This window comes from Camelimonas abortus, assembly GCF_042432745.1.
Taxonomy (GTDB): Bacteria; Pseudomonadota; Alphaproteobacteria; order Rhizobiales; family Beijerinckiaceae; genus Camelimonas; species Camelimonas abortus.
The window spans coordinates 597,549-822,563 of record NZ_JBHLWR010000006.1 but is presented as its reverse complement, the minus strand read 5'-3'; the positions used below and the strand labels follow the sequence as shown (position 1 = coordinate 822,563).

General features: G+C 72.1%; 195 protein-coding genes, 3 tRNA genes and 3 pseudogenes (1 of these 201 cut by a window edge). 71 read left to right on the top strand and 130 right to left on the bottom strand.

Features of this window, described 5'->3' with window-relative positions:
- A protein-coding gene (locus ACFFJB_RS06055; RefSeq protein WP_376830361.1) for an acyl-CoA carboxylase subunit beta crosses the window boundary here: on the bottom strand, positions 1–1,470 show its 5' portion. Its footprint begins 144 nt before the window's first position; 1,470 of the gene's 1,614 nt are visible here — the first part of the coding sequence; it begins with the start codon at positions 1,468–1,470; its stop codon lies beyond the left edge, outside the window.
- Between the two features lie 681 nt (positions 1,471–2,151).
- Here ACFFJB_RS06055 and ACFFJB_RS06050 point away from each other — a divergent pair.
- Entirely contained in the window at positions 2,152–2,784 is a 633-nt protein-coding gene (locus ACFFJB_RS06050) for a TetR/AcrR family transcriptional regulator (RefSeq protein ID WP_376830360.1), read from the top strand.
- A gap of 190 nt (positions 2,785–2,974) precedes the next feature.
- Here ACFFJB_RS06050 and ACFFJB_RS06045 read toward each other — a convergent pair whose 3' ends face one another.
- From ACFFJB_RS06045 to ACFFJB_RS06030, 4 genes are all read right to left on the bottom strand, one after another.
- Positions 2,975–3,757 carry an ABC transporter ATP-binding protein gene (locus ACFFJB_RS06045; RefSeq protein WP_376830359.1) on the bottom strand — a complete coding sequence of 261 codons (783 nt, stop codon included), beginning with the start codon at positions 3,755–3,757 and terminating at the stop codon, positions 2,975–2,977.
- Positions 3,754–5,535 (bottom strand): branched-chain amino acid ABC transporter ATP-binding protein/permease, encoded by a 1,782-nt coding sequence (locus ACFFJB_RS06040; RefSeq protein ID WP_376830358.1) that lies wholly within the window; start codon positions 5,533–5,535, stop codon positions 3,754–3,756. The genes ACFFJB_RS06045 and ACFFJB_RS06040 overlap by 4 nt, the downstream gene beginning before the upstream one ends.
- A gap of 23 nt (positions 5,536–5,558) precedes the next feature.
- The gene (locus ACFFJB_RS06035) at positions 5,559–6,599 is read right to left on the bottom strand and encodes a branched-chain amino acid ABC transporter permease (RefSeq protein ID WP_376830357.1); all 1,041 of its coding nucleotides are present in this window, start codon (positions 6,597–6,599) and stop codon (positions 5,559–5,561) included.
- A gap of 330 nt (positions 6,600–6,929) precedes the next feature.
- On the bottom strand, positions 6,930–8,123 hold the full coding sequence (locus tag ACFFJB_RS06030) for an ABC transporter substrate-binding protein (RefSeq protein WP_376830356.1): 1,194 nt from the start codon (positions 8,121–8,123) through the stop codon (positions 6,930–6,932).
- 552 nt (positions 8,124–8,675) lie between these two features.
- Here ACFFJB_RS06030 and ACFFJB_RS06025 point away from each other — a divergent pair.
- Positions 8,676–8,751 (top strand) — tRNA-Phe (locus ACFFJB_RS06025).
- Positions 8,752–10,025: 1,274 nt separating this feature from the next.
- On the opposite strand, the pseudogene ACFFJB_RS06020 reads toward ACFFJB_RS06025, so the two are convergent.
- From ACFFJB_RS06020 to ACFFJB_RS06010, 3 genes and pseudogenes are all read right to left on the bottom strand, one after another.
- Positions 10,026–11,199 (bottom strand): annotated as a pseudogene (locus ACFFJB_RS06020) (IS3 family transposase).
- A 49-nt stretch (positions 11,200–11,248) separates the two neighbouring features.
- The gene (locus tag ACFFJB_RS06015; RefSeq protein ID WP_376830355.1) at positions 11,249–11,635 is read right to left on the bottom strand and encodes a 4-hydroxyphenylacetate 3-hydroxylase N-terminal domain-containing protein; all 387 of its coding nucleotides are present in this window, start codon (positions 11,633–11,635) and stop codon (positions 11,249–11,251) included.
- A gap of 37 nt (positions 11,636–11,672) precedes the next feature.
- On the bottom strand, positions 11,673–12,266 hold the full coding sequence (locus ACFFJB_RS06010) for a flavin reductase family protein (RefSeq protein ID WP_376830354.1): 594 nt from the start codon (positions 12,264–12,266) through the stop codon (positions 11,673–11,675).
- Between the two features lie 183 nt (positions 12,267–12,449).
- Between ACFFJB_RS06010 and ACFFJB_RS06005 the strand changes: the two genes are divergently transcribed.
- A complete protein-coding gene (locus ACFFJB_RS06005; protein ID WP_376830353.1) occupies positions 12,450–13,187 on the top strand; it encodes a MarR family winged helix-turn-helix transcriptional regulator in 738 nt (245 codons plus the stop codon).
- Positions 13,188–13,265: 78 nt separating this feature from the next.
- Here ACFFJB_RS06005 and ACFFJB_RS06000 read toward each other — a convergent pair whose 3' ends face one another.
- Positions 13,266–13,886 (bottom strand): cysteine hydrolase family protein, encoded by a 621-nt coding sequence (locus ACFFJB_RS06000; RefSeq protein WP_376830352.1) that lies wholly within the window; start codon positions 13,884–13,886, stop codon positions 13,266–13,268.
- 152 nt (positions 13,887–14,038) lie between these two features.
- Here ACFFJB_RS06000 and ACFFJB_RS05995 point away from each other — a divergent pair, with 152 nt between their 5' ends.
- Both ACFFJB_RS05995 and clcA read left to right on the top strand, forming a co-directional pair.
- Entirely contained in the window at positions 14,039–14,578 is a 540-nt protein-coding gene (locus ACFFJB_RS05995; RefSeq protein WP_376830351.1) for a hypothetical protein, read from the top strand.
- A gap of 91 nt (positions 14,579–14,669) precedes the next feature.
- Positions 14,670–16,040: a H(+)/Cl(-) exchange transporter ClcA gene (gene clcA, locus ACFFJB_RS05990; RefSeq protein ID WP_376830350.1), complete on the top strand. Its 1,371-nt coding sequence runs from the start codon at positions 14,670–14,672 to the stop codon at positions 16,038–16,040.
- A 14-nt stretch (positions 16,041–16,054) separates the two neighbouring features.
- Here clcA and trhO read toward each other — a convergent pair whose 3' ends face one another.
- Together trhO and ACFFJB_RS05980 are read right to left on the bottom strand one after the other, a co-directional pair.
- A complete protein-coding gene (gene trhO / locus ACFFJB_RS05985; protein ID WP_376830349.1) occupies positions 16,055–17,083 on the bottom strand; it encodes an oxygen-dependent tRNA uridine(34) hydroxylase TrhO in 1,029 nt (342 codons plus the stop codon).
- 123 nt (positions 17,084–17,206) lie between these two features.
- On the bottom strand, positions 17,207–17,566 hold the full coding sequence (locus ACFFJB_RS05980; protein ID WP_376830348.1) for an ArsC family reductase: 360 nt from the start codon (positions 17,564–17,566) through the stop codon (positions 17,207–17,209).
- Positions 17,567–17,712: 146 nt separating this feature from the next.
- On the opposite strand from ACFFJB_RS05980, the gene ACFFJB_RS05975 reads away from it, so the two are divergent.
- The 3 genes and pseudogenes from ACFFJB_RS05975 to ACFFJB_RS14990 all read left to right on the top strand — a co-directional run bounded on the left by ACFFJB_RS05975 (position 17,713) and on the right by ACFFJB_RS14990 (position 19,464).
- Entirely contained in the window at positions 17,713–18,852 is a 1,140-nt protein-coding gene (locus ACFFJB_RS05975; RefSeq protein WP_376830347.1) for an NAD(P)/FAD-dependent oxidoreductase, read from the top strand.
- Positions 18,853–19,134: 282 nt separating this feature from the next.
- Positions 19,135–19,293, top strand: a pseudogene (locus tag ACFFJB_RS14995) (YegP family protein); the annotation flags it as partial.
- A gap of 39 nt (positions 19,294–19,332) precedes the next feature.
- On the top strand, positions 19,333–19,464 hold the full coding sequence (locus tag ACFFJB_RS14990; RefSeq protein WP_446680586.1) for a YegP family protein: 132 nt from the start codon (positions 19,333–19,335) through the stop codon (positions 19,462–19,464).
- Between the two features lie 705 nt (positions 19,465–20,169).
- Here the strand turns inward: ACFFJB_RS14990 and ACFFJB_RS05965 are convergent.
- The 10 genes from ACFFJB_RS05965 to ACFFJB_RS05920 all read right to left on the bottom strand — a co-directional run bounded on the left by ACFFJB_RS05965 (position 20,170) and on the right by ACFFJB_RS05920 (position 28,367).
- A complete protein-coding gene (locus tag ACFFJB_RS05965; protein WP_376830345.1) occupies positions 20,170–21,396 on the bottom strand; it encodes an ABC transporter substrate-binding protein in 1,227 nt (408 codons plus the stop codon).
- A gap of 178 nt (positions 21,397–21,574) precedes the next feature.
- A complete protein-coding gene (locus tag ACFFJB_RS05960; protein ID WP_376830344.1) occupies positions 21,575–22,405 on the bottom strand; it encodes an ABC transporter ATP-binding protein in 831 nt (276 codons plus the stop codon).
- 10 nt (positions 22,406–22,415) lie between these two features.
- Positions 22,416–23,276, bottom strand: a complete 861-nt coding sequence (locus tag ACFFJB_RS05955; protein ID WP_376830343.1) for an ABC transporter permease subunit — start codon at positions 23,274–23,276, stop codon at positions 22,416–22,418.
- Entirely contained in the window at positions 23,273–24,463 is a 1,191-nt protein-coding gene (gene ssuD, locus ACFFJB_RS05950; RefSeq protein ID WP_376830342.1) for an FMNH2-dependent alkanesulfonate monooxygenase, read from the bottom strand. The genes ACFFJB_RS05955 and ssuD overlap by 4 nt, the downstream gene beginning before the upstream one ends.
- A 104-nt stretch (positions 24,464–24,567) precedes the next feature.
- Positions 24,568–25,542 carry an aliphatic sulfonate ABC transporter substrate-binding protein gene (locus ACFFJB_RS05945; protein ID WP_376830341.1) on the bottom strand — a complete coding sequence of 325 codons (975 nt, stop codon included), beginning with the start codon at positions 25,540–25,542 and terminating at the stop codon, positions 24,568–24,570.
- 103 nt (positions 25,543–25,645) lie between these two features.
- On the bottom strand, positions 25,646–26,224 hold the full coding sequence (gene msuE, locus ACFFJB_RS05940; protein ID WP_376830340.1) for an FMN reductase: 579 nt from the start codon (positions 26,222–26,224) through the stop codon (positions 25,646–25,648).
- Positions 26,221–26,502: a hypothetical protein gene (locus ACFFJB_RS05935; RefSeq protein WP_376830339.1), complete on the bottom strand. Its 282-nt coding sequence runs from the start codon at positions 26,500–26,502 to the stop codon at positions 26,221–26,223. The genes msuE and ACFFJB_RS05935 overlap by 4 nt, the downstream gene beginning before the upstream one ends.
- A gap of 455 nt (positions 26,503–26,957) precedes the next feature.
- On the bottom strand, positions 26,958–27,389 hold the full coding sequence (locus ACFFJB_RS05930) for a PaaI family thioesterase (protein WP_376830338.1): 432 nt from the start codon (positions 27,387–27,389) through the stop codon (positions 26,958–26,960).
- A gap of 123 nt (positions 27,390–27,512) precedes the next feature.
- On the bottom strand, positions 27,513–27,899 hold the full coding sequence (locus ACFFJB_RS05925; protein WP_376830337.1) for a VOC family protein: 387 nt from the start codon (positions 27,897–27,899) through the stop codon (positions 27,513–27,515).
- 90 nt (positions 27,900–27,989) lie between these two features.
- On the bottom strand, positions 27,990–28,367 hold the full coding sequence (locus ACFFJB_RS05920; RefSeq protein ID WP_376830336.1) for a hypothetical protein: 378 nt from the start codon (positions 28,365–28,367) through the stop codon (positions 27,990–27,992).
- A 337-nt stretch (positions 28,368–28,704) separates the two neighbouring features.
- Here ACFFJB_RS05920 and ACFFJB_RS05915 point away from each other — a divergent pair, with 337 nt between their 5' ends.
- A complete protein-coding gene (locus ACFFJB_RS05915) occupies positions 28,705–29,688 on the top strand; it encodes an LLM class flavin-dependent oxidoreductase (protein WP_376830335.1) in 984 nt (327 codons plus the stop codon).
- A gap of 90 nt (positions 29,689–29,778) precedes the next feature.
- On the opposite strand, the gene ACFFJB_RS05910 is transcribed toward ACFFJB_RS05915, so the two are convergent.
- The 3 genes from ACFFJB_RS05910 to ACFFJB_RS05900 form a co-directional block, all read right to left on the bottom strand.
- The gene (locus ACFFJB_RS05910; RefSeq protein WP_376830334.1) at positions 29,779–30,840 is read right to left on the bottom strand and encodes a phosphotransferase family protein; all 1,062 of its coding nucleotides are present in this window, start codon (positions 30,838–30,840) and stop codon (positions 29,779–29,781) included.
- A 196-nt stretch (positions 30,841–31,036) separates the two neighbouring features.
- Positions 31,037–31,804 carry an SDR family NAD(P)-dependent oxidoreductase gene (locus ACFFJB_RS05905; protein WP_376830333.1) on the bottom strand — a complete coding sequence of 256 codons (768 nt, stop codon included), beginning with the start codon at positions 31,802–31,804 and terminating at the stop codon, positions 31,037–31,039.
- A 97-nt stretch (positions 31,805–31,901) separates the two neighbouring features.
- Positions 31,902–32,711, bottom strand: a complete 810-nt coding sequence (locus ACFFJB_RS05900) for an SDR family NAD(P)-dependent oxidoreductase (RefSeq protein WP_376830332.1) — start codon at positions 32,709–32,711, stop codon at positions 31,902–31,904.
- 320 nt (positions 32,712–33,031) lie between these two features.
- On the opposite strand from ACFFJB_RS05900, the gene ACFFJB_RS05895 reads away from it, so the two are divergent.
- Positions 33,032–33,286, top strand: a complete 255-nt coding sequence (locus ACFFJB_RS05895) for a hypothetical protein (RefSeq protein WP_376830331.1) — start codon at positions 33,032–33,034, stop codon at positions 33,284–33,286.
- A 28-nt stretch (positions 33,287–33,314) separates the two neighbouring features.
- Here ACFFJB_RS05895 and yacG read toward each other — a convergent pair whose 3' ends face one another.
- The 6 genes and pseudogenes from yacG to ACFFJB_RS05865 form a co-directional block, all read right to left on the bottom strand.
- The gene (gene yacG / locus ACFFJB_RS05890) at positions 33,315–33,533 is read right to left on the bottom strand and encodes a DNA gyrase inhibitor YacG (protein WP_376830330.1); all 219 of its coding nucleotides are present in this window, start codon (positions 33,531–33,533) and stop codon (positions 33,315–33,317) included.
- Positions 33,534–33,580: 47 nt separating this feature from the next.
- Positions 33,581–34,213 (bottom strand): Maf-like protein, encoded by a 633-nt coding sequence (locus tag ACFFJB_RS05885; RefSeq protein WP_376830329.1) that lies wholly within the window; start codon positions 34,211–34,213, stop codon positions 33,581–33,583.
- Between the two features lie 91 nt (positions 34,214–34,304).
- Positions 34,305–35,195 (bottom strand): CDP-diacylglycerol--serine O-phosphatidyltransferase, encoded by an 891-nt coding sequence (gene pssA / locus ACFFJB_RS05880; protein WP_376830328.1) that lies wholly within the window; start codon positions 35,193–35,195, stop codon positions 34,305–34,307.
- 10 nt (positions 35,196–35,205) lie between these two features.
- A pseudogene (locus ACFFJB_RS05875) lies at positions 35,206–35,967 on the bottom strand (phosphatidylserine decarboxylase); the annotation flags it as partial.
- Positions 35,968–36,120: 153 nt separating this feature from the next.
- Complete coding sequence (locus ACFFJB_RS05870; RefSeq protein ID WP_376830327.1) at positions 36,121–38,040, bottom strand: ABCB family ABC transporter ATP-binding protein/permease; 1,920 nt, start codon at positions 38,038–38,040, stop codon at positions 36,121–36,123.
- Between the two features lie 330 nt (positions 38,041–38,370).
- The gene (locus tag ACFFJB_RS05865; RefSeq protein ID WP_376830326.1) at positions 38,371–39,855 is read right to left on the bottom strand and encodes a LysM peptidoglycan-binding domain-containing protein; all 1,485 of its coding nucleotides are present in this window, start codon (positions 39,853–39,855) and stop codon (positions 38,371–38,373) included.
- A gap of 127 nt (positions 39,856–39,982) precedes the next feature.
- Here ACFFJB_RS05865 and ACFFJB_RS05860 point away from each other — a divergent pair, with 127 nt between their 5' ends.
- The 3 genes from ACFFJB_RS05860 (at position 39,983) to ACFFJB_RS05850 (ending at position 43,544) form a co-directional block, all read left to right on the top strand.
- Positions 39,983–40,627 (top strand): LOG family protein, encoded by a 645-nt coding sequence (locus ACFFJB_RS05860; RefSeq protein WP_376830325.1) that lies wholly within the window; start codon positions 39,983–39,985, stop codon positions 40,625–40,627.
- A gap of 213 nt (positions 40,628–40,840) precedes the next feature.
- Positions 40,841–42,079: an ABC transporter substrate-binding protein gene (locus tag ACFFJB_RS05855; protein WP_376830324.1), complete on the top strand. Its 1,239-nt coding sequence runs from the start codon at positions 40,841–40,843 to the stop codon at positions 42,077–42,079.
- A gap of 190 nt (positions 42,080–42,269) precedes the next feature.
- Positions 42,270–43,544 carry an ABC transporter substrate-binding protein gene (locus ACFFJB_RS05850; RefSeq protein ID WP_376830323.1) on the top strand — a complete coding sequence of 425 codons (1,275 nt, stop codon included), beginning with the start codon at positions 42,270–42,272 and terminating at the stop codon, positions 43,542–43,544.
- A 307-nt stretch (positions 43,545–43,851) separates the two neighbouring features.
- Here the strand turns inward: ACFFJB_RS05850 and cimA are convergent, their stop codons facing one another.
- The 4 genes from cimA to ACFFJB_RS05830 all read right to left on the bottom strand — a co-directional run bounded on the left by cimA (position 43,852) and on the right by ACFFJB_RS05830 (position 48,597).
- Positions 43,852–45,447: a citramalate synthase gene (gene cimA, locus ACFFJB_RS05845; RefSeq protein ID WP_376830322.1), complete on the bottom strand. Its 1,596-nt coding sequence runs from the start codon at positions 45,445–45,447 to the stop codon at positions 43,852–43,854.
- Positions 45,444–45,962, bottom strand: a complete 519-nt coding sequence (locus tag ACFFJB_RS05840; protein ID WP_376830321.1) for a GNAT family N-acetyltransferase — start codon at positions 45,960–45,962, stop codon at positions 45,444–45,446. Before ACFFJB_RS05840 ends, cimA begins: the two co-directional genes overlap by 4 nt.
- 11 nt (positions 45,963–45,973) lie before the next feature.
- Complete coding sequence (gene cysS / locus ACFFJB_RS05835; RefSeq protein WP_376868853.1) at positions 45,974–47,689, bottom strand: cysteine--tRNA ligase; 1,716 nt, start codon at positions 47,687–47,689, stop codon at positions 45,974–45,976.
- Between the two features lie 314 nt (positions 47,690–48,003).
- On the bottom strand, positions 48,004–48,597 hold the full coding sequence (locus ACFFJB_RS05830) for a CreA family protein (protein WP_376830319.1): 594 nt from the start codon (positions 48,595–48,597) through the stop codon (positions 48,004–48,006).
- A 295-nt stretch (positions 48,598–48,892) separates the two neighbouring features.
- Here ACFFJB_RS05830 and ACFFJB_RS05825 point away from each other — a divergent pair, with 295 nt between their 5' ends.
- A complete protein-coding gene (locus ACFFJB_RS05825; RefSeq protein ID WP_376830318.1) occupies positions 48,893–50,113 on the top strand; it encodes a DUF2865 domain-containing protein in 1,221 nt (406 codons plus the stop codon).
- A 144-nt stretch (positions 50,114–50,257) separates the two neighbouring features.
- On the opposite strand, the gene gltX is transcribed toward ACFFJB_RS05825, so the two are convergent.
- Complete coding sequence (gene gltX / locus ACFFJB_RS05820; RefSeq protein ID WP_376830317.1) at positions 50,258–51,595, bottom strand: glutamate--tRNA ligase; 1,338 nt, start codon at positions 51,593–51,595, stop codon at positions 50,258–50,260.
- A gap of 167 nt (positions 51,596–51,762) precedes the next feature.
- Between gltX and ACFFJB_RS05815 the strand changes: the two genes are divergently transcribed.
- The gene (locus ACFFJB_RS05815; protein WP_376830316.1) at positions 51,763–52,377 is read left to right on the top strand and encodes a cysteine hydrolase family protein; all 615 of its coding nucleotides are present in this window, start codon (positions 51,763–51,765) and stop codon (positions 52,375–52,377) included.
- Between the two features lie 154 nt (positions 52,378–52,531).
- On the opposite strand, the gene ACFFJB_RS05810 is transcribed toward ACFFJB_RS05815, so the two are convergent.
- From ACFFJB_RS05810 to ACFFJB_RS05780, 7 genes are all read right to left on the bottom strand, one after another.
- Positions 52,532–53,917 carry a class II 3-deoxy-7-phosphoheptulonate synthase gene (locus ACFFJB_RS05810; protein WP_376830315.1) on the bottom strand — a complete coding sequence of 462 codons (1,386 nt, stop codon included), beginning with the start codon at positions 53,915–53,917 and terminating at the stop codon, positions 52,532–52,534.
- Between the two features lie 218 nt (positions 53,918–54,135).
- Positions 54,136–55,500, bottom strand: a complete 1,365-nt coding sequence (gene gor / locus ACFFJB_RS05805) for a glutathione-disulfide reductase (RefSeq protein ID WP_376830314.1) — start codon at positions 55,498–55,500, stop codon at positions 54,136–54,138.
- A gap of 4 nt (positions 55,501–55,504) precedes the next feature.
- Complete coding sequence (locus ACFFJB_RS05800; RefSeq protein ID WP_376832563.1) at positions 55,505–56,779, bottom strand: O-antigen ligase family protein; 1,275 nt, start codon at positions 56,777–56,779, stop codon at positions 55,505–55,507.
- Positions 56,780–56,881: 102 nt separating this feature from the next.
- Positions 56,882–57,382: a DUF2059 domain-containing protein gene (locus tag ACFFJB_RS05795; protein WP_376830313.1), complete on the bottom strand. Its 501-nt coding sequence runs from the start codon at positions 57,380–57,382 to the stop codon at positions 56,882–56,884.
- Positions 57,383–57,467: 85 nt separating this feature from the next.
- Positions 57,468–58,004, bottom strand: coding sequence for a GNAT family N-acetyltransferase (locus ACFFJB_RS05790; RefSeq protein WP_376830312.1), 537 nt, complete (start codon positions 58,002–58,004; stop codon positions 57,468–57,470).
- Positions 58,001–58,696: a ribose-5-phosphate isomerase RpiA gene (gene rpiA, locus ACFFJB_RS05785; RefSeq protein WP_376830311.1), complete on the bottom strand. Its 696-nt coding sequence runs from the start codon at positions 58,694–58,696 to the stop codon at positions 58,001–58,003. The genes ACFFJB_RS05790 and rpiA overlap by 4 nt, the downstream gene beginning before the upstream one ends.
- A gap of 45 nt (positions 58,697–58,741) precedes the next feature.
- On the bottom strand, positions 58,742–59,161 hold the full coding sequence (locus tag ACFFJB_RS05780; protein WP_376830310.1) for a hypothetical protein: 420 nt from the start codon (positions 59,159–59,161) through the stop codon (positions 58,742–58,744).
- 196 nt (positions 59,162–59,357) lie between these two features.
- Between ACFFJB_RS05780 and gph the strand changes: the two genes are divergently transcribed.
- The 6 genes from gph to ACFFJB_RS05750 all read left to right on the top strand — a co-directional run bounded on the left by gph (position 59,358) and on the right by ACFFJB_RS05750 (position 66,804).
- Positions 59,358–60,047 carry a phosphoglycolate phosphatase gene (gene gph, locus ACFFJB_RS05775; protein WP_376830309.1) on the top strand — a complete coding sequence of 230 codons (690 nt, stop codon included), beginning with the start codon at positions 59,358–59,360 and terminating at the stop codon, positions 60,045–60,047.
- Positions 60,048–60,122: 75 nt separating this feature from the next.
- Complete coding sequence (locus ACFFJB_RS05770) at positions 60,123–61,613, top strand: S1C family serine protease (RefSeq protein ID WP_376830308.1); 1,491 nt, start codon at positions 60,123–60,125, stop codon at positions 61,611–61,613.
- A gap of 124 nt (positions 61,614–61,737) precedes the next feature.
- Positions 61,738–62,547, top strand: coding sequence for an enoyl-CoA hydratase/isomerase family protein (locus ACFFJB_RS05765; protein WP_376830307.1), 810 nt, complete (start codon positions 61,738–61,740; stop codon positions 62,545–62,547).
- A gap of 116 nt (positions 62,548–62,663) precedes the next feature.
- Positions 62,664–63,863, top strand: coding sequence for an ABC transporter substrate-binding protein (locus ACFFJB_RS05760; protein WP_376830306.1), 1,200 nt, complete (start codon positions 62,664–62,666; stop codon positions 63,861–63,863).
- Between the two features lie 547 nt (positions 63,864–64,410).
- Complete coding sequence (locus tag ACFFJB_RS05755; protein ID WP_376830305.1) at positions 64,411–65,658, top strand: ABC transporter substrate-binding protein; 1,248 nt, start codon at positions 64,411–64,413, stop codon at positions 65,656–65,658.
- 693 nt (positions 65,659–66,351) lie between these two features.
- Complete coding sequence (locus tag ACFFJB_RS05750; protein WP_376830303.1) at positions 66,352–66,804, top strand: MarC family protein; 453 nt, start codon at positions 66,352–66,354, stop codon at positions 66,802–66,804.
- Here the strand turns inward: ACFFJB_RS05750 and ACFFJB_RS05745 are convergent.
- Positions 66,791–67,980, bottom strand: a protein-coding gene (locus tag ACFFJB_RS05745; RefSeq protein ID WP_376828900.1) for an IS3 family transposase whose coding sequence is annotated in 2 segments (ribosomal slippage) — positions 66,791–67,731 and positions 67,731–67,980 — 1,191 coding nt in all. Because the reading frame shifts where the segments join, the coding sequence is not laid out codon by codon here. The two genes, ACFFJB_RS05750 and ACFFJB_RS05745, sit on opposite strands and share 14 nt — an antisense overlap.
- 64 nt (positions 67,981–68,044) lie before the next feature.
- Between ACFFJB_RS05745 and ACFFJB_RS05740 the strand changes: the two genes are divergently transcribed.
- A complete protein-coding gene (locus ACFFJB_RS05740) occupies positions 68,045–68,284 on the top strand; it encodes a MarC family protein (RefSeq protein ID WP_376830301.1) in 240 nt (79 codons plus the stop codon).
- A gap of 146 nt (positions 68,285–68,430) precedes the next feature.
- Here ACFFJB_RS05740 and ACFFJB_RS05735 read toward each other — a convergent pair.
- A tRNA-Val gene (locus tag ACFFJB_RS05735) sits at positions 68,431–68,505 on the bottom strand.
- A gap of 367 nt (positions 68,506–68,872) precedes the next feature.
- Between ACFFJB_RS05735 and ACFFJB_RS05730 the strand changes: the two genes are divergently transcribed.
- Entirely contained in the window at positions 68,873–69,457 is a 585-nt protein-coding gene (locus ACFFJB_RS05730; protein WP_376830299.1) for a L,D-transpeptidase, read from the top strand.
- A gap of 112 nt (positions 69,458–69,569) precedes the next feature.
- Here ACFFJB_RS05730 and ACFFJB_RS05725 read toward each other — a convergent pair whose 3' ends face one another.
- The 4 genes from ACFFJB_RS05725 to ACFFJB_RS05710 form a co-directional block, all read right to left on the bottom strand.
- Positions 69,570–69,950 (bottom strand): gamma-butyrobetaine hydroxylase family protein, encoded by a 381-nt coding sequence (locus ACFFJB_RS05725; RefSeq protein ID WP_376830297.1) that lies wholly within the window; start codon positions 69,948–69,950, stop codon positions 69,570–69,572.
- Between the two features lie 164 nt (positions 69,951–70,114).
- The gene (locus ACFFJB_RS05720) at positions 70,115–71,206 is read right to left on the bottom strand and encodes a TRAP transporter substrate-binding protein (RefSeq protein ID WP_376830295.1); all 1,092 of its coding nucleotides are present in this window, start codon (positions 71,204–71,206) and stop codon (positions 70,115–70,117) included.
- A 621-nt stretch (positions 71,207–71,827) separates the two neighbouring features.
- The gene (locus tag ACFFJB_RS05715) at positions 71,828–72,064 is read right to left on the bottom strand and encodes a hypothetical protein (protein ID WP_376830293.1); all 237 of its coding nucleotides are present in this window, start codon (positions 72,062–72,064) and stop codon (positions 71,828–71,830) included.
- 764 nt (positions 72,065–72,828) lie between these two features.
- A complete protein-coding gene (locus tag ACFFJB_RS05710; RefSeq protein WP_376830291.1) occupies positions 72,829–73,941 on the bottom strand; it encodes an Mrp/NBP35 family ATP-binding protein in 1,113 nt (370 codons plus the stop codon).
- 318 nt (positions 73,942–74,259) lie between these two features.
- Between ACFFJB_RS05710 and ACFFJB_RS05705 the strand changes: the two genes are divergently transcribed.
- The gene (locus ACFFJB_RS05705; RefSeq protein ID WP_376830289.1) at positions 74,260–75,129 is read left to right on the top strand and encodes an NAD(P)-dependent oxidoreductase; all 870 of its coding nucleotides are present in this window, start codon (positions 74,260–74,262) and stop codon (positions 75,127–75,129) included.
- Between the two features lie 31 nt (positions 75,130–75,160).
- On the opposite strand, the gene ACFFJB_RS05700 is transcribed toward ACFFJB_RS05705, so the two are convergent.
- The 5 genes from ACFFJB_RS05700 to ACFFJB_RS05680 all read right to left on the bottom strand — a co-directional run bounded on the left by ACFFJB_RS05700 (position 75,161) and on the right by ACFFJB_RS05680 (position 79,214).
- Positions 75,161–76,009, bottom strand: coding sequence for an MBL fold metallo-hydrolase (locus ACFFJB_RS05700; RefSeq protein WP_376830287.1), 849 nt, complete (start codon positions 76,007–76,009; stop codon positions 75,161–75,163).
- Positions 75,930–76,544, bottom strand: a complete 615-nt coding sequence (locus tag ACFFJB_RS05695) for a glutathione S-transferase family protein (protein ID WP_376830285.1) — start codon at positions 76,542–76,544, stop codon at positions 75,930–75,932. Before ACFFJB_RS05695 ends, ACFFJB_RS05700 begins: the two co-directional genes overlap by 80 nt.
- Positions 76,545–77,143: 599 nt before the next feature.
- Positions 77,144–77,683, bottom strand: a complete 540-nt coding sequence (locus ACFFJB_RS05690) for a thermonuclease family protein (RefSeq protein ID WP_376830283.1) — start codon at positions 77,681–77,683, stop codon at positions 77,144–77,146.
- A 65-nt stretch (positions 77,684–77,748) separates the two neighbouring features.
- Positions 77,749–78,780, bottom strand: a complete 1,032-nt coding sequence (gene cobT, locus ACFFJB_RS05685) for a nicotinate-nucleotide--dimethylbenzimidazole phosphoribosyltransferase (RefSeq protein WP_376830281.1) — start codon at positions 78,778–78,780, stop codon at positions 77,749–77,751.
- Positions 78,781–79,019: 239 nt separating this feature from the next.
- Complete coding sequence (locus tag ACFFJB_RS05680; protein WP_376830280.1) at positions 79,020–79,214, bottom strand: hypothetical protein; 195 nt, start codon at positions 79,212–79,214, stop codon at positions 79,020–79,022.
- A gap of 39 nt (positions 79,215–79,253) precedes the next feature.
- Between ACFFJB_RS05680 and ACFFJB_RS05675 the strand changes: the two genes are divergently transcribed.
- A complete protein-coding gene (locus ACFFJB_RS05675) occupies positions 79,254–81,134 on the top strand; it encodes an autotransporter outer membrane beta-barrel domain-containing protein (RefSeq protein WP_376830278.1) in 1,881 nt (626 codons plus the stop codon).
- A 27-nt stretch (positions 81,135–81,161) separates the two neighbouring features.
- Here the strand turns inward: ACFFJB_RS05675 and dusA are convergent, their stop codons facing one another.
- Positions 81,162–82,166, bottom strand: a complete 1,005-nt coding sequence (dusA, locus tag ACFFJB_RS05670; RefSeq protein ID WP_376830276.1) for a tRNA dihydrouridine(20/20a) synthase DusA — start codon at positions 82,164–82,166, stop codon at positions 81,162–81,164.
- Positions 82,167–82,758: 592 nt separating this feature from the next.
- Between dusA and ACFFJB_RS05665 the strand changes: the two genes are divergently transcribed.
- Positions 82,759–83,577 carry a DUF8757 domain-containing protein gene (locus ACFFJB_RS05665; RefSeq protein WP_376830274.1) on the top strand — a complete coding sequence of 273 codons (819 nt, stop codon included), beginning with the start codon at positions 82,759–82,761 and terminating at the stop codon, positions 83,575–83,577.
- On the opposite strand, the gene ACFFJB_RS05660 is transcribed toward ACFFJB_RS05665, so the two are convergent.
- A complete protein-coding gene (locus ACFFJB_RS05660; protein ID WP_376830272.1) occupies positions 83,561–84,043 on the bottom strand; it encodes a DUF488 domain-containing protein in 483 nt (160 codons plus the stop codon). The two genes, ACFFJB_RS05665 and ACFFJB_RS05660, sit on opposite strands and share 17 nt — an antisense overlap.
- 455 nt (positions 84,044–84,498) lie before the next feature.
- Here ACFFJB_RS05660 and ACFFJB_RS05655 point away from each other — a divergent pair, with 455 nt between their 5' ends.
- The 7 genes from ACFFJB_RS05655 to ilvD all read left to right on the top strand — a co-directional run bounded on the left by ACFFJB_RS05655 (position 84,499) and on the right by ilvD (position 91,035).
- The gene (locus tag ACFFJB_RS05655) at positions 84,499–85,590 is read left to right on the top strand and encodes an Rv3169 family protein (RefSeq protein WP_376830270.1); all 1,092 of its coding nucleotides are present in this window, start codon (positions 84,499–84,501) and stop codon (positions 85,588–85,590) included.
- On the top strand, positions 85,587–86,666 hold the full coding sequence (locus ACFFJB_RS05650; RefSeq protein ID WP_376830268.1) for a phosphotransferase family protein: 1,080 nt from the start codon (positions 85,587–85,589) through the stop codon (positions 86,664–86,666). The genes ACFFJB_RS05655 and ACFFJB_RS05650 overlap by 4 nt, the downstream gene beginning before the upstream one ends.
- A gap of 245 nt (positions 86,667–86,911) precedes the next feature.
- Positions 86,912–87,208, top strand: a complete 297-nt coding sequence (locus ACFFJB_RS05645; RefSeq protein ID WP_376830266.1) for a tautomerase family protein — start codon at positions 86,912–86,914, stop codon at positions 87,206–87,208.
- Entirely contained in the window at positions 87,135–87,341 is a 207-nt protein-coding gene (locus ACFFJB_RS05640; RefSeq protein WP_376830265.1) for a tautomerase family protein, read from the top strand. Before ACFFJB_RS05645 ends, ACFFJB_RS05640 begins: the two co-directional genes overlap by 74 nt.
- Positions 87,342–87,491: 150 nt before the next feature.
- Complete coding sequence (locus ACFFJB_RS05635; RefSeq protein WP_376830263.1) at positions 87,492–88,217, top strand: tyrosine-protein phosphatase; 726 nt, start codon at positions 87,492–87,494, stop codon at positions 88,215–88,217.
- 98 nt (positions 88,218–88,315) lie between these two features.
- Positions 88,316–88,957: a TetR/AcrR family transcriptional regulator gene (locus ACFFJB_RS05630; protein ID WP_376830261.1), complete on the top strand. Its 642-nt coding sequence runs from the start codon at positions 88,316–88,318 to the stop codon at positions 88,955–88,957.
- Positions 88,958–89,199: 242 nt separating this feature from the next.
- Positions 89,200–91,035: a dihydroxy-acid dehydratase gene (gene ilvD / locus ACFFJB_RS05625; RefSeq protein WP_376830259.1), complete on the top strand. Its 1,836-nt coding sequence runs from the start codon at positions 89,200–89,202 to the stop codon at positions 91,033–91,035.
- A gap of 120 nt (positions 91,036–91,155) precedes the next feature.
- On the opposite strand, the gene ACFFJB_RS05620 is transcribed toward ilvD, so the two are convergent.
- Positions 91,156–91,482 (bottom strand): hypothetical protein, encoded by a 327-nt coding sequence (locus tag ACFFJB_RS05620; protein ID WP_376830257.1) that lies wholly within the window; start codon positions 91,480–91,482, stop codon positions 91,156–91,158.
- 355 nt (positions 91,483–91,837) lie between these two features.
- Here ACFFJB_RS05620 and ACFFJB_RS05615 point away from each other — a divergent pair, with 355 nt between their 5' ends.
- The 6 genes from ACFFJB_RS05615 to ACFFJB_RS05590 all read left to right on the top strand — a co-directional run bounded on the left by ACFFJB_RS05615 (position 91,838) and on the right by ACFFJB_RS05590 (position 100,599).
- Positions 91,838–92,527: a YceI family protein gene (locus tag ACFFJB_RS05615; protein ID WP_376830255.1), complete on the top strand. Its 690-nt coding sequence runs from the start codon at positions 91,838–91,840 to the stop codon at positions 92,525–92,527.
- A 132-nt stretch (positions 92,528–92,659) separates the two neighbouring features.
- Positions 92,660–93,994: a cytochrome b/b6 domain-containing protein gene (locus ACFFJB_RS05610; protein ID WP_376830253.1), complete on the top strand. Its 1,335-nt coding sequence runs from the start codon at positions 92,660–92,662 to the stop codon at positions 93,992–93,994.
- 278 nt (positions 93,995–94,272) lie between these two features.
- Positions 94,273–95,490, top strand: coding sequence for an ABC transporter substrate-binding protein (locus ACFFJB_RS05605; RefSeq protein ID WP_376830252.1), 1,218 nt, complete (start codon positions 94,273–94,275; stop codon positions 95,488–95,490).
- 324 nt (positions 95,491–95,814) lie between these two features.
- Entirely contained in the window at positions 95,815–97,866 is a 2,052-nt protein-coding gene (locus ACFFJB_RS05600) for an NAD(+) synthase (protein WP_376830250.1), read from the top strand.
- An 84-nt stretch (positions 97,867–97,950) separates the two neighbouring features.
- On the top strand, positions 97,951–99,234 hold the full coding sequence (gene chrA, locus ACFFJB_RS05595; protein WP_376830248.1) for a chromate efflux transporter: 1,284 nt from the start codon (positions 97,951–97,953) through the stop codon (positions 99,232–99,234).
- Between the two features lie 252 nt (positions 99,235–99,486).
- The gene (locus tag ACFFJB_RS05590; protein WP_376830246.1) at positions 99,487–100,599 is read left to right on the top strand and encodes an S-(hydroxymethyl)glutathione dehydrogenase/class III alcohol dehydrogenase; all 1,113 of its coding nucleotides are present in this window, start codon (positions 99,487–99,489) and stop codon (positions 100,597–100,599) included.
- 387 nt (positions 100,600–100,986) lie between these two features.
- On the opposite strand, the gene folB is transcribed toward ACFFJB_RS05590, so the two are convergent.
- Positions 100,987–101,349, bottom strand: a complete 363-nt coding sequence (gene folB, locus ACFFJB_RS05585; RefSeq protein ID WP_376830244.1) for a dihydroneopterin aldolase — start codon at positions 101,347–101,349, stop codon at positions 100,987–100,989.
- Between the two features lie 144 nt (positions 101,350–101,493).
- Here folB and ACFFJB_RS05580 point away from each other — a divergent pair, with 144 nt between their 5' ends.
- The 5 genes from ACFFJB_RS05580 (at position 101,494) to cysG (ending at position 108,086) form a co-directional block, all read left to right on the top strand.
- A complete protein-coding gene (locus tag ACFFJB_RS05580; protein ID WP_376830243.1) occupies positions 101,494–101,865 on the top strand; it encodes a 4a-hydroxytetrahydrobiopterin dehydratase in 372 nt (123 codons plus the stop codon).
- Positions 101,866–102,150: 285 nt separating this feature from the next.
- Complete coding sequence (locus ACFFJB_RS05575) at positions 102,151–103,218, top strand: glycosyltransferase (RefSeq protein ID WP_376832561.1); 1,068 nt, start codon at positions 102,151–102,153, stop codon at positions 103,216–103,218.
- Between the two features lie 300 nt (positions 103,219–103,518).
- On the top strand, positions 103,519–104,895 hold the full coding sequence (locus ACFFJB_RS05570) for a malonyl-CoA decarboxylase (RefSeq protein ID WP_376830241.1): 1,377 nt from the start codon (positions 103,519–103,521) through the stop codon (positions 104,893–104,895).
- Entirely contained in the window at positions 104,892–106,412 is a 1,521-nt protein-coding gene (locus ACFFJB_RS05565) for a malonate--CoA ligase (protein WP_376830239.1), read from the top strand. Before ACFFJB_RS05570 ends, ACFFJB_RS05565 begins: the two co-directional genes overlap by 4 nt.
- A gap of 225 nt (positions 106,413–106,637) precedes the next feature.
- Entirely contained in the window at positions 106,638–108,086 is a 1,449-nt protein-coding gene (gene cysG, locus ACFFJB_RS05560) for a siroheme synthase CysG (protein WP_376830238.1), read from the top strand.
- Between the two features lie 6 nt (positions 108,087–108,092).
- Here the strand turns inward: cysG and ACFFJB_RS05555 are convergent, their stop codons facing one another.
- Both ACFFJB_RS05555 and ACFFJB_RS05550 read right to left on the bottom strand, forming a co-directional pair.
- Positions 108,093–108,995 (bottom strand): PfkB family carbohydrate kinase, encoded by a 903-nt coding sequence (locus tag ACFFJB_RS05555; protein ID WP_376830236.1) that lies wholly within the window; start codon positions 108,993–108,995, stop codon positions 108,093–108,095.
- A 214-nt stretch (positions 108,996–109,209) separates the two neighbouring features.
- Positions 109,210–109,650, bottom strand: coding sequence for a VOC family protein (locus ACFFJB_RS05550; protein ID WP_376830234.1), 441 nt, complete (start codon positions 109,648–109,650; stop codon positions 109,210–109,212).
- 1,000 nt (positions 109,651–110,650) lie between these two features.
- Here ACFFJB_RS05550 and pepN point away from each other — a divergent pair.
- Both pepN and ACFFJB_RS05540 read left to right on the top strand, forming a co-directional pair.
- Positions 110,651–113,308 (top strand): aminopeptidase N, encoded by a 2,658-nt coding sequence (gene pepN / locus ACFFJB_RS05545; protein ID WP_376832559.1) that lies wholly within the window; start codon positions 110,651–110,653, stop codon positions 113,306–113,308.
- A 276-nt stretch (positions 113,309–113,584) separates the two neighbouring features.
- Positions 113,585–115,831, top strand: a complete 2,247-nt coding sequence (locus ACFFJB_RS05540) for an ATP-binding protein (protein WP_376830232.1) — start codon at positions 113,585–113,587, stop codon at positions 115,829–115,831.
- 90 nt (positions 115,832–115,921) lie between these two features.
- On the opposite strand, the gene ACFFJB_RS05535 is transcribed toward ACFFJB_RS05540, so the two are convergent.
- The 26 genes from ACFFJB_RS05535 to ACFFJB_RS05410 all read right to left on the bottom strand — a co-directional run bounded on the left by ACFFJB_RS05535 (position 115,922) and on the right by ACFFJB_RS05410 (position 142,641).
- The gene (locus tag ACFFJB_RS05535) at positions 115,922–118,912 is read right to left on the bottom strand and encodes a bifunctional [glutamine synthetase] adenylyltransferase/[glutamine synthetase]-adenylyl-L-tyrosine phosphorylase (RefSeq protein WP_376830230.1); all 2,991 of its coding nucleotides are present in this window, start codon (positions 118,910–118,912) and stop codon (positions 115,922–115,924) included.
- On the bottom strand, positions 118,909–120,342 hold the full coding sequence (locus tag ACFFJB_RS05530; RefSeq protein ID WP_376830228.1) for a HAMP domain-containing sensor histidine kinase: 1,434 nt from the start codon (positions 120,340–120,342) through the stop codon (positions 118,909–118,911). Before ACFFJB_RS05530 ends, ACFFJB_RS05535 begins: the two co-directional genes overlap by 4 nt.
- The gene (locus ACFFJB_RS05525; RefSeq protein ID WP_376832557.1) at positions 120,326–121,009 is read right to left on the bottom strand and encodes a response regulator transcription factor; all 684 of its coding nucleotides are present in this window, start codon (positions 121,007–121,009) and stop codon (positions 120,326–120,328) included. Before ACFFJB_RS05525 ends, ACFFJB_RS05530 begins: the two co-directional genes overlap by 17 nt.
- A 173-nt stretch (positions 121,010–121,182) precedes the next feature.
- On the bottom strand, positions 121,183–122,652 hold the full coding sequence (locus tag ACFFJB_RS05520; protein ID WP_376832555.1) for a Do family serine endopeptidase: 1,470 nt from the start codon (positions 122,650–122,652) through the stop codon (positions 121,183–121,185).
- A 207-nt stretch (positions 122,653–122,859) separates the two neighbouring features.
- On the bottom strand, positions 122,860–123,354 hold the full coding sequence (locus ACFFJB_RS05515) for a cytochrome c-type biogenesis protein (protein WP_376830227.1): 495 nt from the start codon (positions 123,352–123,354) through the stop codon (positions 122,860–122,862).
- Entirely contained in the window at positions 123,351–125,351 is a 2,001-nt protein-coding gene (locus tag ACFFJB_RS05510) for a heme lyase CcmF/NrfE family subunit (RefSeq protein ID WP_376830225.1), read from the bottom strand. Before ACFFJB_RS05510 ends, ACFFJB_RS05515 begins: the two co-directional genes overlap by 4 nt.
- On the bottom strand, positions 125,348–125,788 hold the full coding sequence (gene ccmE, locus ACFFJB_RS05505; protein WP_376830223.1) for a cytochrome c maturation protein CcmE: 441 nt from the start codon (positions 125,786–125,788) through the stop codon (positions 125,348–125,350). Before ccmE ends, ACFFJB_RS05510 begins: the two co-directional genes overlap by 4 nt.
- Before the next feature lie 9 nt (positions 125,789–125,797).
- Positions 125,798–126,955, bottom strand: coding sequence for a c-type cytochrome biogenesis protein CcmI (gene ccmI, locus ACFFJB_RS05500; RefSeq protein ID WP_376830221.1), 1,158 nt, complete (start codon positions 126,953–126,955; stop codon positions 125,798–125,800).
- A 109-nt stretch (positions 126,956–127,064) separates the two neighbouring features.
- The gene (locus ACFFJB_RS05495; RefSeq protein WP_376830219.1) at positions 127,065–128,498 is read right to left on the bottom strand and encodes an ATP-binding protein; all 1,434 of its coding nucleotides are present in this window, start codon (positions 128,496–128,498) and stop codon (positions 127,065–127,067) included.
- Positions 128,495–129,193: a winged helix-turn-helix domain-containing protein gene (locus tag ACFFJB_RS05490; protein ID WP_376830217.1), complete on the bottom strand. Its 699-nt coding sequence runs from the start codon at positions 129,191–129,193 to the stop codon at positions 128,495–128,497. The genes ACFFJB_RS05495 and ACFFJB_RS05490 overlap by 4 nt, the downstream gene beginning before the upstream one ends.
- A 27-nt stretch (positions 129,194–129,220) precedes the next feature.
- A complete protein-coding gene (locus ACFFJB_RS05485) occupies positions 129,221–129,613 on the bottom strand; it encodes a hypothetical protein (RefSeq protein WP_376830215.1) in 393 nt (130 codons plus the stop codon).
- Between the two features lie 130 nt (positions 129,614–129,743).
- Positions 129,744–130,625, bottom strand: a complete 882-nt coding sequence (locus tag ACFFJB_RS05480) for a glycoside hydrolase family 108 protein (protein WP_376830213.1) — start codon at positions 130,623–130,625, stop codon at positions 129,744–129,746.
- A 71-nt stretch (positions 130,626–130,696) separates the two neighbouring features.
- A complete protein-coding gene (locus tag ACFFJB_RS05475; RefSeq protein WP_376830211.1) occupies positions 130,697–131,860 on the bottom strand; it encodes an SGNH/GDSL hydrolase family protein in 1,164 nt (387 codons plus the stop codon).
- Between the two features lie 19 nt (positions 131,861–131,879).
- Positions 131,880–133,502, bottom strand: a complete 1,623-nt coding sequence (locus ACFFJB_RS05470) for a DUF2793 domain-containing protein (protein ID WP_376830209.1) — start codon at positions 133,500–133,502, stop codon at positions 131,880–131,882.
- Positions 133,503–133,529: 27 nt separating this feature from the next.
- Positions 133,530–137,462, bottom strand: a complete 3,933-nt coding sequence (locus tag ACFFJB_RS05465; RefSeq protein WP_376830207.1) for a baseplate multidomain protein megatron — start codon at positions 137,460–137,462, stop codon at positions 133,530–133,532.
- A gap of 59 nt (positions 137,463–137,521) precedes the next feature.
- Positions 137,522–137,962 (bottom strand): DUF6950 family protein, encoded by a 441-nt coding sequence (locus ACFFJB_RS05460; RefSeq protein ID WP_376830205.1) that lies wholly within the window; start codon positions 137,960–137,962, stop codon positions 137,522–137,524.
- On the bottom strand, positions 137,959–138,849 hold the full coding sequence (locus ACFFJB_RS05455; protein WP_376830203.1) for a phage/gene transfer agent baseplate hub protein: 891 nt from the start codon (positions 138,847–138,849) through the stop codon (positions 137,959–137,961). The genes ACFFJB_RS05460 and ACFFJB_RS05455 overlap by 4 nt, the downstream gene beginning before the upstream one ends.
- A gap of 41 nt (positions 138,850–138,890) precedes the next feature.
- Positions 138,891–139,523, bottom strand: a complete 633-nt coding sequence (locus tag ACFFJB_RS05450) for a phage distal tail protein, Rcc01695 family (protein ID WP_376830201.1) — start codon at positions 139,521–139,523, stop codon at positions 138,891–138,893.
- A gap of 86 nt (positions 139,524–139,609) precedes the next feature.
- Positions 139,610–139,783, bottom strand: a complete 174-nt coding sequence (locus ACFFJB_RS05445) for a hypothetical protein (protein WP_376830199.1) — start codon at positions 139,781–139,783, stop codon at positions 139,610–139,612.
- Complete coding sequence (locus tag ACFFJB_RS05440) at positions 139,774–140,208, bottom strand: hypothetical protein (protein WP_376830197.1); 435 nt, start codon at positions 140,206–140,208, stop codon at positions 139,774–139,776. Before ACFFJB_RS05440 ends, ACFFJB_RS05445 begins: the two co-directional genes overlap by 10 nt.
- Positions 140,198–140,383, bottom strand: a complete 186-nt coding sequence (locus ACFFJB_RS05435; protein ID WP_376830195.1) for a phage tail assembly chaperone — start codon at positions 140,381–140,383, stop codon at positions 140,198–140,200. The genes ACFFJB_RS05440 and ACFFJB_RS05435 overlap by 11 nt, the downstream gene beginning before the upstream one ends.
- The gene (locus ACFFJB_RS05430; RefSeq protein ID WP_376830193.1) at positions 140,329–140,790 is read right to left on the bottom strand and encodes a gene transfer agent family protein; all 462 of its coding nucleotides are present in this window, start codon (positions 140,788–140,790) and stop codon (positions 140,329–140,331) included. The genes ACFFJB_RS05435 and ACFFJB_RS05430 overlap by 55 nt, the downstream gene beginning before the upstream one ends.
- A gap of 27 nt (positions 140,791–140,817) precedes the next feature.
- Positions 140,818–141,234: a phage major tail protein, TP901-1 family gene (locus ACFFJB_RS05425; RefSeq protein WP_376830191.1), complete on the bottom strand. Its 417-nt coding sequence runs from the start codon at positions 141,232–141,234 to the stop codon at positions 140,818–140,820.
- 64 nt (positions 141,235–141,298) lie between these two features.
- Positions 141,299–141,745 (bottom strand): DUF3168 domain-containing protein, encoded by a 447-nt coding sequence (locus tag ACFFJB_RS05420; protein ID WP_376830189.1) that lies wholly within the window; start codon positions 141,743–141,745, stop codon positions 141,299–141,301.
- Positions 141,742–142,074 carry a phage head closure protein gene (locus tag ACFFJB_RS05415; RefSeq protein ID WP_376830187.1) on the bottom strand — a complete coding sequence of 111 codons (333 nt, stop codon included), beginning with the start codon at positions 142,072–142,074 and terminating at the stop codon, positions 141,742–141,744. Before ACFFJB_RS05415 ends, ACFFJB_RS05420 begins: the two co-directional genes overlap by 4 nt.
- 105 nt (positions 142,075–142,179) lie before the next feature.
- On the bottom strand, positions 142,180–142,641 hold the full coding sequence (locus tag ACFFJB_RS05410) for a head-tail connector protein (RefSeq protein ID WP_376830185.1): 462 nt from the start codon (positions 142,639–142,641) through the stop codon (positions 142,180–142,182).
- A 147-nt stretch (positions 142,642–142,788) separates the two neighbouring features.
- On the opposite strand from ACFFJB_RS05410, the gene ACFFJB_RS05405 reads away from it, so the two are divergent.
- A complete protein-coding gene (locus ACFFJB_RS05405) occupies positions 142,789–143,577 on the top strand; it encodes a S1 family peptidase (RefSeq protein WP_376830183.1) in 789 nt (262 codons plus the stop codon).
- A gap of 42 nt (positions 143,578–143,619) precedes the next feature.
- On the opposite strand, the gene ACFFJB_RS05400 is transcribed toward ACFFJB_RS05405, so the two are convergent.
- The 10 genes from ACFFJB_RS05400 to ACFFJB_RS05355 form a co-directional block, all read right to left on the bottom strand.
- The gene (locus ACFFJB_RS05400) at positions 143,620–144,891 is read right to left on the bottom strand and encodes a phage major capsid protein (RefSeq protein ID WP_376830181.1); all 1,272 of its coding nucleotides are present in this window, start codon (positions 144,889–144,891) and stop codon (positions 143,620–143,622) included.
- A gap of 15 nt (positions 144,892–144,906) precedes the next feature.
- Positions 144,907–145,425 carry an HK97 family phage prohead protease gene (locus ACFFJB_RS05395; protein ID WP_376830179.1) on the bottom strand — a complete coding sequence of 173 codons (519 nt, stop codon included), beginning with the start codon at positions 145,423–145,425 and terminating at the stop codon, positions 144,907–144,909.
- Between the two features lie 2 nt (positions 145,426–145,427).
- The gene (locus tag ACFFJB_RS05390; protein ID WP_376830177.1) at positions 145,428–145,607 is read right to left on the bottom strand and encodes a hypothetical protein; all 180 of its coding nucleotides are present in this window, start codon (positions 145,605–145,607) and stop codon (positions 145,428–145,430) included.
- On the bottom strand, positions 145,604–145,795 hold the full coding sequence (locus ACFFJB_RS05385) for a hypothetical protein (protein ID WP_376830175.1): 192 nt from the start codon (positions 145,793–145,795) through the stop codon (positions 145,604–145,606). Before ACFFJB_RS05385 ends, ACFFJB_RS05390 begins: the two co-directional genes overlap by 4 nt.
- Positions 145,796–146,045: 250 nt before the next feature.
- Complete coding sequence (locus tag ACFFJB_RS05380) at positions 146,046–146,873, bottom strand: SMI1/KNR4 family protein (protein ID WP_376832553.1); 828 nt, start codon at positions 146,871–146,873, stop codon at positions 146,046–146,048.
- A gap of 113 nt (positions 146,874–146,986) precedes the next feature.
- Entirely contained in the window at positions 146,987–148,180 is a 1,194-nt protein-coding gene (locus tag ACFFJB_RS05375; protein ID WP_376830173.1) for a phage portal protein, read from the bottom strand.
- A gap of 55 nt (positions 148,181–148,235) precedes the next feature.
- Complete coding sequence (locus tag ACFFJB_RS05370) at positions 148,236–149,531, bottom strand: DNA-packaging protein (protein WP_376830172.1); 1,296 nt, start codon at positions 149,529–149,531, stop codon at positions 148,236–148,238.
- A complete protein-coding gene (locus tag ACFFJB_RS05365; protein WP_376830170.1) occupies positions 149,485–150,075 on the bottom strand; it encodes a hypothetical protein in 591 nt (196 codons plus the stop codon). Before ACFFJB_RS05365 ends, ACFFJB_RS05370 begins: the two co-directional genes overlap by 47 nt.
- Before the next feature lie 249 nt (positions 150,076–150,324).
- Positions 150,325–151,152 (bottom strand): lytic murein transglycosylase, encoded by an 828-nt coding sequence (locus ACFFJB_RS05360; RefSeq protein ID WP_376830168.1) that lies wholly within the window; start codon positions 151,150–151,152, stop codon positions 150,325–150,327.
- Positions 151,153–151,290: 138 nt separating this feature from the next.
- Positions 151,291–151,962 carry a transglutaminase-like domain-containing protein gene (locus tag ACFFJB_RS05355; RefSeq protein WP_376830166.1) on the bottom strand — a complete coding sequence of 224 codons (672 nt, stop codon included), beginning with the start codon at positions 151,960–151,962 and terminating at the stop codon, positions 151,291–151,293.
- Positions 151,963–152,205: 243 nt separating this feature from the next.
- On the opposite strand from ACFFJB_RS05355, the gene ACFFJB_RS05350 reads away from it, so the two are divergent.
- The gene (locus ACFFJB_RS05350) at positions 152,206–153,018 is read left to right on the top strand and encodes a L,D-transpeptidase (RefSeq protein ID WP_376830164.1); all 813 of its coding nucleotides are present in this window, start codon (positions 152,206–152,208) and stop codon (positions 153,016–153,018) included.
- Positions 153,019–153,163: 145 nt separating this feature from the next.
- Here ACFFJB_RS05350 and ACFFJB_RS05345 read toward each other — a convergent pair whose 3' ends face one another.
- The gene (locus ACFFJB_RS05345; protein ID WP_376830162.1) at positions 153,164–153,697 is read right to left on the bottom strand and encodes a YcgN family cysteine cluster protein; all 534 of its coding nucleotides are present in this window, start codon (positions 153,695–153,697) and stop codon (positions 153,164–153,166) included.
- A gap of 225 nt (positions 153,698–153,922) precedes the next feature.
- On the opposite strand from ACFFJB_RS05345, the gene ACFFJB_RS05340 reads away from it, so the two are divergent.
- Genes ACFFJB_RS05340 through ACFFJB_RS05330 form a run of 3 tightly spaced genes read left to right on the top strand, consistent with a single transcriptional unit; the run spans position 153,923 to position 157,331 of the window.
- The gene (locus ACFFJB_RS05340) at positions 153,923–156,184 is read left to right on the top strand and encodes a transglycosylase domain-containing protein (RefSeq protein ID WP_376830160.1); all 2,262 of its coding nucleotides are present in this window, start codon (positions 153,923–153,925) and stop codon (positions 156,182–156,184) included.
- Positions 156,175–156,777 (top strand): DUF1214 domain-containing protein, encoded by a 603-nt coding sequence (locus tag ACFFJB_RS05335; RefSeq protein ID WP_376830159.1) that lies wholly within the window; start codon positions 156,175–156,177, stop codon positions 156,775–156,777. The genes ACFFJB_RS05340 and ACFFJB_RS05335 overlap by 10 nt, the downstream gene beginning before the upstream one ends.
- A complete protein-coding gene (locus ACFFJB_RS05330) occupies positions 156,774–157,331 on the top strand; it encodes a DUF1254 domain-containing protein (RefSeq protein WP_376830157.1) in 558 nt (185 codons plus the stop codon). The genes ACFFJB_RS05335 and ACFFJB_RS05330 overlap by 4 nt, the downstream gene beginning before the upstream one ends.
- 6 nt (positions 157,332–157,337) lie before the next feature.
- On the opposite strand, the gene ACFFJB_RS05325 is transcribed toward ACFFJB_RS05330, so the two are convergent.
- The 3 genes from ACFFJB_RS05325 to ACFFJB_RS05315 all read right to left on the bottom strand — a co-directional run bounded on the left by ACFFJB_RS05325 (position 157,338) and on the right by ACFFJB_RS05315 (position 159,485).
- Positions 157,338–157,688, bottom strand: a complete 351-nt coding sequence (locus tag ACFFJB_RS05325) for a DUF1491 family protein (RefSeq protein ID WP_376830156.1) — start codon at positions 157,686–157,688, stop codon at positions 157,338–157,340.
- Positions 157,689–157,858: 170 nt separating this feature from the next.
- Positions 157,859–158,560 carry a peptidoglycan-binding domain-containing protein gene (locus tag ACFFJB_RS05320; protein ID WP_376830154.1) on the bottom strand — a complete coding sequence of 234 codons (702 nt, stop codon included), beginning with the start codon at positions 158,558–158,560 and terminating at the stop codon, positions 157,859–157,861.
- Positions 158,561–158,678: 118 nt separating this feature from the next.
- Positions 158,679–159,485, bottom strand: coding sequence for a sensor histidine kinase (locus tag ACFFJB_RS05315; protein ID WP_376830152.1), 807 nt, complete (start codon positions 159,483–159,485; stop codon positions 158,679–158,681).
- Between the two features lie 269 nt (positions 159,486–159,754).
- On the opposite strand from ACFFJB_RS05315, the gene ACFFJB_RS05310 reads away from it, so the two are divergent.
- The gene (locus ACFFJB_RS05310) at positions 159,755–160,036 is read left to right on the top strand and encodes a hypothetical protein (RefSeq protein ID WP_376830150.1); all 282 of its coding nucleotides are present in this window, start codon (positions 159,755–159,757) and stop codon (positions 160,034–160,036) included.
- 143 nt (positions 160,037–160,179) lie between these two features.
- Positions 160,180–160,608 carry a SufE family protein gene (locus tag ACFFJB_RS05305; RefSeq protein WP_376830148.1) on the top strand — a complete coding sequence of 143 codons (429 nt, stop codon included), beginning with the start codon at positions 160,180–160,182 and terminating at the stop codon, positions 160,606–160,608.
- Positions 160,609–160,613: 5 nt separating this feature from the next.
- Here the strand turns inward: ACFFJB_RS05305 and ACFFJB_RS05300 are convergent, their stop codons facing one another.
- On the bottom strand, positions 160,614–161,543 hold the full coding sequence (locus ACFFJB_RS05300; RefSeq protein ID WP_376830146.1) for a DUF6456 domain-containing protein: 930 nt from the start codon (positions 161,541–161,543) through the stop codon (positions 160,614–160,616).
- A 400-nt stretch (positions 161,544–161,943) separates the two neighbouring features.
- On the opposite strand from ACFFJB_RS05300, the gene ACFFJB_RS05295 reads away from it, so the two are divergent.
- On the top strand, positions 161,944–164,079 hold the full coding sequence (locus tag ACFFJB_RS05295; RefSeq protein WP_376830144.1) for a S9 family peptidase: 2,136 nt from the start codon (positions 161,944–161,946) through the stop codon (positions 164,077–164,079).
- A 66-nt stretch (positions 164,080–164,145) separates the two neighbouring features.
- Here the strand turns inward: ACFFJB_RS05295 and ACFFJB_RS05290 are convergent, their stop codons facing one another.
- Entirely contained in the window at positions 164,146–165,411 is a 1,266-nt protein-coding gene (locus ACFFJB_RS05290) for a hypothetical protein (protein ID WP_376830142.1), read from the bottom strand.
- 385 nt (positions 165,412–165,796) lie between these two features.
- Between ACFFJB_RS05290 and ACFFJB_RS05285 the strand changes: the two genes are divergently transcribed.
- The 3 genes from ACFFJB_RS05285 (at position 165,797) to ACFFJB_RS05275 (ending at position 169,549) form a co-directional block, all read left to right on the top strand.
- Positions 165,797–166,393, top strand: coding sequence for a superoxide dismutase (locus tag ACFFJB_RS05285; RefSeq protein ID WP_376830140.1), 597 nt, complete (start codon positions 165,797–165,799; stop codon positions 166,391–166,393).
- Positions 166,394–166,633: 240 nt separating this feature from the next.
- Positions 166,634–168,205 carry a murein biosynthesis integral membrane protein MurJ gene (murJ, locus tag ACFFJB_RS05280; RefSeq protein WP_376830138.1) on the top strand — a complete coding sequence of 524 codons (1,572 nt, stop codon included), beginning with the start codon at positions 166,634–166,636 and terminating at the stop codon, positions 168,203–168,205.
- A 255-nt stretch (positions 168,206–168,460) separates the two neighbouring features.
- On the top strand, positions 168,461–169,549 hold the full coding sequence (locus ACFFJB_RS05275) for a mechanosensitive ion channel family protein (RefSeq protein ID WP_376830136.1): 1,089 nt from the start codon (positions 168,461–168,463) through the stop codon (positions 169,547–169,549).
- Between the two features lie 5 nt (positions 169,550–169,554).
- On the opposite strand, the gene ACFFJB_RS05270 is transcribed toward ACFFJB_RS05275, so the two are convergent.
- The 3 genes from ACFFJB_RS05270 to ACFFJB_RS05260 form a co-directional block, all read right to left on the bottom strand.
- Complete coding sequence (locus ACFFJB_RS05270; protein WP_376830134.1) at positions 169,555–170,082, bottom strand: nuclear transport factor 2 family protein; 528 nt, start codon at positions 170,080–170,082, stop codon at positions 169,555–169,557.
- A gap of 245 nt (positions 170,083–170,327) precedes the next feature.
- Positions 170,328–171,722, bottom strand: coding sequence for a M20/M25/M40 family metallo-hydrolase (locus ACFFJB_RS05265; RefSeq protein WP_376830132.1), 1,395 nt, complete (start codon positions 171,720–171,722; stop codon positions 170,328–170,330).
- Positions 171,723–171,868: 146 nt separating this feature from the next.
- A complete protein-coding gene (locus ACFFJB_RS05260; RefSeq protein WP_376832551.1) occupies positions 171,869–173,374 on the bottom strand; it encodes a helicase HerA-like domain-containing protein in 1,506 nt (501 codons plus the stop codon).
- A 416-nt stretch (positions 173,375–173,790) separates the two neighbouring features.
- Between ACFFJB_RS05260 and ACFFJB_RS05255 the strand changes: the two genes are divergently transcribed.
- The gene (locus tag ACFFJB_RS05255) at positions 173,791–175,737 is read left to right on the top strand and encodes a methylmalonyl-CoA mutase family protein (RefSeq protein ID WP_376830130.1); all 1,947 of its coding nucleotides are present in this window, start codon (positions 173,791–173,793) and stop codon (positions 175,735–175,737) included.
- Positions 175,738–175,889: 152 nt separating this feature from the next.
- Entirely contained in the window at positions 175,890–178,040 is a 2,151-nt protein-coding gene (gene scpA, locus ACFFJB_RS05250) for a methylmalonyl-CoA mutase (RefSeq protein ID WP_376830128.1), read from the top strand.
- A gap of 311 nt (positions 178,041–178,351) precedes the next feature.
- Here the strand turns inward: scpA and ACFFJB_RS05245 are convergent, their stop codons facing one another.
- Positions 178,352–179,197 (bottom strand): AAA family ATPase, encoded by an 846-nt coding sequence (locus tag ACFFJB_RS05245; protein ID WP_376830126.1) that lies wholly within the window; start codon positions 179,195–179,197, stop codon positions 178,352–178,354.
- 100 nt (positions 179,198–179,297) lie between these two features.
- Complete coding sequence (locus ACFFJB_RS05240) at positions 179,298–179,879, bottom strand: tyrosine phosphatase family protein (RefSeq protein ID WP_376830124.1); 582 nt, start codon at positions 179,877–179,879, stop codon at positions 179,298–179,300.
- 389 nt (positions 179,880–180,268) lie between these two features.
- Here ACFFJB_RS05240 and ACFFJB_RS05235 point away from each other — a divergent pair, with 389 nt between their 5' ends.
- Positions 180,269–180,784 carry a Spy/CpxP family protein refolding chaperone gene (locus tag ACFFJB_RS05235; RefSeq protein WP_376830122.1) on the top strand — a complete coding sequence of 172 codons (516 nt, stop codon included), beginning with the start codon at positions 180,269–180,271 and terminating at the stop codon, positions 180,782–180,784.
- A 757-nt stretch (positions 180,785–181,541) separates the two neighbouring features.
- On the top strand, positions 181,542–182,717 hold the full coding sequence (locus ACFFJB_RS05230) for a vWA domain-containing protein (protein WP_376830120.1): 1,176 nt from the start codon (positions 181,542–181,544) through the stop codon (positions 182,715–182,717).
- Between the two features lie 102 nt (positions 182,718–182,819).
- Here the strand turns inward: ACFFJB_RS05230 and ACFFJB_RS05225 are convergent, their stop codons facing one another.
- The gene (locus ACFFJB_RS05225; protein WP_376830118.1) at positions 182,820–183,290 is read right to left on the bottom strand and encodes a VOC family protein; all 471 of its coding nucleotides are present in this window, start codon (positions 183,288–183,290) and stop codon (positions 182,820–182,822) included.
- Positions 183,291–183,570: 280 nt separating this feature from the next.
- Between ACFFJB_RS05225 and ACFFJB_RS05220 the strand changes: the two genes are divergently transcribed.
- On the top strand, positions 183,571–184,074 hold the full coding sequence (locus tag ACFFJB_RS05220) for a MarR family winged helix-turn-helix transcriptional regulator (RefSeq protein ID WP_376830116.1): 504 nt from the start codon (positions 183,571–183,573) through the stop codon (positions 184,072–184,074).
- Between the two features lie 190 nt (positions 184,075–184,264).
- Here the strand turns inward: ACFFJB_RS05220 and ACFFJB_RS05215 are convergent, their stop codons facing one another.
- The gene (locus ACFFJB_RS05215) at positions 184,265–184,585 is read right to left on the bottom strand and encodes a 2Fe-2S iron-sulfur cluster-binding protein (RefSeq protein ID WP_376830114.1); all 321 of its coding nucleotides are present in this window, start codon (positions 184,583–184,585) and stop codon (positions 184,265–184,267) included.
- Between the two features lie 1,133 nt (positions 184,586–185,718).
- On the opposite strand from ACFFJB_RS05215, the gene ACFFJB_RS05210 reads away from it, so the two are divergent.
- Positions 185,719–192,288, top strand: a complete 6,570-nt coding sequence (locus tag ACFFJB_RS05210; RefSeq protein ID WP_376830112.1) for an apolipoprotein A-IV repeat region-like domain-containing protein — start codon at positions 185,719–185,721, stop codon at positions 192,286–192,288.
- A gap of 759 nt (positions 192,289–193,047) precedes the next feature.
- Here the strand turns inward: ACFFJB_RS05210 and ACFFJB_RS05205 are convergent.
- From ACFFJB_RS05205 to ACFFJB_RS05190, 4 genes are all read right to left on the bottom strand, one after another.
- Positions 193,048–193,632, bottom strand: a complete 585-nt coding sequence (locus ACFFJB_RS05205; protein ID WP_376830110.1) for an ABC-type transport auxiliary lipoprotein family protein — start codon at positions 193,630–193,632, stop codon at positions 193,048–193,050.
- Positions 193,632–194,744, bottom strand: coding sequence for an MlaD family protein (locus ACFFJB_RS05200; protein ID WP_376830108.1), 1,113 nt, complete (start codon positions 194,742–194,744; stop codon positions 193,632–193,634). The genes ACFFJB_RS05205 and ACFFJB_RS05200 overlap by 1 nt, the downstream gene beginning before the upstream one ends.
- A 3-nt stretch (positions 194,745–194,747) precedes the next feature.
- Positions 194,748–195,455, bottom strand: a complete 708-nt coding sequence (locus ACFFJB_RS05195) for an ABC transporter ATP-binding protein (RefSeq protein ID WP_376832549.1) — start codon at positions 195,453–195,455, stop codon at positions 194,748–194,750.
- 157 nt (positions 195,456–195,612) lie between these two features.
- Positions 195,613–196,752 carry an MlaE family ABC transporter permease gene (locus tag ACFFJB_RS05190; RefSeq protein WP_376830106.1) on the bottom strand — a complete coding sequence of 380 codons (1,140 nt, stop codon included), beginning with the start codon at positions 196,750–196,752 and terminating at the stop codon, positions 195,613–195,615.
- A gap of 369 nt (positions 196,753–197,121) precedes the next feature.
- Here ACFFJB_RS05190 and dgcA point away from each other — a divergent pair, with 369 nt between their 5' ends.
- The 4 genes from dgcA to thiD all read left to right on the top strand — a co-directional run bounded on the left by dgcA (position 197,122) and on the right by thiD (position 201,036).
- Positions 197,122–198,093 carry an N-acetyl-D-Glu racemase DgcA gene (gene dgcA, locus ACFFJB_RS05185; RefSeq protein WP_376832547.1) on the top strand — a complete coding sequence of 324 codons (972 nt, stop codon included), beginning with the start codon at positions 197,122–197,124 and terminating at the stop codon, positions 198,091–198,093.
- 111 nt (positions 198,094–198,204) lie between these two features.
- The gene (locus tag ACFFJB_RS05180) at positions 198,205–198,963 is read left to right on the top strand and encodes a hypothetical protein (protein ID WP_376830104.1); all 759 of its coding nucleotides are present in this window, start codon (positions 198,205–198,207) and stop codon (positions 198,961–198,963) included.
- A gap of 354 nt (positions 198,964–199,317) precedes the next feature.
- Positions 199,318–200,097 (top strand): SDR family oxidoreductase, encoded by a 780-nt coding sequence (locus tag ACFFJB_RS05175; protein WP_376830102.1) that lies wholly within the window; start codon positions 199,318–199,320, stop codon positions 200,095–200,097.
- A gap of 141 nt (positions 200,098–200,238) precedes the next feature.
- Entirely contained in the window at positions 200,239–201,036 is a 798-nt protein-coding gene (gene thiD, locus ACFFJB_RS05170; protein WP_376830100.1) for a bifunctional hydroxymethylpyrimidine kinase/phosphomethylpyrimidine kinase, read from the top strand.
- A gap of 431 nt (positions 201,037–201,467) precedes the next feature.
- On the opposite strand, the gene ACFFJB_RS05165 is transcribed toward thiD, so the two are convergent.
- From ACFFJB_RS05165 to ACFFJB_RS05145, 5 genes are all read right to left on the bottom strand, one after another.
- Positions 201,468–202,208: a cytochrome b/b6 domain-containing protein gene (locus tag ACFFJB_RS05165; protein ID WP_376830098.1), complete on the bottom strand. Its 741-nt coding sequence runs from the start codon at positions 202,206–202,208 to the stop codon at positions 201,468–201,470.
- Positions 202,209–202,222: 14 nt separating this feature from the next.
- The gene (locus ACFFJB_RS05160) at positions 202,223–202,720 is read right to left on the bottom strand and encodes a c-type cytochrome (protein WP_376830096.1); all 498 of its coding nucleotides are present in this window, start codon (positions 202,718–202,720) and stop codon (positions 202,223–202,225) included.
- Positions 202,721–202,924: 204 nt separating this feature from the next.
- Entirely contained in the window at positions 202,925–206,095 is a 3,171-nt protein-coding gene (locus ACFFJB_RS05155) for an efflux RND transporter permease subunit (protein ID WP_376830094.1), read from the bottom strand.
- Positions 206,096–206,102: 7 nt separating this feature from the next.
- Positions 206,103–207,290: an efflux RND transporter periplasmic adaptor subunit gene (locus ACFFJB_RS05150; RefSeq protein WP_376830092.1), complete on the bottom strand. Its 1,188-nt coding sequence runs from the start codon at positions 207,288–207,290 to the stop codon at positions 206,103–206,105.
- A gap of 233 nt (positions 207,291–207,523) precedes the next feature.
- The gene (locus ACFFJB_RS05145; protein WP_376830090.1) at positions 207,524–207,856 is read right to left on the bottom strand and encodes a rhodanese-like domain-containing protein; all 333 of its coding nucleotides are present in this window, start codon (positions 207,854–207,856) and stop codon (positions 207,524–207,526) included.
- A gap of 366 nt (positions 207,857–208,222) precedes the next feature.
- Between ACFFJB_RS05145 and ACFFJB_RS05140 the strand changes: the two genes are divergently transcribed.
- Entirely contained in the window at positions 208,223–209,620 is a 1,398-nt protein-coding gene (locus ACFFJB_RS05140; protein ID WP_376830089.1) for a cytochrome P450, read from the top strand.
- Between the two features lie 48 nt (positions 209,621–209,668).
- Here ACFFJB_RS05140 and ACFFJB_RS05135 read toward each other — a convergent pair whose 3' ends face one another.
- Positions 209,669–210,658 (bottom strand): alpha/beta hydrolase, encoded by a 990-nt coding sequence (locus tag ACFFJB_RS05135; protein ID WP_376830087.1) that lies wholly within the window; start codon positions 210,656–210,658, stop codon positions 209,669–209,671.
- A 300-nt stretch (positions 210,659–210,958) separates the two neighbouring features.
- Between ACFFJB_RS05135 and meaB the strand changes: the two genes are divergently transcribed.
- Complete coding sequence (gene meaB, locus ACFFJB_RS05130; RefSeq protein ID WP_376830085.1) at positions 210,959–211,975, top strand: methylmalonyl Co-A mutase-associated GTPase MeaB; 1,017 nt, start codon at positions 210,959–210,961, stop codon at positions 211,973–211,975.
- A 10-nt stretch (positions 211,976–211,985) separates the two neighbouring features.
- Here meaB and ACFFJB_RS05125 read toward each other — a convergent pair whose 3' ends face one another.
- Positions 211,986–212,972 (bottom strand): alpha/beta hydrolase, encoded by a 987-nt coding sequence (locus ACFFJB_RS05125; protein WP_376830083.1) that lies wholly within the window; start codon positions 212,970–212,972, stop codon positions 211,986–211,988.
- A 191-nt stretch (positions 212,973–213,163) separates the two neighbouring features.
- Complete coding sequence (locus ACFFJB_RS05120) at positions 213,164–213,931, bottom strand: SDR family NAD(P)-dependent oxidoreductase (protein ID WP_376830081.1); 768 nt, start codon at positions 213,929–213,931, stop codon at positions 213,164–213,166.
- A 72-nt stretch (positions 213,932–214,003) separates the two neighbouring features.
- Here ACFFJB_RS05120 and ACFFJB_RS05115 point away from each other — a divergent pair, with 72 nt between their 5' ends.
- On the top strand, positions 214,004–214,813 hold the full coding sequence (locus ACFFJB_RS05115) for an FkbM family methyltransferase (RefSeq protein WP_376830079.1): 810 nt from the start codon (positions 214,004–214,006) through the stop codon (positions 214,811–214,813).
- Between the two features lie 30 nt (positions 214,814–214,843).
- Here the strand turns inward: ACFFJB_RS05115 and ACFFJB_RS05110 are convergent, their stop codons facing one another.
- From ACFFJB_RS05110 to ACFFJB_RS05075, 8 genes are all read right to left on the bottom strand, one after another.
- Complete coding sequence (locus ACFFJB_RS05110) at positions 214,844–215,242, bottom strand: Ros/MucR family transcriptional regulator (protein ID WP_376830077.1); 399 nt, start codon at positions 215,240–215,242, stop codon at positions 214,844–214,846.
- A gap of 328 nt (positions 215,243–215,570) precedes the next feature.
- A tRNA-Pro gene (locus ACFFJB_RS05105) sits at positions 215,571–215,648 on the bottom strand.
- Between the two features lie 287 nt (positions 215,649–215,935).
- Positions 215,936–216,622, bottom strand: coding sequence for a MerR family transcriptional regulator (locus tag ACFFJB_RS05100; protein ID WP_376830076.1), 687 nt, complete (start codon positions 216,620–216,622; stop codon positions 215,936–215,938).
- Positions 216,623–216,782: 160 nt separating this feature from the next.
- Positions 216,783–217,097 carry an integration host factor subunit alpha gene (locus ACFFJB_RS05095; protein ID WP_376830074.1) on the bottom strand — a complete coding sequence of 105 codons (315 nt, stop codon included), beginning with the start codon at positions 217,095–217,097 and terminating at the stop codon, positions 216,783–216,785.
- A gap of 99 nt (positions 217,098–217,196) precedes the next feature.
- A complete protein-coding gene (locus ACFFJB_RS05090) occupies positions 217,197–218,174 on the bottom strand; it encodes a beta-ketoacyl-ACP synthase III (protein WP_376830072.1) in 978 nt (325 codons plus the stop codon).
- A 13-nt stretch (positions 218,175–218,187) separates the two neighbouring features.
- Entirely contained in the window at positions 218,188–219,234 is a 1,047-nt protein-coding gene (gene plsX / locus ACFFJB_RS05085) for a phosphate acyltransferase PlsX (RefSeq protein WP_376830070.1), read from the bottom strand.
- Positions 219,235–219,440: 206 nt separating this feature from the next.
- Positions 219,441–219,977 (bottom strand): YceD family protein, encoded by a 537-nt coding sequence (locus ACFFJB_RS05080; RefSeq protein WP_376830068.1) that lies wholly within the window; start codon positions 219,975–219,977, stop codon positions 219,441–219,443.
- Positions 219,974–220,546, bottom strand: a complete 573-nt coding sequence (locus ACFFJB_RS05075; RefSeq protein ID WP_376830066.1) for a ubiquinol-cytochrome C chaperone family protein — start codon at positions 220,544–220,546, stop codon at positions 219,974–219,976. Before ACFFJB_RS05075 ends, ACFFJB_RS05080 begins: the two co-directional genes overlap by 4 nt.
- 266 nt (positions 220,547–220,812) lie before the next feature.
- Between ACFFJB_RS05075 and ACFFJB_RS05070 the strand changes: the two genes are divergently transcribed.
- Positions 220,813–221,274, top strand: a complete 462-nt coding sequence (locus ACFFJB_RS05070) for an outer membrane protein assembly factor BamE (protein WP_376830064.1) — start codon at positions 220,813–220,815, stop codon at positions 221,272–221,274.
- Positions 221,275–221,421: 147 nt separating this feature from the next.
- On the opposite strand, the gene ACFFJB_RS05065 is transcribed toward ACFFJB_RS05070, so the two are convergent.
- Together ACFFJB_RS05065 and thiL are read right to left on the bottom strand one after the other, a co-directional pair.
- Positions 221,422–223,560 carry a sodium-translocating pyrophosphatase gene (locus ACFFJB_RS05065; protein WP_376830062.1) on the bottom strand — a complete coding sequence of 713 codons (2,139 nt, stop codon included), beginning with the start codon at positions 223,558–223,560 and terminating at the stop codon, positions 221,422–221,424.
- 444 nt (positions 223,561–224,004) lie between these two features.
- A complete protein-coding gene (thiL, locus tag ACFFJB_RS05060; RefSeq protein WP_376830060.1) occupies positions 224,005–225,012 on the bottom strand; it encodes a thiamine-phosphate kinase in 1,008 nt (335 codons plus the stop codon).
- Between the last annotated feature and the right edge of the window lie 3 nt (positions 225,013–225,015).

The following is a 225,015-nucleotide window of genomic DNA, read 5'->3' as shown; positions in this document are numbered from 1 at the left end:
GGCGGACATCTGGCTCTCGAAGGTCTGGATGATCTTCTGCTTCATGGTCTCGATGGCCGCCATGTCCGGCTCGAGCCCGCGCGCCCGGGCGCCCTCCTCCATGACGATGGCCATGGTCAGCGCCGCCTGCTCGGCGCCCATCACCGCGGTGCGGGCGGTGGGCCAGGAGAAGGCGAAGTCCGGCGTGAAGCCGCGGCCGCACATGCCGTAATTGCCCGCGCCGTAAGACGCGCCGCACATCACGGCGATCTGCGGCACGGTGGCGTTGGCCACCGCCTGGATCATCTTCGAGCCGATCTTGATCATGCCGGCCCGCTCGGACTCCGTGCCGACGATGTAGCCGGTGGTGTTGTGCAGGTAGATGATCGGCGAGCCGTTCTGGCAGCAGGCGTGGATGAACTGGGTGGCCTTGTTAGCGCCGGCCGGATCCAGCGGGCCGTTGTTGGTGATGACGCCGATGTGAATTCCGAACAGCCGCGCCTGGACGCACACCGTCTGCGGGCCGTAAAGCGGCTTGTACTCCAGCATCTCGGAGCCGTCGACGATGCGGGCGATGATCTCGCGCATGTCGACCGGCTTCTTGAGGTCCTTCGGCATGATGCCGAGCAGCTCCTCCGGATCGAGCGCAGGCTCCGGCCCTTCGGGAAGCTCATTGCCCTCGTTCCAGCCAAGCCCGGCCACCACCTCGCGCAGGATGCGCACGCCGTCCACGTCGTCCTCGGCCAGATATTCGGCGAGGCCGGAGACGGTGGCGTGCATCAGCGCGCCGCCCAGCTCCTCGTCGGTGGCCACCTCGCCGGTGGCGGCCTTGAGCAGCGGCGGGCCGGCGAGGAAGGCGCGGGCCCGGTCACGCACCATGATCACATAGTCGGCGAGGCCGGTCATGTAGGCGCCGCCGGCGGTGGAGGAGCCGTGGGTGAGCGCGATCACCGGGATGCCCGCCGCCGACAGCCGCGCCAGATTGGCGAACAGGCCGCCGCCGAGCACGAAGTCCTCCACCCTGTAGCCCAGAAGGTTGGCGCCGGCCGATTCCACCAGATGGACGAAGGGCAGCCGGTTCTTCAGGGCGATGGCCTCGAGGCGTGCCATCTTCTCGCCGCCCATGGGCTGGGCCGATCCGGCGGCGATGCCGGCGTCGTCCACCACCACCATGCAGCGCACGCCCGAGATGTAGCCGATGCCGGCGATGCCGGAGCAGCCGGGAATGCTCCTGGCCGGATCCCTCGTGTCGCGCAGGTAGCCGGCCAGCGAGCACAGCTCCAGCCAGGGCGCGCCCTCGTCCAGCGCCAGGGTGAGACGCTCGCGCGGCAGCAGCTGGCCGCGCCTGGCGAAGCGCGGGCCGGACGCCGCCGAGGCGTCGCGCGCCCGCTTCTGCAGCGCGTGCAGCTCCCTGATCGCCTCGAGCATGTGCGCCCGGTTCTCCTCATAGGCTTGCCCAGCCGCCACCACCCGTGACTCAAACGCCGGCATGCGCCGTTCCTCCCGCGGTATTGCTGTGGTTGTCCCGCCGCCCTGCCGCAGCCGCCGGGAACGCTTCACGAAGCAGGCGCCTCACCGGCGGGGGCCTCACGAAGTCGCGCGCGGCCGGCGCGCAGAAAATGCGGGACGCATCGTTCTGTTAGTGGTACTATTCAGTACGGACCGTGGTCAACCGCTTTCCGGGAAAGACGCGCTGACGTGCCGGAGACATGCCGCGACCGCCGGACGCGCCCTGTCATGCGCGGCGCGCACCCCGGGGCCGGCGTCCGTCCGGGGCGGCGGCGACGGCTGTGGAGAATCCCGGCCGGACCGGCGCCTGCGGCATTGAAAAAGCTCGGGAAAAACGCGATAGCCCCAACTGGAGACAGTCGTCTGGCCGTCGCGGGGCGCGCGCCGGGGCCGGACGCGCCACACCGGCGCCACGCTTGCGCTGGAGTTTCCGCGCCGGAACGACGGCGGCGGCCGTGCGGGGGCGTCCGCGCCGGTCGCCTCCGGAGGACGCCGCGGCGGCGTGCGCCGCGCCAGCGCCGCATCCGCCGCGGGCGCGCCCGCCACAGCCGCGCCGCCCTGCGGGCCGGCGCGGCGAGACGGGGATCACGCGTCCAGATCCGGGCCCGACCGCGCGCCGGCAGGAAGGGCTCAACGCGCACGCCGGCGTGAGGGAGGCTGCACATGGCGACGACTCCGGCTTCGGCAATGAAGGACGACGTGGCCCTATACAAGCGCGAGCTCATCCTGCGCGCGGCGGGCGAACTGTTCTTCCGCAACGGCTACACCGCCACCACCACCGACGCCCTCACCGAGCGGCTGTCCGTCTCCAAGACCCTCATCTACCAGCACTTCCGCTCCAAGCAGGACATGCTGGCCACCATCTGCGAGCGCGGCATCAGCGAGTCGGTGCAGGTGGCCATCGACGCCGCCGCCCTGCCCGGACGCGCCGACCAGCGCCTGCGCCGGCTGATCCATGACTTCACCCTGGTGGTGATTGAACGCCATGAGTGGATCGCCATCTCCGCCCGCGAGGTGGCGCACCTGCCGGCGGACGTCGACCGGCGCATCCGCGACATGCAGGGCGAGTTCGACCGCATCCTGCGCAACATCATCGAGGACGGGGTGCGCGAGGGCGTGTTCCGGGTGGAGGATCCGGCCATCGTCTGTCTCGGCATCGCCGGCATGATCATCTGGATTCACGCCTGGTACCGCGCCAACGGCCGCCTGGCGCCGGACCAGATCGCCGGCGCCATGACCGCCCTGGCGCTGCGCATGGTCGGCGGCCCGGAGCAGCCGGACGACCCCGCCCCCTGACGGCCGCGCCCGGCCCGCCCGGCGGGGCGCGGACCAGACGGCGCGCCTTGATGCGAAAACGCCCGGCGCCGCGACGGCCCGGGCGTTTTTCATGCTGGCGAAATGATTCCGGAAGTCCGCGCAAGCCGCTGGAGAAACAGCGAAAATCAGCGCGGATTCACGTGATGGTTCATCTGCCCTGACCGCGGCGTCACGGGCCGCCCGGCAGCGCCGCCTCCGCGTCGCCTGTCTCCGCGTCGCCGTCTCTGGCGCCGCCGAATCCGAGATAGGTGGCGGCCACGCGCGGGTCTTCCTGCAGGCTGGCGCTTTCGCCCTCCAGCGACACCTTCCCGTTTTCCAGCACATAGCCGTAGTCGGACACCTGCAGGGCGGCGCGGGCGTTCTGCTCGACCAGCAGGATCGACACCCCGCGCCCGCGCAGCGACACGACGATGCGGAAGATTTCGCGCACGACCAGCGGCGCGAGGCCAAGGCTGGGCTCGTCCAGCATCAGCAGGCGCGGCCGGCCCATGAGGGCGCGGCCCATGGCCAGCATCTGCCGCTCGCCGCCGGAGAGCGTGCCGGCCAGCTGCCGGCGCCGCTCGCGCAGGCGCGGAAACAGCCCGTACACCTCGTCCAGCGCCGCCTGCGCCGCCGCCCGTCCCTCATGGCGCAGGCGGAACCGCCCGAGCATCAGGTTGTCCTCCACCGGCAGGGTGGCGAACAGTTCGCGCTTTTCCGCCACCAGGGCGACGCCGCGGGCGAAACGCTCCTCCACCGTCAGGCCGGCGATGGACCCGCCGTCGAAGATCACCTCGCCCCGCGCCGGCAGGATGCCCATGAGGGCGTTGAGCATGGTGGACTTGCCGGCGCCGTTGGCGCCGATCACCGAGACGATGGAGCCGCGCGCCACGGTGAGCGAGACGCCGCGCACCGCGTCCACCCCGTGGTAGCCCACCGACAGTTCCGAAACCTGCAGCAGGGGTCCGCTCACGCCACGCCTCCCAGATAAGCCTCAAGCACCGCCGGGTTGACGCGGATCTCCTCCGGCGTCCCCTCGGCCAGGCGCGAGCCGAACTCCATCACCACCAGCCGGTCGGTGAGGCCCATGACGAAGTCCATGTCGTGCTCCACCAGCAGGATCGACAGCCCCTCGTCGCGCAGCTGCCGCAGCAGCGCCGCCAGCGCCTTCTTCTCGTGGTGGCGCAGGCCGGCGGCCGGCTCGTCGAGCAGCAGCATGGCCGGATCGAGGCACAGGGCGCGGGCGATCTCGACGATGCGCTGCTGGCCCAGCGCCAGGCTGTGCGCCGGCCGGTCGGCCAGCCCGCCCAGCCCCACGCGCTGCAGCTGGCGCCGCGCCTCGGCGAAGATGCGCGCCTCCTCGGCGCGGTCCAGCCGCAGCACGGCGCTGACCGCGCCGGCCCGGGCGCGCAGGTGCGCGCCCACGGCCACGTTCTCGATCACGCTCATGCCCGGCGCGAGGCGCACGTGCTGGAAGGTGCGGGCCACGCCGCGGCGGGCGATCAGCCGGGCGCGTTCGCCGGTGGCGTCCTGGCCGAAGTAGCGGATCTCGCCGGAGGTGGCCGGCGTGACGCCGGTGACCAGGTCGAAGGTGGTGGACTTGCCGGCGCCGTTGGGGCCGATGAGGCCGACGATCTCGCCGCGCCGCACCGCGAAGCTGAGGTCGTTGACGGCGACGAGACCGCCGAACTCCTTGCGCAGCTTCTTCGCCTCCAGGGCGGGGGCGCCGGCGTCCTCCGCCGCCCCATGCGCGCGCGGCAGCAGCGCGCCGGCCGCGGCGTGGCCGCGGCGGGCCGGCGCCTCATGGCCGAACAGGCGCGCCACGTGCGGCCACAGGCCGTCGCGCGCCGTCTGCAGCAGCGCCACGAGGATGACGCCGAAGGCGATGGCCTCGAAATTGCCCTGCTGGCCGATGAGCTGCGGCAGCAGGTTCTGCAGCTGGTCGCGGATCACGGTGACGAGGCCGGCGCCGAGGATGGCGCCCCACACCGAGCCGGCGCCGCCAACCACCGCCATCAGCAGATATTCGATGGAAATGTTGAGGTTGAACGGCGACGGGTTCACCGCCCGCTGCAGGTGGGCGTACAGCCAGCCGGACAGCCCCGCCAGCAGCGCCGCATAGACGAAGGCGAGGATGCGCGCCCGGCCGGTGTCGACGCCAAACGATTCGGCGGCCACCACGCCGCCGCGCAGCGAGCGGATGGCCCGCCCCATGCGCGAATCCAGCAGGTTCAGCGTGGCGATCACCGCCAGCGCCACCGCCCCCCAGATCAGATAGTAGAGCGAGGGGCCGTCGCCGAACCGGAAGCCCCCGACGCTGATGGGCGGAATGCCGGAAATGCCGTCGAACTTGGCGAAGAAGTCCAGGTTGCCGACGATGTAGAAGAAGCTGATGTTCCACGCGATGGTGGCCAGCGGCAGATAGTGGCCCGACAGCCGCAGGGTGATGGCCCCCACCACCCACGCGAAGACGCCGGTGACCAGCAGCGCCACGGGCAGCGACGCCCACGGATCAAAACCGTAACGCGTGGTGAGGATGGCCGTGGCGTACGCGCCCGCGCCGACGAACATGGCCTGGCCAAAAGAGGTCATTCCGCCGACGCCGGTCAGCACCACGAGGCCGATCGCCACCAGCGCGTACAGGCCGATGTAGTTGAGCAGCGTGATCCAGAAGGCCGGCAGGCCCGGAACCAGCGGAACCGCGAAACAGACCGCAAGCGCGATCAGCGGCAGGTAATTGCGACGGGTCACGGCGGGTGTCTCTGTCCGGGCGCTCAATGGTCGTCCTCCTCAACCACGGGCGCGCCCCAGGTGCGCCACAGCAGGACCGGGATGATGATGAGGAAGACGATGACTTCCTTGAACGACGACGCCCAGAACGAAGCCAGCGCCTCGATGACGCCCACCACGATCGCCGCCGCCGCCGCCACCGGATAGCTGGCGAGGCCGGCGATGATGGCGGCGACGAAGCCCTTGAGGCCGATGATGAAGCCGGTGTCGTAGTAGATGGTGGTGAGCGGCGACACCAGCACGCCCGACAGCGCGCCGATGAAGCCCGCCAGGGTGAAGGCGATGGCGGCCGACATGCCCGGCGCGATGCCAACAAGCCGCGCGCCCAGCCGGTTCACCGCCGTGGCGCGCAGCGCCTTGCCCACCAGCGTCAGCCCGAAGAAGGCCGCCAGCCCCGCCACCAGGGCCGCCGCCACGGCCAGGATCCACAGCGACTGGCCGGAGACCAGCAGGTCGCCGGCCTGGAACATGGCCGAGGAGAACGGCTCGGTGCGCGAGCCCTCCGCCCCGAAGAACACGAGGCCCAGCCCGGTGAGCGCCAGATGCACGCCGATGGCGGCGATGAGCAGCACCAGGGTGGAGGCCTCGGCCAGCGGCTGGAAGGCCATGCGGTAGATGTAGGGCCCCATGGGGGTGATGATGGCCAGCGTCAGGGCGATCTGCACCGCCACATGCGGCTTCATCGGCGCCGCCAGCGCCGTCACCACGGCGATGGCCGCCGGCAGCGCCACGTCCGTGCCGAGGATGGCGGCGGCGTGACGCAGGTTCATGCGCCGCCGCTCCTGCACGAAGCGGGACGCGGCCGAAACCACGCCCAGCGCCAGCAGCAGCCAGATGGTGGCCGGCGTCTGGCCCCGCTCCAGCAGCGCCAGGGTGAGCGCGCCGAAGCTCACGAACTCGCCCTGGGGAATGAAGATCACGCGCGTGACCGTAAACACCAGCACGAGCGACAGGCCCAGCAGGGCGTAAATGGCGCCGTTGATGACGCCGTCCTGAAGCAGGATCAGGAATATGGACAGGTCCACGTCGCGTGTTCCTTGTGGAGACGGGGGCGGTGCGCCCCGGAAGCGCCTGCGGCGGCCCTCCCGTCGCGGCGTCGCGCGACAGGGGGCCGGCGGGACGGCGCGCATGCTCCGCGGGGGCGGCTGGCGCCGCCTTCCGCCGGACATGCGCCGGGGCAGGCCGGCGAGGCCTTTCCTGCGGGGCCGCAGACGCCCGGCAGGAAAAGCCTCCGGAAGGACGTTCGCGGCGGGTTCGCCCGCCGCGACGCATGAACAGGGAGCCGGCCGCGGCTCCGGACGGAGCGCGGCGCGAGGACGGGCCGGGAGGCCGCTGCGCCCCGGCCTTCCCCCGGCTTACTTCTTCTCCGGAATCAGCTTCCAGGCGCCGTCGCGGATCTCGACCATGACGCGGGCGGTGTCGTCCTGGCCGACGTGATCGGTCGGGCTCATGTTGACCACGCCCTGGGTGTAGACGACGCCCTTCGCGTTCTCGAGGGCGTCGCGCAGGGCCTCGCGGAACTCCACGGTGCCGGGCTTCGCCTTCTTCAGCGCCTCGGGAATCGCCGCCTGCAGCAGCAGGCCGGCGTCATACATGTGGGCGGCGAAGGTGTTCACCGAGCCCTTGCCGTATTTCGCCTCGTAGTCGGCGATGAACTTCCGGGCCACCTGCTTCGAGGGGTGGTCGTCCGGCAGCTGGTCGGCCACCAGCACCGGGCCGGCGGGCAGCACCGAGCCCTCCACGTCCTTGCCGCCCACGCGCAGGAAGTCGTTATTGGCGGCGCCGTGGGTCTGGTAGATCGGCCCCTTGAAGCCGCGCTCCTTCAGGGTGCGGGCGGGCAGCGCCGCCGGGGTGCCGGCGCCGGCCACCATCACCGCGTCCGGCCTGGCGGCGAGAATCTTGAGCACCTGTCCGGTCACCGACGTGTCAGGACGGTTGTAGCGCTCCACGGCCACCAGCCGGATGCCTTTCGCCTCAAGGGCGGGCCTTATTTCCTCGAGCCAGCCTTCGCCATAGGCGTCGGTGAAGCCGATGAAGCCCACCGTCCGGACGCCGTTGGCGGCCATGTGGTCGGCGATGCCCTTCGCCATCAGGCGGTCGTTCTGCGGGGTCTTGAACGCCCACTTCTTCTTCTCGTCGATGGGCTCGACGATCTTGGCGTTGGCGGCCAGCGACACCACCGGCACCTTGTTCTCGGCGCCCACTTCCACCAGCGCCAGGGTCACCGGCGTCACCGAGGAGCCGACCACGGCGTCGACCTTCTCCTCGGAGATGAACTTGCGCATGTTGGCGACGCCCTTGGTGGTGTCGGTGGCGTCGTCGAGCACGATGTACTCCACCGGATGGCCGCCGACCTCACGGGCGAGCAGCGCCACGGCGTTGGCCTCCGGAATGCCGAGCGAGGCGGCCGGGCCGGTGCTGGAGACGGTGACGCCGATGCGCACCGGATCAGCGGCCAGGGCGCTGACGCCGGACGTCGCCAGCGAGAGGGCGCTGACGCCCATGGTCACGGCGGCGGTCAACGCCGCGATACGGAATGCCTTTTTCATAGCCTGCCTCGCCCCCTTTGCGTTCTGGCCCGCCTCCCGACGGGCTGCATCAGTTTCCGTCTGTCGCGTCCCGCCGGCTGCGGAGCAGCCGCCGTCGCCGCGCCGGAATCCGCCCGCACGTCGCGCCGGCGCCGCAGGCGCGCGCCGCGGCGAAAACCGCCGGCGCGCCGAAATTTTCGTCTCCCGTGCCCGCGTTCCGCGCAACATGCTGCCGAGACGGCTACCGGGGCGCCTGCGACAAGTCAAGAAACTGAACGGCTTAGACAGTCGCCGCCGGCGCCTGTCGTCGCGGCCGCCGGATCCGGTCCTGCGCGCGGCGGCCGAAATGCGCCGGAAACCGCGCCCTTGCGACGGCGGCGCCCGCCCGTGGCGGCGCTGGCCGGCGCCGGCCAGCGCCCGCCGGCCGCCCGGAGCGGACCTCCCCGGCCCGGCGCCGCCGCGCCAGACATCTGTGGATAGCGGCCCGCGAAGTTTCCCCACCCCCACTGGACACGGGCGGCCGGGGCGCCTATAAGCCAGCTCACCGACGCGGACGACAGCTCCGCAGCACGGGCCCGGATAGCTCAGTTGGTAGAGCATGCGACTGAAAATCGCAGTGTCGGCGGTTCGACTCCGTCTCCGGGCACCACTTGTCGTTCAGATGGCCGTCGGAAGTTGATCACCTAAATTCAAGAGTTGTTACCGCCGGGTTTACCGGACCTCGTTCTTGAGGCGTTTCGCCTCGCCAGACGCAGGCCAGCAACGCGCAATGAATTCTCTACTCCGCCTCGATCGTGGATCATCGTCGCGGACGTCTGAGAGGCGGAGCCAACCGCATCACATCCTTAGCCGCAGCGCCCGCTTCAACAGCTTCCGACACTGCTTTGGAGGCTGTCCATCTTCCAGGAGACCCTTGGGCCACTCTGCTCGCATGGCGTTTTCCCGAAACCGCCGCGAGAGCGTAACCTTCCGCCATGACAGTCGTGAGGACCACGACTAGCCCCACGCGCCTATCATTCGGGATACGATTGATACCGGCGATCATGTCGGGATTCTGTCACAGGTCGTGCTCTGCCCACTCTTCCCCATTGGACTTGCTGGCAGGCTTGCGAAACACAAAATGCCGGCCGATCTGATCCCGAATCAGACGCCACCGCCTGCGCATGTTTCCGTCATTGACCCCGTCCTTTGCGCCAGGCAGAGTTGGCGCCCACTTCGTGATCACGTCTTTCTGACACAGACCGGGCTCGAACTGCAGCGTCACGGCAACTGCAATGGATGGGCTCCGTCTCCAGCGCCTTCTTACGGGAGACGAATACCAACTCGCAGGTCGGACGCTTCTTCCGGCGACGCAGGGTTATGAATTCCGTCTTCGACAGCACGCCGGGCAGTCCGAGGCAGACAGACAGTCGCAAACGCCGCGGCGCGCATCGACAACGTGTCTGTATGCGCGCTCTGTCGCTCGCCCTCCATGCTGCTCAGCCCAGTTGCGATGCCGGCGGCGCACCTCCCGACCATTGAGTGCGCTTAGCTGGCGCTCGTAAGCTTGGCACTGATAATCGTGATGTAGCGACCGTGGACTATCTGCGTGTCCCGACGCAGGTCGTTGAGCGGCGATGCCCGGTCGGTTTCGAACGCGCCGCATGCCCACGATCGCGATCGTGTTCATGCTCGAGCACGTCTCGCAGAAGTCGATCATCTCCCGCATCCTCGGTGAGCCTCCGGCGAAGGCCGCCTTGTCGTGACAGTGCCTTGTGCTGAAGCTGTGCTCATAAGGACGCAGTTAAGAGCGCAGGTTCATGCAAGTGGCGGTTATTTCCGGATCCGAACGTCGCCGTCGCTGGAGTGCGGCGGAGCGCGAAGAGATTGTGCTGGCGTCAACCATGCCCTGGCCTGACCCCATAGGGTGGTCCGGTTTCAATCTTAGTTCATGATCGGCCTTGGGGCTATTGCCTGGGCAGATGACGGTGCTGCTCCGCTTGCTGGCGCAGGCCAGATGATGGCCTCGGGTGCCGGTGGCTTGTATCCAAGCGACGAGTGTGGCCTCTTGGTGTTGTAGTATCGCCGCCAGGCTTCGATGATGATCTTGGCCTCGGCGAGGCTGTAGAAGATCTCACCGTCAAGCAGTTCGTCGCGGAGCTTCGAGTTGAAGCTCTCGCAGTAGCCGTTCTCCCAAGGGCTTCCTGGTTCGATGAACGCTGCGCTGTCTTTGCGCCGACGGCTACGATCCACTCCCGTACAGCCTTGGCGATGAACTCCGGGCCGTTGTCGGAACGGACATGGCCCGGCACGCCGCGCAGGATGAACAGGTCCGACAGGGTGTCGATGACGTCGGTCGAGTTGAGCTTGCGATCAATGCGGATCGCCAGGCACTCCCGGGTGAACTCGTCGATGATGTTGAGCATGCGGAACTTCCTGCCATCGTGGGTCCGGCCCTCGACGAAGTCATAGGACCAGACATGATTGGGGTGCTCCGGCCGAAGCCGAACGCATGATCCGTCATTCAGCCAGAGACGTCCTCTCTTCGGTTGCTTCTGGGGAACCTTCAGCCCCTCCCGCCGCCAGATGCGCTCGACACGCTTGGCATTCACCGTCCAGCCTTCGGATCGCAGCATTGCCGTGATCCGGCGATAGCCATAGCGGCCGTAGCGTGAGGCCAGGCGGATGATGTCGGCGGTCAATGCCTCTTCATCCGGCCGGCCTTTGGGCTTTTTGCGGTGGGTCGAACGGTGCTGGCCGAGAACCTTGCAGGCAAAGCGCTCCGAGACGGAGAACTTCGCCATGACATGATCGACGCAGCGACGGCGGCGAGCGGGGCTCAATAGTTTCCCGAGGCAGCCTCCTTCAGGATCAGCTTCTCGAGCGTCAGGTCCGACACCGCCTTGCGCAACCGGTCGTTCTCTTTCTCAAGCTCTTTCAGGCGCTTCACCTGATCGCCCTTCAGGCCGCCGAACTCCTTGCGCCATCGGTAATACGTGAACTGTGTCACGCCGATCGAACGAACCGCTTCGCCAACTGACCGGCCTTGTGACAACAGAACATCAACCTGGCGCAGCTTCGCCACGATCTCTTCAGGTCTATGCTTCTTCTGGGGCATTCAAACGTCCTCCTACGGCTCAATAGCCTACTTCAGGGAGGACCACTTTTCAGGGGGCAGACCAGTCGTTGTCGCGGGCGTAGACGTAATAGTCGCGCAGGGCTTTCGCCCGGTCGGCGTTATAGGCCTCGAACACCTCGCGGCCCATGTACATGCCGGAAATGCAGGAGGCGACATGGTCCGGGGCGCGGCCGAGGAAGCCGGCGTGCAGGCCGGTCCATGCCTCCAGCGCGGCGCGCCGGCGCTTCAGCGCCTCATAACTCTGCGGCAGCTCCAGGTTTTCCGGAGCGCTCTGGAAGTCGAACATGCGGCCGACCGAGGCCACCGCGCCGCGATAGGCGGGATGGGTGGTGGCGTCGGCGACGCGCTGGCCGTCAAGATAGATCTCGCGGCCGTCGTTGAGGCTGGCGATGTGCTGGGCGCCGGTCTTGATCATGGCGTGGCTCCGGGGAGGCTTGGTCGGTGTTCGGGCGTCAGAGGTCCGCGCCGGCGAGACGGTGGTAACGGCCGCGGAAGAAGATCAGGGGCTCGCCGGCGCCGGCGGCCTCAAAGCGCAGCACGCGGGCGAGAAACAGCACGTGGTCGCCGCCGTCGTGGCTGGCCCAGGGAGCGCATTCGAAATGCGCCAGGGCGCCGTCGATGAGCGGCGCGCCATGGGCGCCGGAACGGTGGGCGACGCTGGCCCACTTGTCGGTGGAGGCGCGGGCGAAACGGTCGGACAGGCGCGCCTGGGTGCCGTCCAGCACGTTCACCGCATAGGCGTCCGCCGCCAGCATGGCCGGCAGGCTCCAGGCGGTGCGCGCGACGCTGAACAGCACCAGCGGCGGCTCCAGCGACACCGAATTGAAGGAGGTCATGGTCATGCCGATGGCCTCGCCGCCGGGGCCGCGGGCGGTGACGACGGCGACGCCGGTGGCGAAATGGCCGAGGGCCTGCCGGAACGCCCGGGAATCGAACGCCGGCGTGGCTCCGGGCGCCGGCGCGGTCTCCTGCGCGCGCTCCGTCAGGGCCTCTCGGGCGGCCTTCCGGGGCGCAGGGCGCAGGCCGTTGTCGGGGTGGGTCTGCATGGGGTGGCCTGTTGGCTGGCTGCTGGCTCGATGGCGCCAGGAATTAGCTTTGCAACAAAGGTATTGTGCAAATCTTTTTGCTGTCAACAATCCGGCTGCCCATAGGTTAGGCGCCCGGCGCCCGGATTTTCGCGATTGCGGGACAGGGCGCGGGGTTGTACCGGGGAATGACGGGAGGTCGCCGTGAGCAGACGCGTGAAACAGCAGCCGGAGCAGACTGACGCGGCGGCGGCGCGCACGGCGCCGGCCAGGGCGCGAAACCGTCCGCAAACCGCGCCGGATTCCGCCGGTTCCGGCGATGACGGCGCCAGCGCGCGCGCGCCGGGATCTCCAGGGCTCACCGTATCGCGCCCGCAGCTGCTGGTGGACGGCTCGGATCTGGCCTTCCGCGCCATGATCCACGACACGCTGGCCTTCTCGGCCCGCATCCAGGAGGTGCGCGCCCGTCTCGGCGCCCTGCTCAATCTCTCCGGCTCGCAGTACACCATCCTGGTGGCGCTCTCGCACCTGCAGGGCGCGGACGGCATCGGCGTCAACACCCTGGCCGGGCACCTGCATCTCAGCGGCGCCTTCGTCACCATCGAGGTCAACCGGCTGGTGGAGCGCGGCTTCGTGCGCAAGGTGACCAACCCGGAGGACCGGCGGCGGGTGCTGCTCACCGTGACGCCGCTGGCGCGCGCCGAGCTGGAGGCGATCACCTCGGTGCAGCGGCCGGCCAATGACGCGCTGTTCGCCGACATCTCCCGGGCCGATTTCCACAGGCTGCGCCGCCTGCTGCCGGTGCTGGTGGAGAACGCCGACCGGGCGCTGAAGCTGCTGGACTATCTTACGCCCCAGGGCGTGCTGCCGCAGGACAGTCCGGCGCCGAAACGGCGCGCGCGCCGCCCCTCCGCCCGCTCAGGCGCCGCGCCGCAGGAGTGAGCGCCGCCGGGGCGCGAAGCGGCCGGCGCATGGCGGCGGGAGCGGCGCGGGAGACGGCGCGCGTCCGCGCTTCCCCGGTCAGCCGCGCCGCGGCCAGGCGGCGAGCAGCGTCTGCGCGTCGCACACCTCCACCTGCACCGCGAACCGCCGGGCGAACATGGCCAGCATGGCGTCGTGGCTGGCGTCGGAGCAGCTGCACAGGGCGTCGGCCACGACGATCACCCGGTAGCCGCGGTCCACGGCGCCGATCACGGTGGCCATGACGCAGATGTCGGTCTCGCCGCCGCTGACCACCAGCGCGTCCGCGCCGCGGGCGGCGACGATCCGCGCCAGCGGGCTGTCCACCCAGGGCGAATACACGCGCTTGTCCGCGATCACGGCAGGGGGAACGAAGCGCTGCAGCGGCGGCGCCAGCGCCAGCGCCTCCGGATCCAGCCGCTCGAGGGTGACGTCGGCCCAGCGCTCGTAGTAGCGCGCCCAGGCGCCGCGCCCCTCGCCCGGCCTTTGCGCCGGAATGAAACGGGTGAACACCGTCTGCGCCGGCGCGTGGGCGCACAGCGCCTCCACCTGCGGCAGGATGCGGCCGAACCATTCCAGGGCCCACGGATAGCCCTGCGAGAACAGGCGCTGCATGTCGACGCACACGTGCAGCGCGTCCGCCGGCACGGGGCCGAGGGGCAGACCATGATCGCGGCGCATGTTTCCCCGCCTTTCACGTTGCTGCGGCGCCAGCCGCCGCAACGGAAATGCGCCACGGGCCCGGCGGTTCCCGGCCCGCGGCGGCGCTGCGCGCCTGTGGCCACGCGCAGGCATCCCCAGCCCCGATTGCCTAAGCGTGTCCGTGCATGCGAATGTGCGCGCAGGATCACACCACCAAGAGAGGACTTCACCCCATGCTCAAGACTGTTCTGGCGGGAGCCGCTGTCGGCGTTGCGCTCTCTTTCAGCGCCGTCGCCGCGCAGGCCGCCGGGGAGTTTGTCTGCCCGGCCATCACTGGCGCCGACGCACAGGCCCAGGCCAAGACCGTTCAGGAACTGCTGGGCCAGGGAGACCCGCTCGACAGGCCGGAGCAGCTGGACGCCGCCGTCGACGCCCTGAAGAAGGCAGGCGTGAGCCGCGCCATGATCATCGACCAGGTGGTCGCCGCCTATTGCCCGTCCGTGGCCGCCAACAAGAGCCTCTCCACCCTGCAGAAAAGCCTGCGCGTGCAGCAGGTGGCCGCCATCCTCACCCACCGCGTCTACAACATCACCGACGAAGAAGCGGTGTTCGTGAACGTGCCGCTGCCGCCCACCACCGCCGACCGGGTCAACGCCCTGGCGAAGGAAGCCGGCGTCAGCCCCGGCGAGTGGATCGCCGGCCTGGTGGTGCAGTCGACGCCCGCCAGGTAATCTGCGTTCAGGCTGTCGCCGCGACGGGCGCCGGAGCGCGGCGCGCCATGCTGGCGCACAGGGTGCCGTGACGGGATCCGGGGGAGCGCTGATGCAGGAAGATCAGCCCGACACGCCTGCCCGCCAGGCGCTTTTCGTGTTCGTGGCGCTCGTCGCCGGCGCCCTCACCGGCGTTTTCGGCGGCGTCTTCCACCTGATCATCGACAGTCTCGTGCGCTGGCCGGCGCAGCTGGCGGAGCAGCTGGACGGCTGGCGGCTGACGGCCGCCTGCAGCGCCATCACCATGGTCGCCGCCGTGTTCGCGGTGTGGATCACCCGGCGGTTTGCGCCGGAAGCCAGCGGCAGCGGCGTTCCGGAGATCGAAGGCTCGATCGAGGGGCTGCGCGAGGTGCGCTGGCGGCGCGTGCTGCCGGTGAAATTCGTGGCCGGCGTGGCCGCCATCGGCTCCGGCCTGGCGCTGGGCCGCGAAGGGCCGACGATTCACATGGGCGGCTCTGCGGCGCTGGCCTCGGCCGACATGTTCCGCGTGGGCGGGGTGGACCGACGGGCGCTGCTGGCGGCTGGCGGCGCGGCCGGCCTCGCCTGCGCCTTCAACGCGCCGCTCTCCGCCGTGCTGTTCGTGATCGAGGAGACGCGGCGGCAGTTTCCCTACACGTTCCGCACCTACATGGGGGTGTTCGCCGCCGCGGTCACCGGCACGCTGGTGACGCGCCTGATCTCCGGCGTGCGGCCGTTCATGCCCATCGCCACGGTGGAGGCGGGTCTGGCGGCGCTGCCGCTGTTCGCGGTTCTGGGCGCGCTGCTCGGCGTGCTCGGCGTGCTGTTCAACCTGTTCATCATGGCGCTGCTGGACTTCGCCGCCGAGGCCCAGAAGCGCCTGCCCTATGTCTGGCCCGCCTTCGTCGGCCTCGCCACCGGCGCGCTGTTCGCGCTGGCTCCGCACACGGTGACCGGCGGCGAGCGGGTCATCTCCGAGATCGTCGTGGTCACCCCGGCCCTCGGCGCGCTGCTGCTGCTGGCGGCGGCGCGCTTCGTCACCTCGGTGACCAGCTATTCGGCCGGCGCGCCGGGCGGCATCTTCGCCCCCATCCTGACGCTGGCCACCTGCGTCGGCCTCGCCTTCGGCACGGCGCTGGACATGATCCAGCCGGGGCTGATGGCGAGCCTCAACGTCAATCCGGTGAGCTTCGGCGTCACCGCCATGGCGGCGCTGTTCACCGCGGCGGTGCGGGCCCCGGCGGTGGGCGTGGTGCTGGTGGTGGAGCTCACCGGCGCCTATGATCTCACCCTGCCGATGCTGGCCGCCTGCCTCACCGCCAGCCTCGTGGCCCAGTGGCTGGGCGGACGGCCGATCTACGAGCAGATGCTGGAGCGCACCCTGCGGCAGGCCGGGATCACGGCGCCGCCGGAGAACCAGCCGGGCGCGGGCCTCGCCGCCGACGCCCGCAACGCCGGCCGCTGAGCCGGCGGGGCCCTTCACCCGTCCGGCGCCGTTCCGCGCCGGCGGGCGCGCTCCGTCGCCATGTCGGCGCCAAGATGGGCGCGCCCGCGCCGGCGCGCCAGCTGCTCCTGCCGGTGGCGCTCCGCCAGGGCGGCGCGCCGGTCCGCGTCCAGCCCGGCGGCGCAGGCGGCGCAGCTCACGCCCTCCACATGCTCCGGCCGGGCGCGGTCGGCCGCCGACAGCGGCCGCCGGCACGCCGGGCACAGCGTGTGGCCGGACGGCGCCAGCCCGTGCCCCACCGCAACGCGCTGGTCGAAGACGAAACAGTCGCCCCGCCACAGGCTGTCCCGCTCCGGCACGGTCTCCAGATAGTTCAGCACCCCGCCGCGGAGGTGAAACACCTCCGCCACGCCCTCGCGCTTCAGGAAGGCGGTGGACTTTTCGCAGCGGATGCCGCCGGTGCAGTACATGGCCACCTTCGGCGGGGCGCCGTCCGGCCCGCGCGGCGCCAGCAGCCGCTCGCGCTCGCGCCGGAACCATGCCGGAAACTCGCGGAACGTGCGGATGTCCGGCCGCACCGCGCCCTCGAAGGCGCCGATGGCCATCTCGTAATCATTGCGCGTGTCGATGACGACGACGTCATCGCGGGAGATCAGGGCGTTCCAGTCCCCGGGCTCCACATGCACGCCGGCGCCACGCAGCGGATCGACGTCCGGCTCGCCCATGGAGACGATCTCTTTTTTGAGCCGCACCTTCATGCGCCGGAACGGCATGGAGGGGGCGCGGGAATATTTCACCTCCAGCCCGGCGCAGCCCGGCAGGGCGCGCACATGCGCCGCCACGCGGGCGACGGCCGCGTCAGGGCCGGCGATCGCGCCGTTGACGCCCTCGCGGGCCAGCAGCAGCGTGCCCTTCACCCCGAGGCTGCAGCACAGCCGCGCCAGCGGCCCGCGCAGCGCCGCCGGATCATCGAAACGGACGAAGTGATACAGCGCCGCGACGCAGACACCCGCCGCCCCGCCCTGCCGCGGCCTGTCCGCGGCTCCTGTCACGGCTGCGCTCATGACGCCTCTCCCTCTCCTGAAAACCCCGCCCGGCGGCGCGCGGCGGAAAACGGCGCCGGCAGGCGCGCCGGCCCCATGGACCCGGGCGCGCCGCGGCGGCGGACCGGACCGCGCCGGGAGCGATCAGCCGGCCCCGGCCAGCAGCCGCGCGTAGTCGGCCTCGCGAAAGCCGACGATGACCGCGTCGCCGCAGACCAGCACCGGGCGTCTGATCACCGACGGATGCGCCAGCATCAGCGCCAGGGCGCCGCCGGCGTCGAGGTTCTGGCGCGCGGCCTCCGGCAGCTTGCGGAAGGTGGTTCCGGCGCGGTTCAGCAGCGTCTCCCAGCCGACGCGCTCCATCCAGCCGCGCAGCAGCTCCTCGCTGACGCCGGCGGCCCGGTAATCATGGAAGGCGCAGGCGACGCCGTGGGCGTCGAGCCAGGCGCGCGCCTTCTTCATCGTGTCGCAGTTGCGGATGCCGTAAATGGTCACGCCAGCCATGCCATGCTCCCTGAAGGCCCGGGCCCGTAGCGGCCCCGCCCCGCGCCGCCGCGGGCCAGGGCCGCGACTCGGCGGTATACAACATCTGGCGCGGCGCGGGGCCCTGACGGGGCCTGCCCTGACCGCCGCGCCTGGGGACGGGACAGATGAGCGCATTTCATACGGACGCGGTGGTGGCGGGCGGCGGAGTGGTCGGCCTCGCCGTGGCCCGCGCCCTGGCCCAGGCGGGCCTTGAGACCATCGTGCTGGAGCGCGGCGACGGCGTCGGCCGCGAGACCTCGGCGCGCAACTCCGGGGTGATGCACGCCGGCGTCTATTATCCGCCCGGTTCGCTGAAGGCGCAGCTGTGCGCCCCCGGCCGGGCCATGCTGGCGCGGTACTGCGCCGCCGCCGGCGTGGACTTCCGCCTGTGCGGCAAGCTGATCGTGGCCGTGACCGGAGCGGAGGCGGCCGCCCTGCCGGCCCTGCGCCAGCGGGCGCTGGGCAACGGCGTGCGCGACATCCGCCTCATCGACGGCCGCGAGGCGCAGGCGCTGGAGCCGGAGATCGCCTGCGTCGCCGCGCTGCACTGCGCCGACACCGGCGTCATCGACGTTCACGGCCTCATCCAGGCGCTTGCGGCCGACCTGCGCGCCGCCGGCGGCGAGACGGCGCTGCGGGCCGAAGCGCGCGCCATCATCCCGGACGGCGACCGCCTGCTGGTGCAGGTGGCCGGCGCCGGGGAAGAGACCACGCTCAGCGCCCGTTACGTGGTCAACGCCGCCGGGCACGGCGCGCCGCTGCTGGCCCGCAACACCGCCGGACTGCCGCCGCAGGCGGCGCCGCGGCAGTGGTTCGCCAAGGGCAGTTACTTCGCCTTCACCGGCCGCAGCCCGTTCACGCGCCTGATCTATCCGGCCGGGGCACCGGCCAGCGGCCGCGCCGCCGGGCTCGGCGTGCACGCCACCCTCGACACTGGCGGCCAGCTGCGCTTCGGCCCGGACGTGGAATGGACCGACCGGCCCGACGACCATGCGGTGGATCCGGCGCGCCAGGCCATGTTCGAGGCCGCCATCCGCCGCTGGTGGCCGGGCCTGCCCGAGGGAGCGCTGGCGCCGGCCTGGGCGGGGGTGCGCCCCAAGCTACACGGACCGGGCGAACCGGCGGCGGATTTCCGCATCGACGGGCCGCAGGCGCACGGCGTGCGCGGCCTCGTCAACCTGCTCGGCATCGAGAGTCCCGGCCTCACCAGCTGCCTCGCCATCGCCGCGCGCGTGCGCGCCCTGCTGGAGCTGGACGCGCCGTAACGGCGCCAGCCCATTCCGGGACACAAAGTAAACAATAACCGGCGACATCGTTTCTCCGGCCATGACAAGATCATGTGCAGCCGCGCGCCGGGCGGGCCCCGGCCAGTCCGCTGGTCATGCCGGTTCAGGCGCACATGACCGGAGCGCGGATTCTGCATAACAATGTCGCCATAATTGTCCGGTCACACTTGCCATCGACCGTTAAACCTGGCGATGATCAGGGGAAACGGGGGAATCCTGCGCGGATATCCGGAGGGGGCCTCAATAACGGAGCATCTGCCAATGGCGGCGAAATTCGAAATCTACCAGGACAAAAGCGGGCAGTTCCGGTTTCGCCTGAAGGCTGCTAACGGCCAGAACATCCTGTCGAGCGAAGGCTACAAACAGCGGGCGAGCGCCGTGAACGGCGTGCATTCGGTGCAGGTCAACGCGCGTGACGACAGCCGTTACGAGCGCAAGGTGACGCCGTCGGGGAAATACATGTTCAACCTGAAGGCGGCCAACGGCCAGGTCATCGGCACCAGCGAGCTCTACGAAAGCGCGGCCAGCCGCGACAAGGGCATCGAATCAGTGAAGAAAAACGCGCCCGACGCCCAGCTGGTGGACCTCTGAGGACCGGGCGCGCCGGCGCGCGCCGCCGCCACGCCCTGCGGAGCGGGCGGGAGCGCGCGTTTGGGAAGTTGACCGGAGATCGCGGCGCGGCTGGCTGCCTGCGCCCGCTGTTCCCTGCGCGTGGCCCCGGAGGCTCCGGCAACCTGTCTGTTCGCGCCTTTCCGGGCGGGGCGGAACGCCGCGGCGTCCGTCCGCGCCCTTCACATGCGACGCCGCTTCAGCCGCGTGAGGCCGGGGCGTGACCCGGACGTTCCGCAGCATCCGCGCCGCCCCGGATGGCGCGCCGCGCCAGTCTCCGCAGGCGCCTTTTTCCGTCCCGCAGGCCCCGTTCCGTCATGCCGCCCGTTCCGTCCTGGCGACGGCGTCAGGCCAGGACATGACGCCCCAGGACATGACGCTCCAGGACATGACGCCCCGGACGCAGGCGGCGGGGCGGCGCCTGCAAGCGATCCGTTCCCCGCAAACGGGGCGCGCTTCCCCAGCCGGCGCAGACGCCGGGCATAGGTCCTGCAGGCGCCGTCCTTTCCCGCAGCGGGCCTCCCGCCGGGCCGGCGCGCCGGTCCCCTCCCCGCGCCCACGCCTGCCCTGACCGGGCGTCCGTGGCCACGCCGGAGGCGCGGCGGCGCCGGCGAACGCGCCGGCCCCGCGCCGCATCCCTGGCGCCGGGCCGTGACCACGGCGGGACGTGCGCCCGGCCGCCCCGGATCAGCCCTCCTGGCCGAGCAGTTCGCCAGTGAGATTCCAGCGCCGGCCGTCGAAGGTCATCATTTGCATCTGCTTCAGCGGCGCGAAGTCGTCCGGGGTCGTGCGCGCCCTGATGCCGGGGATGAGCGTGTCGAACTCCCATCCCGGCACGTTGGCGGCGTGGCGCATCAGGTTTTCCCGCGTCAGCCTGTCGCCGCAGGCTTTCAGCAGGCGGGTGGCGAAATCGGCGATGTAATAGCCGGTGGTGTAGTTGAGATCAGACTTGTCGGCGCCAGGCAGATATTTGTCCATGAAGGCGTGCCAGCGCTTCATGCCGGGGTCGTTCTCCCACGCCGGATCGGTGGGATCCTTCACATAGGCCACCGAAATGACGCCGACGCTGTTCTCCAGCCCCGCCGGCTGCAACACCCCCGCCACCGAGGCGGCGATGCTTGACAGCAGGCGCAGCGGCCGCCAGCCCATTTCCGACAGCTTGCGGATGGTCTGGGCCGCAAACTTGGGCGAGGCGTAAACCAGCAGCGCGCCGACGTCGGCGGACTTCAGCTTGAGGATCTGGGAATCGACGCTGGCGTCGGTGAGCTCGTAGCTTTCTGCGACCAGCAGCCGGCTGGCGTCGGGGCCGAGCGCCTGCCTGGCGCCGGCGAGGGCGTCGCGCCCGAGATCGTCGTTGGACATCAGCAGGCCAATGCGCCCGCCCGGCGCGCGCCGCATGGCCCATGAGGTGAGAATGCGCGCCTCGGTGAGGTAGCTGGGCAGCGCCGGCATGGTCCAGGGGAAGTTTTTCGGATCATTGAACCGGCTGATGCCGCTGGAGATGAGCAGCTGCGGCACGCCCCTGCTGTTGAGATATCTGTGAATGGCGGCGTTGGGGGCGGTGCCGAGCGAGCCGACGATGGCGAACACTTCGTCCTGCTCCACCAGGCGGCGCGTGGCCTCCACGGTCTTGGGCGGGGAATAGGCGTCGTCAAGGCTGATGAGGTTGATCCTGCGCCCGTTGACGCCGCCCTGGTCGTTGATCATGCGGTAATAGGCGGCCTCGGTGCGGCCGATTGCGCTCCATGCCGCGGCGGGGCCGCTGTAAGGCATGGTCTGGCCGAGGCGGATTTCCGTGTCCGTGACGCCCGGCGCGCCGCTGGCGGCCCGTCCGCGCGCGCCCCAGGCCAGCGCGCCCGCAGACGAAAGCAGCGCCAGCGCGCCAAACTGGAACGCCCTGCGCGTCACCTCCATGACGACCTCCCGTTCTGCTGTCAGCCATGACGTTATGACAGATAACATATCAGGAAAAGACGCGACGCGCCCCGGGCCAGGGCGCGCCGGTCATGGAGGCGCCGCGTCACAACAAAAATCCGGGCGCATGGCCCGGATTCGCCCGCATCCATCGCCTGGCGGAACAGGAGACGGCCGGTCAGATCCCCGCGGCGTGGTCGTTGAACAGGGCGTCGATGATCCGCCCTTCCAGCGCCGCCAGCTCCGGGTCGCCGCGCCGGCGCGGCCGCGCGCCGGGAACCGGAATGTCGGCCGCGATCGTCCCCTGGTCGATCACCAGGATGCGGTCTGCAAGCGCGATCGCCTCGCTCACGTCGTGGGTCACAAGAATCGCGGTGAATCCCTGCTCCTGCCACACCCGCTCGATCAGGCGCTGCATGTCGATGCGGGTCAGCGCGTCCAGCGCGCCCAGCGGTTCGTCCAGCGCCAGCAGGCGCGGGCCGCTGGCCAGGGCGCGCGCCAGCGCCACGCGCTGTTTCTGGCCGCCCGAGAGCACCGCGGGCCACTCGCCGCCGCGGTCGCCCAGCCCCACCGCCTCCAGCGTGCGCTGGGCGATGGCCTTGCGCTCCGCCCGCGGCAGGGCGCGGCTGAGGCCCACCTCCACATTGCCGCGCACCCGCTCCCATGGCAGCAGCCGCGGCTCCTGGAACATGATGCGCACGCCCTCCACGGCGCCCGCCTCCCCGTCCCCTGCGCCGTCCACGCCGGCGAGCGTGATGTGCCCGGAGGTCGGCTGGTCCAGCCCCACGACCAGCCGCAGCAGCGTGCTCTTGCCGCAGCCGCTCTTGCCCACCACCGCCACGAACTGGCCGGCGGGAATGTGCAGGTCCACCCGCTTCAGCACCTGCTTGTCGCCGAATGAACGCGACAGGCCCCGGATGGTGACCGCGGCGCCGCCGGCCCGCGGCCGGGACGCCGCCCCGGACGCCGCGCTGGCGGACGCACGGGCGGCGGCGACTGTTGCAGCCATGATCGCCTCCTTACTTGCGGTAGGCCGGATGCCACTGCAGCGACAGCCGCTCCAGCAGGCGGGCGATGCTGTCGGCGGCCTTGCCGAGCAGCGCGTAAATGATGATGGACAGCATCACCACGTCGACCAGCAGGAACTCGCGCGCCTGCATGGCCATGTGCCCGATGCCGGACTCCGCGGCGATGGTCTCGGCCACGATCAGCGTCAGCCACATGATGCCGAGCGCATAACGCAGGCCGACGAAGATGGAGGGCAGCGCTCCGGGCAGGATCACCCGCCAGAACAGCTCGCCAGGCTTCATGCCGTAAATGCGCCCCATCTCGATGAGCTGCGGGTCCACGTTGCGGATGCCGTGCAGCGTGTTGATGTACATGGGGAAAAACACGCCCAGCGACACCAGGAACAGCTTGGCGCCCTCGTCGATGCCGAACCACAGGATCACCAGCGGAATCAGCGCCAGATGCGGCACGTTGCGCACCATTTGCAGGCTGGTGTCGGTGAGCTTCTCGCTCAGCTTCGACAGGCCGTTGGCCAGACCCAGCGCGAGGCCGACGCCGCCGCCCGCCGCGAAGCCGGCCAGCGCCCGCAGGCTGGAGACGGCGATGCTCTCCGGCAGCTGGCCGCTGGCGGTGAGGCGGACGGCCGCCGCCACGATGGCCGTCGGCGCCGGCAGCACGTTGGGCTGCAGGTAGCCGATGCGGGCCAGAAACTCCCACAGCGCGAGGATCAGCGCCGGGGCGATCCAGCCCGCCAGATTGCCCGAGGCGAAACGCCCGAAGGCGCGGGTGAGGAAACGGGCGGAGCGTTTCGCCTCCGCCGTCTCCACGGCCGGGGCGGAAGTGGCCACGGCCTTGACCGCCACGTCGCTCATGACGCCGCCGCCCTGAGGTTAGCCGGGCCGGTCCCGGCGCCCACCGCCCGGGCGCCGGCGAACTCATTGGCCAGCCCCTTGCGGTAACGGGCGCCCGGCCGCTCGATGCCCAGCTCCGGGAACAGCAGCTCGGCCACGCGGTAGGACTCCTCCAGATGCGGATAGCCGGAGCCGATCACCGTATCGATGCCCAGCGCCTGGTATTCGCGCAGGCGTTCGGCCACGGTCTTCGGGTCGCCCACCAGGGCCGTGCCGGCGCCGCCGCGCACCAGGCCGACGCCGGCCCACAGGTTCGGCGACACCTCAAGCCGGTCGCGACGGCCCTGGTGCAGCTCCAGCATGCGCGCCTGGCCCACCGAGTCGCTGGCGGCGCGCAGGCGCGCCTGGGCGAAGGCGATCTGCTCGTCGGTGATGCGGCTGATCAGCCGGTCGGCGGCGGCCCACGCCTCCTCATTGGTCTCGCGCACGATGAAGTGCAGGCGGATGCCGAAGCGGATGGTCCTGCCCCGCCGCGCCGCGGCGGCGCGCACGCGGGCGATCTTCTCCGCCACCTGCGCCGGCGGCTCGCCCCAGGTGAGGTAGAGCCCGGTCTGCTCCGCCGCCAGCTCGATGCCGGCGTCGGAGGAGCCGCCGATATACAGCGGCGGATGCGGCTCCTGGGCCGGCGGAAAGTCGAGACGGCTGTTCTCGACCTTGTAGTACTTGCCGTCAAAACTCACGGTCTCGCCAGCCATCAGCCGCCGCCAGATGGTGAGGAACTCGCCGGCCTGCGCGTAGCGCTCGTCGTGCGAGAGATAGATGCCGTCGCCGGCGAGCTCGGCCGGCACGCCGCCCACCACCACGTTCAGCAGCAGGCGGCCGTTGCTCAGCCGGTCGAGCGCGGCGGTCTGGCGGGCGGCGAAGGACGGCGTCACCACGCCCGGGCGCAGCGCCACCAGGAATTTCAGCTGGCTGGTGACCTCGGCCAGCGCCGCGGCGGTGATCCAGCTGTCGACGCAGTTCTGGCCGGTGGGCAGCAGCACGCCCCTGTAGCCGAGCCGGTCCACGGCCTGGGCCACCTGGCGGAAATAGCCGTGGTCGGACGGGCGCTGCTGCGTCTCGGAGCCGAGATAGGAGCCGTCGCCATGGGTGGGAATGAACCAGAAGAAGTTCAGCGGACCGGCGGCGTTGCGACTGGAGGCGGACATGACGTTTCTCCGTGTTTGCGGGTCAGAACGGCCGGCCAGCGCGGGGGCGACGCTGGCCGTCCAGGATGTTCGTGGCCCTTCGGGAGCGGGCCCGGCGGCCGCCGTCAGCGGGCGGCCCGCTGTTGCGGCGGAGTCCAGACGATGTCGCGGACGGTGATCTGCCTGGGGATCAGGCCCAGGGCGTAGAAGGCGTCGGCCACCTTCTGCTGGTTGCTGATCTCCGTCCCGGTGAGCGGCCGCAGCGAATATTCGGCGCGGTTGATGGCGCGGCGGTTGCCTTCCGGATCAATGCCGGTGGCCTTCTGCGAGGCCTCGGCCACGGCGTCGCGGTTCTGGCCGGCCCACTCGGTGATCTTGCGGATTTCGTCCAGCAGCGCCTGCAGCGCCTCCGGATGCTTTTTCGCGAAGTCGCCGTTGGCGAGGTAGAAGGCGTTGGTGGGCGGAAGGTTCTCGAGACCGGCGACGGGACGGCCGTTCTGGCGCAGCTCCACCAGGGCGTAGAACGGATCCCAGACGGCGAAGGCGTCGATGGAGCCGCGGGCGAAGGCGGCGACGCCGTCGGCCGGGGTCAGGTAAACCGGCTGGATGTCGGAGAAAGCCAGCCCGTTGGCGGCCAGCGCCTGCACCACCAGGTTGTGGGCGCTGGAGCCCTTGGGGATGCCCACCTTCTTGCCCTTCAGGTCGGCCACGGACTTCACCGGCGAGTCCGCCCTGACGAGGATGGCGTGCTGCGAGGCCGGCGAGACGGCGGCGTAAACCACATTGGCGCCGGCGGCCTGGGCGAACACCGGCGGGGTGTCGCCGACGGCGCCGACGTCCACGGCGCCCGCGCCGATGGCCTCCAGCATCGGCGGGCCGAACTGGAACTCCACCCATTTGACGTTTTCGACGCCCAGCTCTTTCAGACGCTTCTCGATCTGGCCAGACTGGCGGGCGACGATGGAGACGGAGGCCTTCTGGTAGCCGATGCGGACCTCCTTCGGCGCCTCCCCGGCGCTGGCGGGCCCGAAGGCGGCGATGGCGAGGGCCGCACTGGCGACGGCGGCGGCGAACGTGCGGCGGCTGATCATGCTGGTCATGGCGCTGTCTCTCGTTCCTGCGGGGCGGACGGCTCTCCGGCGCGCTCCCTGGCGCGCCCGCGGCGCGTTCCTGGCCCCTGGTTTCCGGGAAAGGCGGGGGCGCTCACGCCACCCGCCGGGCCTCGTCGCCCGCGCGGGCAAGGGCGTGGCGGCGCGCCTCGGCGAGGTGCACGAGCTCGTCCGCCGCCTGGTCGAGGCGGGCGCGCACGTCCGCCGCCACGAGCGCGCCGTCGGCGAAGTCGGCGTCGGAGGCGTAGACGGCGGTAGGCGTGGCCAGCGCGCTGAAGAAGCCGAACAGCGGCCGCAGCTGGTGCTCCACCACCAGCGCGTGGCGGTGGCCGCCGCCGGTGGCGCCGAGCAGCACCGGCCGGCCCACGAGGGCCTGCGGATCGATGAAGTCGATCAGGTGCTTGAGCAGGCCGATGTAGGAGCCCTTGTAGACGGGCGTGGCGATGATGAGGGCGTCGGCGTTCTCGATGGCGTCGAGCACGTCGCGGCCGGCCTGGGGCAGCTCCCTGCGGCTGAAGGCGCCGACGCCCGGACCGATGTCCACGAGGTCATAGATCTCGGGGGCGAACGGCCGGCGACGGGCGGCGGCGGCCACGGCGGCCTCCGCCAGTGCGCGGGTCTTGGACGGACGGTGGATGTTGCCGCTCAGGGCGACGAGACGCAGGGCGCTCATCGGCGCGCCTCCCTTTCTGGCGCCGCAACGCCGGAGACGCGCTTGCGGGCGGTGAGCACATGGCGGGCGGCGCGTTCAGCCTCCCCCGCCGAGCGGAAGATCCGGCCGTCGAGCGCGGCGAAGCGCGGCCCGGCGGCGTGAAAGCGGTAGCCGGCGCCGTCCGCCGCGAGGATTCCCGCGGCGAGGTCGGCGATTTCGATGATCACGGCGCCGCGGGCGCCGGAGGGACGGGCGGAGCCGGGCGGCGCCGCAGCCCCTGGTGCGGTGGAAACAGGCATGATGTCCCCGTTCGCTGGCGGGCCAGCGTCAAAGATTCCGGATTGTCAGGGAAAGCATTCGCGGCCTTCGCCGCAGGCGCGTCAGGCCGCGCGACGACAGGACGTCAGTTCAGGCGCCAGGGCGGCGACGTGAAACGGGATCGTCATCATGGTTCTGCTCCAGCTCCTCCGGCCGGCGCCGGATCTTTAGCGTTTGGTGACGCGGCGCAAGCTGCTGTGGTCAAATGCCCGCGGGTCGTCGTGACCGCCATCATCAAACGCCGCGCCCCGGGAGCCGGTCAATCATCTTCAGGGGCGCCGGATTCACTTTGGAAAAATTCGTCACCGCGCGACGAAACCGGGAATAATTTTCCGGCCGGCGGGGCGGGGCAAAAAACATTTTTTCGCAGCGAAATCCGCCGCCTGCGGCGGACTCAGGGCCGCGGCGGCCGGACCGGCGGGCGCCGGCCGCGCCTTCAGCGGCGCAGCACCCGCATCAGCGCCACGGCGCTGGCCAGCAGCTGGCCGCCGGCGTCGCGCAGTTCGCCGTGGACCTCGCCGTCGCGCCCGTCGTTGCGCACGACGCGGGCGCGGGCGTGAATGACGCCTGGCCGGGCCGGGCGGTGATATTGCGCGCGCAGCTCGCGCGTCACCGCCGTCAGCCCGGGGCCCAGGCTTTCGATGAAGGTGAAGCCGGTGGCGGAATCGAGCATGGCCGCCAGCAGCCCGCCCTGCACCGTGCCGTGGCGGTTACAGAACCCGGGACCGGCGACATAGGTGAAGGCACCCTCGCCCGCCGCCGGATCGAAGGCGATGACCGTGCGGCCGAGCAGGCGCGCGGCCGGCGGTTCGGCGCGCGCGGCCTCAGGCCGCGCGCCGCGTGTGGTTTCGGGAGCGTCGTCAGACATCAGCCGTCCTGGTCCAGCAGCGCCGCACGGCGCCCGCCCTGCGCCCTGTCCGCCCCGGCATTCCGGGCGCGGACCGCCCGATGTTACGCGCTCCGCCGCCCGGCGCCAAAATCCGCCGCGCCCTCAGGACAGCGGGTGGAAGGCGCACAGCTTGTTGCCGTCCGGATCACGCAGGTAGCCGAGGTAGAAGCGGCCGCGCGGCGTGTCGCGCACCCCCGGCGGATCCTCGCAGGTGGTTCCGCCATTGGCGAGACCGGCGGCGTGCCAGGCCTCGATGGCCTCGCCCGAGGGGGCGGCGAAGCCCACGGTGCCGCCGTTGGCGGCGGTGGCCGGCTCGCCATTGACTGGCGCGGTGACCACGAAGGTCATGCCGTTGTGGCGGTAATAGACGCGCGGCGCGTGCACGTGCATCTCCACCCCCGGCGGCACGCCCAGCGCGGCGAGGGTGGCGTCATAAAATTTCCTGGCGCGCTGCAGGTCGTTGGTTCCCAGCACCACGTGGCTGAACATGCGAGGCTCCGCGTTGTCATGGCGGCCGCACGGCGCGGCCCTGCGGCGGCGCTAGCACAGCCGGAGGCCGCGGAGAAGCGCCGGCGCGGCTCAGGGCTTGCCGGCGCGGGCGAGGCGGCCGGCCTCCAGCTCGTCGGCCACCGAAACGCCGGTGTTGGGAATGACCTGCACCGCCCGGTCGTCCCACAGCTCGCGCATCCACAGGTCCTTGACGCAGGTCACCTCGAGCCGCGGCAGCCCGTGGCGCTCCAGCCAGGCGTGGATGTGGGCGATCACCTCGCTGCGCAGCGGCTCGTCGACGGAGGCGCGGGCGGTGAAGATCTTCACCTCACGGTCCTCCTCGAGCCAGCGGCGGACCCGCGCCATCATCGGCGCGATGGGCGCGCCGATGTGCCCGACGCCGCGCCACTCGTCGAAATGCGCCAGCGTTCCGTCCAGATCGACGCCAATCCATGGCCTTCTCCGCATCGCCACGTTTCCTCCCCTTTCGGCGCCCGTCGCGCCTGTCGCCATGGGGGCCTGGAACGGCGGCGAAGGCAAGGACGAAGGCGGGCGCGTCCGGCGGCGCCGGCGGAAAGGCGGCGCCCTCCGCGGCGCCTGTCGCGGCCACGCCGGCGCTGCGACGTCACGACCCATGCGCCAGGCGCACGGGCGACCTGCCCGCAAACAGGTCCCATATGATACCGGTCACGCTTGCGACGGGAGCTTTTGGCGACGATGTTGACCGGCGCCGGCGTTTTCCGGAATCGCCGCGTCCCGGTCCGGACCAATCAACGCGCCGCTGGCGCCGAGGAGTGTCGTACAAGTGCCCCCGTTTTCAGTTCTGGATCTTGCGTTCATCCCGGAAGGGCAAACCGCCGCGGACGCCCTGCGCAACTCGGTCGACCTCGCCCGGCACGCCGAAAAGTGGGGCTACCGCCGCTTCTGGCTCGCCGAACATCACAACATGACCGGCATCGCCAGCGCCGCCACGGCGGTGGTGATCGGCCATGTGGCGGCGCACACCAGCACGATCCGCGTCGGCGCCGGCGGCGTCATGCTGCCCAACCATTCGCCGCTGGTGATCGCCGAGCAGTTCGGCACGCTGGAGACGCTGTTCCCTGGCCGCATTGACCTTGGCCTCGGCCGCGCCCCCGGCACGGACCAGCGCACCCTGCGGGCGCTGCGCCGCGACCCCTCCGCCGCCGACAATTTCCCGCAGGACGTGCTGGAGCTGCAGGCGCTGCTCGGGCCGGTTGCCGAGGGGCAGGTCATCCAGGCCGTGCCCGGTCATGACACCAACGTGCCCCTGTGGATCCTGGGCTCCAGCCTTTACGGCGCGCAGCTGGCGGCGGCGCTCGGCCTGCCCTACGCCTTCGCCTCGCATTTCGCCCCGGCGGCGCTGCATGAGGCCATCGCCCTCTACCGCGAGCGCTTCAAGCCCTCGGCGCAGCTGGACCGGCCCCACGTCATGGTCGCGGTCAACGTCATCGCCGCCGACACCGACGCGGAGGCGAAGCGGCTGTTCACCACGCCGCAGCAGCAGTTCGTCAACCTGATCCGCGGCGTGCGGGGCAAGATGCGCCCGCCCATCGACGACATCGAGAGCTACTGGCAGCCGCACGAGAAGGCCCATGTCTCGGCCATGCTGGCCTGCTCGGCGGTGGGCGCGCCGGACACGGTGCGCGCCCGGCTCCAGGCGATCGTGGACAGCACCCAGGCCGACGAGCTGATCATCGCCGCCGCCATCCATGACCACAAGGCGCGGCTGCGCTCCTACGAAATCGCGGCGGAGCTGGCGGGGCGCTGAGCCTCCTGCCGGCCGCCGCGGCGAGAACGCAAAAGGCCCGGCGTCGCGCTGACGCCGGGCCTTCTCATGCCCGGGCCTGGCGCGGCCGGCTCAGGCCGGGCGGTGCAGCAGGCGCAGCGCCAGCTCGGCCATGGCGCCGGCGCCGTTGACCAGCTCGCCGCGCTCGGTGGAGATGTTGCCGTCCAGCGCCCGGCGATAGACGCCCTGGGTGATGGCGGCGAGGCGGAAGGCGGCGAAGGCCAGGTAGAAGTTCCAGTCCGCGATGCCATCGCGGCCGGTGCGGCGGCAGTAGGCCTCCACATACTGCTGCTCGGTGGGGATGCCGCTGGCGGCGAAGTCCACGCCGCGCAGGCTGCCCAGCTCCGCCGATTCGGTGTGCCACATGAAGCAGTTGTAGCCGAGGTCGGCGAGCGGATGGCCGATGGTGGCCAGCTCCCAGTCCAGCACGGCGATGACGCGCGGCTCGGTGGGGTGGAACATCACGTTGCCGAGGCGGTAGTCGCCATGGGCGATGGTGGAGACGTCGTCGGCCGGCAGGCGCGCCGGCAGCTCCTCCAGCAGCCGCTCCATGGCCGGGATGTCTTCCGTCTGCGCCTTGCGGTACTGGGTGGACCAGCGCTTCAGCTGGCGCCCGAAGAAGCCGCCGGCGCGGCCGAAGTCGCCGAGGCCCACGGCGTTGTAGTCCACGGCGTGCAGGCGGGCGAGCGCGTCGTTGAGGCTGTCATAAATGGCGGCGCGCTCCTCCGGCGTCTGGTCCGGCAGGGTGGCGTCTCGGAACACCCGGCCCTCCAGGAAGTCCATCACGTAGAACTCGGTGCCGATGACCGCGGGATCGTCGCAATAGGCGCGGGCCACGGGCACGGGCACGCCGGAGCCGGCCAGGGCGCGCATGGCCCGGTATTCGCGGTCCACCTGGTGGGCGCTGGGCAGCAGCACGCCCGGCGGCTTCTTGCGCAGCACGAAGTGACGCTCGCCCCCGTCGGCGACGGTGGTCAGCAGGAAGGTGGGGTTGGAGGCGCCGCCGGCGAACTGCAGCACGCGCATGTCGTCGCCGAAACCGGCGATGCGCTGCGCCAGCCATGCGTGCAGGCGTCCCTCGTCAAACCGGTGCGCCGGACGCACTTCGCCCAGCGGCAGGTCCCTGATGTTCATTTGCTGCGATCCTCCGGAATGTCGCCGGCGCTTTTCGTTGCGAACACGTCGCTGTCTGTCCGGTCGCGCCGTTCCACGCCCGCGCCGCGCGGCGCGGCGGCGTGAGGAAAAAACCGGCGCGCCGGCGCAGGCCGGAGCCTGCGCGGCGCGCCGGAAAGCGGCGGGGACGCGGGAGCGCCCCCGGGCGCGGCGCGGCTCAGCGCGGCGCCATGCGGATGGCGCCGTCGAGACGGATGGTCTCGCCGTTCAGCATCGGGTTCTCGATGATCTGCACGGCCAGCATCGCGAACTCCTTCGGATTGCCCAGACGCGGCGGGAACGGCACGCTGGCGCCCAGCGACTGGCGGATCGGCTCGGCGAGGCGGCCGAGCAGCGGCGTGTCGAAGATGCCCGGAGCGATGGTGTTGACGCGGATGCCGCGGCTGGCGAGGTCGCGGGCGGCGACGATGGTCATGCCGATGATGCCGGCCTTGGCGGAGGCGTACGGAATCTGGCCGATCTGGCCCTCATAGCCGGCCACCGAAGCGGTGTTGACGATGACGCCGCGCTCCTCTTCGTTGACCAGGTCGTTCTTCGCCATGGCGGCGGCGGCGAGACGCAGCACGTTGAAGGTGCCGATCAGGTTGATGCGGACCACCATCTCGTAGTGCTCGAGCGAGCCGGGATTGCCGTTCTTGTCGAGGATGCGCAGGGCGCCGCCGCGACCGGCGCAGTGCACGACCGCGCGCAGGGCGCCGCCGGCGTTGGCCGCGTCCACGGCCGCCTGCATGTCGGCCTCGCTGGTGACGTCGCCCGGGACGAACTGCGCCTTCGGGCCAAGCTCCTTCGCGGTGTTGGCGCCGTCCGAGGAAGGCAGGTCCACGATCACGACGTTCGCGCCGCCGGCGACCAGCCTCTCGGCGGTGGCCCGGCCGAGGCCGGAGGCGCCGCCGGTGACCAGCGCGGTGATGCCGTTCAGTTCCATATGGTGTTCTCCTCAGGGTTATCGTGCGCCGTCACGCGCCGCCCCGCCCCCGCCGCGCGCGACGGCGGAGCGGAGACCGGCGGCGCGGCCGGCGGCCTTACCTGCGGCGGGGGCCCGGACCGGCGAGGCGCGTGCCGGCGTCGCAGGGAACCAGTTCGCCGGTCATGTAGCGCGAACCGGGGCCGGCGAGGAAGATGGCGACTTCCGCAACGTCCTCAGGTTTCGGCGCCACGCCGAGCGGCGTCGACTCCGCCACCTGGCGGCGCAGGCGGTCAGCGTTCTCCTGGCCCGTGCCCTTCACGAACCAGGGGGTGTCGATATAGCCGGGGCACAGGGCGTTGACGCGGATGGCCGGGGCCAGGGCCCGGGCCAGCGACACGGTGAGGCCGTTCAGCGCCGCCTTGGAGGCCACATAGGCCACCGACGAGCCGACGCCGGCGAGGCCGGCGATGGAGGAGACGTTCACCACCGAGGCCGGCAGCCCCCAGGCGGCGTGCGCCGCCTCCAGCAGCGGACGGGCGGCGCGGATCATCTGGAACGGACCGACGGCGTTGACGCCGTAAATGCGGTGGAAATCCTCGGCTGACAGGCGGTCGAGCTGGTCATGGGGCACGTGCAGCGTCGTGCCGGCGTTGTTGACGAGGGCGTGCACCGCGCCCCACGACTGCGCCTCGGCGACGATGCGGCGGCAGTCCTCGTCCTTCGAGACGTCGCCCTGGACGAGGCGCACCTCCTTCGCGCCCGCGGCGCGGCAGGCCTCGGCGGTGGCGGCGCAGGCCTCCCGGCTGGAGGCGTAGTTGAGCACCAGGCGCGGCGCGCCCGCCCGCGCCAGGCCGATCGCCGTGGCGGCGCCAAGGCCGGTGGCCGCGCCGGTGATGATGACGTTCATGTCGCTGAATGCAGCCATGTCTGCTCCCCGCCACGGCCGCCGGAGACCGCTCCGGACGCCGTGGCCCACTCCTGTTCGCGTTTCCATCCTGACGGCGGGCGCCGCCGCGGCGGCGCGCGTCTGCCCCCGCCCGGCGGCGGCCGGCGCTTTCGAACTTGTAGGACAACTGGCGCCGATGTGAACCACCGTCGCGCGCAGGGGCAGACCGCGCCGGCCGCGCCGCCGGAACTTTCGGCCCGCCGCCGCCGTTTCCGCCAGAGCGCGCGGGCCATGGGCCGGCGCGCCGCCGGACGGATCGCGCAACACCGCGCGGCGCCGGCGAAGCCAGGAGCGCGGCATTGACGATCCATCACCACAGCCCCGCCCGGCGCGCCGGCGACGCCGGCGGGCGGGCCCTTCCCTTCTCCGCCGGCCAGGCGGCCTGGTCCGGGCCGTTCGCAGACCGGCCGCCCGCGCAGGGCGCGCGCGTCAGGACCGCGCGCGTGGACGAGGCCCGCGACGGCGGCGTGCGGGCGGCGGTGATCGCCGTGACGCTCACCGTGGCCTCGGCGCTGGCGCTCTCGCCCTTCTTCCTGCCGGTCATCCCGGGCTGACCGCTCCGGACGGGCGGCCCCGCCGGCGTCACTCCCCGTCGTCGTCATCCTCAAGGGAACGGCCGGGGATGACATAGGCGCCGCTCAGCCAGCGGTTGAGATCCACGTCCTGGCAGCGCGGCGAGCAGAACGGCTCCAGTCCCTTCGCCGCCGGATTGCCGCACACCGGGCAGCGGCCGCCGCGGGGCGAGGCCTCCGGCTGTCCGGACGGGGGAGCGCCGTCTTGCGGCCTGTTCGCGTCGTTCATGGGCTCACACCAGTGCAGTTGTCGCCGGCGGGCGCGCCGCTTCGCGCTCAGGCCGTCCAGCCGGCCCGCACGGGATAGCCTTCGCCCGCCAGCAGGTTCACGGTTTCATAAAGGGGCAGGCCCACCACCGCCGTATAGGACCCCACCAGCTTCACCACGAAGGCGCCGGCGACGCCCTGGATGGCGTAGCCGCCGGCCTTGCCGCGCCACTCGCCGGAGGCGAGATAGGCGGCGAGATCCTCCCGCCCCAGGTTACGGAAGCGCACCCGGGTCTCCACCAGCCGCTCGCGCTCGCCGCGCGGCGAGATCAGGCACACCGCGGTGTAGACGCGGTGGGTGCGGCCGGAGAGCAGCCGCAGGCACCAGTCCGCCTCCTCCACCAGCTCGGTCTTGGGCAGGATGCGCCGTCCCACGGCCACCACCGTGTCCGCGGCCAGAATGAAATCGCCGTCGCCGCCGGCGTCGCGCAGCAGCTCCGCGGCCTTGCGGGCCTTTTCCCTGGCCATGCGGCGGGCGTAGTCGCGCGGCTTCTCGCGTTTGAGCGGCGTCTCGTCGATATCCGCCGGCAGCAGCGCCTGGGGGCGCACGCCGGCCTGCTCCAGCAGCGCCAGCCGCCGCGGCGAGGCGGAGGCGAGGACCAGACGAAGGGTTGGCGGTGCGGATGTTTCGCCTGCCGACATTCAGCATGTCTCCGGAATGGCTGTGCCTGCGGCGCGGCGGCCCTGACGCCGCGCCGGTTTCCGCCGGTCTTTCTCCCCGCGGCGGAAGGGATCACGCGGCCGGGGGCGCGCCGCCTGCCGGACCGGCGCCGCCCTGCTCCGGCGTTTCTCCGGCCGCCTCCGGCTGCGCCGTCGCGGCGCCCGCCGGGGCGGCGCCGTGGCGCTGCAGGTTACGCCGGAAGGCGGCGACGCCCACCGGAATCAGCAGCAGATAGGCCAGGGTCATCACCGTCAGCGTCTCGAAGGTGTAGCTGGCCAGCACGCCCGCGGCCAGCACGCAGGCCACGAACAGCGGCAGCACCCGCTCGCGCGGAATGCGCTGGCCCAGCGTCTTGCCCGACCAGGTGGGGATGCGCGACACCATCATGAAGGCGATGAACAGCATGAAGATGCTGATCATCCCGGGGAAATCGCGGGCAGGAACGCCGAGCAGGTGAAGGTAAACCGGCAGCAGCGCGCACAGAGCCCCGGCCGGGGCCGGAATGCCCACGAAATAATTTTTCATCCACTCCGGCCGGTCGGGGTCGTCCAGCATGACGTTGAAGCGGGCGAGGCGCAGCGCCGCCGCCACGGCGAAGACCAGCGCCACGATCCATCCCACCGAGCGCAGGCCGTCCAGCGCGAAGGTGTAGACCAGCAGCGCCGGGGCCACGCCGAAATTGACGAAATCGGCCAGCGAATCCAGCTCGGCGCCAAAGCGTGACGTGCCCTTGAGCAGGCGCGCCACCCGGCCGTCGACGCCGTCGAGGATGGCCGCGGCCAGCACGCACAGCACCGCCAGGTCGAGCTTGCCCTCAATGCCGAGACGGATGGCGCTGAGGCCGATGCACAGCGCCACCAGGGTGATGACGTTGGGCACCAGCACCCGCACCGGCACGGATTTGAGTCCCCGGCGCGGCGGCTCGCCGCCGTCCGGAGCGAAGGGGGGGAACAGGCCCGCCATGGACAGGTCCTCAGGAGGCGACGAAGACGCGCGGCTGCGCGCCGGCGCGCAGGTCGGCCAGCACCGTCTCGCCGGCCACGGCGCGCTGGTTGAGACCCACCGCCGGAACCACGCCGGCCGGCAGGAACACGTCGACGCGCGAGCCGAACCGGATCAGGCCGAAGCGCTGTCCGGCCGCCAGCTGGTCGCCTTCCTTCACGAAGCTGACGATGCGGCGGGCGACGAGACCGGCGATCTGCACCACGCCCACCGGCCCGCGCGGCGTCTCGATGACCATGGCGCTGCGCTCGTTGTCTTCGCTGGCCTTGTCGAGATCGGCGTTGAGGAACAGGCCGGGCGTATAGGCGATGCGCGCCACGCGGCCCGCCACCGGGGCGCGGTTCACGTGCACGTCGAAGACGTTCATGAACACGGAGATGCGCAGCATCTTCTCCTGGCCGAGCTGCAGCTCCGGCGGGGGAACCACCTCGACGATGCTGCTGATGCGCCCGTCGGCCGGCGAGATCACCACGTCCGGGTCCTGCGGCGTCACGCGCACGGGGTCGCGGAAGAAATAGCAGATCCACAGGGTGACGACCGCGCCCGCCCAGCCCAGCGGCTCCCAGAGCCAGCCCAGAACCAGCGAGGCGACCACCCCGGCGATGATGAACGGGTAACCTTCCTTGTGGACCGGCGCCAACGTTTCACGAACCGAGTTGAAGACCGACATTGCTGCTCCATGCTGGCCCGCAGGGCCCGGCCGGCGCGCGGCGGCCGGCGGGGCCCGGGGCGTTGAGTTAACGCGTTTTCACCCGGAAAGCGCGGTCCGTTCCCCTGCGGCGGACGTGCAGGACCGCGGGCCGCCGGCCGCGCGACGCCGCGCGGACCGGCATCCTTATCCTATCACACCGGCCGGAGAAACGCCGCCTGCCGCCGCGCCGGGCGTTCAGCCGGCGGCGAGACCCGGCGCCGCAGGCGCGACCGCGCCGTCCTCGCCGGTCTCGCGCAGGGTTTTCAGCGCCTCCTCCGCCCGGCGCTGTCGGCTCCAGAGGCCGGCGTAGACGCCCCCCCGGGCCAGCAGCTGCAGGTGGGTTCCGCGCTCGACGATCTCTCCCCACTCCAGCACCACGATCTCGTCGGCGTGTACGACGGTGGACAGGCGGTGGGCGATCACCAGGGTGGTGCGGCCGCGGCTGACCTCGGCCAGCGCCTCCTGGATCTGGCGCTCGGTGAAGCTGTCGAGGGCGGAGGTGGCCTCGTCCAGCACCAGGATGGGCGGCGCCTTCAGGATGGTCCGGGCGATGGCCACCCGCTGCTTCTCGCCGCCTGAGAGCTTGAGTCCGCGTTCGCCCACAAGCGTCTGGTATCCTTCAGGCATCGCCTCCACCACCGGCGCCAGCTGGGCCATGCGGGCGGCGGCGCGCACGTCCTCGTCGCTGGCGTCCCAGCGGCCGTAGCGGATGTTGTAGGCGATGGTGTCGTTGAACAGCACCGTGTCCTGCGGCACCATGCCGATGGCGGCGCGCAGGCTCTTCTGGGTGACGCGGGCGATGTCCTGGCCGTCGATGAGGATGCGGCCGGCGGTGGGCTCGTAGAAGCGGAACAGCAGGCGCGACAGGGTCGACTTGCCCGCCCCCGAGGGGCCGACGATGGCCACGGTGCGCCCGGCCGGGATCTCGAAGCTGATTCCCTTCAGTATCTCGCGGTCGGGCCGGTAGCCGAAGCGCACGTTCTCGAAGCGCACCGCGCCGCCGCGCACCTGCAGCGGCTGCGCGTCCGGCGCGTCGCGGATCTCGGGCTCCTGGTCCAGCACCGCGAACATCTGGCTGATGTCGAGCAACGACTGGCGGATCTCGCGGTAGATCATGCCCATGAAATTGAGCGGGACCGACAGCTGCACCAGCATGGCGTTGATCATCACGAAGCCGCCCACGGTGGCGCGGCCGGCGCGGATGTCCATGACGGCGAGGGCCATGGCGGCGGTGAGGCCGAGGGTGAAGATGATCACCTGGCCGGCGTTGAGCACCGCCAGCGACACGTAACTCTGCACGGAGCTGGCCTCGTAGCGGGCCATTGATTCGTCGTAGCGGCGTCCCTCGCGCTCCTCGGCGCCGAAATATTTCACCGTCTCGTAATTGAGCAGGGCGTCGACGGCGCGGGTCTGGACGACGTTGTCGGTCTCGTTCATGCGCCGGCGGATGGCGATGCGCCAGTTGGTGGCGTGGTAGGTATAGAGCACGTACAGCGCCACCATGACCACGACGATGGCGGCGTAGCGCCAGTCGAACTGCCAGGTGAGCACGCCCAGCACCAGGGCGAACTCGAGAATGGTGGGCAGCAGCTGCAGCACGAACAGCCGCGACAGCTCCTGCACGCCCGTCCGGCCGCGCTCGAGAATGCGGGTGAGCCCGCCCATGCGCCGGTCCAGGTGGAAGCGCAGGGAGAGCTGGTTCATGTGGTTGAAGACGTCAGTGGCGAGGCGGCGCACCGCCGCCATGGTCACGGTGGCGAACACCGCGTCGCGCATCTGGGTGAGCGCGGCCATGGCGATGCGGGAGAGGCCATAGAGCGCGGTGAGCGCCAGCGGCGCCTGCCACAGCCAGTGCGGCGCGTCGCCGGAGAACGGCTGGTCGCCGGCCAGCGCGTCCGTCGCCCACTTGAAGGCGTAGGGCATGGCGACGGTGACCAGCTTGGCGGCGACGATCAGCAGCGTGGCCAGCCAGATGCGTCCCCTGAGATCGCGACGCTCCGCCGGCGGCCACAGATAGGGCGCGAGCCGCCGCGCCGTCGCCAGCAGGCCGTCGCCCGTCGCGGACGCTTCCGGCGCCGGAAATCCGCCGGCGTTACGCGCATGCCCCCGTGCCATCACTGCTCACCCCTGCCCTGCCTGTCGCGACCGCCGCCCGCCGCGCGGAAGCGCGAACGCCCCGGCGGCGGCTCCGCGGGACCGCCGGCGATACATACCCTTTTCCTGGCGGAATGGAGGCGGAGCCGCCGGGCCATGCCCTGCGCGCCCGCCAGGCGGCGCCGCGACGGCGCAGTCCGCCCGTCAGCCGGGACACGGTCCGGCCGGACCGGGCCTCGCCGGACCGGAGCGGGCGGAACCCGGTCTGGGCCGCCCGGTCCGGGGCGACTCCGGCCTGGGGCGACCCCGGCCTGCCGGCGCCGCGCTGAGTCACGCCCGGCCGGCGGCGGGCTATTTCTCGCTCACGTCGCCGTGCCTGCCGCGTTGGACGCCGCCGCGGGCGGGATCATGCCCCGGCATGGGCAGAACGAACACCTGGCCCGGATAGATCAGGTCGCGGTCGGCGATCTGGTCCTGGTTGGCTTCATAAATGGTGGTGTAGCGCGAGCCAAGGCGGTAGGTGCGGCGGCTGATGCTCCATAGGCTCTCGCCCTTGCGCACCACATGGGTGCGCGCCGGCGCGGTCTTCGCCGCCTCCTGGGACGGGCGCCGGCCCTGGCCGGCGCCCGCCGCGCCGGAATCCCCGGCGGCGCCCTGCGCCCCGCTGTCCTGCGCCGCAGCCTGCGCGGCGGCGTCGTGACGCCCCGGCTCCCACGGCGCCTCCGCCCGCGACAGCACCCGGCCCGTGGCCGGATCGACCTCGTCGAGGCGCACGCGGCAGTCGCCCCCAGGCATCGACCAACGCAGGGAGAATTCAGCCTCGCCGCGCTGGTTGGCGACGGCGGAGGCGGCCAGCGCGTCGTTCAGGTAAAGGCGCAGCGTCGCGCCCGGCTTCGCCCGGCCGACGACATAGAGCCTGCCGTCGTCGTCGGCCTCCACCTGCAGCACGCGCACGCCGGCATCCGCATGGGCGTCCGGCTGCTTCGCCCCTTCCGTCGCGGTTTCCCGCGCCGTTTCCCGCGCAGCTCGGGTCTCCCCGGCCTTCGCCTGCCCGGCGGGCGCGCCGGGTCCGCCGGCCGGCTCCGCCGCCTCCGGGGCGGCGGGCGGCGCCTCCGGGCGGGACAGCACCCGGGTCGGCCGGTCCGGCTCCACCAGCGCCACCAGCGGCGGGCGCGGCGGATCGACGTCCACCATCACGGTCTGGCGCGACTGGACCGGCGCGCCCGTCTGGCCCGTGGCGCGCAGGCCCAGCTCGTGGCGGCCGCGCGGCAGCGGATCGACGGTGAAGGCGAACAGGCCGGAGCCGTCCGCGGTCTCGCGGCGCAGCGGCGCAAGGGCGCCGTCGGGGTTGCGGGAGAGCAGCTCGACGGCGGCGCCAGGGGCCGCCCGGCCGGCGATCACCGCCGCCCCGTCCGGCTCCACCCGCACCACGTCGAAGGCGGGAATCACGTTGCCGGCGCGCGCCTCGCCCGCCTTCCCGGCCGCGCCCGGCTCCGCTGTTCCGGCGTCCGCGGCCTGCCCCACGCCGGCCGGCGCCGTCTCCGGCGCGGCGGGCGCCGCCGCCCGCCCCGCCGCGTCGCCTGGGGCGCGCCCGGCCGCGTCCTGCGCAGGCTGCGCCTCCCCGGCCGGCTCCGTCTTCTGGACCGGCCGGGCCTGCTGGACCGGCGGCCGGGTCCCGGCGGCGGCGGGCTCGCCGCCCGCCTCCACCGGCGCGCGCCGGTCACGGAAAGGTCCGAATGTCAGCGCGATGATGGCGATGAGAACGAGCACGGCCAGCGCCAGCCCGATGCGGGCGACGGTTCTGGCGTTGACAGGCGGCATGACTGGTTCGCTCATGAAAACGTCAGGTCCCCGTATGGCTGCGGCAGGGCGGGAGCGCCGGCCCGGCGCGGGCGCGTCGCGGCCCGGGCGGAGATCCCGAAGAAGAAAGTAAAGCCACGTCAGACAACTGAAAATGTCCAGAATGAGACTTTCCCGTCCCCTGTCCGCCAACCGGCCGGGCGAACAGCTCGCCGCCTGCGTGTTCTGCGGCTCCGGCGCCGGGGCGCGTCCCGAATATGCGGCGGCGGCGCGCCGGCTCGGCGAGCTGTTGGCTGGCCACGGCGTGCGCCTCGTCTATGGCGGCGGCTCCATCGGGCTGATGGGGGAGACGGCCAGGGCGGCGCTGCGTTGCGGCGGCGAGGTCACCGGCGTCATTCCCGAATTCCTGCTGCGGCGCGAGCTGGCGCTGAAGGAGGCGCAGGACCTGCTGGTCGTGCCCGACATGCACGCCCGCAAGCGGCTGATGTATGAACGCGCCGACGCCTTCATCGCCCTGCCCGGCGGCATCGGCACGCTGGAGGAGCTGGTGGAGCAGATGACCTGGGCGCAGCTCGGCGCGCACAACCGGCCGGTCCTGCTGGTGAACACGCTGGGTTTCTGGGACCCGTTCCTGCAGCTGCTGGAGCACATGCGGCGCGAGGCCTTCCTGCGCCCCGGGCTCGACGCCAGCTGCATCGTCGCCGCCACCCCTGAGGAGGCGCTGACGCTGCTGCTGGAGGCGGCGCGGAACCCGGGCGCGCCGCCGCAGTCCTCGCCGGAGAGACCCGCCGCGCCCGGCCCGTTCTGACGCGCGCCGGCGCGCCCGACGGCGACGGGCGTCCTGGTCTAAAGATGGATCTGGCGATGATTGCCGCGTTCCGGGCGCCGCGATAGTGGTTGACCACCGTGCTTTCCGGAACCGGAGCGCCATACGGCGACAATAACGACAACAACGGCGCAGGCGCCGCTTCCGGAGATGATTGGACTGGTCAGGCCCCTGGGCCTGACCCGGGAGGACAGGATGAACGCCTTTCTGACACGCTGCCTGGCGCTCGGCCTCGCCGTGGCCGCGCCCTTCGCCACCGCCGCCGCCCAGGAAAAGAAAGAACTCAAGATCGCCGTGCTCAACGACAAGAGCTCGGTGTTTTCGGACGCCGGCGGCGTCGCCTCGGTGAAGGCCGCGCAGCTCGCCGCCGACGATTTTGGCGGCGAAATCAACGGCATGAAGATCGTGGTTCTGGGCCCCGACCACCAGAACAAGACCGACATCGGCGCCCAGCTCGCCCGCCAGATGTATGACCAGGAAGGCGTCGAGGCGATCTTCGACATCGGCAACTCCGCCATTTCGCTGGCGGTGCAGGACATCGCCCGCGAGCGCGGCAAGATCGTGGTGCACTCGGGCTCGGCCACGGCGGACGTGTTCGGCAAGGCCTGCTCGCCCACCGGCGCCATGTGGCTGTACGATACCTATTCGCTGGCCAAGGGCCTCGCCAAGTCGGTGGTTGAGCAGGGCGGCAAGACCTGGTTCTTCATCACCGCCGACTACGCCTTCGGCCACGCCATGCAGAACGAGGTGACCAGGGTCGTCGAGGCCAACGGCGGCAAGGTGCTGGGCTCGGTGCGCCATCCGGTGGGCACCATGGACTTCTCGTCCTTCCTGATGCAGGCCCAGGCTTCCGGCGCCGACATCGTCGCCTTCGCCAACGCCTCCGGCGACACGGTGACCAGCCTGAAGCAGGCGCGCGAGTTCCAGGTGGGCGAAGGCAACCAGAAGCTCGGCGTGCTGATCTTCTACCTCACTTCGGTGCATGCGCTCGGGCCCAGGGCCACCCAGGGCGTGCAGTATCTTTCCGGCTATTACTGGGACCGTGACGACGCCAGCCGCGAATTCGCGAAGCGATTCGAAGCGGTGACCGGCAAGAAGCCCGACCACACCCACGCCGCGGTTTACTCCTCGGTGCGTCACTACCTGCAGGCGGTGAAGGACTCCAGGTCCACCGACGGCCTCACGGTGATGCGCAAGATGAAGGAGACGCCGGTGAACGACTTCTTCGCCAATGGCGCCAGGATCCGCGCCGACGGCCGCCTGATGAACGACATGCTGCTGGTTGAGGTGAAGGCGCCGGAAGAGGTGAAGAACGGCGAGTGGGACCTGCTGAAGATCAGGCAGGTGGTGAAGGCCGATGACATCATGCGGCCGCTCTCCGAGGGCGGCTGCAAGCACCTCGACCCGGCTCCGGAGGCGGCGGAGAAGAAGTAAGCCGCGCGGCCCCGCGCCGCAGACCACGCAAGGCTGGCGGCGACGCCAGCCTTTTTCATTGGGGCGCTCCGGCGCGCTCGCCCCCTCCACGGCCTGCGCGCGGCGGCCGCATGTTATGCAAATGTATTGATATTCACCTCCGGCCCCGCTATCCGCAGGGGCAACGACAATTCTTCCGGAGGAAAAACGCATGCATCGCAGGATTGCGCGCCGTCTCGCAGGCGCCGCGGCGCTTGGTCTGGCGCTGGCGGCCGGCCTGTCTCCCGCCGTCGCCGGGCGGCTCGAGCGCCCGGTCGGCATCGCCGTGCTCAACGACAAGTCGTCGGTGTTCGCCGATCCCGGCGGCGTCGGCTCGGTGTGGGCGGCGGAGCTGGCCATTGAGGATGTCGGCGGCAAGGTCGGCGGCCATCCGGTGAAGCTGCTGGGGCCCGATCACCAGAACAAGACCGACATCGGCGCCTCGCTCGCCCGCGAAATGTATGACCGCGAGAACATCGACGCGCTGTTCGACATCGGCAACTCCGCCATTTCGCTGGCGGTGAACGACATCGCCCGCGAGCGCGGCAAGATCGTGGTGCACACCGGCTCGGCCACCGCCGACGTGTTCGGCAAGGCGTGCGCCCCCACCGCCGCCATGTGGCTCTACGACACCTACTCGCTGGCCAAGGGCCTCGCCCGGTCGGTGGTCGACCAGGGCGGCAAGACCTGGTTCTTCCTCACCGCCGACTACGCCTTCGGCCACGCCATGCAGGCGGCGGTGACGAAGGAGGTGGAGGCCGCCGGCGGCAAGGTGCTGGGCGCGGTGCGCCATCCGGTCGGCGTCATGGACTACTCCTCGTTCCTGATGCAGGCGCAGGCCTCCGGCGCCAATATCGTCGCCTTCGCCAACGCCTCCGGCGACACGGTGAACAGCCTCAAGCAGGCGCGCGAGTTCCAGGTGGGCTACGGCGACCAGAAGCTCGGCGTGCTGATCTTCTACCTCACCTCGGTGCATTCGCTCGGGCCGGAGGCGCTGCAGGGCGTGCAGTATCTCTCCGGCTATTACTGGGACCGCGACGACGAAAGCCGCGCCTTCGCGAAACGCTATGAGGCGAAGTCCGGCGGCAAGAAGCCGGACCACAACCACGCCGCCGTTTACAGCGCCGTGAAGCACTTCCTGAAGGCGGTGGAGGAGACCGGCTCGCTCGACGGTCTCACCGTCATGCGCAAGATGAAGGAAATGCCCCTGGACGATTTCTACGCCCGCGGCGCGAAGATCCGTCCCGACGGCCGCCTGATGAACGACATGCTGCTGGTGGAGGTGAAGGCCCCCGACGAGGTCAGGGGCGAGTGGGACCTCGTGAAGATCAGGCAGGTGGTGAAGGCCGACGACATCATGCGGCCGCTCTCCGAGGGCGGCTGCAAGCACCTCGATCCGGCCCCCGCGGCGGACGGGGACGCCGGGCCGGCCGCGGAGAAAAAGTGAACCGGCCTCCGCGACGGAGACCACCCAAGGCTGGCGGCGACGCCAGCCTTTTCCGTTCGCGCCCGCCTCGCCGCCCGGGCGCAGGTCCGGCGGACCGGGACGGGATCCCGGGCGGAGGGCCGCGCCCGCCCGGGCCGCCCGTGCGGCGAAACGCGCCTGAAAGGCCGCCGCGTTTCTCCTGCGACGCGGAATTCCTTACGGCGGCGCGGCGCGCGTGCGCCGGGACCAGCGCCGCCATGACGGGCGTGGCCCCGGCGCCTGCGCGGGGCGCGGGGTCACGCCGGGGCGTCCGCGCGGCGGCGGCGCCTCACGCCTTCGCGTTGCACTTCAGCAGCTTGTAGACGATCGAGTCGGTCAGCGCCTGGAAGGAGGCGTCGATGACATTGGCGCTGACGCCGACGGTGGTCCAGCTGTCGCCGGTTTCGTCGCCGCTTTCGACCAGCACGCGCGTCACCGCGTCGGTGCCGCCCTGGAACACGCGCACCTTGAAGTCCCGCAGGCGCAGCCCCCCGATCAGCGGCTGGTACTTGCCGAGGTCCTTGCGCAGCGCCAGGTCCAGCGCGTTCACCGGGCCGTTGCCCTCCGCAGCCGAAATCAGCTCCTCGTCGCCCACACGCACCTTCACCACCGCCTGGCTGACGGTGACCAGCTCGCCCACCGCATTGTAGCGGCGCTCGACGCTGACGCTGAAACGCTCCACGTGGAAAAAGGCCGGAACCTCCCCCAGCACGCGCCGCGCCAGCAGGTAGAACGACGCGTCGGCGCCCTCATAGGCGTAGCCGCACGCCTCCTTCTCCTTCACCTCCTCGAGCAGGCGGCCCAGACGCGGGTCATCCCTGTCCAGCTCGATGCCGACGCGCGACAGCTCCGCCAGAATGTTCGACTTGCCCGCCTGCAGCGACACCAGCAGCTGGCGCGCGTTGCCCACCAGCTCCGGCTCGATGTGCTCGTAGGTGCGCGGATCCTTCAGCACCGCCGAGGCGTGAATGCCCGCCTTGGTGGCGAAGGCGCTGGCGCCCACATAGGGAGCGTGCCGGTTGGGGGCGCGGTTGAGAATCTCGTCCATCACCCGCGACACATGGGTGAGCGTCGCCAGCCCCTCGCGCGTCACGCCCAGCTCGAAGCGCGAGGCGTAGGGCTCCTTCAGCATCAGCGTCGGGATCAGCGACACCAGGTTGGCGTTGCCGCAGCGCTCGCCGAGGCCGTTCAGCGTGCCCTGGATCTGACGGGCGCCGGCGCGCACCGCCGCCAGCGCGTTGGCCACGGCGCAGCCGGTGTCGTCATGGGGGTGAATGCCGAGGCTGGAGCCGGGGATGTGCTTCGCCACCCCGGCGACGATGCGCTCCACCTCGTCCGGCAGCGTGCCGCCGTTGGTGTCGCACAGCACCACCCAGCGGGCGCCGGCGGCGTAGGCCTCCTTCGCGCAGGCCAGCGCATATTCCGGATTGGCCTTGTAGCCGTCGAAGAAGTGCTCGCAGTCCAGCATCACCTCGCGGCCGGCGGCCTTCGCCGCGGCGACGCTGTCACGGATGCACGCCAGGTTCTCCTCCAGAGAGATCTCCAAGGCCACGCGCACCTGGTAGTCCCAGCTCTTGGCGACGAAGCAGATGGCGTCGGCGCGGCTGTCCAGGAGCGCCGCCACGCCCGGATCATTGGCCGCCGAACGCCCCGCCCGCCTGGTCATGCCGAAGGCGGTGAACACGGCGCGCTTCGTGGGCTTTTCCTGGAAAAAGGCGGTGTCGGTGGGATTTGCGCCCGGGTAGCCGCCCTCCACATAGTCCACGCCGAGCCGGTCGAGCATGGCGGCGATGCGGCGCTTGTCCTCAATGGAGAAATCCACCCCGGTGGTCTGCGCGCCGTCGCGCAGGGTGGTGTCAAACAGATACAGGCGTTCCCGCGTCATTGCCGTTCCCTAGGGGTCGTCTCGCCGCCGGCCTTGGCCAGGCGCTTGGTCATGACCGTGCGGCCGAGCCAGACCCCGTCGAGGTCCACGGTCTCGCGCCGCTGCTGCTCATAGCCAAGTTTCGTGAACAGGTGGCTGGCCACGTCCGACACGGCCGCGGTCAGCATGCGCGCGCCGCGCGCGGCGGCCAGTTTCTCCAGCGCCTCCAGCAGCATGGCGCCCACGCCCTGCCCGGCCGCAGAGGGGTGGACGTAAAGCATGTCCACCTCGTCGCCGCCGCGCAGCGAGGCGAAGCCGACAGGCGCGCCGCCCACCACCGCCACGAGGGTGAGCCCGCCGGCCAGCCGCCGGGCGAAGGCCTCGCTGTCGTCGGCCAGCGCCGCCCAGGCGTCGCGCTGGATCCCGTCGTAGTCATCCTCCGCGAGCACGTGGACGGCCTCGCGGTAGATCTCCGCCAGCACCGGCGCGTCGGAGGGAAGACAGGGACGCAGCCCCGCCCTGAACGCCTGCCCCATGGTCGTCTCCCTCAGCCTCCGGTCCTGGGCGCCGTCCACTCGATGGTGACGCCGCCGTCCTTCGTATCCTTCACCACCGCGCCCATGGCGGCGAGCTCGTCGCGGATGCGGTCGGCCTCGGCCCAGTCCTTGCGGGCGCGGGCCTCGGCGCGGGCCGCCACCAGGGCGTTGACCCGCGCCAGCGCCGGATCGTCGTCCGCCTCGGCGCGGAACTGCACGAGGCCGTTTTCATCCGCCTCGATGGCGATCTTCCTCCGCGCCAGCTGTCCGGTGGTCTGCTCCAGCAGCCTGCGGTCGTTGTTGACGTAAGCCGTGCGCCAGATGCGGCTCATGCTGAAGCCGAACATGCCGGTCTCGGGGCTGAACTGGCCGCAGCCGAGCGGCGCCGCCAGCGCCAGCGGCGCCGTGCGGTCAATGATCCCGAGGAACGACAGCGCCCGCACCACGAGGCCCGCCGCCTCCAGGTCCGAGCCCATGCGCCCCATGAGCCCGCGCGCCCAGGCGATGGCGCCGGGAGTGTTGAGATCGTCGGCGAGGAAGGCCAGAAACGGCTCCGGCGGCGCGGCGTCGAGCCCGCGCAGCCAGTTGCGCAGGCTCTCGCCGCAGCCGGCGAAGAAACGCCCCTGCAGCGCGCCGATGGCGCCGGCGACGCTCTCCAGCTCGCTCTGGGCGCGGGCCAGACGCTTCTCGGTCCAGTCGATGGGCTGGCGATAGTGCGTCTCCAGCATGGCCCAGCGGATCACCGGACCGGCCCAGGGACCGCCGAACTTGCCTGAGGTGAGCAGGTCGCGGATGGTGACGAAGTTGCCCAGGGATTTGGACATCTTCTGCCCCTCGACCTGCAGGAAGCCGTTGTGCAGCCAGTAATTGGCCATGCGCGGCGTATCGAGGGCGCAGCACGACTGGGCGATCTCGTCCTCATGGTGCGGGAACACCAGGTCGATGCCGCCGGCGTGGATGTCGAAGACGTTGGCGTCGGCCGGGTCGCAGGTCACGCGGCCGGCGAAGCCCTGGATCAGGTGCTTCCACGACATGGCCGAGCACTCGATGTGCCAGCCCGGCCGCCCCGGCGTGGTTATGCCTCCGGGCGACGGCCAGGAGGGCTCGCCCGGCTTCGAGGGCTTCCACAGCACGAAATCCATGGGATCGCGCTTGTAGGGCGCCACCTCGACGCGCGCGCCGGCCAGCATCTCGTCCAGCGAGCGGTTGGCGAGGGCGCCGTAGCGCGGCGCGCCGGGCTTGCGGCCCATGGCCGCCACCGAGAACAGCACGTGGTCCTCGGCCACATAGGCGATCCCGCGCGCGAGCAGCCGCTCGATCAGCTCGCGCATTTCGGCGATGTGATCGGTGGCGCGCGGCTCGATGAAACGCGGCGGCGCGCCCGCCACGTTCACCTGCCCGGGCATCAGCACGCCAAGGGCGCGGATGTCCTCATGGAAACGGCGGGCGGTGACGTCGGTGAGCTCGCGGATGGAGACGCCGCGCTCGGCGGCGCGGGCGTTGATCTTGTCGTCCACGTCCGTGATGTTGCGGACATAGGTGACCGACGCCTCGCCATAGACCTGGCGCAGCACGCGGAACAGCACGTCGAAGACGATGATGGGACGCGCGTTGCCGATGTGGGCGTCGTCATAGACCGTCGGGCCGCAGGCGTACATCCGCACGTTGGCCGGATCGATCGGCCGGAACGGCTCCTTGCGACGGGTCAGGGTGTTGTAGAGCCGCAGCGGCGCGGCCCCCTCCTGCGCGTCCGGAAGTTTCTGCGCGTCCTCTTGCACGGAAAATCCCTCTCCGTTGGCCGGCGGCCCGGAGATCTATCCAATTTTCATTCGCTGAAAAGGGGACGGCTCCTGGCCGCGCGCTGCGCTAGCCGGTTATGTCGGTGATCGCACAAATGATAATGATGCGGGCCGTCGTCATGGCGCCGTTTTGCGACGCCGGAGCGGCCGCGTCAAGGCCCCGGCGCGCCGCAAGCGGCGGCGGAAGCGCAACGCCCGGCCTGTTTCGCGCCCCGGGCCGCCGGCCGGGCGGGATCGCGGCGTCATTTCAGCCAGTCGCCGCACCTGGCCGGCTCGCCCTGCCCGCCCCACGGGGCGATGGGCACGCTGGCGGTGGCGTTCTGGGGCGAGCCCTCGATCAGCCGGTCGGAATAGACCAGATAGACCAGCGTGTTGCGCTTCACGTCGCAGCCGCGCACGATCTGCATCTTCTTGAACACCAGCGAGCGGCGCTCGGAGAACACCACGTCGCCCTGCGAGAATTTTTCCCGGAACGAGACCGGCCCGCGCTGGTGGCAGGAGAGCGAAATCTCCGACACCTCCTCGGCCACGCCCAGCAAGCCCTTCACGCCGCCGCGCTCCGGCAGGGTGTAATGGCAGGAGACGCCCTCCACCACCGGATCGTCGATGCCATAGACCACCAGCCTGTCGTCCGGGGTGAGAAACTTCCAGACGGTGGATTTTTTGAAGATCACGTCCGGACCGTCGGCGAGGGCGGGCGCGCCGGCGAACGCCGCGGCGACCGCCAGCGCGGCCGCGAGGCGGCGCGCCGCCCTGCCCCCGGCGCGACCGCCGGCGCGCGCCGCCGCGGCGCCCTGGCCCAGACCTGTACCGTTGACCGCTGTCATCTGGCGCATTCCTTCCGCTTGCATGGCAGGCGCCGGCATGGCGGCGCGGCGGCGGCGCCTGACGCGCGCCGCCCCGGGCAAGATGGCGACGCCGGCGCCCCTTCACAAGGCGGCCTGCGCGCCGGCGAAAAGCCGCCATGCCCTGCGTGGCCGGAAACACACGCTGGCCAGGGAAGCGGCGCGCGAACGGCGACGACGGCCGTGGCCGCTTGCGCGCGCGGCGTTTTGCGGTGAGATAAACCGCCGCCCGGATGGCGCCGTAACTGGAGGCTATCCGGAGCCGCCTGCCTGATGGGATGATTCGATGCTTTACCGGCGCCCCCCCGTCCCCGGGAACCGCCCCGCCGCGCCCGCCGCCCCCGACGCCCTTCGCCGGAACGCAGCCGCCGCCCTTGCGCGCGCCTGCGCCAGCGCGCTGCGCCGCGGCGCCCTGGCCGGCCTGCTGCTCGCCGCCGGCGTCGCCGCGGCCCAGGCCCAGAACCCGACCTGCGACCAGTACCGGGCGGAGCTTCAGGCGCTGTCCCACGGCGATCCTGCGGCCGCGGCCCAGGCGGGGCGAATCAGCGCCGAAATCGGCCGGCTGCAGGCGTACAGGTCGCAGCTGGGCTGCGATCGCGGCTTTCTTTTCTTCAGCGACCGGCCGCCGCAGTGCAGCCAGGTGGACGCGCGCCTGCGCCAGCTGCAGGCGGCCTTCGCCAGCGCCCGGGCACGCGCCCAGGGCGATCCGGCCCGCCGCCAGGCGCTGGTGAACGCCATCAGGCGCTACTGCACGCCGGGCGGACGTGAGCCCAATTTCTTCGAGCGGCTGTTCGGCGGCTCCGCGCCGCCGCCGCCGCCGCAACCCAGGGCGGACCAGGGGGGGAGCGCGCCTCAGCAAGGCGGCGAGGGCCACGCGCGCTACGGCGGCTCGCGCGTGGTGTGCGTGCGCGCCTGCGACGGCTACTTCTTCCCCCTGCCCTCCAACCGGCGCGAGGGCGCCGAGGAGATGTGCCAGGCGCTGTGCCCCAACGCCCAGACGCTGGTGTATTTCATGAGCGGCGACGGCGCCATCGAGCGCGCCGGCAACCGCGAGGGGCGGCCCTACACCGAGCTGCCCAACGCCGGAAAATACAAGAAGAAGCTGGACCAGGCGTGCTCCTGCAAGAAGCCCGACGAGAACTGGGCCACGGTCCTGCAGCCGGCGGAGAACATGCTCAAGGCCAACCGCGGCGACATGATCGTCACCGAGGACAAGGCCGAGGAGCTTTCGCGCCCGAAGGTGGCGGCCGACGCCGCCCGCAAGGGCCGCGAGACGCCGCCCCCGCCCTCCCAGCAGCAGACCGAGGACGAGGAGGCGCCGGTGGATCCGTCCTCCGTGCCCACCGCCTCCAACGAATCGTCGGGCATCGGCCCGCAGACCATCACCGAGGAGCGGGCCGTGGGCGCCCGCGAGGGCCAGATCCGCGAAGGCGTCGGCCAGTCCGGCGAGCGCGCCCGCATCCGCGTGGTGGCGCCCAACATCTTCGTCGATCCCGAAGACCAGTGACCGCCGCCGCGCGGCGCCCGGAGCGAGGCGCCCGCCGGCGGGCGGCGCGTTTTTCAGGGAGCGGCGGGCGGCGGCGCCTGAACGTTGCGGCGCCGGACGCTGGCGACGACTGGACGCTGGCGACGCCTGGACGCCGGCGGGCCCTCACATGGCGGCGCGAATGCGGCGCAGCGCCTCCTCCCGGCCGATCAGCGGCAGCAGCGCCGCCATCTCCGGTCCGTGGTCGCGGCCGGTGAGCGCAAGGCGCAGGGGCATGAACAGCGCCCGCCCCCTGGCGCCGGTGCGCTCGCGGATGGCGCCGGTCCAGACCTTCCAGGTGGCGTCATTCCAGGGCTCCGGCGGCGCGGTCTCCAGCGCCGCGGCGCGGAAGGCGTCGTCCATGCCGGCCGCCGGCGGCCGCTGCGGGCCGTGACGGATGATCGCGGCCCACACGGCGGCGTCGGAGAAGCGCTCCAGATTGCCGCGCACCGCCAGCCATCCCGCCTCGTCCAGACCGGCGCCGGCGGCGGCGAGCCGCGGGCGGGCGACCTCCCATGGCATGTCGTGCAGCAGGCGGGCGTTGAGCGCCAGCAGCTCGCGCTCGTCGAAACGCGCCGGGGCGCGGGAAATGGAGCCCAGGTCGACGAGCGACGCCAGTTCGTCCAGGCTGGCGACCGGCCGCACCGCCTCCGGGGTGCCCACCAGCACCGCCAGCGCCGCCGCCGCCAGCGGCTCCACGCCGCGCTCGCGCAGGCCGCGCAGGGAAAGGTGGCCCTGCCGCTTGGACAGCCCCTCGCCGTCCGCCGTGACCAGCAGGTTGTGGTGGCCGAACAGCGGCGACGGCGCCCCGAGCGCCGCGAACAGCTGGATCTGCACCGCCGTGTTGGTGACATGGTCCTCGCCGCGAATCACATGGGTGACGCCCATGTCGGCGTCGTCGACCACCGACGGCAGGGTGTAGAGGAAGGCCCCGTCCTCGCGCACCAGCACCGGATCGGACAGGGACGCGCAGTCCACCCGCGACTCGCCGCGCACCAGGTCGTTCCAGACCACGGTCTCCGGATGGAGCAGGAAGCGCCAGTGCGGCCGTCGCCCCTGCGCCTCCAGGGCGGCGCGTTCGGCGGCGGTGAGCTTCAGCGCGGCGCGGTCGTAGACCGGCGGCAGGCCGCGGGCAAGCTGGAGGCGGCGACGGCGCTCCAGCTCCCCGGCGGTTTCGTAGCAGGGATAGAGGCGCCCGGCGGCGCGCAGCCGCGCCGCCGCGGCCTCGTAAAGGGCGCCGCGCTGCGACTGGCGAAACACGGCGTCCGGCGTCACGCCCAGCCAGGCGAGATCCTCGCGGATGGCGTCGGCGTATTCCTCGCGCGAGCGGGCGCGGTCGGTGTCGTCGAGGCGCAGGATGAAGCGTCCCCCCTCCCGGCGCGCCAGCAGCGCGTTCAGCAGCGCGGTGCGGGCGTTGCCGATGTGCAGGTAGCCGGTGGGCGAAGGAGCGAAACGGACGATCATGGACGCTGCCTGGGGTGGTGTTGACCCGCGGAGCCGTCGTTATGCCCGCGGCGCGGCGCCGGCGCAATCGGCGGCCTCGACAACCGCGCCGGCCCGTGGTGTGCTGGCGCAAAACGCACCCGGCCAGCGCCGCGCCGGCGGCGCGACCCGGCCGCCGGAGGAACGTCATGTCCACGCTGACCGAAGCGCCCCGCACGCTGCTGTCCATCGCCGGAATCGCGCCGCGCCAGCCGCGGCTCTCCCAGGCGACGCTGGTGGTGATCGACGCCCAGAACGAATACCGCAGCGGCGCCCTGCCGCTCGCCGGCATTGACCAGGCGGTGGGCCGTCTCGCCCTGCTGCTGAAGCGCGCCCGCGCGGCGGGGACGCCGGTCATCCACGTAAGGCAGCTGGGCCGGCCGGGCGGCCTGTTCGATCCCGAAAGCAGCGGCGGCGGGTTCATTGAGGAGACGGCGCCGCTGGAGGGCGAGCGCGTGGTGACCAAGCGCCTGCCCAACGCCTTCCAGGACACCGACCTGAAGGCGATTCTGGACGCCCACGGCCGCCCGCAGCTGCTGCTGGCCGGCTTCATGACCCACATGTGCGTGAGCGCCACCGCCCGCTCGGCCCTCGACCACGGGCTGACCGCCAGTTTCGTGGTGGCCGACGCCACCGCCACCCGGGCGCTGCCGGACCCGGGCGAATCCGGCGTCGTTCCGGCGGCGGACGTGCAGCGCGTGGCGCTGGCGGAGATCGCCGACCGCTTCGCCGAAGTCGTCCACTCGGACGCCATCGCCGCCTGAGACCGGCGGCGGGAGGCGCCGGGCGGCCCGCGCCCGGCGGGCCGTCCGCCGGCCCTGCTCTCAGGCGCGCAGCGCGTCCAGGCGCGCCGCCTCACATGCAAAAGCCCCGGATCGCTCCGGGGCTCTGGCGTGGCGCGGGCCGTGACGGCGGCGCCTATTCCGCCGCGGCGGCGCGCTGCTGCTGCAGCTTGCCCTCGCGCTCCTTCTTGAGCCGCTCCGCCACCAGGAAGGCCAGCTCCAGCGCCTGCTCGGCGTTGAGGCGCGGGTCGCAGTGGGTGTGGTAGCGGTCCGACAGGGACGCCTCGGAAATGGCCCGGGCGCCGCCGGTGCACTCGGTCACGTCCTTGCCGGTCATCTCCAGATGGATGCCGCCGGCGTAGGTGCCCTCGGCCGCGTGCACGTCGAAGAAGGTCTTCACCTCCGACATGATCAGGTCGAACGGGCGGGTCTTGTAGGCGCCGGCCTTCACCGTGTTGCCGTGCATCGGATCGCACGACCACACCACGGCCCGGCCCTCGCGCTGCACCGCGCGCACCAGGCCCGGCAGGTGGTCGCCCGCCCTGTCGGCGCCGAAGCGGCAGATCAGCGTCAGCCTGCCCGGCTCGTTCTTCGGGTTGAGCACGTCGATGAGGCGCACCAGCTCGTCCGGCGACAGGGACGGGCCGCACTTGACGCCGACCGGATTCTGGATGCCGCGGAAATACTCCACATGGGCGTGATCCAGCTGGCGGGTGCGGTCGCCGATCCACAGCATGTGGCCGGAGGTGGCGTACCAGTCGCCGGTGGTGGAATCCACCCGCGTCAGCGCCTGCTCATAACCGAGCAGCAGCGCCTCGTGGCTGGTGTAGAACTCGGTGGAGCGCATTTCCGGATGGGTTTCCGGATCGATGCCGATGGCGCGCATGAAGTCGAGCGCCTCGGTGATGCGGTTGGCCAGCTCCTGGTAGCGCTCCGACTGCGGGCTGTCCTTGACGAAGCCCAGCATCCAGCGGTGCACGTTGTCCAGGTTGGCGTAGCCGCCGTTGGCGAAGGCGCGGATCAGGTTCAGCGTCGCCGCCGACTGGCGGTAGGCCATGAGCTGGCGGCGCGCGTCAGGCGTGCGCGCCTGCGGCGTGAAGGCGATGTCATTGATGATGTCGCCGCGGTAGCTGGGCAGCTCGACGCCGTCCAGCGTCTCGGTCGGCGAGGAGCGCGGCTTGGCGAACTGGCCGGCGACGCGGCCAACCTTCACCACCGGCGAGGCGCCGGCGAAGGTCAGCACCACCGCCATCTGCAGGAAGACGCGGAAAAAGTCGCGGATGTTGTCGGCGCTGTGCTCGGCGAACGCCTCGGCGCAGTCGCCGCCCTGAAGCAGGAATGCCTCCCCCGCGGTCACCTTGGCGAGGGCGCGCTTGAGCTGCCGCGCCTCGCCGGCAAAAACCAGCGGCGGAAAGGCCGACAGCTGCTCCTCAACGGCCGCGAGCGCGGCCGCATCCGGATACTCCGGCATCTGCTGCACTGGTTTCTGGCGCCATGACGCGGGCGTCCACCGCTCACTCATCTTCGTCACTCCCGCAGCGGATCATTGTGGATCGGCAGCCGCCGCCCTGCCCCCGGAGACAGGTCCGGAGCCGGGCTTATACCGCCGAACCGCCCAGGATTGAAGCATTTTGCGCGCGCAAGACGCGTCGCAGTCGCATGAGCGGGCCGCGCGACCGCCGCGCCCCCGGCCCCTGCGCCAGCCTGCGCGACATTGTCCCGCACCGGCCCCGGCGCCGCTCACGGCGCCGCCGGCGTGCGCATGGTCACCAGCTCCTCCGCCGCGGTGGGGTGCACGGCGATGGTGCGGTCGAAGTCGGCCTTGGTCGCGCCCATGGTCACGGCGATGCCGACGGTCTGGATCATCTCGCCCGCGCCCTCGCCGAGAATGTGCACGCCCAGCACCCGGTCCGTGGCGCGGTCGACGATGATTTTCATCATCATCCGCTCCTCGCGGCCGGAGAGCGTGGCCTTCATCGGCCGGAAGGCGGCGCGGTACACCAGCACGTCGCCATGGCGGCGGCGCGCCTCCTCCTCGGTGAGCCCCACCGCGCCGATCTCCGGCGTCGAGAACACCGCCGTGGGCACGACGGCGTGGTCCACGGTCCACGGCCGGCCGCCGAACACCGTGTCGGCGAAGGCGTGCCCCTCGCGGATGGCCACCGGCGTCAGGTTGACCCGGTTGGTGACGTCGCCCACCGCGTAAACCGACGGAACCGAGGTGCGCGACTGCGCGTCCACCGCCACCGCGCCGGACGGCCCGACAGCCACCCCCGCCTTCTCGAGGCCAAGCCCCGCGGTGTTGGGCACGCGGCCCACCGCCAGCATCACCACGTCCGCGCGCGTCGGCGGACCGTCGGTCAGGGCGACCTCAAGGCCGTCGTCCGTGCGGTCGATGCGGCGCAGGCCGCAGCCGAAGCGCAGCTCCATCTGCTTCGCCATGGCGGCGGCGAGCCCCTCCTGCACGTCATGGTCGAAGCCGCGCAGCAGGCGGTCGCCGCGGTGCGCCAGCGTCACTTTGGAGCCGAGCGCGGCGAAAATGCAGGCGAACTCCACGGCGATGTAGCCGGCGCCCACCACCACCACCCGGCGCGGCAGTTGCGGCAGGTCCAGCGCCTCATTGGAGGTGACGGCGTGCTCGACGCCCGGCACGTCCGGCAGCGTCGCCGGCCGCGCCCCGGTGGCGATGAGGATGCGCCGGGCCGTCACCACGCGGTTGTCGGGGAGCAGGCGCACGGCGTTGGGCCCCTCCAGCACGGCGCGGGCGGCGATCACCTCCACCCCGGCGCTGGCGAGGCCGCTGCGGTACAGGCCTTCCAGGCGGGCGATCTCGGCGTTCTTGCGGGCGATCAGCGTCGGCCAGTCGAAAACCGGCGGCTGCGGCAGCGTCCAGCCGAAGCCGGCGGCGTCCTCAAACTCGTGGGCGAAGCGGGAGGCGTAGACCAGCAGCTTCTTCGGCACGCAGCCGCGGATGACGCAGGTGCCGCCCATGCGGAACTCCTCCGCCAGCATCACCCGCGCGCCATGCCCGGCCGCCACGCGGGCGGCGCGCACGCCGCCGGAGCCGCCGCCGATGACGAACAGGTCGGTGTCATACGCGCTCATGCCGTTACCTCCCTCTTGCAGGCCTCTCGCAGGCCGCGCCGGGCGCGCCGCCCTCCGGCGCCGCGAAGACCCGGACGAACCAGATGGCCGCCGCCCCCAGAATCGCCACCCACCAGCCCTGCCAGGCGCCGTGGCCGACCTCGGCGAACACGGTCACCGCCGCAAGGCATGCGAGCACGGGCGCCATGCGCGGCGCCGGCAGGCGTCGCGTCGCCCACGCCAGCCAGCCCAGCGCCGCGGCGGCGAGCAGGACGCCCGCCGCCCCCAGCTCCACCCAAAGCTGCAGGAACATGTCATGGGGGTGGCCCACCGCCAGCAGCGTGCGGCGCGACTGCGGAACCCGGGCGGCCGCCGGCGTCTCCGCCATGCGCGGGCTGACGCCGAAGCCTTCGCCCGAAAGCGGGCTCACCTTCACCACCGCGCCGAAATCGCCCCAGATCACCACCCGCTCGCGCGCGTGCACGCGCTCCAGCCGGTCCAGCACGTGATCCGGGATGAACCGCTCCGCCAGCACGCCCTTCACCGGCGCCAGCGCCAGGCCGGCGAACAGCCCGGCCATCACCAGCGCCCACGCCAGCCGCGGCAGGCGGCTGGCGAGAACGAAGGTCAGCGCGGCGGCGACGAAGGCGACCATCGACGCGCCGGACACCGACTTGAACACCGCCGCCGCCATCAGCGCCGCCAGCGCGCCCATCACCAGCGCGCGCCGCGCCATGCCCTCCGCCAGCGCCAGCAGCGGCCAGTACAGCACCACGAGACAGATGGCCGGCTTGTTGAGCACGAACAGCGCCGTGCGCGAACCGATGGCGTGGCGCCAGGCGAGGCCGGTCCACAGCTCGACGCTCACCTCAATGGCGGCGAGCGCGAACAGCGCGGCGCACAGGCGGAACATGGCCGGCCGGTCCAGCGGACCCAGCGCCAGCCCCAGCACGATGGCCGCAAGGAAGGGAATGAAGCCCTCGCCGATGGCGAACAGGCCGAGGCGCGGAAACGGGTGCCACAGCAGCGAGGCGGCCGCCAGCGCCGCGAACAGCGCCGCCAGCGCGCCGGGCATGCCGGTGAAGGCGGCGCGGGCCCGCGCCGCCACCTGCGGCCCGCGGCCGGAGACCACGGCCCCGGCCAGGGCCAGCGCGGCGGCCACGGCGATGAGCGCCGCCGAGGAGCGGATGGCGAAACACAGCGCCAGCGGCATGGCCGCCAGCACCGTCCATGCGGCGGCGTCCAGCGCCCTGCCCCAGCGTAGCCGCGTCTCCGGAACCGCCTGCGCCGTGTTCTGCACCTTCGCCAACCCTCACGCCAAACAGGATGCCGGATGGACCGCGACCGCGGCCACAACATGACGCCGGCGCGCGGGCGCGCGCCGACATCAGCAGAGCCGGAATCAGAAGGACTTGCCGCGGGCCTGCAGCTCGTTGCGGATCAGCTCGACCACGACGCCGGAAAGCGCCTCGGTCCACTCCTGCATGCGCGGGGCCAGGTCCTGCATCACCGCCGGCAGGGCGTTCACATATTTCTGGCCCGCCGGCGACTTGAAAAACTCCGCCACCTGCTTCAGGTCCGCCTCCGGAATCTGGGCGGCGAAGATCCTGGCGGCCTCGTTGACCATGTCGTCGGCGCGGGCGGTGATCTGGGGGGTGATCCTGACGATGATCTCCTCGACGTCGCCCTTGATCTCCGGCCGCGTCACCAGCTGGGCGCGCACCTGGTCGAACAGGGTCGGCGGCACCGCCTCGAACGAACGCGCGAGGCCGGAGGCGCGCACCACCTCGCGGGCGGCCGCCAGCTGCGACTCCGACGGCGCGTTCTGGGCGGACGCGACGCCGGCGGCCAGCGGCGCCAGCGAAATCAGGCCAATGGCGGCAAGGCGGGCAAGTCGGTTCATCTGTATCTCCACCACACCGGATTTCCGGTCGTCGGTCAGGTCGCGGAACGGCGCGCCGGCGCGCGGCGCGCAAGATGACATACGATCATTTTGCGGCGGCGGCCACCGTTTCGCGCGTCATGTAAAGGGCATGCGGGTCATAGCGGCGGGCGGCCTCCTGCAGGGCCGGCTCCGCCGCCGGGGCGAAGCCGCAGCGCCGCCAGAACCCGTCCGCGCCGCCCACCGCCACCAGCGCCATGCGGCCAAGGCCAAGCCGCGCCGCGGTCTGCGCCGCCAGCGCCACCGCCGCCGGAGCCGCGCCGGAGCCGCGCGCCGCCGGCGCCAGCGCCAGGTCATGCAGGTAATAGAGCTGCGGCCGCGCGGGCAGCGCCCCGAGCAGGCTGTTCAGCGCCGGGGGGCGGCCCGCCGTCCAGGGATGGGCGACGAGATAGCCGGCGAGGCCGGCCTGCGTCTCCAGCGTCAGGCACCCTTCCGGAAACAGCCGCAGCCGCTCGGCGAACACGGCGGCGTCCTCCGGATAGTCAGGATGAACCGCCTCCGCCAGCGCCAGCACGCCCGGCAGGTCGGCGGCGGCCATCGGCCGCCAGCGCCAGCCGCCGGGCGTCGCCCGCGCTGCGCTCATACCTCGCCCATTTCGATGACGCCTCCGGCGGAGGCCAGCACCACGCCGGTGGCCAGACCGATGAACAGGCCGTGCTCCACCACGCCGGGAATCGCCACCAGCGCGGCGGCCAGGGCCTCCGGATCGGGCAGGACGCCGAAATGGCAGTCGATGATGTAATGGCCGCCGTCGGTGACGAACGCCTGGCCGTCGCGCCGGCGCAGCGTCAGCTCGCCCGTGCAGCCCAGTTTCGCCGCCGCCGCGGCGATCTGGCGGCGGGTGACCTCCAGGCCGAACGGATTGACCTCCACCGGCAGCGGGAAGCGGCCGAGGGTCTCCACCTTCTTGCTGTCGTCGGCGATGACGATCATGCGCCGGCTGGCGGAGGCGACGATCTTCTCGCGCAGCAGGGCGCCGCCGCCGCCCTTCACCAGGCGCAGGCGCGAATCCAGCTCGTCGGCGCCGTCCACCACCAGATCCAGCTCCGGCGTCGCGTCGAGGGTGGACATGGGGATGCCTTCGCGCTCGGCCTGCGCCTGGGTGGCCTCGGAGGTGGCCACGCATACGACCCTGAGGCCGGCGCGCACGCGCTCGCCCAGAAGCTCCACGAAGTGCTTCGCCGTAGAGCCGGTGCCAAGGCCCAGCCGCATGCCGTCGGCGACGACGTCAAGGGCGCGGGCCGCGGCCCGCCGCTTCAGTTCTTCAGCGTTCATCCTGTCCTGTCCCGGGCGGTTCGCGCCCTCCGTCCTGTCCGCGTCTCAGCGCGCCTGCGGCGTGCACACCACTTTCTCGTTGAACACGTAGCAGATGCTCATTTCGCCGGTGCGGTCGTTGACGCGGAACACGCCGCCCTCCCGCTCGTGCCGCGACGCCACCAGACGGTAATCGCCCGGCGTCTGCGGGCCGGCGCCTTCGCCGGGTCCATAGCACAGGGTGACGCCCACCGAACCCTCTTTCAGCCCGTACTGGCAGGCGCCCATCTCGCCCGTGACCCGCTCGACACGGTATATGCGGTTGAGGTCCACCTGCGGCGCCGGGGCGAAGTCGTAATTGCCGGCGAAGGCCGCGCCCGGAACCGCCAGCGCCGCGGCGAGAACGGGAATCAGCCTCCCCAGCCCGGCGTGCGCCGCCGGACGGACGGCGGACAGGCCGCGCGCGATGCATGTGTCGGAAAACATGAGCCGGTTACCCCTGATGCAAGCGGTGAGTCGACCGAAGCTTACGCGCCCGCCGCCGCCGGCAGAACCCGCGCGGCGGCGGACCACGTGACGCGGCGCCATAATACGGTTACCCAACGGAGCGCGCATAGCCGCCGTTCCGGACCAGCCCCGCCAGCGCCCAGCCCCGCGCCGGCCGACAGGAGACGCCCTTCGCATGCAGCCGACCCTCGTCCTTGATCTCGACGGCACGCTTGTCGACACCGCGCCAGACCTGCTGGCCACGCTCAACGTGGTGCTGGCCGGCGAAGGCCTCCCGCCCCTCACCCTGGAGGACGTGCGCGCGCTCACCGGCGCCGGCGCCCGCGCCCTGCTGGAGCGCGGCCTCGCCGCCTCCGGCGTCAGCGTCGGCCCCAGGCGCATGGACACGCTGTTCGCGCGCTTCATCGACCATTACGCCGCCCATATCGCCGACCATTCGCGCCCCTTCCCCGGCGTCCCCGAGGCGCTGGAGCGCTTCGCCAGCGCGGGATGGCGCCTCGCCGTGTGCACCAACAAGCTGGAGGGGCTGGCCCGCCGGCTGCTCGACGCGCTGGCGCTTTCGCCGCGCTTCGACGTCATCTGCGGCGGCGACACCTTTCCTTACAGGAAGCCGGATCCCCGCCACCTCCTCGACACCGTGCGCCGGGCCGGCGGCGATCCAGGCCGGGCGGTGATGGTGGGCGACAGCGCCGCCGACATCCGCGCCGCGAAGGGCGGCTCCATCCCCTGCGTCGGCGTCACCTTCGGCTATACGGACATTCCGGTGGCCGAGCTCGGCCCGGACGTGACGCTGGACCATTTCGACGGCCTGTTCGAGGCCGCCACGCGGCTGCTGGCCGAACGCGGCGTGATGACGGCGGGTTGAGGCGCGCGCCGCATCGGCTGAAGCGCAGGGACCGCCGCCGCGACAGGGCGCGGCGGCGCGGACGGGACCGGGGGCATGGGAAAACGGCTTGCAGGAATTGTGGCGGGGCTGGCGGCGCTGGCCGCCGTGCTCGCCGGCGCGGAGGGGGCGGCGGCGCGCCGGGACGATCCCATGCACCGCATCGCCGAGCGGCAGTTCATGGCGCTGGATCCGGACCTGCGGCTGTGGCTGCAGATCATCCTGACCAGCGCCGGCCACTGGCAGGCGGTGCCGAACCTCAGCTACTCCACCCGGCTCTACGACGCCGTCCGCCGCCTGCAGCTGGAGCGCGGCGAATCTCCCACCGGCGTGCTCACCCACGCCCAGGTGAAGGAGGCGCTCGAGGCCGGCGGCTCGGTGCTGGCCGGCTGGGGGCTGCGCCGCTTCGACCATCCCTTCAGCCGGGCGTGGATCTGGATTCCCGCCGGCCTCGATCCGCTGGTGACGCCGTCGCCCGGCGGCGCGCACATCAGCGCGGGGCGCAGCCGGCTGCGCATCCGCTTCGAATATTTCCCCGGCAAGAACCTTGCGGAGAGCTACCAGGCCATCGTCAGCGCCATGCAGCGCGGCGGCGACCTCATCGTCTATCGCGTGCTGAAGCGGGATTTTCTGGTGGTGGCGGGCCGCCAGGGGCCGCACCAGCGCTACGTGCGCTATCACGACGACGGAACAGGCCTCGTCGGCGTGGACATGACGTGGTCCGGCGAGGATCCGCCGGTTTACGGCGAGCGCCTCTCCACCATCGTGTCGGCGTCGCTGTGGGCGTCGATGACCGGCGCGCGGCTGCCCTCCCTGCCCCGTTACGGCGCCGTTACGGAGCCGTCGCGCCCGCCGGCGCCGCCGCCGGCCACCCCGCCGGCGCAGTCCCGGCCCGCCCGCGAGAAGCCGCCGGAGCGCGGCCGCGCCACCGGCTCCGGCTTCAGCGTCTCCGCCAGCGGCCATTTCCTCACCAACGCCCATGTGGCGCGCGACTGCCGCGCCATCACCGTGCGCGCGGCCGACCAGGCGGCCGTGCCCGCGACGCTGCTGGCGCGGGACGAAACCAATGACCTGGCCCTGCTGCACGCCCCGGCCGCCGCCGGAACGCCGCCGCTGCCGCTGCGGCCTGGCGTGCGCCTCGGCGAAAACGTCGCCGCCTTCGGCTTTCCCCACAGCGACATTCTCTCCACCAGCGGCAATTTCACCGTCGGCAACGTGACGGCGCTCTCCGGCCTGCAGGACGACAGCCGCTTCCTGCAGATCTCGGCCCCGGTGCAGGCGGGCAACTCCGGCGGCCCGCTGCTGGACCAGTGGGGCAACGTGACCGGCGTGGTGACCTCCAAGCTCAACGCCCTGCGGGTGATGGCGAAAAGCGGCGACCTGCCGCAGAACGTCAATTTCGCGGTGAAGGCCTCGCTGGCGGCGGGCTTCCTCGACGCGCGACAGGTTCCGTGGACGGCCGGCGCCCCCGGCGCGCGCAAACTGGAGCCGCCGGACCTCGCCGAGCTGGCGCGCCGCTCCAGCGTTTTCGTGGCCTGCATGCGCTGAGCGGGCCCCGCGCCCGCCACGCCGCGCCGCCCTCGACAAGGGCGGCGCGGCGTGTTTTCTCTGCCCCTGAGCCAGACGCGCAGGCCGGGCAACGGCCGCGCCCGCCAACAAGGGGAGAACGCCAATGGACGCCGCCCGCACCGACGCCAGCGAAGTGCTGTATGAGGTGGAGCAGCATGTCGCCACCATCACCCTCAACGCGCCGGAGCGCATGAACACCATCTCCGGCCCCATGCTGGACGCGCTCTCGCGGCTGCTGGTGCAGGCCGACGAGGATCCGGAGGTGCGCTGCGTCATCCTCACCGGCCGGGGCCGCGCCTTCTGCGCCGGCCTGGACCTGCGCCCGAAGGGCGACAGCGGCCGCACGCTGCTGAGCTCGGCCTCCTCCCCCACCAATCTCAACCTGCGCAACACGCCGCCCACGGTGATGCACGCCATGGACAAGCCCATCATCTGCGCGATCAACGGCGGCGCGGCGGGCTATGGCATGGACACGGCCCTGGGCTGCGACATCCGCATCATGGCGAAATCGGCCAAGCTGGCGGCGGCTTTCACCCGGCGCGGCGTGGTGCCGGAGTCGGGCGGCACCTGGTTCCTGCCGCGCATGATCGGCTGGGCCAGGGCGGCGGAGCTGATCTTCACCGGCCGCACCCTCACCGCCGACGAGGCGCTGGAGTGGGGGCTCGTGTCCCATGTCGTGCCGGACGGGCAGCTGATGACGAAAGCCCGGGAGCTGGCCGCCGAAATCGCCGGCAACGCGCCGCTGGCGGTGCAGGCGGCCAAGCGGATGATGCGCATGGGCCTTTCCGAGCCGTTCAACGAGCACGTGCACCACGTGTTCCTGCAGCTGCTGCCGCTGTTCCGCAGCGAGGACGCGGCCGAGGGCATGGCCGCCTTCATGGAGAAGCGCCAGCCGGTGTTCCGCGGGCGCTGAGAGCCCCGCGACGCGCGCATTGACGCCCGGCCCCGCGCCGGGCGATCTTTTTTGCAGGCGCGGGCGCAGGAGAGCCGCCGCCAGAGCGGAGCGACGCCGCCGCGCAGGGAGGAAACATGATGAAACGTCTGCTGACAGCGGGCGTGGCCGTGCTTGCGCTTGCAGCCGCGTCCGCCGCCCGGGCCGAAACCATCCGCATCGGCGTGCTCACCGACATGGCCGGCCCGCTTTCCGACGCGCAGGGCCCCGGCTCCGTGGAGGCCACGCGCATGGCGGTGGAGGATTTCGGCGGCAGGCTGCTGGGCGAAAAGGTGGAGGTGATCGGCGCCGACCACCAGAACAAGGCCGACATCGGCGCCGCCATCGCCCGCGACTGGTACGACACCCGCAACGTGCAGGTGATCATGGACCTCGGCAATTCCGCCGTGGCCATCGCCGTACAGAACATCGCCAAGGACAAGAACCGGCTTTCGGTGGCGACCGGCGCCGCCAGCGGCGAGCTCACCAACAGGCACTGCAATACGAACGCCATCCAGTGGGGCTATGACACCTACCAGTTCGCCAAGGGCATCACCGGCCCGGTGGTGAAGTCGGGCGGCGACAGGTGGTTCTTCATTTCGGCGGACTACGCCTTCGGCCACGCGCTGGAGAACGACACGCGCAAGGCGGTGGAGAAGCTGGGCGGCAAGGTTGTGGGAGCGGTGCGCCACCCCATCAACACGCTCGATTTCTCCTCCTACCTGATGCAGGCGAAGAACTCGGGCGCGAACGTGATCGGCGTGGCGAGCGCCATCGCCGACCAGCAGAACGTGCTGAAGCAGGGCCAGGAATTCGCGATTTTTGACGACAAGGTGCGTCCGGCGGCGATGGCGCTGCTGCTTTCGGACGTTCATTCGGTCGGGCTGAAGGCGGCGCAGGGCACGACGGTTTCGTCGATCTTTTACTGGGACGCGGACGACGAGAGCCGCGCGTTTTCCAGGCGCTACGCGGCGAAAATGGGCCGCCCGCCCTCCGAGGCGCAGGCGATGAACTACAGCGCGACGCTGGCGTGGCTGCAGGCGGCGGAGGCGGCGAAGTCCGTGGAGCCAGAAAAGGTTCTGGCCCGGCTGCGCAGCGGCCCGGTCAGCGCGCCGTTCATCAGGAACGGAACCCTGCGCGCGGACGGCAAGCTGGTGCGCGACATCTGGCTGGCGCGGGTGAAGGCGCCGGAGCAGTCGAAATATCCCTGGGATTACATGGAGATTCTGGGGACGATCGCGGGCAGGGACGCGTTCCGGCCCGTCGAGGAGTCGGAGTGCGCGCTGCTGAAGCAATAATGCCATGAAAGACAAAAATGCTGGCGGGCGAATTTCCTCGCCTGCCAACATTCAAGACGGTCAGGCGGACGATACCGAACCGGCCTCTTCAGGAATCAGAGGAGGCTGCGCCTGAAAATCGTCCGTCAGTTCCTTAATATCGTGACCTCACAGTCAAATTAAAGACTCCCTGACCGAACAGCAACAGGGCGACAGCAAGGAGACTGATAAATATCTTCACATAGATTATTAAAATAATTATATTAATTTGCAATCTCAAACGCGCCGACAAATAATCAACATAACAAAAATACATTACAAATAACAATCGCTTCATGCATTCAGATTTACCATTCCCGCCTGCAGACCGCCGTTCTCACCGGTCAGTCATGACTGCCCCAACGGCAGTCGCCGCCGTCCCGCAGCGGGTTTCAGGCAGATGTTCCGGCGCCGCCGCGGGTTTCATTATCAAAAAGTATAATACAAATCCGCGCCCATTGCCTCGCGCCCGTCCGCCAGGACATCATCCCTGCACGCCAGTTCAACAACCAATACTTCTGGAGGAAACATGCTCAAGCTTCGCCGTGGTCTTCTGGCCGCCATGGCCGCCGCCCTGCTCGGCGCCAGCGGTCTCGCCGGCCCCGTCGCACAGCCCGCCCTCGCCCAGCAGAACGCCCAGAAACCCGTCAGGATCGGCGTCATGGGCGACCTCTCCTCCGTCTATTCCGATATCGGCGGCCAAGGCGCGCTGGAGGCGGTCAGGATGGCGGTCGAAGACTTCGGCGGCGAGGTGCTGGGCAGGAAAGTCGAGGTGCTGTCCGCCGACAGCCTCAACAAGCCCGACCAGGCCTCCGCCATCGCCCGCCAGTGGTACGACCACGACGGCGTCGACATGATCATGGACCTGCCGACCTCGGCCACGGCGCTGGCCACCATGCAGATCGCCAATGACCGCAAGAAAATGGTGATCGTCACCGAGGCCGGCAGCTCCGACATCACCGGAAAGCACTGCAACCCCTACACCATCCACTGGACCTGGGACACCTACGCAAACGGCAAGACCGTGGGCCAGGCCATCGTGAAGGAAGGCGGCGACACCTGGTTCTTCATCACCGCCGACTACGTCTTCGGCCACTCCCTCGAGCGCGACACCGGGGAATTCGTCAAGGCCGCCGGCGGCAAGGTGCTCGGAAGCGCCCGTCACCCGCTCAACAACCAGGACTTCTCCTCCTTCCTGCTCCAGGCGCAGAACTCCGGCGCCAAGATCATCGGCCTCGCCAACGGCGGCGGCGACACCATCAACGCCATCAAGCAGGCGGCCGAGTTCGGCGTCGTCCAAGGCGGCCAGAAGCTCGCCGCGCCGGTGATGTTCATCTCCGACATCCACAGCCTCGGCCTCAAGACCGCCCAGGGCCTGGTCATCACCGAAGCCTGGTACTGGGACAAGAACGACAGGACCCGCGAGTTCGGCCAGCGCTTCTTCAGGCGCACCGGCAAGATGCCCACCATGAACCAGGCCGCCAACTACAGCGCCGCCACCCACTACCTCAAGGCGGTGAAGGCTGTGGGCTCCACCGACGCCGACAAGATCATGGCCTGGATGCGCGCCAACCCGGTGCAGGACATGTTCACCGACAACGGCGTGCTGCGCGAGGACGGGCGCCTCGTCCACTCCATGCTGCTGCTGGAGGTGAAGAAGCCTGAAGAGTCCAGGGGCCCGTGGGATTACTACAAGATCCTCGCCGAAGTGCCCGGCGACCAGGCGTTCCGCCCGCTGGCCGAGGGCGGCTGCCCGCTGGTGAAGAAGACCAACTGAGCCGCGCTCCCTCCCCCGCCCCGCCGCCGTCATGCCCGGGGCCTGCTCCGGGCCTTGCGGCGCCCGCGGGGGCTTCGCCGGCGCATGGCCGGCGCTGTCACAGGCCCCGGACGTGAGGCGCCCGCGCGGCGCCGGGCGGCGGGCGGCGCGCGCCGCGAACTTGTGATGGGCCCGCGCCGGGCCCCCTTTCCGGTTGCGGATCGCCGAACCATCTTCCTGAACAGGCGCGCGTCGCCGGATGCGCGCCCTTTTTGCGTTGCGGCGCACGGGTTTGCGCCGCAACGCTCCGCGGCCTCCAGCCGTTGCGTCCGGCTGCAGGCGACGGGCAGGGCGCACGGGGCCTTGCATTGCGCGCGGCGGAGCCACTGGCTAGCGTGTCCGCGACGCTGACGTCCTGGGGGGGCGAACCACGTGCGGGCGCACGGAGCGCATGCGCTCCCGCGTCCGCCCGGGTCGCGGACGGACCAGCCCCGCCTGTCGCGGACGGCCCCGGCCGCGCCCCGCCCGGTCCGCGCCGGCGACACGTCCCAGGGGCCCTGCCGAACCGGGAACGACGGCGAGCGCCTGCCTGATCCAGGCGGGGCCGGAGCCGCATGCGCTCCCGCGCGCAGACGCGTTTCCGGCCCGGCGCGGCGCCACAGCCCGCCCCGGGGCCGGCCGCACGGCGGCCGCTGACCGTCACGTGGAGCCCTCATGATTCCGGACCAGAACCTGTGGACCACGCAGTTGCTCACGCTGCTGGCGGTGCTGGAGCCCATTGGCCACCTCAGCCTGTTCCTGGCCGCCACCAGCCATCTCAACGCCAGACAGAAACGGCGCGCGGCGGTCATCGCCGTGGCCATGTCCTATGTCGTCATCCTCGTGTTCGGCCTCATCGGCATGCGGCTGCTGGAGGCCATGGAGGTGTCGCTGCTGTCGTTCCAGATCGCCGGCGGGCTGATCATGCTGGCCTTCGCCGGGGTGATGGTGCTGGGCCCGCCGCAGCCAGCCTCGAAGGAGGAGGTCGCCGTTCACGAAAATGAGGCGGCTGAACGCCAGTCGGCGCTGGAAACCGCCATCTATCCGCTGGCGGTGCCGATCATCGCCGGCCCCGGAGCGCTGCTCAGCGTGGTGGTGACGTTGCCCCCAAGTTCTATCCAGCCCTGAGTTCGACCTGACGGTTTTGGGTTGCCTTGGAACGGGTGGTTGAAGCGGGATCTGTCGTGGAGCCCGCGACCTGGCGCAACGGCAGATCCCGCCGCTGCGCAAACGTTGCCGAAAAGGCGGCTGGCGTCTGCCACGCCAGTGCAGAATGTGGGCGAGAGCCGTTATAATCGGCTCGCCATCTGGCCAGTTGGGAGCGCGTCTGGGTCAGCGTGGAGAAGAGCGTCTCATTCAGGAACTCGTCTCTCAGACGTCCATTGAAGCTCTCGATGAACGCATTCTGCATGGGCTTGCCAGGCGCGATATAGTGCCAGCGCACCCTGGACCTGTCTGCCCACGTCAAAATGGCGTTCGACGTGAATTCGCTGCCATTGTCGCTGACAATCATGGCTGGCTTGCCCCGGGCGACAATCAGGGCATCCAGTTCACGCGCGACCCTCGCCCCCGAGAGGGACGTATCCGCTACAAGCGCGAGGCACTCGCGGGTACAGTCGTCCACGACTGTCAGCACGCGGAACCGCCTGCCATCCGTCAGTTGGTCGGACACGAAGTCCAGCGACCACCGTTCGTTTGGCGACAGCGGCGGCTCAATTGGCGCCCGTGTTCCGATGGCCCGCTTGCGACCGCCCCGACGGCGCACCCCGAGCCGCTCTTCCCTGTATATCCGGAAGAGCCGCTTGTGGTTGACCTCAAAGCCTTCACGACGCAGCAGCACATGCAAACGCCGGTAGCCAAAGCGCCGGCGTTCATGGGCCAGTTCCTTCATCCGTGTGCGCAGGACGCCATCGTCCCGGCGCTGCGCCTGGTAACGCATGCTCATGCGGCTGAAGCCGGTGGCTTTACACGCCCGACGTTCGCTCATCCCGTGCTGCTGCATGAGATGGCGAACGGCCTGTCGCCTCGTGGCGGGCGTCACCACTTCTTTCCCAAAAGATCCTTCAGCGCCGCATTGTCGAGCATTGCGTCGGCCAGCATGCGCTTCAGGCGACTGTTCTCGTCCTCAAGGGCCCGCAGCCGTTTGGCCTCGGACACTTCCATGCCGCCAAACCGCGCCTTCCACTTGTAGATGCTGGCGTCACTGACGCCGTGCTTCCGGCAGAGCTCCGCCACCGGAATGCCCGCCTCGTGTTCCTTCAGGATGGCGATGATCTGTTCTTCTGAAAACCGCGTGCGCTTCATGTCTGGTCCTCTCAGCGGGGCCAGATCAAACTTCAAACCGGAATAGGCGCAGGGGGCAACGTCAGTGGTGCTGATGGACAACGCCCGCGACTCCGTGGCCAGCCAGGCGCAGGTGGCCTGCCTGCTGGCGGTGGTGCTGCTGGTGATGCTGGCGGCGTTTCTCGGCGGCGAGCGCATCACGCGCGTCATCGGCGCCGGCGGCGCCAACCTGTTGCGGCGGGTGCTCGGCATGATTCTGGCCGCGATCGCGGTGAATCTGGTGCTGAACGCCTTTTCGGCGTGGCTCGGCCTGCCGCCGATCTGACGGTCCGCGCCGCCGGCGCAGCCGCCGGCGGCCCCCTGCCCCGCCCGCAGACGCCGCCGCGGACCGCCGGCAGACGCGCGCCGCGCCGCTTCCCTGTCCGGGACGCCAAAAATGCTGTCTGAACTGATGAAATGGCCTGAGGGGAATGGTGGGCGGTACTGGGATTGAACCAGTGACCCCACGCGTGTGAAGCGTGTGCTCTCCCGCTGAGCTAACCGCCCTTGCCGTTGCGACCCGTCACCGCGTCGCCGGGAATGCCCCTCTCATAGGCGCGGCCTTCGCGGCCGTCAAGCGCCCGCCTGCGCCGTACACAGGGCGCGGCCCGTGACGGGCGGCGCCTGTGAATTGTCGCGCACGGCGCCCGCCGGAGAGGCGGGCGGCCCCTGGGGGCAGGCGTCGCCGTCAACTGATGTTGCCGTCACGACACGCCGCCATTGATTGTGCGCGGCGCCCGCTCACGGTTCCGGGAACGTCATTGCGCTTTAACAACCTCTTGAGCAATTTGACGTCATAGTGAAGCCGCTGCGTCCTGCCAGCACTGCCCGTTTTCGAAGGACGCCGGTTTTCCATTCTGCTTACGAGGCATCAATGCGTCGCTTGACACTGAGCATGGTCGGCATCGCGGCGGGACTGGTTTCGCTGGCGCCCGCCGCCCTGGCGTATCCGCAGATCGATCCGCTGACGCGTCGTCCGCTTGTCTACGACGCGCCGAATTTCCGGGCCAACGCGACCATCATCCCGCGCCAGGTGGTGGATTACCAGACCAGACACCCGCCGGGCACGATCGTGGTCTCGACGTCCGAGCGCCGCCTCTACTTCGTCCTGCCCGGGGGCAAGGCCATCCGCTATGGCGTCGGCGTCGGCCGTGAAGGCTTCACCTGGTCCGGCACGCACCGCATCACCATGAAGCGCGAGTGGCCGTCATGGACCCCGCCGGCGTCGATGCTGAAGCGCCGCCCCGACCTGCCGCGGTTCATGCCCGGCGGTCCGGACAACCCGCTGGGCGCGCGCGCGCTTTACATCGGCAACACGCTGTACCGCATCCACGGCTCCAATGAGCCGGAAACCATCGGCCAGGCCGTCTCCTCCGGCTGCATCCGCATGGTGAACGAGGACGTCATCGACCTGTATTCGCGGGTCAAGGTGGGCGCCAAGGTGGTGGTGATGCGCTGAGGCGCGCCGCGCTGGCCAGAGGAAATGAAGGGCTGGCCAGAGGAAATGAAGGCGCCGCGTCCGCCAGGGCGCGGCGCCGGCTTTTTTCGCCGCGCCGCCACGGGGGGCGGACTCAGTCCCGGCCCATGCCCCTGGCGGCCAGTTCCGCCTCGTACTGGCGCCACATGGCCTGCCGGTTCTCCACCATCTCGCGCAGCAGCCGCCAGCCGTAGAGGCCGGTGTCGTGGCCGTCGTCGAACACGATGCGCACGGCGTAGCTGCCCACCGGTTCGAGCGCGGCGATCTTCACCCGGCGCTTGCCGCCCACGGTGCGCCGCCCCTCGCCGCCATGGCCGCGCACCTCGGCCGACGGGCTCCACACCCGCAGGAACTCCGCCGCGAGCACGCCGGAGCGCCCGTCGGAAAAGGTGATGGCGAGCGCGTCCTTCGCCGGATTGAGCCGCAGCTCCTCCACCTGCACGTCGCGGAAAGCGGCGTCGCCGCCTGCAGCCATGTCGTCCCTCCTGCCCTAACGCGCCCGCCGCCCGCGCCGGACGGCCACACAGCGGGCGACCGTGCGGCGGAGGTAGGCCGCGCCGGGCGCCGGCGCAAGCCCCCCGGCGAACGGCGGCGCCGGCGGCGGGCGCCGCGGGCCCGCGTCCGCCCGGGCCGCCGGCGTCACTGCCCGCGGGCGCGTGCGCGGATCATGAAGTTGTCGTAGCTGTATTCGGCCACCTGCCACCACAGATATTCGTCGTTGCGGAAGGATTTCATCGCGTCATACAGCTTCCCGAACTCGGGGTTCTTCGCCGAGAGTTCGTCATACAGCTCGTTGGACACCTTGTAGCAGGCCTCCAGCACCGGCTGCGGGAACGGCCGCAGCTGGGCGCCGGCGGCGACGAGGCGCTTGATGGCGCCGGGGTTCCTGGCGTCGTAGCTGGCCTGCATCTGCTGGTTGGCCATCAGCGCCGCCACGCGCACCGCCTCGCGACAGGCCGGCGGCAGCCCGGCGAACTTCTCCTCGCTGATGAAGAAATTGAGGGAGGCGCAGCCCTCCCACCAGCCGGGATAGTAGTAATATTTGGCGACGCGGACGAAGCCGAGCTTCTCGTCGTCATAGGGGCCCACCCATTCGGCGGCGTCGATGGCGCCCTTCTCCAGCGCCGGATAGATGTCGCCGCCGGCGATCTGCTGCGGCACCACGCCGAGGCGCTGCAGGATCTGGCCGGCGATGCCGGCGATGCGCATCTTGAGGCCGCTGAGGTCGGCGACGGAGTTGATCTCCTTGCGGAACCAGCCGCCCATCTGCGTGCCGGTGTTGCCGCCCGGCAGCATGATGACGCCGTATTTCGCATAGAAGGCGTTGAGCAGCTCGAGGCCGCCGCCGGCCAGCACCCAGGCGGCGTTCATGCGCGAGTTGAGGCCGAAGGGAATGGCGGAGCCGAAGGCGAAGCACGGATCCTTGCCGACGTAATAATAGGAAGCGGTGTGGCACATCTCCACCGTGCCCGCCTGCACGGCGTCCAGCGCCTGCAGGCCTGGCGCGATCTCGTTGGCGGCGAACACCTGGATCTGGAACTTGCCGTCGGTCAGCGCGGCCACGGCCTTCGCGAAGTCCTCGGCGGCGCCGAAAATGGTGTCAAGGGACTTGGGAAAGCTCGAGGTGCAGCGCCAGCGGATCTCCGGAGCCGGCTGGGCGATCGCCGGCGCAGCGACCGCCGCTCCCGCCACGCCGGCGCCCGCCGCCTGCAGAAACTGACGACGTTTCATGTCTTTCCTCCCTGGCCGGTTGCATTGACCGTCCGCTGCCGTGATGGAACCAGCGCGGCGACGGCGGCGCAACGGAAAAGGCGCGGCCCGCGCCTCATACGTTCGTCGGCGTGTCCGGGCACAGCGCGGCGGCGCGCCGGGACCGCCGGCAAGCGGCGCAGGACGGCGGGGCGGCGCGCGGCGCTGGACCGGCGGACGGGCATGCGATGGCAGAGCGGTCACGACGGCGGGCCGCCTTTCCCCGCCTCCCCCGCCGCCACGTCATGGCCGTGCCTGCCACGGCCCTCCTTGCGAGGGCGGAGTCCCGCGCCCGCGGACAGGCGGACGCCCGGGGCAGGCCCCGGGCATGACGGCGGTGACGCTGAGACGGCGGCGCACGGCGCGTTTTGGCGGCGGAATGGCGGCGCGGGCCGGAGCGCCCGCCGCGCCCCTGGCGGAGGCCGTCCCGGGCGTCCCGCCGCCTGACGTGACGACGCGCAATGCGCCGGGCGCGCGGGGCCGTCATGGCGGGCGGAGCAGCCACGGCGACGCGCGGCGGCGCAACCATGCCGGACGGGCGCCCCGCGAGGGCAGGCGAAGGACGGCGCAAACGCGCCCGCCGGCCGCCGCCCCCGGAAAGCCTTACCAGACGATGTCTAGTGGCGGCTGGCCGGCGCCCTCGCTGTAGCGGAAAACCACCGGGGTGACGCGCGGCCCGTGACGCGACGGCGCGCCGGAGACGCCCTCGCCGGACAACGCAGGCGCCGCCAGGCCCGGAGGCGGGTTGAGGCTGCGGCCGTCAACGGCCACGCCGACGCCGCCGGCCGCGGTGAGCGCCAGCGCAGCCAGAATGGAGCCGCGCACGCGGCCTGCTTTCATTCTCCAGGAACACATTCTCCAGGAGCACATTCTCAAAGAAAACGGGCCTGAGCGGGACGCCAGCGGAGCTGCTCCCGAAACGGCGGCCGGGCGACGGTCTGGCGAAACTGGCGGCATCTGCGTCTCCCCTGTGCTGCCCTGGCGCCGCGCGTCCTCGCCGCGCGGCCTGCCCGGTCTGTTCCTGCGGCGCGCCCGACCCCGTTAACGGGAATCGTCCGCGCCGTTCGCGTTTCGCCGGCAGGATCCGGCCGCATGGCCCGGCGCCGGCGAAACGCCGCCCGCGCCCACCCCGCGCGCGCCAGCATCAGGCGCGCTGCGGCCTGCGGCCCACCCGCACGTCCGGCCTGCACGACGGCGCGCCCATGACGGGCGCGCCGGGCGGGGCGGACCGGGGCCGGCGTGGCCCACGGACCAGAATCCCATGTTACCGGAAAATGATAAAAAAGCGCCGGGCGGACAGTAAAGTTACAAACTTGCGCACCATGCGCGACATCTGCGCACGGCGCCCGCCGGATGCAGACTGGTAAAATATTGCCGCAAACGGCCGTCCTGAAGAATAAAATTCAACGAACGTCGAATTTCACGTGATGTGCGCGCGTTTTTCGCGACATGCGGTCGCGCGACTTCAGCAGCCCCTGCGCGCGGCGCGGCGCCGGCGCCCGCCGCGGCGCGCCGGGAGTCCCGGAGATCCCCGAACGGCATGAAATGGTTTTGCACGGACCGCGCCGCGGCCGGCGGCGCGGCGGCGGACATGGCGCCCCGCCTTACTCAATGACGATGCGCGGCGGCCGCGGGGCGGCGGCGCCCGCAAGGCGGGCGGCGATGGTCTCCGCAATCTCCCGGTAGGCCCTGGCGTGCGGTCCGTCCGGCTGCGACACCACCACCGGACGGCCGGAGTCAGAGGTCTCGCGGATGGTCATGTCCAGCGGAATCTCGCCGAGAAACGGCGCGCCGATGCGCTCCGCCTCGTGGCGCGCGCCGCCATGGCCGAAAATGTCCGAGCGCGTCCCGCAGGCCGGGCAGATGAAGGTGGACATGTTCTCGATCACGCCCAGCACCGGCACGTTCACCCTGGCGAACATGGCGACGCCGCGGCGGGCGTCGATCAGCGCCAGGTCCTGGGGCGTGGAGACGATCACCGCCCCCGCCAGAGGCACGTTCTGGGCCATGGTGAGCTGGGCGTCGCCGGTGCCGGGGGGCATGTCCACCACCAGCACGTCCAGCTCGCCCCAGGCCACCTCGCGCAGCAGCTGCTGCAGCGCCGACATCACCATGGGACCGCGCCAGATGATCGCCGCCTCCGGGTCCACCAGAAAGCCGATGGACATCACCTTCACGCCCCAGCGGACCGGCGGGGCGAGCATGCGGTTCTCCAGCAGCTGCGGCTTCTCGCTGACGCCGAACAGGCGCGGCGCGGAGGGACCGTAAATGTCGGCGTCGAGCAGGCCGACGCGCAGGCCAAGCCCCGCCAGCGCCAGGGCGAGATTGCAGGCGGTCGTGGACTTGCCCACGCCGCCCTTGCCGCTGGCCACGGCGATGATGTGACGCACGCCCGGCACCGCCTCGCGCCGGCGCAGCGCCGCGGCGCGCGAGCCGGCCGCCGGCCGCGGCCCGGGCGGGCGCTCCCCCGGCCTCGCCTCGGCGGTCAGCGCCGCCACGGTGCCGGCCACGCCCGGCAGGGCGCGAATCGCCTCCTCGGCCTGCCGGCACAGCCCTTCCATGGCCGCCGCGCTGGCGGGGTCGGCCTGAATGGCGACGTAAACCCGGTCGCCGCTGATGGACACGCCGGACAGCAGGCCGGTTTCCGGCAGCGGCGTCACGCCGTCCGGTCCGGGCACGCGCGCCAGCGCCGCGAGAACCTGTTCCCTGGTGATCATGCCGCAAGGTATGGGGCGGGCCGCCGCCCCGGTCAATGCGCGCCGCCCGCGCCGGCCGCGGGATAACCTCCGCCATGACCGCGGCCCGCCCGCAGCCGGCGGGGCGCGCATCCGTCCTGCCACTGCCGGCCGCGCCCGCGCGCCTCTCCTGCGCCTGCCCCCTGCGCAGGCCCCCTGAGCAGGCCCCTTGCGCGCCAGCCCCGCCGCCCCCCTGGCGACAGCGCCCCGCGGCGCGGTCTATAAACGGCCCGGACGCGAGGCGGCCGGCCCATGGACAGGGCCGCGCCCGCGGCGCCAGCGAGACCACGGAGAGCGGCAATGGCGAAAACGGCGTTTATCGGACTGGGCGTGATGGGCTTTCCCATGGCGGGACATCTTGCGGCGCACGGGCATGCGGTGACGGTGTACAACCGCACGACGGCACGGGCTGCGGCATGGCTGGAGAAGCATGCCGGCGCCAGCGCCGGCACGCCGCGCGAGGCCGCCGCCGGCGCCGAGCTCGTTTTCGCATGCGTGGGCGATGACGACGACCTGCGCGAGGTGACCATCGGTCCGGACGGCGCCTTCCACGCCATGGCGCCGGGCGCCGTGTTCGTCGACCACACCACCGCCTCCGCCGACGTGGCCCGCGAGCTGGCCGCCGAAGCGGCGCGGCGCGGCCTCGGCTTCATTGACGCGCCGGTGTCCGGCGGCCAGGCGGGGGCCGAGAACGGCGCCCTCACGGTGATGTGCGGCGGCGATCCGGAACATTACGCGAAGGCCCGGCCGGTGATCGCCGCCTACGCCCGCGCCTGCCGGCTGATGGGTCCCGCCGGCGCCGGACAGCTCACCAAGATGGTCAACCAGATCTGCATCGCCGGCCTGGTGCAGGCGCTGGCGGAAGGAATCAGCTTCGCCCAGCACGCCGGCCTCGACGTGGAGGCGGTGATCGACGTGATCTCCAGGGGCGCCGCCCAGTCGTGGCAGATGGAGAACCGTCACAGGACCATGGCCGCCGGGCAGTTCGACTTCGGCTTCGCCGTCAACTGGATGCGCAAGGACCTGGCCATCTGTCTCGCCGAGGCCCGGCGCAACGGCGCCAGCCTGCCGGTGACCGCCCTCGTCGACCAGTTTTACGGCGAGGTGCAGGCCATGGGCGGCGGCCGCTGGGACACCTCCAGCCTCATCGCCCGCCTGCCGAAGCCCTGAGTCCCGCGGGCGCGCTGGCGGCGCGCCCGCCTCACAGCTCGATGACCAGGCCGTCGCGGGCCAGCTCATAGCCGCGCCGGCGCGCATGGGCGGCGGCGGCGCGGGTGAGCATGGTGGGGCCGAGATGGGTGAGCAGGATGCGCGCCGCCCGCAGCCGCCAGCGCTTCGCCTCGATGGTCTCCAGGTCGAGGTGCGCCGGCGCAACGCCGTACCGGCCCCTGCCGCGCCCCATGCATTCGAGGATGAGCAGGTCCGCGCCGTCGGCGACGCGTTCCAGCGCGTCAGTCCATTCGGTGTCGCCGGAGAACGCCAGCAGCCGGCCGCCGGCGCGGACGCGCAGCCCGGTGGCGGGAGCGCCCGACGGATGGATCACCTCAATGCTCTCGATGGAGAAGTCGGCGCAGTCGAGCGGCCCGGAGTCCGGCTGCAGCTCGGTGATCTCCAGCGGAAAGCGCCACTCCCGGCGCCAGGCGCCGGCGAACATCAGGTCGGTGAGCGCCGCCAGGCGCCGCTCCAGCCCCGGCGGCCCCACCAGCCGCAGCGGCCGCCGGCGCTGGCAGACATACTGGCTCTCCAGCAGCAGGAACGGAAGGCCGCCGAAATGGTCGCCGTGCAGGTGGCTGACGGCGACGACGTCGATGTCGAGCGCGTCCAGCCCCAGTTTTTTCAGCGCCACCGGAGTCGTGGCGCCGAAATCCAGCGCCAGCGCCCGCCCCCCGCCTGCGCCAGAAAGCAGGTGTTGAAGCGTCCGCCGGAGCCGAAAGCGTCGCCGCAGCCGACGACCGTCAGCTTCATGGGGCTCAGACCGCGCTGGCGCTCGGACGGGCCGAAACGGCGGCGCGCCAGCGGTTGAGACTGGCCAGCTCCTCCGGCACGCCAATCTTCGCCACCTTGCCGAAGTCAATGACGCAGATGGCGGTGATGTCGGCCACGGAGAAGCGGTCGCCGGCGATGAACTCGCGGCTGGCCAGCTCGCGGTCCAGCAGGCGCATGAACTCCACCGCCTTGACCTTGTTGGCCTCGCCCCACTCCGGAATCTGCGGCTGCTCCATGGCGGCCATTGCCGGATTGATGTGGCGGAAGGCGGCGAAAACCGGCAGCGCCAGATAGAACTCCACGTGGCGGTTCCACATCTCCACCTGGGCGCGCGATTTCGTGTCGACGCCGAACAGCGGCGGGTCCGGGTACAGCTCCTCCAGATAGCGGCAGATGGCCACCGACTCGGCGATGACCGTGCCGTCGTCCAGCTCCAGCGCCGGCACGCGCTGCACCGGGGTGATCCTGGCGAATGAATCGCTCTTGTGCTCCAGCGCGGCGAGATTGACGGTCACGCGCGGGATGTCGATGCCCTTCTCGGCCATGAAGATATGGACGCGACGCGGGTTGGGCGTGCGGGGCGTTTCGTAAAGCTTCATCGGCAATGTCTCCTCACCTCCCGCGAGGGGACCACCAGGGCGCGGCGACGTCAATAACGCAGGCGCGGCCGCGCCGCCCGCAACGGCCGTCATCCCCGGCCTGCGCGCCGCAGGCCGCCCGCGCGGGAGACGGACAGAAAAAAGGGCGTCTTCCGTGACAGGGCGGACCCTGCGCCGGAAGACGCCCGGAGGTCGGGGACTGAGGGGGCCTCATGACCGGCTCCGGACAAGGCGCCGTGGCGCGAAACCATGGCGCGACCCCGGGCACGGTCACAGGCACAACGCGCCGGCCCGCCGCAGGTTCCCTCCGCCAGCGCCGCGACAGACGGGGGCGGCCGGCATGGACGCCGGCGCCGGACAGCCAGGAGGAACAGGCAGAAAAAAGACGTCGCGTGGGGAACGCGACGCCTTTCTGGGGGTCTCAATTCCAGGATGGTTGCTGGCGTTGATGACGTTCTTCTAGCGGCCCGCGCCGCGGACGTCGGTGCGCCAGCGCACATGCATGCGCCGGGCGCAAAAGTTCCGCATTCTTCGCCGGCCTCATGCGTGCGCCGCATGGCGCCGGCGCGACGGACGGCGCAGCGGCGCGCCGCCTGCGGCTACGGCCGGCGCGGATGCAGGCGGCGCCATTCGCGCGGCGTCATGAAATCGCCGGCCCAGACGCCGCGCCGCGCCGCCCGCGCCTCCGCCTCCTCGCGCTGGTAGCCGCCGTAGCCGATGGCGAGACCCTCGCGCACCAGGGCGGCGTTCAGCTCCTCGCCGCCGGCGAAGCAGACGGCCAGGGCGCGGCCATAGACGTCGACGCCGCGCAGCCGGCAGGTGGTCTCGCCGCGCCCCAGACGCACGGCCAGCGCGCTGCGGGCGGCCTCGCCGCAGCTCCAGCTCCGGCCGGCGCGTTCGCAAGTCTGGCGCAGTTCCGGGGCGTCGATGCCGGCGAGGCGGATGTCGCGGCCGTCGATACGGATCGAATCGCCGTCGACGGCGCGGGCGCGCCCGCGCAGCTCGTCGCCGCGCTCGTCGCCGGGCAGCATGGCGAGGCCGGCGGCGCAGGCGACCAGCAGGCACGCGGCCAGCAGCAGGTCGGCGGCGCCAAGCCGCTGCAGCCTCCATCCCCTGCGGCGTCGCGGCGCGCGTCCCATACCGCCTCCGGCAGCCTCCCGTGCATGGACCCGCCCCGGCCGCTCCGGCGGCGGACCCTGCGGCGTCAGCCCTCCGACCGGCCGGAAACCCCGGCTTCGTCGAAGGTCGCCATGTTGTTGTGGCACGCCGCGGCGGCCCTGATAATGCCCGCCGCCAGCGCGGCGCCGGTGCCTTCGCCAAGGCGCATGCCCAGATCGAGCACCGGCTTCTTGCCGATGCGCGCCAGCGCCTCGGCGTGCGCGCCCTCGGCCGAGCAGTGGCCGGCGACGCAGTGATCCACCAGCGTGGGCTCGAGCGCGTGCAGCACCGCGGCGGCGGCGGTGATGACATAGCCGTCGATCACCACCGGAATGCGCTGGGCGCGGGCGGCGAGAATGGCGCCGGCGGAGGCGGCGATCTCGCGGCCGCCAAGGCGGCGCAGCACCTCCAGCGGATCCTTCAGATGGGGCCCGTGATGGGCGAGCGCCGCCTCCACCGCGGCGATCTTGCGGGCGAGTCCGGCGTCGTCGAGACCGGTGCCCCGGCCCACCCACTTCGCCGCGCCGCCGCCGTAGAGCGCGGCGAAAATGGCCGCGGCCACGGTGGTGTTGGCGATGCCCAGCTCGCCGAGGCACAGCAGGTCGGTTCCGCCGGCGATCGCCTCCATGCCGAAGGCCATGGTGGCGACGCAGGAGCGCTCGTCCAGCGCGTCCTCGCAGGTGATGTCGCCGGTGGGCACGTCGAGGGCGAGGTCGAACACCTTGAAGCCAAGGTCAAAGGCGGCGCAGATCTGGTTGATGGCGGCGCCGCCGGCGGCGAAATTCTCCAGCATCTGCCGCGTGACGCTCTGCGGATAGGCGGAGACGCCGCGACGCGCCACCCCGTGGTTGCCGGCGAACACGCACACCACCGGCCGGTTGACCATGGGCCGCGAGCGGCCCTGCCACGCGGCCAGCCACTCCACCAGGCTCTCCAGCCGGCCCAGCGAACCGGCCGGCTTGGTGAGGCGCGCGTCGCGCTCGCGCACGGCGGCGACGGCGTCCATGTCCGGCCCCGGCAGCTCGCGGATCATCTGGCGGATATCGTCGAAGGGAAGTCCGGAGAAACTGGCGGCCATGGCGTTCCTGTCGAAATGGCGACGCCGGCCGCCGGCGCGGGTTCGCGCCGGCCGGCGCCGCGCCCTGCAGCGTCCAAATCAGGGGGGCGGGAGAAGCGCCCAGGCGCGCGCGGCGCCGGAGCTGGCGCAGCTATACCCCCCGGGCGGCGCAAGGTGAAGGCGCAAGATGCCGGCGACCGGGCGCCCCGCCCCCCGGCCGGCGCCTGGCGTCGCCGGAGGCCGGCTGCGCCCGCCGGTCATCACGACCGCGCGGCGGACAGTTTTCCAGAAGAATCCGGCCATGCAGCATATACTTCCCCAGAGGCGGACGGAACGTCCGGAATATCCGCGCCCATCCGCGCCAATCCGTCGCACAAAACGTCAAATTTACGCCAGAACGGAAAAGCGGCGCGTTTTTTGCCCCTGATCTGGGATATCAGGACATTCATTTGCATCGCTCGTTCCTCCTTCCGCAAAGAAGGAGTGATTCACGCATGCCAAAGCGATTTTGTTACGGGTTTCTCTTGCTGTCCGCCGTCGCCAGCGCCCAGGCGGAGCCGGCGGCGCGCGTGTACGCCTTCGGCGAGCGCCCCATGGACGCGGACCAGGCCAGCAGCCGGGCCCGGGACGCATGGTCCATCCTGGACAGGTTCTTCGCCTCCATGGACGCAGGACGCGCGCAGCCGTCCGTTCCGCCGGAGCCGCCCCCGCCCTCCTTCGTGGCGCCGCTCGGCGCGGCCCCCGGCCTGACCCTAGCGGGCGACGGCGACCTCGCCACGGGGTTCGACGCCACGGGAGAGCCGCCGGACCTCACGGCGCAGCTGCACGGCTTCGCGGCGCGCGGCGGCCGCTTCGGCGCGCGCGACCTGCCGGTGGTCTGGGCGGGAGCGGGACATTATGTCTTCGCCGCGTCGCTTTACCTGCCGCAACTGCTCACCGGCGGCTGGAAGGCGGCCGGAGACGTCGCCCGGCCGGTCGCGGCCGGCGTCGTCCGGAACGTGGCGGCGATGGGGGCGCTCGGCGCCCTGCGCGCCGCCCTGGCGCAGCTCAGCCGCGACTCCGGCATGAACATCCATTACGTCGACGCGGACGCGGCGCAGCGGACGCTGCCGCCGCCCCCCGCCGCCAGCGCCGGGCCTCAGACGGCGCCGTTCCGCGCAGCCGCAGCCGATGATGATGATGGCGACAGCACGGCGTCCGGCGCCCTCTCGGCGCCGTTCTATTTCACGCCGCCGACGCGGAGCGGCTCCTCCTGGTCCCTCTCCGGCGACAGCGACGGCGGCGACAGCGACGGTCCCGACGACGACCTGCCGCCGCCCCCGCCGCCGGCGACTGGTCCGGTCCGGCCGCTCGCGGTGAGCGCGGCGCTGCGCCAGCGGCTGGCGGAGATCATCGCCGGGCAGGTGACGGCGGGCGCAGGCGTCGCCCGTCCGGGCCATCTGGCGGCGCAGGCGGCCGACGGCTTCAGCCGCGAAGTGACGTGGCGCGCCGCCCGACGCCTTGCGCCGGCGGCGCCGTCGCAGCTGGCCGGGCCGACGCCCTTCGTCTTCGCCAGCGGCGGCGGCGCGCGCGAGCGCGCGCCCGCGGCGGGCGACCAGGAGGCCTTCAGCGCGTCGCGTCACGCCTTCGCCGGCGGCGCGGGCCTCGATTTCGACCAGCGCTGGCGCGCGGGGCTCATCGCCGGCGGCGACATCATCGCCGCCAGCGGCCGGCTGGCGCGCACGCAGGGCCACGCGCTGCACGCGGGCGTCGCCGGCGCCTTCAGCGACGGCGGCTGGTTCGGCGCGGCGACGGCGGCGGTTCACGTCGCGCGCTTCAACGCCCGGCGGCGCCTGCCCCTCTCCGGCGACGGCGTCACGGCCGCGCCGAAGGGCGCCGGCCATTCCATCGCCGTGGAAGGCGGCTACCGGCTGCAGGCGCGCGGCGGGATCACGGTGGCGCCGGTGGCGGGCGTGCGCCACGCCAGCATGCGGATGGACGCCTGGCGCGAGCAGGGCCCGCCGCTGGTGATCCAGACCGTCGCCAGCCACGGGAGCGCGCGGACCGTGGCGAACGCCGGCGTGCAGGTCTCGGGGCTCTGGCGCGCGGGGACGGCCGCCGGCCCGCTGGAGGCGGCGCCGTTCGCGGACCTGCGGGTGGCGGTGGCCTCCGGCGGCGGCGGGCGGCGCGTCATCCGCTCGTCCTTCGAGGGAACGCCGGAGCTGGTCATCCGCAACGGCGCGCCGGCCGGGCGCGAGATCTGCGGCGAGATGCGGGTGGGCCTCGGCGTGACGCTCGGCGACTTCATCCGCAACGATCTGGCGCTGTCCGCGACGCTGACGCGCGGCGGGCGCCAGGAGCACGGCGTCGCCAGCCGGCTGACGCTGGCCTTCTGAGGGCGCGTGACGCTCCGGGCGGCGGCTTCACGCCGCCCGGACGGCCGGACGCACCATGGCCATGGCGTCGCGCAGCACCTGCACGCCGGCGCCGGGGCGCGTGGCGTATGTGGCCAGGTGCCGCCGGAAGGCCCGCGCGCCCGGCTGGCCCGGAAACAGCCCCAGCACGTGGCGGGTGACCTGCGACAGGCGCAGGCCCTCCGCCATGCGCCGCTCGACATAGGGCGCGAGCCGCTCCAGCGCCTCGCGGCCGTCGGCGCAGGGCGCCGGCTCGCCGAACAGCTCCGGATCGACCTGCAACAGGAGGCCGGGGTTCTGGTAGGCGGCGCGGCCGAGCATGACGCCGTCCACATGCCGCAGATGCTCCTTCGCGGCGTCAATGGAGGCCACGCCGCCGTTGAGGATGACCGGCAGGCGGGGATGCGCCTGTTTCAGCCGGTAGACGCGGCCGTAATCCAGCGGCGGGATCTCGCGGTTCTCGCGCGGCGACAGGCCCTTCAGCCACGCCTTGCGGGCGTGGACGATGAGGGCGTCGACGCCGGCCGCGACCACGGCGGCGGCGACCGCGTCAAGGGCGGCCTCCGGGTCCTGGTCATCGACGCCGATGCGGCATTTCACGGTGACGGGCGCGCGCACGGCGTTCTTCATGGCGGCGACGCACTCGCCCACCAGCTGCGGGCGCAGCATGAGGCAGGCGCCGAAGGCGCCGTCCTGGACGCGGTCGGAAGGGCAGCCGACGTTGAGGTTGATCTCGTCGTAGCCGAAGTCCTCGCAGATGCGGGCGCATTCGGCGAGCGCGCGCGGATCATTGCCGCCGAGCTGCACGGCCAGCGGATGCTCCTCCGGGCTGAAGCCGAGCAGGCGCTGGCGGTCGCCGTGAATGACGGCGCCGGTGGTGATCATCTCGGTGTAGAGCCGGGCGCGGCGGCTGAGCAGGCGGTGGAAATACCTGCACTCGCGATCGGTCCAGTCCATCATGGGAGCCACACAGAACCGCCACGGCGAGGGCCCGCCAGCAATCCCCCGGGTCATAACGGCTTCTGCGGTCTGCGGCTCGGCGGTCATGGGCTGTGACGTCGCTTCTGTCAGGGTGTTCGGAGGCGTTTTCACCGGTTCAGTATCACATTGGGACGCCGCGCGGCGCGCAAGGACCGGCGATGAGCCGCCCCCGCCCGCGGGCGTCGCAGGGCGCGGGCGGCTGGCCCGCGCCATCAGGCCAGACGCAGGATGGGCCATATACCGCAAAAACCGGGCCCCCGACAGGGCGCAAGCGCCGGCCATCCGCGTCGCGCGTGGCCTCCTCCGGGCGCGCGACCCCGGCGCGGGGGGCGCGGGGCGCGGGGCACATCTGCCGGCGCGGCCTTTAAGCAACATTCCATTCGAGGACGCCTGACTGGCCAGTCGCGACCCGCGTCGCACATGTATCGCCCAATGGTGCAACAGCGGCATCGTCGCTCCAGCCGGATAAGCCTGATGCGCCGGTGCGCACATCCGTCAGGCCGGAGACGGAGGCACAGCTGGTAACGATATAGCATTAAGCAACAAACAACACAACGAATATGACTCGACAACCATCCAACGTATAATAATAATATGTTTACAACTTAGCCTGCGGGAGGACGCTATGGCGATAGTTCATAAATCTGTACTCGTTCTATGCAAGACATACCCATCGCCAAGCGGAAAGTACGCAGAGTTATCCTGTGTTGCGGGCATGGAGCCCGACGGATCGCTCATCCGAATCTTTCCAGTACCGTTCAGGCATATTAGCCAAGATCGACAGTTTAAAAAATGGCAGTGGATTGATGCAAAATTCGAAAAAGCCAGACGAGATCACCGACCGGAGAGCCATACAATAAAAATTGACACGCTTCGAACTGGAAAATGTGTCAGCACCAAGAATGCTTGGGAGGCGCGCCGCGAACTAATCAAAAAGATTCCACTTAACACCGATTTTGCCGCGATTGAGCAACAGCATGAAAAATGCGGAGCATCTTTAGCACTCCTAAAACCGAAACACGTGCGCACCCTCGAAATCCGGCCGACAACCCCTGACTGGTCCGCTAAAGATCTTACAAAACTAACTATATTACACCGTCAAGGCAATCTTTTTGAGCAGAACAGAAAACAAAATGTAAAAATCTTAAGGAAGCTGCCATTCGATTTTTATTATCACTACAAATGCGAGACGCCCAACGGTTCTGCCGCGTATCGACATAAAATCGTTGATTGGGAGATAGGCGCGCTATATTGGAAATGCAGACAAAGGCATGGAAACGACTGGGAACTCCCCTTTCGGAGCAAAATGGAACAAGAACTTCCGCAATCAGACCTTATGTTCCTTATGGGAAATATGCATCGTTATCGCGATCAATGGCTAATAATTAGCATAATATACCCCCCAAAGGTGCAGCAGCTAAACTTGTTCACTTCGCTATCCTGACTTGATGACGCAGGTAACGAGTTGGGTCATCAGCATACAGATGAAAGTACTCACAACCATACGCCTCCATCTGTTCCGCAACGATCAATCTATGACACATCTTCGGGTCACGTTCAAAACAGAGCAAACAAATCGTTTTCTGAGCCGCAAACCGGACAAGTTCCATTACCGCTTCCATTTGCTGTGGCTGAGAAACATAATTGGTATAAATGGAACGAAAAATATTGTAATCTCCAGCCTTCGCCGCTTCACGCCCCGGCTTCGGATCGCCTAACCTCTGCATAGGCAGATACTCGATACCCACACGCCCCAGATGTTCTTGCAACGCCTTTTTTGAGAACCCCTTTTTTCGAGAAAGGGGAACTGCGCGCACATCAACAACTACATCTATGCCAACAATTTGCAGCGTCTCAATGAACCGGTCAATGTCGGTTCCCTCATAGCCAATGGTGAAGATCGTACTCATTCGCATCCTGTTGCAGGCGGCCATTGACATGTTGGCTTGAGGCGACGCCGCTCCATTCGCCCCGCCGGATATCCAGATGCGCCTCCGCATTGCAACGGCAGCGATCTTCGGGTGCCGCCACATTGTTCCAGTTTGCCGGGACTGGCCAGCAGTTTGTCGCCGGGACGGGACGCAGGCGGCCGCTCTCCCCTGAGCCTGGTTCGCGGCGCGTTGCGTCCCCCGCGACGGAAAAGGGCGCGCCTCACGCGCCGCCTGAACGGTCGCGGGCGCCCGGCGCGGCTCCCCTCGCCGCCGCGCGCCGCGCGCATGTGGAGAGCGTGCATATCGCTACCACGCCATGACGGCAGACGGACCGCGCGCCGCGCGCATGTGGAGAGCGTGGGCGGAGCGGTTGACGGCGTGACGTCCGGCGCTAGCCTGTCGCCACAACAAATCACACATTTCAGGTGAGGAACATGCTGACAAGGGGCGACGATTTTCCGTTGCATCAGACAAGCGAACCAATCGCGTTCGCCGGCACGGACAGGAATTTTTACGACCGCTATTTTTTCAATGGATACAATCCTGACGGCGACGTCTTTTTCGCCGCCGCCATGGGTTTTTACCCCCAGCTCGCCATCGTCGACGCCGCCTTCAGCGTGATCGTCGACGGCGTCCAGCATAACCTGCGCGCCAGCCGCCGCTCCGGCGGCGAAAGGCTCGACCTCTCCGTCGGTCCCATCGCCCTCTCCGTCGACGAGCCCCTCGAGCGGCTCACCCTGCGCATCGCCCCCAACGACGGCCCGGTCACCGGCGAAATCACCTTCCACGCCCGCCACTTCCCCATCGAGGAGCCGCGCTTCATCCGCCGCAACGGCACCCGGCTGTTCATGGACTACACCCGCATGACCCAGAACGGCCGCTGGAGCGGATGGCTGGACGTCGGCGGCCGGCGCATCGACATTGACTCCGCCTGGGCCGGAACCCGCGACCGCAGCTGGGGCATCCGCCCCGTCGGCGCCAGCGACCCCCAGCCCCCGCCGGACGGAAATTTCTCCCAGTTCTTCTGGCTGTGGACCCCGTGCAACTTCGGCGACCGCTCCGTCTTCTTCCACACCAATGACGACGCCGAAGGCGCGCCGTGGAACCGCCGCGCCGTCATCGCCGCCGACAGCGGCGGCGAACAGCACTTCGAGCGTCCCGCCTTCGCCATCGAGTGGACCAGGGGCACGCGCCGCATCGCCCGCATGCAGGTGGAGCTGGGCGGCGGCCGCATCCTGCGCTTCACGCCCACCGCGACCGTCTTCGCCATGAGCGGCGTCGGCTATGCCCATCCGGAGTGGGCCCACGGGCGCGATCACGGCCCGGAGCTGCGCGTCGCCTGCGACAGCCTCGCCGCGGACGAACGCGGCTGGAGCAATCCGCTCGCCATGCACATCCAGGCGGTGGCGAAAGCCGAGCTGGAGGACGGCGGCGTGGTCCGCCAGGGCCTCGGCGTCATCGAGCAGCTGTTCGTCGGCCCGCACGCCCCGTGCGGCCTCACCGGACTGATGGAGCCCGCAGCATGAGCGACGTCATGACCGCAGCCGCGGGCCAGGCGCCCGCCTTCCCCACCCGCCCGGAAATGATGACCACGGACTGGCTGGCGGAGCGGCTCGGCCAGCAGCCCGGCAGCCTGCGCGGCTTCACCGCCACGAAGGTGGGCACCGGGCAGATGTGCGACAGCTTCCGCCTCGCCCTCGAGTGGGAGCCGGGCGTCTCCGCCCCCGCCACGGTCATCGCCAAATGCCCGAGCAGCGACGAGGCCAGCCGCAACATCGCCGCCCTCACCGGCACCTACATCAAGGAGGTCAGCTGGTACCAGCAGCTGGCGCCGGGCAGCGGCGTGGCCGCGCCGCACTGCCACCACGCCGAGATCGCCCCGGACGAGGTGAACTTCATCCTGCTGCTCTCGGACCTCGCCCCGGCCCGCCAGGGCGACCAGCTCGCCGGCCGCCCGCTGGAGGAGCTGCTGCCCTGCATCGACGCGGCCGCAAGGCTGCACGCGCTGCTGTGGAACTCGCCGCGGCTGGACGCGTTCGCCTGGCTCAACCGTGACGTCACCGGCACGGTGCGGGCGCTGTTCCCGCAGTTCTACCAGGGATTCCGCGAGCGCTACGCCGGCCGCCTCGACCGCGACGCGCTCGATCTCGGCGCGCGCGTGCTCGACCGGCTGGAGGCCTATCTCACCCGCGCCTATGCGGCGGAAACCATCGTTCACGGCGACCTGCGCGTCGACAACATCCTGTTCGACCCTGACGGCGGGCGCTGCTGGCTGGTGGACTGGCAGACCCTGGCCCGCGGCGGCGGCGCCACCGACATCGCCTATCTCATCGGCACCAGCATCGTCGATCCGGCCGAGCGGGCCCGCGCCGACCGGGTCGCCTTCGACCGCTGGATCGGGGCCCTGAAGCAGGCCGGCGTCGAACCCGACGTGGAGGGCCTGTGGCGCGACTACCGCATCGGCGCGCTCAGCGGCTACTTCATGGCCGTGTTCGCCTCCATGAGCGTGGAGCGCACCGAGCGCGGCGACGAGATGTTCGCGGTGATGGCCGAGCGCCCGGCCCGCCAGGCGCTGGACCTGGGCAGCATCGACCTGCTGTAAGGCGCGGGACGGCGCCGGCCGCCCGCACGCGCCCGTCGCGGACTGCGGCGGGCGCGTTCGCGCATGCGCGCGCCGGCGCCGCGCCCCTCCTTCCGCCCGCTTTCTTCCTCACGTTTCCGTTCCGCGCGCTCCGTCACCGGCTGCGCCCGCCGCGCGGCCGTCCGCCGTTTTGACCGGTAAAATGACATATGTAATATAAAAACCGCCATGGCGACCGCAAACGCAAGCGAAAGGGAGACGGACCCATGCCCTTGTGGACCATCTACTGCCCGCGCGACGCCTTCACGGCCGAAGAGCGCGCCGACATCGCCCGGCGCATCACCGACGTTTATGCGCCGTTCATGCCGCGGTTTTACGTGGGGGTGGCGTTTCAGCTGGCCGGGCCGGACGAGCTGTTCGTGGGCGGCGCGCCGGCGCGCCGCTTCGTGCGCATCGCCGTGGACCACGTCGCCCGCTCCCTTCCCGGACGTGGCGACGGCGCGGCACTTCATCGACCGGGTGAGCGCCGTGCTGGCCCCCTGCCTGCGCGGGCGCGGCCATGACTGGGAGCTTCATGTGGACGAAACGCCGTTTGAATACTGGGCGATCAACGGCATTTTCCCGCCACGCGAGGGCACGCCGGACGACGCCCGCTGGCGGGCGGAGAACCGCCCCTCGCCGCGCACCCACGACTAGCGCTCCGCCGCCGGCGGAAGCCCGTTCCGCCCCGCCGCGCCGCGCGGCGGAACGGGCGCGGCCGCGCCTTTCGCCCAGGCGTGATCTTGACCTTTGCGCCGCCGGCGTTGTCCTTTCCGGACGTCACAGGGAGACAGGCCAGACCACGCCATGCCAGAGCGCGACATCATCATTTCCGGAAGCTTCAACACCCGCGACCTGGGAGGCTATCCCACCTGCTACGGCCGGCCGGTGGCGTGGCGCAGGGCCATCCGCTCGGGCAACGTCGCCGCCCTCGACCGGAACGGCGTCGCCCGGCTGAAGCAGCTGAACGTCACCCGCGTGATCGATCTGAGGAGCGAGCGCGAACGGCAGGCCGAGCCGCACGCCATCCGCCCGGAGGACGGCGTCGAGCTCATCGCCATCCCGCTGTTCGACGGCCTCGACCCCAGCCGCATCCCGCGCGGCGACATGCTGCTGGGCCTGTACGTGCAGGCGCTGGAAACCCAGGGACGGCTGTTCGTGGAGACGCTGCGGCTGATCGGCTCCAGCGCCGGCGCGGCGCTGTTTCACTGCACCGTCGGCAAGGACCGCACCGGCCTGGTGGCCGCCCTGCTGCTCGCCCTGGCGGGCGTGGACGAGGGCGACATCGTCGCGGACTACGCCATGACCGCCGAACGCATCGCGCGGCTGCCCGGCGGCCCGGACGCCATCCTCGCCCGCCTTGGCCTCGACGGCCGGCGCTATGCGCAGCTGCTGGCGTGCGATCCCTCGGTGATGCGCCGCACGCTGGACTGGCTCACGGACAATTTCCGCGGCGCCGGCGACTATCTGCGGGCCCACGGCCTGACGGACAGCGAGCTGGAGCAGGTGCGGGCGCATCTCGGCGTCGCCTGAGGCGCGCCGCGCGCGGCGGCCTCGCCTCACGCGCCGGCGCGTGTCATATTGCCGGCGCAGGCGGTCCGGCCCCGGGCGGCCGCGACGGGTCAGCGGCGATGGCGCGATACGGCAAGGGCCACAAGCAGGAAGCGCGCGAGCGCATCATTCGCCAGGCGGCGGAGCGGTTCCGCCGCGACGGCATCGCCGCCGTCGGCGTGCGGGCGCTGATGGCGGACGCCGGCCTCACCCACGGCGGCTTCTACGCCCATTTCGCCTCCCGCTCCGAGCTGGTGGCCGACGCCGTGGCGCACGCCGCTGCCAGCACCCTCGACCGCCTGCGACAGGCCGTGAGCGAGGCGCCGCCGGGCGCGGCGCTGGAGGCGCTGGCGGCCAGCTATCTCAGTCCGCGCCACCGCGCCGCCATGGCCCATGGCTGCGCCGCGGCGGCGCTGGCGCCGGAGATCGCGCGCGAAAGCGACGCGGCCCGGCGGCGTTTTCTGGAGACCAACGACGCCATCGTGGCGCTGGTGGAGCGCTGCCTGCCGCCTGGCGGAACGGCGCAGGCGCGCCAGGCGCGGGCCGCCGCCGTGTTCTGCCTGATGATGGGCGCGCTGCAGATGGCGCGCATCGCCGCCGCGCCGGACGACGTGGCGCGGTTTCTCGACGCCGCCCGCCACGGCGCCGTCGCCCTCGGCCGCCAGCCCTGGCCGGAAGCGGCCGCGGAGGCGCCGCCGCAGCCGCCACGGGCCGGCGGCTGAACCCGGCCGCCCCGCCCGGCGTGAGCCTGCAGCGCGGAGCGCGGGCGATGCGCGCTGGCGGGACGCAGGCCGGGTGTCTATAATCGCTCCATGCTCCGGAATCCGGCGCGGCGCCTCGCCATTCGTCCGCGCTTCCGGCATGGCTGGCCAGCCCCGCGCCCTCTGGCCTTCAGCGGCGCGGCGGCGTACGTGGAGATCCGGGCGCGCGCCCGCGCCCGAAACCGGAAAGAGACCACATCCCGATGCCTCCGTATCGTTCGAGAACCACCACTCACGGTCGCAACATGGCGGGAGCCCGCGGCCTCTGGCGCGCCACCGGCGTGAAGGACGGCGACTTCGGCAAGCCGATCATCGCCGTGGTCAACTCCTTCACCCAGTTCGTGCCCGGCCACGTGCACCTCAAGGACCTGGGCCAGCTGGTGGCGCGCGAGATCGAGAAGGCCGGCGGCATCGCCAAGGAATTCAACACCATCGCCGTGGACGACGGCATCGCCATGGGCCACGACGGCATGCTCTATTCGCTGCCGTCGCGCGAGATCATCGCCGACAGCGTCGAGTACATGGTCAACGCCCACTGCGCCGACGCGATGGTGTGCATCTCCAACTGCGACAAGATCACCCCCGGCATGCTCAACGCCGCCATGCGGCTGAACATTCCGGCGGTGTTCGTCTCCGGCGGCCCCATGGAGGCCGGCAAGGTGACCCTGCAGGGCAGGAAACACGCCCTCGACCTGGTGGACGCCATGGTCGCCGCCGCGGACGAGAACGTCTCCGACGCGGACGTGCGGCTGATCGAGCGTTCGGCCTGTCCCACCTGCGGCTCCTGCTCGGGCATGTTCACGGCCAACTCCATGAACTGCCTCACCGAGGCGCTGGGCCTGTCGCTGCCGGGCAACGGCTCGGTGCTGGCCACCCACGCCGACCGCAGGCGGCTGTTCCTGGAGGCCGGCCGGCTGATCGTGGAGCTGGCGCGCCGCTACTATGAGCAGGACGACGAGAGCGTGCTGCCGCGCAGCATCGCCAACCGCAAGGCGTTCGAGAACGCCATGTCGCTGGACATCGCCATGGGCGGCTCCACCAACACGGTGCTGCACATCCTCGCCGCGGCCCACGAGGGCGGGGTGGACTTCACCATGGACGACATCGACGCCCTCTCCCGCAAGGTGCCCTGCCTCTCCAAGGTGGCGCCGGCCAAAGCCGACGTGCACATGGAGGACGTGCACCGCGCCGGCGGCATCATGGCCATCCTCGGCCAGCTGGAGGAGGCCGGCCTGATCCACACCGACACGCCCACGGTGCATGCCCCCACCCTCGGCGACGCCATCAACCGCTGGTCCATCGACCGCACCAGCTCCGAGGAGGTGCGCGCGTTCTACCGCGCCGCGCCGGGCGGCGTGCCCACCCAGGAGGCCTTCAGCCAGAACGCCCGCTGGGATGAGCTTGACCTCGACCGGCAGAACGGCGTCATCCGCTCGGTGAAGCATCCGTTCAGCAAGGACGGCGGCCTCGCCGTGCTCAAGGGCAACATCGCCCCCGACGGCTGCATCGTGAAGACCGCCGGCGTGGACGAGTCGATCCTGACCTTCTCCGGTCCGGCCGTGGTCTATGAGAGCCAGGACGACGCCGTGGCCGGCATTCTCGGCAAGAAGGTGAAGGCCGGCGACGTGGTGGTGATCCGCTACGAAGGCCCCAGGGGCGGCCCCGGCATGCAGGAGATGCTGTATCCGACCAGCTATCTGAAGTCGCGCGGGCTGGGCAAGGCCTGCGCCCTGATCACCGACGGGCGCTTCTCCGGCGGCACTTCGGGCCTCTCCATCGGCCACGTCTCGCCTGAGGCGGCCAATGGCGGCGCCATCGGCCTGGTGCGGGACGGCGACATCATCGAGATCGACATCCCCAACCGCACCATCAACCTCAAGATCTCTGACGCGGAGCTGGCGGCCCGCCGCGCCGAGCAGGACCGGCTGGGCTGGAAGCCGGCGAAGCCGCGCAAGCGCAACGTCACGCAGGCGCTGAAGGCCTACGCCGCCTTCGCCTCCTCCGCCGACCGCGGCGCGGTGCGCATCCTGCCGGAATGACCGCCCCGGCGCGACGGCGCCGCCGGCGACACGCAAAAACCGGGCCCCGGGGCCCGGTTTTTTCATGCCTTCCCGGGGGAGGGCCGTCGTGACCGGCGTTCTCGCGGCCGGCGCGGCGGCTCAGCCGGCGGCGCGGGCGAACACGGCCAGCAGGTTCAGGGCGAAAGTGGCGGCCTGGGCGGCGGCGGCGGCGGAGGCGGCCTGCGCGGCGGCGCGGTTGTAGCGGCTCTGGCGGGCCATGGCCTGACGGTGCTGCTCCAGATTCTCCTCGATCTCGCGCATCGACAGCGGCTGCTCCGCCGCCCCGGCCTGCAGCAGCAGATAGGGGGCGATGTCGGGCACGCGGATGGAGGCCGAGCGCAGCCACAGCACCCCCGCCGCCAGCGCCGCCATGATCGAGGCGATGTGAAACACGACATAGAGAAGATCTGACAGTCCGGCCGGCATGTTCCGCCCTTTTCCCGTTGCGGACCGACGAAACAGGAAGCGGGCGCGAAACGCAAGCGGACGCGGCGACGCTTGCGGCCCTGCAAGATCATGCATGCAAATTCACATGCACCGGGAAAAATGACGCAAAATTGCGCATATCTTTCTGAACCTGTTTATATTTTCGCCATACCCTGCCGGAACCTGCCTGAAACCCGCCCCGTTGTCCGCGACACAATTTTGCTCACACTTGGCCAATACGTCTGACGTGCGCGTCCGGCCCCGGATGCGCCGTCGCTCACGCGGCGAACGCCGCGTGAGCCGTTGCGGAACCACCACGGTTTCCGCGGCCTGCGCCAGAAAAAAGGAGATGTACGTGACCCATCGCCAGATTCTTACGGCTTCCGCCCTCGCGCTCGCCCTGGCTTTCGGCCATGCCGGCGCCGCCAGCGCCGCCGGCGACGCCGCGCCCGCCGCAGCGGAAAAGCTGCAGGTGAAGGCGCCCGCCGGCGTCTATGTGATGGATCCCACGCACGCCTCGCTCACCTTCTCCTTCCTGCACAACGGCATTTCCCATTACACGGCGCGCTTCAACCGCCTCTCCGGCGAGGTGACGCTGGACCCGGCCAGCCCGGAGAAGTCGTCGGTGACCGTCACCATCGACACCGCCTCCGTCGACGCCAGCTACCCGGCCGACTACAAGGCCGCCCACCCCGGCTCCGCCTTCTCCAGCTGGAGCGAGGACATCGCCCGCAACAGCAACTATCTGAACGCCGACAAATTCCCCACCGCCGTCTTCAGGTCGACCAGGGTGGAGCAGACCGGTCCGCGCGCCGCGAAGGTCACGGGCGATCTCACCTTCCTCGGCGTGACCAGGCCCGTGACGCTGGACGTCACCTTCGTGGGCGAGCTGGAGAAGCATCCGTTCCTGCAGCAGCCGGCCATCGGCTTTTCGGCCACCGGCTCGTTCCGGCGCAGCGACTTCGGCATGCCGGTGGGCTTCGTCGGCGACGAGGTCACCGTGCGCTTCGACGGCGAGTTCATCCGGAAGGCCGGACAGAAGTAAGCGCTCCGCCCGCCGCCGTCCCCGCGCGGCCTCCAGACGGCCCGGGACGGCCCGCGTCGCCTGACCCTCTTTCCGGAGCCGGGCGGCGCGCCCGCGCAGGCCCGGACGCGCCGCCGGTTTTCGTGAGCATCCATGACCACCGCCGCCCCCACCCGTTATGACGGCGTCGCCATCGCCCTGCACTGGCTGGGCGCCGCCTGCATCATCGCCCTTCTCGCCACGGGCTTCTGGATGACGTCGGCCATCGCCCGCCCGGACAGCCAGGCGCTGGCCTACCGCGTGTTCCAGCTGCACAAGTCCCTCGGCTTTCTGGCGCTGGCGCTGGCGGTCGTGCGCCTGCAATGGCGGCTGGCGCATCCGCTGCCGCCCCCGCCCGCCGGCATGCGGGCGTGGGAGCGTTTCGCCGCCGGCGCCGCGCACGCCGCCTTCTACGCGCTGCTGCTGCTGCTGCCGCTCACCGGCTGGCTCCTTGTTTCGGCCGGCTGGGCGACGGCCAGCGACGCCCCGCTCGCCGTGCCGACGCGCTGGTTCGGCCTGTTCACGGTTCCGCACCTACCGGGCGTGGCCGACGCGGCGCCGGCGACCCGCCGCGCCCTCGCCTTCGGGAGCGGGGCCGCCCACGCCGCCCTCGCCTGGACCATGCTCACGCTGCTGGCACTGCATGTGGCGGCGGCGCTGAAGCACCAGTTCATCGCCCGCGACGGCGCGCTGGCGCGCATGATCCCCGGACTGGCCCCCGCCGGCGCCGGCCAGCCCGGGACCGGCCGCCGGCGGCCGGCGGAAACCCTCGCCGGCGCCGGTTTCGTCACCGCCATCGCCGTGGCCGCCGCCATCGCCGCCGCCCCGGCGCCGAAGCCGGAAGGCCCGGCGCAGGCCGCCACGCCGGGGGAAGCCCCGGCCGGGCGGGCGCCCGCCGGCGACGCCGCCGCGCAGCCCCCGGCCGGCGCGCCGGCGGCGCGCCCCGCCACGGCCTGGCGCATCGACCACGGGGCCTCGGCCATCGTCTTTTCCGGCGAGCACGCCGGCGCGGCCTTTTCCGGCCGGTTCCTGCGCTGGTCCGGCGAGGTGCGGTTTGACCCGGACAATCTCGCCGGATCGCGCGCCGACATCGTCATCGACACCGCCTCGGCGGCGACCGGCGACGCCACCCGGCGGAGCGCGCTGGAGGGCGAGGAGTGGCTCGACCCGAAGGGCTTCCCGAAAGCGCGATTTGAGGCCGCGACCTTCCGCGCCCTCGGCGGCGACCGCTTCGAGGCGGAGGGAACGCTGACGCTGAAAAATGCGCGCGTTCCGGTGACCCTGCCCTTCACCTTCACGGAGAAGGACGGCGTGGCCCACGTCTCCGGCCGGACGGTTCTCGACCGGGCGGCCCTCAACGTCGGCATGGTTTCGGACGCAGGCGGGGCGTGGGTGTCGAAGGCCATCGCCGTCACCATCACGGTCACGGCCCGCCGCGCCGGCGGCTGAGACCGGACGGAACCGCATCCGCGACGCCGCAGGGGGGCGGCGCGCGGAGGCGCGGCGCGCGGGCGGGCGACGGTGGGGGCGCCCGCCCCGCGGTCCGCCGGCGCAGCGCGCCGGCGCAATGAAGCCGCGCCGCCGGCGGCATGTTTTCGCGCCGTCATTCCGGCGCCGTTACTGCGCCCGCACGCGGTCTTTCTGACGCATGTCCTGTTGTTATTGACGAAAACCGCGCTGTCGCGAAAGCTGATCTTCCGGACATGGAGTCCGGGAGGAAACGCACCATGAAAAAAATCCTGACAGCCGCAATGTGCCTGGCCCTCGGCCTTTCCGCCGCCCACGCCAGCGACGGAAAGGCCGGCGAGAAGAAATACGGCCCCGGGGCCAGCGACACGGAAATCCGCATCGGCAATGTGGCGCCCTACAGCGGGCCGGCGTCCGCCTACAGCGTGCGCGGCTCGGCCATCGTCGAATATTTCAGGCAGCTCAACGAAAAGGGCGGGATCAACGGCCGCAAGGTCACGGTCATTTCGCTGGACGACGCCTACAGCCCGCCCAAGGCGGTGGAGCAGACCCGCAAGCTGGTGGAGAACGAAAACGTTCTCGCCGTCTACGGCTCGGTGGGCACGCCGTCCAACTCCGCCGTTCACAAATACCTGAACGCCAGACAGGTGCCGCAGCTGCTGGTCGCCACCGGCGCCTCCAAGTGGAACGACCCGAAAAACTATCCATGGACGACGGCGATGCTGCCGCTGTACGACATGGAAGCGAAGATCTACGCCAACTACGTGCTCAGGCGCAGGCCGGACGGCAAGGTGGCGATTCTTTACCAGAACGACGACTTCGGGAAAGACTTCGTGCGCGGCTTCCGCGAGGGGCTGGGCGACAGGGCCCGGTCGATGATCGCCATCGAACTGCCCTATGAGATCACCAGCGCCACCGTCGACGCCGAGGTGGTGCGCATGAAGGCCACCGGCGCGGACATCCTGTTCATCGTCGCCACGCCGAAGTTCGCCGCCCAGGTGATCAAGCGCACCCACGAGCTGGGCTGGAAGCCGCTGCAGATGGTGGTGTCGGTGTCGGCCTCGATCGGCTCGGTGCTGAAGCCGGCCGGTCTTGACGCCTCCCAGGGGGTCATCACCGCCGTGGCGCTGAAGGAGCCGGACGATCCGCAGTGGGCGGACAGCGAGGACATGAAGGCCTACAAGGCGTTCATGAAGAGCATCGGCCAGGAGGGCATGATCGACGATTCCAACGCCGTGCAGGGCTATGTGGCCGCGGTGCTGCTGGAGCGCATCCTCAGGCGGGCGGGCGACAACCTCACCCGCGAGAACATCCGCGACATCGCCGCCAACATGCACGAGGAAAACGTGCCGATGATGCTGCCGGGCATCGTGCTGCGCACCACGCCGGACGATTACAGCCTGTTCGACGCGCTGTACCTGCAGCGGTTCGAGGGCGACCGCTACGTGCTGATCGAGGGCCCGGTTTCGGGCAAGTGAACGGCGGCCAAGCGCGCCCCTTTTTCACCCTGCTCCGGCCTGGCCCGCGCCGGCCGGAGTTTTTTCGCGCCGGCGGCGCGCCGGGAAAATTCCGTCATCGGCAGTCGCATATACGGGACAGACAGCGTGCTGCGCCTGAAAAATTTTGTTTTTTTCTCACGGGAGGCCGGGACAGCCGCGCGGTTCCTTCAGGAACATCCGGATGGGGCGGCGCGCGCCTGTCGCCGGCGCCGGCAGCTGGCGAAACCCCGGCGCAGCCACTACCATGCAGGCCGTCCCGGCCTTATATGCGAAGGCCTGCGATCACAGGGAAAGGCGCGCCGCATGGGTGGATTTCACTCGCTCTACACGCACGGGTTCTTTCGCACCGGAGCCTGCGTGCCGCGTATGGGGGTGGGAGATCCGCAGTTCAACCTGGAGCGCACCCTGGAGCTGGCGCGCCGCGCCCATGAGCGCCACGTCGCCCTGGCTGCGTTCCCCGAGCTCGGCCTGACCGGCTACGCCATCGACGACCTGCTGCTGCAGCAGCCGCTGCTGGACGCCGCCGAAGCCGCGCTCGGCGTGCTGGCTGAAGCCTCCCGCGACCTGTTCCCGGTGCTGGCGGTGGGCGCGCCGCTGCGCTGGCGCGGCCGCCTCTACAACTGCGGCGTGGTCATCCACCGGGGCGACATTCTCGGCGTCGTCCCCAAGAGCTACCTGCCCAGCTACCGCGAGTTCTACGAGGCGCGCCACTTCACCTCCGGCGCAGGCGTGACGGGCGCGAGCATCACCGTGGCCGGGCGCACGGCTCCGTTCGGGACTGACCTGATCTTCCGCAACGCGGGCGATCTCGCCGCCACCTTCCACGTGGAGATCTGCGAGGACGTGTGGACGCCGGTTCCGCCCTCCTCACGGGCGGCGCTGGCGGGGGCGGAGATCCTCGTCAACCTCTCGGCCAGCAACATCACCATCGGCAAGGCCGAAACGCGCCGCCTGCTGTGCGGGGCGCAGTCGGCCCGGGCCATCGCCGCCTATGTCTATTCCGCGGCCGGCCCCGGCGAATCCACCACAGACCTGGCCTGGGACGGCCACGCGGCCATCTTCGAGATGGGCGAGCTGCTGGCCGAGAGCGCGCGCTTCCCCACCGGCAGCGTGCTCGTCACCGCCGACGTCGACCTCGACCGGCTGCGCCAGGAGCGGCTGCGCGTCACCACCTTCGGCGACTGCCAGCGGGCCGAGGCGGCGCGGGGCGAGGCGTTCCGCACCGTGAGTTTCCGCCTCGACGCGCCGTCTGCGGACGTGGCGCTGGAGCGCGACATCGAGCGCTTCCCCTATGTGCCTTCCGATCCGGCCCGTCTCGCCGAAGACTGCTACGAGGCGTTCAGCATCCAGGTGCAGGGCCTCGCCCAGCGCGTGCGCGTCTCCGGGGCGCAGAAGCTGGTGATCGGCGTCTCCGGCGGCCTCGACTCCACCCACGCCCTGCTGGTGTGCGCGCGGGTGATGGACGCCCTAGGCAAGCCGCGCAGCGACATCCTGGCCTACACCATGCCGGGCTTCGCCACCTCCGAGGGCACCCGCTCCAACGCCTGGCAGCTGATGCAGGCCATCGGCGCCACGGCGGCGGAGCTGGACATCCGCCCGGCCGCCCGGCAGATGCTGGGCGACCTCGGCCACCCGGCCGGCCGCGGCGAGCCGGTCTATGACGTGACCTTCGAGAACGTGCAGGCAGGCCTGCGCACGGACTACCTGTTCCGTCTCGCCAACCACCACAACGGCCTGGTGGTGGGCACCGGCGACCTCTCCGAGCTGGCGCTGGGCTGGTGCACCTATGGCGTCGGCGATCACATGTCGCACTACAATCCCAACGCCTCGGTGTCGAAGACGCTGATCCAGCACCTGATCCGCTTCGTCGCCCGGTCCGGCGAGGTGGACGCCGGCGCCGCGGCGCTGCTGGAGGCCATCCTGGCCCAGGAGATCTCGCCGGAGCTGGTGCCGGCGGACGCCAACGGCGGGGCCATGCAGTCCACCGAGAGCAAGGTGGGCCCCTACGCCCTGCAGGACTTCAACCTCTACTACGTCACCCGCCACGGCTTCGCGCCGTCGAAGATCGCCTTCCTCGCGCTCAACGCCTGGGGCGACGCCAGCCGCGGCCGCTGGCCGGCCGGCATCGCCGCGCGGGACCGGCGCGCCTACAGCCTCGCCGAGATCCGCCGCTGGCTGGAGGTGTTCCTGTTCCGCTTCTTCACCATCAGCCAGTTCAAGCGCTCGGCCGTGCCGAACGGGCCGAAGATCTCCTCCGGCGGCTCGCTGTCGCCGCGCGGCGACTGGCGCGCCCCCTCGGACGGCAACGCCCGCGTGTGGCTGGAGGAGCTGAAGCGTAACGTGCCGGAATGCTGAGCCGGCCCCGCCGCCGCGGCGCGCCCGCACGCCGGGGCGCGGAAGGCGCGCCTTTGCGCCGCTGCTCAAGACAGGGAGGCAGCCGTGACAGCCGGGGCGCATGACGACGGGACGCGACCGCCGGCGCGCCCGGGAAGCGGCGGAGCCGCCCCGCAAGGCCGCGCGCGGGCGCTGCTGGAGGTGTTCGGGGCCTTCCTGCGCATGGGCTGCCTCGCCTTCGGCGGCCCGGCGGCGCATGTGGGCTACTTCCACGACGAATTTGTCCGCCGCCGGCGCTGGATCGACGACGCCGGTTTCGCCGCCCTGCTCGCCCTCTCCCAGTTCCTGCCCGGCCCGTCCACCAGCCAGCTCGGCTTCGCCCTCGGCATGCGCCGTTACGGCGGCCTCGCCGGCGGCGTGGCCGCCTTTCTCGGCTTCACCCTGCCGCCGGCGACGCTGATGACGGCGCTGGCGCTGGGCGCGGGCGCGCTGCGCGGGCCGCTGGCCGCCGGCGCGCTGCACGGGCTGAAGCTGGCGGCGGTGTCGGTGGTGGCGCACGCCGTGCTGACCATGGCGCGCACCCTGGCGCCGGACCGCACGCGCGCGGCCATCGCCCTCGTCGCCCTCGCCATCGTCACGCCCGGCGGCGTCGCCGCCCAGCTGATGGCCATCGGCGCCGGCCTGCTGCTGGGACTCGCTTTCTGCCGCAACGCGGCGGCCGCCGGCGGCGGGGCTGCGACGCCGGACAGGGCGGCGCGGCGCCGGCACGGGCTCGTCGCCCTCGCCCTGTTCGCGGCGCTGTTCGCCGGCCTGCCGGCGCTGGCGGCGCTCGGCGACTCCGGGCCGGCCGGCGAGGCGCTCGCCATGGCCAACGCCTTCTACCGCGCCGGCGCGCTGGTGTTCGGCGGCGGCCATGTGGTGCTGCCGCTGCTGCAGACCGAGGCGGCGGCGCCGGCCGGCGTGGCCCCGGACGTGTTTCTCACCGGCTACGCCCTCGCCCAGGCCATGCCGGGCCCGATGTTCTCCTTCGCCGCCTGGCTTGGGGCGCTGTGGCCGCGGCCGCCGGACGGCGTCGCCGGCGCCGCGGTCGCCATCGCCGCGATTTTCCTGCCCGGCCTGCTGCTGATGTACGGCGCGCTGCCGTTCTGGTCACGGCTGCGCGGCGACCGCCTCGCCAGCGCCGCCGTGGCCGGGGCCAACGCCGCGGTGGTGGGCGTTCTGGCGGCGGCGCTCTACCGGCCGCTGTGGACCAGCGCGGTGTTCACGCCGGCGGATTTCTGCGTGGCGGCGGCGGGCTTCCTGCTGCTGGCCGTGTGGCGCGCGCCGCCATGGGCCGCCGCCGCCGCCGGCGCCGCCAGCGGCCTTGGCCTTGCGCTGCTGGCGGGCTGATTCAGCATGCGGCCGTATATGCCTGGCGCGCCGCCAGTTTCCGCAGGGGAAGCCCGGCGGGCCGCCGGCGGCCGCCGCCGTGGCGAAACTGATTCCGCCCGCCGCCGCATGCCGCTGGCGCGCCAGCTTTTTCGCCCGCCGCGGCGCCGGTTTTCCCCGCCGTGATCACGCAGCGGCGCAGGCCGCTTTGCGCCGGCCGCCGGCGGCTGTACCGTCCCGGAACAACGTCAACCGTCGCCAGGAGTACGCGTCATGAAAACCCGCGCCGCAGTGGCGCTCGCCGCCAACAGGCCGCTCGAGATCATGGAAGTGGATCTGGAAGGGCCGAAGGCCGGCGAGGTTCTGGTGGAGGTGAAAGCCACCGGCATCTGCCACACCGACTGGTACACGCTCTCCGGCCTCGATCCCGAGGGCCGCTTTCCCTGCATTCTCGGCCATGAGGGCGCCGGCGTGGTGGTGGACGTCGGCCCCGGCGTGACCTCGGTGAAGAAGGGCGACCACGTCATTCCGCTCTACACGCCGGAATGCCGCCAGTGCAAAACCTGCCTGTCGCGCCGCTCCAACCTCTGCACCGCCATCCGCGCCACCCAGGGCCAGGGGCTGATGCCGGACGGCACCAGCCGCTTCTCCTGCGACGGCGACCCGGTGCTGCACTACATGGGCTGCTCCACCTTCTCCAACTACACGGTGCTGCCGGAAATCGCCGTGGCGAAAGTGCGCGAGGACGCCCCCTTCGACAGGATCTGCTACATCGGCTGCGGCGTCACCACCGGCATCGGCGCGGTGATCAACACCGCGAAGGTCTGGCCGGGCGCCAATGTCGCCGTGTTCGGGCTCGGCGGCATCGGCCTCAACGTCATCCAGGGCGCGCGCATGGTGGGAGCGGACCGCATCATCGGTGTTGACATCAACCCCGCCAAACGCGCCATGGCCGAAAAATTCGGCATGACCCACTTCATCAACCCCAATGAAGTCGGCCAGGACCGGGTGGTGCAGGCGGTGATGGACCTCACCGACGGCGGCGCCGACTTCTCCTTCGACTGCACCGGCAACACCGACGTGATGCGCCAGGCGCTGGAGTGCTGCCACCGCGGCTGGGGCGAGTCGATCATCATCGGCGTGGCCGAGGCCGGCAAGGAGATCTCCACCCGCCCGTTCCAGCTGGTCACCGGCCGGGTGTGGAAGGGCAGCGCCTTCGGCGGCGCCAGGGGCCGCACCGACGTGCCGAAGATCGTCGACTGGTACATGGAGGGCAAGATCAACATCGACGACCTGATCACCCACAAGCTGCCGCTGGAGCGCATCAACGAGGGCTTCGACCTGATGCACGACGGCAAGGCGATCCGCACCGTAGTTGAGTTCTGACGCATCCGGAGCCGCGGGCGCCCTGCGGCGCCCCGGCGGCGCCCTCGCGACGCCGGCCAGGCCCCCCTGGCCGGTTTTTTTTTGCGTCCGCAGGCGGCGCCCGCGCGGGCGCGACCGGCATGGACGGCTGGCCCCGGCGCTTTCCTTCGCCGCCGGCGAAGGAAAGGCGGTGACGCGCGAAAATGATTCAGCAAACTGGCGTTAACGGTTTGATATTGATGATGAAACGCCGCCGCGGCCGCACGCGCGGCGGCGCAGGGTCCGCGCGGCTGCCCCCGATCACGCGATGGTTAACAATTCATACGCAAGTATTGGTTAATCCAGCGATAATTCGCTGCGCTTCAACCAGTTTGTCAGGGAACGCGCTCCCCGCCGGCCGCCGGGGCGTCAGCGCCGGCGGGTGATCTCCACCATCACCCCGTCGATGATGGCGGGCACCGGGGCGCCGGGCTTCTCCACCTGCACCGTCACCTGCTCGACGCGCGGAAACTTCTCCAGCACGTCGGCGGCGATGGCCTCGGCCAGCCCCTCAATCGTGCGGTAGCGGCGGTCGAGGCAGACGCGCGTCGCCCGCTCCGTGAGCTCGGCGTAGCAGGCGGAGGCGTGCCAGTCGTCGTTGCGTCCGGCCTCGCGCAGGTCCAGCATGCAGTCCAGCGACACGAAGAAGCGCTGGCCCAGCCGCGCCTCCTCCGGATGCAGGCCGTGATGCGCGTAAACGGCGATGCGGGATACCCTGATCCTGTCAGACAATGGCGCATGCTCCTGCGGGGGGGGGCGCCGACCGGCCGCCCCGACCGGCACTGCCTTATACCCGGCCGCGCCCGCCAGCAAGCCGATCCGGCGGGCGCCCTGCCCGCGCCTGCGCCAGCGCCCGCGCAAAAGGAGACTCACGCCATGACCGAAGCCGCCAGTCCCGACGCCCTGCTCACCGGCCAGCGCCTGCAGCAGGCCATCGCCAGCCTGCCCGCCGGCTGGCGGCTGGAAGGAAACGCCCTGACGCGCGTCTATGACACCACAGGCTGGAAGGCGACGCTGATGCTGGCCGGCGCGCTCGGCCATGTCTGTGAGGCGGCCTGGCATCACCCGGAGCTGACGCTCAGCTTCGGCGCGGTGAAGGTGGCGCTGTGGACCCACACCGCCGGCGGCGTCACCGCGCGGGACGTCGCCCTCGCCCGCCAGATCGAGGCGGTGGCGCTGTGGCGGCCGGACGACGGCGTGCTGGAGGGCGCGCCGCCCGCCCATGCGGTGGTGAAGGCCGAATCCTGAGCGCCCGGCGCGCCGCCCGGGGCGCGCGGGCGGCGGTTTTCCGGCCGCCCGCCACCGGTATCAACGGTTTTTTCGCCGCTGGCGCGACGCCCGTTAGCGTTGCCGCGGCAGAAACTTGAAGTCGCCTTACCTGCGAATGCGCGCCGCTCCGCGCCGCTGTCCGGCATTGGCCCCCTTCAAATTCCTGCGATTTGGTGACAGTCATGCTTAACCAAACGTTAATCATGACGCCCGCGCGACCGCGCAGCGGCGCGCCAGAGAGGGGAGCCTGCGGACTTGCGGCTGGTGATGAGCGCCGACACCACCGGAGGCGGCTGGAACGCCGCGCTGCAGCTGGCCGCAGGGCTGGCCGGCGAGGGATTCGACGTGGCGCTCGCCCTGCTCGGCCCGCCGCCCGCCCCGGCCCGGCGGGCGGCGCTCGAGGCCGCGGGCCTGCGCGCCATCGCCGTGCATGACGTCGCCGCCCGCTACGCCCGCTGCTTCGGCGACATGCAGGCCGCCGGGCAGGCCGTGAGCCGGGTCGTCAACGTCACCGGCGCCGACGCGGCGCTGCTCCACCATCCGGGTCTGGCGGCGTTCGGGCCGTTCAGCGCGCCGGTGATCGTCACGCCTGACAGCCGCGACGTCATTGTCGCCTCCCGCAGCGCGCTGGTGAACGGGCTGGAATGGCGGGCCAGGCTGCTGCGCGCCGGCTACCAGGCGGCCGCGGCGACCGTGGCCCCAACCCAGGCGGACGCTGGCGACATCATCGCCACGCACCGGCTGCGCATGCCGCCGCGCGTCATCCGCCGCGGCTGGAGCGCCGTCGCCCCGGCGACGCCGGGGGTGGACATTCCCGAATACGTCCTCGCCATCCACGCCGACGCGGACGGCCGCGAGAACATCGCCGTGCTGAACGAGGCCGCCTTCCTGTGCGCAACGCCGGTGATGCTGGCCGGCGCGCGCGCCGGCGCCCTCCCCGCCGCCGGCCACCTGTGGGCGCTGGGCGAGCTGCCGCCCGGGCAGCTGCAGCGCTGGCTGGCCGGCGCCAGCTTGTTCGTCTCCGCCGCCACCGGCGACACCGACGGCGAGGCCGTATGGCGCGCGGCCGACGCCGGCCGGCCGCTGGTGCTGGCCGACGCTCCGGACTACCGCGAGCTGTGGGACGGCGCCGCCGTGTTCACGCCGCCTGGCGACGCGGTGGCGCTGGGCCGGGCGCTCAACGCGCTGATGGCGGACGCGGACGGGCGCCGCCGCCTCGGCGCCGCCGCCCGCGACAGGGCCGCGACGCTGGCCGCAGGGACCTGCATCCGGGAATGGGCGGAATTCATCCGCCATGTTGCGACCGTCTCCGGCGCCCGGCGCGCCGCCTGACCCCTGCGCCGGCCCTGCGTCATCGGGGCGTCGCATGACGTCCCCAAAATGGCGCCGGGCCTTTCCCCTCCGCCGTAACGGAAGGCCGCCGCATGCGGCGGTTTGGGCCGGGGCGCGCCCTTGGCGGGCCCCCGGCGCCATGCCACATTCCTTATGGCTCCGGTTGCGCCGGCCCGCCCTGCGCGACCGCGACGCGAAGCTGGCGGCCCCGTCACCCGGCGCCGGGAAGACGCGGCGCCGGCCATCCAGCCCCCCTGCATCCGGCGTCGCCGCATCCGGCGCCCGGCACGAGGAGACACCATGCCGACGTCATTCCTCAACGAGCTGTTCGCCACCCTGTCCGAGCGCGGGCGCGCCCTGCTCGGGCGCGCGCGGGGCCCGGTGAAAGGCGGCGATCTGGTGGAGCTGGCCGACAGCCTGCTCTCCCGCAAGGGCGAAGCCTCGGGCGTGGCGCTGGCGGGCGCCATCATTCACAGCTACGGCCAGGCTCCGGAGGGGGCGCGGCTCGCCTTTCTCAACGCCCTCGCCGACCGCTTCGGTCCGGACATGGCGGCGCTGCAGGAGGCGCTGCGCGCCGTCAGCCAGACGCCGACGCCCGTCAACGTGCAGAAGCTGCACCGCGCCACCGAGGCGCGCCGCCAGGAGCTGATGCGCCGCATCAATCTGGCGCCCGGCGGCACCGCCGCCCTGGTGCGCATGCGCGAGGACCTGCTGGACCAGCTGCCATCCCGGCCGGAGCTGAAGCAGGTGGACGAAGACTTCGCGCACATGTTCTCCACCTGGTTCAACAGGGGCTTTCTCGTGCTGCGCCACATCGACTGGACCACGCCGGCGAACATTCTGGAGAAGATCATCCGCTATGAGGCCGTCCACGCCATCCGGGACTGGGACGACCTGCGCAACCGCCTCGAGCCGTCCGACCGGCGCTGCTACGGCTTCTTCCACCCGCAGCTGGTGGACGAGCCGCTGATCTTCGTGGAGGTGGCGCTCACCACCGGCATTCCGGACGCCATCGCCCCGCTGCTCGACGTCAGCCGCACGCCGATCCCCGGGGAGGAAGCCACCACGGCGGTGTTCTACTCCATCTCCAACACCCAGCGCGGCCTTGGCGGCGTCAGCTTCGGCAACTTCCTCATCAAGCAGGTGGTGGAGGAGCTGAAGCGCGAGCTGCCGAACCTGAAGACCTTCGTCACCCTCTCGCCGGCGCCCGGTTTCGCCGCCTGGCTGGCGAAGGAGCGCGCCGACGAAAACGCCGCCTGCCTTGACGACGCCACGCGCGAGACGCTGAAGCTGCTCGACCGGCCGGGCTGGCATGACGATCCGGAGACGCGCGAGGCCCTGCGCCGGCCGCTGACGCAGCTGGCTGCGCATTATTTCCTCAACGCCCGCAACCACGCCGGGCGGCCGGTGGATCCGGTGGCGCGCTTCCACCTCGGCAACGGCGCGCGGCTGGAGGCCATCAATTTCCTCGGCGACGTCTCGCCCAAGGGCATGGCCCAGGCGCACGGCTTCATGGTCAACTACCTCTACGCGCTTGACGACATCGAGAAGAACCACGAGGCCTTCGCCGAGCATGGCGAGGTGGCCGCCTCGGCGGCGGTGAAGAAGCTGCTGCGCAACGGCGCCGCGCCGGCGCGCGGCGTCGCCCGGCTGGCGGCGAAAGGAGGCGCGGCATGAGCCGCAATCTCTATGACCGGATGTTCCGCAAGGGCCCGGACAATCCGGATTTCGACCCCGCCCGCGTGGCGCTGCGCCATCCGGACGGGCGCGCCAGCACGTACGCCGACCTGGAGAGGGGCTCGGCGCGGCTGGCCAACGCCCTCGTCAGCCTCGGGGTGAAGCCCGGCGACCGGGTGGCCGCGCAGGTGGAGAAAAGCGAGACGGCGCTGCTGCTGTATCTGGCCGCCCTGCGCGCCGGCGCGGTCTATCTGCCGCTCAACTCCGGCTACACGCTGGCGGAGCTGGCGTATTTCATCGGCGACGCGGAGCCGGCGCTGGTGGCGTGCGACCCGGCGGCCGAACAGGCGCTGGCGCCGCTGGCGCAGCGCGCCGGCGCGGTCACGGCGACGCTGGACCGCAACGGCGAAGGCTCGCTCACGGAGCTGGCGGCCCGCCAGCCTGACCGCTTCGACAACGTGGCGCGGCGGGACGACGATCTCGCCGCCATTCTCTACACCTCCGGCACCACCGGACGCTCGAAGGGCGCGATGCTGAGCCACGACAACCTGGCCTCCAACGCGCTGACGCTCCGCGACTGCTGGCGCTTCACCCCCGGCGACGTGCTGGCCCACGCCCTGCCGGTCTATCACACGCACGGGCTGTTCGTGGCCTGCAACACGCTGTTCTTCGCCGGCGGCTCGATGATCCTGCTGCCGAAGTTCGACGCCGACGCGCTCATCGCCATCCTGCCGCAGTGCACCACCCTGATGGGGGTGCCCACCTTCTACACGCGGCTGCTGCAGCATCCGGCGCTCACCCGGGAGCTGACGGCGCACATGCGGCTGTTCATCTCCGGCTCCGCCCCGCTGCTGGCCGAGACCCACGCGCAGTGGCGGGCGCGCACCGGTCACGCCATTCTTGAGCGGTACGGCATGACCGAAACGGGCATGAACACCTCCAACCCCTACGACGGCGAGCGCGTCGCCGGAACGGTGGGCTTTCCGCTGCCGGGCGTGTCGCTGCGCGTGACCGATCCGCAGACCGGCGCGCCGCTGCCGGACGGCGACATCGGCATGATCGAGGTGAAGGGGCCCAACGTCTTCAGGGGCTACTGGCGCATGCCCGGGAAAACCGCCGCCGAATTCCGTCCGGACGGCTTTTTCATCACCGGCGACCTCGGCCGCATCGACGGGCGCGGTTACTTGCAGATCATCGGCCGCAGCAAGGACCTGATCATCAGCGGCGGCCTCAACGTCTATCCGAAGGAGGTGGAGACGGAGATCGACGCGCTGCCCGGCGTGGTGGAGAGCGCGGTGATCGGCGTTCCGCATCCGGATCTGGGCGAAGGGGTCACGGCGGTGGTGGTCAGCGACCGCACGCTTGACGAGGCGCAGGTTCTGGCGGCGCTGGACGGGCGTCTGGCGCGGTTCAAGCTGCCCAAACGGGTGCTGTTCGTCGACGAGCTGCCGCGCAACGCCATGGGCAAGGTGCAGAAAAACGTGCTGCGGGAGACCTGCCGCGACCTGTACGCCTGACGGGCCCTGCGGGCGGCCGGCGCAGGTCTCGCCGGGCAAGGCGCGGACGGGAGCGCGGGGCGGGCGCGACTGTGGCCCGTCGCAGCGCAGCATTGGCGCGGCCCTGCCCCTTGCCGCGACGGACGTGATATGCTGACGCAAGGCCGCGCCAGCGCGACGCTGGCATCGGCGGGAGGCCTTCGTCCCCGCTGACGCTCCTCCAGACAACAGAATGTGACGCAGACCGTGACCGGCGCCCCTGGCTCCCCCTCATCCGGCCCCGCCCGGCCCACCGAAACCCTGGCCGCCCGCATGGGCCCGCTCGCCAGCCTGCCGCTGTTCTTCAAGCCGGCGGGGCGGCGCGTGGCCGTCGCCGGCGACAGCGACGGCGCCGGCTGGAAGGCCGAACTGGTCGCCGCCGCCGGCGCCACGGTCGACATCTACGCCCCCGATCCGCCCCAGGCGATGCTGCGACTGGCCCGGGAGCTGCCGGAGCGCGTGCGCCTGCACCGGCGCGCCTGGACTCCGGAGGATCTCGCCGGCGCCATGCTGGCCATCGGCGACTTTCCGGACGAGGACGAAGCCCGCCGCTTCGCCGCCGCGGCGCGCGCCGCCGGCGCGCCGGTGAACTGCGTCGACCGTCCCGCCCTGTGCGATTTCCAGTTCGGCTCCATCGTCAACCGGTCGCCGCTGGTGGTGGGCATCTCCACCGACGGCGCCGCGCCGGTGTTCGGCCAGGCGGTGCGCGCGCGCATCGAGACGCTGCTGCCGCAGTCGTTCCAGCGCTGGGCCGAGGCGGCGCGGCGCTGGCGGGCGGAGGTGACGGCGCGGGGCTGGCCGTTCCGGCTGCGGCGACGCTTCTGGGAGCGCTTCACCGCCATGGCGTTCGCCGCGCCCGGACGCGCGCCGGACGACGCCGTGCGCGACCGGCTGTTCGCCGCCGCGGAGGACGACGCGGCGGAGGCCGCCGCCGGCGTCGTGCATCTGGTGGGCGCCGGGCCTGGCGATCCCGAACTGCTGACGCTGCGCGCCGTGCGGCTGCTGCAGTCCGCCGACGTCATCCTCCATGACGACCTGATCCCGCAGGCGGCGCTCGACTACGCCCGCCGCGAGGCGCAGCTCATCCATGTGGGCAAGCGCGGCCACAAGCCCTCCTGCACCCAGCAGGACATCAACGCCCTGCTGGTGGAGCTGGCCGGAAAGGGGCTGCAGGTGGTGCGGCTGAAGGGCGGCGATCCCGCGATCTTTGGCCGGGCCGGCGAGGAAATCGCCGCGCTCGCCGCCGCCGGCGTCGCATGCGAGGTGACGCCCGGCGTCACCGCGGCCAGCGGCGCGGCGGCGCGCCTCGGCGTCTCGCTCACCCACCGCGACGCGGCGCGGCGGCTGCAGTTCATCACCGCCCATGCCCGCGACGGCGCGCTGCCGGAAGATCTCGACTGGCGGGCGCTGGCCGACCCCGCCGCCACCACCGTGGTCTACATGGGCCTCGCGACGCTCGGGCAGCTGGCGCAGCGGCTGGTGGAGGCCGGGCTGGACCCGGGAACGCCGGCGCTGCTGGCGGAGCGCGCCACCTGCCCGGACGAGCGCGTGATCCGCGCCGACATCGCCACGCTGCCGCAGAAGGCGCGCGCCATGGCGGCGCGCGGGCCGGCGCTGGTGATCATCGGACAGGCGGCGGGGCTGGGCGCCGGCTGAGCCGGCTCAGAGCGCCCCGCGCCCGGCGAGGAACGCCATCACGTCGCCCCGGCGCGGCGCGCCGTTGCGGCCGCCGAAGGTGAGGCATTTGAGGGCCGAGGCGGCGGAGGCGAAATCGATGGCCCGGCGGATGGGCATGCCCTCGGCCAGGGCGAGGGCGAAGGCGCCGTGCCAGACGTCGCCGGCGCCGAGCGTGTCCACCGCCGCCACCGGAAAGGCCGGGGCGTGCCTCACCTCGCCGTTCTCCAGGTAGTACACGCCCTCCGCCCCGACGGTGACGGCGAACCACACGTCCTGCGCGCGCTGGCGCAGCGCCAGCAGGCCCTGGCGGGGATCGCGCTCGCCGGTGAGCTCGCGCAGCCCTTGGGCGCTGAAGGCCACATGGGTGGCGTCCTGCATCACCGTGGGATGCTCGGGCGCGCGGTCGCCGTCGAGCACGGCCGGCCTGCCGGCGCGGCGGGCGGCGCGGAACATGCGCGCGGCCGCCTCCTCCCAGCGCGTGTCGCCCAGCACGGCGTCCACGTCCGGCGGCAGCTCCTGCGGCAGCCAGGAGGCGTCCTCCGGGAGGCTGCGGTCACGGTAGCTCACCACCATGCGCTCCCCGTGACGGTCGACGAGAATGGTCGACACCGGCGACTTCACGCCGGGAAAACCGCGCACATAGGAGCAGCGCACGTCTTCCGCGTGCAGGGCGTTGAGAATCTCCACCGCCACGGCGTCGTCGCCGAGCCGGCCGCCAAACACCGCCTGCCCGCCGAGACGGGCGACGGCCACGGCCGCATTGGCGGCGATGCCGCCGCTGGTGATCACGAGGTCAAGGGCGCGGTGCTTCTCCGCCGCCTTCGGCATTTCCTCGACCCGGTAGATGTAGTCGAGGGTCGCGATGCCCACGCACAAAACTGTCGTCATCAGCCTGACGCCGCCTCCTGGTATCCGCCCCTGACCGGCGGCGGACGCCCCGTCCGGCGTCCGCCGGGCCAGGGAACTGCGCCGGAACCTCCCGCGCCGCCCCCTTGTTGCGCAACGCCGGCGCTGGCGGCGCTCCGGGGGCGCTTCTGGACCGGACGGCGCGCCGCGGCATAGCCCGAATTGGGGAGCGGCGCGCCGGCCCGGCCGGCGCGGGTCACCAGGTTCCGGTGTTGGGCATGGAGGCCCAGGGCTCCTTCGGCGGCAGCGGCGGGCCGTCCTGCAGCAGCTCGATGGAAATGCCGTCCGGCGAGCGGATGAAAGCCATGTAGCCGTCGCGCGGCGGGCGGTTGATGGTGACGCCGGCCTTCATCAGCCGCTCGCAGGTTTCATAGATGTCCGGCACGGCGTAGCAGAGATGGCCGAAGTTGCGGCCGCCGGAATACTCCTCCGGGTCCCAGTTGTAGGTGAGCTCCAGCTCCGGCGCCTGGCGCTCGCGTGAGCTGTTTGCGTCCTGGGGCGCGGCGAGGAAAATCAGGGTGAAGCGGCCGGCCTCCACGTCCTTGCGGCGGGTTTCGACCAGGCCGAGCTTGTTGCAGTAGAAGTCGAGCGACTCCTCCACGTTTTTCACGCGCACCATGGTGTGCAGATAGCGCATGGGGAACTCCCGGGGTTTGACGACGGACGGGCGGCGCGCCCGCCAGCGGACGCCGGACGACCGGAACGCGCCGCCAGGGCGGGCCGCCGCAGGCCCCGCGAGGATGGGTCACGCGTTCCGCCGGCGCAAGCGGCCAAAGGCCGCTGGCGGTTCTGCACAGGCGGCCGGACGGGCCCTGGCCGGACGCGGCGGCGCGGCGATGCGGGCGCAGACCGCGCCGCGACGGCCGGCGACAGCGGCGCGGACAGCGCGCCGCCGTCGCCCGTGACGCATCACCTGAAGACGCGTCGCCCGTGACGCCATCAGCCATGACGCCGGCGCGCCAGACGCCGCGCTTCGCGAAAAGGAGAAGGTTCGTGCGACGCAGGGCGGACCGCCGGAAGCATCCGCCGGCGTGGGCGCCCGGCCCGCGGCGGGAAAACGGCCCGTATGACCTGAGGCGACGGCTTGGCGCGAACATGTCCAGCGCCGATAGCCCCTCAAAGAGGGGCAAAAAATCCATCTTGTCAGAATCGGATAATCCGTCTAACGTAGGAATGCAGCAGTGATGCTGCGTGCCCTCCTTGGGCGTTTCCTCCCTAGACTTGGGCTGCGCTCCGGCGCAGCCCTTTTTTCATCCTCGCAAAGACTGTAGCTCCGCAATCGTCGCGAGTGCAACAAAAAATCCACTGTCTGGCCAAATTTTGATAACGCATTCCATTTTTTCTTGGATTGCGCTTTTCCGTCAACGCCTTGCCCCATCCATCCACCGCCGCCGGGCCTGTGCATAACTCGCTCTGGCGCGGCCGTCAGGCCTGTCCGCCCGCCTCTCGCCGCGCGCCCGCGTCCGGGTCCTTCGCCGGCATGACGCCGGCAGGCCGCGCCTGCTGTGGCGGGCAGCGCCATTGAAGCGCGGGCGCGCAGCGGTCATTACTGGGGAGCCCGAGCGCCGCCGCGGCGGCGGGCTGATGGCGGCCAGGCCACGCGCCGGCCGCGCGCCCCGACAGGATGTCCGTGCATGATGCGCAGCGAAACCCCACCGATCGTCCGCCTCGCCGACTACCGGCCGACCGACTATCTGATCGACGCCGTTGATCTCGACATCCGCCTTGCGCCGGACGACACGCTGGTGACGGCGGAGCTGTCGCTGCGTCCCAATCCGGCCGGCATGGCCGGGGCGCCGCTGCGCCTGGACGGCGACGAGCTGGAGCTGGTTTCCTTCGCGCTCGACGGCCAGACGCCGCCCGCCGGCGCCTGGGAGGCCTCGCCCCAGGGCCTGACCCTGCGCGCGCCGCCGCAGCGCCCGTTCCGGCTGCGCATCCAGACCCGCCTCAATCCTGCGGCCAACACCAGGCTGATGGGGCTGTACCGCTCCAGCGGCGTCTACTGCACCCAGTGCGAGGCCGAAGGCTTCCGCCGCATCACCTATTTCCTCGACCGGCCCGACGTGCTTTCGGTTTACACCACGCGCATCGAGGCGGACGCGGCCGAGGCGCCGCTGCTGCTCGGCAACGGCAACCCGCAGGAGCGCGGCGAGCTGCCGGGCGGACGTCACTATGCGGTATGGCGCGACCCCTTCCCCAAGCCGTGCTACCTGTTCGCCCTCGTCGCCGGCCGGCTGGACAGCGTGTCCAGGACGTTCGTCACCCGCTCCGGCCGCCCGGTGCAGATCGCCATTCACGTGGAGCCCGGCAAGGCGGACCGCGCCGCCTACGCCCTCGACGCCCTGGAGCGCTCCATGCGCTGGGACGAGGAGGTCTTCGGCCGCGAATATGATCTCGACGTGTTCAACGTGGTCGCCGTGTCCGATTTCAACATGGGCGCCATGGAGAACAAGGGGCTGAACATCTTCAACGACAGGTACGTGCTCGCCAGCCCCGACACCGCCACCGACCTCGACTACGCCAACATCGAGGCGATCATCGCCCATGAATACTTCCACAACTGGACCGGAAACCGCATCACCTGCCGCGACTGGTTCCAGCTGTGCCTGAAGGAAGGGCTCACCGTCTACCGCGACCACGAGTTCTCCGCCGACCAGCGCTCGCGCGCGGTGCGGCGCATCGCCGACGTGCGCACGCTGCGCTCGGCCCAGTTCGTGGAGGACGCCGGCCCCCTCGCCCATCCGGTGCGGCCGGAGCAGTACAGCGAGATCAACAATTTCTACACGGCGACCGTCTATGAGAAGGGCGCCGAGCTGGTGCGCATGCTGGGCATCCTCATCGGCCCGGAGAAGTTCCGCGCCGGCATGGACCTGTATTTCGACCGCCACGACGGCCAGGCCTGCACCGTCGAGCAGTTTCTCGCCTGTTTCGCCGAGGTGAGCGGCGAAAACCTCGACCATTTCGCCCGCTGGTACTCCCAGGCCGGCACGCCCCATGTCGTCGCCCGCGGCGCGTGGGACGAACAGGCGGCCGTCTGGACGCTCACCCTGAAGCAGCGCACCCCGCCCACCCCGGGCCAGCCGGAGAAACGCCCGCAGGTGATCCCGGTGAAGATGGGGCTGATCGGCGCCAGCGGCCGCGAGATCCCGCTTGAGCCGGACGGCGACGCGCCGCTGCGCGGCGACGTGCTGGTGTTCGACCGCGAAGAGCTCACCGTCACCTTCCGCAACGTGACCGAGCGGCCGGCGCCGTCGCTGCTGCGCGGCTTTTCGGCGCCGGTGCGGCTGGACGTGAACCTGGACGACGCCGGCGAGCTGCTGCTGTTCCGCGCCGACACCGATCCGTTCAACCGCTGGCAGGCGGCGCAGAACCTCATGCTGAAGCACATCGTGAAGGATGTGGCGGCGATCCGCGCCGGCCGCGGCGCGACGCGGCCGGGCGAGCCGGCCTTCATCGGCGCGCTCGGCGACTTCCTCGCGACGGAGGGCGGCCGCGATCCCGCCTTCGCCGCCCAGGCGCTCACCGCCCCTGGCGAGGGCGACGTCGCCCGCGAGATCGGGGCCGACATTGATCCGGACGCCATCCATGCGGCGCGCGAGACGTTGCGGGCCATGACCGGCCGCGCCCTCGCCCCGGCGCTGCGCGAGATCCATGCGCGGGCGGACGCCTCCGACGGCGCCGACATCTCCGCCGCGGCCGCCGGCCGGCGTGCGCTGCGCAACCTGGCGCTGGACCTGCTGGCGGCCGCCGATCCGGAGGAAGGCGCTGAACTGGCGGAACGCCAGTTCCACGCCGCCGCCAACATGACCGACCGGCTCGCCGCCCTCAACGTGCTGGCGGCGCTGCCGGGCGGGCGCCGCGAGGCCGCCCTCGCCGCCTTCGAAGCCCGCTACCGCGACGATCCGCTGGTGCTGGACAAGTGGTTCGCCGTTCAGGCGATGATCCCCGAACCGGACACGGTGGCGCGCGTGCGGCGGCTGATGGAGCACCCCGCCTTCACCCTCACCAATCCCAACCGCGTGCGGGCGCTGCTCAGCGCCTTCTCGCTGAGCAACCCAACCCAGTTCGCCCGGCGCGACGGGGAGGGCTTCGCCCTGGTGGCCGACGCCATCCTCGCCATCGACCCGAAGAACCCGCAGGTGGCCTCGCGCATGCTCACCGCCTTCCGCTCCTGGCGCACGCTGGAGGAGCCGCGCCGCGACCAGGCGCTGGCCGCCCTGCAGCGCATCGCCGCCCGGCCCGGCCTCTCAATCGACGCGCAGGACATTCTCACCCGCATGCTGGCGACGAAATAGGCCCTGGGCGCCGCCTTTTCCGGAGCCGCGGCGCGGCGGCTCCGGATCAAGGGGGACGGCGGAATTTTCCCCGTTTTTCGCGCCTTGCGGCCAGTTGATAACAAAGCGGAAACCAATCTGGACAAACCCTGAAATTCGGATTCTGATGAAGATGATTCGGGAAGATGCGGCACGTCTCCTGATGTCAGGTCTCTGGGATTCCGAAGGGGGTTTGAGATGGCGCGCGTCCAGGCGACGCCCGCACGCGCACCTGCGCGCGCGGCCACCGTTTTGGGAGTGGCGAAGTCCATCACCCACCCGGCGCTCGGGCGTCTGGTGGCGGCCGAACCCTGGCTCCGGCTCGCCGTTCCCGGCCTTCTCGCCGTTTTCATCCTGACCCTTGGCGTCAGCGCCGCCCTGCAGGCGCTGGGCTCCCGCGCCGGGAGCCTCGACAACGCCGCGGTCACCATCGAGCTGCTGGCCAGCGGCCTCGCCGGCGCCGCCCGCGCCGCCGGGGAGGATGACGCCGCCGCCCTCGCCGCCCGCCTGCTCGAGACGGCGCCGCAGCAGGCGCTGGGCGAGGGCCGCGTCATCGCCATCAGCGACCGCAACGGCGAGATCATCGCCTCCGCCCCGGCGGGCGCGCCGGCGCGGGGCGGCCTCGCCGCCTGGCTGGGGCCGACGCAGCCGCTCACCACCTTCGCCGACCGCGCCGGCGTCATGGAGATCACCCTCGCCGACGGCCGGCGGGCGCTGGCGACGGTGCGCAACCTGCCGGCCCCGCTCGGCCAGCTGGCGGTGGCGCAGCCGCTGGACGACGCCCTCGCCGCCTGGCGCGCCGCCATCCGCAACAACGCGACGCTGCTGCTCACCGCCTCGCTGGTGCTGGTAGCCATCGCCGCGGCCTATTTCATGCAGTCGGCCCGGGCCCGCGCCGCCGACGACGTGTGCGAGCGCGTCACCGCCCGCATCGACACCGCCCTCAACCGCGGCCGCTGCGGCCTGTGGGACTGGGACATCGCCCGCGGCCGCATATACTGGTCGGACAGCATGTACGCGCTGCTGGGCATGACCCGGCAGAGCGAGTTCATGTCCTTCGGCGAGGTCAGCGCCCTCATCCATCCCGACGACGGCGACCTCTACGGCCTCGCCGACATGCTGGCCGGCGCCCGCGCCGAAACGGTCGACTATGAGTTCCGCATCCGCAACGCCGCCGGCGAGTGGATCTGGCTGCGCCACCGCAGCGAGCTGGTGAACGACGCCGGCGGCGACGGCGGCCCGCACCTCATCGGCATTTCGGTGGACATCACCGAACAGCGCCGCATGGCCGCCCTCAAAAAGACCTCCGACAACCGCCTCAGCGACGCCATCGAGAGCATCTCGGAAGCCTTCGTGCTGTGGAGCCAGGACCGCCGCATCGTCACCTGCAACAGCAAGTTCCGCAGCCTGCACCGCCTGCCGCCGGACCTGCAGGTGGTGGGCATGACCGAGGAGGAGCTGATGCAGGCCGGCACGCTGCCGGTCGTCCAGACCCGGCCGGTGGAAGGCGCCGTGGTCAGCCGCGACGCCCAGACCTATGAGGCCGAGCTGGCCGACGGGCGCTGGCTGCAGGTGAACGAGCGGCGCACCAAGGACGGCGGCCTCGTCTCCATCGGCACCGACATCACCAGCCTGAAGCGCCATGAAGAAAAGCTGGTGGAGTCCGAGCGGCGGCTGCTGGGACTGGTCTCCGACCTGCGCCGCTCGCGCCAGACCCTGGAGATGCGCGGGCAGCAGCTCGCCGACCTCGCCGAACGCTATCGCGAGGAAAAGGCCCGCGCCGAAGCCGCCAACCGCGCCAAGTCCGAGTTCCTCGCCAACATGAGCCACGAGCTGCGCACGCCGCTCAACGCCATCATCGGTTTCTCGGAGGTGATGGAGCAGGGCGTGTTCGGCCCGCTCGGGCACAGCAAGTACGACGAATACTGCCGCGACATCCGCCAGAGCGGCGAGCACCTGCTGGCGCTGCTGAACGACATTCTCGACATGTCGCGCATCGAGACCGGCAGCCGCCAGATCGTGCGCGCCGGCATCGACGCCCGCAACGTCATTGACTCCGCGGTCAGCCATGTCAGCGAGGCGGCCAGCGGCAAGGACCTGCGCCTCACGGTGGCCGCCCCCGACAGCCTGGCCATGGAGGCCGACAGCCGCGCCCTGCAGCAGATCCTCGTCCACCTGCTGCGCAACGCCGTCCGCTTCACGCCGGAGGGCGGCGCCGTGACCGTGCGGGCCGAGGCCGACTCCGAATGGGCCTACATCCATGTCGCCGACACCGGCGTCGGCATTCCCGAGGAGGCGCTGGACAAGCTTGGCCGGCCGTTCGAGCAGGTGGAAGGCGAGTTCAACAAGGCCAACAAGGGGGCCGGGCTTGGCCTCGCCATCGCCCGCTCGCTGGCCGAGATGCACGGCGGCCGCCTCGAGATCCGCTCGCGCCAGGGCGAAGGCACCACCGCCAGCGTCATCATCCCGCTGCGCGCCCCGCACGCCGCCAGCGAAGCGGCGTGACCCGGCCGGGCCGGCGCGGAAGCTGAACAAAAAACGGGCGCGACGGGGAACGCCCGTCGCGCCCGTTTCGCGCATCCCGTCACGCGGCGGTCAGCCGGCGAGAATCGTCCGGAACAGGCCGCGGACCGTATCGCAGGTTTCGGCGAGACGCGCCTCGAGGGCGCGGGCGTCCGGCTCTCCCACCGCCCCGGCGATGCGCTGCAGCACCGCCGGCGCCACCGTCTTCGGGTCGAAATCGCCGGTGACGGTGAGGCGCTGCCACTGCAGCACCGCCTCCAGCAGGCCGGCGGCGTCGAGCAGCGCCCGTCCGTCGGCCTCCGGCAACAGCCCCTGCTCCGTGGCCGCGGCGAATACGGCGGCGGCGCACCGCCGCTCGAGCGCGGCGAAGGCCTGCGGCCAGGCGAGCGACAGATACTGGGCGATGAAATCCAGGTCCATCAGCCCGCCCGGAGCCAGCTTCACGTCCCAGGGGCCGCGGGCCCCCTTCTCCTTCTCCACCAGCGCCCGCATGTCGCGCACGCTGCGGGCGAGCCCGGCGCGGTCGCGCGGCGCGCCGATGACCTCGCGCACCGTGGCGTCCACGCGCCGCGCCAGCGCGGCGTCGCCGGCCACCACCCGGGCGCGGCTGAGGGCCATGTGCTCCCAGGTTTCGGCGTCCGTGACCTGGTAGCGGGCGAAGGCGGCGTACTGGGTGGCGACGGCGCCCTTGCGCCCGTCCGGCCGCAGGCGCATGTCCACCTCATAGAGGCGGCCACGCCGCGTCGGCACGGTCAGGGCGGTGACGAGACGCTGCGCCAGGCGGTTGTAATAGACCGAGGCGTGCAGGGGCCTTGCGCCGTCGCTCTCCGGACGGTCCGGATCGAAATCGTAGATGACCACGAGGTCGAGGTCGGACGAGGCGGTGAGCTGCTTCGAGCCGAGCCGCCCGTACGCCATCACCGCCACGCCGGCGCCGGGAGCCTCGCCATGGTCGGCGCGGAATTCCCGCAGCACCGCCGCCAGGGTTTCGGCGATGACGGCGTCGGCGATGACCGAGAACGCCTGCCCCGCCCGGTCCGGCGCGTATATGCCGGTGAGCATGCGCGCGCCGGCCACGAACTGGGCCAGCCGCGCGCTGTCGCGGGCGCGGTCAAGAAACTCCTCGAAACTGGCCGGCTGGCCGACATGGGCGCGCACCCGGGCGGCGAAGCTGGCTAGGTCGCCGGCGTCCTCGGCGAAGGCCGGATCGATCACCGCGTCGAGCACGTGCGGACGGCGGGCGACGATGTCCGCGAGGCGCGGCGCGGTGCCGAGCAGGTCGGCGAACAGGTTCAGCAGCCGCTCGTTGGAGCGCAGCATGGAGAGCAGCTCCACCGCCGCCGGCATCTGGCCGAAGGCGCGGTCGAGCGCCGCCAGCGCCCCGTCCGGATCGGCGGTGCGCCCCAGCGCCGCCAGCAGCGCCGGCGTGAGCTCGGTGATCACCTCGCGGGCCCGGGCGCTGGTGATGGCGGGGCGCCGGCCGAAGTGCCAGCCGCGGATGGTTTCGGTGACCGTGGCCGGCTCGCGGAAACCGATGCGCCGCAGCGTCTCCAGCGTCGCCGGATCGTCCGAGGTTCCGGTGAACACGAGGCTGCCGGCGTCGGAGGCCAGCGCCGGCCCCTCCTCGAACAGCAGCGCGTAGTGATGCTGCACCGTGCGGGCGGTGCGGGTGAGCGCCGCGCCCAGCGATCTCGTGGAGGCGAAACCGGCGAAACGGGCGAAGCTCCTCAGGCGCTCCCCGTCCTCCGGCAGGCGCTGGGTCTGCTCGTCATGCACCATCTGCAGGCGGTGCTCGAGCATGCGCAGGAAGCGGTAGGCGCCGGAGAGCTGGTCGCGCGCCTTCGCCGAGATCCAGCCGTCGGCGCACAGGGCCGCCAGCATGTCGAGGGTGCGGGCGCCGCGCAGGTTCTCGCGCCGGCCGCCGAACACCAGCTGCTGGGTCTGCACGAAGAATTCGATCTCGCGGATGCCGCCGCGGCCGAGCTTGATGTCATGTCCGGCGAGGGCGATCTGGTCGTGGCCCTTCACCACATGGATCTGCCGCTTCATGGCGTGAATGTCGGCGATGGCGGCGAAGTCGAAGTACTTGCGCCAGATGAACGGCCGCAGCTCCTTCAGGAAGCCCGCGCCCAGCTCCATGTCGCCGGCGATGGGCCGCGCCTTGATCCAGGCGGCGCGCTCCCAGTTCTGGCCCACGGTCTCGTAATAGGCGAAGGCGGCCGGCAGCGAGATGGCCACGGCGGTGGAGCCGGGATCGGGCCGCAGCCGCAGGTCGACGCGGAACACGTAGCCGTCGCCGGTGCGTTCCTGCAGGATCCTGGCGAGGGTCTGGGTGAAGCGCACGAACAGGCGCCCGGGCTCAAGCCCCTCCTTCAGCGGCGCCTCCGGGTCGTAGAACACGACGATGTCGATGTCGCTGGAGTAGTTCAGCTCGCGCGCGCCCAGCTTGCCGAGCCCGAGGATGGCGAGGCCGCAGCCGCGGCCGGGGTCGTCCGGATCAGGCAGGACGATCTGCCCCTGTCGGGCCATGTCGCGCAGCAGGAAGCGGGCTGCGGAGGCGACGGCGGCGTCGGCGAAGGCGGAGAGCGCGCGGGTCACCTCCACCACGTCCCACACGCCGCCGAGATCCGCCATGGCCACCAGCAGGGCGTTGGCGATGCGGGCGCGGCGCAGGGCCTTCATCAGCGCAGCCTGGTCGGAGGCCTCGCGCCATGCGCCAGCCGCCTCCGCCACCACGGCGGCGTGGCTTTCCTCCGGCGGGGCGGCGAGGAAGGCGTGCAGACGCGCCGCCTGGGCCCTGAGCGCGCGGGCGAGAAACGGCGCATGGGCCAGCATGCCGAGCAGCATGTCGCAGGCGAGCGGGCTCCGCTCCAGCAGCGCGTCGAGAGCGGCGTCGCCGCGGCGCAGCTCGGCCAGCGCCGCCCGCGCCTGCCGCATGGCGGCGGCGTCGCCGCCTTTCGGCGCGGTCACGCAGCGCGCCGCGAGACCGGCGCCGTCCGGCGCCGCCTGGCGCTGCTCCCCGTCCTTCGCCGGCTGTCGCCCGCCGGAACGCCCTTTCGTCATGCCGTCGCGCCCTTTCCTGGCAGTTCAAGCACCACCCGCAGTCCCGGGCGGTTGTCCTCAATGCGCAGCCGCCCGCCGTGCAGCCGCGCCACGGCGGCGACGAGGCTGAGGCCGAGGCCGAAGCCGGGACGGCTGCGCGCCCCCTCAAGACGAACGAAGCGCTGCACCACCTGGCCGCGCTGCGCCTCGGGAATGCCGGGCCCGTTGTCGGAGACGGAAATCTCCACACCCTGCGCCGTGCGCCGCGCGGCGACGGCGAGCTGCGGCCGGCCGGCGGAGGGATCGCGCCCCTCCCCCGCCTCCCCGCCCGCCGGCGCCGCGTATTTGAACGCATTGTCGATGAGATTGGCCAGCGCCTGCCCAAGCAGTTCGCGGCTGCCGTACAGCGGCAGGCGTTCAGGCAGGTCGACGCTGACCGTGAAGCCGAGATCCTCGGCCACCGGCTCGTAGAGCTCGATGACGCTGCGCGCCACCTCGGCGGCGTCGAACTCGGCCATGCTCTCCTGCGGCTGGCCGCCGGCCTCGAGGCGGGCGATCATCAGCAGGGCGTTGAACACCTTGATGAGGTTGTCTGCCTCCTCGATCACCGCCCCGAGAGCGGCCTGGTAATCTTCGGGGGCGCGGGCGCCGCGCAGCGCCTCCTCGGCGTGATTGCGCAGCCGGGTGAGCGGCGTCTTCAGGTCGTGGGCGATGTTGTCGGAGACCTCTTTCAGGCCGTTCATCAGCTCGCTGATGCGTTCGAGCATCTCGTTGAGATGCATGGCGAGGCGGTCGAGCTCGTCGCCGGTTCCGGTCACCGGCAGACGCCCGGCGAGATCGCCGGCCATGATGGTCTTCGCCGTCTGCGACATCTCGTCGACGCGCTTGAGCACGCGCCGGGTGATGAACCAGCCGCCGAGACAGCCGAGCACGGTGATGAGCGTGAGGGAGACGCCGGCGGCGCGCCACATCACCTGGCGCAGGCGCTCCTGCTCCTCCAGGTCGCGGCCCACCAGCAGGCGGAAACCGCCGGGCAGCACATAGACCTGGACGAGGGCGCGGCCTTCGATCTGGCGGTCTTCGTGGCGGTCGTCGCGCCGGTAGGAGATGATGCGCGAACCCTCCTCGTCCAGCACGCCGGCGGGCAGTTCGCCGACGTTGCCGGCGAGGCGCTCGCCGGCGAAGGTGGTGAGGAGATAGAGCGAGGCGCCAGGCAGGCGGGTGCGGCGGTCCACGGCCAGCACGAGGCGGCGCACGCCGCCGATGCGGTACTGCTCGGCGAGGCCGGCGGTTTCGGCGGCGATGGTGGTGCGTGTCTGCTCGATGAGCAGGTCGCGGGCGCTTTGGGTGACGTAACCGAGCACCAGCGCGGCCATGACCACGAAGGCCGCCAGATAGCCCAGCGACAGCTTGAACGCCGTGGTGCGGACGAGTTTACCGAGCGCTGTCACGTATCATGTATCCGGCGCCGCGAACGGTGTGGATCAGCGGCGTGGGGTGGCCCTTGTCCACCTTGGCGCGCAGTCGCGACACGTGCACGTCGATGACGTTGGTCTGCGGATCGAAGTGGTAGTCCCACACGTTCTCCAGCAGCATGGTGCGGGTCACCACCTGGCCGGCGTGCTTCATCAGATATTCCAGCAGGCGGAACTCGCGGGGCTGCAGGGCGATCTCCCTGCCGCCGCGGGTGGCGGTGTGGGCCAGTCGGTCGAGGACGAGATCGCCGACCTGATAGGTGGTCTGTTCGGAGACGCCGCCGCTGCGCCGGCGGGCCAGCGCCTCCACGCGCGCCAGCAGCTCGGAGAAGGCGTAGGGCTTGGGCAGGTAGTCGTCGCCGCCGGCGCGCAGCCCCTTGACCCGGTCGTCCACCTGGCCGAGGGCCGACAGGATCATCACCGGGGTTTCGTTTTTCTGCTCGCGCAGCGAGCGGATCAGCGACAGGCCGTCGAGCCTGGGCAACATCCGGTCCACCACGAGCACGTCGTAGGCGCCCTCGCAGGCCAGCGCGTAGCCCTCGAGGCCGTCGGCGGCGTGGTCCGCCAAATGGCCGGTCTCCTGGAAGGCCTTCACCAGATAGGCGGCGGCTTCCGGGTCGTCTTCGACAACAAGAATCTTCATGTCGCTCATGATAACCTGCCTGCGGCGAAATAAAGAGGGCCGGACGGCGATCCGTCCGGCCCTCCCGCAGAGTTTTCGCGTCCGGCCGCCGTGGAGTGAGCGAGGCCGGCGGCCGGGCGCTTCGGGAAATGCCGGCCGGGTCCGCCGGCGGCGGATCCGGCGGGCGCGGCGCTTCAGCCCGTCGGCAGGGTCAGGGCGAGGAAGCGTTCGCCCTGGGGCGAGGCCAGCTTCAGCAGCACCGCCTTGCGGCCCTCCTTGCGGACCTTCTCGATGGCTTCGGCCACGTCCTTCGGCTTCGAGACCTTCTCGCCGCCGACCTCGGTGATGCGGTCGCCAGGGCGCACGCCCTTCTCCTCGGCCTGGGAGCCGGGGGCCACGCCGACCACGGCGACGCCGTCGCCTTCCATGCCCCGCACCTCATCGGCGGGCGCAAGGGCGAGGCCCAGCTTGCCGGCGCCGGTTTCGGGACCGGAGGCGGTCTTCTCGCCGGGCATGGCGCCCAGCTTCACCTTGACCGTCTCGGCCTTGCCGTTGCGATAGACGGTCAGCTCCGCGGTGGAGCCGGGGTCGAGCATGGCGATGGCGCGGCTCAGCCCGCGGGCGTCTTTCACCGGCTTGCCGTTGACGGCGGTGATGGCGTCGCCGCTCTTCAGGCCGGCCCTGGCGCCGGGGGTGTTGCTCTCCACCTTCGCCACCAGCGCGCCCTGGGCTTTCTCAAGACCGAGGCCTTCGGCGATGTCCTGCGTCACCGGCTGGATCTGCACGCCGAGGAAGCCGCGCTTCACCGCGCCATATTCGCGGATCTCCGACACCACGCGGTTCGCCGTATCGGCCGGGATGGCGAAGGCGATGCCGACGCTGCCGCCGGAGGGCGAGGCGATGGCGGTGTTGACGCCCACCACCTCGCCGTTGAGATTGAAGGTCGGTCCGCCCGAGTTGCCGCGGTTCACCGGAGCGTCGATCTGCAGGAAGTCGTCATAGGGGCCGGCGCCGATGTCCCGGCCGCGGGCCGAGACGATGCCGGCGGTGACGGTGCCGCCCAGACCGAAGGGGTTGCCCACCGCGATCACCCAGTCTCCGATGCGCGGGGTCTCTTTGGCGAAGCTCACCGTCGGGAACGGACCGCTGGACTCGGTCTTCAGCAGCGCAAGATCGGTCTTCGGGTCGCGGCCGACGATCTTCGCCGGCAGGGTGCGGCCGTCGTCGGTGATCACCTCGACCTTCGTGCCCTTCTCCACCACGTGGTTGTTGGTCACGATATAGCCGTCGCTGGTGATGAAGAAGCCGGAGCCCTGGGCCTCGCCGTAACGCCTGGGCGCCGGACGGCCGGGGCGCACGCCCTGCATGCCGGGGCCGGGCTGGCCGAAGCGGCGGAAGAACTGCTCGAAGGGCGTGCCCTCCAGGCCGCCGAAGTCGTCCATGTCGCCGCCCATGAAGCTGCTCTGCATCGGGGCCGCTTCCTCGACCTTGACGCGGACAGAGACGACGGCGGGCTTCACCTTCGCCACGATGTCGGCGAAAGAGGGCTGGCCGGCGACGGCGGCGGGGGCGGCGGCGTAAGCCTGGCCGTAGGGCGGGGTCAGCGCGCCGCCGCCGAAACCGGCGACCGCGACGGCGCCGAGCGCGACGGCGCCCAGCAGCATGGAGGCGGCGCGACCCTTGCGCGCCCCCTTGCGGCGGATGCGGGCGGCGACGTTCTTCTCGTCAGCGGCGCTGTGGGAATTGTTCAGGTTCATCATCATCACTCCGTGGCGTGTTCGCCTTGTCTGGGAGCGACAATGACCGGCCCTGTCTTACGGCGACATCACGGGCGCATGAAAGATTTGTAAGGATTGGCGACGGCGCCGCGCTCAGGCGTCGCCGTCCTGCCGGCGCAGCAGGGCGTCGAGCGCGCGCCTTTCGCCGTCATCCAGCGTTTCGGGCGCGGCCGGCGCGGCCCGGCGCGCGCGCGCCGCAAGGGCGACGCCGCCCAGCAGCAGCACCAGCAGCGGCGCGCCCCACAGCAGTAACGTGCGGCGGTCGAAGGGCGGCTTCAGCAGCACGTAGTCGCCGTAGCGGGAGACGACATAGGCGCGCACCTGATCGTCCGTGTCGCCGGCCTTCAGGCGCTCGCGCACCAGCCGGCGCAGGTCGCGGGCGACGTCGGCGTCCGAATCGTCGATGGACTGGTTCTGGCAGACGAGGCAGCGCAGGCCGAGCGAAATCTCCCGCGCCCGCTTTTCCAGCGCCGGGTCAGGCAGGACTTCGTCCGGCTGCAGCGCGAGGGCGCCGGGCGCGCATCCGGCCGCGCCCGCCAGCGCCACGGCGAAGGCGACCCGGCGCAAGCCGGCCCTGATTCCGGTCATGTCGCCTCCCCCGGCGCCGCGGCCAGGGCCTTCGCCCGCTTCGCCCGGGCGCGCGACAGCGCCGGCGCGCCCACGCGCAGGCGGCGGTCGGCCAGCGACAGCGCCCCGCCGGCGGCGGCGATGACGGCCCCCAGCCAGATCAGCAGCACCCATGGCTTCCAGTAGAGGCGCACGCCGAGCCCCTCCTTCGTCGCTTCGCCCGGCGCCACATAGATCTGGCCGAAGCCGATGGTGGTGATTCCCGCCTCGGTGGTGGTCATGTTGCGGGCCGGATAGAAGCGCCTCGAGGCTTCGACCGTGCGGATCACGGCGCCGCCGTCGAGCACGCGGAAGCGGACGACGTCCTCGCTGTAATTACTGACGTTGCGGGAGAAAGTCTCCGCCAGCGTCAGCGTGTAGGGCCCCGCCCGCAGCGGCTCGCCGGGCCGCGCGACGGCGAGGACCTCGACGCTCCACGCCTGGGCGGCGAGGCCGATGACGCAGACGCCGACCCCGGCGTGGGCGACGGCCGCGCCCCAGGCCGAACGCGGCAGGCCGAAGGCGCGGCGCAGCGCCGTCGCGAGGCTGATCCCCGGCCTCCAGCTGCGGCTGACGATCTCGTTGACGCCCCCGGCCAGCACGAAAAGGCCGAGCCACAGGCCGATGACCGCGAGCGCCGGCCCGCCGCGCGCCGCATAGACGATGGCGAGGCATGCGAGAATGGAGACGCCGGTGACGCCGAGAAGCCGGCGCGCCGCCTGCAGCAGGTCGCCGCGCTTCCACGCCAGCGCCTGGCCGAAGGGAATGAGCAGCAGCGTCGCCATGGCCAGCGGCGTGAAGGTGAGGTCGTAGAAAGGCGGGCCGACGGAGATGCGGTCGTCGCTCACCGCCTCCAGCGCCAGCGGATAGAGCGTGCCGGCGAACACGGTGGCGCAGCAGGCGGCGAGCAGCAGGTTGTTGGCCACCAGCGCGCCTTCGCGCGAGACCGGCGCGAACAGGCCGCCGGCGCGCAGCAGCGGCGCCCGCCAAGCGAACAGGGCGAAGCCGCCGCCGATGAAGAAGGTGAGAATGGCGAGAATGAACAGGCCGCGCGCCGGATCAGTGGCGAAGGCGTGCACCGAGGTGAGCACGCCGGAGCGGACGATGAAGGCGCCGAGCAGCGACAGCGAGAAGGTGAGGACGGCGAGCAGGATGGTCCACACCTTGAGGGCGTCGCGTTTCTCCATCACCACCACCGAGTGCAGCAGCGCCGTGCCGCACAGCCATGGCATGAAGGACGCGTTTTCCACCGGGTCCCAGAACCAGAAACCGCCCCAGCCAAGCTCGTAATAGGCCCAGTAGGAGCCCATGGCGATGCCGAGGGTGAGGAACGCCCAGGCGGCGAGACACCACGGCCTGACGGCCCGCGCCCAGATGGCGTCGATGCGCCCGCCGATGAGGGCCGCGGCGGCGAAGGCGAACACCAGCGAGAAGCCCACATAGCCGAGATAGAGCAGCGGCGGATGGATGGCGAGGCCGATGTCCTGCAGGATTGGGTTGAGGTCCTGGCCTTCGGCCGGCGGCGGCGTGACGCGGACGAAGGGATTGGAGACCGAGACGATGTAGATGAGGAAGGCCAGGGTGATGAGGCCCTGCACGGCGAGCGCGTCGGCGCGCAGCACGCCGGGAACGGCGTTGCGGGCCAGCGCCAGCAGCGCGCCGCACAGGGCGAGCACCAGCGCCCACAGCAGCATGGAGCCTTCGTGATTGCCCCACACGCCGGTGATGCGGAACAGCAGCGGCTTCAGCGAGTGGGAGTTCTCGACCACGTTGCGGACGGTGAAATCCGAGACCACATAAGCCCATGTGAGCGCGCCGAAAGCGACGGCGACGCAGGCGAACACGGCGACGGCGGCGGCTGGGCCGATGGCCATCAGCGCGCCGTCCCGGGCGCGCGCGCCCCAGAACGGCAGCGCCGCCTGCAGCGCCGAGAGCGCCAGCGCCAGCACGAGGGCGTAGTGGCCGGTTTCGACGATCATCTGCCGTCGCCCTTCCACACGCCCTGCTGTTTCAGCGTTTCGGCAACCTCGCGCGGCATGTAGCGCTCGTCATGCTTGGCCAGCACCTTGTCGGCGAGGAAGGTGCGGTCGGCCTGGAGCACGCCCTCGGCCACCACCCCCTGCCCCTCGCGGAACAGGTCGGGCAGCAGGCCGGAGAACGTCACCGGCACGTCGGCGCTGGCGTCGGTGATGGCGAAACGCACGGTCTGGCCGGGCAGCCGCTCCACCGAGCCCTCCTTCACCAGGCCGCCGACGCGCAGCCGCGAGCCCGGCGGCAGGTTCCTGGCCATGACTTCGGAGGGGCCGTAGAAAAAGACGATGGTGTCGCGCAGCCCCACGAGCACCAGGCCGAGGGCCACGGCGAGCGTCGCGAGGGCGGAGGCGATCAGCAGGAGCCGGCGCTTCTTGCGCGTCATGGGGGTTCCTCACGGGGACTTCGGGGACGCAGGGACAGCCGGAACGGCGTCGGGAGCGGAGGCTTTTTCCGCTTCCGCCTGCAGCCGGTCAATGGCGGCGAGCGCCTCGGGCCGTCCGGCGAGGGCGGCGCGGGCGTCGCGGATGGCGGCCGCAGCCTCCTCTTTCCGGCCCAGAACAAGCCAGGAGCGGACCAGCATAATCCAGCCGTCGGGATCGTCGGGGTTCTGGCGCAGGCGCGCGGCGAGGCCTTCGACCATGCTGGCGATGGCGGCCTTCTGCTCCTCCTCCGGGGCTGCGGCGATGGCGCCGGCGGCGGCGCGCCGCTCCAGCCGCCGCATCCGCTCCGCCACCGCCCCGCGCCAGGAGGCGTCGGCGGGCGCATCGGCCAGCAGGGCGCGGAAGGCGGCGAGCGCGCCGTCGACGTCGCCGTCCTGGGCCCTGGCGATGGCGAGATAATAGCGCGGCATGGGCGCGCCGGGCTCTGCGGCCAGCGCCTTCTCAAAGGCCTGGCGCGCCGGCGCGCCGACCACGCCGCCGGCGTCGATCACCAGCGCCTCGCCATAGCGGGCCAGGCGTTGCGGCGTCTCGCCGCGCAGGCGCAGCGCTTTCGCCCAGGCGCTGACGGCGTCGGAGGCGCGGCCCAGCCGCTGGTACACGGGGGCGATCAGCTCCCAGCCTTCGCCGTCGTCGGGCCTGGCGGCGAGCCGGCGCTCCATGCGGGCCACGAGCTCGTCCTCGCGCAGGCTGGAAAGCGGCGCGGCCTGACGTTCGGCCACGGGCAGCGACGGCAGGTCGGGGGAGCCGACGGCGCCGTAAATGGCGAGCGTCAGCAACGGGATGGCGGAGAGCGCGATGGCGGAGGCGGCGCGGCGCCGGCGCAGGGCGTATTCGCTGTCGCCCGCGGCGGCGCGGGCGCCGGCGGCGTCTCCGGCGGCGGCGCGGCTTTCAGCCAGCAGGCGCCGGGCGGCTTCGGCGCGGGCGGCCTCCGCTTCGGCAGGTCCGATGAAGCCGGCGGCGAGATCGCGGTCAATCTCGGCGAGCCGCTGCTCATAGAAGCGGCGCTCGTCCACCTGCGGGGGCGACGACGCCTGCCGTCGCGACAGCGGCCACAGCACGGCCGCGATCGCCAGCCCGGTCATCAGCGCGAATATGAACCAGATCGCCATGGCGCCCTATACCCTGTCTGGCGGGTCGGAGAGATGGCGGGGCGCGGCGACATTTGGTCACAAACCCGGGCGGGCGCTCCCGCCCGCGCCAGCCTGCGGCGCGGCGCCCTCACCCGCCCCCCGGCGCCCGGCCTCCCGGCAGGACCAGCGTCGCCCGCAGGCCGCCGCAGGGCGAGTCGCCCAGCTCCAGCGCGCCGCCGTAGATTTCGGCGAGTTCGGCGACGATGGAAAGGCCAAGTCCCGAGCCCGGGGTGGTCTCGTCAAGGCGCCGGCCGCGGGCCAGGGCGGTGTCGCGCGCGTCCGGGGCCATGCCCGGTCCGTCGTCATCCACCACGATGCGGATCATGCCCGGACGGGCGTCGGGCAGCGCCGCCGCGGCGATGCGCACGTGCGCGCGCCCCCATTTGAAGGCGTTGTCGGCGAGATTGCCGATGAGATCCTGCAGGTCCTGGGCTTCGCCGCGAAAGCGCAGCCCCGGCTCCACAGCCACCTCCACGGCGAGGCCGCGCTCCGCATGAATGCGCCCGAGCGCCCGCGCCAGCCCCTGGATCACCGGCTCCACCGCGGTCACGGCGCCGAGCGCGCCAGTCAGGGCGGCGGCGCGGGCGCGGTCGAGATACCAGTTGATCTGGGCGCGCATCACGCCGGCCTGGTCACGCACCACGCGGGGCAGGTCGGCGGCGTCGGGCTCGCGGGCGGCGCGCTCGGCCTCATTGATGATGACGCTGAGGGGGGTCTTGAGGGCATGGGCGAGATTGCCGACCTGGGTGCGGGCGCGGTCGAGGATCTTGCGGTTGGCGTCGATGAGCAGGTTGAGCTCGGCGGCGAGCGGGGCGACGTCGGCGGGATAGTCGCCGCCGATGCGTTCGGCCTCGCCGTGACGCACGTCCTCGACGGCGCGGCGCAGGCGCGCCAGCGGCGCCAGGCCAAAGCGCACCTGCAGCAGGGCCGAACCGGCGAGCGCCAGGCCCAGCAGCGCGAAAGTCAGCGTGAGATAGAGCGCGAACTCGCGCTTTTCCGCCTCGATGTCGTCCACCGGCCCGGCGACGGTGATGTCGAACCGGCCCTCGTCGCCGAAATCGATGGTGCGGCTGACGAAGCGGTGGCGCCGGTCGTCGGGGCCGTTGAGATAGCCGGCCCGCCCGCCGTCCGGGAGCGTGTCGCGCCCCGCGGCGGCGGCCGGCGGCAGGGTCAGCTGCGAGCCGTAGAGCGAGCGGGAGGCGCGCACCTCCGCCTGGGGCTGGCCGGCGCGGGTGATCTGCCAGTACCAGCCGGAGAGCGGCCAGTCGAACCGCGGATCGCCCGGACCGAGGTTTTCGCGCGGCTCGCTCTGGGCCGGCGCCGCCATCTCGGAGACGAGGGCGGTGAGATAGACCTGCAGGCGCTCGTCGAAAGCGCGCTCGGCGGCGCGGCTGTAGAGGGCGGTGAGGATGACGCCGGCGACGACGAAGATGAGCCCCGACCAGAAAATGGAGGACAGCACGAGGCGGGCGGCCAGGGAGGGCGTGCGCCCGGCGGCGGCGGGCGTGGGCGCCTCGCTCATGCGTCGCCGCGCCCCGCCGCGCCCGCCGTCGCCGGCGCCGGCGCATGAAGGCGGTAGCCGAGACCGCGGACCGTCTCGATGAGATCGACGCCGAGCTTGCGGCGCAGCCGGCCGACGAACACTTCGATGGTGTTGGAATCGCGGTCGAAATCCTGGTCGTAGAGGTGCTCGGTCAGCTCGCTGCGGGAGATGATGCGGCCGGAATGGTGCATGAGATAGGCGAGCAGCCGGAACTCGTGGGAGGTCAGGCGCACCTCGGCGCCGTCCAGCGTCACCCGCGCCGCGCCGACGTCGAGGGTCACCGGCCCGCAGGTGAGCCGGTTGCTGGCGTGGCCGGCCGCGCGGCGCAGCAGGGCGCGCAGGCGCGCCAGCAGCTCCTCCATGTGGAAGGGTTTGGAGACGTAATCATCGGCGCCGGCGTCGAAGGCGAGAACCTTGTCATTCCAGCGGTCGCGGGCGGTGAGCACCAGCACGGGCGTGGCCACGCCGCCGGCGCGCCACTGCTGGAGAATGGAGACGCCGTCCCGCCCCGGCAGGCCGAGATCGAGGATGATGGCGTCATAGGGCTCGGTTTCGCCGAGGAACGCGGCCTCCTCGCCGTCGCGGACGCGGTCGACGGCGTAGCCGGCGGCCTCAAGCGCCTGCGCCACCTGCCGGTTCAGCTCGGCGTCATCCTCCGCCACAAGCAGCCGCACGCCCTGTCTCCCCTTCCGTTTCGCCCGTCATTTCGCCTGGCGGCCCGCGTCGGCGCGCGCCGGCCGCGCCGGCACGAAATGGCGCACCACCTTGCCGTCGCGCCGCAGCAGGGTCAGACGGTAATAATACTGGCCGTCGCGCGCGCACAGCGCGGCGCGCAGCACCCGGGTCCCGCCGCGCGGCCGCCGCACGGCCTGTCCCAGCGGCGCCACGACTTTCTGGCGCACGAGATTGCGCGCGTCGGCGGCGCTGAAACACTCCTCGGCGGGTCTGGAGGGAACGGGGGCGGCCCGCGCCGGATCGCCCGCAGCGACCATCGCCGCGGCCGCCAGCGCCGCGCCGAACACGCCCGCGCCGGCAACCGTCCCGCCGGATCGTCCTGAGTGGAGCCGTGCGTCGCCCATAACCGCGTCCGTCATCCCTGCGTCATCCCCATCCGGAGAGGGTCGCCTGCGTCAGGACATGCCTGACTGTTTTTTCCATATTGAACGGTCCTGACGAAACTTCCAGCCGCTTTCCGGGCGACGTCGCGGACGGCTGAACCTCCGGTCAGGAGCGGCGCGGCCAGGGCGCGGCGGCGTCGCCGCCGGCGCACGCCTCGTCGAGGAGGCGGCGCCGCCACGCCACGTAGAGCCGCCAGCCCACGCCGAGAGCGAGCAGCACGGCGCCCGCCGCCCCGAGCCAGGCGGCCAGCGCGCCGGGCGCCGCCAGCTGGCCGGCGGCCGCGCCCATCTCCTCGCCGGCCTGGCGGAGCATCTGGCCCATGGTTTCGGCGGCGGCGGCGGCGGCGAGCCCTGCGCCGGCGAGCGTCGGGGCGATTCCGGCGCCGCGCACGGCGCGCAGCTGGTCCGGTTCGGCGCGCGGCGCGGCCGCAGCAGCGGCGGGAGCGGCCTCTCCCCTGCCCCGGCCGCCGGCGATCATGGCGATGGCCTGGCGCTCCACGTCGCTTACCCGGCGGCTCCAGCCGCGGCCGAAGCGCCCCCAGGTCTTCAGCTGCTTCAGGAAGGTCATGCGCCGGCGACAGATGTCGGAGACGAGCCGGGCCTTGTCGGGATGGGCGCGGGCGGCGGCGATGGTGACCTGGCCGACCACGCCGTCGACGCGCACGCCAAGGGCGCGCTGCAGCCATTTCGCCGCCTGGGTCGGCCCGGAGTTCACGGCGGCGTCGAATACGGCGAAATCAACCCCGGCGGGCAGGTCGTCGGCGCGCACCGCCCGCCAGTACTGCTCGATATAGATGGCGCGCGCCTCGGCGGCGGAGATGCGGAACACGTCGCGCGCAGGCAACCCCCGCCCCCGCCGCCAGGCGTCATAAACCCGCTGGGTGACGCCGCGGCTGGTGCGTCCGCCCGGATCGCGCGGATCATCGACGCTGCCGCCCTCATAAGCGAGCACGCGCGCAAGCGCGACCCGCTGGCTGCTTGCAACCATGGCTGGCTCCCCGGAAAAGAAAACGCTTGGAAAAGAAAACGGAAGCAAGACAAAGACCGGCGCCGGCCGGCTCAGCCGAAGCGCGCCAGCCGGGCCAGATAGCCTTCGGCGCGGCGGGCGTTGCCGGCGGCGGAAGGGTGAACGCCGTCCGCGTCCATGTATCCGGCGGCGGCGGCGGCGGCGAAATCGCCGAGAAAGTCCCGTTCGTCGAAAAAGGCGCAGCCGTGAGCGGTGGCGGCGGCCTTCAGCGCGCGGTCGAAAAGGCGCAGGGCGGTGTCGGCGGCGTCGGCGGTGTCGGGCGCGCGCGCCAGCGCCACGCAGGTGCGCGGGCAGGCCTGGAGACGGGAAATGACGCGCGAAAGGCGCCCGCTGAAGCAGGCGACGGCGGCCCGCGCCGCGAAATCGTCCTGGTCGGGTTCGCCCCGGTCGCTGACGCCGGCCGCCAGCAGGAAAACGTCGGCCTGCAGCAGCTGCGCCCAGACGCGGGCGCGCCCGTCGTCCATGGCGCTCCAGTCGGCGACGCTGACCCCGGGCCCGGCGAGGTCGATCACCTGCACGCACGCGCCCCCCGCCGCCGCTTCATGGAACTCCACCGCCCAGAAGCACACGTCCTCCCCCTGGCAGACGACCCGTTCGACATTGACGCCCTTGCCGGCGTGCACGCCGCCCACGTCCATCAGCAGGGTGACGCGGTGGATCTGGCCGACGCCCGGGAAATCCGCCTGGCTCACCAGCACCGCGCTAGCGAGGGAGTCCGACGGCCACTGCCGCAGGCGGAACGACTGGCCGGCGGCCGTCCATTCGAAGTAGAGGTCGACCGCCGTCACGCTGGCCGAGGCGCTGGAGAGCAGCAGATAGTCGGTGGCGCTGGCGTCATCGGTGTCGCTGTTACGGCAGCGCAGCCCCTTGCCGAACAGCGCCCGCCGTCGCAGCGGATCGCTCCACGGCAGGGCCGCGATGGCGGAGAACCCGTTGCTGAGCGCGAAATCGCCGTCGGCGAGGCTGCGCTGCAGCGTCGCGTGGTCGAGGGGGATGAATCCCGGCCCGGGGTCGCCGTACAGCGCGTTGAAGTGCGTCTGCAGCCGCTGCGCCAGACCAGGCTGGCCGCCGCCGAAGGCGAGACTGTCAGGACCGATGGCGATGCGTTTGCGGGCGCGGACGGCGAACGGCCCGACGCAGGGCTCGATGAGCCCGGGCAGGCCGGCGCGCGCGCCGGGCTGGTGGAGCAGGTGCATGCGGTAACCTCTCGCCGTGTCAGGGAAGCGCGGCGGCGCCGCCCGGGGTCAGCGGTAGAAGGAAATCGAGCCGACGCAGCTGGCGACGGCGACGAGCGCGATGTGGGTGGCGCCGTCCGGGATGCGGCGCGCGGCGGGATTCAGCTCGGCCGCCGCGCCGTCGGCGGAGCTGGCGAGCGGAATCGCGGCGGTCGCCTCGCTGTCGCCGAAGCGCACGAACACGTCGCTGGTGAAGCTGAAGACAGCGTAGCGGAAGCCCGCCGGCGCCGGCGCCGTCGGCCCCGGCCCAGGTGAGGCTGGCGGCGTCGGCCCCGGCGACGCAGGAGAAGGTCATCAGGCCGTGCGCGGCCGCTTCGGCGACGCCGGCGAGCGCCGGCGACCAGGTCGCGCCGGCGGCCAGCGACGCCACCTGGCGGGCGAGCGTGGCGGAGCCGGCGACGATGGCGAACGCCGCCCCGGTGGCCCCGGCGGCGAGGCAGGAGCCGGCGGCGGTCACGCGCACGCACTCCCCGGCCCACGCCAGCATCGCCAGCGCGACGGCGCCGTCGACCGGCGCGGGCGGCCCGGCGGGAACCGTCACGTCGGCCGCGAGCGCGCCGGCGGCCACCGTCGCAGGGCGGCTGAACCAGGAGCGCACGAGGCGCTGTTGCGGCGCGTCGCTCCACGCCGGCCCGCTGACCGTGCGGGCCATTCCCACCAGGGTGAGGGCCGGATCGCCGGTCGCGACCATCACGCCGGAGGCGGCGTCGGCGACCGGCGCGGCGGCGGAGGCGACAAGGCTCATGGCCCCGCCGCTCCATGCTGCGTAGATGAACCAGGTGGCGTCCGCTGCCAGCCCGTCGGCGGCCAGGGCGACGCCGGCGGCCGGAACCGGCCGCAGAGCGCCGTCCACAAGCAGCCCGCCGCCGTTCCACGGCAGCAGCCGCAGCGCCGCGCCGTCGAGAACGAGCCTGCAGCCGCCGTGACTGAACGGCACCGCCCCGCCCTGCGCGGGAAAGCGCACCGCTGCGGTGGCGGCGTCGACGCGCAGCGCCTCGCGCCAGGTCGCGCCGTCGGGTGAAACCTTGAGCACGAAATCGTCGTCGCCGATGAGGCCGAACTCCGCCCTTCCGCTCCACCCGGACTGGAAGAGATGGGAGACGGTCCCCGCCGGCGCCTGGCGGTTGGCCTTCAGGCGCAGGTCGCCGCCGCCGGCGATGACGTCCCGGGCGGAGAACAGCACGTTGTCGGCGCGCACGCTCAGCGGATTGAGCGGATCGGCGCCGGTTCCGATCCCGAGCCTGTCGAGGGAAGCCGGCGGGGCGGCCTGCGCCGGGCGCCATTCGACCCCGTCGAAGGCGAGCAGCCGGTGGGCGGAGAGGTCCAGCGCCACCCAGCCGGGGGCAGGCGCATGAAACTGCCAGGCCCCGTCGCGCCGCACGGCGACGGCGCCGTCCTGGCCGGCCCAGTCGCCGGCGGCCCCGGCGGCGACGATATGACGGTCGCCCTCGCCGGGCGCCGCGGGCGGCGCGACGCGGTCGGCGTCGCGCACGGCGAGCTGGGCGAGGTCGTCCAGCAGGGTCAGGCTTTCGTTGACGGTGACGTGTTTCTGGGCCTGTCCCGCCGCCACCAGCGGCAACCGAAGTCGCGGGGTTTCGGACATGGCGTCTCCCTGGAATGCGTTCCTGCGTCATCTCACCGGCACGAGCGCCCGCGTCGGGAAGCTGCGGCCGCCGGCGGCGCTGGCCAGCGTGACGGCGAGATCGAGCGTCGTCTGCGGCGCGCCGAAATCGGCCAGTTCGGCGGCGGCGGGATAGAGAAGCGGCGGCTCCGTTCCGGTGAGCGTGCGCGCCACGGCGTCGCCGGCGCGGATCTCAACGTCGTAGCGTTCGCCGTCGTCGCGCGGCGGGTCGGGCCCGTCCCAAGCGTCGGCGGCGCGTCGCCCGCGGGGGATGAAGCTGATGCGGACCCCCTCCGCCGTCCGCCGCGCCCGCAGATGGACCGGGGGCATCGGCCGCAGCGCCAGGGCTCCGGGCGTGGCGGTGAATTCGGTGAAGCCCGGATCGCCGTGATCGCGGCCGGCGGGGCCAATCCGGTAGCGCAGCGCGCGGCCGATGTCGTTGCGCTCGCGGCACAGCGGCCTGACGGCGCCGTCGAGGGCGACGACGCGCGCCCCGGCGGCGAGGAAGCGGGAGGCGGCCGGCTCGCTGCCGGCGAGACCGCGCAACAGGCGGCTGAAGCGCCACAGCCGCGCCCCGCCCGCGGCGCCGGCCAGCTCGATGCGTCCGGCGGCGATGATCTCCGCCTCCCCGTCCGGCGCGATCAGGGCGAAGAGATTGGCTCCGTCGAACAGCGCGGCGTCGTCGACGGAGGCGAGCGCGCCCCCGCGCGCCAGCGCCTCGAAACCAGGGCCGCGGTCGAAGCGCCACAACGGCCCGGGCGGAAGCGGCGTGGTGGTTTCGCCGAGCAGCGCCGGCGCGTCGAAAGCGTCGAGAAAGCTGAAATGGCCGTCGCCGGACGCGCGCCACAGCGTCATCCGCCCCGGCCACGGATCGGCGAAGACGGCGAGATGCTGCAGGATCACCGGCTCGCCGGCGGCCACCGGCAGGTCGAGCGTCACCGGCAGCGGCGGCCCGGGAGCGGGCGGCGGCGCCGCATGGAGCGGCTCCGTCCGGGCTGGCCCGGCGTCGGCGACGACCCTGGCGCAGGATTCCGCCTCGATCTGGCGCGCCTCGCCGTCGAGAATGCGCGTCACCCGCCAGGGCCGCGCCCCCTCCCCGGCGTCGAAGGTGAAGACGTCTCCGGGCTCCAGCGCCAGCATGCGCGGCGACAGGCGCAGGGAGAGCCGGTCCATGGCGCTCCACACGCGCTGGAGCCAGGCGTCGGCCAGCCGTCCTGCCTCGCCGCGATGCAGCGCAATGGCGAGCTCCGCCCCGCCCTGGCGCAGGCTCGCCCCGGCCAGCCGCCGCGACATGGCGACGGCGCGGCGATAGTCGCCGTCGCTGTCGGTGAAGCCGAGGCGGATTTCGCGCGGCAGCGCGGTTTCTTCGGCGCGGATCAGCTCGAACGGCGCGCCGTCGGCGTCGGGAACGGCCATGCCCGCGTCCACGTGCATGACCGGCCGGTCGCGCGGCCCGGCGAGGCGCACGCGCCCGCCGCTGGCCACGGGCGTGACGCCGTAGAGATCGCACAGCGGCTGCAGCGCCTCGCGCGCCGACATGGGGCGGTCAACCACATAGCCGTCGAGAAAGGCGTTGACGGCCGGCGGCCCCGGTTCGGCCTCGACGCCGCCCTCGGCGAGGAGGCGGCGGAGCAGCATGTCGAGCTCGACGCCCTCCAGACGCCCGGTGATCCAGTGGCCGCTCCACCAGCTGGCGGCGTCGCCCCACACGTCGCGCAGGGCCGGGAAGGCCGGGAACGGGCGGGCGTCCCATGCCCAGACATAGATATGGGCCGGATCGACCATGCGGCCGGGATAGAGGCTGGCCGGCGGGTTCCAGTCGTCGCTGGCTCCGGCCTCGGGGTCGAACCTGCGGATCACCGCCTGCAGGCCGCGCAGCTGCATCATGTCGTCGCGCCAGCCGCGGGAGAACGGCGGCGTGGCGTTTTCCGAGGATTTGGCGTCGGGAAAGACGTTGGGACCGTTGGTTCCGCGGTCCACCGCCGGCACGCCGGCTTCGGTAAGCCACAGCGGCTTGCCGCCCGGAACCCATGCGGTCTGTGTGGTCTCGACGCCGCCGGCGCGGCGCACGTGCGGCTGGCTCCACCAGGCGACGAGATCCTTGGCGCGGAACACCCACGGCTTGCCCCAGGCCCCGTCGGCGATGGGCGCGCGCGCGCCGGCGAGCCGGGCGGCCTCGTCCGGATAATACCAGTCAAAGGCCTCGCCCGCCGCCAGCCGGCCGGTGAGATAGTCGAGGTCGTAGATGTCGGGCGCGAGGCTGGCGTCGGGGTGGCCGTCGCCGTCGCGCCAGTCGGAGAGCGGCGGGTAGTAGTCGATTCCGACGGCGTCGACGTCGGGCGAGGCCCAGACGACGTCGAGGGGAAAATCGACGTCTGCGCCGCCGTTGCGCACATGGGCGCCGTATTCGGTCCAGTCGGCGGCGTAGACGATGCGGGGGCCGGAGCCGAGAATGGCGCGGACGTCGGCGGCCAGGGCGGCGAACTGCTCCGCCGCCGGGTAGCCGTTTTCGCCGCGCGTACGCGTCAGGCCGACGAATTCGGAGCCGATGACGAAGGCGGAGACATGGCCGGCCATGCTGGCCAGCGTGGCGTAGTGCAGGATGAAGCGGCGGTAGCTCCACTGCGGCGCGCCAGTGAACAGCACGGTGGCGAACCAGGGCAGGAACTGCTCCGGCGCGGCGTCGCCGAAAAACCGGGCGATCTGGGCGTCCGCGTCTGCGGTCCCGTCGGGCGAGCCGGGAACGCCCGGAGCCGGATGGCAGGTCATGCGGCCGCGCCATGGATACGGCGGCTGCTCCCGCTCCGGGTCGCGCGGATCCGGCAGGCCGTTGCCTCCGGGGATGTCCATCATGACGAAGGGATAGAGCGTGACCGCAAGGCCGCGCCGGGCCAGCTCCTGGATCAGGCGGATGACGGCGGCGTCGGACGGGGTTCCGCCACAGGCGGGCCGGCCGGCGTGGCGGGAAACGGGCGGGGTCAGGGCCCGTCCCTGCCCCGCCGCCATCCACGGATCGCCGGTGGTGACCTTGTCGTGGCTTTCCACCCGGGGCCGGATCGTGCAGGAGCCGGCGCGCAGGTCGTCGCCGAACCAGCTGACCACGAGGGCGACGCGCTCCAGCTTCGGGCACAGCGCCTGCAGCGCGTCGAGCGAGGCGACGACGTCGGTGACGCCGTAGAGCTGGTTGCGGTTTTCCGGCTGGCTGACGCCAGGGGCGGGCGTCTGCACGCGCCAGAGAGGGTCGAGGCCATGCTCGCTGGCGCCAGGGATCAGGCAGACCGCGCGGATCATGCCGCACAGCCCGTTGAGCGGCCGCACCACCTCGAAGGAAAACTGCGGGATGCGGTCGCCGAAGCGCGCCAGCGGCAGACGCTCGAAAACCACATAGGCGAGGCCGCGCCAGGCAGGAGCGTTTTCGGCTCCTTCCTTCGCCGCCACCAGCGGATCCGGCTGCTGGTCCTCGCCGCCCGCGTGCACGCGCATGGTCACGGCGGACAGGTCGAGCTCTTCGCCGTCGGCCCAGACGCGGCGGATGAAGGCCACCGGCCCCTCGCACACGCCCACGGCGATATTGGCGTAAAAGGCCCAGGAGGCCTTGCCGTCGCCGCCGGCGGCGGCGAGCGCGCCCTTGCCGCCAAGGCCGCTGCGGCTGTCGGAGAACACGGGCGCGCGCTCGATGCGCGTCGCCCAGATGAGCTGGCCGCCGACGCGGGCGCGGCCGAAGACCTTCGGCACGGGCGCGCCTTCCGTGGAGATGAGCGCGGGCGCGTCGGCCAGCGCCGGGGCCTGGCCGGCCTTGCGCGCGTCGAAGGCGGAGAGCAGGCTGCTGTCGACGGCCGCCCCGGCGATGGCCCCGAGGGCGCGTCCGGCGAGCGCCCCCGCCGGCCCGGCGACGGCGGTGCCGAGCGCCCCGCCCGCCACCTGCAGCACCAGCGTCGCCATGGCGGTCTCCTGTTGATGGAAAAAACGGAAACGGCGTCCGCCCGTCCCCGCGCGAAGCGTCAGGGAAAGACGAAGCAGAAGACGGCGCGTCGCCGCCACCAGGGGGTCAGCGCCACTTCGACGACGCCGGCCCCGTCATGGGCATGGATCATGGTCTGCGGCCCGGTGAGGATGGCGCAGTGACGCGCCGGAGCGCCGGCGCGGAAGCGGAACAGCAGCAGGTCGCCCGGCTGCGCGTCCTGCAGCGGCGTTTCGCGCATGTGGCGACGCGCGGCGGCGAGCAGGGTTTCGGCCCCGCGCGCCTCGGCCCAGTCCGGCGCGTAGGGCGGCGGGCTCTCCGGCTCCGCGCCGTAAACGGCGCGCCACACGCCGCGCGCCAGCCCGAGACAGTCGCACCCCACGTCCTTGCACGCGCCCTGATGCAGATATGGCGTGCCGAGCCAGGAGCGCGCCTCGGCGACGATGCGCCGGCGCAGCTCCGTCCTGTCGCCGGCGCTCACCGGAACATGCTCCCGCCGTCCATCGGCTGGCCGGCGGCGGCCGAGCCGAGGGTGAAGTCATTGCCGGGCATGTAGGGAAAGCCGCGGAAATTGATGACGTTGTTGAACCGGTCGCGGCAGGTGGCGAGGCGCCGGTCGCATCCGGCGGTGACGGTGAAGGCGTCCCCGGCGGCGAACGGGCGCGGCGTCTCCCGCCACAGGCCGATGCGCACGGCCCCGGGGCCGGCGGCATGGCTCTGCACGTCGCAGGCGAGGCCGGCGTTGGCGCCGGAGGTCCACATCAGCCGCCCGTAGCGGAACAGCCCGTCGGCGAAGCCGTCGAGCCCGGAGCAGAAGAAGCCGGCGTCCCCGTCGGCGGCGGTCACGGTTCCCTCCCCGCGGAAGGCTGGGTCGTCCAGACTGACGCCGCAGCGGCTGTCGCCCAGGTCGGCGTCGCAGGCGGAGCCATAGACCCGGCCCTGGGTCTGGTCGAGACGATGCATGACGGTGCGCAGCTCCACATGGAAGGCGTCGCCGGCGCGGCGGATCTCGCCGGTCGTGGCGACGTCGAGCAGCATGCGGCGCTCCGGATCGCGCCAGTCGACGAGCCACAGCTCCACCTGGGCCCCGTCATAGCGGCCGGCGGCGATGTCGGCCGCGGTGATGGCTTCGGAGCTGAGGGCGCCGGCGACCTCGCCGCCGCCGACGGCGAAGCCGGCTTCGCTGGCGCGCCCTGCGGCGAGCCAGCCGGCGCCGGCGCGGCAGGTCACGCCGCCGAAGGCGATGTCGCGGTCGTGGTCGGTGAAGCCCATGACCACGCCGTCGGCGCGGATCAGGCGCCAGCAGTGGGCGAGCGTGGCGGCGTCGCTTTCCAGCCGCTCCGCGAGGCCGGGCGGAATGGCGCGCATGGCGTGTCTCCCATTGCAGTCTGGCCGGAGACCGGGCCGGCTCAGGGGATGATTTCGACGAGCGGAATGTGCGGCGCCTCGCCGGCGCCGAAGGCGGAGAGATCGATGTCGAGGGCGTCGGCGTCGAAACGCACGGGCGTGTCGAACAGGAATCCGGCGGTGACCAGCGCCCCGGGCGGCGGAATGTCCCCGGGCGGAAAGGTCACGGTTCCGGCGACGTGATCGACAGTGACGGCGGCGGTCTCCACGCCGTCGACGGCCACGCGCACCGAGCCGGCCACCGGCTTGTGGATGCGCCGGACCCATGGATCGAAACCGGCGCCGTAGATCTTGACCAGCGGGAAGACGGCGCGGACGCCGTCGCCGGTTCCGAGCGGCTGGTCGGTGGGCCGGGGCGTGGCGGACGGCGCGCAGCTGCGGTCGTCGAGGCGGTCCTGGAAGCGGAAGCCATAGAGCCGCCCGCGGCGCTCCTCGAAGAAACCGATCACCTGGGCCAGGGCGTCGAGGGTGCGCACGCCGAAGCCGACGTCGTAGCGGCGCCGGGACCCGGCCCAGGCGGCGTCGCGATGTTCGCGTCCGGAGCCAAGGGTGACGATCCGGGTGCGCCGCTCCGGCCCGCCGCGCGCCCCAAGGGCGATGTCGGGCGGAAAACGCGTTTCGTGAAAGCCGGTCATGGCTGTCCCCGCATGGATGGGCGGCGCGCCCGCATGGACGGGCGCGCTCACATGAACCGTTCACGTGAGAAGCTCACGTCAGACGCTCACATGGCCCGCGCGCCGCGCGCGACGGCGCGGGCGACGGCGGCCGCGACCTGGGCGCGGGAGGCGTGGAAGCTTTCGGCGTCGCGCACGGCGATGTTGACGGTGACGCTGGCCGGGCGCGCGGCGGCGGCCTGCACGCCGAGGCGCCCGTCGGGGCCGCGTTTCAGCGGCATGATGGCCTCCGCGCCGCGCTCGCCCATGAGGCCGACGCCCCCCTGCATGGGGAAATAGGTCGGCGCCGCCACCACGCCGCCGCTGGCGAATGGCTGGACGCGCCCGGCGGCGATGACGGCCCCCGGGCGTTGGCGATGACGCCGCCGCCGGCGGCGCCGAGCGCCCGGGCCAGCGACCCGAGCCTGGCGCCGAGCGCGGACTCGAGCGGCCTGAGGGCGGCGTTGAGGGCGATGTTGCTGAGGCGCGCGCCGAGCGAAACCAGCACCTGGTTGAGGCTCCGGCCGCCGGCGACCCCGCTGGCGAAGGCGGCGGTCATGGCTTTTCCGGCGGCGCGGGCCATGGCGTCGAGCTGGCGGAAGGCTTCGGCGGCGTCGTGAACGGCGGCCGGATCCCAGCCGTCGGGAAAGGCGGCGTCATCGTCCATGGGGCGTGTCTCCGTCGGGGAAGCGGCGCGCCATGGCGCGCAGCCATTCGCGCGAGGGCGCGCCGTCTCCGGCCGCGGCCGGGCGGAAGGCGCGCATGGCGGCGGCGATTTCGCGCGGCGTCATCGCCCAGAAAGTCTCCGGCGCAAGACGCAGCGTCCCGAGGCCGAAAACCATGACCTCATCCCACGGAAACGCCTGGCCAGTCGCGTGGTCAGGCGCCCCCGCCGGAAAGGGCGGCCGCCCTCCCCCTGCCCGTCCGCCGCCTCGACGCCGAAGGTCACGGCGAGCAGTTCGGCCGCGGCGGCGACCAGCGCCGGCAGCTGGCCGGCGGCCGGCAGGGCCGCCACCTCGCTGTCGCTGATTTTCATGCCGCCGCCGCGCAGTCCGGCGGCGAGAATGAGCTGCAGGTCGCGGGCGGAGAGCGCGCCGCGGGCCAGGCGTTCGCCCAGCCGGGCGAGATCACCGGCGCCGAGGGCGCTTTCCAGCTCGGCGAGCGCGCCGAGCGTCAGGCGCAGCCGCGCGGGGGCGCCGCCAATGGTGACGGTCACCTCGCCGCGACGGCGGTTGCTCATGTGTCGCATGCGGGGCTCCTGTGGGGGCGGCCGGGATCAGGCCGCCGGCGTAAAGGCGATGGCGCCGGCGGATTCCAGGGCGATTTCGAAGGTGAGTTCGGCGGCGTGCTCGCCCCGGTATTCGAGGGCCGATATCTGGAACGGTCCCTCGATCACGCCGAAGCCGGGAATGATGGCCTGCCAGACGCGGATGGCGCCGTCGAAGAAGGTCTGGCGGACGAGCGCGTCGCTGGTTTCGTCGAGAAACACGCCGGAGCCGCTGATGCTGGCGCGGCGCACGCCGGCGCCGGCGAGCAGTTCGCGCCAGCGTCCGGCGGATTCGGCGTTGGTGACGTCGACGGCGTCGGCGTTGAACGCGACCTGTCGCGCGCGCAGGCCGGCCACGGTGACGAACGTTCCGGGCGCGGCGCCGGCGACCTTCAGCAGCATGTCCTTTCCTTTTTGTGCGCTCATGCGGCCTCCTGGGGACTTTCCGGGAACGTCCGGCGGCGGGCGGCCCGCGTGATCGCGCCGGCGCTCAGCCGGCGGCGGGCGCAACCGTGACGGCGGCGAGGACGAGGCGCGCGCGCGCCGCGCCGGAGCGGGCGTCGCGGTCAACGCTCTCGCGGATCACCCGCAGCAGCGCCAGCTCGCGTCCGGCGAGGCTGAGCCCGGCGTCGTCGAGCAGCGTGCGGATGCGAGCGGCGGCCTGCATCACCGCCAGGGCGCCGCCGGGCGGCCCCCAGACAGTGAGGGTCAGGCGCTGGCTTTCGATGCGGCGGTCGCCGGCGGAGCGGTCGCGCGCCTCCGCCGGGCCGACGATGACGTAGAGACCGGCGGCGCCGTGCGGCGCGTGGTCCCACACCCGCGGCCCGCCGAGCAGCGCCATGAGCGGCCCGTCGGCGAGGAGCGCGGCCAGCGCCGCGGCGCGCAGGGCGAGCGTCGGCGAAACGTCGCCGCCGTCAGGGATGACGTCGCCGGTCATGGGGTCTCCTCGCGCACCGTGAGCGCCAGCCAGCGGCGGCGGCCGTCGGGGTCGCCGCGGCTGAGAATGGCGAAGGCGCGGTCGCCGTCGCGCAGGCGGCACTGGCCGTCAATGTCGTCGCGCCAGCGCATGACGACGGCCCAGACGTTGTCGAGGCCGCGCCGTCCGGCGCGTTCCGCCTCGGCGCCGCGGCGCAGGCGCATGGCGGCCCAGGCGACGCCGGCTTCCGTCCAGCTTGCGGTGAAGCCGCCGGCGCCGTCCGGCGCGCTGACGGCGCGCTCGATGACGAGCCGCCGCCGCAGGTCGCGGACACGGGTCGGGCTGGCCATGGCCTATGCGATCCTTGGCTGGCGGAACGGGGCGATGAGCGCAGGCGCCGGATCGGGCAGCAGCGGCGCTCCGGCCCTGGCGGGCGTCTCGCCGCGGCCCTCGAACTAGGCGGCGACGAGCACGCGGATCGCGAGACGCAACGGCTCCGGCACGTCGCCCGCGTCGGGACCGTAGCCGGCGACCACCTCGATCTCGAGAAGCCCGCCGGGCGGCGGCGCGGCGGCGGGATCGAGCCGGATGGCGTCGAGCCCCGGCTCGATTCGGGCCACGGCGGGGTCGAGCGGATGCGCCGCGCCGGCGGCGTCGCGCAGCTGCAGGCAGACGATCTCCTGCAGCGGCCGCAGCGGGGCGCGCAGCAGGCCGCACGCCGGCCAGGAGTCGAGGATGATGCGCCAGCGCTGGCTGATGAGGGCGAGGCCGGCGGCGGCCTCGATGACGGCGCGGGCGCCGCTGGTCATGGCGGCGAGCGTCCCGTCCTCGTCGTCGCCGGTCAGGCGCAGGTAGCGCTTCATCTCCCCGGCGGAGACGGGCTCGGTCGCCGGCCCGTTGACAGGCGTCAGCTTCATGGTGCCATTCCTCCCTGGACGGGCGCGGCGCATGCGGGCGCGCCGGCGCGGCGCCCCGCGGTTGCGGCGGCGGGGCGTGAACGCAGGGCCAGGACGCCGAGGGCGGCGCCCTGGCGGGAGACCTTTTCCGCGACGGGCAGGCAGACAGTGGGCAGGAGCAGGGTTCACGCGGCGCGCTGGCGCCGCGCCGGCGTTCCGGGCCGCGCGCGCGTCGCGGCGGCGGCCGCGCTGGCGTGGCTGTTTCCGTCGGCGGCGCCGGCGATTGTCGGCGGCGAGCCCGAGACCGGGCCGGCCAGCGCCTCAACGGTGATGGTGCTTGGCTCGAACGGCTCGGTGTGCTCCGGCGTCGTGGTGTCGCCGCGGGCGGTGCTGACCGCCGGTCACTGCGCCGACGGCCCCGGCGAGCGGCGGGTGCATTTCATGGAGGCCGGCGCGCCGGCGCTGCTGGAGCCGGCGGAGATCCGGATCCACCCCGGTTATGTGCGCGACGCGGCGCGCGAGCGCCGGCCGTCGGTCGACCTTGCGCTGGTGCGCCTGTCGCAGTCCCTGCCCGGGCGTTTCGTTCCGGCGGCGCTGTCAGCGGGGCCGCAGCCGCGCGCCGGCGATCTGGTGACGGTGAGCGGCTTTGGCGCTGACGGCCGCCGGCGCGCGGACGGCCGGCTGCGTTCGGCGACGCTTCCGGTCACCGAGCCCTGGGGCCCGGGGCGGATCCTGCTGTGGCTCGGCGCGACGCGGGGCCGGCCGCAGGGCGCCTGCGCCGGCGACTCCGGCGGCCCCGTGTGGTGGGGTGACACGGTGACGGCGGTGACCGGCTGGTCGAAGGGCGCGCGCGGCGCCCCGTGCGGCGAGACCACCCAGGGCGTGCTGCTGGCGCCGCAGCGCGCGTGGATCGACGCCACGCTGGCGGAATGGGGCGAGCGCGCCCAGTGGCGCTGAGCGCGCCGCCGGCCGCGCGGCCCGGGCCTGTCCCCCTCCCCGTCAGGCGGAGAACTTCAGCAGCTTGATGGCGTCATAGTCCTGGACGCCGCCGCCGACCCGCTTGGTGGTGTAGAACAGCACGTAGGGCTTGGCGCTGTAGGGGTCGCGCAGCACGCGCAGGCCAGTGCGGTCGACGACCAGATAGCCGCGGCGGAAGTCGCCGAAGGCCACGGAGAAGCTGCCGGCGGCGACGTCCGGCATGTCCTCGACCTCGACCACCGGGAAGCCGAGCAGCGAGGCGCCGGCGGCGGCGGTGGCCGGCGGGGCCCAGAGATAGCCGCCGTCGCTGTTCTTGAACCTGCGGATCAGGCTCTGGGTCCGGCGGTTGAGCACGAAGACGGCGTTCTGCCGGTAGGGCGCCCGCAGGGCGTGGATCAGCTCGATGAGCACGTCGCCCGGATCGGTTGCGGGAAAGGCGCCCGTGGCGCCGGTGGCGACGAAGCCCAGCTTGCCCCAGGTCCAGCTGCTGTTGGCGACGGTCGGGGCGGAGAGGAAGCCAAGGGGCTGGGCGACGCCGTCGCCGGAGACGAAGGCCTGGCTTTCCTGTGCGGCGAAGGCCTGCTCCACTTCCTCCGCAAGCCAGCGGTCGATGTCGACGACGGCGTCGTCGAGCAGCGTCTGGGTGGCGGCCGGCTGGGCGTAGAGCTCCATGGCGGGGAAGGTGAGTTCGGCGAGCGTCGGCGATGCGGTCTGGGGCCTGGCGGCGGTTTCGCTGACCCAGCCGGCGGCGGCGCCCGAGACGCTGACGGCCTTGCGGTAGACGCCGGCCGAGATGGCGCGCACGCTGGCGATGGCGCGGACCGGCGAAAGAACGGCGAGGCGCCCCAGCACGTCGCGCTCCACGTCCGCCGGGGCGAGATAGCCGCCGTCAGGGCCGCTTCCGGCGGAGAGCGCGCGGGTTTCGAGCAGTTTCAGCCCGGCGGTTTCGCCGGCGCGGACATAGGCGTGGAAAGCGCTCTTGTGCTCGCCGGCGAGCGCGTCGCCGCCGCCGTCGGGCGCGAGCGGCGGGCGCATGGCGGCGAGGCGTGCGCGTTCGTGGCGCCGCTGGCTCTCGTCGAGGGCCGCCTCGATGCGGGCGAGGCGCTCGTCGGCGAGAACGTCGGCCTGGCGGCGTTCGATCTGCTGGAGCCGCTCCTCGCTGGCCTCGCGCCAGGCGGCGAAGTTGCGCGAGAAGTCCTCGAAGGCGCGGGCGAGGCCGGCGGCGCCGCCATCGGCTCCGAGAGCCTTGCATTCGGGCGCGGCGAGCGTGTCAGACGGGAAGAAGTCGGTCATTCCTGCTCCTCGGCTTCATCTGGTGGGCGTCGTCAACGGGCGGACGTCCGGCCGCGCGGGGCCGGCGCCGGCGCGCCGGAGCGGCTCTGCGGCGGGCGCGGGCGCGAGCAGCCGCGCCCCTGGCTGCATGGGAAAGGTGACCAGCGAGATCTCCCAGAGGTCGATGCGGCGCAGCCGCCGCATGCCGGAGACGGCGTCGCGGCTGGCCTCGGCGGCGCGAAAACCGATGGAGAGCCCGTCGAGCGCGCCCTGCCGGACGAGCGCGTAGAGTTCGGCGGCGCGCCGGACGCCCAGGTTGAGCTGGCCACGCACGAACAGGCCGCGGGCGTCCTCGCGGATGTCGAGCCAGCGTCCGACCGGCTGGCCCGGATCGTGCTGCCACAGCATGCGCACGGCGCCCGGGCGGCGGCGGGCGAGACTGGCGGCGAAGGCGCCGCGCAGCACCACGTCCCCGGCCATGTCCGGGGCGTCGAACAGGCTGGCGTAGCCGCAGATCAGGCCAGGCGGGGCGGCGGCCGCCGCCAGTGCGTCCATGGCTAGCGCTCCGTGGCGCGACGGCCGGCGCGGTCGCGCTGCAGCCGGTCGAGCACGCCGACGAACTCGGCGATGATGTCGACGGCGGGCCGCTGCCCGGCGCGGGCGCGGCCGGGGCGCAGGGCGGTGATGGCGCTGAAGCGCAGGGCCTGGCCTGCGCGGCGTTCCGGTCGTCTGGTCATGGCTGGTCTCCGTCGAAGCGCCGGTTGAAGCGGGCGAGCTCCTGGACGAACAGGTCGAACCGGCGGCTGGCGGCGCCGGTCTGGCGGATGGCGATGGCGAGCAGCACGGTGGCGCAGACGGCCCAGATGAGCAGGGCGAGGTCGGCGAGGTCCGCGCGGGTGATGAAGGCGTCGAACAGAGGACGCATGGGCGCCTCCCGTGTCGCCGGCGCCAATGGGCCGGCGTGGCTGCGCGCGCCGTCGCTCCGGCGCCGTGCGGGCGCGGGCGCGGACGTCGCGACTGGTGCAGGCTTGCCGCAAGGGCCGCTGCGGGCGACCGCGGCGCGCGCCGCAGGGACGCGCCGCAGGGCAGCGCCCTGGGAACGCGTCAGGCAGACGCGTCGTGCGGACGCGCCATGGGCGGAGCGCCCGCCCCCCTGCCCGCGCCCGCTCCGGCGCTCAGCCGGAGGCGCGACGCGTCGCCGGCGGCGGCAGGCGGGGCGGCCGGCGGACGACGCCGCGGCGCGCCCCGTCCGGCGTCAGGCGCAGGCGCGCCATGAAGCCGGAGAAGGACGGCGCGACGGGAATGAAATCTTCCTCCCGCCAGACGCCGGTGCGCCAGAAATGGTCCACCCGCCACAGGGCGACCGGCGCCTCGCGGGCGGTGTCGCCGCCGCGCAGGTCGAGACAGAGGTAATCGCCGCCGCCATTGCCGCCGATGGGCGCGACGCCGGCGGGAATGGCCCCGGCGTAAAGACCGAGAGCATAGTCGAGATTGCAGACCGGCTCCGGCAGGCCGAAGCCGAACAGGTGCTGGAGACTTTCCAGCCCGTCCGCCGCTGCGCTCCCCTTTCCGCCTTCGGCTGCGCCCGCCTCCTGGCCGGCGCGCGCCGGCAGGGTGAAGAAGCGGGCCGCGGGGGCGAGCGGCCCGCCCTGCCGCAGGAACTCGATGAAATCCCGCGGCACGAGGCCGCCGCACCGGTTCTCCCAGGCGCCGATGTCGCGAAAACTGGCCACCGGCCGCAACATGACGACGTCCCCGGACGCGCCGGCTCCGGCTGGGAGCGGCGGCGCTCCGCCCGGGCGGGCGGGAGGCGGCGGCGCGAGGGGACCGAGCCGGCCCGCGCGCCGCCACGCGTCCTCGGCGACGAGGTTCATGCCGGCGCCGCGCGGCTGCTCCCGCCAGATCCAGCCTGGCGGCGTGTTGTGAAAGCCGTTGCAGCAGTTCGCCAGCTCGCGTCTGGCCCAAGCGCTGCCAGCGCCCGCGGCCACAAGCACGTTCATCATCAGCCCCACCAGCAAGCTCCGCCCTTGTCCGCGCAAACAATGATTCGCAGATTCACAGGATTTACGGTTATCATATCATGACGATTGTTTTTCAATACTTAATAATATGAAAATCATGTGCGGTTTTTACTGCGGACGCCATAGCCGACAGCGGCCCGTTTTTCATCATCGGAGAGGAACGTGGCGGCGCTGACCTTGCGCCACAGGGCCTCGCGTTCGCTGGCGAGGGCTTCGATGGCGTCCGCGTCGGGAGCCAGCCGCAACGTCTGCCCCCAGGCGGGGCCGAGCCAGCAGGCGATGCCGGCGGCGATGCGGCGCGCGAGCGGCAGCACCGTCTGGCGCCAGAAGGCGCGGTTGGCCTCGGCGTAATTGCCGTAGGTATTGTCGCCGGGCAGGCCGAGCAGCAGCGGCGGCACCCCGAGCGCGAGGGCGATCTCGCGGGCGGCGGCGGCGCGCGCTTCGGTGAAGTCCATGTCCTTCGGGCTCAGGGAGAGCGGCTTCCAGTCGAGGCCCCCTTCCAGCAGCAGGGGCCGTCCGGCGTTGGCGACGCCCTGAAACTGGGTCTCCATTTCGGCGCGCAGGCGTTCGAACTGGGCGTCGGTCAGGGAGGAGCCCTGCGGGCCGGCGTAAACCAGGGCGCCGGAAGGTCTGGCGGCGTTGTCGAGCAGGGCCTTGTTCCAGGCGGAGGCGGCGTTGTGCAGGTCGAGCGCGCGGGCGGCGGCCTCCATGGAGGACAGGCCGTAGTAGTCGTCGGTGGGGTGGAACTGGCGCAGGTGCAGCACCGGGCTGACGACGCCCTGGCCGCGCAGGAAGCGCACGGTCCTGCCGCCGGCGGCGTATTCCCAGGCGGAAGGCCAGCCGTCCTCCCCCGGCATGACGCGCACCCGGTCCGGCCGCAGCGCGTGCAGCTCCCGCGGCGCGCCGCCGGGCATGATCGCGTGCAGATAGGCGTTTCCGGCGACGAGGAGCTGGCCGCAGACGGTCTCGATCAGGGTGACGCCGTCCTGGTGCGGGTTGGGACGCTCCAGCAGCTCGAGCAGCGGATGGCGTTCGAGCTCGCTGTCGCCTTCATAGAGCGCCAGCGGCGTGGCGGCCACCGCCTCGCACACCAGCCGCACGCAGCGGTGGGCGATGGCGTTGCCCTGGTATCCCTCGCGGGCGAAGGCGGCGTAGTCGCGCCCGGACCACGCCGGCCGGCCCGGCGACGACCATGCGATCAGGCCCGCGGGCGGCGTGAAGGCGCGCCGTTCGGCCGGGCCGGCTTCGGGGCCGGCGCGACGGAGCAGCCTGGCGAACAGTCCCGCCATGATGGTGTCCTCCCTGGAGCGGCGGATCGGAGCCGCGCGACGCCGGCGCGGCGGGTTACAGGGCGCGGATGCGCGGGGCCGCCTGCGGGCCCGTGAGGGCGGCGACGGCCCAGACCATGGCGTCCATGCGGTCGGGCGAGCGGCCGCCGGAGAGCCCTCCGGGACCGAAGTCGCAAAGCTCGTCCTCCAGCTCGGGGAAGCAGCCGCAGAACTTCACCCGGCCCTGGGCGGTGAGCGCCGCCACCGGTTCGGCGCGCAGGTACTTGCCGCGGGTGGCGCGCACCGGGATCACCGGCGCGGCGGGATCGCACTGGCGCAGCACGGCGGCGGCCATGTCGCCGCCCTGGTTCACCTCGACGACGAGGGCGTCGGCCTCCCGGCGGCGCCAGACGCCGATGGCGCGTTCGGCCCACGCCGCAGGGGCGGCGCGGGCGATGGTCGCGTCCTCGAGCACATGGCAGACGCCGGCCTCGTCGACGCCGGCGGCGACGACGCCGCAGCGGCCGGCGCGCTGGCCGGAGCTGGCCGGCGGATCGACGGCGACGACGATGCGCGCCAGCGGCGGCGCGGCGCTGACGCGGTTCGCCTCGATGACCTCCCGTGACCACAGGGCGTCGGGCCGGTCGTCGATGAGCTCGCCGTCGAGCTCCTGGCGGCCGAGGCGCAGGCCGGCGTAGCGCGCCGTCACCTCCTCGAGGAAGGCGGGCGCGAGATTGGCGGCGTTGTCGCGGGTGCGGGCGCGGGTGACGACGGCGCGCGGATCGGCGAGCAGCGCGCGCAGCAGCGGCATGGGCCGCGGCGTGGTCGTCACCAGCTGGCGCGGCCGCTCGCCGAGGCGCAGGCCAAACTGCAGCATGTCCCAGGTTTCGCGGGCGTTGCGCCACTTGCACAGCTCGTCGCACCAGGCGGCGGCGAACTGCGGCCCGCGCAGCCCCTGCGGATCCTCGGCGGAGAACGCCTGGGCGACGGCGCCGTTGGGCCATTCCAGCCTGCGGCGCGCCGGCGACCATTGCGGCCTGTCCGCTCCGCCGAGGGAGAGCACGCCGGAGACGCCCTCCACCATCACGTCGCGCACGTCGCCGTAGGTTTCGCCGACGAGGGCGATGCGCCCGCAGGGGGCGGAGGCGAACGGCGGCAGGCCGAGGGCCATGCCGCGCACCCATTCGGCCCCGGCGCGGGTCTTGCCGGCGCCGCGGCCGCCGATCATCAGCCAGATGGTCCAGTCGCCCGGCGGCGGCAGCTGGTCCGGCCGGGCGAACAGCAGCCAGTCGGCGGCGAGGCGCGCCAGGGCGGCCGGCGGCAGCTCACCCAGGAAGGTCGCCAGCAGGCCGGCGTCGGAGCAGCGCGTCAATGCGGCTTTCAAGCGTCCGGCGGAATGCGTCGGCGTCGTCGGGGAAGGCTGCGTCGCCGTCATGGGCCTGCGTCTCCCTGCCGGCGGCCGGCGCGGCGCCGGCCCGCTCGATGGCGGCGAGGCCGGCGGCGACCCGCACCAGCATGGCCATCAGCCGCGCCTCGCGCTCACGCACCTGCCCCTCGCCCGGAGCGCTGGCGAGGGCGGCTTCGATTTCGTCCATCTGCCGCGCGGCGGCGGCCCACAGCCGGGCCACCAGGGCGGCGCGCCCGGCCGGGGGGCGCGCCCCGGCGCGGCGGCGCGCGGGGGGCCGGGCCGGTTTCGTCCAGCCGTCGCGCCGGGCCAGCGCGCCGAGCCGGCGCGGCGACAGGCCGAGCTCCGCGGCAAGCTGCTTCAGGGTGGCGTCGCCGTTTTCAAAGCGCCGCCGCGCCGCGGCGAGCGCGGCGGGGGCCGGCGGGCTGGCGGGCGCGGCGCAGGCGCCGCCAGAAGCGTCACGACAGGCGCCGCGCGAAGCGCCGCAAGGGTCGCTGCGCCGTGGCGGCATCCGTCCCTCCTGCATGCGCCAATGAAAAAAGCCGCGTCGGCGGACGCGGCTTGCGGTTGCTGGCCCGGCCGGCGGCGCCGGCCCGGCGGACCGCGGCGGCGTCACCGGCGGCATGGCCGCCGCGGCGTCGCCCGGTCACACTTCCTGAGCATGGCCTGATCATGCCAGAACAGCGCGCCGCTGTCAAGGACTATTTTCCTCCCTCCCCTCGCAGCCGGCGCGCGCCCTGCCCGTCCTGCCCGGCTCCGGTCAGTTGCGCAGCCTGTCGGCGAAATAGCCGAGGGCGCGGGCGTAGACTTCGGCGCGGTTCCACTCGCGCATCACCGGGAAATTGGGCTGGCCGGGATGGTAGCCGGCGCCGCGGACCCAGCCATGGGCGCGCAGGTAATTGGCGATGGAGGCGAGCGTGTCGGGGGCGCTGCGAATGAGGTCGGCGTGGCCGTCGCCGTCGAAATCCACGGCGTAACGGTAATAGGAGCTGGGCAGGAACTGGGCCTGGCCGATCTCGCCGGCCCAGGCGCCGCGCATTTCGTGGGGCGAGAGATCGCCGCGCTGCACGATGCGCAGGGCGTCCATGAGCTGGCCGGTGAAGAAGGCGCTGCGGCGGCAGTCGTAAGCCAGGGTGGCCAGGGAGCGGAACACCGGCATGTTGCCCCGCACGGCGCCGTAGTCGGTCTCCATGCCCCAGATGGCGACGAGAATTTCCGGCGGCACGCCGTAGCGGCTCTCAATGCGCTGCAGCACGCCCGCGTAGGTCCGCAGCATCTGCCGGCCCTTGCTGATGCGGCCGGCGGTGACGCGGTTCTTGATGAACTGCTCGAAGCTGACCTTGAAGTGCCGCTGGTTGCGGTCCAGGCCGATGACCCGCCGGTCGTAGGAGACGCCGGCGAGCGCGGCGTCGATCACCTGCGGGCGGATGCCGGCGGCGGCGGCCTCGCGGCGGAACTCCCCGAGCCACCGGTCGAAGCCTTCCGGGCCGTTCCCGCATTGCGCGGCGACGGCGGCGCCGGCGGTCAGGGCCAGCGAGACGCCGGCGATGGCTGCGGTGATGCGCTTCCCGATACGGCCCGTGATCATGCGCTGCTCCCTGTGTGCGTGCACCGGAACGGGCGCCTTCCGCCCTGCCCCGGCCCGGCCGCGTCGCGCCGGTCGCGGCCAGCACAGCATGGGGCGGGTAATCATCCGGTAAATCCTTGCGGCGCGGGCCCCGGCGGCTCAGCCAGCCAGCGCCGCGGCCTCGGCCTCCATGTCCGGTCTGGCGCCGCCGTCGCGGGTCAGGGGCTTCGGATAGAGGCGGCGCATCTCCTGCATGATGTGCCTGGCCGGCACGTCGTGGAAGGCGCCGTGCTGGCGCAGGTAGCGCATGAAGGTGTTGCCGGCGGAGTCGAAGGCCTGCAGCAGGGCGTCGTTTTCGCCGTCGAAGTCGAGCGGCGCCACCCCGAGCTTCTGGCACAGCGAGGCGTTGAAGGTGGGGCTGGCCTTGACCCAGCGCCCGTCGGGGGCGACCTCGGTGAAGCCATGCCAGTAGAACTGGTCGGTGCCCATGCGCTCCAGCAGTTGCGGCGTGGCCAGATGGTTGGTGACGTCGGCGAAGGCGACGCGGGCGGGCACGCCCACGGCGCGGCAGGCCGCGGCCATCAGCGAGGCCTTGCCGACGCAGTAGCCGCGGCCGGCGGCGAGCACGGCGGAGGCGCGGAACACCTCCGGGCTCCAGTCGACATATGGGTCATAGTAGAGCTCGCGCACGGCCAGATAGACGCGCCGCGCCTTTTCACGCGGCGACCCGGCGCCTTCCGTCACGCGCCGCGCGAAGGCCACAACCTCCGGATGATCCGAATCGACATAGTCGCCAGGCCCCGTCCAGAGCCGGATTTCGTCTTCCGTCATCCCTTCCGTCATCGCTGCGCGCTCCCTTCCGTTTCCCTGGACGACTGTCGGTAAGGCGCGCCCGGCCGTCAAGCTGCGGCCCGGAGATGACGGAGGCGCGGATTCCGCGGGTCCGGAAGGCGAAACCGCGTTGCCGGCTACAGGAAATCAGGTCATGGTCAACGAAAGCGCGTCCGCCGCCGGCCGCCGCCGCCTCCCGGCGCGGCGCCGGGACGCGGACACGCCAGCTGCGCCGGAGCCGTCATGCAGGTCCTGACCCGCCGTCTTTTTCTTCTCGCGTCATCCGCCGTCGCGCTTTCCGCCTGCCAGACACGCCGCCCGCCGCGGCTTGAGGACGAGCTCGTCCGCCTGCGCGGCGCCGCAGCGGCGCCCGCCGCCCCCCCGCCGCCGCCTCCCCCGGCCGCCCCGGCCGATCCGCGGCCTGAGGACTACGCCGCCATGTACGGCCCGGTGGAGAACGAGCCCTTCCCCATTCCGGGCGTGCCGCCGGGAACGGTCAATCCGGCGTTCCTGCGCCGCGCCGTGCCGTACGCCGGGCCGGAGGAGCCGGGCACGATCGTGGTCGATCCGGCGCGGCGCTACCTGTATCTGGTGCAGCCCGGCGGGCGGGCGATCCGTTACGGCGTCGGCGTCGGGCGCGAAGGCTTCGGCTGGTCGGGCGTGGCGACGGTCAACAGCAAGCAGGCCTGGCCGGACTGGTATCCGCCCAAGGAAATGATCGCCCGCCAGCCGGAGCTGCAGCGGGTGGTCACCAGCCTTCCGGGCGGCAAGGGCGTGCCTGGCGGCCTGCGCAACCCGCTGGGCGCGCGGGCGCTGTACCTGTGGCAGAACGGCAGGGACACGCTGTTCCGCATCCACGGCACCAACGAGCCGCACACCATCGGCGCGCGGGTGTCGTCGGGCTGCATCCGCATGATCAACCAGGACGTGATCGACCTGTACGACCGCACGCCGGTGGGCGCGAAGGTGGTGGTGCTCCCGGGGCCGGGACATGCCCGCCCGGCGGCGGAGCCGGCGCCGCAGCGGCCGGCGCGGCGCCGCGGCGGCGGCGCCTGAGCGCCCCGCCGGAGCGCCCCCTCAGGGCCCCCCGGGGTCGCCGCCCTGGAGCCCCTACAGGATCGCCGCCCCCTTTTCCCTTGGGGGCCCGGCGCGGGGCGGCGGCCTGATGCGGCGGCCCTGTCCCGCGTTCCGTCCTGGCGGATCAGGCGCCGCGGGAGCGGCGGATGCGGGCGGCCACGGCCGGCGGCGGCCCCTTGGCGCGGCGTGGAACGCGGTCCGGCCACTGCACGATGCGCTCCATGAGCTCCTCCGGCTCCAGCTCCTGTTCGAGCGCCGAGAGGCGGCCGCGCACGGAGACGCCGGCGGCGACGACGGTGTCAGGCGTACCGGAGACCAGGGGATGCCACCAGGGCAGGTCGCGGCCCTCGCGCACGAGGCGGTAGGCGCAGGTGGGCGGCAGCCAGGAGAGGGTCCGCACCACGTCCGGGGTCAGGCGGATGCAGTCAGGCACGTGCTTTCGCCGCTCGGGATAGTTGCGGCAGCGGCAGGTGTCGGGGTCGAGCAGCCGGCAGCCGACGTCGGTGTGATAGATCCGCCCGGTGTCCTCGTCCTCCAGCTTGATGAGGCAGCAGCGGCCGCAACCGTCACAGAGGCTCTCCCACTGGGCCTCGGTCATGTCGTCGAGAGAAACCGTGCGCCAGAAGGGTTCGGGCGCGCCGGCGGCGTCAGCGGTCATCCTGGTCCTGTCCGCCGCGCCGGCCGCCGGGCGGGGCCCGGCGCCGGAGCGGTCACATGCGGAGAAAAGGCGTCAGTGCCGGAACGGGAGCCGGATTGCAACGCCCTTCACCAAATCCGCCGTTCACGCCGGCGCGACGGCTGACCGGCCCTGCCCCGGCTGGTATACTTCGCCGGATCAGGGTTCCGCGCCCGCGGGAGCCGCAAGCATGGAAGGCAGCGCATCGTGAAGCCGGAGAGTGGATCGCTGTGGTTGCGAATCCGCCGGATCGCCCTGGCCGTTGATGCGCGCATTGATTCAGGCCTGTACGCGACGGGCGCGCTGCTCGCCCGGGCGTGGCGCGGCTGGAGCGACTTCACCGACCGGTTCGCCGTGCAGGGAGTTCGCCGCGGTCTGGTGGAGCTGGCCTGCGAGGGGCTGACGCTGGCGACGGCCGGCGGCGTGGCGCTGGTGGCGCTGGCCCAGCCGGCGTTCCGCATGACCGCCGGCGACCGCTGGCTGCGCCAGGGCGAGCTGGCGGTGACCTTTCTGGACCGTTTCGGCGAGGAGATCGGCCGGCGCGGCATCCGCCAGAACGACGCCCTCGAGCTCACCGACTACCCGGACTATTTCATCAGCGCGGTGCTGGCCACGGAGGACCGGCGCTTTTTCGAGCATTTCGGCATTGACCCGGTGGGCGCCGCGCGGGCGCTGGCGGTGAACGCCAGCAGTTCCGGCGTGGTCCAGGGCGGCTCCACCATCACCCAGCAGCTGGCCAAGAACCTGTTCCTGAGCAACGAACGGTCGCTGGAGCGCAAGATCAACGAGGCGTTCCTGGCGCTGTTCCTGGAGGCGCGGCTCAGCAAGCAGGAGATCCTGAAGCTGTATCTGGACCGGGTTTACATGGGCGGCGGCAATTTCGGCGCGGCGGCGGCGGCGGATTATTATTTCGGCAAGTCGGCCCGCGACCTGACGCTGGCGGAGGCGGCGATGCTGGCGGGCCTGTTCAAGGCGCCGACGCGCTATGCGCCGCACGTCAACCTGCCGGCGGCGCGCGCGCGCGCCAACGACGTGCTTGACGCGATGGTCGACGCCGGCATGCTCACCGCCGGCCAGGCGGCGTCGGCGCGGCGCAATCCGGCGACGGCGCTGGCGCGGCGGCAGGATTTCAGCCCGGACTACTTCCTTGACTGGGCCTATGAGCAGGTGCGCCAGATGGCGGCTGAAGGCCGGCTCGGCGACGACCGGGTGCTGACGGTGCGCACCACCCTTGATCCGCTGGCCCAGCGCAGCGCCGAGACGGCGGTGGAGAACGCCCTGCGCCAGTACGGCGCCGCCTGGGGCGCGAGCCAGGCCGGCGTGGTGGTCATGGAGCCGGACGGAGCGGTGCGCGCCCTGGTGGGCGGCCGCGACTACGGCGCGAGCCAGTTCAACCGGGCGACGGACGCGCTGCGCCAGCCAGGTTCGTCGTTCAAGCCCTATGTGTACGCGGCGGCGCTGCTGGCGGGCCTGGTGAAGCCGGAGAGCACGGTGGTGGACAGCCCGGTGTGCATCGGCGCCTGGTGCCCGGCCAATTACGGGCGGTCGTTCTCCGGCCCGATGTCGCTGACCACCGCGCTGGTGCGGTCGATCAATTCAATCCCGGTCAAGCTGTCGATCATGCTGGGCAAGGGCAACGCGCGCCTGGGGCGGGCGCGGATCATCGCCCTCGCCAGGGCGATGGGCCTGGAGCACGAGCTGCGCGACTCCACGTCGCTGCCCATCGGCTCGGCGGAGGTCAGGCTCATCGAGCACACGGCGGGCATGGCGGTGTTCGCCAACGGCGGTTTCCGGGCGCGGCCGTGGGCGGCGGAGGAGATCCGCAACAGCCACGGCCAGGTGATCTGGAGCCACGAGCGCGACGCGCCGAAGGGCGAGCGGGTGCTGCCGCCGGAGGTTGTGGCGGACATGAACCGCATGCTGGCGCAGGCGGTGGAGGAAGGCACCGGCCGGCGCGCCCGCATCGAGGGGGTGCGCGTCGCCGGCAAGACGGGCACCACCAACGCCTATCGCGACGCGTGGTTCGCGGGCTACACCGGCAATTACGTGGGCGTGATCTGGATGGGGAACGACGATTTCTCGTCCACCAACCGCATGACCGGCGGCACGCTGCCGGCGCAGACGTGGCGGGAGATCATGGAGCCGCTCCACCGCGGCGTGAAGCTGAAGCCGCTGCCGGGAGTGGCGCCGGCGCGGCCGGAGACGGCGGCGTCGGCGGCGGCCGCCTCCGGCGCGCCGGACGCGCTGAAGGGCACGCTGCTCCAGGCGCGCACGGCGGCGGTCCTGGCGGACATCGCCGCGCTGTTCGCGGCCGCGCGCAGCCCGCGTCCGGGCCAGGCTGCGGAGGCGGCGCCGGCGGCGCAGGGCCCGCCGGCGGACGCCGCCCGGGGCGGGGCGCGTCCCGGCGACGGCGCGGCGCCCGCGCCATGCGACAGGAATGCTCCGGGGAGCCAGGTGCATTGCGGCTGATCATCATGACCTTCATCACGCTGGCGACGGCGGCCGTCACCGGCTTCGGGTCGGCGTGGCTGGCGCTGGGCGAGCGGCCGGTCACCGGGGCGACGCGGCTCGGGCCGTGGCGCGCCTGGCCGGCGACCGGCCGGCCGGACGTGGACCCGTACGGGCGCGCGGTCGCGGCGCGCACGGCGGCGCTGCCGCTGGGCGCCGGCGAAGGGGTGGAGCTGGTGGCGGAGCATGATTCAGACGGCCAGCCGCTGCGCGGCGGCTGCGTGTACGAGATCACCGGCCGCACGCCTGAGGCGCGGATCTGGACCCTGGCGGCGACGCCGCTGCGGCCGGACGGGACGGCCGCCCCGGCCGGGCCGGCGGCGCCGCTGGCGCAGCCGCGGGCGCTGACCTCGGAGGGGCTGCTGCGCGATCCGGACGGCGGCGTGCGCATCGCCGTGGCGGCGACGCCGCAGCCCGGCGACTGGATCGCGGCCCCCCCGTCCGGGCGTTTCCGCCTGACGCTTCGCCTTTATGACAGCCCGACCGGCTTCATCTCGCGTCCGGACATGTCGGAGCAGCTGACGCCGGCCATCCGCAGGAAGCGGTGCGCATGAAGCTGCGCTGGTCTGACATTGTCGCCTCGGCGCTGGCCGGCCTTGCGCTGGGCGCCATCGTTCACATCGTCATCGTGCTGCGCATTCCGGCGGTGGCGCGACACGACGCCTTTTCGCAGCTGGCGCTGGCGGGGGCGGACGGCGTGGCCTCGCCGGTTCCGGAGGATTTCGGCGCGCCGGGCGCCATGGGCGCCGATCCGCTGACGCCGCGCAGCGCCTGCGCCTGGAACCTGGACGACGGGCCGGCGCGCATCACCATGCCCGCCTCCGGCCTGCCGCAGACCCTGTCGATCCATGACCGCAGCGGCCGGGTGATCTACGCCCTCACCGACCGCGCGGCGGTGAACGGCTACGTGGCGCTGACGGTGATGACCCCGGCGCAGAAGGAGGAGCGCGAGCTGTTCCAGCCCGAGGACAGCGACGAGGACATCATCGAGGTGGTGTCGCCGACGCCGCGCGGCCTTGCGGTGGCGCGCGCCATTCCGGCCTCCCCGGCCTGGCGCGAGCGGGCGGTGGAGGCGACGCTGGCGGTCACCTGCCAGCCGGAGGAGTAGCGCGCCTCACTGGCGCAGCGGCAGGAAGCAGCGCCCGGCGCGATCCTCCACGTCGACGATCCACAGGTCCGGATCGAAACGGATCTCTTTCTGCAGCCGCTCCCAGGCGGCGGCGGCGGTGGGCTCCGGCAGGGGGATCTCGGTGAACTGGCGTTCGCCGTAATCCTCCCCATCCATGAGCGCCTGGGGCGCGGGGCCGAACAGGCGCACGGCGCCGTCGAGGGTGTCGAGGCGCACGAAGATGGCCCCGGCCTCCGCGGCGCCGCGCCGGGCGAGGGTGGCGACCGCCCCCTCCCCCTGGCAGCGGCGGATATAGGCTGAAACCCAGAAATCCGAGCGCAGGCGCACGGCGGACATGCGCGTTCCTCCTGTGCGCGGCGACCCGCCGTCGCCGGGCGTCGCGAATGATATCCGCCCGCGCCCCGCCCGGCGAGGCCGGCCGCTGGGCGGGCGGAAGCTGCGGAAGAGACGGTCGCGGACGGGCCCCGCCGGCGGGCGCGCCTGGCGGCGGGACAAGCCGGCGGCGCTTACGGGAGCGTCACGCCGGCGGCGGCTGAGAGCGCCTTAAGGGTGCGCGGCCCTGGCTCGCCGGTGACGGGCAGCCCGCGGCCTTTCTGGAAGCGCTCCACCGCGGCGCGGGTGCCGGGGCCCATCAGCCCGTCGGCGGCCAGCGGCCCGTAGCCGAGGCGGTTGAGCGCCTGCTGCACGGCCATCACCCGGGACGAGAATTCGGGCCGGGCGGGCGGTGCCGGCGGCTGCTGGCGTGCGGCGGCGTCGGGGCGCGGCGGCGGCAACGGCGCGCCGCCCGCGCCCGGCGGATCGCCGGCGGAGCCGGCGGCGCGACGGACCGGCTGCGCCGCGCCGGCCTGGTGGCCGGCGGGCGACTGGGGTTTCGCCGGCTGGACGGCGGCCGGCGGCGGCGCGCCGGTCTCCAGCAGGGCGGCGAGCGGATCGCCGTGCGGGCGCGCGGCCGGGGCGTCGGCGGGCCGCGGCGGCGGCGTGGGCGCGGCCTGCGCCGGTCGCGGCGCGGCGGCGGCCGGCGGGGCGCCGCGTTTCGGGGCGGCGGGCGCGGCCTTGCGCTCGCCGAACAGCGGATTGGGGTGGACGCCCTTCTGCAGCCAGCCGGCGTTGACGGCGACGCCGAGGGCGACGGCGGCGGCGACGAGGTTGAAGACGGTGCGTCCCGGCCGCGCGACGAGAAGCCGCCACAGCAGCGCGCGCGCGCTCACGCCCTGGCGCGCCGCGCGGCGGGCGCCGCCATGCGGCGCGCGCGCCAGCCCGGAGCGCGCGGCGGCCGCGGCGCGGCTTTCATGGCGGACGACATCGCTGGAGGAACGGGCGAACGCTTCACGCAAGGCAGGGGGCCATCATCTGTGTGGCGCCGCCGGGAGCGGCGCCGGCTGGTTCGGAGAAACCGGCGACGGCTTCCGGCAGCGTCACCCTGGCGACGGTGCCGGCGTCGTCGCCGGGGCGGATGACGAGCGCCCCGCCCTGCAGGCTGGCGAGGGAGCGCACGATGGTGAGGCCAAGGCCGAGCCCGGCGGCGGCGCGCCGCTGGCGCGAGGCCTCAAGGCCGATGCCGTTGTCAGCGACGGTGAGCGCGATGAAGCCGTCGTCCCGTTCGGCCCAGACCCGCACCTCGCCGCCTGGCGGGGTGAACTTGATGGCGTTGGCGATGAGGTTGAGCAGGATCTGGCGGGCGGCGCGCGGGTCGCAGCAGGCGTCGAGGCGCTGCGGCTGCGGCAGGTAACGGATGTCGACGCCGCGCCCGGCGGCGTCCGGCCGGGCCATGTCGCAGCAGGCGCCGGCGAGGGCGTTGAGGTCCACGGCGGCGCGTCCGGCGGCGGGCGCGCCAAGGCCGTCGACGCCCTGTTCAAGGGCGGCGGCGATGAGGGCGTTCAGGTGGGCGGCGGCCTCATGGGCGCTGGCCGACCAGGCGCGACGCTGGGCGTCGGTGAGCGTCTCGGCGCCGGCGAGCATTTCGGTGTAGCCCATGAGGGCGGAGAGCGGCGTGCGCAGCTCGTGGCCGAGCAGCGCCATCAGGTCGGGCGTGACCGCGCCGCCCGGGACGTCGCGCCCGTTCCGGCGGGCGAAGCCGGCGATTCTGGCGCGCAGCGCGCGCAGGGCCCGGGCTGCTGCAAGCGTGCGAAACACGGCCGCTTCCTTTCCGAATGGCCGCCATCCGGCGGCCGGCGATCGCCGGGCTGCGGGCGGCGCGTCAGGCGCCGGCCACGCTGGCCCGCAGGCGCAGCCGCCGCGGCGCGCAGGGCCCGGGGCGGCTCATGGCGACACTGGCACAGGGCCGTTTACGCAATGCTAAAGCGTGGGGAAAACAGTGGAGCCGACGCCGCCAGTCCACAGGCCGCGCAGGCGGCCCCGCGGGCCGGCGGGCGTTCCGCAGCCAGAAGATGAGGCGAACGGCCATGCGCCTGCTCATGTGCGTCATCTGCATAGCCGTCATTTACGTGCTCTCGCCGGCCAGCGGCCTGCGGGAGCGGGAGATCGTCGACGGCGCGGCGAAGGGGGCGCTGGCGGCGCGCCAGCTGCAGCTGTCCGGCCAGGCGGGCGGCGACGTCGCCGCCGCGGCCGGCCTCGCCGCCCGGCTGCTGGCGTGGCTCTCGCCCGGGCGACAGCCGGCGCCGGAGACGCGCAGGGCCGCGCCCGGCGACGCGCCGGAGCCGCCCGCCGCCGCGAACGGTCGCTGAACCGCCCTGGCGCGTCCCGCCCGCAGCCGGCGGCGGCGCGAAAAACGCGCCGGCGGCATTGGCCCGGGCGGCCGGAAGCTGTAAGACCGGGCGGCGGAAAGGCGCCGTCGCCCCACCGGACGGCGCCACGGAACCTCACGCCCATGCTGCCTTCGATCGACGCCGTCATCGACGATTTCGCCTTCCTCGACGACTGGGAGGACCGCTACCGCTACCTGATCGAGCTGGGGCGGCAGCTGCCGCCGATGCCCGCGGAGGCGCATACGGAGGAGAACCGCGTGCGCGGCTGCGCCAGCCAGGTGTGGCTGGAGAGCCAGGTGGAGCAGACGCCGGAAGGGCCGCGCCTGCATTTCCTCGGCGACAGCGACGCCCACATCGTGCGCGGCCTGGTGGCGGTGGCGCTGGCGTTCTTTTCCGGGCGGCTGGCGAAAGAGATCGTCGCCGCCGACGCCCAGGCGCTGTTTGACCGTCTGGGGCTTTCCGGCCATCTCACGCCGCAACGCTCCAACGGGCTCAGCTCCATGGTGAAGCGCATCAAGGCGGACGCGGCGGCGGCGCTGGCGGCGGCCTGAGGCCGTCAGGCCCGCCACAGGCGCGTCCGGCTCCATGGCGGGCCAGCGGCCTCGCGCTGCAGGCCGTAGTGGGCGGCGAGGCGCGCCAGGGCCATGGCCAGCGCCACCTTGCCGGAGCGCGCCGGCCAGCCGCGCTCGCGCTCCAGCTGCTCCAGCCCTTTCAGAAAACCGCAGACGTCGAGCAGCACGCCGGCGAATTCCGGCCCCACCGCGTCGAGGGCGCGGCGCAGGCGCTGGCGGGCGGCCACGGCCATGTCGGAAGGCCCGGGCGCGCCGGCGCCTGCGACGGCGCCCGCCGGCCGCTCCCAGTTCACGGTCAGGCGCGGCGCCAGCTGCGCCCGTTCGAAATCGGCGCGGAAGCGTTCGCCGGCGAGCCAGGCGGCCTCATCGATGAGCGGCGCGCCGTCGCGGCCGCGGCGCCGGCGCAGCCATGCCAGCGGACTTTCGCGGTGATTGACCGTCACCGCCGTCGCGACGCCGCCGACCCTGAGGGTCGCGGCGTCCAGTCCGGCGTGCTGGGCGAGGAACGGCGCCGCCGTCGCCTGTGCGCGGGCGAGGCGGGCGCGCCCGGCGGCGGAAAGCACGAGGCGGCGGCGCGCGCGCCCCTGCCCTTTTTCCTCCTCCACCAGCCCGGCCTCCAGCGCCGCGCGCGCCAGCGCCTCCGGCACGGGGCCGCCGCCGAGGCTGACGCGCGTTCCCCCGGCCGCCGGCCGGGCGCCGGTGAGCCCCAGCATCCAGCCGCCGTCGGCCGGACCCGGGGCGAGAAAGGCGCCGGGCGCGGCGAGGCGGCGCAGCAGCGCCAGCAGCTCCGGCGCCGTCTCCGGCCGGCGCGCCGGACCGGCGGCCGGACGGCCGCGCCGGGCGCGGACGCCCTGGCCGGCGGCGGAGCGGCCGCCTTCGCCCCGGAGCGACGCGGCGGGCATGGATTTGTTCATGATTTGTTCCATATTGCAGTCCTCCGTGGCATGATGGCGGGCGAGCGAAATTCCGGACACGACGGGAAAAGACCGCCCGCGGCCGCAGGGACGGCGCCGGCGGCGAAACGGCATGGCGGCGCGGAAGCGGCGGCTCCGGCCTGGTCTGGCGACGGTCCGCCCCGCGTCCGGGCGGACGGAGACGGTAATATAGGTATATAATCCTATAATCGCCGTTCGTGTCAATCGCCCGTCCTGACGGCGCGGCGGCGGACGGCGCGGCGCGATGCGGTCTTGATTACGCCGCGGACAGGGCGCATCACCGCTGGCGCGCGGCCGGCGCGCGCCGTTTCGCCGCCTGCGGCGCCTGCGGCCATGTCAGGCCAGCGCCGTCACCCGTTCCAGCCGCAAGGGTCCGCCCATGACGCACAGCACCACGCCCCGCCCCGGAACGCCGCCCGCCCCGCCAGTCACGCCCGTCCGCCCGTCGGTCAGGCGGATCCACGGCGAGACGCTGCGCGACGACTACGCCTGGCTCAAGGCGGAGAACTGGCGGGAGGTGCTGAAGGACCCCGCGGCGCTGCCGGCCGACATCCGCGCCGTGCTTGAGGCGGAAAACGCCTGGTGCGACGCGGCGCTGGCCCCGCTGGCGCCGCTGCGGGACGCCCTGCTGAAGGAGATGCGCGGCCGCATCCGCGAGGATGACGCCGGGGTTCCGGCGCCGCACGGCCCCTGGCTGTGGTACGAGCGTTATGAAACCGGCGCCGGGCATGAGCTGGTGTGCAGGCGCCCGCGCGACGGGGGCCCCGAGCAGGTGCTGCTCGACGTCGAGGCCATGGCGAAGGGCAAGCCGTTCTTCGAGCCCGGCGACGTGGAGCATTCGCCGGACTTCAGCCGCATCGCCTGGAGCGCGGACGAGAAGGGCTCCGAGCTGTTCGCCATCCGCGTGCGCGAGGTGGACCCGGACGGAACGCTGCGCGACCTGCCGGACCTGGTGGAGGACACCACCGGCGAGATGGCGTGGCAGGCGGACAGCGCCGGCTTCTTCTACGTGATGAACGACGAAAATCACCGGCCGCGCAAGGTGTTCCTGCACCGTCTCGGCCAGCCGCAGGAGGCTGACCGGCTGGTGTATTTCGAGCAGGATCCCGGCTGGTTCGTGCACCTGGACGTCACCCAGTCCGGCCGCTACCTGATCATTTCCTGCGGCGACCACGAGACCAGCGAAATCTGGCTGGTCGACCTGCGCGATCCGGAGGCGACGCCCTTCCTGGTGGCGGCGCGCGAGCCGCAGGTGCGCTACAGCGTCGACCACCACGGCGACCGGCTGGTGATCTGCACCAACGCCGACGGCGCCGAGGACTTCAAGCTGGTCAAGGCGCCGCTGGCGGCGCCGCAGCGGGAAAACTGGCGGGATCTGGTGCCGCACCGTCCCGGGGTGATGATCCTGTCGCATGTGGCCTTCGCCGGCCATCTGGCGCGGATGGAGCGGGAGAACGCCCGCCCCCGCATCGTCATCCGCGATTTCGCCACCGGCGAGGAGCACGCCATCGCCTTTGACGAGGAGACCTACGCCCTCGGCATGGACGGCGGCTATGAATACGACGTCACGGAGCTGCGCTTCGCCTACGCCTCGCTGACCACGCCCGCCTCCACCTACGCCTATGACATGGTCACCCGCGCCCGCACGCTGCTGAAGCGCCAGGAGGTGCCGTCGGGCCACAATCCCGCTGACTATGTGGCGACGCGCCTGTTCGCCACGGCGCCGGACGGCGAACAGGTGCCGGTGTCGGTGCTGCGCCGCAGGGACACGCCGCTGGACGGGAGCGCGCCGGCTCTGGTGTACGGCTACGGCGCCTATGGCCACGCGCTGTCGGCGGGGTTCCGCACCAGCATCCTGTCGCTTGTGGACCGCGGGTTCGTTTACGCCATCGCCCACGTGCGCGGCGGCACGGAGAAGGGCTGGGCCTGGTACCGCAACGGCAAGCGCGAGCACAAGCCAAACACCTTCACGGACTTCATCGCCGTCTGCCGGGCGCTCGCCCGGGCCGGCTACACATCGGAGGGGCGCATCGTCGCCCATGGCGGCAGCGCCGGCGGCATGCTGATGGGGGCGGTCGCCAACATGGCGCCGGAGCTGTTCGCCGGCATTATCGCCGACGTGCCCTTTGTGGACGTGCTCAACACCATGCTGGACGACAGCCTGCCGCTGACGCCGCCGGAGTGGCCGGAGTGGGGCAATCCGCTGGCGAGCCGGGCGGATTTCGAGCTGATCCGCTCCTACGCGCCCTATGAACAGGTGAAGCCGCAGCGTTATCCGGCGATCCTGGCGCTGGGCGGGCTCACCGATCCGCGGGTGACCTACTGGGAGCCGGTGAAATGGGTGGCGCGGCTGCGCGCCGTCATGACCGGCGGCGGCCCCATCCTGTGCCGCATCAACATGGACGCCGGCCATGGCGGCGCCTCGGGGCGCTTCGATTCACTGAAGGAGACGGCGCTCTGCTACGCCTTCGCCCTGCAGGCGGCGCGCGGCTTCGACGCCCCGCCGGCGGGCTGACGCGCCGCGGCGATGAAAAAGGGCCCTTGCGGGCCCTTTTTTGCGCCTTCCTGGACAGGGCGAGGTTTACTTCCCTCCGCCGGCGAAATGCGCCTTGAGCGCCTCCAGCGAGGAGAAATGCCGGACGCCATCTGGGGTCTGGGCGTCAATGGAGCCGTCGGCGTACATGACGTAATGCACCCCGCCGGCGGTGTAGCTGCCCACCACCGCCGGACCTGCGCCGGCCCCGGCCGGCGGCGCGGCGCCCGCGTCGCCGCCCGCACTGGCTGCGTCCGTCCGGCCGTCCTCCGCCCCGCTCTCCTCCGCCCTGTCCGCGCCGGCGCGGCTGTCGCCGCCAGAGGCCGGCCCGGCGGAGGCGGCCGAGGCCGCGCCGCCGCGCGGCGCCGGCCGCTCGGGAAAGCGCGGCGGCGGATGGGCCGGCCCCGCCGGGACGGCGCTTTCGCCCTCTCCGGCCGGCCTGCGTCCGAACATGGCGGCGAGACGCGCGGCGATCTCCGGCGCCGGGCCCGGGTCCGGATACGCGCGCTCGCCGGAGGCGGGCGCGGCCGCAGCCTCGGGCGCGCCGGGCCCCCGCGACAAGGAAGAAAGCCCGGCTGCGGCCGGCGGGCGGACGGGACGCTGCGGCCAGGGCGGCGTCGCCCCGGCCGGCGTTTCCTCTTCCGGGGCCGGCGCAGCCCCTGCGGCGGAGGCGCCGGCCGCCTCGCCGGGGCCGCTGCTCGCCGGCGCGGCGGCGGCCAGGGCGCCGGGGCGCAGCAGGCTGCCAAGCCGCAGGTCAAGGCCGGCCGGGTCGCGGCGCGGCGCGGCCGGCCGCGGCCCGCCGGGCTCAGGCCTGTCCGGCGCCGCCGGCGCGACGGACCCGGCCTGCGCGCCGGCCTCGCTGGCGACGTCGTTCCTGGTTACGTCATTCCTGGCCACGTCATTCCTGGCCATGTCATTCCTGGCGCCGGCGTCCTCCGGCCCGGCGGCCCTCGCCCCTGCCCCGGCGGCGACGGGCGCGGCTCCGGCCGGCCTGACGGCCAGGGGCGCTGGGGCGGGCGCGTCAGCCGGCCGCGGCGGCGACGCCGGCAGGAAGGGCGCGGCCGGGCGGCTTGCCCCGGCGGAGGCGGCCTGCGGCTCGTCGATGACGCCGGCCTCGAGCTGGTCGGGCAGCTGCCGGATGGCGCGCGTCACCATGGCCAGGGCGAAGACGATGGCGGCTCCGGTCACGGCGACGCTGCCGGAGATCACCATGGTCCATCCCCGCTCCAGCACGATCATGGGCGCGCCGGCGGCGATCGCCCATGCGCCGCCGGCCGCCAGCGCGGCGGCGAGAACGTAAAGTATCAGCAGCATCTGGGCCTCATCTGGCTGGATCCTCTCCTGCGCGTCCGCCGCCGGGCTGTGTCGCCTCCCTTTCAGGCGATAGTGGGGTCGCGGACGGTCCGGCCGTCCGCCGCCCCCGGGGCGTCCGCTGGCAGGCAGTGCTGGTCGCTGCAGCCCCAGTCAAGGTAAAAACGCTCATTTTCGCGTTAACGGACGGGCGGCGCGACGTCATTCTCCGTTTTTCGCGTTACCCCCTTGCGCATGGCGGCCATGGGCCGTTTCCGGTGGCCGGCGGTTGCGCTCTCCGGTAAATGTTGTGCGCATCCGGCTTGCCGGGGGCGCGCGCGTGGCCTAACCATTCGCACAGTCCCCCGGCCCCTCGCGCCGGCAAGCCGATACAGGAAGGAACGAAGACATGACCTTCAAGCTGCCCGAACTTCCTTACGCTTACGACGCCCTCCAGCCCTACATGTCGAAGGAGACGCTGGAGTACCATCACGACAAGCACCATCAGGCGTATGTCGACACCGGCAACAAGCTGCTGGCCGGCACGGAGCTGGAAGGCAGGAGCGTCGAGGAGATCGTCAAGGCCTCCTGGGGCAAGAACCAGCCGCTGTTCAACAACGCCGGCCAGCACTACAACCACCTGCACTTCTGGAACTGGATGAAGCCCAATGGCGGCGGCGCCATTCCGGGCGCCCTCGAGAAGAAGATCATCGAGGACCTGGGCTCGGTCGAGAAGTTCAGGGAAGATTTCGTGCAGGCCGGCGTCGGCCAGTTCGGTTCGGGCTGGGCCTGGCTCGCCCTGCGCGACGGCAAGCTCGAGATCATGAAAACCCCGAACGGCGAGAACCCGCTGGTGCACGGCGCCACGCCGGTCCTCGGCGTCGACGTGTGGGAGCACTCCTACTACATCGACTACCGCAACCGCCGCGCCGACTATCTGAAGGCCTTCATCGAGAACCTGGTGAACTGGGAATACGTGGAGAAGCTGTTCAACGAGGCGACGTAACGCGCCCGGCGCCGCGCCGCCCCTGCGGCGCGCGGCGCGCTTCCGGGGGCGCCCTGCGGCGGCGGGTCCGCCGCGCGGCGCAGGCCCCGGAGGCTTCCCGCAATACCTTCACGGCCGCCCGCAGGCGGCCGTTTTCATGTGGCGCGCCCCCCTGGCGAATTCTTCACCGGCCGGGGGCAGACTGCGCGGCACCCGCGTCATATGTGCGCCGCGGGCGGCGGCGCGTCAGGAATTCCGGTCATGTTGCGCAAGATACTCGGCTTTGGCGGTTTCACCCTGCTGTCGCGGGTCACGGGCTTCCTGCGCGACGTGATGCTGGCGGCGGTGATGGGCGCCGGGCCGGCGACGGACGCCTTTCTGGTGGCCTTCCGCCTGCCCAACCATTTCCGCGCCATTTTCGGCGAGGGGGCGTTCAACAACGCCTTCGTGCCGGCTTACGCCCACGAGCGCGCGGCGGGCGGGCCGGAGGCGGCGCGGCTGTTCGCCGACCGGCTGTTCACCGCCATGCTGGTCACGCAGCTGGCCGTGCTGGCGCTGGCGTGGGCGTTCATGCCGCAACTGGTGGGCCTGCTGGCGCCGGGCTTCACCGGGGAGCCGGAGAAATTCGCCCTGGCGGTGACGCTGACGCGCATCACCTTCCCCTATCTGCTGTTCGTGACCCTGGTGACGCTGGTCACGGGCGTTCTCAACGCCCGCGACCGTTACGCCGCCGGCGCGGCGGCGCCGGTGCTGCTCAACGCGGCGATGATCGCCGGCCTCGCCCTCGCCTTCCTGTTCCCGGACGCCGCCCACGCCGCCGCGTGGGCGGTCAGCGTCTCGGGCGCGCTGCAGCTGGCGCTGGTGATGTGGGACGCGCGCCGCGCCGGACTGGCGCCGCGGCTGAAGGCGTTCGTGTGGAACAGCCAGATGAGCCGGTTTTTCCGCGGCCTCGCGCCGGCGGTGGTGGGCTCGGCGGGGGTGCAGCTGGCGATGTTCGCGGACACCGTCATCGCCACCATGCTGCCCACCGGCGCGGTGTCGTCGATCTATTTCGCCGACCGCATATACCAGCTGCCCGTCGGCGTCATCGGCGTGGCGGTGGGCACGGTGATCATGTCGGAGATGAGCCGCCGGCTGGCGGCGGGCGACGAGGCCGGGGCGCACCGGGCGCAGAACCGCGCCATGGCGCTCACCCTGGTGGCGGCGGCGCCCTTCGCCGGCGCCTTTCTGGCGGTCCCGACGCTGATCATGGAGGCGCTGTTCGCCCGCGGGGCCTTCACCGCCGGGGACGCGGCGGCGGCGGGCCAGGTTCTGGCCGCCTATGCGCTGGGCCTGCCGGCGATCGTGCTGATCCGTTCGGCGGTGTCCAGCTTCTATGGCCGGCGCGACACCGTCACCCCGCTGGTCGCCTCGCTGGCGGCGGTGGCGGTGAACGTGGCGCTGAAGATCATGCTCACCTCCAGTTACGGCGCGCCGGGCCTCGCCCTGGCCACCAGCGCCGGGGCGTGGGTCAATCTCGGACTGCTGGTCGTGCTGGCGGTCCGTCGCGGCTGGATGGGCGCGGACCGCGCCTTTGGCCGCACCATCGCCAGCGTGGCGGCCGCGGCGGCGGCGCTGACGGCGGCGGCGTGGCTGGCGGATCCGCATGTGGCGGCGCTGGCCCGCCATGCGCCCCTGTTCCACCGGGAGGCGCATCTCGGCCTGCTGGCGGTCATTGGCCTCGCCGTCTATGTGGCGGCGCTGGCGGCGGCGCTGCGGCTGAGCGGCGCCGGCCTCGCCGCGCTGCGCCATGCGCCCCCGGCCGCTCCCGGGGCGGCGGAAAGGAAGGGCTAGGGCCCCGCCCGCCGCGCGCCGCCAGGCTCCTGCGCGCCGGCTTTCGCCGCCTTTCCCGCCTTGCGCGCGGACGCGGCGCGGCTATGCTCACGCTGTCGCGGCCGTGTGACCCCGTCACCGGCCGGGCGCCGTCGCGATCGCAGGCGCGCCGCGCAGCCGGGGCTGGCGTTACGCCCCCCCGGCGCGGAAACCGGCGGCCACGCCATCGCTGGCGAAGCAGCGCGCGCCGTCCGGCGCCCAACCTCCGGAGCCGTCATGCCGCTGGGGACGCTGAGCGAATTTCTTGTCCTGTCGGGGCTGGCGGCGACGCTTGGCCTTTCCGCGGCGGTGGTGTCCACGCTGATGCGGCGGCGCCATGAATGGAGCCACAGCATCCTCGCGCACCTGCTGCGCATCGGCCTGCTCACCGGCATGGTGTTCGCGCTGCGGCGCATGGCCGGGCTGGCGCTGGACCATTACGACATTCCGCAGCTGTCAGCGGACCTGGTGAACACGCTGACGGCGGCGGTGATCTGCGCCATCGTCATGCGCGAGCTGTTCATGCTGATCAACCGGCTGACGCACGCGCAGATCCTCAAGGGCAGCGATCCCACGTCGGCGCGCGCCATCGCCCGCGTTCTCAAGCTGGGCCTGGCGCTGGTGGCGGCGCTGGCGTTCGGCGAGCATTTCGGCATCGGCTTTTCGGGCCTGCTCGCCTTCGGCGGCATCGGCGGCATCGCCGTGGGCCTCGCCAGCAAGGACATCCTCGGCAACGTGTTTTCGGGGATCATGCTGTTCTTCGACCGTCCGTTCAACATCGGCGACTGGGTGTCGTCGCCGGACCGGAAGATCGAGGGCACGGTGGAGGAGATCGGCTGGCGCATGACGCGGATCATGACCTTCGATCACCGCCCGCTTTACGTGCCGAATTCGGTGTTCTCCTCCATCTGCCTGGAGAATCCCGGCCGCATGACCAACCGGCGCATCATGGCCACCATCGGCCTGCGCTATGAGGACGCCGGCCGCGTCGAGGCGGTGACGCGCGACATACGCGACATGCTGCGCGCCAGCCCGCTGATCGACCAGAGCCAGACGCTGCTGGTCTATTTCAACGAATTCGCCGCCTCGTCGCTGAACATCATGGTGTACTGCTTCACCCGCACCACCAACTGGGGCGAGTGGCTGGAGGCGCAGCAGGAGGTGTTTCTGGGCATCATCCGCATCGTCCAGTCGCACGGCGCGGATTTCGCTTTCCCCACCCAGACTCTTTACCTCGCGGGCGACGGCGGCGCGGCGGAGGCCCCCGCCGCGCCGGGGCCGGGCCCGGCCGCCGCGCCGGCAGGCGCGCCCCCGCCGGCGGGCTGAGGGCCCTATTCGGGCCGTGGCGTGCGGTTGGCCTGGCTCAGGGCGATGCGCCAGTGGCCGTCCGGGCCGCGCACGAACAGCTGCAGCCACTGGAAGGCGCCGCTGCGTCCGCTCTCGCGGTTGTGGATGACGTCGACGCCGCTGAGCACGGCGGTGTCGGGGGAATAGGTCTCCACCAGCGCCTGGTCGGCGGGCGCCAGTTCGATGCCGGTCTGGCCGGAGAGCAGGAAGTCGATGCGCTCCTTGCGGGTTTCGGCGCGCCCGGTCTCGCGCAGGTGCGTGAAGCGCTCGTGGTAGAGCTTTTCGAGCGCGGCGCGGTCCCTGCGCCTGACCGCCTCGCGCACCTTGCGACGCACGGCCATGATCTGTTCGGCGACGTCCCCGGTGCGCGGGTCGGCGATGACGCCGTCGCGGCCGGTCGCGGCGCCGACGACGACGCCGGTGACGCCGGCCGGCGGCTTTTCAGCGGCGCCTGCTGCGCCCGCCGCCAGGGCGACGGCGGCGGCGAGGATGCGAAGGCCTGCCCGTTTCATGCTGCTGTGTTCCCCCCACGTTCGCGTGGCGCTCCGCGCCTGTCGCGGGCGCCCCTGCGAAAGCCTGATTCTGCTCTCCGTTTATGGCATGTCTCCCGCGCCCCGCGCATCCGCCCCCGCGCGTCCCGCGTCGCCGGCGCGCTCCACGGCGCGTCCGCAAAACGGGAAAAAAACACGCCACGATCCGGCCCGGGCTCCGGCGACCGCCGTCCGGCCGCCGGCGCGCCCCCGCGCCGGGCGCCCGCTCACGCCGCCAGCGCCGCGAGAATGCGCGCCCACGAGCGCGCGCCCTTGTGGAAGCTGGTCAGGTCATATTTCTCGTTCGGCGAGTGGATGCGGTCGTCGTCGAGGCCGAAGCCGACCAGCAGCGTGTCCACCCCGAGCAGCTCCCGGAAATCGCCGACGATGGGAATGGAGCCGCCGGAGCCGATGGTCACCGCCGGGCGTCCCCACTCCGCCTCCAGCGCGGCGGCCGCCCTGCGCAGGTCCGGCAGGTCGAAGGGCAGCGCGATGGCGCGGCTGGCGCCGTGACCGGCGAAGGTCGCCGTGCAGTCCGGCGGCAGCGAGGCCAGCACGTAGTCGCGGAAGGCGGCGCGCACCTTCAGCGGATCCTGGTCGCCGACCAGGCGGAACGACAGCTTGGCCGTCGCCTCCGCCGGAATGACCGTCTTGGCCCCCGGCCCCGTGTAACCGCCAAAAATGCCGTTGACGTCGCAGGTCGGGCGCGACTGGATCTGCTCGATGACCATGCGGTCTTTCTCGCCGGCCGGCGCCGACAGCCCCACCGGCCCCAGGAACCGCGCGGCGTCCAGGCCCAGGCCGCGCCACTGCTCCAGCACCTCAGGCGGGGTTTCCGGCACGCCCTCATAGAAACCGGGCAGCGTCACCCGGCCGCTGTCGTCATGCAGGCCGGCGATGATGCGGGCCAGCACGCGGATGGGGTTCTGCGCCGCGCCGCCGAACAGGCCGGAATGCAGGTCACGGTCGGCCGCGCGGATGGTGACCTCCTCATAGACGAGACCCCGCAGGCTGGTGGTGATGGCCGGCGTGGCGGCGTCCCACATGCTGGTGTCGCACGCCAGGGCGACGTCGGCGGCGAGCTCGTCCCGGTGGGCTGCGACAAAGGCGGGGGTGTTCGGCGACCCCACCTCCTCCTCGCCCTCCACCATCACGGTGACGTCGAGCGGCAGCTCGCCGTGCACGGCCTTCCAGGCGCGGCAGGCCTCGATGAAGGTCATCACCTGGCCCTTGTCGTCGGCGGCGCCGCGGGCGACGATGGCGCGGCGGCCGTCGTCCAGGGTGACGATCCGCGGCTCGAACGGCGGGCTGCGCCACTGCTCCAGCGGCTCCGGCGGCTGCACGTCATAATGCCCGTAGAACAGCGCCCGGCGCCGGCCGGCGCCCGGAGTGCGGGCGAGCACCACCGGATGGCCGGGGGTGTCGCGCACGCTGGCCTCGAAGCCCAGCTCCGCCAGGTTCCGCTGCAGCCACGCCGCGGCGGCGCGACAGTCGCCGGCGCGGGCCGGATCGGTCGAGACGGAGGGGATGCGCAGCCACGACGACAGGCGCGCCAGCGCGGCGTCGAGATCGGCGTCAATACGGGTCAGAACGGCGTCCAGCCGCGGATCGTGTTGGCTCATGGTCTTTCCTGCTCCAGCGCGGAACGCGCCCTGCGGGCCCTGCTGGTCGGGCCGCCCGGCGGAGGCGTTCCCGGCGCGCGCGCCGGAGCGGCGTCCGCGCACGCGCCTGGTTGGTCTGAGGTCATCTCACGCGCGCCGCCGCCCGGTCATTTCCCGCCGAACAGGCTCTTGAGCAGGACATTGGCGATCTTCGTGCCGATGCGGCGGGCGGCGGAGCTCGCCGCGGTGGAGATGACCTTTTCGGTGATGCTCTGCTTCCTGCGTCCCTTGCCGCCGCCAAGCGCGCCTTCGAGCACGCTGTCCAGCAGGCCGCCGCCCCCGCCGCCGTCCTCCCCGGCCTCCTGCGGCGGCGCGGCGGCCGCCTCCAGTTCGGCGATGCGCTGCTGCGCCGTCTGGCGCGGCTGCGGCGCGAAGCGCGAGGCGGGAAAGGGGCTGGCGGCGATCACCGCCTGGCGCTGCGCGGGCGTGATCGCCCCCACCTTCGCCGAGGGCGGCGCGACCAGCGTGCGCTGCACCACCGATGGCGTGCCCCTGCCCTCCAGCACCGACACCAGCGCCTCGCCCACGGCCAGTTCGGTGATGACCTCCGCCGCGTCGAACGCCGGGTTCTGGCGGAAGGTGTCGGCGGCGGCCCGCACCGCCTTGCGGTCGCGCGGGGTGAAGGCGCGCAGGGCGTGCTGCACGCGGTTGCCGAGCTGGGCGAGCACGGTTTCCGGCACGTCCAGCGGATTCTGCGTGACGAAATAGACGCCCACGCCCTTGGAGCGGATCAGCCGCACCACCCGCTCGATCTGGTCCAGCAGCGCCTTCGGCGCGTCGGAGAACAGAAGGTGCGCCTCGTCGAAGAAGAAGGCGAGCCTGGGCCTGGGCGGATCGCCGATCTCGGGCAGGCGGTCGAACAGCGAGGAGAGCATCCACAGCAGGAAGGTGGCGTAGAGCCGCGGGCTGTTCATCAGCCGGTCGGCGGCGAGAATGTTGATCACGCCGCGCCCGCTGGCCGGGTCCACCCGCAGCAGGTCGTTGATGTCGAAGGCGGGCGCGCCAAAGAAGCGGTCGGCGCCCTGGTTCTCCAGCACCAGCAGCTGGCGCTGGATGGCCCCCACCGACTGCGTGGCGATGTTGCCGTAGGTCTGGGCGAGGGTTTTGGCGTTCCGGCCCACATGGACCAGCAGGGCGCGCAGGTCGGCGAGATCGACCAGCGGAATCTGCTGCTCGCGGGCGACGCGGAAAGCGATGTTGAGCACGCCCTCCTGGGTGTCGTTCAGCTCCAGCAGGCGCGAGACCAGCAGCGGCCCCATGTCGTCGATGCTGGCCCGCACCGGATGGCCCTGCTCGCCGAACAGGTCCCAGAACACCACCGGAAACTGTTCCGGCGTGTAGTCGAAGCCGAACTCCTGCGCGCGCCGGACGAAATGCGGCTGGGCGTCGCCCATCTGCGACACGCCGGAGAGATCGCCCTTGATGTCGGCGGCGAACACCGCCACGCCCGCCCGGGAGAGGCCCTCGGCCAGCACCTGCAGCGTCACGGTCTTGCCGGTGCCCGTGGCGCCGGCCACCAGGCCGTGCCGGTTGGCCAGCCGCAGGTCGAGCATCTGCGGCTCATGATCGGGAGAACTGGTGAAACCGATCAGGACATAACCATCGTCCGCCATACCATCGTCCGCCATGCGGGCGCTCCATCGCTGTGCAGGCCGGGCGACGGACCGCCGCCCGCGGTGATTCTGGCCCGCGGCCCCAGCATAGGACAAGCCGCGGCGTCCTGGCGCCTTCCCCCGCTCACATTCGCAGCGCGGTCGCCTGCGGCGCGCGCGGGGACGGCCCGACGGCGCCCGGCTCCGGCCGGCCGCGGCCAGGCGGAGCAATTGTCAAACAAGCGCTTGGCCAGCCGCAAAACCGTTGCGCTTCAGGGCTCCTGGCGGAATATCCCGGAGCGGAGCGGCGCCGGTGGGGCGCTTTAGCATTTGACGAGGCCCCGTCTGGGGACTAAGGCCGACGGTTGACAAAACCGGACGGCGAAGCCACGCGCGGCCGTCCCCAGCCCACCGTATTCGAAAGCCGGCTAGTTCCCATGGACGAAACCTGTCTCGCCCCCGCCTTTCCGGAGTACACCCGCGACGACTGGCGCAAGCTTGTCGACAAGGTGCTGAAGGGCGCCGATTTTGACAAGAAGCTCGTCACCCGCACCGGCGAAGGCATCGCGATCCAGCCGCTGTATGACAAGGGCCCGGCTGACGCGCCGCGCGCGGTGCGCGCCGGCTCCGGCGCCTGGACGGTCACGCAGTCGGTTGACCATCCTGCGGCGGACGAGGCCAACGGGCAGGCGCTGGCGGACCTGAACGGCGGCGCCAGCGGCCTTGCGCTGCGTTTCGCCGGGGCGCCGACGGCGCGCGGCGCCGGCGTGGCGGTGAACACCCTCGCCGACCTGGAGAAGACGCTCGACCGGGTGCTGCTGGACCTCGTCCCGCTGCGGCTGGAGCCGGCCCCGTACCTGTGGCGCCACACGGCGGCGCTGGCGGCGGCGCTGGTGGACGCGCGCAAGCTGAAGCCGTCGGACGTCAGCATCGACTTCGGCCTTGACCCGCTGGGCGACATCCTGCGCACCGGCGCCTCGCCGCTGCCGGTGGAGACGCAGCTGGAGCGCATGGCCGACACGGTGCGCGACCTGGCCGCCCGCGGCTACAGGCGCAACCTGGTGCGGGTGGACGCCCGCCCGGTGCATGAGGCCGGCGGCTCGCAGACCCAGGAGCTGGCCTGGGTTCTGGCGGCGGGCGTGTGCTACCTGCGGGCCCTGGCGGCGCGCGGCCAGTCGCTGGAGGCGGCGCGCGACGCCGTCACCGTGCTGCTGCCGGCGGACGCCGACCAGTTCATGACCCTGGCCAAGTTCCGCGCCGTGCGCCTGCTGTGGGCGCGGGTGCAGGAGCTGTGCGGCCTTGAGCCGGCGCCGCTGTACGTGTCGGCGGAGACGTCCTGGCGCATGACCACGCGCCGCGACCCGTGGGTGAACATGCTGCGCGTGACGGTGGCGACCTTCGCCGCCGGCGTGGGCGGCGCGGACAACGTCACGGTGCTGCCGTTCACCGCGGCGCTGGGCCTGCCGGACGCCTTCGCCCGCCGCATGGCGCGCAACGCCCAGCTGATCCTGCTGGAAGAGTCGAACCTGGCCCGCGTCACCGATCCGGCGGCCGGCTCGGGCGGCGTCGAGGCGCTGACCCGCGAGCTGTGCGGGCTGGCCTGGGCGGAGTTCCAGAAGATCGAGGCCGCCGGCGGCGTGGTCGCGGCGCTGAAGTCGGGCCTGATCCAGAACGCGGTCGCCGGGGTGCGCGCCGGACGCCAAGAGAAGATCGCCCGCCGCCAGCTGCCGGTCACCGGCGCCAGCGAGTTCCCGGACATCAACGAGGCCCCGGTGGAGGTGCTCGCGCCGGCTCCGGTCGCGCCGCTGCCCCAGGACGCGCGCCGCATGGACGTGGCCGCCTCCTTCGAGGAGCTGGTGGACCAGGCGAAGGCCGGCGCGGCGCTGCCGGACGGCCTCGGCCGCGTCGCCGCCCCGGTGGCGGAGGCGCTGCCGTCGCTGCGCGACGCCGAGCCGTTCGAGGCGCTGCGCGACCTGTCGGACCGCCGCCTTGCGGAGAAGGGCGCGCGTCCGAAGGTGTTCCTCGCCAATCTCGGCCCGATCGCGGCTTTCACCGCCCGCGCCACCTTCGCCAAGAACTTCTTCGAGGCCGGCGGCGTTGAGGCGGTGACCAACGACGGTTTCCCGTCGCTGGAGGCGATGGCGGAGGCGTTCCGCCAGTCGGGCGCGCGCATCGCCTGCATCTGCTCGTCGGATGCGATTTACGAAGGACAGGCGGTGGCGGCGGCGAAGGCGCTCACCGCGGCCGGCGCCGGCGCGCTGTACCTGGCGGGCCGCCCCTCCGCGGAGCTGGAGGCGGCGCTGAAGGAGGCGAACGTCACCCGCTTCGCCTGTATGGGAGCCGACCTGATCGCCGTGCTCTCCGAGGCCATTGACCTGGCCTGAGCCGAATGGATTTGACGGCGGAGGCGCGGACCCCGCCGTCTGGTGAAACAGTCGCCAGGGCGCCGGCCCTGCGGCGGAGGCGCCAGAGCCCCGCGGACGCCGGCGCCGGAAGCCCCGGCGGGGACCTGGCGGATCAAGAAATGGCCAGTCACATGACCAGGATACCTGACTTCACGTCCATCAGCTGGGAAGCGCCCCGGATCGCGGCTCCTGAAGCGACGGGCGAACCGTGGACCACGCCGGAAGGCATCGACGTCAAGGGCGTCTACACGCCGGCGGACCGCGAAGGGCTGTCGTTCGTCGACACGCTGCCGGGCCTGCCGCCCTTCGTGCGCGGCCCCTACCCCACCATGTACGTCAACCAGCCGTGGACGGTGCGCCAGTACGCCGGCTTCTCGACGGCGGAAGACTCCAACGCCTTCTACCGGCGCAACCTCGCGGCGGGCCAGAAGGGCCTGTCCGTGGCCTTCGACCTCGCCACCCACCGCGGCTATGACAGCGACCATCCGCGCGTCACCGGCGACGTGGGCATGGCGGGCGTCGCCATCGACTCGATCTACGACATGCGCACGCTGTTCAGCGGCATTCCGCTGGACCAGATGTCGGTGTCGATGACCATGAACGGCGCCGTGCTGCCGGTCATGGCCCTGTACGTCGTCGCGGCCGAGGAGCAGGGCGTCACCCCGGACAAGCTTGCGGGCACCATCCAGAACGACATTCTCAAGGAGTTCATGGTCCGCAACACCTACATCTATCCGCCGGGCCCCTCGATGCGGATCATCGGCGACATCTTCGCCTACACTTCGGCGCACATGCCGAAGTTCAACTCGATCTCGATCTCCGGCTATCACATGCAGGAAGCCGGCGCGACGCAGGACCTGGAGCTGGCCTACACGCTGGCGGACGGCGTCGAATACATCCGCGCCGGCCTCAACGCCGGCCTCAACGTGGACCAGTTCGCGCCGCGCCTGTCGTTCTTCTGGGCCATCGGCATGAACTTCTTCATGGAGGTGGCCAAGCTGCGCGCCGCGCGCCTGCTGTGGGCGCGGCTGGTGAAGCAGTTTGACCCGAAGAACGACAAGTCGCTGCCGCTGCGCACGCACTCGCAGACCTCCGGCTGGTCGCTGACCGCCCAGGACGTGTTCAACAACGTCACCCGCACGGCCATCGAGGCCATGGCCGCCACCCAGGGCCACACCCAGTCGCTGCACACCAACGCGCTGGACGAGGCGCTGGCGCTGCCCACCGACTTCTCGGCCCGCATCGCCCGCAACACCCAGCTGTTCCTGCAGCAGGAGAGCGGCACGACGAAGATCATCGACCCCTGGGGCGGCTCGTACTACGTCGAGCGCCTCACCGCCGAGCTGGCGAAGAAGGCCTGGAAGCACATCCAGGAGGTTGAGGAGCTGGGCGGCATGGCCAAAGCCATCGAGGCCGGCATTCCGAAGCTGCGCATCGAGGAGGCCGCGGCCCGCACCCAGGCGCGCATCGACAGCGGCATGCAGTCCGTGATCGGCGTCAACAGGTTCCGCCCGGAGAACGAGAAGCCGATCGACGTGCTCAAGGTGGACAACTCCGCCGTGCGCGCGGCGCAGATCGAGAAGCTGAAGCGCCTGCGGGCCGAGCGCAACCAGGCCGAGGTGGACGCGGCGCTGAAGGCGCTGGAGGAAGGCGCGCGCGGCGACGGCAACCTGCTGGCGCTCGCCATCGACGCCGCCCGCGCCAAGGCCACCGTGGGCGAGATCTCGCTGGCGCTGGAGAAGGTTTTCGGCCGGCATCAGGCGGAGATCCGCTCGATCTCGGGCGTGTACAAGCGGGAGGCTTCCGCCATGGACGACGTGCGGCGCGTGCAGGAGCTGGTGGAGAGGTTCGAGCAGGAGGACGGCCGCCGTCCGCGCATCCTGGTGGCGAAGATGGGCCAGGACGGCCACGACCGCGGCCAGAAGGTGATCGCTTCGGCCTTCGCCGACCTTGGCTTCGACGTCGACATCGGCCCGCTGTTCGCCACGCCCGAGGAGGCCGCGCGCCAGGCCATCGAGAACGACGTGCACATTGTCGGCGTGTCGTCGCTGGCGGCGGGCCACCTGACGCTGGTTCCGGAGCTGAAGGCGGCGCTGGCGGCGCAGGGCCGTCCGGACATCATGATCGTGGTCGGCGGCGTGATCCCGCCGCAGGACTTTGACGCGCTCTACAAGGCGGGCGCGGCGGCGATCTTCCCGCCGGGCACGGTGATCCCGCAGGCTGCGGAAAAGCTGCTGCAGGAGCTGCGCCAGCGCCTCGGCTACGCCAGGGCGGCGGAGTAATCCGCGCCCGCGGCGGGAACGGGCGGCGCGCGCCGTCGCCCGCGCCCTTTCCGGCGTCCGGCCAGCGCCGCAGCCGCCCCTGCGGCCGGCGCGCCTCCCGGACAGGCGGACAGCAACAACCCGCGCCCCACCGCGCGGGTTTTTGTTTTGCGCGGGAAACGCACGCCCCGCGACAGCCTTCCGCCTTCCCTCTCCCGCCCCCCGGCCGCCCGCCTTCTCCTCGCCGGCAGCCTGGCCGCGCCGGCCAGACAAAAAAAGCCGCCCCTGGCGAGGGGCGGCCCTGCATGCGCGGGAAGCGGCGCGCGGACGGCTCAGCGCAGTTCGCGGCGGGCCATGAAGGCGAGCTTCTCGAACAGGCTCACGTCCTGCTCGTTCTTGAGCAGCGCCCCGTGCAGCGGCGGGATCACCTTGCGCGGATCGCGCTCGCGCAGCGCCTCCGGACCGATGTCCTCGGCCATGAGCAGCTTGAGCCAGTCCAGCAGCTCGGAAGTGGAGGGCTTCTTCTTGAGGCCCGGCACGTCGCGGATGTCGAAGAACAGCTTGAGCGCCTCCTCGACCAGGCGGTGGTGGATGCCGGGATAGTGCACCTCGACGATGGCCTTCATGGTTTCTTCGTCGGGGAAGCGGATGTAGTGGAAGAAGCAGCGGCGCAGGAAGGCGTCGGGCAGCTCCTTCTCGTTGTTGGAAGTGATGATCACCACCGGCCGGTGCTTCGCCCGGATGGTCTCGCCGGTCTCGTACACATGGAACTCCATGCGGTCGAGCTCGAGCAGCAGGTCGTTGGGGAACTCGATGTCCGCCTTGTCGATCTCGTCGATCAGCAGCACGGCGCGGCCGTCGTGCTCGAAGGCCTCCCAGAGCTTGCCCTTCTTGATGTAATTGCGGATGTCGTGCACCCGCTCGTCGCCGAGCTGGCTGTCGCGCAGGCGGCTCACGGCGTCATATTCGTAGAGGCCCTGCTGCGCCTTGGTGGTGGACTTGACGTGCCAGGTGATCAGTGGCGCGCCAAGCGCGCGCGCCACCTCCTCCGCCAGCACGGTCTTGCCGGTGCCCGGCTCGCCTTTGACCAGAAGCGGGCGCTCAAGCACGATCGCCGCGTTGACGGCGACCTTCAGGTCCTCCGTCGCGACGTAGGAATCGGTACCCTCAAATCGCATGCTGCTTTTCCGTTTTATATAAAATCGTGGCCGGGGCGGACAGTAGGCGGGGACAGCCGCATGAGGCAAGTGCCCCGCCTGGCGAAATTGCGTTTCGCGATCAGTCCATGATGGCGCTGTCAACCTCGGCGCCGCGGTTGTAAAGGCGGATCATGTCCGCAATTTCCGGCCGCACGCGGCGCTGGTGGCCATAGAGCCGGCGCAGCGCCTCGACGAAGCGGCCGCCGCGCCCGAGGATTTCGTCGGCCAGCGCGATCATGCGCGAATTGGGCCACATCTGCGGGCGCACCTTCAGGATGCGGGCGAAGATCGAATATTCGTCGGCGTCCGGATGGTCCTGCAGCAGCAGCGTCGCCATGGCCGCGGTGGAGCGCGAGACGCCCATGTGGCAGTGCACCAGCAGGTGATCGTGCTTTTCGGGCACGAGATCGATGGTCTCGCCGAACTCGAGCAGGCGGATGATGTCCTCGCGCTCCGGCATCACCATGCCCGGCGCGGGCGCGATGATGTCGTGGAAGCGCAACGTCAGCCGCCGGTGGTCGCCGAACGCCCGGAAAGCCTCCGGCTCCTCGTAACCGGGATCGAGAATGGAGAGCACGTGGGTGATGGAGCGCGCCTGCGGCTGCGCCGGCAGTTCGTCGATGCCGCAGACCACGAACTTGTCCCTGATGCTCTCCCGCATGCCGTTTTCTCCCTGACGTCCTTCCGGTCCCGGGCGGACCGGACCATGAACGCGGTTACGCCATCGCGGCGCGGCTGTCGAGGCATGCGCATGCGCACGGGCCATGCCGCGACGGCGCCCCTCTGCGCCCCCCCGCGCCGGCCGGCGGCCGCGCGCCCGCCGCCTTCCGCCTGCGCGCCGCTTTTTCCTGACCCGCAAGTACTCATGTCCATTACGGAAAACATATGAAAAGATAATCGAAAAATTAACACCTGTGTTCAAATCAGGACGCGGACAGTCCCCATTCTGGCCCCAATAACGGCGCAGCTTCAGATCATTACAGAAGATTAATTTGCCATCTGGCTGGCCGCGCGCCACAGTGCCGGTACTTTTCAGGAGGACAGACGCACATGAACAGGAAGATCGCCGCACTCGCCCTTGGCGCCGCCCTTGTCGCTTCCGGCGCGGCTTTCGCCCAGCAGGCCGAAGCTCCGAACGACGGGGCGCCGGCGAAAGAGCGTCATCTTTCGGCCGATGACCGCGCCGCCTTCCTTGACGCCCGCATCGCCGCGCTCAAGGCCGGCCTGAAGCTCAACGCCGACCAGGAGAAGCTGTGGCCGGCGGTGGAGAAGGCCCTGCGCGACCAGGCGAAGGAGCGGGCGGAGCGCATGGCGAAGTTCCGCGAGGAGCGCAAGGAGGCGCGTGAGGAAGGCAAGCGCGCCGGCTATCCGGAGCGCCTGCGCAAGGGCGCGGACATGGCCGAGGCCCAGGCCGCCACGATGCGCAGGCTCGCCGACGCCATCGAGCCGCTCTACAACACCCTCAGCGCCGACCAGCAGCGCCGCCTGCGCGTGCTGCTCTCGCGCGGCCCGTTCGACGGCCCGCACAGGGGGAATGGCCCGGAGAAGCACGGGCCGCGTCGCTGACGCGCCAGAACGGCTGGCGCGTCACGGGGGACTGACGCGCCGGCAGGGGCGCGGGCCGCGCGCCCGCCGCCCTCACGGGCCGGAGGCGCCGTTGCGTTCGCCGGCCCTTTTTCATGCTGTCTTGCAGTGTTTGCGGCCGTGACCACTGATGTCGCGCGTATCCCGCCTGCCGCCGCTACGGCCACGCTCCAGAATAACGGCGATCACATTTGACGGCGCCCCGTGTTTTTTTTGGGGAAAGGCGCTTGACGGACGGCGCGCGCTTGCGCCCGATAGGCGGCGCGGAGGGCGAGGACAACGGTGGCGGCGCGGTCCCAGCCCCCTCACATGACCGCGCCGGCGCAAGGGCGCGACCCTCCCCCGAATGGCGCGCCCGAATGTCCCCCTCCGCACCTTTCCGCCATCGCCGCTGACCCGGGCCGCCGCGCCGGCCTGGACCCTGCGCCGGCGCCCCCCCTGCGCCCGCCTGGCGCGCAGCCATGCGACGGACGCCGGGCCTGCCCGCCGTGCGACCCGCCGGCGGGACTTGCTATCCTGCCCTCCCCGCGTGATAGACAGGAACATCGAGAAGCGTGAACACGTTTTCGCGCGCCTGCGCCGGCCGGCGCGGCGCGGGGCGGAAGCGGCGATGACAAGGCTGGGCCATGGCCGGGCGCGACGGACGCCGGCGGCGGCTGGCGCGGCGACGGCGCCCTGAAAGGGCGCGCGGCGCGACAGCGGCGGACCGCAGGGGCGCGCCCGCCGGCGAGGGAGAAACATGTTTCTGAAATTCTTCACCGAACTGCGCGCCGCGAGGGTGCCGGTCTCCCTGCGCGAGTACCTGACCCTGCTCGGCGCGCTGGAGCAGGACCTCGCGGACAAGAAGGTCGAGGACTTCTATTACCTGTCGCGCGCCTGCCTGGTGAAGGACGAGCGCAACCTGGACCGGTTCGACCAGGTGTTCGGCAAGGTGTTCAAGGGCGTCGAGCGCGTCGGCGACGCCGTCGAGGCGGAGGAGATCCCGGAGGAGTGGATCCGCAAGCTGGCCGAACGCTACCTGACCGAGGAGGAGAAGAAGGAAATCGAGGCCCTCGGCTGGGACAGGCTGTGGGAGACGCTGAAACAGCGCCTCAGGGAGCAGAAGGAGCGCCACCAGGGCGGCAACAAGTGGATCGGCACCGCCGGCACCTCCCCCTTCGGCGCCTATGGCTACAACCCGGAAGGCGTGCGCATCGGCCAGGACGGCAACCGCAATTTTTCGGCGGTGAAGGTGTGGGACAGGCGCGAGTTCAAAGACCTGGACGACCAGGTGGAGCTGGGCACGCGCAACATCAAGGTGGCGCTGCGGCGCCTGCGCCGCTTCGCCCGCACCGGCGCGCCGGAGGAGCTGGACCTGGACGGCACCATCCACGAGACCGCCAGCAAGGGCTACCTGGACGTCAGGCTGCGCCCCGAGCGGCGCAACGCGGTGAAGGTGCTGCTGTTCCTCGACGTCGGCGGCTCGATGGACTGGCACGTGGAGAAGGCCGAGGAGCTGTTCTCGGCCGCGCGCAGCGAGTTCAGGCACTTCGACCATTTCTACTTCCACAACTGCCTGTACGAGCGGGTGTGGAAGGACAACCGCCGGCGCTTCCAGGAGGTGACGCCCACCGAGGACATCATCCGCACCTTCCCGCCGGACTACCGGCTGGTGTTCGTGGGCGACGCCTCGATGAGCCCCTACGAGATCTCCATGGTGGGCGGCTCCGTGGAGCACTGGAACGACGAGCCCGGCCGCGTGTGGATCACCCGCATGCTGGATCACTTCCCCAAGGCGGTGTGGCTCAATCCGGTGAAGGAGGAGCACTGGAGCTACACCCAGTCGATCGGCATGATCCGCGACCTGTTCAGCCAGCGCATGTACCCGCTGACGCTGGAGGGGCTGGACAAGGCGATGCGCGAGCTGTCGCGCTGATCCCCCGCCGGGCGGCCGGGAGCAGGGAACGGAACAGGAAGAACGGAAACGGACGGCGCCGCCCTGCAGCGGCGCCGTTCGCGTTTTCGCGGCCGCGGGCGCTCAGCCTGGCTGCGCCTGCGGGGCTGCGGCGGCGAAAGGCTCCAGCATGCCGTTATGGTTGCCCTCGGTGTCGGTGAAGGACATGAAACGGCCGACGCCGGGGATCACCATGGCCTCGCCGGTCGTCTGGCCGCCGTGGCGGCGCACCCGCTCCGCCGCGGCCTCGAGATTCTCCACGGCGAGCACGACAGAGACGCCCGCCCCGGCCGCCGGTCCGGCCGGCTCGAACAGGCCGCCGCCGATGGCGCCGCGGAACCCCGGCGGCGGCAGGTCGGAACCGGCCGTCTCGGCGAGGATGTAGTTGCCCATGTCGGGCCCCAGCTGCTGCATTTTCCAGCCGAAGGCTCCGGAATAGAAGGCGATGGCCCTGGCCCGGTCATGGGCCGGCATTTCGAAATGCACCACCGGACACATCGGCGTCGCGGCGGCCGCGGCGCCTGCGGCGGCGCCCTGACTGGTCGCTTCGTTCACTGGCGTATCTCCTTTGCTGCGGGCGGCGCCCGCGCAGGCCCCGCGCCCCGCCCGCCACGCGCCTGAGCTGCGGGCGGCGCACGCCCGCGTCCCCGCCGGCCGGGCGGCGGGGCGGCGGCGGCGCAGGAAAGCTTCCCCTGGATTCAAGTTGGTATCAACATATATTTGCGCCATGTCTGGCCTGGCCGCCGTCCGCTCACTTGCCGGACGCTGCGGAAGCTGGCAGGCGGATGCGGGAGCGCCCGCCGGCCCGGGCGGCGCGGACCTGGGTGGAGCGATGATGACGGAAGGCGGCGGCGACGGTCGCGGAGGACAGGCCCGGCCTGTCAGTTTCGCCGGCGCGGCGATGACGCGCGACGCCTGCCTGTGCCTGCACGCGCAGCGGGCGGCGCGCGCTCTGGCGCGGCGGTTTGACGAGGCGTTCCGGCCCTTCGGGCTCACCAACAGCCAGTTTTCGCTGATGATGGCGCTGAACCAGCCGCAACCGCCGACCATCGGCGCGGTCGCGGCCGTGCTCGGCGCCGACCGCACCACGCTGACGGCGGCGCTGAAGCCGCTGGAGCGGCGGGGCCTGGTGCGCGCCGCGGCGGACGCGAAAGACCGGCGGGCGCGGCGGCTGGCGCTGACGGCGGAGGGGCAGGCGCTGCTGGCCAGGGCGCTGGCGACGTGGCAGGAGGCGCACGCGGCGCTGGAGGCGGCGCTGGCGGCGGCGGGTCATGATGCGGATGCGCTGCGCGGCGGGCTGAACGCGCTGGCCGGACGAAACGGCGCCCCGCCGCCCTGAGACGGCGCCGGCGCGTCGCGGCGGACGGCGCGCGGCCCGCCCCTGCGGGAAACGCCCGGCGTGAAAGGACGCCGGGGCGCGGCTAGGACGTCTGCCCCGGCGAGGCGGGAGGTCGCGGAACCGGACCCTGACGCCGGCCTCCGGCGCGCCCCCCTGGCGGCGGGCTGCGCGAACGCGTCCCGGGACGAAATCAGCCCTGGCGGACAGGGGTGTGCACCACGAGGCCGTCGAGCTCGGGGGTCATGAAGATCTGGCAGGCGAGCCGGGAGTTCTCGCGCACGTCGGTGGCGAAATCGAGCATGCCCTGCTCCATTTCCTCCGCCGGGCCGACGCGGTCCATCCACGCCTCGTCGACATAGACGTGGCAGGTCGCGCAGGCGCAGGCGCCGCCGCATTCGCCGATGATGCCGGGAATGTCGTGCTTGAGCGCGGTTTCCATCACCGTGGCGTTTTCCGCCGCCTCGACCGTGCGGCTTTCTCCGTCGGCGTCGATATAGGTGATCGTGGGCATGCCCTCTCCTGCTGTGGTCGCGGCTCCGGCGCGCGGCCGGCGTCGCGGTCTCTCCTGTTGTTGGTTTCACCGCGGTTAGCATCGGGCCCGGCCGTGCGCCAGTCCTTCTTTCGCCGCTATTATGATGCAGGCGTCCCGTAACTGGCGCCAGAGCCGCCGCGTCGCAGGCTCCCTGCGGCCGTCGCGACGCCGCGGCGGGGGCGCCTCCGCGCCGCCACAAAGGTGAACGATCTGTTAACCCGCTGTGTTATCTGGTAAAAAAGGCGTTAACGACGTTCTCAAATCGAAGCCGTGCATGGGTTTCAAACCCCTGGGGCGGGCTCTAGACTTACAGCAGGAAAGATGGGTGAGGAGTCCGTGCGGCGGGGGTGGCGCGCCACAATTCGCCCTGCGGACGCCTGAAAGCCTGGCGGCGCCAGGCGTCAAGAGGCGGCAGAATGTCCGAGGACAAGAAGCTTAACGATCCCGCCGCAGCGGTGCTGTCGGCTCTCGAGCGGGAGCTGATCGGCGCGGGGCTGGAAGACCTGGAGAAGATTTCCCCGGTCCGGCCGACGGCTGCCGGCCCGGGCGCGCCGGCGGAGTCCGCCGCTCCGGGCGGACAGGCGGCTTCGGGATCCGCGGCGACTGCGAAGGACGCCGCGGCTGCCGCCGGCAGGCCCGACGGCGGCCAGGACGCGGCCGGCGGCGCAAGCGCCGCAAAGGCTGACGCCGGCAAGGCGGACGGGCCTGCCGCAACGGTTTCTGCGAAGGACGCGCCCGCCGCCGCCAGCGCCGCTTCGCAGCCCGTCGCCGCCCCTGCCGCCGGCGCCGCCGCCGCCAGCGCCGTCCCGTCGCCTGCCAGGACCGGCGAACCTGCCGCAACCACGTCGCCCGAGCCCGCGTCCGCCGCCGGCGCCGCGCCGGCCCCTGCGTCCAGGGCGGCCGCGCCGCAGCGGCCTGAGGCTCCCGGCCCCGTCGCTGCCGCCCGGAAGGACAACGGCCGCCCCGCTCCCGAGCTGGGCGGCACCCGCGTGGCCGCGGCCGGTTCGGCGCCGGCGCCGAAGCCGGCGGAAACGCTCCGGCCCGCCGCTGGCGGCGCGGCCGCGAAGGCCGGCAGCCCCGCCCCGGCCGCGACCGGGGCGGAGACCGCTCCCGTGAAGGACGCGGGGCCGAAGGCGCAGACGCCCGCCGGCGCCCCCCAGGAGACGACGGCCGCAGCGGCCGCGCCCAGGGAAGCGGAGGGAACGGAGCGGGAGAAAAAGGAGCCGGAGAAGAAGCCGGAGGCGGCGGCGACCCAGCCGCCGCGGGCGCCGGCGCCCCTGCCCGGCGCGACGCCGTCCGCCGTCGCCGCGCCGTCGCGCGGCGAGGCCGCGCGCGTGGAGACGCCGCGCCTGCCGCGCGTCGACGCCCAGCCGGTGACCTCGCGTCCGTCGCAGCCGGCCGCCATGCCGGCGGCGGCTTCCGCCGCCGGGGCCGTCCGCGCCGGCGGCGCGCCGCTGACGGCCGGCGCCACGGCGCTGGCGGTGCAGGATCAGGCCGGACCGCAGGCTGCGGAGGCGCAGGCTGCGGCGGAAGGCGCGCCGGAGGACGCGGCGGCGAAGCCCCGGCCGGCCGGCGACCAGGCCGGCGCGCGCGCGCCGCGCGAGCGGCGCGTGGTGTCTCCGGACACCAGCCGCGTGGCCAACGACGACCGTTTCAGCCCCGAGGCCCTGAAGGAATTTGGCCGCCTGCGTCCGTCGCGGGCGCCGTGGTTCATCGCCGCCGTCGTCAGCCTGGTGTGGGTGGCGCTGGGCGCGGCGGTGATCGCCGAACTGCCGGGGGTGACCAGCCTTGCGCCGCAGCAGCTGGTCGCGGATCTGGGCGTGACGCGCAGCCTTCTGGCCGGCGTCGGCCTGGTCGCGCCCGTGCTGCTGTTTTTCCTGATCGCGGCGATGTCCGTGCGCGCGGCGCAGATGCACCAGGCGTCTCGGGCGCTGGTGAGCGCGGCGGCGCGCATGGCGCAGCCGGAGTCGCTGGCCATGGAGTCGGTGGTGTCGCTGTCGCAGGCGGTGCGCCGCGAGATGGCGGCGATGGGCGACGGCGTCGAGCGCGCCCTCGCCCGGGCCAGCGAGCTGGAGACGCTGGTGCGCAGCGAGATCTCGGCGCTGGAGCGCTCCTACGCCGACAATGAGGTGCGCATCCGCGCGCTGGTGGAGGAGCTCGGCGAGCAGCGCGACGGCATCATCTCCAACGCCGAGCGCGTGCGCGCGGCCATTGAGGGCGCGCACCAGCACATCACCACCGACCTGCTCACCGCCAGCCGCAGCATCGCCGAGGCGGTGGCGGCGGCCGGCTCGCGCGTGACGGATTCGCTGGCGGCGCGCGGCGCGCAGATCACCGAGGCGCTGGGCAAGGCCGGCGACCAGATGATCGACACGCTGACGTCGCGCGGCGGCGACCTGGTGGAGAAGATGACCGCCACCTCGGCCGAGGTGACGAAGACCCTCGCCGAGAAGTCGGAGACCATCGAAAAGGCGCTGGGCGCCGCGGGCGAGAAGATGTCGGCGGGCCTGTCGGCGGCGGCGGAGAACGTCACCCGCCAGCTGGCCGCCACCGGCGAGACGGTGAACCGCTCACTGAGCGAGCGCGCCCGCGAGGTGAACGAGCGCCTCGAGCTGTCGGGCCAGGAGCTGACCGCCTCGCTGGCGGCCGGCAGCGAGAACCTGCGCCAGAAGATCGAGGACGCAGGCAAGACCGTGGTCGAGTTGATCGGCGCGCGCGGCGGCGCGCTCGCCGACAATCTGGTGGGCGCCGTCGAGCGCCTTGGCGCGACGCTGACGGAGAACAGCCAGAAGCTGGAGGAGACACTGGCCGCCTCGGGCGAGCGCTTCATCGCGCAGCTTGACGCCCACAGCACCGCCGCCCGCAAGGTGTTCGAGAACAGCGTCACGGAGCTGTCCGGCAGCTTCGCGCAGCAGAGCCAGTCGCTGCAGCAGGCGCTCACCGCCTCCGGCGAGCAGCTGGCGTCGCTGTTCGACGCGCGCGCCAGCGCCCTGCGCGACAGTTTCGAGGAGACGGTGGACCGGCTGGGCAAGGACGTGGCCAGCCGCGCCGACCAGCTGGAGACGGTGTTCGCCCGCTCCACCCGGACGCTCTCCAGCGTGCTGGAGAAGCGCGAGGAGACGCTGCGCGGCGTGCTCGACTCCGGCGTCGCACGCATGGGCGAGCAGGCCCACGCCGCCGCCACGGAGATCGAGAAGAGCGTGTCGGCCTCGGGCGAGCGCTTCGTCAGCCTGGCCGAGAACGAAAGCCAGAAGCTGCGCGCCGCCTTCGAGCAGACCTTCGGCCGCCTCGGCTCCGAGGTGGAGGAGCACGTGGGCCGCCTGCGCTCGGCGGTTGGCGAGGCGACGGGCAAGTTCACCCAGACCCTCGACGCCCACAGCCGCAACGCCGTGGAGAGCATCGACGCCAGCCTCAACCGGGTGTCGGAATCGTTCCGCGCCAGCAGCGCCGGCCTGCAGGAGCTGCTCGCCCGCCAGGCCGCCGAGGCCCGGGAGAGCATGGCCGGCAGCGGCCGCGAGGTGGTGGTCGCCCTCGCCCGCCAGGCGGCGCGCGTCAACGAGGCGCTCACCAGCAACGCCACCGCCCTCACCGAAAACCTGCATGCGCGGGCCAGGGAGGCCGAGCAGGCGCTGGCGACGCAGTTTGACAGCCTTGAGACGCGCGTCATCCAGCCGGCCGGCCGCATGATCGAGACCCTGACCTCGGCCACCGACGACCTGACGAAGCGCATCGAAGGCAGCATCGAGCGCATCGAGACCGTGGTGGTGGGCCGCGGCTCCAGCCTGGCCGAGAAGCTGGCCAGCGAGGCCGCCCGCGCCGCCGACATCATCGACAGCCGCGTCGGCGACTTCGAGCAGCGGGCCGCCAGCCGCAGCGCCGAGCTGGCCCGCACCCTCGACGACGCGATCGGCCAGCTCGACGCCAATCTGGAGGCGCGCGCCGAGGCCCTCACCCGCTCGCTGGAGACCCGCGCCGGCGAGATCGCGAAGGTGCTGTCGAGCGGCGGCAGCGAGGTGGCCGGCGCCCTCACCGCCAAGGCGGACGAGATCAACGCCGCGATCCTGCGCCACACGGCCAATCTGGCGAGCCTGCTCGCCGGCCGCGCCGACATGATCAACGCCACCCTGGGCAACCGGGCGGCGGAGATCAGCGAGGCGCTGGGCCGGCACGTGGAGACCTTCGAGACGGCCGTGGTCAGCCGCCTCGACAGCGTCAACGGCGCGCTGGCGGCGCGCAGCGACAGCCTGGTCAGCGCCCTCGACCACAGCCTCGAGACGCTCTCCTCCGTGCTGGAGGAGAAGGGCGGCAAGCTGGTCGGGGATCTGGACGCCCGCAGCCAGGACATGGCCAGCCTGCTGGAGAACCGCGCGAGCAGCTTCCAGCGCTTCATGGGCAGCCAGATCGAGCGGCTGCAGACCACCTTCGGCGAGCACGCCGACCGCATGGGCGGCGAGATCACCGCGCGGCTGGAGAGCCTCATCGGCGAGCTGGACAACCGCGGCGAGCGTCTGGTGCTGTCGCTGGAAAGCCGCGGCCGTCAGGCGCGCGAGCAGCTGGAGGCGCAGACCGCCCGCCTCGAGGAGGTGGTGTCCGGCTCCATCGACCGCATCGCCGGCGCGCTCACCAGCCGGGCGGGCGACGCGGTGGCCAGCCTCGGCGCGCGCCTTGGCGACGTCACCACGGACTTCGACGCCTCGGCGCGGCGCCTGTCGGAGGACCTGGACCGGCGCCAGCAGGCGCTGGCGACCACGCTGGAGCAGCATGTGGCGCGGATCGACGCCACGCTCGACACGTCGCTGGCGCGCATCGCCGGCTCCTTCGCCGAGCATGGCGGGGCCGTTGCGGCGACGCTGGGGGCGCGCATCAGCGGCATGCTGGCCCGCCTCGGTGACGACGGCCGGGCGCTGATCAGCGCCCTCGACGAGCGCGAGAACCGTCTCGCCGCCAGCCTGGAAGGCCAGACGGAGCAGATCGAGAACGCGGTCAACGCCTCGCTGGAGCGCATCTCCGGCGCCCTGCAGGGCCATGGCGGCGCGGTGGTGGCGGCGCTCGGCTCGCGCATCGACTCGCTCATCCGCGACCTTGACCAGCGCGGCGAGCGTCTGGCGACGACGCTGGACGAACGCAGCCGCGAAATGGCGGCCCTGCTGGAAGATCGCGCCGGCGCGATCCAGTCGGCCATCGACGCCTCGGCCGGCCGTCTGGCGACGGTGTTCGACACGCGCGGCGTGGATGCGGCGCGCATGATCACCGCGCGCATGGACAGCCTCGCCGGCGATTTCGAAAGCCGCAGCGCCCGCCTGCTGGACGCGCTGGACGCGCGCTCGGCCGCCATCGCCGACAGCCTGACGGCCTCGACCGAGCGCCTGACCCGGCTGTTCGACGGCCCCGGCGCCGCGGCGGCGGCCACGCTGGGGGCGCGCGTCGACGCCCTCGGCGCCGAGCTGGAGGAGAAGGGCGCGCGCATCGTCGGCCTGCTGTCCGGTCGCGGCGGCGAGGTGGCGGGCGTGCTGGAGCAGACCACGGCGCGCGCCGTGGCGGCGCTCAACGCCCAGATGGCCCGCCTCACCCACGCCCTGCAGGACGGCGGCGAGACCGTGTCCGGCGAGCTCGCCGCCCAGGTGGACCGCCTCGAGACGCTCATCAACGAGCGCGGCGCCGGCCTGGTGCAGGGGCTGGAGGCGCGCGGCGCGGAGATCGCCGGCGCCTTCGCCCTCGGCGTGGACCAGCTGGAGTCCCGCGTCGGCGCCCAGGTCTCGCGCGTGGACAGCCTGTTCCGGGGCTACGCCCAGCGCATCTCGGCCGTCATCGACGACCGCATCGGCGCGGCCGGCCAGCAGCTGGACGCGGCCGGCTCCGGCCTCGTGGAGACCATCGACAGCCGCGCCCGCCAGCTCGACACGGTGCTCGGCCAGCATGCGGCGCGCATCGGCGAGTCGCTGGTCAGCGGCGTGGCGCGTCTGGAAGGCGCGCTCGGCGGCCAGGACCAGCGTCTGGCCGAGGCGGCCGCCGCCAGCGCCGCCCTGCTCGAGCAGGAGGCGACGCGCATCAGCGACCAGGCGGCGCGCCGCATCGACGCCAGCGTGCGCAACGTGCGCCAGGCGCTCGACACGGCCGCCAGCGACGCGGTGGCGGCCATCTCCGGCGTCAGCGAGAAGCTGGCTGCGGACATGCCGCAAATGCTGGAGCGCCTCGCTCACGCCAACCGCCAGCTGCAGGAGGTGGCGATCGCCGCCGGCCGCAACCTCGCGGTCATCGGGGAATCGCTGAACGGCCGCGCCGCCGAGCTTGAGGCGGCGCTGAAGGCGGCCTCCGGCGGCGTCGGCGCGGTCAGCGAGGAGCTGGGCGGGCGCATCGCCGCGCTGAAGGCCGCGGGCGAAGGCGTGCTGGCCGAAGTGAACGCGGTCGCCGGCCGTTTCGGCGAGGAGGGCCGCGCCCTGGCGCAGCTGGCCGGGGAGCGCGTCGCCGCCCTTGGCGCAGGCGTCGCCAGCCTCGAGCAGGCCGAGCGGCGTCTGGCGGAGAGCCTCGGCGACCGGCGCGCGGCGCTCGAGGAGATGTCGCAGGACATCGCCGGCCGGACCGAGGCGCTGGAGCGCGCCGCCGCCAGCTTCTCCGGCATGATGACAAGGGTCATCCATGGCGCCGAGGAGCGGGCGGGCCAGCTCACGGCGCTGCTGCGCGCCGCCGCGGACGAAGCCGCCGCCGCGCTGGCCAGCCAGCAGCAGACCATCGCCGCGCTGGTCGGCCGCCAGCAGGAGGAAGCCTCGGAAGCCATGCGCGCCGCCTATGACAGCGCCGTGGCCGAAGCGGCCCGGGCGGTGGAGGAGACCACCAGCCGCTTCCGCAGCGTGGCCGAGGACGTGCGCGCCATGGCGGCGGAGATCACCCGCGACCTCGAGCTGACCCGCTCGGAGATCGCCCGTGGCGTGTTCGAGCTGCCGCGCGACACGCAGCAGTCGACGGCGGCGATGCGCCGGGTCGTGGCGGAGCAGATCCGCGCGCTGAACGAGCTCAACGAGATCGTCAACCGCGCCGGCCGCGCCGCCCAGGCGGCCCCAGCCGTGGCGCAGCAGCCTGCGGCCGTGACCGCCGCGCCGGAGCCTGAAGCCGCCGCGCCGCTGGCGTGGGAGACCGCCGCGCAGGCGGCGGCCTCCAGCCGGACCGCGGCGCCCGCCGCGGCGCAGACGACCGTCCGGCCCGCCCCGGCGTCGCGCGCCGTCGCCGCGCCGCAGCCTGAGCAGGCGCAGGGCGGCGACGGCTGGCTGTCCAGCCTGCTGAGCCGCGCCTCGGACGAGGACGAGATCGCGCCGCCGCAGCCGACGATGAGCGCCGCCGAGCTGCTCGACACGCTGTCGATCGACATTGGCCAGCTCATCAGCGACACGGCGCTGGACGCCGCCTGGCGCCGCCGCGCCCGCGGCGACGCCCACGCCTTCAGCCTGGACCTGTACACGGCGCGCGGCCAGCGCATCTTTGACGAGGCGCGCGCCCGCTACCGGGTGGACGCCGAGTTCCGGCAGACGGCGGACCGTTACATCGACGAGTTCGACCGCCTGCTGGCGGAGGTGCGCAAGACGGACCGCGACGGTTCGATGGCCCGGGGCTACCTGCTGTCGGACACGGGCAAGGTTTACACCATCCTCGCCCATGCGGCGGGCCGCCTGGACGGCGCCCCCGCCTGACGCCGCGCAAACGGGCGGCGCCGTTCGCGGCGCCGGCCGCGCGCAGGGTTTCATCACCACTCGCCTGCCCCCGGGGAACGCTCCGGGGGCATTTTTTCTGGCGGGCTGCAGACGGGCCCGCCATGACGCCGCCGTCAACGCGCCGCCGTCGTCATGGCGCGGACTGCGGCGCGCCGGGCGACTGCGTCTTCCGCCCGCCCGGCCTCCCCGCAGCCGAAGCGCCCCGCCGCCCCGGTCGCCCCGGTTCACGCCCGGGTCCGGGCGGCGGCCGGCGGCCCGTCGTCCCTGCCCGGGCCCGATGCCCGTCCAGGCCCGGCGCCGGAGCGGGACCCCGCCCGGACCGTCGCGGCGACGTCACGCCCGGGCCTGACCCGGGCGTCCATGACCACCGCCCGCACACACGGCGGTCGCCGGCGAGCGCCCGCCCCGCCCGTCGCCTCCCCCTCTCCGCCGCACGCCCGCCCTGCCCCCGTCGCGACGCGCGCGGCGACGGACGCCCGGAGAAGGACCGGACATGCCGGCGGCTGGAGGTGAGCGCCGGGCGCTGACGCAGCGGCTACGGCAAGGGCGCGGCGGCGGACGCCCCGGCGACGGAGCGCCGGCGGCGCGGAGCGGCCGCCGCGCACGCCGTGACCGGCCGGGCGGCGCGCCCCGTCTCGCCGGGCGCCGGCGGCGAAACGCAAAAGGCGGAGGGGCCGGGCGTTCACCGGCGCCCGGCCCCTCCGCCTGCGGAATGCGGAATATGGAAGACGCGGCGCCCTAGCGGCCGGAGGCCCAGCGGGCGATCTGCGCCAGCACCTGCTGCAGCGCCTCGTCGAGGGCGCGGGTGGCGGAGGCGGGAGTGACGCCGCCCTCCACCGGAACCTCGGCGCGGAAGATGCGGGCGGCGGTCACCGGGCCGCTGGCCTGGACGATGCGGGCGGTGATCTCCACCACGGCCACGCCGGCCGGCGCCTCGATGTTGAAGGCGCGCAGCTCGGTGGCCAGCATGGCCGGAGCGCTGGCGAGCGTGGACGGCCGGCCGACGGTGCCGATGCGGCCCCCGTTTTCAAAGGTCTGGATCAGCCGCGCCTGCACCAGCCGCGGCAGCCGGTCGGCCCACTGGGCCCCGGCCAGCTCGCTCACCGAGACGCCCTGGCGCACGATGATGCGGTCGCCGTCCAGCGGCTGCAGCGCCACCGGCTCGGTCACCGCCAGCTGCTGGCCGCCGCGGATATGGCCGACGTCGCGGGCGGCGGAGAGGTCGAAGGTGGCGGGCGGCGGACCGCCGCCGCAGCCGGCCAGCGGCAGGGCGGCGCCGACCGTCAGGGCGGCGGCGATGGCGCGTGAGAGCGGGAAAGACATCACTGGCGTCCGTTGAACTGCGGCAGGGCGGGCTTCGGCCCGAAAATGAACTGCTGCGGATTCTGGTTGATGCTCCTCAACGTCCGGTTGAGCTCGTTGAGCGTGCGCTGGCCGTCCAGGGTCAGGGCCCGCACGTCGCCGAGGCCGCTGCTGGTGAAGCGGTTGATGCCGGCGGTGATCTCGGCGGTGCGCCGGTCAAGGTTGTCGGCGAGCCGCCGGATGGAGTCGGCCGCCTTCTGGATGGAGTCGACCGCGCCCTGGCCGTCGGCGGAGCCGAGGAAGCTCTGCACGGCGCGCAGCACGCCCTCCACCTGGTCGGCCGCCCGGTTGATCTTGGCGGTGATGGAGGCGACGTTGTTCACCGTCTCCTGCACGCGGCCGCTGGAATCGCCCAGCGCGGCGGAGAAGCGGTCGATGTTGGCGATGATGGAGCGCACCTGCTTCGGATCGACGTCGCGGGCGATGCGGTCGAGGGTGGCGGCGAGCGCCCGCACCTGCTCCGCCGCCGGCCCGACATTGGCCAGCAGGGTGTTGACGCTGCCGGCGTTGTCGCCCAGCGCCTTCGAGAAGCGGTTGATGTTGCTGATGGTCTCGTCGATGGCGCCCTGGTTCTGGTCGATGATCACGGCGAGCTTGTCGGCCACCTCATTGGCGCGCCGGGCGACGTTGCGGGCGCTTTCGACGATGTCCTGGAAGTCGGAGCGTTCGGCGAGGATGGTGCAGTCCGGTGCCGGGCACGGCTTGAGCACCGGCGAATCCACCGAGCCGCCCACCAGCGCCACCGAACCGACGCCGGAGACGATCTGCACGTCGAGCAGCGCGCGGGTGTCGGCGCGCAGGCTGACGTCGCGGGAAATGTCGATGGTGGCGATGACCCGGCGCGGATCGTCGGGATCGAAGGACACGCCCTTCACCTCGCCGACGCGGATGCCGTTGAAGGTCACCAGCGACCCCGGCCCGAGCCCGCTCACCGAGCCGGTGAACACCACCTTGTAGGTGGCGCGGGTGTTGGCCCCCTGGCCGCCGCCGAACCAGTAAACGAACATGAAGCCCGCGGCGATCACCACAAGCGTGAACAGGCCGACCAGGGCGTAATTGGCGCGCGTCTCCATGCGTCACCTGCCGGGGTCGAACACGGCGCGGGCGCGCTTGCCGTGGAAATACGCGCGGAGCCACGGATGGGTGGAGGCCAGCATCGTCTCGATCGTCCCCTCTGCGATTATCTTGCCTTCACCCAGGGCAGCGATGCGGTCACAGATGGAGTGCAGGCTGTCCAGATCGTGGGTTACCATGAAAACGGTCAGCCCCAAAGTTTGCTGCAGCGTGGAGATCAGCTCATCAAACTCGCCGGCGCCAATGGGATCAAGGCCGGAGGTGGGCTCGTCCAGAAACACGATCTCCGGGTCCAGCGCCAGCGCCCTGGCGAGGGCGGCGCGCTTGATCATGCCGCCGGAGAGGTCGGAGGGATATTTGTCGGCGGCGTCGGGGCTGAGGCCGACCATCTCGATCTTGAGCATGGCCAGCTCCTCCAGCAGCCTGCCCGAGAGGTGCAGGTACTCCCGCATGGGCACCTGGACGTTCTGCTTGACGGTGAGCGAGGAGAACAGCGCCCCGTGCTGGAACAGCACGCCCCAGCGCTGCTCGATGGCCCTGCGGGATTCGCGCGAGAGCTGGTCGAGATCCTCGCCGAACACCTCGATCCGGCCGGCGCGCTTGGGCACGAGGCCGAGAATGGCGCGGGTGAGCACCGACTTGCCGGTGCCGGAGGCGCCAACGAAGCCCAGCACCTCGCCGCGGCGCACGTCGAGGTTGAGGCCTTTCATGATGGTCTTCGTCCCGAAACCGACCTCGAGGTCGGTGACGCGGATCACCACTTCCGCGTCGGGGCCGGGGGCCCCGTGGCGGACCGGCCGGGCCGCCGCCTGCTCCGCGGTCATTTCGCCGCCATTGCCGGAGGGGCTTTCCGCCATGGGTCGCACCTCAGTAGTCGATGGCCGCAAAGAACATGGCGAACAGGCCGTCCACCACGATCACCATGAAGATCGCCTTCACCACCGAGGAAGTGACCTGGCGGCCGAGCGACTCGGCCGAGCCCTTCACCTGCAGGCCCTCCTGGGTGGCGATGACGCCGATGACCAGCGCCATGAACGGCGCCTTGATCATGCCGACGAGGAAGGTGCTCATGCTGATGGCCTGCTTCAGCCGCGCCAGAAAGATCTCCGGCGGAATGCCGCCGTAGAGCCAGCTGACGAGGCCGCCGCCGAACAGCCCCGCCATGGCGGAGACGAAGGTGAGCAGCGGCAGGGCGATGATGATGGCGGCGATGCGCGGCACCACCAGCACCTCGATGGGATCAAGGCCCATCACGCGCAGGGCGTCCACCTCCTCGCGCATTTTCATGGAGCCGAGCTCGGCGGTGAAGGCCGAGCCGGAGCGGCCGGCGATCATGATCGAGGTCAGCAGCACGCACAGCTCGCGCAGGGTGAGAATGCCGATCAGGTTGACCACGAAGGCCTGGGCGCCGAAACGCTGCAGCTGGAACAGGCCCTGCTGGGCGACGATGCAGCCGACCAGAAAGGAGATCAGCGAGACGATGGGCACGCCGTGCAGGCCCACCATCTCGACATGGTGCACCACGGAGATGGGACGGAAGCGGCGCGGATTGACGAGGATGCGGAACAGCGCCGCCACCACCTCGCCGAGAAAGCTGACGCCGCTGTAGAGATCGCGGCCGGACTGCGTCACGCTCTGGCCGACATGGACGAGAAAATCCATGCCCCAGAAGGTGCGCGCCGGCGCAGGCAGCTCCTGGAAGCCGCGACAGGCCACCTCGTTGAGCAGCGTCAGGTGCTCCGGCTGCATGTCGAGGAAGTCGGCCTTGAGGCCCTTCTGGCCCAGCTCGTGCCGGGTGCGGTCCAGCACCCAGGCGCCGAGGGTGTCGAGCCGGCGCACGCCGGCGAGGTCGAACAGCACCTGGCGGACGCCGGTGGCTTCGGACACGATTTCGGCGACGGCCTTCTCCACGGCGGCGGCGTGGGCCGCGTCCCAGCAGCCGGAGAGCTTCGCACGAATTTCGTCGCCGCGCCGCCCGATATCCGCGAAGGGGTCATCAACCGTCACAGCAGGCGCGTCCCTCTCTGGGTAGGTTGCGGCATGTCGGGATCGCTGCGGCGGGCCGCAACCCGGCCGCCGGCCGGCGGACCCGGCCAGGCCGGGACGCCGCCGCGGAACGTCATGTCTGAGGAATACCGTTCCGGGCGCGCGCTGTCGAGCCGGCGCGGCGGCCGTCTCCCGTGCGGAGCAAGAGGTTTGCAATCGCAGCGCGGCGGCGCTTCAATGCGCGCCGCCGCCGCGGCCGGCGCGCCCGCCCGCCGCGGCCCCGTCCCCCCCCGCCCACGGAGCTTGTCCATGCCGCGCGACAGCGCCCCTGACGCCCCCGCCTGCGCCGCGCCGCCCGCGCCCCCCCGGGAAAGGCGGCGTCTTGAGGTCATGGTCGAGCGCTTCCCCATCGCGGGCGGATTCACCATCTCCCGCGGCTCGCGCGCCGAGGCGGTGGTGGTGGTGGCCCGCGTCAGCGCCGGGGAGGTCGCCGGCCGCGGCGAATGCGTGCCCTACGCCCGCTATGGCGAGAGCGTGGAAAGCGTGGTCGCCGCCATTGAAAGCGTGCGCGCCCGCATCGAAGCCGGCGCCGACCGCATGGCGCTGCAGCGGCTGCTGCCGGCGGGCGCGGCGCGCAACGCCCTGGACTGCGCCCTGTGGGACCTTGAGGCGCGCCAGAGCGGCGTGCCGGTCCATGTGCTGGCCGGGCTGGACCGGCTGCGGCCGGTGACCACCGCCTTCACCATCAGTCTCGGGACGGCGCAGACCATGGCGCGCCAGGCGGGCGAGGCGTTCGACTCCGGCCGGCCGGTGCTGAAGATCAAGCTGGGCGCGCCGGAGGGCGACATGGAGCGCATTCGCGCCGTTCGGGCCGCCGCCCCCGGCGCGGTGCTGCTGGCGGACGCCAATGAAGGCTGGCGTGAGCAGGAGCTGCCGGCGCTGCTGGAGGCCTGCGCCGCGGCGGACGTGGCGCTGGTGGAGCAGCCGCTGCCGGCCGGAGCCGACGCCGCGCTCGAGCGGATGGAGCGGCCGGCGCCGGTGTGCGCCGACGAGAGCATGCACACCCGCGCCGACCTGGCGTCGCTGCGCGCGCGCTATGACGCGGTGAACCTGAAGCTGGACAAGACCGGCGGCCTCACCGAGGCGCTGGCGACGGCCGAAGAGGCGACGCGCCTGGGCTTCGCGCTGATGGTTGGGTGCATGGTCGGCACCTCGCTGGCGATGGCCCCGGCCATGCTGCTGGCGCCGCGGGCGCGCTTCGTCGACCTGGACGGTCCGCTGCTGCTGGCGCGGGACCGCTCCCCGGGCCTGCGCTACGACGGGGCGGTGGCGTGGCCGCCCGGACGCGAGCTGTGGGGATAGGCCGCCTGCGGCGCCTGCGCCGCCCCCCCGCCGCGCGCCGGTTAACCGGATGTTAGCCATCACCGCCAATAGTCCTGCCTCGTGCGACTTCATGCGGGACTGGCGGCGCCTATGACCACCTCCGAGCGTCTTTCCGACATTGCGACCACGCCGCAGCTCTCCGACGCGGAGTATCTGCCGATCTGGTCGGCGCTGATGGAGACCGCGCGGGGGCGCAGGTTCCTGGGCGAGTTCGCGCGCCGCACCCGCGCCGCCGAAACGCGCGCGCTGCTCGCCGCCGTGGGCAAGCTGGAGCGGGCGCTGGCCGACGCGCGCCGCGACGCCGCGGCGAAGATGGCCGCCGTCCGCGACGCGCAGGCGGCGGCCGCCAGGGAGGCGCTGGAGCGCACGCGCGCCACGGTGGCGGAAGTCACGCCGCAGCTGGAGCTGGCGCGCCGCATCAGCGCCGGCAGCCTGCGCGACCTCGCCGCCGCCACGGCGCAGATGGAGGCGGCGACGGCGCAGCTGCGCGCCCTGGCGGACCACGCCGCGGGAGCCATCGCCGCCCAGGCCGCCGGCGCCTGCGCCGCCCTTGAGACCAGCCTTGCGGAAATGCGCGAGATCATCGCCGTCCAGGAAGTGGGCGACTCGAACCTGCAGGCCGCCGTCGCGCGCCTCTCCGGCGCAGGCGCGGCGCCCGCCGCTGACGCCGGCGCGGACGCGCCCGGGACGACGGCGCCGTCCCCGGCGCCGGAGCCGCCGCCGCAGCAGCAGCCCGCGGCGGCCGGCCCCGCCGGCGCGCCGGAAGGGACGCCCGCGGTTCAGCAGATGATTCAGCAGATCACCGCCAGGCTACTGGACGAAAAGCTGAATTCCCTCCCGAGGACCTGACGGCGCGGGCCGCCGCCCCCGCCCCCGGAGGCCCGGACGGCGGCGGCGCGGCGCCTGCGAAAATGATTCCGCCTCCGCCCGCAGCCTCCTGGAGACGAATCGCTTTCCGGCGCCGCAGCGGGCCGCGGCGCGGCGGACCGGCGGCGGTTTCCTCACCCGGCGCATGAAGCTGGCGCATGGCCCGGGCATGTGGCGCTGCGCCGCCTGCAGGACTGATTCCGCATGAGGCCCTAACCAGCTGACAGACCGCGGGTTTTGCCGAATACTGCCGCTGCGCCGCGCGGACGGCGCCTGCCCCGGCGCCGGACGCGCGGACGCCGGAAAACGGGACACAGCAAGCGGGGAGTTACGCCGATGGATCTGGGCATCGCCGGCCGCAAGGCCATTGTCTCCGCCTCCAGCCGGGGGCTTGGGCGCGCCTGCGCCATGGCGCTGGCGGAAGCCGGCTGCGACGTCATCATCAATGGTCGCGACGCGCAGGCGGTGGCGGAGACGGTTTCGGCCATCAACGCCCGCGGCCGCGGCAAGGCGCGGGGCGTGGCGGCCGACCTGTCGACGCAGGGCGGGCGCGAGCAGGTGGCGCGCGCCTGCCCGGACGCGGACATTCTGGTCAACAACAACGGCGGGCCGCCGCCGGCGGACTACACGGCGCTGGGTCACGACGACATCCTGCGCGGCCTCGAGCAGAACATGGTCGCGCCAATCCAGCTCATCCAGGCGCTGGCGCCGGGCATGGCGCAGCGCGGTTTCGGGCGCATCGTCAACATCACTTCGGCGTCGGTGCTGACGCCCCTGCCGGGGCTGGACCTCTCCTCCGGGGCGCGGGCGGGGCTCACGGCCTTCGTGTCGGGCGTGGCGCGCCAGCTGGCGCCGCACGGGGTGACGGTGAACAACATCCTGCCCGGCGCCTTCGCCACCGACCGGCTGGCGGCGATCCTGAAGAACGCGGCGGCCGCTTCGGGCCAGAGCGAGGAGCAGGTGGCGCGGGCGCGCGCGGCGGCCATTCCGGCGCGGCGGTTCGGCGATCCGGACGAGTTCGGCAAGCTGTGCGCCTTCATCTGCAGCGCCCACGCCGGCTATATCACCGGCCACAACTTCCTCATCGACGGCGGCGCCTTCCCGGCCAATTTCTGAGGGCCGCGGCCCTCCCGTCACGGGGGGGGGCCGGACGCCGCGCCAGTCGCTAACAGACCATGGACGCGCCGGCGCTCCGCCCGCATCCGCGGGGCGGAGCAGGTCCGGCGCGGCCGCAGCAGGGTTAACAGGGAGAACGCATTGACCGCCATCGCCGTCACCATCGCTGGTTCAGATTCGGGCGGAGGGGCCGGCGTCCAGGCCGACCTCAAGACCTTTTCGGCTCTGGGCGTGTTCGGCGCCAGCGTCATCACCGCGCTCACCGCCCAGAACACGCTCGGCGTCCAGGGCGTGCACGACGCGCCGCCGGAGTTCGTCAGCCAGCAGATCGACTCGGTGTTCAGCGACCTTCCGGTGAAGGCGGTGAAGATCGGCATGCTGTCGCGGGCGCAGACCATCCGGGCGGTGGCGGCGGGTCTGCGCCGCTACGGGCCGCTGCCGGTGGTGCTGGATCCGGTGATGGTGGCCACCAGCGGCGACCGGCTGATCAGCGAGGACGCGGTCGGGACGCTGAAGGAGGAGCTGCTGCCGCTGGCCACGGTGGTGACGCCGAACATGCCGGAGGCGGCGGCGCTGCTGGGCGAGGAGCCGGCGGACACGGAGGCGGCGCTGGAGGACCAGGGGCGGCGCATCCTCGGCCTTGGCCCGCAGGCGGTGCTGGTGAAGGGCGGCCATGGCGACGGGCCGGAGAGCACGGACGTTCTGGTGACGGCCTCCGGCGCGCGCCGTTACGGGGCGGCGCGCATTCACACGCGCAACACCCACGGCACGGGCTGCACGCTGTCCTCGGCGATTGCGGCGCTGCTGGCCAGGGGCCTGCCGCTGGAAACGGCGGTGGCGGAGGCGAAGGCCTATCTCACCCGGGCGCTCGCCGCCTCGGAGCGCCTGCACGTCGGCTCCGGCCACGGCCCGGTGCATCATTTCGTCGACTGGTGGTGAGCGCGCGCCGCGCCCCCGCGCCCCCCCGTGGCCTTGCCTGCACGCACGCCGGGGCCGCGGCGAAAACCGGCCGCAAACCGCCCCTGTCGCCCGCGGCCGCGAACCCCGGCGCCGGGGCGGAGAACCGGCGGCGCAGAACAGGCCGCCGCCCGCCTCTCCCACTCATGCCCGCGTCCGGGCGGCGGCCCGGATTCCCCGGCCTGCGCCGCCCTCACCCGCCGCCAGCGCTTCGTCAGCCGTCGCGCCCGGACCTGGGGCGCCCCTTGCGGCGCCTGACGCCGCTCCGGACAACAGACGCACGGGCGACGGCCGCGGCAGCGTCCCGGCGGGCGGCGTGTGGCCGGCGTCGGCGGGAGGGCCCGGATCAGGCCCGGACATGACCGCGGCGAAGCGCAGGCGCCGGCGCATCCTGGCCGGCGGCCTCCCCCGGCCTACGGCGAGCCGCCCGCCAGCCAGATCCCGCCGAACGTCGCCGCCACCGCCACGGCGAGACAGGCCAGCGCCCGCGCCCCGTAGGAGCCCCGCGGCGCGTCAGCGGCGTCGGCGTAGTCGCCGGCGGGCTTGACGCCGGTGATCATGGCGGAAACCAGCGGCTCGCGCTTCACGAACTGGCAGTACAGGTTCACCAGCACGTGCACGAGCACGAAGAAGAAGATCACATTGGCGCCGATGTGGTGCCACGCCTGCAGGCGCGCCTTCCACGCGGGCGGCTCCTCCAGCAGGTCGAAATGGGCGAAGGGCCCGCCGAAAATGCCGTTGGAATCGGCGGTGAACAGGCCGGAGAGCGCCTGGGCGGCGAGCAGCAGCAGCAGCGCCGCCACCATCAGCGCGCCAAGCGGGTTGTGGCCGAGAAACGCCGGCGCTCCGCCGCGCAGCAGGCGCGCGACATAGCGCGCCACCGCCCCCGGCGGGCGCAGGAAATGCGAAAAGCGCGCCGTTGGCGCCCCGGCGAAGCCCCAGAGCAGCCGGAACGCCAGCAGCACGAGCACGCCATAGCCGCACCAGCGGTGCAAGCGCATGGTGGGGTCCAGCGCCGGATCCATGAACCACTGGGTGTAAAACGCCCCGGCCACCAGCGCCAGCTGCGTCCAGTGATAGAGCCGGGTCGGCCCGTCCCAGGCGCGCGCCGGCGCGACGCCGGCGACGCCCGGGCCCTGCGGCGCGGCGGTCATGTCCGCGTCCCCTGTTACGACGGTTTGCGGTAGATCTTGTGGCAGGCGCCGCACTGCCCCAGCAGCTTCGGCATGACGGTGCGGAAGCTCTCCGCGTCGGTGACCGAGGCGAGCGCCGCCCGGGCGTCCTTCGACAGGTTGACGAAACGGGCGTTGAAATCGGCCCGGTCCTCCCACGCTTTGGCCAGGGCGGCGGTGTCGCCCGTGTCGGAGCCGTCCGGGAACAGGGCCGGCAGCTTCGCGGAGCTGGTCGCCACCGTCTCCAGCGCCGCCTTCACCGCCGCGAGGTCGAAGGTCGCCTCGCCCTTCAGCATCTTGCCGGGTTCGCGCAGCGCCGCGCCCATCTGCTTGAACAGCGCCTTGCGTTCGGCGATCGGGTCGCCCTGGCCGACGGCGACCGTGGCGGCCCCGGCGGTGATGGCCGCGGCGGCGACCAGCGCGCCGGCCATGCGCAGCAGGCCATGACGGCCATGGCGCCGTCCGCCCGTCGAAACAGTCCCTGTTCCGGTCATCTGTCGCTCCTGGATATATGGCGGCCGGCGCATGAGGCGACCGGCGCAGTTGTGAAGGATTCCAGAACGCGCCCGCCGGCGCCAGAGCCTGCCGCGCGCGAGGCGCGTTTCCCGGCGGCGTTTTTCGCCGCCGCGCGAAATGCGCATGCCCGCGCTCCAGCGCGGGCATGCGGGCGTGACGCGCGTCCGGCCTCCGAAAGCGCCTCAGCGCGCCCCGGACCGCGGCCCGCGCCGCGCCAGCCGCCCGAGCGCGCCGGACAGGCGGCGGATCGCCACATAGAAGGCCGGCGTCAGGAACAGGCCGAAGAAGGTGACGCCGATCATGCCGAAGAACACGGCGGTGCCGAGCGCCTGGCGCATCTCCGCGCCCGGGCCGCGCGCCGTCACCAGCGGCAGCACGCCGAGCACGAAGGCGAAGGAGGTCATCAGGATCGGCCGCAGACGCAGCCGCGCCGCCTCCACCACGGCCTCCACCACGCCCCGGCCCTCATCCTCCAGCTGCCGCGCGAACTCCACGATCAGGATGGCGTTCTTGGCGGCCAGGCCGATCAGCACCACAAGGCCGATCTGGGTGAGGATGTTGTTGTCCATGCCGCGCAGGGCCACGCCGGCGAGCGCCGAGAGCACCGCCAGCGGCACGATGAGGATGATGGCCAGCGGCAGCGACCAGCTTTCATACTGCGCCGCCAGCACCAGGAAGACGAACAGCACCGAGAGCGCGAAGATGTAGACGGCGGTGTCGCCGGCCAGCTTCTGCTGGTAGGCCAGCTCGGTCCACTCATAGCCGGTGCCGGGCGGCAGCGCGCGCGCGGCCAGCGTCTCCATCGCCGCAAGGCCGGAGCCGGAGGCCACGGTGGGCGGGGTTTCGCCCTGCACGGCGATGGCCGTGTACATGTTGTAGCGCTGCACCAGGTCCGGGCCCGCCACGTCGCGGATGCGCACCAGCGTGCCCAGCGGCACCAGCGCGCCGTCGGCCGAGCGCACCTTGAGACGCAGGATGCGCTCGCGGTCGGCGCGGAACTGCTCGTCCGCCTGGGCGCGCACCTGGTAAACGCGCTCGAAGGCGTTGAAGTCGTTCACATAGGCGCCGCCCAGGTTCACCTGCAGGGTCTGGAACACGTTGGCCAGCGGCACGTTCAGCATGCGCGCCTTCGTGCGGTCGATGTCCAGGTAGATCTGCGGCGTGTTCACGCCATAGGTGGTGTAGACGCGGGTGAGGCTGGGGTCGCGGTTGGCCTCGGCGATGAGGCCGCGGGCGGCGGCCAGCAGCGCGTCGATGCCGACGCCCGAGCGGTCCTGCACCATCATCTTGAAGCCGCCGGTGGCGCCGAGGCCGCGCACCGGCGGCGGCGGCACGGCGATGGTGAACGCCTCCTCGATGACGCTGAGCCGCCGGATCACCTCGCCGGCGATCTCGAAGTCGCGCATGCCGGGGCCGGCGCGCTCGGCGTGCGGCTTCAGCGGCGCGAACATGATGCCCTGGCTGGACGAGGGCGTGAACGTCGAGCCGGAGATGCCGACGATGCCGATGGCGTCAGCGACGCCGGGGGTGTTCTTCACGATCTCCGAGGCGCGGCGCATCACCGCGTCGGTGCGCTGCAGCGAGGCGCCGTCCGGCAGCTGCACGATGGCGATGAGATAGCCCTGGTCCTGGCGCGGAATGAATCCGGTGGGCGTCCTGTCGGCGAGCCAGCCGGCGCCGGCGGTCATGGCGGCGTAGACCAGCAGCGCGCCGGCCAGCGGCAGCTTGCGCGCCACCACGGCGCGCACCGTGCGCGCGTAGCCGCCGGAGGCGGCGTCGAAGCCGCGGTTGAAGCCGTTGGCGAAGCCGCGTCCCAGCCGCGCCAGAAGGTTGCGCGGCTGCCCGCCGTGGCCCTTCAGGAACAGCGCGCACAGCGCCGGCGACAGGGTGAGCGAGTTGAAGGCCGAGATCACTGTGGCCACGGCGATGGTGAGCGCGAACTGCCGGTAAAACTGGCCTGTGATGCCGGAGATGAAGGCGGTGGGCACGAACACCGCCGACAGCACCAGGGCGATGGCGATGAGCGCCGAGCCCACCTCGTCCATGGTGCGGTGGGCGGCCTCGGCGGGCGAGAAGCCGTCGGCGATGTTGCGCTCCACGTTCTCCACCACCACGATGGCGTCGTCGACGACGATGCCGATGGCCAGCACCAGGCCGAACAGGGTGAGGTTGTTGAGCGAGAAGCCGAAGGCCGCCATGGCGGCGAAGGTGCCGATCAGCGACACCGGAATGGCGATGATCGGGATGATGGCGGTGCGCCACGACTGCAGGAACACCAGCACCACCAGCACCACCAGCGCCACCGCCTCGAACAGCGTCTTGTAAACCTCCTGCACCGACTGGGCGATAAATACCGTGGGGTTGTAGGCGATGCGGTAGTCGAGCCCCACCGGGAAGGACTGCTTCAGCTCCTCCATCTTCGCGATCACGGCGCCGGCGGCCTCAAGGGCGTTGGTGCCCGGGCGCTGGTAGACGCCGATGCCGATGGCCGGCTTGCCGTTGAGATAGGAGTTGGAGGTATAGTCCCGCCCGGCCAGCTCCACGCGGGCCACGTCCTTCAGGCGCACGAGGCGGCCGCCGTCGGCGGACTTGACGATAATCTCCTCGAACTGGCGCGCGTCGGTGAAGCGCCCCTGGGCCTGCACGGTGAGCTGGAAGTCGACGCCCGGCCGCATGGGCGGCGCGCCGATGGCGCCGCCGGCCACCTGCACGTTCTGCTCCTGCATGGCCTGCACCACGTCAGTGGTGGTGAGGCCGTAATAGGCGAGCCGGTCCGGGTTGAGCCACACGCGCAGCGAATATTCGCGCACGCCGAAAACGGTGATGTCGCCCACGCCGTCGAGGCGCAGCAGCTGGTCGCGGATGCGGATCAGCGCGTAGTTGGAGATGTAGAGGTCGTCGAAGGCGCCGTCCGGCGAGAACATGTGCACGACCAGCATCAGGTCGGGCGAGCTCTTGCGGGTGGTGACGCCAAGGGCGCGCACCTCCGCCGGCAGGCGCGGCATGGCGACGGCGACGCGGTTCTGCACCAGCACGTTGGCGGCGTCGAGGTCGGTGCCGAGCCGGAAGGTGATGGTCAGCTGCATCGAGCCGTCGTTGGTCGAGTTCGAGAGCATGTAGAGCATGTTCTCGACGCCGTTGATCTCCTGCTCGAGCGGCGTCGCCACCGTTTCGGCCACGGTCCTGGCGTTGGCGCCGGGATAGGAGGCGCGCACCACGATGGTCGGCGGGGCGATCTCCGGATACTGCGCCACCGGCAGGCTGAGATAGGAGATGTAGCCCACCAGCACGATGACGATGGACAGCACCGAGGCGAAGATCGGCCTGTCGACAAAGAAATGGGCGAAACGCATGGCCGGCTCACTTCCCTGCCGGGGCGGCCGCGGCGGCCGCGGCGGCGCCCTCCGGCGCGGCAACGGGAGGCAGCTCCACCAGTTTCGGGGTCAGCTTCAGGCCCGGGCGCACCCGCGGCAGGCCGTTGATGACGATGGTCTCCTCGCCGGTGAGGCCGGAGCGGATCAGGCGGTACCCGTCGATTTTCGGCCCCAGGCGCACGATGCGCGCGCTGGCCACGTTGTCCCTGTCCAGCACCCAGACGAAGCGGCGGCTCTGGTCGGTGACGACGGCGTCGTCCGGCACGAGAACGCCGGTGTAGCTGGGCGAACCGGGAATGCGGATCACGCCGAACATGCCCGGCTGCAGGAAGCCGTCGGGATTGGGCACCACGGCGCGGGCGCGCATGGAGCCGGTGGCCTGGTCAAGACGGTTGTCGAGGAAGTCGAGCCGGCCCGGAATGGTCGGGGTCTCCCCGTCGGAGAGCGCCAGCTTCACGTCCACGCCGGGTTTGGCGCCGTCGCCGCGGTTCTGGCGGGCGTAGGCCAGATAGGAGCGCTCGTCGATGTCGAAATAGAAGTAAATCGGGTCGGTGGAGACGATGGTGGTGAGCAGCGTGGCGTTGGCCACCACCAGGTTGCCGGTGGAGAGCTCCTTGCGGCCGATGCGGCCGCTGATCGGGGCCCGGATCTGGGTGAACTCCAGGTTGAGCCTGGCCGCCTGCAGGTTGGCCTCGGCGGCGCTCACCTCGGCCTCGGCCACCAGCGCCGCCTGGCGGCGTGTCTCCAGCAGCTGTTCGGAGATGTTGCCGCTGCGGCTGAGATTGTTGGCGCGGTTGAGGTCGGCGGTGGCGAAGGCCACCCGCGCCTTCGCCGATTTCAGCGCCGCCGCTGCCTGGTCCACCGCCGCCTGGTATGGCCGCGGGTCGATGACGAACAGCAGGTCGCCCTCGCGCACCATGCCGCCTTCGGTGAACAGGGCCTTCTCCAGCAGGCCGGAGACGCGGGCGCGCACGTCGACGGCGGCCCGCGCCTCAAAGCGGCCGGTGTAGTCGTCATATTCGACGACCGGTCGCACCACGGGCCGCGCCACGGTGACGGGCGGCGGCGGCGGCGCGCCGGCGGTGCGGGCGGATTTGTCGTCGCACCCGGCCATGGCCAGCATGGCGCCGAGGGCGAGGAGGAGGCCAGTTGGCGAAAGCCGCTTGATGTCCATGTACGTGACCAGACCGGTTGAGGCCGCGACAGGAAGGCGCGCGCCGGCCGCTGGCCCGCCATGGACGCCACGGCCGGCGTCCTCGTCCTCCCGTCTGGCAGTTCCTGTCGTTGTTTCCGGGCCTGCGCGCCCGGCTGCGGCGCCGCGGGGGCGCGGCGCCGGAACGGGCCCCGCGGGGGGGCCCGGCGTCGCGTCAGCCGCCGGTCTGGCCGGCGGCCGCGCGGCGCGGCGTCTCAGCCCTGCTCCACCGGCTCGTCAGCCTCGATCCAGTCGAGAATGCCGCCGGCGTAATGCTCGCGATAGGGCAGCCCCGCCTCGCGCGCCTTTGCGATCGCCGTCTGCGAGCGTTTGCCCGACCGGCAGGAGAACACCAGGCGCCTGCCGCCCGGATCCGGCAGCCTGCTGGCGTCGAAGGTGGAGAGCGGAAACAGCACCGCCCCGGGAATGTGGCCGGCGGCGTATTCATTGGGCTCACGCACGTCGACCAGCAGGATGCTGCCGTCCGCCAGCCCTTTCTTGATGTCCTCACGGTCGAGGTTGACAATCCCCGGCGCGTCTTCCGCCATCGTATCACTCTCCCTGGCCCGCCGCCCGCCGGGCGGGACAACCGCCGCCAGGATCAGCCGGCGACGCGGCTGGCCGCATGTGCAGGATCGCCGACGCCGCAATCCGGCGTCCGTTGGTTCGCGCAACTGTGCAATGGCCGCGCCGGGCCCTCAAGCATGAAAATTCCGTCCGGCCGCAAAAAATGCGGACGTCCGCCGCCCTGGCGCGCAGGGGGGCCGGGACCGTCCCGGGCGGGCGGGCGCGGCCCGTGCGCCTGGCGGCCGCACGCCCCTCCCGGGCGCCGGCGGGCGGATTATATATGTTGTCCGCCACACGGGGCGCCCGTCCGCCGGGGCGGGGCGCGCCCGCCGCCATGGAGATCCGCCTTGACCGCAGACGCCGCCTCCCGCCCCGACGCCTCCGGCCCCGCCGCAGGCGTGCGCGCCGTGCGCCCGCGCCGGCGCCGCGGCCCGCTCAGCGTCATCGCCAGCCTGGTGCGCAATCCGGTGGCCGGCTGGCCGCCGGAAATCTACGAGGCGCCCCTGGTGCGCACGCGGCTCATCGGCCGGCCGGCGTTTTTCGTGATGGACCCCGCCCTCGTGCATGAGGCGATGGTGGAGAAGGCGGACATATTCGTGAAGGACCGCGCCACCCGCCGGGCGCTGGGGCCGGCGCTGGGCCAGGGCATCCTCACCGCCAACGGCGACCACTGGCGCTGGCAGCGACGGCTGGCGGCGCCGGTGTTCCGCCACGAGCGGCTCACGGCCATGCTGCCGGCCATGACGGCGGCGGCGGAGGAGACGGCGGCGCGCTGGCGCGCGCTGGAGGGCGCCGTCGTCGACGTGGCCCACGAGATGATGCGCGCCACCTTCTCGGTGATCGTCGCCACCATGCTGAAGGACGCGCCGGACATGGACGTGGAGCGCGTCGCCCGGGCGATCGCCGATTCGCTGGAGAGCTCGGGCTGGCCCATCGCCCTGGCGCTGCTGGGGGCGCCGTCATGGACGCCCTACCCCGGCAGCCGGCGCGCCGCCGCCGGCCGGCGCTACCTGCGCGGCTGCATGCAGGCGGCGATCGACGCGCGCCGGGCGGCGGGCGCGACCGGCGGAAGCGACCTCACCAGCCTGCTGCTGGGCGCCGCCGATCCGCAGACCGGGCGGCGGATGGACGACGCGCTCGTCATCGACAACCTGGTGACCTTCATCGCCGCCGGACACGAGACCACGGCCCTCGCCCTCACCTGGACGTTCTGGCTGCTGAGCCAGCATCCGGACGTGGCGGCGCGGCTGCGGGCGGAGGCGCGCGCCGTGGCGCCGCACGGCGTGACGGCGGAAAACGTCGGCCAGCTGGCTTACGCCCGCCAGACCCTGCAGGAGGCGATGCGGCTGTATCCGCCGGCGGCGGCCACGGTGCGCACGGCGCGCGAGGCCGCCACCCTTGGCGGCGAACGGATCCCCCGGCGCGCCACGCTGGTCATCCCGATCCACGCCATCCACCGCCACCGGATGCTGTGGCCGGAGCCGGAGCGGTTCAATCCGGAAAATTTCGCGCCCGGGGCGGTGAAAGCGCGGCCGCGCCACGCCTTCATGCCGTTCGGCGCCGGGCCGCGCATCTGCATCGGCATGGGCTTCGCCCTGCTGGAGGGAACGGCGATCCTCGCGACGCTGGCGCGGGAATTCGCGCCGGAGCCGGCGGGCGAAATCCCGCCCGAGCCGCAGCTGAAGATCACGCTGCGGCCGCGCGGCGGCCTGCCGATGCGCATCCGCCGCGCCCCGGCCGGCTGACGCAACGGCGGCCGGCGCGGCCAGGGCGGCGCCCGCAAGGCCCGCCGCTCAGTCCTGGGCGTGGGCGCCGCGTTCGATGGCGCGGCGCACCACCGCGCGCACGTCTGCATTGGTGAGAAAGGTGTCGTGGCCGATGACGCCCCAGCCATAGCCGGAGGCGTCCACCACCTTCACCCCCAGCGGCTCCAGCTGCGCGCGCGCCGCGGCGCCGACGCGGGCCACGCCGCCGGCGACGGCCTCGGACAGGGCGAGCGCGGTGTCGCGGGTGGAGCCGATGACGGTGATGTGGGCGGCCAGCGGGCCGATGCGCTTCAGCGAGGTGGCGAACAGGTCGACGTCGATGTCCGGCGCCGCCAGCACGATGGCGCCGATGCGCGCCGCAAGGTCCATGGAGCCGCTCAGCGCCCACAGCTGGCGCAGCGTCTCCATGGTCAGCAGGCAGCCCATGGAGTGGGCGACGATGTTGACCACGCCGCCGGCGGGATTGCGGCCCAGCGACTCGAGAATGTCCTGGAAGGCGTCGCGCGACCACATGGCGCTCTCGCGGTCGTAGCCATAGTCGAGGATGGCGTCGCGGGAGGGCCAGGAGAAGGCCACGGGCACGCCGTCGAAGCCAATGCCGCGCGCCAGGGTGATGGCGTCGACGACGCTGGTGGCGAACGACGTCTTGTAGCCGTGCACATAGACCAGCACGTTGCTGCCGCCGACGGCGGCGGTGAGCGCCGCCACCGGATCGCCCGGGCCGAGCCCCTCGACGCCGGTGAGGCTCCAGCGGCCGGCGACGGCGGCCACCGCCTTGCCCACCAGCGACCTGTCGTTGTCGCGCATCAGGGCGCGCACCACGCGCGTGCCGCCCGAGCGCTCCGGACCGAACCAGGGGCTGCTCCCGGCGCCGTTCACGGGCCTGCGCGTCGTCACGGCGTAGACGAAGGCGTCGGCCGGCGGCCCGGCGTGCGCCGCGCGGCCGCCGCCGGCGGCGAGCGCGGCCCCGGCGAGGGCCAGCGCCCTGCGGCGCGTCACGAAAGTGCGACTGTTCATGTCAACCAGCCAGTCAGGAAACGGAAGCCGCGGCGCGGCGGCCGGCGGCGGAATGCCCCGGCAAGTGGGCGGCATGATGGCGGCGCCCGCTCTGGCCTGAATCGTTGCGGCGGGGTATGGCTCCCCGGAGGGGGCGCGCGCCGCCCCCCCGCCCCGTTTCCGCAAGGCCGCCGGCGCGCCCAGGGCCCGGCGCGGCCGCCGGAAACGGCGACCGTTCCGCCTGCGGCCGCCGCTCCCGGACGGAGTCCGCCGGCGCCGCCCTGACGCGGCTCGCGCGAGCCGCCCCAGTTCCGGATGCAGATGATCATGACCGCACAGACAGCCCCTCGCCCGCCCGCCGTTGACGTCGCGGCCCTCGCCGAACGGCTGGTCGCCGGCGATCGCGCTGCGCTGGCGCGCGCCATCACGCTGATCGAATCGAAGCGCGAGGATCACCGCGCCGCCGCCCGCCAGCTGCTGCAGACGCTGATGCCGCGCACCGGCGGCTCCATCCGCCTCGGCGTCACCGGCGTCCCGGGCGTGGGCAAGTCCACCACCATCGACGCGCTGGGCTCCAATCTGACGGCGATGGGCCACAAGGTGGCGGTGCTGGCGGTGGACCCCTCCTCCACCCGCACCGGCGGCTCGATCCTGGGCGACAAGACGCGCATGGCGCGCCTGGCGGTGGATCCCAACGCCTTCGTCCGCCCCTCGCCCAGCGCCGGCACCCTGGGCGGCGTGGCGGCGAAGACCCGCGAGACCACCCTGCTGTGCGAGGCGGCCGGCTTTGACGTGGTGATCGTGGAGACGGTGGGCGTCGGCCAGTCCGAGACGACGGTGGCCGAGCTCACCGACTTCTTCCTGGTGCTGATGCTGCCGGGCGCCGGCGACGAGCTGCAGGGCATCAAGAAGGGCATTCTCGAGCTGGCCGACATGATCGCCGTCAACAAGGCGGAGGGCGAGAACCAGAAGCGCGCCCGCGCGGCGGCGGCGGAGTACATGGCGGCGCTGCACATCCTCGCGCCGGCCTCGAAACTGTGGACGCCGCCGGTGATCACCATCTCCGGCCTCGCCAACATCGGTCTCGACCGGCTGTGGGAGCACGTGCTCGACCACCGCCGGCGCATGGAGGCGGCGGGCGAGCTGCAGGCCAGGCGCCGCGCCCAGGAGGTGCGCTGGATGTGGACGCTGGTGGAGGAGCGCATGCACGCGCGCCTGCGCAATGATCCGGCGCTGCGCGAGCGCGTGCCGCAGATCGAGGCGGCCGTGCGCGCCGGCCAGACGCCGGCCACGCTCGCGGCGGAGGAGATCTGCCAGCTCGCCGGCCTCGCCGGCTGAGCCCGGCCGCTCACGTCCGCTCCTGCTGCAGGCGGGCGATGGCGGCGACAGTCATGGCCACCGGCTCCGGCGCCGCCGGCAGGCTGGCGTGGTCCACCCCCGGCGCCAGCTCCAGCTGGCGCAGGAAGGGCGCGCCGGCGAAGGCCTCGGCGTAGCCGCCGGCGCGGAAGCAGTCGTCGTCGGCTCCGGCGATCACCGCGAACGGCCGCCGGATGGCGGCGATGGCCCCGCGCCAGTCGCGCGGCGGGCCGAAATTCATCGCCAGGCTGTAGTCGAAGCTGTCGGCGAACCGGCCCCGGCCGGCCGGGGCGACGGCGAAGCGCGCCACCGGCAGGCGGTTGAAGCGCCGCACGCCGGACCGGTTGAGCAGCATGAGGGCGAGGAGCCGCGGCCAGCCGATGCGCAGCCACGCGCCGCCGCCGGCCGCGGGCATGCTGGTGGGTGCGTCCGGCCCGAGGAAGGGCGCCAGAAACATGAAGCTCTGGAAGCGCGACCCCAGCGGCCCGGCCGCGACCCGCAGGGCGAGCCCGCCGCCGGCGGAGTAGCCGGCGAGGGTCAGCGGCTGCGGCGGCCGCACGGCGTCGAGCAGCGCCGCCACATCCGCCTCGAGCTGGCCGACGTAATCAATGTGTCCCCGCTCGCCGCTGGCGCCGTGGCCGCGGATGTCCGGCGCGTAAACCGCAAAACCCGCCGCCGCCAGCGCCTGGGCAAGCGGATGCATGGTCTCGCTGCAGGCGAGCACGCCATGGAGCAGGATGACCGCGCCGCGCGCCCCGCCGCGCCCCGCCGGCGGATAGGCGCGCAGGGCCAGCCCGGTCCCGCCGTCTCCGCGATAACGCGACAGCGGCGGGGCCGGCGCGGCGCCGCCGTCATGGAACGGCGCCGCCCGCCTTTCCGGGAAGGACGACGGAACCCCGGGTCCGCCGAAAATCAGCGCCCCGGCCAGCAGGGCCGCGGCCACGGCGACGAACGACAGCAGGACAAGCACGACCGGCATCACCAGCCTCCCGCCCCCCCGGTGGCCCCGTTCCGGGCCGCCCCGCGTCATGCCCCCCGCCGCGCCGGCCCCGCCCGGCGTCGCGCCGGGCCGGCCTTCTCCCGCGCCGCGGCGGAGAACCGCCACAGACGCCAGCATGTTACGCCGCGCCCGCCACGGTCACAACCGGGGGGCGACGGCGCGGACGCGGATCAGAGCGTCGACACCAGATGGCCGCCGTCCACGGCGATGGTCTGGCCGGTCATCCAGCTGGCCGCGTCGGAGGACATCAGCAGGATGGCGCCGTCGAGGTCCGTCTCCTTGCCGAGGCGGCGCATGGGGATGCGGCGGATCATGGCCTGGCCCGGCTCGGTCTCGAAGAATTCGCGGTTGATGTCGGTGAGGATGTAGCCGGGCGCCAGCGCGTTGACGCGGATGCCGTAGCGTGCCCACTCCAGGGCCAGCGCCCTGGTCATGTGCACCACCGCCGCCTTGGAGGCGACATAGGGCACGATGGCCTGGGCGACGCGGAAGCCGAGAATCGAGGCGATGTTGACGATGACGCCGCCGCGGCCGGCCGCCTTCCAGTTGCGGCCGGCGCGGGCGCACACCAGCCATGCGCCGCGCAGGTTGGTGTTGATCACCTCGTCGAATTCGGCGGTGGAGAGCTCCATGGCGAGGCCAGGGCGGGAGATGCCGGCGTTGTTGATGACGATGTCGACCGGACCCTGGGCAGCTTCGGCCTCCGCGAAGGCGCGCCCGACGGACGCTTCGTCGGTGACGTCGAGCGAGACGGCGCAGGCGTTCGCCCCCATGCCCTGCAGCTCCGTCACCAGCTCGGCGAGGCGGTCGGCGCGGCGGGCGGCCACGGTGACCACCGCGCCGCAGCGGGCGTAAAGCCGGGCGAAATGGGCGCCCAGGCCGCCGGAAGCGCCGGTGATGAACACATGTTTGTTGCTGACAAGCGCGCCAAGGTCCATTGATTGTTCCCCTGAGTTTCGTCCGTCGCCGCGCAGCGCGCGCCGCGACCGCATTCCGTGCCGGAGCCTCTGATGCAGGACACGCGCGCTCCAATCGCAACAGCCGCCCGCAAGGTCAAGCTGGGGGGCGCGACCGTCATGGTCTGCGACGACAAGCCGACGTTCTGGGCGCGGGTCGAGGCCGGGGCCTGGGAGCCGGGATCGCTGGCGGCCATCGCCCGGCACGCCCGGCCGGGGACGCAGTTTCTCGATCTGGGCGCATGGGTGGGCCCCACCTGCCTCCATGCGGCGGCGCTGGGCGCGGACTGCGTGGCGGTGGAGGCGGATCCGGCGGCGCTGGCGGAGCTGCGCGCCAATCTGGCGGCCAATCCGGAGCTGGCGGCGCGGGTGACGGTGATCGCCGCGGCGGTGAGCGCCGCGGCGGAGCCGGTGACCATGGCGGCGCGGCGCAAGCCGGGCGATTCCATGTCCAGCGCCCTGCTGGCGCAGGCGGCCGCGGCCGGCGGGCGCGCCGTGTGGCGGGCGCCGGCGGTGACGCCGGCGCAGCTGGCCGCGCGCCTTGATCCGGCGCGGCCGCTGATGGTGAAGCTGGACATCGAGGGCGGCGAATTCGCGCTGCTGCCGCACATGGCGCCGCTGCTGATGCGGCCGGCGACCGGCGGCGCGGCCACGCTGCTGCTGGTCTCGTTCCATCCCGGCATCCTCGCCGAGAGCGGCGCGGGGCCGGACGAGACGCGGCGGCGGATGGAGGCGGCGCTGGCGCCGCTCGTGGGCTGGCGCAGCGCGGCGATCGCCGCCGGCGGCCCCTGCCCCGCCACGCCATGCGCTGCGGAGATCATCGCCGGCCGCCAGCCGGACGCGTGGCTGTTCGCGCGTCCGTGAGTCCGGCGACGCGCCCGCCGGAGGCGGGCGTCAGCCGCCCGTCTTGCCGCCGGAGCCGAGGCCGATGTTGCGCGCCAGCTGCGAGCGCATGGCGGCGTAATTGGGCGCCACCATGGGATAGTCTGGCGGCAGGCCCCATTTGGCGCGGTATTCCGCCGGCGTGAGGCCGTAGGCGGCCCGCAGGTGACGGGTGAGCGAGCGGTAAGGCCGGCCGTTCTCAAAACAGATGATGTAGTCCGGGGTGACGCTCTTGCGGATCTGCGCCGGAGTGAGCGGCGCCGGGCGCCCGGCCCGCTCCTGGTCCTCCGGCGTCTGCGCGAGCTTGCGAAATGACTCGTGAATCCGGCTGATCAGCTGCGGAAGTTCCGCCGCGTCGATCTGGTTGTTGGCGACGTATGCGCAAACGACGTCAACTGAAAGGCGCAGCATATCTTCAGTATTTTCCATAGCGTCAAACCCGTAAGCCGCAATGTATTTCAAATATAAAGACACCCCACTTATACCTCCTCATACCGTTACGTCAATTCCTCTATTGTCCGGACGGCGCGCCCGCGCCCGCCAGCGCGCGGAAAGTCGCCGCCAGGGGCGTGCGGGACCGGAAAAAAGCTGGCGCGCGGGCGTGAAAACGCCGGCGTTTCCTGCGGACCGGCCGGCGGCGGACCGGCGCCGCGACAGGCTGACGCAGCCGGGACCGGCACCTGCCGGCGCCATCAGCGCGCACGTGCGGAAAAGGACGATGCGGAAACTGCGGAAAGAATGGTCGGGCAGGCGGGATTTGAACCCACGACCCCTAGTCCCCCAGACTAGTGCGCTAACCGGGCTGCGCTACTGCCCGCCAGATAACCGGTCACGGGGATGTTCCCCGCGCACGCAGGCGTAACCTGACGTTGCCCGCCTTATAGTGAAGGCGCCTGGCGAAAGCAACGCCTCCGGCCGGCAATGGCTGTGGGTAGTCCCCATTTCGCCGCCGCCCTGCGGCGGACGGCGCCGGCGCGGCCGCTCCTGCGGAGAAGAATGCGGGGACAGGCGGGAGGGAACGGAAGGGAAAGGTGCGGGCGAACCGCGGCGCGCCCGCAGGCCCCTCCCCGCCCCGGCGGCGTGCTGGCGCGGGCGCGGCGGTCCTCAGTCGGCGCCGGCGGCGTCGCCGCGGGCGTGGGCCAGCAGGCGCCGGCACTCCAGCAGCTCCGCCAGCGCCTCCTCCAGCAGGCGCCGGCGCCACGGCGGCATGGCCGCGGCGGCGGAGACAGCCTCGCCCCCGGCGGCGGGCGGGCCGGCGGGCGCCATGGCGTGGGCGGGCCCGGTGAGCGGCGGCTCGCCGCGGTGCGCCATGGCGACCGGCGGCGAGGCTGCGGCCGGCGCTTCCCGCGCCGGCGGCGGCTGTTCCGCCCCCCCGCCGTCGCCAGGCGGCGGCCAGTCATCGCCGGCGGCCGGGCGGGGCGCGACGGACGGCGCGTCGCTGGCGGCGCCGTCAGGCCAGGCGGCGGGCTCGCCAGGGCGCGCGGCCGGGGCAGGCGGGGCGTCGCCGGCGCCGATCTGCTGCACGTAGCGCACCCCCTCCTCCTTCAGGATGCGCTGCACGCCGCGGATGGTGTAGCCCTCGCCGTAGAGCAGGCGGCGGACGCCGCGGATCAGCAGCACGTCCTCGGGGCGGTAAAACCTGCGGCCGCCGCCGCGTTTCAGCGGGCGGATCTGGCTGAACCGGGTCTCCCAGAAGCGCAGCACGTGCTGCGGCACGTCAAGCTCCGCCGCCACTTCGCTGATGGTGCGGAACGCGCCGGGCTCCTTGTCCGATGTCTGGCGGTCAGTCAAAGCTTTGTTCCGCGTCGCTGGTGTGGGCCATCCTCTTTAACATGCGCCGGGCCCGGCGCCGTGTGCGTGCTGTTGCGGAACGTCCGGCTCCCGGCGGCGCGGCGCGCGGGCCCCTCAGGCCGCGACGGGGCGCCCGTGGGCGCCCCGCGTCATGTCCGGTTCAGTCCTGCTGCGCTGCGGCGAGCTGGCCGTTGATTCTGGCCTTCAGCACGTTGGAAGGCTTGAAGACCATGACGCGGCGCGGCTCGATGGGCACCTCGACGCCGGTCTTGGGGTTGCGGCCGATGCGGCGGCCCTTTTCGCGCACGACGAAGGAGCCGAAGGAGGAAAGCTTCACCGTTTCTCCGCTGGCGAGGCAGTCGCACATTTCCTTCAGGACCTGCTCGACGAGCTCGGCCGATTCTGTCCGTGACAGCCCCACCTTCTGGTACACTGCTTCGCAAAGATCTGCGCGCGTAACGGTGCGCCCCGCCATTTTCGCCCCACCTGATGAAAACTGAACCTATCTCTTTGGAATCACACGTAAACCGTGGAGACTTCGCGGTCAACAACTCCGACAGACGCCAGGTAACCCTCACCACCGGATCAGCGCGCTTCCCCAGGTGAAGCCGCCGCCCATCGCCTCGATCATCACCAGGTCGCCTTCCTTGATGCGGCCGTCGGCGCGGGCGGCGGCCAGCGCCAGCGGAATCGACGCGGCGGAGGTGTTGCCGTGCTGGTCGACGGTCACCACCACCTTTTCGCGCGCGATGCCCAGCTTGTCGGCGCTGGCGGTGATGATGCGCCGGTTGGCCTGGTGGGGCACGAACCAGTCGAGGTCGCCGGCGGTGATTCCGGTGGCGTTGAAGGCGTCCTCGATCACGTCGGTGATCATGCCGACGGCGTGGCGGAACACCTCGCGCCCCTCCATGCGCAGGTGGCCGACGGTGCGGGTGGAGCCCGGCCCGCCGTCCACATAGAGCTTGTGGCGGTGGCGTCCGTCGGAACGGATGTGGGTGGTGAGCACGCCGCGGTCGGTGACCGCGCCGGGCTGCTCGCGGGCCTCGAGCACGATGGCGCCGGCGCCGTCGCCGAACAGCACGCAGGTGGTGCGGTCCTCCCAGTCGAGCAGGCGCGAAAAGGTCTCGGCGCCGACCACCAGCGCGCGCCGGTGCGAGCCGGAGATGAGGAACTTGTCGGCCGTGGCCACGGCGAAGACAAAGCCGGAGCAGACCGCCTGCAGGTCGAAGGCGGCGCCGTGGGTGATGCCGAGCCCCGCCTGGATCTGGGTGGCGGTGGCCGGGAAGGTGTGATCCGGCGTCGAGGTGGCGCAGATCACCAGGTCAATGTCTCCCGGCTCCAGCCCCGCGTCGGCGAGCGCCGCCTGCGCCGCGCGCACGCCGAGCACCGACGTGGTTTCGTCGTCGGCCGCGATGCGCCGCTGGCGGATGCCGGTCCGCTGGACGATCCATTCATCTGACGTGTCGACAAGCCCCGCCAGCTCGTCGTTGGTCACCACGCGGGGCGGCAGGTAAGCGCCGCAACCGCGGACCACCGAACGCAAACGTGTCACGCGCCCATACTCCTCAGGCTTGCCCGGCAGTCGCCAACGGCCCGTCCCTGCCAAGAACCAGGGCCCGGATGTTCGACATCAGGTCGAACCGGGCCATGTCATATCCAAGTTCAATCGCGCTGGCGAAGCCGAGCGCGTCCGTTCCCCCATGGCTCTTGATGACGATTCCTTCAAGGCCCAGGAACACGCCGCCATTGGCGCGGCGCGGGTCCATGCGCTCCCGCAGCGCGTCAAAGGCGCTTCTGGCCAGCAGGTAGCCGAGTCGGGTCAGCCACGAGCTGGACATGGCGGCGCGCAGGTGGGCGGCGAACTGCCTCGCCGTGCCTTCCGCCGCCTTCAGGGCGATGTTGCCGGTGAATCCCTCGGTCACCACCACGTCGACGGTGCCCTTGCCGATGTCGTCGCCCTCGACGAAGCCGTGATAGGAAAGATGCGGGAAATCGCTCTCGCGCAGGATGCGGCCCGCCTCCTTCACCACCTCGAGGCCCTTCACCTCCTCGACGCCGACATTGAGCAGGCCCACGGTGGGCTTCTCTATGTCGAGCACGATGCGGGCCATGGCCGCGCCCATGATGGCCAGATCAACCAGATGGGCGGCGTCGGCGCCGATGCTGGCGCCGATGTCGAGCACCACGCTCTCGCCGCGCATGGTGGGCCACAGGCCGGCGATGGCCGGGCGGTCCACGCCCCCCATGGTGCGCAGGCAGAACTTGGCCATGGCCATCAGCGCGCCGGTGTTGCCGGCCGAAAGGGCGATGTCGGCGTCGCCCTGCTTCACCGCCTCAAGGGCCATCCACATCGAGGAGTGATAGCGTCCCTGACGCAGCGCCTGGCTTGGCCTGGCGTCCATGGCCACCGCCACGGCGGTGTGGCGCAGTTCGGAGGCCGCCTTCAGCGCCGGATGCGCGTCGAGCAGCGGGGCGATTTTCGCCTCGTCGCCGGTCAGGACGAATTTCAGGTCCGGCCGCCGCTCCAGGGCCATGGCCGCACCGGGAATGGCGACCTGGGGCCCCAGGTCGCCGCCCATGGCGTCAATCGCGATGCGGATGGAACGTGACATTTATGGGGACTGCATCCTGTTGGCTCTGACGCGCCTGCCGGGGCGGCCCGCGGACAATAACCGCCGCCGGACATCCCGCAACGCTGGAGATCAGGCTGTAAACAACATCGGCGCCGTTAGGCAAGGGCGACGGCGGCCCCGCCAAGCGCCCCCCGGCTCAACCATGCCGGCGTGTCGGCAATGTGACGGACCCCGTCCCGCCGCGCTCAGCCGCCGTCGCCGGAGGGCTTCAGCCGGCGCAGGGCGGCGAAGGGCGAATCCCCGTCCTCCGGATCCTTCCAGTCAAAGGAGGCCCCGGGCCGGCGCGGCCAGGGATCGATGGCCAGCGACAGATATTCCGCCGCCAGCGCGCCAAGGTCGATGCGGTCGTCGATGATGGGCTCGATGTCCTCAACCCTGCCGTCGCCGTCATCGTCAAAATTGGGATTCACCCCTTCCGGCGGCGCGTCCTCGGAGAAGACGAGGTCGATGTCCTCGTCGATGGCGGAATCGAACTCGTCCAGCGTCACCACGCAGGTCTGGCGGATTTCGGCGCGCAGGCGCCCCTTCACCCGCAGCCGGCGGGCGTCGCCGCCCAGGGTGAAGGTGGCCTTCATGTAAGGCAGGGCGCGCAGGTCGAAGGCCCTGGCCATGCGGGCGCGGGCGGCCTCGTCGGCCTCCACGGTCACGCGGGCGCCGCCGCGCGGCAGGGTGGAGACGCGCACCACATGCGACAGGAACGGCGCGGGATCATGGTCGGTCATTGCAGGTCTCCTTCGGCCGCCAGCCGCAGCGCGCGGGCGTCCGGGAACAGCTCCGGCGCGGCGGCGTCCGGCTGCGGCGCGATCTGCGCCAGGGAAAGCCCGGCCAGATGCGCCTCCGCGGCCATGGCGTAGCGGGCAAGCTGCGGCGCCGGCCCGTCCCCGTTCAGCACGTTGCGACCCAGCGCCGCCGCCAGCGTCACGGCGTCGCCGGCGTCGAGGGCGGCGCCATAGGTAAGGGCGCGGCCGTAGAATCCCCTGGCGATCAGCTTCATGCGCTTCGGCACGGTGGTGTCGCCCATGCCGATCTCGCGCAACGCGTGCTCCACCTGCTCGAACACGGTGTCGACGAAGGCCTGGCCGATGGCGTCGGCGGGCGGCGGCAGGTCGCGCAGGCGCCTCATGGCGAGAATGGCGTGCAGCTCCAGCGCCTCCAGCCGGCCCTGGGTGGTGTCGGGCACGCCGTAGGATTCATAGAGATCCGGCTGGCGCGCCGCGGCGGCCACGCGCCGGTACAGATGATCGACGGCGGCGCGGTGCGGATCCCGCCGCCTGAAGAAACCGAAAACCACGCGCGCTTTACTCCCTGCAGGGCCGCCCGCGGCGGCCCGCCCGCCGGCCGCGGGCCGGGTTCTTGCCAAACAGACGCCAGCGGGGTACGCCTCCAGCGACGATGATGCAAGGCCGTCGCGCCTCCGGCCGGCGCCCGCCGTTTCCGATCCGGGACGCGACAGGCCGCGGCGACGTGCTAAGATCGCGCCGGCGCGCCGTCCCGCGCGGGGCGGGCGGTCTTTCCGGTCCGGACAGCGACCCGCAGCGACCTACAGAAGGTGACAGAATGGCGAAGGCCTTACTCCGCAACGTCATGATCGCCGCCGCGCTCGCCGGCGCCGCCATGCTTCCCGGCGGCTGCGCGAAGGAAGTCATCGTGCACGGCCAGCAGGTGGACGAAGCCATGCTGGCGAAGATCCGTCCCGGCACGAGCGTCGAGACGGTGCTGACGGAGCTGGGCACCCCCACCACCACCTCCACGGTCGGCAACAAGACGTTCTACTACATTTCGCAGACCCGCGAACGCAAGGTCCAGTTCCTCAACCCCACCATCACCGACCAGCGGGTGGCGGCGATCTATTTTGACAGGAATTTCAGGGTCGAGCGCGTGGCGCTGTACGGGCTGAAGGACGGCGAGGTGTTCGACTTCGTCACCCGCACCACGCCCACCAGCGGCCAGGAGCGCTCCTTCGTGCGCCAGATGTTCAAGGGCCTCGGCGCCAGCAACATGAACCCGTTCGCCACCTGAGCCCGCGCCCCGCGCGGCGGGGCGTCCACGGGCGGACGGAAAAGGCCCGCGCAACGGCAGGGCCCGCGGTTTCCCGCGGGCCCTTTTTTTGCGCCGCACGTCGCGCCTGACGCGCCCCGGCGGCGCGCCCCCTCCCCGCCCGGCGCCTCAGCCGGCGTGCGCCAGCATGGCCAGCAGCAGCAGGGCGACGATGTTGGTGATCTTGATGGCCGGGTTCACGGCCGGGCCGACGGTGTCCTTGTAGGGATCGCCGACGGTGTCGCCGGTCACCGAGGCCTTGTGCGCCTCCGAGCCCTTGCGGTGGGTGACGCCGGCGTCATCGGTGAAGCCGTCCTCGAACGACTTCTTGGCGTTGTCCCAGGCGCCGCCGCCGGAGGTCATGGAGATGGCGACGAACAGGCCGGTGACGATGACGCCGAGCAGCATGGCGCCCACCGCGGCGAAGGCCTGGCTGCGGCCGGCCACGGCGTTGATGACGAAATAGAGCACGACGGGCGCCAGCACCGGCAGCAGCGAGGGAACCACCATCTCGCGGATGGCGGCCCGGGTCAGCATGTCGACGGCGCGGGCGTAGTCGGGACGGTCGCGGCCCTCCATGATGCCGGGCTTCTCGCGGAACTGGCGGCGCACCTCCTCCACCACCGCGCTGGCGGCGCGGCCGACGGCGGTCATGGCGATGCCGCCGAACAGGAAGGGGATGAGGCCGCCCAGCAGCAGGCCCACCACCACATACGGATTGGCGAGCGAGAAATCGACGTTCACCCCCTGGAAATAGGGGTAACGGTCGGCGTTGGCGGTGAAGTAGCGCAAGTCCTCGTTATAGGCGGCGAACAGCACCAGGGCGCCGAGGCCGGCCGAGCCGATGGCGTAGCCCTTGGTGACCGCCTTGGTGGTGTTGCCCACCGCGTCAAGGGCGTCGGTGGAGCGGCGCACCTCCGGCGGCAGGCCGGACATTTCGGCGATGCCGCCGGCGTTGTCGGTGACCGGGCCGAAGGCGTCGAGGGTGACGATCATGCCGGCGAGGCCGAGCATGGTGGTGACCGCCACCGATATGCCGAACAGGCCGGCCAGCTTGTAGGCGACGATGATGCCGGCGACGATGACGACGGTCGGCAGGGCGGTGGCCTCCAGCGACACCGCCAGCCCCTGGATGACGTTGGTGCCGTGGCCGGAGACCGAGGCCTGGGCGATGGAGCGCACCGGCCGGTAGCCGACGCCGGTGTAATATTCGGTGATCAGCACGATCAGCGCCGTCGCCACGAGGCCGGCCAGTCCGCACAGGAACAGGGCGAAGCCGTTGAGCACGAGGCCGCCGGCGCCCGCGACGTCGCCCCAGCCCGGCAGCAGGTGGGTGGCCGCGGCCAGCCCCACGACGGAGAGCACGGTGGTGGCGGCGAGACCGCGGTAGAGCGCGCCCATGATCGACTGGCTGGGCCCGAGCCGCACGAAATATGCGCCGGCGATCGAGGTGACGATGCAGGCGGCGCAGATGGCCAGCGGATAGAGCATCATCGCCGGTAGCGCCGGCGCGCCGGCGAAGAAGATCGCCGCCAGCACCATGGTGGCGACCACGGTGACGGCGTAGGTCTCGAACAGGTCCGCGGCCATGCCGGCGCAGTCGCCGACATTGTCGCCGACATTGTCGGCGATGGTGGCGGGGTTGCGCGGATCGTCCTCGGGAATGCCGGCCTCCACCTTGCCGACGAGGTCGCCGCCCACGTCGGCGCCCTTGGTGAAGATGCCGCCGCCCAGACGGGCGAAGATGGAGATGAGCGAGGCGCCGAAGCCAAGGGCCACCAGCGCGTCGATGACGACGCGGTCGCCAGGGGCGGCCCCCACCGGGCCGGTGAGCACGGCGTAATAGCCGGCGACGCCGAGCAGGGCGAGGCCGGCCACCAGCAGGCCGGTGACGGCGCCGGCGCGGAAGGCGATGTCGAGGCCCGCGGCCAGCGAGCGCGACGCGGCCTGGGCGGTGCGGACGTTGGCGCGCACCGAGACGTTCATGCCGATGAAGCCGGCCGCGCCGGAGAGAATGGCGCCGATGGCGAAGCCGACCGCCACCAGAAAGCCGAGCAGCAGCCAGAGCGCCGCGAACAGGATGACGCCGACGGCCCCGATGGTCAGGTATTGCCGCCGGAGGTAGGCCTGCGCCCCTTCCCGGATGGCGCCGGCGATTTCCTGCATGCGCGCGTCGCCTGCGTCGGCAGCCATGACCGCGCGGATGGTGACGGCGCCATATACAATGGATAGCGCTCCCAGAAGAATAATAATCAGCACTGCAGCCATGTCGTTTCTTCCCTGACGTTCCTGCCGGCGGCTCCGCCGCATGTGTCGCGCCGCATGCGACGACGCGCCGCGTCATGTCATTCAGTGACATGACATGATTGCTGTTTTTGCTTCTCCCGGCAAATCCGGCCGCAGCCCGTGTCTGGCGCAACCACGCCCCGCCAGCGCGCGGGTCACGGCCATGTGACGCAATAAATGGGCGTGCCTTTTACAACAGTTCATCAGAACGGCGACATCACGGGACGTGTCGATAACTTTCCGTGACGCAAATGCGCATGTCCTCATGCATGACCGGCGCGGATCACTGTTTTGTCCGGCGCCAGGTCAGGCGAACGTCCGTCTGTTCGCCATTTCCGCATATGTTACATGTTATATCATTTAACAAACGCAGGAAATTTCCGCCGCCCGCCGCCGGCGCGGCGGCGGGCCGCAGGCAGGGCCGCATCAGAAATGCGTGAAGGCGCCGGGGCCGAGATCGACGGCGCGGTCGCGCCAGCGGGTTTCGAACGGCGCGTCCGCGGGGAGAATCTCGCCCACCGCGGCGAGGCCGCAGCCGGCGGCGCGCGCCGCAGCCGCCAGCGACTCATAGTGATCCGGCGGCGCCGTCAGCAGCAGCTCATAGTCGTCGCCGCCGCCGAAGATCTGGCGCGCCAGGCTGTCGTCGGCGGCCAGCGCCGCCGCCGCCGCCGGCGACAGCGGCGCGTCGTCGAGGATGAGCAGGGCCGAGACGCCGGAGGCAAGGGTCAGCTTGCGCAGGTCGCCGATGAGGCCGTCGGAGATGTCCATGGCGGCGCTGGCGAGGCCGCGCACGGCCTCGGCCAGGGCGTTGCGCGGCTGCGGCTCCAGATAGCGCCGCGCGAGGGCGGCGGCGTGGTCCGGGCCGATGGCGTCGAGCCAGGCGGGCCGCGGCGCGTCCGGACCTGCGACCTGCGCCCGGCGCGCCTCGAGACCGAGGGCGGCGTCGCCGATGGTTCCGGTCACGGCGATGATGTCGCCGGCGCGGGCGCCGTCGCGCCGGGCCATGGTTCCGCGCGGGATTTCGCCGAGGGCGGTGATGGCGACGGTGAGCGGCCCCGGCGTGCGCATGGTGTCGCCGCCGAGCAGCGGACAGCGGCGGGCGCGCGCGTCCTCGCCGAGGGCCGCGGCGAAGGCGGCGAGCCAGTCGCGCGTCCACCCCTCCGGCAGGCCGAGGGTGAGCAGGAAGCCCACCGGCCGCGCGCCCTTGGCGGCGAGATCGGACAGGTTCACCCGCAGCGCCTTGCGGGCGACGCTTTCCGGCGGATCCTCCGGGAAAAAGTGCACGCCGGCGATCACGCCGTCGGTGGTGACCACCAGCTCGTGGTTCTCGGAAAGGGCCAGACGCGCGGCGTCATCCCTGAGACCAAGACCTCCCTCCCCGGCGAGCGGCGCGAAAAAGGTCGCGATCAGGTCGTTTTCGGACATGTCCGCCATGGC

Bases quoted from the DNA above. Each gene is read 5' to 3' on its own strand.
- ACFFJB_RS05555 (WP_376830236.1), bottom strand. From the start codon at position 108,995: ATGACGACAGTTTTGTGCGTGGGCATCGCGACCCTCGACTACATCTAC.
- ACFFJB_RS05550 (WP_376830234.1), bottom strand. From the start codon at position 109,650: ATGCGCTATCTGCACACCATGGTGCGCGTGAAAAACGTGGAGGAGTCG.
- ACFFJB_RS05610 (WP_376830253.1), top strand. From the start codon at position 92,660: ATGACCACCGCCGCCCCCACCCGTTATGACGGCGTCGCCATCGCCCTG.
- ACFFJB_RS05270 (WP_376830134.1), bottom strand. From the start codon at position 170,082: ATGAAACGGGCAGGCCTTCGCATCCTCGCCGCCGCCGTCGCCCTGGCG.
- ACFFJB_RS05665 (WP_376830274.1), top strand. From the start codon at position 82,759: ATGGCGATAGTTCATAAATCTGTACTCGTTCTATGCAAGACATACCCA.
- thiL (WP_376830060.1), bottom strand. From the start codon at position 225,012: ATGGCGGACATGTCCGAAAACGACCTGATCGCGACCTTTTTCGCGCCG.
- scpA (WP_376830128.1), top strand. From the start codon at position 175,890: ATGACCAGGATACCTGACTTCACGTCCATCAGCTGGGAAGCGCCCCGG.
- ACFFJB_RS05220 (WP_376830116.1), top strand. From the start codon at position 183,571: ATGACGGAAGGCGGCGGCGACGGTCGCGGAGGACAGGCCCGGCCTGTC.
- ACFFJB_RS05260 (WP_376832551.1), bottom strand. From the start codon at position 173,374: ATGGCGGACGATGGTTATGTCCTGATCGGTTTCACCAGTTCTCCCGAT.
- ACFFJB_RS05980 (WP_376830348.1), bottom strand. From the start codon at position 17,566: ATGGCTGGCGTGACCATTTACGGCATCCGCAACTGCGACACGATGAAG.
- ACFFJB_RS05375 (WP_376830173.1), bottom strand. From the start codon at position 148,180: ATGGCGGGACTGTTCGCCAGGCTGCTCCGTCGCGCCGGCCCCGAAGCC.
- ACFFJB_RS05780 (WP_376830310.1), bottom strand. From the start codon at position 59,161: ATGTTTTCCGACACATGCATCGCGCGCGGCCTGTCCGCCGTCCGTCCG.
- msuE (WP_376830340.1), bottom strand. From the start codon at position 26,224: ATGAGCGCCCTGCGTCTCGTCGCCCTGAGCGGCAACATCCACCGTCCG.
- ACFFJB_RS05135 (WP_376830087.1), bottom strand. From the start codon at position 210,658: ATGAACAGTCGCACTTTCGTGACGCGCCGCAGGGCGCTGGCCCTCGCC.
- ACFFJB_RS05155 (WP_376830094.1), bottom strand. From the start codon at position 206,095: ATGCGTTTCGCCCATTTCTTTGTCGACAGGCCGATCTTCGCCTCGGTG.
- ACFFJB_RS05455 (WP_376830203.1), bottom strand. From the start codon at position 138,849: ATGCGCGCCATTCCGCCCGGCCTCGCGGAGCGGCTGGAAAGCGACGCC.
- ACFFJB_RS05345 (WP_376830162.1), bottom strand. From the start codon at position 153,697: ATGACCGCTGACGCCGCCGGCGCGCCCGAACCCTTCTGGCGCACGGTT.
- ACFFJB_RS05995 (WP_376830351.1), top strand. From the start codon at position 14,039: ATGTGCGCGCAGGATCACACCACCAAGAGAGGACTTCACCCCATGCTC.
- ACFFJB_RS05230 (WP_376830120.1), top strand. From the start codon at position 181,542: ATGTTTCTGAAATTCTTCACCGAACTGCGCGCCGCGAGGGTGCCGGTC.
- ACFFJB_RS05650 (WP_376830268.1), top strand. From the start codon at position 85,587: ATGAGCGACGTCATGACCGCAGCCGCGGGCCAGGCGCCCGCCTTCCCC.
- ACFFJB_RS05355 (WP_376830166.1), bottom strand. From the start codon at position 151,962: ATGACGGAAGACGAAATCCGGCTCTGGACGGGGCCTGGCGACTATGTC.
- ACFFJB_RS05695 (WP_376830285.1), bottom strand. From the start codon at position 76,544: ATGAAGCTTTACGAAACGCCCCGCACGCCCAACCCGCGTCGCGTCCAT.
- ACFFJB_RS05430 (WP_376830193.1), bottom strand. From the start codon at position 140,790: ATGCGACACATGAGCAACCGCCGTCGCGGCGAGGTGACCGTCACCATT.
- ACFFJB_RS05265 (WP_376830132.1), bottom strand. From the start codon at position 171,722: ATGAGCCAACACGATCCGCGGCTGGACGCCGTTCTGACCCGTATTGAC.
- ACFFJB_RS05420 (WP_376830189.1), bottom strand. From the start codon at position 141,745: ATGACCGGCGACGTCATCCCTGACGGCGGCGACGTTTCGCCGACGCTC.
- ACFFJB_RS05285 (WP_376830140.1), top strand. From the start codon at position 165,797: ATGACCTTCAAGCTGCCCGAACTTCCTTACGCTTACGACGCCCTCCAG.
- ACFFJB_RS05660 (WP_376830272.1), bottom strand. From the start codon at position 84,043: ATGAGTACGATCTTCACCATTGGCTATGAGGGAACCGACATTGACCGG.
- ACFFJB_RS14990 (WP_446680586.1), top strand. From the start codon at position 19,333: ATGTTCAACCTGAAGGCGGCCAACGGCCAGGTCATCGGCACCAGCGAG.
- ACFFJB_RS06030 (WP_376830356.1), bottom strand. From the start codon at position 8,123: ATGAAAAAGGCATTCCGTATCGCGGCGTTGACCGCCGCCGTGACCATG.
- pssA (WP_376830328.1), bottom strand. From the start codon at position 35,195: ATGGCGGGCCTGTTCCCCCCCTTCGCTCCGGACGGCGGCGAGCCGCCG.
- ACFFJB_RS05440 (WP_376830197.1), bottom strand. From the start codon at position 140,208: ATGGACGATGACGCCGCCTTTCCCGACGGCTGGGATCCGGCCGCCGTT.
- ACFFJB_RS05450 (WP_376830201.1), bottom strand. From the start codon at position 139,523: ATGACCGGCTTTCACGAAACGCGTTTTCCGCCCGACATCGCCCTTGGG.
- ACFFJB_RS05765 (WP_376830307.1), top strand. From the start codon at position 61,738: ATGGACGCCGCCCGCACCGACGCCAGCGAAGTGCTGTATGAGGTGGAG.
- ACFFJB_RS05065 (WP_376830062.1), bottom strand. From the start codon at position 223,560: ATGGCTGCAGTGCTGATTATTATTCTTCTGGGAGCGCTATCCATTGTA.
- ACFFJB_RS05635 (WP_376830263.1), top strand. From the start codon at position 87,492: ATGCCAGAGCGCGACATCATCATTTCCGGAAGCTTCAACACCCGCGAC.
- ACFFJB_RS05930 (WP_376830338.1), bottom strand. From the start codon at position 27,389: ATGTCTGACGACGCTCCCGAAACCACACGCGGCGCGCGGCCTGAGGCC.
- ACFFJB_RS05605 (WP_376830252.1), top strand. From the start codon at position 94,273: ATGAAAAAAATCCTGACAGCCGCAATGTGCCTGGCCCTCGGCCTTTCC.
- ACFFJB_RS05850 (WP_376830323.1), top strand. From the start codon at position 42,270: ATGCATCGCAGGATTGCGCGCCGTCTCGCAGGCGCCGCGGCGCTTGGT.
- ACFFJB_RS05330 (WP_376830157.1), top strand. From the start codon at position 156,774: ATGAAGCTGCGCTGGTCTGACATTGTCGCCTCGGCGCTGGCCGGCCTT.
- ACFFJB_RS05380 (WP_376832553.1), bottom strand. From the start codon at position 146,873: ATGATGAACGTGCTTGTGGCCGCGGGCGCTGGCAGCGCTTGGGCCAGA.
- ACFFJB_RS05860 (WP_376830325.1), top strand. From the start codon at position 39,983: ATGAGACTTTCCCGTCCCCTGTCCGCCAACCGGCCGGGCGAACAGCTC.
- murJ (WP_376830138.1), top strand. From the start codon at position 166,634: ATGTTGCGCAAGATACTCGGCTTTGGCGGTTTCACCCTGCTGTCGCGG.
- ACFFJB_RS05255 (WP_376830130.1), top strand. From the start codon at position 173,791: ATGGACGAAACCTGTCTCGCCCCCGCCTTTCCGGAGTACACCCGCGAC.
- ACFFJB_RS05935 (WP_376830339.1), bottom strand. From the start codon at position 26,502: ATGCCTGTTTCCACCGCACCAGGGGCTGCGGCGCCGCCCGGCTCCGCC.
- ACFFJB_RS05910 (WP_376830334.1), bottom strand. From the start codon at position 30,840: ATGAACATCAGGGACCTGCCGCTGGGCGAAGTGCGTCCGGCGCACCGG.
- ACFFJB_RS05240 (WP_376830124.1), bottom strand. From the start codon at position 179,879: ATGCGGGAGAGCATCAGGGACAAGTTCGTGGTCTGCGGCATCGACGAA.
- ACFFJB_RS05360 (WP_376830168.1), bottom strand. From the start codon at position 151,152: ATGATCACGGGCCGTATCGGGAAGCGCATCACCGCAGCCATCGCCGGC.
- ACFFJB_RS05750 (WP_376830303.1), top strand. From the start codon at position 66,352: ATGATTCCGGACCAGAACCTGTGGACCACGCAGTTGCTCACGCTGCTG.
- ACFFJB_RS05350 (WP_376830164.1), top strand. From the start codon at position 152,206: ATGCAGGTCCTGACCCGCCGTCTTTTTCTTCTCGCGTCATCCGCCGTC.
- ACFFJB_RS05975 (WP_376830347.1), top strand. From the start codon at position 17,713: ATGAGCGCATTTCATACGGACGCGGTGGTGGCGGGCGGCGGAGTGGTC.
- ACFFJB_RS05645 (WP_376830266.1), top strand. From the start codon at position 86,912: ATGCCCTTGTGGACCATCTACTGCCCGCGCGACGCCTTCACGGCCGAA.
- ACFFJB_RS05180 (WP_376830104.1), top strand. From the start codon at position 198,205: ATGACCACCTCCGAGCGTCTTTCCGACATTGCGACCACGCCGCAGCTC.
- ACFFJB_RS05125 (WP_376830083.1), bottom strand. From the start codon at position 212,972: ATGCCGGTCGTGCTTGTCCTGCTGTCGTTCGTCGCCGTGGCCGCGGCC.
- ACFFJB_RS05565 (WP_376830239.1), top strand. From the start codon at position 104,892: ATGAGCCGCAATCTCTATGACCGGATGTTCCGCAAGGGCCCGGACAAT.
- gph (WP_376830309.1), top strand. From the start codon at position 59,358: ATGCAGCCGACCCTCGTCCTTGATCTCGACGGCACGCTTGTCGACACC.
- ACFFJB_RS05905 (WP_376830333.1), bottom strand. From the start codon at position 31,804: ATGGAACTGAACGGCATCACCGCGCTGGTCACCGGCGGCGCCTCCGGC.
- ACFFJB_RS05535 (WP_376830230.1), bottom strand. From the start codon at position 118,912: ATGACGAAAGGGCGTTCCGGCGGGCGACAGCCGGCGAAGGACGGGGAG.
- ACFFJB_RS05885 (WP_376830329.1), bottom strand. From the start codon at position 34,213: ATGTCGGCAGGCGAAACATCCGCACCGCCAACCCTTCGTCTGGTCCTC.
- gor (WP_376830314.1), bottom strand. From the start codon at position 55,500: ATGAGCGCGTATGACACCGACCTGTTCGTCATCGGCGGCGGCTCCGGC.
- ACFFJB_RS05465 (WP_376830207.1), bottom strand. From the start codon at position 137,462: ATGGCGACGCTGGTGCTGCAGGTGGCGGGCGGGGCGCTCGGCACCGCC.
- ccmI (WP_376830221.1), bottom strand. From the start codon at position 126,955: ATGGCGATCTGGTTCATATTCGCGCTGATGACCGGGCTGGCGATCGCG.
- cimA (WP_376830322.1), bottom strand. From the start codon at position 45,447: ATGACGCGGGAACGCCTGTATCTGTTTGACACCACCCTGCGCGACGGC.
- ACFFJB_RS05945 (WP_376830341.1), bottom strand. From the start codon at position 25,542: ATGACCAGCATGATCAGCCGCCGCACGTTCGCCGCCGCCGTCGCCAGT.
- ACFFJB_RS05520 (WP_376832555.1), bottom strand. From the start codon at position 122,652: ATGCTGCTGGGCGCCGTCGCGCTCGGCGCCGTCGCGGTCGCCGGTTTC.
- ssuD (WP_376830342.1), bottom strand. From the start codon at position 24,463: ATGTCCGCCTCCAGTCGCAACGCCGCCGGTCCGCTGAACTTCTTCTGG.
- cobT (WP_376830281.1), bottom strand. From the start codon at position 78,780: ATGGCCGCCAGTTTCTCCGGACTTCCCTTCGACGATATCCGCCAGATG.
- ACFFJB_RS05485 (WP_376830215.1), bottom strand. From the start codon at position 129,613: ATGACGGACGCGGTTATGGGCGACGCACGGCTCCACTCAGGACGATCC.
- ACFFJB_RS05770 (WP_376830308.1), top strand. From the start codon at position 60,123: ATGGGAAAACGGCTTGCAGGAATTGTGGCGGGGCTGGCGGCGCTGGCC.
- ACFFJB_RS05235 (WP_376830122.1), top strand. From the start codon at position 180,269: ATGAACAGGAAGATCGCCGCACTCGCCCTTGGCGCCGCCCTTGTCGCT.
- pepN (WP_376832559.1), top strand. From the start codon at position 110,651: ATGCGCAGCGAAACCCCACCGATCGTCCGCCTCGCCGACTACCGGCCG.
- ilvD (WP_376830259.1), top strand. From the start codon at position 89,200: ATGCCTCCGTATCGTTCGAGAACCACCACTCACGGTCGCAACATGGCG.
- ACFFJB_RS05445 (WP_376830199.1), bottom strand. From the start codon at position 139,783: ATGCCGCTGAAACGCGGCCCCGACGGGCGCCTCGGCGTGCAGGCCGCC.
- ACFFJB_RS05755 (WP_376830305.1), top strand. From the start codon at position 64,411: ATGCTCAAGCTTCGCCGTGGTCTTCTGGCCGCCATGGCCGCCGCCCTG.
- ACFFJB_RS05245 (WP_376830126.1), bottom strand. From the start codon at position 179,197: ATGCGATTTGAGGGTACCGATTCCTACGTCGCGACGGAGGACCTGAAG.
- ACFFJB_RS05515 (WP_376830227.1), bottom strand. From the start codon at position 123,354: ATGACCGGAATCAGGGCCGGCTTGCGCCGGGTCGCCTTCGCCGTGGCG.
- ACFFJB_RS05870 (WP_376830327.1), bottom strand. From the start codon at position 38,040: ATGGCACGGGGGCATGCGCGTAACGCCGGCGGATTTCCGGCGCCGGAA.
- gltX (WP_376830317.1), bottom strand. From the start codon at position 51,595: ATGATCGTCCGTTTCGCTCCTTCGCCCACCGGCTACCTGCACATCGGC.
- ACFFJB_RS05690 (WP_376830283.1), bottom strand. From the start codon at position 77,683: ATGGGACGCGCGCCGCGACGCCGCAGGGGATGGAGGCTGCAGCGGCTT.
- ACFFJB_RS05480 (WP_376830213.1), bottom strand. From the start codon at position 130,625: ATGGTTGCAAGCAGCCAGCGGGTCGCGCTTGCGCGCGTGCTCGCTTAT.
- ACFFJB_RS05070 (WP_376830064.1), top strand. From the start codon at position 220,813: ATGGCGAAGGCCTTACTCCGCAACGTCATGATCGCCGCCGCGCTCGCC.
- ACFFJB_RS05960 (WP_376830344.1), bottom strand. From the start codon at position 22,405: ATGGCTGCAACAGTCGCCGCCGCCCGTGCGTCCGCCAGCGCGGCGTCC.
- ACFFJB_RS05830 (WP_376830319.1), bottom strand. From the start codon at position 48,597: ATGCGCCAGATGACAGCGGTCAACGGTACAGGTCTGGGCCAGGGCGCC.
- ACFFJB_RS05705 (WP_376830289.1), top strand. From the start codon at position 74,260: ATGGCGAAAACGGCGTTTATCGGACTGGGCGTGATGGGCTTTCCCATG.
- ACFFJB_RS05815 (WP_376830316.1), top strand. From the start codon at position 51,763: ATGTCCACGCTGACCGAAGCGCCCCGCACGCTGCTGTCCATCGCCGGA.
- ACFFJB_RS05115 (WP_376830079.1), top strand. From the start codon at position 214,004: ATGCAGGACACGCGCGCTCCAATCGCAACAGCCGCCCGCAAGGTCAAG.
- dgcA (WP_376832547.1), top strand. From the start codon at position 197,122: ATGGTCGAGCGCTTCCCCATCGCGGGCGGATTCACCATCTCCCGCGGC.
- ccmE (WP_376830223.1), bottom strand. From the start codon at position 125,788: ATGACGCGCAAGAAGCGCCGGCTCCTGCTGATCGCCTCCGCCCTCGCG.
- ACFFJB_RS05305 (WP_376830148.1), top strand. From the start codon at position 160,180: ATGCTGCCTTCGATCGACGCCGTCATCGACGATTTCGCCTTCCTCGAC.
- ACFFJB_RS05080 (WP_376830068.1), bottom strand. From the start codon at position 219,977: ATGACCGACCATGATCCCGCGCCGTTCCTGTCGCATGTGGTGCGCGTC.
- ACFFJB_RS05095 (WP_376830074.1), bottom strand. From the start codon at position 217,097: ATGGCGGGGCGCACCGTTACGCGCGCAGATCTTTGCGAAGCAGTGTAC.
- trhO (WP_376830349.1), bottom strand. From the start codon at position 17,083: ATGAGCGCAGCCGTGACAGGAGCCGCGGACAGGCCGCGGCAGGGCGGG.
- ACFFJB_RS05385 (WP_376830175.1), bottom strand. From the start codon at position 145,795: ATGCGTCCTCTGTTCGACGCCTTCATCACCCGCGCGGACCTCGCCGAC.
- ACFFJB_RS05150 (WP_376830092.1), bottom strand. From the start codon at position 207,290: ATGGACATCAAGCGGCTTTCGCCAACTGGCCTCCTCCTCGCCCTCGGC.
- ACFFJB_RS05475 (WP_376830211.1), bottom strand. From the start codon at position 131,860: ATGCACCTGCTCCACCAGCCCGGCGCGCGCGCCGGCCTGCCCGGGCTC.
- ACFFJB_RS05275 (WP_376830136.1), top strand. From the start codon at position 168,461: ATGCCGCTGGGGACGCTGAGCGAATTTCTTGTCCTGTCGGGGCTGGCG.
- ACFFJB_RS05290 (WP_376830142.1), bottom strand. From the start codon at position 165,411: ATGCTGCTGATACTTTACGTTCTCGCCGCCGCGCTGGCGGCCGGCGGC.
- ACFFJB_RS05920 (WP_376830336.1), bottom strand. From the start codon at position 28,367: ATGCGGAGAAGGCCATGGATTGGCGTCGATCTGGACGGAACGCTGGCG.
- ACFFJB_RS05655 (WP_376830270.1), top strand. From the start codon at position 84,499: ATGCTGACAAGGGGCGACGATTTTCCGTTGCATCAGACAAGCGAACCA.
- rpiA (WP_376830311.1), bottom strand. From the start codon at position 58,696: ATGAACGCTGAAGAACTGAAGCGGCGGGCCGCGGCCCGCGCCCTTGAC.
- ACFFJB_RS06015 (WP_376830355.1), bottom strand. From the start codon at position 11,635: ATGATCAAGACCGGCGCCCAGCACATCGCCAGCCTCAACGACGGCCGC.
- ACFFJB_RS05175 (WP_376830102.1), top strand. From the start codon at position 199,318: ATGGATCTGGGCATCGCCGGCCGCAAGGCCATTGTCTCCGCCTCCAGC.
- ACFFJB_RS05525 (WP_376832557.1), bottom strand. From the start codon at position 121,009: ATGAAGATTCTTGTTGTCGAAGACGACCCGGAAGCCGCCGCCTATCTG.
- ACFFJB_RS05715 (WP_376830293.1), bottom strand. From the start codon at position 72,064: ATGAAAGCAGGCCGCGTGCGCGGCTCCATTCTGGCTGCGCTGGCGCTC.
- ACFFJB_RS05160 (WP_376830096.1), bottom strand. From the start codon at position 202,720: ATGACCGGAACAGGGACTGTTTCGACGGGCGGACGGCGCCATGGCCGT.
- ACFFJB_RS05810 (WP_376830315.1), bottom strand. From the start codon at position 53,917: ATGAGTGAGCGGTGGACGCCCGCGTCATGGCGCCAGAAACCAGTGCAG.
- dusA (WP_376830276.1), bottom strand. From the start codon at position 82,166: ATGACCCGGGGGATTGCTGGCGGGCCCTCGCCGTGGCGGTTCTGTGTG.
- ACFFJB_RS05205 (WP_376830110.1), bottom strand. From the start codon at position 193,632: ATGTCTTTCCCGCTCTCACGCGCCATCGCCGCCGCCCTGACGGTCGGC.
- ACFFJB_RS05580 (WP_376830243.1), top strand. From the start codon at position 101,494: ATGACCGAAGCCGCCAGTCCCGACGCCCTGCTCACCGGCCAGCGCCTG.
- ACFFJB_RS05965 (WP_376830345.1), bottom strand. From the start codon at position 21,396: ATGGAGGTGACGCGCAGGGCGTTCCAGTTTGGCGCGCTGGCGCTGCTT.
- ACFFJB_RS05590 (WP_376830246.1), top strand. From the start codon at position 99,487: ATGAAAACCCGCGCCGCAGTGGCGCTCGCCGCCAACAGGCCGCTCGAG.
- ACFFJB_RS05730 (WP_376830299.1), top strand. From the start codon at position 68,873: ATGCGTCGCTTGACACTGAGCATGGTCGGCATCGCGGCGGGACTGGTT.
- ACFFJB_RS05365 (WP_376830170.1), bottom strand. From the start codon at position 150,075: ATGCCGCCACGGCGCAGCGACCCTTGCGGCGCTTCGCGCGGCGCCTGT.
- ACFFJB_RS05470 (WP_376830209.1), bottom strand. From the start codon at position 133,502: ATGTCCGAAACCCCGCGACTTCGGTTGCCGCTGGTGGCGGCGGGACAG.
- ACFFJB_RS05425 (WP_376830191.1), bottom strand. From the start codon at position 141,234: ATGAGCGCACAAAAAGGAAAGGACATGCTGCTGAAGGTCGCCGGCGCC.
- plsX (WP_376830070.1), bottom strand. From the start codon at position 219,234: ATGTCACGTTCCATCCGCATCGCGATTGACGCCATGGGCGGCGACCTG.
- ACFFJB_RS05855 (WP_376830324.1), top strand. From the start codon at position 40,841: ATGAACGCCTTTCTGACACGCTGCCTGGCGCTCGGCCTCGCCGTGGCC.
- ACFFJB_RS05840 (WP_376830321.1), bottom strand. From the start codon at position 45,962: ATGGGGCAGGCGTTCAGGGCGGGGCTGCGTCCCTGTCTTCCCTCCGAC.
- ACFFJB_RS05390 (WP_376830177.1), bottom strand. From the start codon at position 145,607: ATGACCAGACGACCGGAACGCCGCGCAGGCCAGGCCCTGCGCTTCAGC.
- ACFFJB_RS05925 (WP_376830337.1), bottom strand. From the start codon at position 27,899: ATGTTCAGCCACGTGGTGCTGGGAACCAACGACCTGCAGCGCGCCAGG.
- ACFFJB_RS05310 (WP_376830150.1), top strand. From the start codon at position 159,755: ATGCGCCTGCTCATGTGCGTCATCTGCATAGCCGTCATTTACGTGCTC.
- ACFFJB_RS06000 (WP_376830352.1), bottom strand. From the start codon at position 13,886: ATGCGCCGCGATCATGGTCTGCCCCTCGGCCCCGTGCCGGCGGACGCG.
- ACFFJB_RS05400 (WP_376830181.1), bottom strand. From the start codon at position 144,891: ATGACCGACTTCTTCCCGTCTGACACGCTCGCCGCGCCCGAATGCAAG.
- ACFFJB_RS05215 (WP_376830114.1), bottom strand. From the start codon at position 184,585: ATGCCCACGATCACCTATATCGACGCCGACGGAGAAAGCCGCACGGTC.
- ACFFJB_RS05165 (WP_376830098.1), bottom strand. From the start codon at position 202,208: ATGACCGCCGCGCCGCAGGGCCCGGGCGTCGCCGGCGTCGCGCCGGCG.
- meaB (WP_376830085.1), top strand. From the start codon at position 210,959: ATGATCATGACCGCACAGACAGCCCCTCGCCCGCCCGCCGTTGACGTC.
- ACFFJB_RS05825 (WP_376830318.1), top strand. From the start codon at position 48,893: ATGCTTTACCGGCGCCCCCCCGTCCCCGGGAACCGCCCCGCCGCGCCC.
- ACFFJB_RS05395 (WP_376830179.1), bottom strand. From the start codon at position 145,425: ATGGACGCACTGGCGGCGGCCGCCGCCCCGCCTGGCCTGATCTGCGGC.
- ACFFJB_RS05955 (WP_376830343.1), bottom strand. From the start codon at position 23,276: ATGAGCGACGTGGCGGTCAAGGCCGTGGCCACTTCCGCCCCGGCCGTG.
- ACFFJB_RS05720 (WP_376830295.1), bottom strand. From the start codon at position 71,206: ATGAAACGTCGTCAGTTTCTGCAGGCGGCGGGCGCCGGCGTGGCGGGA.
- ACFFJB_RS05865 (WP_376830326.1), bottom strand. From the start codon at position 39,855: ATGAGCGAACCAGTCATGCCGCCTGTCAACGCCAGAACCGTCGCCCGC.
- ACFFJB_RS05600 (WP_376830250.1), top strand. From the start codon at position 95,815: ATGGGTGGATTTCACTCGCTCTACACGCACGGGTTCTTTCGCACCGGA.
- ACFFJB_RS05790 (WP_376830312.1), bottom strand. From the start codon at position 58,004: ATGAGCGCAGCGCGGGCGACGCCCGGCGGCTGGCGCTGGCGGCCGATG.
- ACFFJB_RS05325 (WP_376830156.1), bottom strand. From the start codon at position 157,688: ATGTCCGCCGTGCGCCTGCGCTCGGATTTCTGGGTTTCAGCCTATATC.
- ACFFJB_RS05195 (WP_376832549.1), bottom strand. From the start codon at position 195,455: ATGAAAGGCCTCAACCTCGACGTGCGCCGCGGCGAGGTGCTGGGCTTC.
- ACFFJB_RS05200 (WP_376830108.1), bottom strand. From the start codon at position 194,744: ATGGAGACGCGCGCCAATTACGCCCTGGTCGGCCTGTTCACGCTTGTG.
- ACFFJB_RS05110 (WP_376830077.1), bottom strand. From the start codon at position 215,242: ATGCTGCGCCTTTCAGTTGACGTCGTTTGCGCATACGTCGCCAACAAC.
- ACFFJB_RS05510 (WP_376830225.1), bottom strand. From the start codon at position 125,351: ATGATCGTCGAAACCGGCCACTACGCCCTCGTGCTGGCGCTGGCGCTC.
- ACFFJB_RS05295 (WP_376830144.1), top strand. From the start codon at position 161,944: ATGACGCACAGCACCACGCCCCGCCCCGGAACGCCGCCCGCCCCGCCA.
- ACFFJB_RS05495 (WP_376830219.1), bottom strand. From the start codon at position 128,498: ATGAGCGAGGCGCCCACGCCCGCCGCCGCCGGGCGCACGCCCTCCCTG.
- ACFFJB_RS06010 (WP_376830354.1), bottom strand. From the start codon at position 12,266: ATGCAGACCCACCCCGACAACGGCCTGCGCCCTGCGCCCCGGAAGGCC.
- ACFFJB_RS05570 (WP_376830241.1), top strand. From the start codon at position 103,519: ATGCCGACGTCATTCCTCAACGAGCTGTTCGCCACCCTGTCCGAGCGC.
- clcA (WP_376830350.1), top strand. From the start codon at position 14,670: ATGCAGGAAGATCAGCCCGACACGCCTGCCCGCCAGGCGCTTTTCGTG.
- ACFFJB_RS05680 (WP_376830280.1), bottom strand. From the start codon at position 79,214: ATGCAAATGAATGTCCTGATATCCCAGATCAGGGGCAAAAAACGCGCC.
- ACFFJB_RS05795 (WP_376830313.1), bottom strand. From the start codon at position 57,382: ATGAACCGACTTGCCCGCCTTGCCGCCATTGGCCTGATTTCGCTGGCG.
- ACFFJB_RS05410 (WP_376830185.1), bottom strand. From the start codon at position 142,641: ATGAAGCTGACGCCTGTCAACGGGCCGGCGACCGAGCCCGTCTCCGCC.
- ACFFJB_RS05725 (WP_376830297.1), bottom strand. From the start codon at position 69,950: ATGGCTGCAGGCGGCGACGCCGCTTTCCGCGACGTGCAGGTGGAGGAG.
- ACFFJB_RS06050 (WP_376830360.1), top strand. From the start codon at position 2,152: ATGGCGACGACTCCGGCTTCGGCAATGAAGGACGACGTGGCCCTATAC.
- yacG (WP_376830330.1), bottom strand. From the start codon at position 33,533: ATGAACGACGCGAACAGGCCGCAAGACGGCGCTCCCCCGTCCGGACAG.
- ACFFJB_RS05900 (WP_376830332.1), bottom strand. From the start codon at position 32,711: ATGGCTGCATTCAGCGACATGAACGTCATCATCACCGGCGCGGCCACC.
- ACFFJB_RS05760 (WP_376830306.1), top strand. From the start codon at position 62,664: ATGATGAAACGTCTGCTGACAGCGGGCGTGGCCGTGCTTGCGCTTGCA.
- ACFFJB_RS05120 (WP_376830081.1), bottom strand. From the start codon at position 213,931: ATGGACCTTGGCGCGCTTGTCAGCAACAAACATGTGTTCATCACCGGC.
- ACFFJB_RS05145 (WP_376830090.1), bottom strand. From the start codon at position 207,856: ATGGCGGAAGACGCGCCGGGGATTGTCAACCTCGACCGTGAGGACATC.
- ACFFJB_RS05710 (WP_376830291.1), bottom strand. From the start codon at position 73,941: ATGATCACCAGGGAACAGGTTCTCGCGGCGCTGGCGCGCGTGCCCGGA.
- ACFFJB_RS05675 (WP_376830278.1), top strand. From the start codon at position 79,254: ATGCCAAAGCGATTTTGTTACGGGTTTCTCTTGCTGTCCGCCGTCGCC.
- ACFFJB_RS05435 (WP_376830195.1), bottom strand. From the start codon at position 140,383: ATGGTTTTCGGCCTCGGGACGCTGCGTCTTGCGCCGGAGACTTTCTGG.
- ACFFJB_RS05300 (WP_376830146.1), bottom strand. From the start codon at position 161,543: ATGAACAAATCCATGCCCGCCGCGTCGCTCCGGGGCGAAGGCGGCCGC.
- ACFFJB_RS05415 (WP_376830187.1), bottom strand. From the start codon at position 142,074: ATGGCCAGCCCGACCCGTGTCCGCGACCTGCGGCGGCGGCTCGTCATC.
- ACFFJB_RS05630 (WP_376830261.1), top strand. From the start codon at position 88,316: ATGGCGCGATACGGCAAGGGCCACAAGCAGGAAGCGCGCGAGCGCATC.
- ACFFJB_RS05620 (WP_376830257.1), bottom strand. From the start codon at position 91,482: ATGCCGGCCGGACTGTCAGATCTTCTCTATGTCGTGTTTCACATCGCC.